194 protein-coding genes, 1 tRNA gene, 1 pseudogene, 3 riboswitches and 1 other annotated feature (2 of these 200 running past the window's edge) are annotated in these 230,686 nt (G+C 65.8%); of the genes and pseudogenes, 99 read left to right on the top strand and 97 right to left on the bottom strand.

The annotated features are described in order from the left end of the window. A protein-coding gene (locus AC59GX_RS16990) for an SDR family NAD(P)-dependent oxidoreductase (protein WP_333960034.1) crosses the window boundary here: on the bottom strand, positions 1-554 show its 5' portion. 226 nt of this gene lie to the left of the window's left edge; the window shows 554 of its 780 coding nt (coding positions 1-554); its start codon is at positions 552-554; its stop codon lies beyond the left edge, outside the window. Positions 555-658: 104 nt separating this feature from the next. On the opposite strand from AC59GX_RS16990, the gene AC59GX_RS16995 reads away from it, so the two are divergent. The 10 genes from AC59GX_RS16995 (at position 659) to cobJ (ending at position 15,834) form a co-directional block, all read left to right on the top strand. Beyond that, positions 659-2,032, top strand: a complete 1,374-nt coding sequence (locus tag AC59GX_RS16995; RefSeq protein WP_426282159.1) for a cytochrome P450 — start codon at positions 659-661, stop codon at positions 2,030-2,032. Between the two features lie 39 nt (positions 2,033-2,071). Continuing rightward, positions 2,072-4,135 carry a prolyl oligopeptidase family serine peptidase gene (locus AC59GX_RS17000; protein WP_426282158.1) on the top strand — a complete coding sequence of 688 codons (2,064 nt, stop codon included), beginning with the start codon at positions 2,072-2,074 and terminating at the stop codon, positions 4,133-4,135. Beyond that, positions 4,132-6,240 (top strand): S9 family peptidase, encoded by a 2,109-nt coding sequence (locus AC59GX_RS17005; protein ID WP_426282157.1) that lies wholly within the window; start codon positions 4,132-4,134, stop codon positions 6,238-6,240. The genes AC59GX_RS17000 and AC59GX_RS17005 overlap by 4 nt, the downstream gene beginning before the upstream one ends. Before the next feature lie 61 nt (positions 6,241-6,301). Then, positions 6,302-6,516, top strand: a riboswitch (cobalamin riboswitch). 182 nt (positions 6,517-6,698) lie between these two features. After that, a complete protein-coding gene (locus AC59GX_RS17010; RefSeq protein WP_426282156.1) occupies positions 6,699-7,748 on the top strand; it encodes a HoxN/HupN/NixA family nickel/cobalt transporter in 1,050 nt (349 codons plus the stop codon). Positions 7,749-7,981: 233 nt separating this feature from the next. Further along, a riboswitch (cobalamin riboswitch) is annotated at positions 7,982-8,192 on the top strand. A gap of 101 nt (positions 8,193-8,293) precedes the next feature. Continuing rightward, positions 8,294-9,331: a cobalamin biosynthesis protein CobW gene (gene cobW / locus AC59GX_RS17015; protein WP_426282155.1), complete on the top strand. Its 1,038-nt coding sequence runs from the start codon at positions 8,294-8,296 to the stop codon at positions 9,329-9,331. 8 nt (positions 9,332-9,339) lie between these two features. After that, positions 9,340-12,585, top strand: coding sequence for a cobaltochelatase subunit CobN (gene cobN, locus AC59GX_RS17020; RefSeq protein WP_426282153.1), 3,246 nt, complete (start codon positions 9,340-9,342; stop codon positions 12,583-12,585). After that, complete coding sequence (gene cobG / locus AC59GX_RS17025; RefSeq protein WP_426282152.1) at positions 12,582-13,724, top strand: precorrin-3B synthase; 1,143 nt, start codon at positions 12,582-12,584, stop codon at positions 13,722-13,724. Before cobN ends, cobG begins: the two co-directional genes overlap by 4 nt. Then, positions 13,725-14,354: a precorrin-8X methylmutase gene (locus AC59GX_RS17030; protein WP_426282150.1), complete on the top strand. Its 630-nt coding sequence runs from the start codon at positions 13,725-13,727 to the stop codon at positions 14,352-14,354. Continuing rightward, positions 14,351-15,088 carry a precorrin-2 C(20)-methyltransferase gene (gene cobI / locus AC59GX_RS17035; protein WP_426282149.1) on the top strand — a complete coding sequence of 246 codons (738 nt, stop codon included), beginning with the start codon at positions 14,351-14,353 and terminating at the stop codon, positions 15,086-15,088. Before AC59GX_RS17030 ends, cobI begins: the two co-directional genes overlap by 4 nt. Next, a complete protein-coding gene (gene cobJ, locus AC59GX_RS17040) occupies positions 15,085-15,834 on the top strand; it encodes a precorrin-3B C(17)-methyltransferase (protein ID WP_426282148.1) in 750 nt (249 codons plus the stop codon). Before cobI ends, cobJ begins: the two co-directional genes overlap by 4 nt. Here the strand turns inward: cobJ and AC59GX_RS17045 are convergent. Further along, the gene (locus tag AC59GX_RS17045; RefSeq protein ID WP_426282147.1) at positions 15,810-16,559 is read right to left on the bottom strand and encodes a cobalt-precorrin-6A reductase; all 750 of its coding nucleotides are present in this window, start codon (positions 16,557-16,559) and stop codon (positions 15,810-15,812) included. The two genes, cobJ and AC59GX_RS17045, sit on opposite strands and share 25 nt — an antisense overlap. On the opposite strand from AC59GX_RS17045, the gene cbiE reads away from it, so the two are divergent. The 7 genes from cbiE (at position 16,558) to AC59GX_RS17080 (ending at position 21,905) form a co-directional block, all read left to right on the top strand. Then, positions 16,558-17,757, top strand: a complete 1,200-nt coding sequence (gene cbiE / locus AC59GX_RS17050; RefSeq protein WP_426282146.1) for a precorrin-6y C5,15-methyltransferase (decarboxylating) subunit CbiE — start codon at positions 16,558-16,560, stop codon at positions 17,755-17,757. The genes AC59GX_RS17045 and cbiE overlap by 2 nt on opposite strands. Continuing rightward, positions 17,739-18,116 (top strand): cobalamin biosynthesis protein, encoded by a 378-nt coding sequence (locus AC59GX_RS17055; protein WP_426282145.1) that lies wholly within the window; start codon positions 17,739-17,741, stop codon positions 18,114-18,116. Before cbiE ends, AC59GX_RS17055 begins: the two co-directional genes overlap by 19 nt. Further along, positions 18,113-18,898, top strand: a complete 786-nt coding sequence (gene cobM / locus AC59GX_RS17060; protein ID WP_426282143.1) for a precorrin-4 C(11)-methyltransferase — start codon at positions 18,113-18,115, stop codon at positions 18,896-18,898. Before AC59GX_RS17055 ends, cobM begins: the two co-directional genes overlap by 4 nt. Beyond that, positions 18,895-20,202, top strand: coding sequence for a cobyrinic acid a,c-diamide synthase CobB (locus AC59GX_RS17065; RefSeq protein WP_426282142.1), 1,308 nt, complete (start codon positions 18,895-18,897; stop codon positions 20,200-20,202). The genes cobM and AC59GX_RS17065 overlap by 4 nt, the downstream gene beginning before the upstream one ends. Beyond that, the gene (cobA, locus tag AC59GX_RS17070; RefSeq protein WP_426282141.1) at positions 20,199-20,927 is read left to right on the top strand and encodes a uroporphyrinogen-III C-methyltransferase; all 729 of its coding nucleotides are present in this window, start codon (positions 20,199-20,201) and stop codon (positions 20,925-20,927) included. The genes AC59GX_RS17065 and cobA overlap by 4 nt, the downstream gene beginning before the upstream one ends. After that, positions 20,924-21,685, top strand: coding sequence for a precorrin-6A synthase (deacetylating) (cobF, locus tag AC59GX_RS17075; protein WP_426282140.1), 762 nt, complete (start codon positions 20,924-20,926; stop codon positions 21,683-21,685). The genes cobA and cobF overlap by 4 nt, the downstream gene beginning before the upstream one ends. Before the next feature lie 97 nt (positions 21,686-21,782). Continuing rightward, entirely contained in the window at positions 21,783-21,905 is a 123-nt protein-coding gene (locus tag AC59GX_RS17080) for a hypothetical protein (protein ID WP_426282139.1), read from the top strand. A gap of 61 nt (positions 21,906-21,966) precedes the next feature. Here AC59GX_RS17080 and AC59GX_RS17085 read toward each other — a convergent pair whose 3' ends face one another. Beyond that, positions 21,967-22,236: a DUF1488 family protein gene (locus AC59GX_RS17085; protein WP_056058830.1), complete on the bottom strand. Its 270-nt coding sequence runs from the start codon at positions 22,234-22,236 to the stop codon at positions 21,967-21,969. A gap of 144 nt (positions 22,237-22,380) precedes the next feature. On the opposite strand from AC59GX_RS17085, the gene AC59GX_RS17090 reads away from it, so the two are divergent. Further along, complete coding sequence (locus AC59GX_RS17090) at positions 22,381-24,516, top strand: M3 family metallopeptidase (protein ID WP_426282138.1); 2,136 nt, start codon at positions 22,381-22,383, stop codon at positions 24,514-24,516. Positions 24,517-24,663: 147 nt separating this feature from the next. Further along, positions 24,664-27,072 (top strand): TonB-dependent receptor, encoded by a 2,409-nt coding sequence (locus AC59GX_RS17095; protein ID WP_426282136.1) that lies wholly within the window; start codon positions 24,664-24,666, stop codon positions 27,070-27,072. A 34-nt stretch (positions 27,073-27,106) separates the two neighbouring features. Here AC59GX_RS17095 and AC59GX_RS17100 read toward each other — a convergent pair whose 3' ends face one another. Both AC59GX_RS17100 and AC59GX_RS17105 read right to left on the bottom strand, forming a co-directional pair. Next, positions 27,107-27,745: a glutathione S-transferase gene (locus tag AC59GX_RS17100; RefSeq protein WP_426282135.1), complete on the bottom strand. Its 639-nt coding sequence runs from the start codon at positions 27,743-27,745 to the stop codon at positions 27,107-27,109. A 108-nt stretch (positions 27,746-27,853) separates the two neighbouring features. Continuing rightward, positions 27,854-30,004 carry a TonB-dependent siderophore receptor gene (locus AC59GX_RS17105; protein WP_426282134.1) on the bottom strand — a complete coding sequence of 717 codons (2,151 nt, stop codon included), beginning with the start codon at positions 30,002-30,004 and terminating at the stop codon, positions 27,854-27,856. Positions 30,005-30,147: 143 nt separating this feature from the next. Here AC59GX_RS17105 and AC59GX_RS17110 point away from each other — a divergent pair, with 143 nt between their 5' ends. Beyond that, a complete protein-coding gene (locus tag AC59GX_RS17110; RefSeq protein ID WP_056481805.1) occupies positions 30,148-30,489 on the top strand; it encodes a hypothetical protein in 342 nt (113 codons plus the stop codon). A 318-nt stretch (positions 30,490-30,807) separates the two neighbouring features. On the opposite strand, the gene AC59GX_RS17115 is transcribed toward AC59GX_RS17110, so the two are convergent. Together AC59GX_RS17115 and AC59GX_RS17120 are read right to left on the bottom strand one after the other, a co-directional pair. After that, complete coding sequence (locus AC59GX_RS17115; RefSeq protein ID WP_426282133.1) at positions 30,808-32,460, bottom strand: Na+/H+ antiporter; 1,653 nt, start codon at positions 32,458-32,460, stop codon at positions 30,808-30,810. Positions 32,461-32,535: 75 nt separating this feature from the next. Then, positions 32,536-33,301, bottom strand: a pseudogene (locus AC59GX_RS17120) (hypothetical protein); the annotation flags it as partial. A gap of 182 nt (positions 33,302-33,483) precedes the next feature. Between AC59GX_RS17120 and AC59GX_RS17125 the strand changes: the two are divergent. Then, entirely contained in the window at positions 33,484-34,491 is a 1,008-nt protein-coding gene (locus AC59GX_RS17125) for a sugar kinase (RefSeq protein WP_426282132.1), read from the top strand. Between the two features lie 318 nt (positions 34,492-34,809). Here the strand turns inward: AC59GX_RS17125 and AC59GX_RS17130 are convergent, their stop codons facing one another. Beyond that, entirely contained in the window at positions 34,810-36,099 is a 1,290-nt protein-coding gene (locus AC59GX_RS17130; RefSeq protein WP_497302112.1) for an N-succinylarginine dihydrolase, read from the bottom strand. Positions 36,100-36,416: 317 nt separating this feature from the next. Here AC59GX_RS17130 and AC59GX_RS17135 point away from each other — a divergent pair, with 317 nt between their 5' ends. From AC59GX_RS17135 to AC59GX_RS17170, 8 genes are all read left to right on the top strand, one after another. Continuing rightward, the gene (locus tag AC59GX_RS17135) at positions 36,417-37,403 is read left to right on the top strand and encodes a lytic murein transglycosylase (RefSeq protein ID WP_426282443.1); all 987 of its coding nucleotides are present in this window, start codon (positions 36,417-36,419) and stop codon (positions 37,401-37,403) included. Beyond that, positions 37,387-38,118, top strand: a complete 732-nt coding sequence (locus AC59GX_RS17140) for a septal ring lytic transglycosylase RlpA family protein (protein WP_426282129.1) — start codon at positions 37,387-37,389, stop codon at positions 38,116-38,118. The genes AC59GX_RS17135 and AC59GX_RS17140 overlap by 17 nt, the downstream gene beginning before the upstream one ends. A 26-nt stretch (positions 38,119-38,144) precedes the next feature. Then, on the top strand, positions 38,145-39,308 hold the full coding sequence (locus tag AC59GX_RS17145; RefSeq protein WP_056058791.1) for a D-alanyl-D-alanine carboxypeptidase family protein: 1,164 nt from the start codon (positions 38,145-38,147) through the stop codon (positions 39,306-39,308). A gap of 28 nt (positions 39,309-39,336) precedes the next feature. Further along, complete coding sequence (locus AC59GX_RS17150; protein WP_426282128.1) at positions 39,337-40,314, top strand: DNA polymerase III delta subunit-related protein; 978 nt, start codon at positions 39,337-39,339, stop codon at positions 40,312-40,314. A gap of 79 nt (positions 40,315-40,393) precedes the next feature. Then, positions 40,394-41,941: a methionine--tRNA ligase gene (metG, locus tag AC59GX_RS17155; RefSeq protein WP_426282127.1), complete on the top strand. Its 1,548-nt coding sequence runs from the start codon at positions 40,394-40,396 to the stop codon at positions 41,939-41,941. Then, on the top strand, positions 41,941-42,717 hold the full coding sequence (locus AC59GX_RS17160; RefSeq protein ID WP_426282126.1) for a TatD family hydrolase: 777 nt from the start codon (positions 41,941-41,943) through the stop codon (positions 42,715-42,717). The genes metG and AC59GX_RS17160 overlap by 1 nt, the downstream gene beginning before the upstream one ends. Then, positions 42,714-43,478, top strand: a complete 765-nt coding sequence (locus AC59GX_RS17165; RefSeq protein WP_426282124.1) for an MBL fold metallo-hydrolase — start codon at positions 42,714-42,716, stop codon at positions 43,476-43,478. The genes AC59GX_RS17160 and AC59GX_RS17165 overlap by 4 nt, the downstream gene beginning before the upstream one ends. Further along, positions 43,475-44,068 (top strand): retropepsin-like aspartic protease family protein, encoded by a 594-nt coding sequence (locus tag AC59GX_RS17170; RefSeq protein WP_426282123.1) that lies wholly within the window; start codon positions 43,475-43,477, stop codon positions 44,066-44,068. The genes AC59GX_RS17165 and AC59GX_RS17170 overlap by 4 nt, the downstream gene beginning before the upstream one ends. A gap of 220 nt (positions 44,069-44,288) precedes the next feature. Here AC59GX_RS17170 and AC59GX_RS17175 read toward each other — a convergent pair whose 3' ends face one another. Then, positions 44,289-46,961: a M1 family metallopeptidase gene (locus AC59GX_RS17175; protein ID WP_426282122.1), complete on the bottom strand. Its 2,673-nt coding sequence runs from the start codon at positions 46,959-46,961 to the stop codon at positions 44,289-44,291. A 167-nt stretch (positions 46,962-47,128) separates the two neighbouring features. Here AC59GX_RS17175 and AC59GX_RS17180 point away from each other — a divergent pair, with 167 nt between their 5' ends. The 4 genes from AC59GX_RS17180 to mazG all read left to right on the top strand — a co-directional run bounded on the left by AC59GX_RS17180 (position 47,129) and on the right by mazG (position 53,083). After that, positions 47,129-51,154 carry a Pls/PosA family non-ribosomal peptide synthetase gene (locus AC59GX_RS17180; RefSeq protein WP_426282121.1) on the top strand — a complete coding sequence of 1,342 codons (4,026 nt, stop codon included), beginning with the start codon at positions 47,129-47,131 and terminating at the stop codon, positions 51,152-51,154. Next, positions 51,151-51,750 carry a 4'-phosphopantetheinyl transferase family protein gene (locus AC59GX_RS17185; protein WP_497302113.1) on the top strand — a complete coding sequence of 200 codons (600 nt, stop codon included), beginning with the start codon at positions 51,151-51,153 and terminating at the stop codon, positions 51,748-51,750. Before AC59GX_RS17180 ends, AC59GX_RS17185 begins: the two co-directional genes overlap by 4 nt. Then, on the top strand, positions 51,747-52,265 hold the full coding sequence (locus tag AC59GX_RS17190) for a GNAT family N-acetyltransferase (RefSeq protein ID WP_497302114.1): 519 nt from the start codon (positions 51,747-51,749) through the stop codon (positions 52,263-52,265). The genes AC59GX_RS17185 and AC59GX_RS17190 overlap by 4 nt, the downstream gene beginning before the upstream one ends. Before the next feature lie 83 nt (positions 52,266-52,348). Beyond that, on the top strand, positions 52,349-53,083 hold the full coding sequence (gene mazG, locus AC59GX_RS17195; RefSeq protein WP_426282117.1) for a nucleoside triphosphate pyrophosphohydrolase: 735 nt from the start codon (positions 52,349-52,351) through the stop codon (positions 53,081-53,083). On the opposite strand, the gene hflX is transcribed toward mazG, so the two are convergent. From hflX to dusB, 7 genes are all read right to left on the bottom strand, one after another. Then, positions 53,064-54,356 (bottom strand): GTPase HflX, encoded by a 1,293-nt coding sequence (gene hflX, locus AC59GX_RS17200; RefSeq protein WP_426282116.1) that lies wholly within the window; start codon positions 54,354-54,356, stop codon positions 53,064-53,066. The two genes, mazG and hflX, sit on opposite strands and share 20 nt — an antisense overlap. After that, positions 54,353-54,895: an RNA chaperone Hfq gene (hfq, locus tag AC59GX_RS17205; protein WP_082441049.1), complete on the bottom strand. Its 543-nt coding sequence runs from the start codon at positions 54,893-54,895 to the stop codon at positions 54,353-54,355. The genes hflX and hfq overlap by 4 nt, the downstream gene beginning before the upstream one ends. A gap of 101 nt (positions 54,896-54,996) precedes the next feature. Next, entirely contained in the window at positions 54,997-56,373 is a 1,377-nt protein-coding gene (gene ntrX, locus AC59GX_RS17210; RefSeq protein WP_056058755.1) for a nitrogen assimilation response regulator NtrX, read from the bottom strand. Between the two features lie 4 nt (positions 56,374-56,377). After that, positions 56,378-58,615, bottom strand: a complete 2,238-nt coding sequence (locus tag AC59GX_RS17215; protein ID WP_156348732.1) for a sensor histidine kinase — start codon at positions 58,613-58,615, stop codon at positions 56,378-56,380. Positions 58,616-58,667: 52 nt separating this feature from the next. Continuing rightward, on the bottom strand, positions 58,668-60,125 hold the full coding sequence (ntrC, locus tag AC59GX_RS17220) for a nitrogen regulation protein NR(I) (protein ID WP_426282115.1): 1,458 nt from the start codon (positions 60,123-60,125) through the stop codon (positions 58,668-58,670). Continuing rightward, on the bottom strand, positions 60,122-61,186 hold the full coding sequence (locus AC59GX_RS17225; RefSeq protein WP_426282114.1) for a two-component system sensor histidine kinase NtrB: 1,065 nt from the start codon (positions 61,184-61,186) through the stop codon (positions 60,122-60,124). Before AC59GX_RS17225 ends, ntrC begins: the two co-directional genes overlap by 4 nt. Continuing rightward, the gene (dusB, locus tag AC59GX_RS17230) at positions 61,173-62,171 is read right to left on the bottom strand and encodes a tRNA dihydrouridine synthase DusB (protein WP_426282113.1); all 999 of its coding nucleotides are present in this window, start codon (positions 62,169-62,171) and stop codon (positions 61,173-61,175) included. Before dusB ends, AC59GX_RS17225 begins: the two co-directional genes overlap by 14 nt. A gap of 90 nt (positions 62,172-62,261) precedes the next feature. On the opposite strand from dusB, the gene AC59GX_RS17235 reads away from it, so the two are divergent. The 3 genes from AC59GX_RS17235 to AC59GX_RS17245 are packed head-to-tail and all read left to right on the top strand — an operon-like array spanning position 62,262 to position 64,446. Then, positions 62,262-63,410: a bifunctional 2-C-methyl-D-erythritol 4-phosphate cytidylyltransferase/2-C-methyl-D-erythritol 2,4-cyclodiphosphate synthase gene (locus AC59GX_RS17235; RefSeq protein WP_497302115.1), complete on the top strand. Its 1,149-nt coding sequence runs from the start codon at positions 62,262-62,264 to the stop codon at positions 63,408-63,410. Further along, a complete protein-coding gene (locus AC59GX_RS17240; RefSeq protein ID WP_426282110.1) occupies positions 63,407-63,931 on the top strand; it encodes a hypothetical protein in 525 nt (174 codons plus the stop codon). The genes AC59GX_RS17235 and AC59GX_RS17240 overlap by 4 nt, the downstream gene beginning before the upstream one ends. Then, the gene (locus tag AC59GX_RS17245; RefSeq protein ID WP_056048893.1) at positions 63,931-64,446 is read left to right on the top strand and encodes a CinA family protein; all 516 of its coding nucleotides are present in this window, start codon (positions 63,931-63,933) and stop codon (positions 64,444-64,446) included. Before AC59GX_RS17240 ends, AC59GX_RS17245 begins: the two co-directional genes overlap by 1 nt. Here the strand turns inward: AC59GX_RS17245 and AC59GX_RS17250 are convergent. Together AC59GX_RS17250 and lipA are read right to left on the bottom strand one after the other, a co-directional pair. Continuing rightward, complete coding sequence (locus AC59GX_RS17250) at positions 64,392-64,865, bottom strand: type II toxin-antitoxin system RatA family toxin (protein WP_426282109.1); 474 nt, start codon at positions 64,863-64,865, stop codon at positions 64,392-64,394. The two genes, AC59GX_RS17245 and AC59GX_RS17250, sit on opposite strands and share 55 nt — an antisense overlap. Beyond that, on the bottom strand, positions 64,865-65,791 hold the full coding sequence (lipA, locus tag AC59GX_RS17255) for a lipoyl synthase (RefSeq protein WP_120300234.1): 927 nt from the start codon (positions 65,789-65,791) through the stop codon (positions 64,865-64,867). Before lipA ends, AC59GX_RS17250 begins: the two co-directional genes overlap by 1 nt. 174 nt (positions 65,792-65,965) lie before the next feature. Between lipA and AC59GX_RS17260 the strand changes: the two genes are divergently transcribed. Beyond that, positions 65,966-66,607, top strand: a complete 642-nt coding sequence (locus AC59GX_RS17260; protein WP_426282442.1) for a carbonic anhydrase — start codon at positions 65,966-65,968, stop codon at positions 66,605-66,607. A gap of 4 nt (positions 66,608-66,611) precedes the next feature. Here the strand turns inward: AC59GX_RS17260 and AC59GX_RS17265 are convergent, their stop codons facing one another. The 3 genes from AC59GX_RS17265 to aspS all read right to left on the bottom strand — a co-directional run bounded on the left by AC59GX_RS17265 (position 66,612) and on the right by aspS (position 70,829). Further along, the gene (locus tag AC59GX_RS17265; protein ID WP_426282108.1) at positions 66,612-67,388 is read right to left on the bottom strand and encodes a polyphosphate kinase 2 family protein; all 777 of its coding nucleotides are present in this window, start codon (positions 67,386-67,388) and stop codon (positions 66,612-66,614) included. After that, the gene (locus AC59GX_RS17270) at positions 67,385-68,785 is read right to left on the bottom strand and encodes an APC family permease (protein WP_497302116.1); all 1,401 of its coding nucleotides are present in this window, start codon (positions 68,783-68,785) and stop codon (positions 67,385-67,387) included. The genes AC59GX_RS17265 and AC59GX_RS17270 overlap by 4 nt, the downstream gene beginning before the upstream one ends. Before the next feature lie 220 nt (positions 68,786-69,005). After that, positions 69,006-70,829: an aspartate--tRNA ligase gene (gene aspS, locus AC59GX_RS17275; protein ID WP_426282104.1), complete on the bottom strand. Its 1,824-nt coding sequence runs from the start codon at positions 70,827-70,829 to the stop codon at positions 69,006-69,008. A 91-nt stretch (positions 70,830-70,920) separates the two neighbouring features. Between aspS and rnd the strand changes: the two genes are divergently transcribed. Both rnd and AC59GX_RS17285 read left to right on the top strand, forming a co-directional pair. Then, positions 70,921-72,096 (top strand): ribonuclease D, encoded by a 1,176-nt coding sequence (rnd, locus tag AC59GX_RS17280; RefSeq protein ID WP_426282103.1) that lies wholly within the window; start codon positions 70,921-70,923, stop codon positions 72,094-72,096. Continuing rightward, on the top strand, positions 72,093-72,389 hold the full coding sequence (locus AC59GX_RS17285; RefSeq protein WP_426282101.1) for an I78 family peptidase inhibitor: 297 nt from the start codon (positions 72,093-72,095) through the stop codon (positions 72,387-72,389). The genes rnd and AC59GX_RS17285 overlap by 4 nt, the downstream gene beginning before the upstream one ends. Positions 72,390-72,420: 31 nt before the next feature. Here the strand turns inward: AC59GX_RS17285 and AC59GX_RS17290 are convergent, their stop codons facing one another. The 4 genes from AC59GX_RS17290 to AC59GX_RS17305 are packed head-to-tail and all read right to left on the bottom strand — an operon-like array spanning position 72,421 to position 78,077. Further along, positions 72,421-73,932 (bottom strand): Ppx/GppA phosphatase family protein, encoded by a 1,512-nt coding sequence (locus tag AC59GX_RS17290; RefSeq protein ID WP_497302117.1) that lies wholly within the window; start codon positions 73,930-73,932, stop codon positions 72,421-72,423. Then, the gene (locus AC59GX_RS17295) at positions 73,929-76,094 is read right to left on the bottom strand and encodes an RNA degradosome polyphosphate kinase (protein ID WP_056058715.1); all 2,166 of its coding nucleotides are present in this window, start codon (positions 76,092-76,094) and stop codon (positions 73,929-73,931) included. The genes AC59GX_RS17290 and AC59GX_RS17295 overlap by 4 nt, the downstream gene beginning before the upstream one ends. A 16-nt stretch (positions 76,095-76,110) precedes the next feature. Next, on the bottom strand, positions 76,111-76,755 hold the full coding sequence (locus tag AC59GX_RS17300) for an HdaA/DnaA family protein (RefSeq protein ID WP_056050416.1): 645 nt from the start codon (positions 76,753-76,755) through the stop codon (positions 76,111-76,113). Between the two features lie 11 nt (positions 76,756-76,766). Next, on the bottom strand, positions 76,767-78,077 hold the full coding sequence (locus AC59GX_RS17305) for a heavy-metal-associated domain-containing protein (RefSeq protein ID WP_426282099.1): 1,311 nt from the start codon (positions 78,075-78,077) through the stop codon (positions 76,767-76,769). Here AC59GX_RS17305 and purM point away from each other — a divergent pair. From purM to AC59GX_RS17325, 4 genes are read left to right on the top strand one after another with little or no spacing between them, the layout of a single operon-like run. Continuing rightward, complete coding sequence (gene purM / locus AC59GX_RS17310) at positions 78,076-79,191, top strand: phosphoribosylformylglycinamidine cyclo-ligase (protein ID WP_426282098.1); 1,116 nt, start codon at positions 78,076-78,078, stop codon at positions 79,189-79,191. The two genes, AC59GX_RS17305 and purM, sit on opposite strands and share 2 nt — an antisense overlap. Then, positions 79,184-79,756, top strand: coding sequence for a phosphoribosylglycinamide formyltransferase (gene purN / locus AC59GX_RS17315; protein ID WP_426282097.1), 573 nt, complete (start codon positions 79,184-79,186; stop codon positions 79,754-79,756). The genes purM and purN overlap by 8 nt, the downstream gene beginning before the upstream one ends. Further along, positions 79,753-80,118 carry an MmcQ/YjbR family DNA-binding protein gene (locus tag AC59GX_RS17320; RefSeq protein WP_426282096.1) on the top strand — a complete coding sequence of 122 codons (366 nt, stop codon included), beginning with the start codon at positions 79,753-79,755 and terminating at the stop codon, positions 80,116-80,118. Before purN ends, AC59GX_RS17320 begins: the two co-directional genes overlap by 4 nt. Continuing rightward, positions 80,115-80,723, top strand: coding sequence for a hypothetical protein (locus AC59GX_RS17325; protein ID WP_426282094.1), 609 nt, complete (start codon positions 80,115-80,117; stop codon positions 80,721-80,723). The genes AC59GX_RS17320 and AC59GX_RS17325 overlap by 4 nt, the downstream gene beginning before the upstream one ends. 120 nt (positions 80,724-80,843) lie before the next feature. Here the strand turns inward: AC59GX_RS17325 and AC59GX_RS17330 are convergent, their stop codons facing one another. The 4 genes from AC59GX_RS17330 to AC59GX_RS17345 all read right to left on the bottom strand — a co-directional run bounded on the left by AC59GX_RS17330 (position 80,844) and on the right by AC59GX_RS17345 (position 83,894). After that, positions 80,844-81,362, bottom strand: a complete 519-nt coding sequence (locus AC59GX_RS17330) for a GNAT family N-acetyltransferase (protein WP_426282093.1) — start codon at positions 81,360-81,362, stop codon at positions 80,844-80,846. Continuing rightward, the gene (gene ndk / locus AC59GX_RS17335; protein ID WP_056058698.1) at positions 81,362-81,784 is read right to left on the bottom strand and encodes a nucleoside-diphosphate kinase; all 423 of its coding nucleotides are present in this window, start codon (positions 81,782-81,784) and stop codon (positions 81,362-81,364) included. Before ndk ends, AC59GX_RS17330 begins: the two co-directional genes overlap by 1 nt. 72 nt (positions 81,785-81,856) lie before the next feature. After that, complete coding sequence (locus AC59GX_RS17340; protein WP_426282092.1) at positions 81,857-82,303, bottom strand: DNA polymerase III subunit chi; 447 nt, start codon at positions 82,301-82,303, stop codon at positions 81,857-81,859. 115 nt (positions 82,304-82,418) lie between these two features. Further along, a complete protein-coding gene (locus tag AC59GX_RS17345; protein WP_426282091.1) occupies positions 82,419-83,894 on the bottom strand; it encodes a leucyl aminopeptidase in 1,476 nt (491 codons plus the stop codon). Between the two features lie 180 nt (positions 83,895-84,074). On the opposite strand from AC59GX_RS17345, the gene AC59GX_RS17350 reads away from it, so the two are divergent. From AC59GX_RS17350 to rsmA, 4 genes are all read left to right on the top strand, one after another. After that, complete coding sequence (locus tag AC59GX_RS17350; protein ID WP_426282090.1) at positions 84,075-86,342, top strand: LPS-assembly protein LptD; 2,268 nt, start codon at positions 84,075-84,077, stop codon at positions 86,340-86,342. A gap of 79 nt (positions 86,343-86,421) precedes the next feature. Continuing rightward, positions 86,422-87,912 carry a peptidylprolyl isomerase gene (locus AC59GX_RS17355; RefSeq protein WP_426282089.1) on the top strand — a complete coding sequence of 497 codons (1,491 nt, stop codon included), beginning with the start codon at positions 86,422-86,424 and terminating at the stop codon, positions 87,910-87,912. Further along, positions 87,890-88,927 (top strand): 4-hydroxythreonine-4-phosphate dehydrogenase PdxA, encoded by a 1,038-nt coding sequence (gene pdxA, locus AC59GX_RS17360; protein WP_426282088.1) that lies wholly within the window; start codon positions 87,890-87,892, stop codon positions 88,925-88,927. Before AC59GX_RS17355 ends, pdxA begins: the two co-directional genes overlap by 23 nt. Positions 88,928-88,938: 11 nt before the next feature. Further along, positions 88,939-89,754, top strand: a complete 816-nt coding sequence (gene rsmA / locus AC59GX_RS17365) for a 16S rRNA (adenine(1518)-N(6)/adenine(1519)-N(6))-dimethyltransferase RsmA (RefSeq protein ID WP_426282087.1) — start codon at positions 88,939-88,941, stop codon at positions 89,752-89,754. A 45-nt stretch (positions 89,755-89,799) separates the two neighbouring features. Here rsmA and AC59GX_RS17370 read toward each other — a convergent pair whose 3' ends face one another. The 3 genes from AC59GX_RS17370 to guaB all read right to left on the bottom strand — a co-directional run bounded on the left by AC59GX_RS17370 (position 89,800) and on the right by guaB (position 93,584). Continuing rightward, complete coding sequence (locus AC59GX_RS17370; RefSeq protein WP_183037968.1) at positions 89,800-90,300, bottom strand: tetratricopeptide repeat protein; 501 nt, start codon at positions 90,298-90,300, stop codon at positions 89,800-89,802. A 56-nt stretch (positions 90,301-90,356) separates the two neighbouring features. Continuing rightward, the gene (locus AC59GX_RS17375; protein ID WP_426282085.1) at positions 90,357-91,544 is read right to left on the bottom strand and encodes an RsmB/NOP family class I SAM-dependent RNA methyltransferase; all 1,188 of its coding nucleotides are present in this window, start codon (positions 91,542-91,544) and stop codon (positions 90,357-90,359) included. A 582-nt stretch (positions 91,545-92,126) separates the two neighbouring features. Further along, the gene (gene guaB / locus AC59GX_RS17380) at positions 92,127-93,584 is read right to left on the bottom strand and encodes an IMP dehydrogenase (protein WP_426282084.1); all 1,458 of its coding nucleotides are present in this window, start codon (positions 93,582-93,584) and stop codon (positions 92,127-92,129) included. 132 nt (positions 93,585-93,716) lie between these two features. Here guaB and AC59GX_RS17385 point away from each other — a divergent pair, with 132 nt between their 5' ends. Both AC59GX_RS17385 and AC59GX_RS17390 read left to right on the top strand, forming a co-directional pair. Continuing rightward, positions 93,717-94,685 carry an SPFH domain-containing protein gene (locus AC59GX_RS17385; protein ID WP_426282082.1) on the top strand — a complete coding sequence of 323 codons (969 nt, stop codon included), beginning with the start codon at positions 93,717-93,719 and terminating at the stop codon, positions 94,683-94,685. Next, entirely contained in the window at positions 94,685-95,122 is a 438-nt protein-coding gene (locus tag AC59GX_RS17390; RefSeq protein WP_426282081.1) for an NfeD family protein, read from the top strand. The genes AC59GX_RS17385 and AC59GX_RS17390 overlap by 1 nt, the downstream gene beginning before the upstream one ends. Before the next feature lie 139 nt (positions 95,123-95,261). Here the strand turns inward: AC59GX_RS17390 and AC59GX_RS17395 are convergent, their stop codons facing one another. Further along, positions 95,262-96,872, bottom strand: coding sequence for a phosphoenolpyruvate carboxykinase (locus AC59GX_RS17395; RefSeq protein ID WP_426282080.1), 1,611 nt, complete (start codon positions 96,870-96,872; stop codon positions 95,262-95,264). A gap of 180 nt (positions 96,873-97,052) precedes the next feature. Here AC59GX_RS17395 and AC59GX_RS17400 point away from each other — a divergent pair, with 180 nt between their 5' ends. From AC59GX_RS17400 to AC59GX_RS17440, 9 genes are all read left to right on the top strand, one after another. Next, positions 97,053-97,760: a response regulator transcription factor gene (locus tag AC59GX_RS17400; RefSeq protein WP_056058673.1), complete on the top strand. Its 708-nt coding sequence runs from the start codon at positions 97,053-97,055 to the stop codon at positions 97,758-97,760. Next, positions 97,729-99,312, top strand: coding sequence for a sensor histidine kinase (locus AC59GX_RS17405; protein ID WP_426282079.1), 1,584 nt, complete (start codon positions 97,729-97,731; stop codon positions 99,310-99,312). The genes AC59GX_RS17400 and AC59GX_RS17405 overlap by 32 nt, the downstream gene beginning before the upstream one ends. A 9-nt stretch (positions 99,313-99,321) precedes the next feature. Further along, entirely contained in the window at positions 99,322-99,753 is a 432-nt protein-coding gene (locus tag AC59GX_RS17410; RefSeq protein WP_426282078.1) for an HPr kinase/phosphorylase, read from the top strand. Beyond that, positions 99,750-100,664, top strand: coding sequence for an RNase adapter RapZ (gene rapZ, locus AC59GX_RS17415; RefSeq protein ID WP_426282077.1), 915 nt, complete (start codon positions 99,750-99,752; stop codon positions 100,662-100,664). Before AC59GX_RS17410 ends, rapZ begins: the two co-directional genes overlap by 4 nt. A gap of 15 nt (positions 100,665-100,679) precedes the next feature. Continuing rightward, on the top strand, positions 100,680-101,087 hold the full coding sequence (locus AC59GX_RS17420; protein ID WP_056058662.1) for a PTS sugar transporter subunit IIA: 408 nt from the start codon (positions 100,680-100,682) through the stop codon (positions 101,085-101,087). After that, positions 101,084-101,359: an HPr family phosphocarrier protein gene (locus AC59GX_RS17425; RefSeq protein WP_056481934.1), complete on the top strand. Its 276-nt coding sequence runs from the start codon at positions 101,084-101,086 to the stop codon at positions 101,357-101,359. Before AC59GX_RS17420 ends, AC59GX_RS17425 begins: the two co-directional genes overlap by 4 nt. Before the next feature lie 106 nt (positions 101,360-101,465). Further along, the gene (locus AC59GX_RS17430) at positions 101,466-102,281 is read left to right on the top strand and encodes a TrmH family RNA methyltransferase (RefSeq protein ID WP_426282076.1); all 816 of its coding nucleotides are present in this window, start codon (positions 101,466-101,468) and stop codon (positions 102,279-102,281) included. 128 nt (positions 102,282-102,409) lie between these two features. Further along, entirely contained in the window at positions 102,410-103,873 is a 1,464-nt protein-coding gene (locus AC59GX_RS17435; RefSeq protein ID WP_426282075.1) for a L,D-transpeptidase family protein, read from the top strand. An 11-nt stretch (positions 103,874-103,884) separates the two neighbouring features. Continuing rightward, complete coding sequence (locus tag AC59GX_RS17440; RefSeq protein WP_056058653.1) at positions 103,885-104,229, top strand: hypothetical protein; 345 nt, start codon at positions 103,885-103,887, stop codon at positions 104,227-104,229. Positions 104,230-104,302: 73 nt separating this feature from the next. Here the strand turns inward: AC59GX_RS17440 and AC59GX_RS17445 are convergent, their stop codons facing one another. Then, positions 104,303-105,775: a SulP family inorganic anion transporter gene (locus AC59GX_RS17445; RefSeq protein WP_426282074.1), complete on the bottom strand. Its 1,473-nt coding sequence runs from the start codon at positions 105,773-105,775 to the stop codon at positions 104,303-104,305. 69 nt (positions 105,776-105,844) lie between these two features. After that, positions 105,845-105,900: a sequence feature (sul1 is cis-regulatory element that is thought to sense ions involved in sulfur or methionine metabolism; They are found in Alphaproteobacteria), on the bottom strand. A 150-nt stretch (positions 105,901-106,050) separates the two neighbouring features. Then, positions 106,051-106,494 carry a DUF488 domain-containing protein gene (locus AC59GX_RS17450; protein WP_120300206.1) on the bottom strand — a complete coding sequence of 148 codons (444 nt, stop codon included), beginning with the start codon at positions 106,492-106,494 and terminating at the stop codon, positions 106,051-106,053. Positions 106,495-106,552: 58 nt separating this feature from the next. On the opposite strand from AC59GX_RS17450, the gene trmFO reads away from it, so the two are divergent. After that, on the top strand, positions 106,553-107,920 hold the full coding sequence (gene trmFO, locus AC59GX_RS17455; protein WP_426282073.1) for a methylenetetrahydrofolate--tRNA-(uracil(54)-C(5))-methyltransferase (FADH(2)-oxidizing) TrmFO: 1,368 nt from the start codon (positions 106,553-106,555) through the stop codon (positions 107,918-107,920). Here trmFO and AC59GX_RS17460 read toward each other — a convergent pair. Together AC59GX_RS17460 and AC59GX_RS17465 are read right to left on the bottom strand one after the other, a co-directional pair. Further along, complete coding sequence (locus AC59GX_RS17460; RefSeq protein WP_426282072.1) at positions 107,856-108,326, bottom strand: EF-hand domain-containing protein; 471 nt, start codon at positions 108,324-108,326, stop codon at positions 107,856-107,858. The two genes, trmFO and AC59GX_RS17460, sit on opposite strands and share 65 nt — an antisense overlap. Before the next feature lie 65 nt (positions 108,327-108,391). Then, positions 108,392-109,138 (bottom strand): squalene/phytoene synthase family protein, encoded by a 747-nt coding sequence (locus tag AC59GX_RS17465; RefSeq protein ID WP_497302118.1) that lies wholly within the window; start codon positions 109,136-109,138, stop codon positions 108,392-108,394. A 42-nt stretch (positions 109,139-109,180) separates the two neighbouring features. On the opposite strand from AC59GX_RS17465, the gene AC59GX_RS17470 reads away from it, so the two are divergent. Genes AC59GX_RS17470 through AC59GX_RS17480 form a run of 3 tightly spaced genes read left to right on the top strand, consistent with a single transcriptional unit; the run spans position 109,181 to position 112,343 of the window. Then, positions 109,181-111,043: a TadE/TadG family type IV pilus assembly protein gene (locus AC59GX_RS17470; RefSeq protein WP_426282070.1), complete on the top strand. Its 1,863-nt coding sequence runs from the start codon at positions 109,181-109,183 to the stop codon at positions 111,041-111,043. Then, positions 111,040-111,633, top strand: a complete 594-nt coding sequence (locus AC59GX_RS17475; protein ID WP_247599375.1) for a TadE/TadG family type IV pilus assembly protein — start codon at positions 111,040-111,042, stop codon at positions 111,631-111,633. The genes AC59GX_RS17470 and AC59GX_RS17475 overlap by 4 nt, the downstream gene beginning before the upstream one ends. Continuing rightward, complete coding sequence (locus AC59GX_RS17480; RefSeq protein ID WP_426282069.1) at positions 111,630-112,343, top strand: TadE/TadG family type IV pilus assembly protein; 714 nt, start codon at positions 111,630-111,632, stop codon at positions 112,341-112,343. Before AC59GX_RS17475 ends, AC59GX_RS17480 begins: the two co-directional genes overlap by 4 nt. A 45-nt stretch (positions 112,344-112,388) precedes the next feature. Here AC59GX_RS17480 and AC59GX_RS17485 read toward each other — a convergent pair whose 3' ends face one another. Further along, a complete protein-coding gene (locus AC59GX_RS17485; RefSeq protein ID WP_426282068.1) occupies positions 112,389-113,816 on the bottom strand; it encodes a pyruvate dehydrogenase complex E1 component subunit beta in 1,428 nt (475 codons plus the stop codon). Next, positions 113,816-114,868, bottom strand: coding sequence for a pyruvate dehydrogenase (acetyl-transferring) E1 component subunit alpha (pdhA, locus tag AC59GX_RS17490; RefSeq protein ID WP_426282067.1), 1,053 nt, complete (start codon positions 114,866-114,868; stop codon positions 113,816-113,818). The genes AC59GX_RS17485 and pdhA overlap by 1 nt, the downstream gene beginning before the upstream one ends. 473 nt (positions 114,869-115,341) lie before the next feature. Here pdhA and AC59GX_RS17495 point away from each other — a divergent pair, with 473 nt between their 5' ends. From AC59GX_RS17495 to AC59GX_RS17505, 3 genes are read left to right on the top strand one after another with little or no spacing between them, the layout of a single operon-like run. After that, positions 115,342-116,694 carry an MFS transporter gene (locus AC59GX_RS17495; RefSeq protein WP_426282065.1) on the top strand — a complete coding sequence of 451 codons (1,353 nt, stop codon included), beginning with the start codon at positions 115,342-115,344 and terminating at the stop codon, positions 116,692-116,694. After that, positions 116,691-117,611, top strand: a complete 921-nt coding sequence (gene cysK, locus AC59GX_RS17500; protein WP_426282064.1) for a cysteine synthase A — start codon at positions 116,691-116,693, stop codon at positions 117,609-117,611. Before AC59GX_RS17495 ends, cysK begins: the two co-directional genes overlap by 4 nt. Beyond that, positions 117,608-118,921, top strand: a complete 1,314-nt coding sequence (locus tag AC59GX_RS17505) for a cell wall hydrolase (RefSeq protein ID WP_497302119.1) — start codon at positions 117,608-117,610, stop codon at positions 118,919-118,921. The genes cysK and AC59GX_RS17505 overlap by 4 nt, the downstream gene beginning before the upstream one ends. 141 nt (positions 118,922-119,062) lie before the next feature. Here AC59GX_RS17505 and AC59GX_RS17510 read toward each other — a convergent pair whose 3' ends face one another. The 4 genes from AC59GX_RS17510 to hisI are packed head-to-tail and all read right to left on the bottom strand — an operon-like array spanning position 119,063 to position 122,198. Further along, positions 119,063-120,865 (bottom strand): acyl-CoA dehydrogenase C-terminal domain-containing protein, encoded by a 1,803-nt coding sequence (locus AC59GX_RS17510; RefSeq protein ID WP_426282061.1) that lies wholly within the window; start codon positions 120,863-120,865, stop codon positions 119,063-119,065. A 3-nt stretch (positions 120,866-120,868) separates the two neighbouring features. Further along, positions 120,869-121,321 (bottom strand): MerR family transcriptional regulator, encoded by a 453-nt coding sequence (locus AC59GX_RS17515; RefSeq protein ID WP_056049049.1) that lies wholly within the window; start codon positions 121,319-121,321, stop codon positions 120,869-120,871. A 32-nt stretch (positions 121,322-121,353) separates the two neighbouring features. Then, positions 121,354-121,839 carry a hypothetical protein gene (locus tag AC59GX_RS17520; RefSeq protein WP_426282060.1) on the bottom strand — a complete coding sequence of 162 codons (486 nt, stop codon included), beginning with the start codon at positions 121,837-121,839 and terminating at the stop codon, positions 121,354-121,356. After that, positions 121,836-122,198 carry a phosphoribosyl-AMP cyclohydrolase gene (hisI, locus tag AC59GX_RS17525; RefSeq protein ID WP_426282059.1) on the bottom strand — a complete coding sequence of 121 codons (363 nt, stop codon included), beginning with the start codon at positions 122,196-122,198 and terminating at the stop codon, positions 121,836-121,838. The genes AC59GX_RS17520 and hisI overlap by 4 nt, the downstream gene beginning before the upstream one ends. Positions 122,199-122,330: 132 nt before the next feature. On the opposite strand from hisI, the gene purF reads away from it, so the two are divergent. Next, a complete protein-coding gene (purF, locus tag AC59GX_RS17530) occupies positions 122,331-123,788 on the top strand; it encodes an amidophosphoribosyltransferase (protein ID WP_056058607.1) in 1,458 nt (485 codons plus the stop codon). 16 nt (positions 123,789-123,804) lie between these two features. After that, positions 123,805-124,515, top strand: coding sequence for an SDR family NAD(P)-dependent oxidoreductase (locus tag AC59GX_RS17535; RefSeq protein ID WP_426282057.1), 711 nt, complete (start codon positions 123,805-123,807; stop codon positions 124,513-124,515). Between the two features lie 81 nt (positions 124,516-124,596). Here AC59GX_RS17535 and AC59GX_RS17540 read toward each other — a convergent pair whose 3' ends face one another. The 3 genes from AC59GX_RS17540 to AC59GX_RS17550 all read right to left on the bottom strand — a co-directional run bounded on the left by AC59GX_RS17540 (position 124,597) and on the right by AC59GX_RS17550 (position 128,348). Beyond that, positions 124,597-125,841, bottom strand: coding sequence for a class I SAM-dependent methyltransferase (locus tag AC59GX_RS17540; protein WP_426282056.1), 1,245 nt, complete (start codon positions 125,839-125,841; stop codon positions 124,597-124,599). Between the two features lie 209 nt (positions 125,842-126,050). After that, complete coding sequence (locus AC59GX_RS17545; RefSeq protein ID WP_426282055.1) at positions 126,051-127,412, bottom strand: cryptochrome/photolyase family protein; 1,362 nt, start codon at positions 127,410-127,412, stop codon at positions 126,051-126,053. A 33-nt stretch (positions 127,413-127,445) separates the two neighbouring features. After that, the gene (locus AC59GX_RS17550) at positions 127,446-128,348 is read right to left on the bottom strand and encodes a histone deacetylase family protein (RefSeq protein ID WP_426282053.1); all 903 of its coding nucleotides are present in this window, start codon (positions 128,346-128,348) and stop codon (positions 127,446-127,448) included. A 74-nt stretch (positions 128,349-128,422) separates the two neighbouring features. On the opposite strand from AC59GX_RS17550, the gene AC59GX_RS17555 reads away from it, so the two are divergent. From AC59GX_RS17555 to AC59GX_RS17575, 5 genes are all read left to right on the top strand, one after another. Then, on the top strand, positions 128,423-128,917 hold the full coding sequence (locus tag AC59GX_RS17555; RefSeq protein ID WP_426282052.1) for an RNA pyrophosphohydrolase: 495 nt from the start codon (positions 128,423-128,425) through the stop codon (positions 128,915-128,917). 39 nt (positions 128,918-128,956) lie between these two features. Then, entirely contained in the window at positions 128,957-129,859 is a 903-nt protein-coding gene (locus tag AC59GX_RS17560) for a DUF481 domain-containing protein (protein ID WP_056481996.1), read from the top strand. A gap of 40 nt (positions 129,860-129,899) precedes the next feature. Further along, positions 129,900-131,105, top strand: a complete 1,206-nt coding sequence (locus AC59GX_RS17565; RefSeq protein ID WP_426282051.1) for a hydrolase — start codon at positions 129,900-129,902, stop codon at positions 131,103-131,105. Next, a complete protein-coding gene (locus AC59GX_RS17570; protein ID WP_426282050.1) occupies positions 131,102-132,118 on the top strand; it encodes an arginine N-succinyltransferase in 1,017 nt (338 codons plus the stop codon). Before AC59GX_RS17565 ends, AC59GX_RS17570 begins: the two co-directional genes overlap by 4 nt. 109 nt (positions 132,119-132,227) lie before the next feature. Then, on the top strand, positions 132,228-132,446 hold the full coding sequence (locus AC59GX_RS17575; protein ID WP_056058579.1) for a hypothetical protein: 219 nt from the start codon (positions 132,228-132,230) through the stop codon (positions 132,444-132,446). Positions 132,447-132,452: 6 nt separating this feature from the next. Here AC59GX_RS17575 and AC59GX_RS17580 read toward each other — a convergent pair whose 3' ends face one another. Beyond that, a complete protein-coding gene (locus AC59GX_RS17580) occupies positions 132,453-133,190 on the bottom strand; it encodes a Crp/Fnr family transcriptional regulator (protein ID WP_426282048.1) in 738 nt (245 codons plus the stop codon). Positions 133,191-133,496: 306 nt separating this feature from the next. Then, positions 133,497-134,072, bottom strand: coding sequence for a bifunctional adenosylcobinamide kinase/adenosylcobinamide-phosphate guanylyltransferase (gene cobU / locus AC59GX_RS17585; protein ID WP_426282046.1), 576 nt, complete (start codon positions 134,070-134,072; stop codon positions 133,497-133,499). A 94-nt stretch (positions 134,073-134,166) separates the two neighbouring features. Between cobU and AC59GX_RS17590 the strand changes: the two genes are divergently transcribed. The 3 genes from AC59GX_RS17590 to AC59GX_RS17600 are packed head-to-tail and all read left to right on the top strand — an operon-like array spanning position 134,167 to position 137,514. Next, a complete protein-coding gene (locus AC59GX_RS17590) occupies positions 134,167-135,141 on the top strand; it encodes an aminotransferase class I/II-fold pyridoxal phosphate-dependent enzyme (RefSeq protein WP_426282044.1) in 975 nt (324 codons plus the stop codon). Beyond that, positions 135,095-136,072, top strand: coding sequence for an adenosylcobinamide-phosphate synthase CbiB (gene cbiB / locus AC59GX_RS17595; RefSeq protein ID WP_497302120.1), 978 nt, complete (start codon positions 135,095-135,097; stop codon positions 136,070-136,072). The genes AC59GX_RS17590 and cbiB overlap by 47 nt, the downstream gene beginning before the upstream one ends. After that, positions 136,060-137,514, top strand: a complete 1,455-nt coding sequence (locus tag AC59GX_RS17600; protein ID WP_426282042.1) for a cobyric acid synthase — start codon at positions 136,060-136,062, stop codon at positions 137,512-137,514. Before cbiB ends, AC59GX_RS17600 begins: the two co-directional genes overlap by 13 nt. Here the strand turns inward: AC59GX_RS17600 and cobS are convergent. The 5 genes from cobS to cobO all read right to left on the bottom strand — a co-directional run bounded on the left by cobS (position 137,494) and on the right by cobO (position 141,365). After that, on the bottom strand, positions 137,494-138,225 hold the full coding sequence (gene cobS / locus AC59GX_RS17605; protein WP_426282041.1) for an adenosylcobinamide-GDP ribazoletransferase: 732 nt from the start codon (positions 138,223-138,225) through the stop codon (positions 137,494-137,496). The genes AC59GX_RS17600 and cobS overlap by 21 nt on opposite strands. Next, the gene (locus AC59GX_RS17610) at positions 138,222-138,779 is read right to left on the bottom strand and encodes a histidine phosphatase family protein (protein ID WP_426282440.1); all 558 of its coding nucleotides are present in this window, start codon (positions 138,777-138,779) and stop codon (positions 138,222-138,224) included. The genes cobS and AC59GX_RS17610 overlap by 4 nt, the downstream gene beginning before the upstream one ends. Before the next feature lie 11 nt (positions 138,780-138,790). Next, positions 138,791-139,804 (bottom strand): nicotinate-nucleotide--dimethylbenzimidazole phosphoribosyltransferase, encoded by a 1,014-nt coding sequence (gene cobT, locus AC59GX_RS17615; protein WP_426282040.1) that lies wholly within the window; start codon positions 139,802-139,804, stop codon positions 138,791-138,793. Next, positions 139,801-140,208: a DUF1636 domain-containing protein gene (locus AC59GX_RS17620; protein ID WP_426282039.1), complete on the bottom strand. Its 408-nt coding sequence runs from the start codon at positions 140,206-140,208 to the stop codon at positions 139,801-139,803. The genes cobT and AC59GX_RS17620 overlap by 4 nt, the downstream gene beginning before the upstream one ends. A 172-nt stretch (positions 140,209-140,380) precedes the next feature. Then, a riboswitch (cobalamin riboswitch) is annotated at positions 140,381-140,574 on the bottom strand. 191 nt (positions 140,575-140,765) lie between these two features. Next, the gene (gene cobO / locus AC59GX_RS17625; RefSeq protein WP_426282037.1) at positions 140,766-141,365 is read right to left on the bottom strand and encodes a cob(I)yrinic acid a,c-diamide adenosyltransferase; all 600 of its coding nucleotides are present in this window, start codon (positions 141,363-141,365) and stop codon (positions 140,766-140,768) included. A gap of 60 nt (positions 141,366-141,425) precedes the next feature. On the opposite strand from cobO, the gene AC59GX_RS17630 reads away from it, so the two are divergent. After that, positions 141,426-143,042, top strand: coding sequence for an NAD(P)/FAD-dependent oxidoreductase (locus AC59GX_RS17630; protein WP_426282036.1), 1,617 nt, complete (start codon positions 141,426-141,428; stop codon positions 143,040-143,042). 355 nt (positions 143,043-143,397) lie between these two features. Here AC59GX_RS17630 and AC59GX_RS17635 read toward each other — a convergent pair whose 3' ends face one another. The 7 genes from AC59GX_RS17635 to AC59GX_RS17665 form a co-directional block, all read right to left on the bottom strand. After that, on the bottom strand, positions 143,398-144,075 hold the full coding sequence (locus AC59GX_RS17635) for a peptidylprolyl isomerase (protein WP_426282034.1): 678 nt from the start codon (positions 144,073-144,075) through the stop codon (positions 143,398-143,400). Between the two features lie 369 nt (positions 144,076-144,444). After that, positions 144,445-144,750: a UBP-type zinc finger domain-containing protein gene (locus AC59GX_RS17640; RefSeq protein WP_426282033.1), complete on the bottom strand. Its 306-nt coding sequence runs from the start codon at positions 144,748-144,750 to the stop codon at positions 144,445-144,447. Then, a complete protein-coding gene (locus AC59GX_RS17645) occupies positions 144,747-146,405 on the bottom strand; it encodes an FAD-dependent oxidoreductase (RefSeq protein ID WP_426282031.1) in 1,659 nt (552 codons plus the stop codon). Before AC59GX_RS17645 ends, AC59GX_RS17640 begins: the two co-directional genes overlap by 4 nt. Next, a complete protein-coding gene (locus AC59GX_RS17650; protein ID WP_426282439.1) occupies positions 146,402-147,784 on the bottom strand; it encodes an FAD-containing oxidoreductase in 1,383 nt (460 codons plus the stop codon). The genes AC59GX_RS17645 and AC59GX_RS17650 overlap by 4 nt, the downstream gene beginning before the upstream one ends. Next, positions 147,781-148,260 (bottom strand): DUF4126 domain-containing protein, encoded by a 480-nt coding sequence (locus AC59GX_RS17655; protein ID WP_426282030.1) that lies wholly within the window; start codon positions 148,258-148,260, stop codon positions 147,781-147,783. Before AC59GX_RS17655 ends, AC59GX_RS17650 begins: the two co-directional genes overlap by 4 nt. Positions 148,261-148,430: 170 nt before the next feature. Continuing rightward, on the bottom strand, positions 148,431-148,958 hold the full coding sequence (locus tag AC59GX_RS17660) for a RidA family protein (RefSeq protein WP_426282029.1): 528 nt from the start codon (positions 148,956-148,958) through the stop codon (positions 148,431-148,433). 133 nt (positions 148,959-149,091) lie between these two features. Next, positions 149,092-150,735, bottom strand: coding sequence for a flavin monoamine oxidase family protein (locus AC59GX_RS17665; protein ID WP_426282028.1), 1,644 nt, complete (start codon positions 150,733-150,735; stop codon positions 149,092-149,094). A gap of 364 nt (positions 150,736-151,099) precedes the next feature. Between AC59GX_RS17665 and htpG the strand changes: the two genes are divergently transcribed. Both htpG and bglX read left to right on the top strand, forming a co-directional pair. Beyond that, positions 151,100-153,004, top strand: a complete 1,905-nt coding sequence (gene htpG, locus AC59GX_RS17670) for a molecular chaperone HtpG (protein ID WP_426282026.1) — start codon at positions 151,100-151,102, stop codon at positions 153,002-153,004. A 78-nt stretch (positions 153,005-153,082) separates the two neighbouring features. Continuing rightward, complete coding sequence (gene bglX, locus AC59GX_RS17675) at positions 153,083-155,314, top strand: beta-glucosidase BglX (RefSeq protein ID WP_426282024.1); 2,232 nt, start codon at positions 153,083-153,085, stop codon at positions 155,312-155,314. 18 nt (positions 155,315-155,332) lie between these two features. Here the strand turns inward: bglX and AC59GX_RS17680 are convergent, their stop codons facing one another. The 5 genes from AC59GX_RS17680 to AC59GX_RS17700 all read right to left on the bottom strand — a co-directional run bounded on the left by AC59GX_RS17680 (position 155,333) and on the right by AC59GX_RS17700 (position 163,400). Beyond that, complete coding sequence (locus AC59GX_RS17680) at positions 155,333-155,932, bottom strand: ATP-binding cassette domain-containing protein (protein WP_426282023.1); 600 nt, start codon at positions 155,930-155,932, stop codon at positions 155,333-155,335. Continuing rightward, positions 155,922-156,611: a molybdate ABC transporter permease subunit gene (modB, locus tag AC59GX_RS17685; RefSeq protein WP_426282021.1), complete on the bottom strand. Its 690-nt coding sequence runs from the start codon at positions 156,609-156,611 to the stop codon at positions 155,922-155,924. The genes AC59GX_RS17680 and modB overlap by 11 nt, the downstream gene beginning before the upstream one ends. Continuing rightward, positions 156,611-157,369, bottom strand: coding sequence for a molybdate ABC transporter substrate-binding protein (modA, locus tag AC59GX_RS17690; RefSeq protein WP_426282020.1), 759 nt, complete (start codon positions 157,367-157,369; stop codon positions 156,611-156,613). Before modA ends, modB begins: the two co-directional genes overlap by 1 nt. A 79-nt stretch (positions 157,370-157,448) precedes the next feature. Next, positions 157,449-160,817, bottom strand: a complete 3,369-nt coding sequence (locus AC59GX_RS17695; protein WP_497302121.1) for a polysaccharide deacetylase family protein — start codon at positions 160,815-160,817, stop codon at positions 157,449-157,451. Between the two features lie 249 nt (positions 160,818-161,066). Beyond that, positions 161,067-163,400 carry a TonB-dependent receptor gene (locus tag AC59GX_RS17700; protein ID WP_426282438.1) on the bottom strand — a complete coding sequence of 778 codons (2,334 nt, stop codon included), beginning with the start codon at positions 163,398-163,400 and terminating at the stop codon, positions 161,067-161,069. A gap of 305 nt (positions 163,401-163,705) precedes the next feature. On the opposite strand from AC59GX_RS17700, the gene AC59GX_RS17705 reads away from it, so the two are divergent. Then, entirely contained in the window at positions 163,706-163,924 is a 219-nt protein-coding gene (locus AC59GX_RS17705) for a hypothetical protein (protein WP_253070541.1), read from the top strand. A gap of 330 nt (positions 163,925-164,254) precedes the next feature. Here AC59GX_RS17705 and lepA read toward each other — a convergent pair whose 3' ends face one another. Further along, on the bottom strand, positions 164,255-166,075 hold the full coding sequence (gene lepA, locus AC59GX_RS17710) for a translation elongation factor 4 (RefSeq protein ID WP_056049136.1): 1,821 nt from the start codon (positions 166,073-166,075) through the stop codon (positions 164,255-164,257). Between the two features lie 108 nt (positions 166,076-166,183). On the opposite strand from lepA, the gene AC59GX_RS17715 reads away from it, so the two are divergent. After that, positions 166,184-166,260 (top strand) — tRNA-Pro (locus tag AC59GX_RS17715). 111 nt (positions 166,261-166,371) lie between these two features. Here the strand turns inward: AC59GX_RS17715 and AC59GX_RS17720 are convergent. Together AC59GX_RS17720 and AC59GX_RS17725 are read right to left on the bottom strand one after the other, a co-directional pair. Then, positions 166,372-166,833 carry a DUF1465 family protein gene (locus AC59GX_RS17720; protein WP_426282017.1) on the bottom strand — a complete coding sequence of 154 codons (462 nt, stop codon included), beginning with the start codon at positions 166,831-166,833 and terminating at the stop codon, positions 166,372-166,374. 115 nt (positions 166,834-166,948) lie between these two features. Beyond that, complete coding sequence (locus AC59GX_RS17725) at positions 166,949-167,146, bottom strand: DUF465 domain-containing protein (RefSeq protein WP_056058507.1); 198 nt, start codon at positions 167,144-167,146, stop codon at positions 166,949-166,951. A 252-nt stretch (positions 167,147-167,398) separates the two neighbouring features. On the opposite strand from AC59GX_RS17725, the gene AC59GX_RS17730 reads away from it, so the two are divergent. After that, positions 167,399-167,554, top strand: a complete 156-nt coding sequence (locus AC59GX_RS17730; RefSeq protein ID WP_082441033.1) for a YdcH family protein — start codon at positions 167,399-167,401, stop codon at positions 167,552-167,554. Between the two features lie 50 nt (positions 167,555-167,604). Here the strand turns inward: AC59GX_RS17730 and AC59GX_RS17735 are convergent, their stop codons facing one another. The 4 genes from AC59GX_RS17735 to AC59GX_RS17750 form a co-directional block, all read right to left on the bottom strand. Further along, positions 167,605-167,994, bottom strand: a complete 390-nt coding sequence (locus AC59GX_RS17735) for a PilZ domain-containing protein (protein ID WP_497302122.1) — start codon at positions 167,992-167,994, stop codon at positions 167,605-167,607. 59 nt (positions 167,995-168,053) lie between these two features. After that, the gene (dksA, locus tag AC59GX_RS17740; RefSeq protein WP_056058504.1) at positions 168,054-168,524 is read right to left on the bottom strand and encodes an RNA polymerase-binding protein DksA; all 471 of its coding nucleotides are present in this window, start codon (positions 168,522-168,524) and stop codon (positions 168,054-168,056) included. Between the two features lie 673 nt (positions 168,525-169,197). Next, positions 169,198-169,863 carry a hypothetical protein gene (locus AC59GX_RS17745; RefSeq protein WP_497302123.1) on the bottom strand — a complete coding sequence of 222 codons (666 nt, stop codon included), beginning with the start codon at positions 169,861-169,863 and terminating at the stop codon, positions 169,198-169,200. 103 nt (positions 169,864-169,966) lie between these two features. Beyond that, the gene (locus AC59GX_RS17750) at positions 169,967-170,407 is read right to left on the bottom strand and encodes a host attachment family protein (RefSeq protein WP_426282014.1); all 441 of its coding nucleotides are present in this window, start codon (positions 170,405-170,407) and stop codon (positions 169,967-169,969) included. 103 nt (positions 170,408-170,510) lie between these two features. On the opposite strand from AC59GX_RS17750, the gene serS reads away from it, so the two are divergent. From serS to AC59GX_RS17775, 5 genes are all read left to right on the top strand, one after another. Then, positions 170,511-171,788 carry a serine--tRNA ligase gene (gene serS, locus AC59GX_RS17755; protein WP_426282013.1) on the top strand — a complete coding sequence of 426 codons (1,278 nt, stop codon included), beginning with the start codon at positions 170,511-170,513 and terminating at the stop codon, positions 171,786-171,788. Beyond that, positions 171,788-172,552 (top strand): 5'/3'-nucleotidase SurE, encoded by a 765-nt coding sequence (surE, locus tag AC59GX_RS17760; RefSeq protein ID WP_426282011.1) that lies wholly within the window; start codon positions 171,788-171,790, stop codon positions 172,550-172,552. Before serS ends, surE begins: the two co-directional genes overlap by 1 nt. Continuing rightward, positions 172,552-173,700, top strand: coding sequence for a peptidoglycan DD-metalloendopeptidase family protein (locus AC59GX_RS17765; protein ID WP_426282010.1), 1,149 nt, complete (start codon positions 172,552-172,554; stop codon positions 173,698-173,700). The genes surE and AC59GX_RS17765 overlap by 1 nt, the downstream gene beginning before the upstream one ends. Positions 173,701-173,799: 99 nt before the next feature. Beyond that, entirely contained in the window at positions 173,800-175,023 is a 1,224-nt protein-coding gene (gene tyrS / locus AC59GX_RS17770; protein WP_426282009.1) for a tyrosine--tRNA ligase, read from the top strand. 107 nt (positions 175,024-175,130) lie between these two features. Then, positions 175,131-175,448 carry a PilZ domain-containing protein gene (locus tag AC59GX_RS17775; protein ID WP_426282007.1) on the top strand — a complete coding sequence of 106 codons (318 nt, stop codon included), beginning with the start codon at positions 175,131-175,133 and terminating at the stop codon, positions 175,446-175,448. A gap of 4 nt (positions 175,449-175,452) precedes the next feature. Here AC59GX_RS17775 and recG read toward each other — a convergent pair whose 3' ends face one another. Then, positions 175,453-177,504 (bottom strand): ATP-dependent DNA helicase RecG, encoded by a 2,052-nt coding sequence (gene recG, locus AC59GX_RS17780; RefSeq protein ID WP_426282006.1) that lies wholly within the window; start codon positions 177,502-177,504, stop codon positions 175,453-175,455. Between the two features lie 73 nt (positions 177,505-177,577). Here recG and AC59GX_RS17785 point away from each other — a divergent pair, with 73 nt between their 5' ends. Next, a complete protein-coding gene (locus AC59GX_RS17785) occupies positions 177,578-177,844 on the top strand; it encodes an FAD assembly factor SdhE (RefSeq protein WP_426282005.1) in 267 nt (88 codons plus the stop codon). A 120-nt stretch (positions 177,845-177,964) separates the two neighbouring features. After that, positions 177,965-181,435, top strand: a complete 3,471-nt coding sequence (gene mfd, locus AC59GX_RS17790) for a transcription-repair coupling factor (protein WP_426282004.1) — start codon at positions 177,965-177,967, stop codon at positions 181,433-181,435. A 168-nt stretch (positions 181,436-181,603) separates the two neighbouring features. Here mfd and AC59GX_RS17795 read toward each other — a convergent pair whose 3' ends face one another. The 5 genes from AC59GX_RS17795 to AC59GX_RS17815 form a co-directional block, all read right to left on the bottom strand. Beyond that, entirely contained in the window at positions 181,604-182,224 is a 621-nt protein-coding gene (locus AC59GX_RS17795; protein WP_426282437.1) for a CC0125/CC1285 family lipoprotein, read from the bottom strand. Between the two features lie 127 nt (positions 182,225-182,351). Beyond that, positions 182,352-182,768, bottom strand: coding sequence for a secondary thiamine-phosphate synthase enzyme YjbQ (locus AC59GX_RS17800; RefSeq protein WP_426282003.1), 417 nt, complete (start codon positions 182,766-182,768; stop codon positions 182,352-182,354). Positions 182,769-183,050: 282 nt separating this feature from the next. After that, entirely contained in the window at positions 183,051-185,789 is a 2,739-nt protein-coding gene (gene secA / locus AC59GX_RS17805) for a preprotein translocase subunit SecA (RefSeq protein WP_426282001.1), read from the bottom strand. Between the two features lie 99 nt (positions 185,790-185,888). Further along, a complete protein-coding gene (locus AC59GX_RS17810) occupies positions 185,889-186,140 on the bottom strand; it encodes a hypothetical protein (RefSeq protein ID WP_132739803.1) in 252 nt (83 codons plus the stop codon). A 75-nt stretch (positions 186,141-186,215) separates the two neighbouring features. Beyond that, a complete protein-coding gene (locus AC59GX_RS17815) occupies positions 186,216-187,058 on the bottom strand; it encodes an energy transducer TonB (RefSeq protein ID WP_497302124.1) in 843 nt (280 codons plus the stop codon). A gap of 48 nt (positions 187,059-187,106) precedes the next feature. On the opposite strand from AC59GX_RS17815, the gene argJ reads away from it, so the two are divergent. Then, positions 187,107-188,333: a bifunctional glutamate N-acetyltransferase/amino-acid acetyltransferase ArgJ gene (argJ, locus tag AC59GX_RS17820; RefSeq protein WP_426281999.1), complete on the top strand. Its 1,227-nt coding sequence runs from the start codon at positions 187,107-187,109 to the stop codon at positions 188,331-188,333. A 13-nt stretch (positions 188,334-188,346) separates the two neighbouring features. Here argJ and AC59GX_RS17825 read toward each other — a convergent pair whose 3' ends face one another. The 11 genes from AC59GX_RS17825 to AC59GX_RS17875 all read right to left on the bottom strand — a co-directional run bounded on the left by AC59GX_RS17825 (position 188,347) and on the right by AC59GX_RS17875 (position 205,917). Then, positions 188,347-188,685: a hypothetical protein gene (locus tag AC59GX_RS17825; protein WP_426281998.1), complete on the bottom strand. Its 339-nt coding sequence runs from the start codon at positions 188,683-188,685 to the stop codon at positions 188,347-188,349. Positions 188,686-188,810: 125 nt separating this feature from the next. Next, complete coding sequence (gene trxA, locus AC59GX_RS17830) at positions 188,811-189,134, bottom strand: thioredoxin TrxA (RefSeq protein ID WP_055877560.1); 324 nt, start codon at positions 189,132-189,134, stop codon at positions 188,811-188,813. Positions 189,135-189,198: 64 nt separating this feature from the next. After that, complete coding sequence (gene addA / locus AC59GX_RS17835) at positions 189,199-192,621, bottom strand: double-strand break repair helicase AddA (RefSeq protein ID WP_497302125.1); 3,423 nt, start codon at positions 192,619-192,621, stop codon at positions 189,199-189,201. After that, on the bottom strand, positions 192,611-195,571 hold the full coding sequence (gene addB, locus AC59GX_RS17840) for a double-strand break repair protein AddB (protein WP_497302126.1): 2,961 nt from the start codon (positions 195,569-195,571) through the stop codon (positions 192,611-192,613). Before addB ends, addA begins: the two co-directional genes overlap by 11 nt. Further along, complete coding sequence (locus AC59GX_RS17845) at positions 195,564-196,319, bottom strand: nucleotidyltransferase family protein (protein ID WP_426281994.1); 756 nt, start codon at positions 196,317-196,319, stop codon at positions 195,564-195,566. Before AC59GX_RS17845 ends, addB begins: the two co-directional genes overlap by 8 nt. After that, positions 196,316-197,284, bottom strand: coding sequence for an aminoglycoside phosphotransferase family protein (locus tag AC59GX_RS17850; RefSeq protein WP_426282436.1), 969 nt, complete (start codon positions 197,282-197,284; stop codon positions 196,316-196,318). The genes AC59GX_RS17845 and AC59GX_RS17850 overlap by 4 nt, the downstream gene beginning before the upstream one ends. Then, the gene (gene tsaE, locus AC59GX_RS17855) at positions 197,281-197,730 is read right to left on the bottom strand and encodes a tRNA (adenosine(37)-N6)-threonylcarbamoyltransferase complex ATPase subunit type 1 TsaE (RefSeq protein WP_426281993.1); all 450 of its coding nucleotides are present in this window, start codon (positions 197,728-197,730) and stop codon (positions 197,281-197,283) included. Before tsaE ends, AC59GX_RS17850 begins: the two co-directional genes overlap by 4 nt. Before the next feature lie 118 nt (positions 197,731-197,848). After that, the gene (locus AC59GX_RS17860; protein WP_497302127.1) at positions 197,849-200,209 is read right to left on the bottom strand and encodes a sensor histidine kinase; all 2,361 of its coding nucleotides are present in this window, start codon (positions 200,207-200,209) and stop codon (positions 197,849-197,851) included. 144 nt (positions 200,210-200,353) lie between these two features. Beyond that, positions 200,354-203,509, bottom strand: coding sequence for a TonB-dependent receptor domain-containing protein (locus AC59GX_RS17865; RefSeq protein WP_426281989.1), 3,156 nt, complete (start codon positions 203,507-203,509; stop codon positions 200,354-200,356). Between the two features lie 184 nt (positions 203,510-203,693). Beyond that, positions 203,694-205,127 carry an adenosylhomocysteinase gene (gene ahcY / locus AC59GX_RS17870; protein WP_107954828.1) on the bottom strand — a complete coding sequence of 478 codons (1,434 nt, stop codon included), beginning with the start codon at positions 205,125-205,127 and terminating at the stop codon, positions 203,694-203,696. A 229-nt stretch (positions 205,128-205,356) separates the two neighbouring features. After that, positions 205,357-205,917, bottom strand: a complete 561-nt coding sequence (locus AC59GX_RS17875; RefSeq protein ID WP_426281987.1) for a YqgE/AlgH family protein — start codon at positions 205,915-205,917, stop codon at positions 205,357-205,359. A 109-nt stretch (positions 205,918-206,026) separates the two neighbouring features. Here AC59GX_RS17875 and AC59GX_RS17880 point away from each other — a divergent pair, with 109 nt between their 5' ends. From AC59GX_RS17880 to AC59GX_RS17890, 3 genes are all read left to right on the top strand, one after another. Continuing rightward, on the top strand, positions 206,027-206,506 hold the full coding sequence (locus AC59GX_RS17880) for a peroxiredoxin (RefSeq protein WP_107954829.1): 480 nt from the start codon (positions 206,027-206,029) through the stop codon (positions 206,504-206,506). Between the two features lie 181 nt (positions 206,507-206,687). Next, a complete protein-coding gene (locus AC59GX_RS17885) occupies positions 206,688-208,124 on the top strand; it encodes an AMP nucleosidase (RefSeq protein WP_426281985.1) in 1,437 nt (478 codons plus the stop codon). 64 nt (positions 208,125-208,188) lie between these two features. Continuing rightward, entirely contained in the window at positions 208,189-208,683 is a 495-nt protein-coding gene (locus AC59GX_RS17890; RefSeq protein ID WP_426281983.1) for a hypothetical protein, read from the top strand. A gap of 265 nt (positions 208,684-208,948) precedes the next feature. On the opposite strand, the gene AC59GX_RS17895 is transcribed toward AC59GX_RS17890, so the two are convergent. From AC59GX_RS17895 to AC59GX_RS17920, 6 genes are all read right to left on the bottom strand, one after another. After that, complete coding sequence (locus tag AC59GX_RS17895; protein ID WP_426281981.1) at positions 208,949-210,778, bottom strand: M2 family metallopeptidase; 1,830 nt, start codon at positions 210,776-210,778, stop codon at positions 208,949-208,951. Positions 210,779-210,984: 206 nt separating this feature from the next. Further along, positions 210,985-211,761, bottom strand: coding sequence for an alpha/beta fold hydrolase (locus tag AC59GX_RS17900; protein ID WP_426281979.1), 777 nt, complete (start codon positions 211,759-211,761; stop codon positions 210,985-210,987). Positions 211,762-211,904: 143 nt separating this feature from the next. Next, positions 211,905-216,608: a beta strand repeat-containing protein gene (locus AC59GX_RS17905; protein WP_497302128.1), complete on the bottom strand. Its 4,704-nt coding sequence runs from the start codon at positions 216,606-216,608 to the stop codon at positions 211,905-211,907. 496 nt (positions 216,609-217,104) lie between these two features. Beyond that, on the bottom strand, positions 217,105-218,130 hold the full coding sequence (locus AC59GX_RS17910) for an aspartate-semialdehyde dehydrogenase (protein ID WP_426281975.1): 1,026 nt from the start codon (positions 218,128-218,130) through the stop codon (positions 217,105-217,107). A gap of 382 nt (positions 218,131-218,512) precedes the next feature. Further along, entirely contained in the window at positions 218,513-219,229 is a 717-nt protein-coding gene (locus AC59GX_RS17915) for an MgtC/SapB family protein (RefSeq protein WP_426281974.1), read from the bottom strand. 6 nt (positions 219,230-219,235) lie between these two features. Next, positions 219,236-221,548: a S9 family peptidase gene (locus AC59GX_RS17920; RefSeq protein ID WP_497302129.1), complete on the bottom strand. Its 2,313-nt coding sequence runs from the start codon at positions 221,546-221,548 to the stop codon at positions 219,236-219,238. Positions 221,549-221,754: 206 nt separating this feature from the next. On the opposite strand from AC59GX_RS17920, the gene AC59GX_RS17925 reads away from it, so the two are divergent. Then, a complete protein-coding gene (locus AC59GX_RS17925) occupies positions 221,755-222,489 on the top strand; it encodes a DUF6975 family protein (RefSeq protein WP_426281971.1) in 735 nt (244 codons plus the stop codon). 66 nt (positions 222,490-222,555) lie between these two features. Next, entirely contained in the window at positions 222,556-223,410 is an 855-nt protein-coding gene (locus AC59GX_RS17930; RefSeq protein ID WP_121885167.1) for an AAA family ATPase, read from the top strand. A gap of 57 nt (positions 223,411-223,467) precedes the next feature. Here the strand turns inward: AC59GX_RS17930 and AC59GX_RS17935 are convergent, their stop codons facing one another. Continuing rightward, positions 223,468-223,893, bottom strand: a complete 426-nt coding sequence (locus AC59GX_RS17935) for a hypothetical protein (RefSeq protein ID WP_426281970.1) — start codon at positions 223,891-223,893, stop codon at positions 223,468-223,470. Positions 223,894-224,257: 364 nt separating this feature from the next. On the opposite strand from AC59GX_RS17935, the gene AC59GX_RS17940 reads away from it, so the two are divergent. From AC59GX_RS17940 to AC59GX_RS17955, 4 genes are all read left to right on the top strand, one after another. After that, positions 224,258-224,824, top strand: coding sequence for a CHAP domain-containing protein (locus AC59GX_RS17940; RefSeq protein WP_056482168.1), 567 nt, complete (start codon positions 224,258-224,260; stop codon positions 224,822-224,824). Positions 224,825-225,022: 198 nt separating this feature from the next. Beyond that, complete coding sequence (locus tag AC59GX_RS17945) at positions 225,023-226,936, top strand: CocE/NonD family hydrolase (RefSeq protein WP_426281969.1); 1,914 nt, start codon at positions 225,023-225,025, stop codon at positions 226,934-226,936. A gap of 12 nt (positions 226,937-226,948) precedes the next feature. Beyond that, entirely contained in the window at positions 226,949-228,127 is a 1,179-nt protein-coding gene (locus AC59GX_RS17950) for a vWA domain-containing protein (RefSeq protein WP_353442901.1), read from the top strand. An 89-nt stretch (positions 228,128-228,216) separates the two neighbouring features. Beyond that, on the top strand, positions 228,217-228,543 hold the full coding sequence (locus AC59GX_RS17955) for a hypothetical protein (protein WP_136190376.1): 327 nt from the start codon (positions 228,217-228,219) through the stop codon (positions 228,541-228,543). Between the two features lie 292 nt (positions 228,544-228,835). Here AC59GX_RS17955 and AC59GX_RS17960 read toward each other — a convergent pair whose 3' ends face one another. Continuing rightward, the gene (locus tag AC59GX_RS17960; protein ID WP_426281968.1) at positions 228,836-229,978 is read right to left on the bottom strand and encodes an anhydro-N-acetylmuramic acid kinase; all 1,143 of its coding nucleotides are present in this window, start codon (positions 229,976-229,978) and stop codon (positions 228,836-228,838) included. 94 nt (positions 229,979-230,072) lie between these two features. On the opposite strand from AC59GX_RS17960, the gene rimO reads away from it, so the two are divergent. Continuing rightward, positions 230,073-230,686: the 5' portion of a 30S ribosomal protein S12 methylthiotransferase RimO gene (rimO, locus tag AC59GX_RS17965; RefSeq protein ID WP_426281966.1), read on the top strand. Its footprint extends 742 nt past the window's final position; the window shows 614 of its 1,356 coding nt (coding positions 1-614); its start codon is at positions 230,073-230,075; its stop codon lies beyond the right edge, outside the window.

Raw genomic sequence — 230,686 nt, forward strand, 5'->3', positions numbered from 1 at the left:
CTCATCAGGTCGCGCGCGATAGGCAGGGTCATGCCGACCACGCCGGCCTTCGACGCCGAATACGCGGCTTGCCCCATCTGGCCGTCCTCCGCCGCAGCACTCGCGGTGTTGACGATCGCCCCACGCTCGCCGTCCTCGCCCGGCTCCAGCGTCAGCATCCCCGCCGCCGACTTCGCGAGACAACGGAACGTGCCGACGAGGTTGATCTGGATGATCCGATCGAACGCATCGAGCGGAAAATGCTTGATCGAGCCATCCTGCTTCGACCGCCCCGCCGTCTTCGCCGCGTTGCCGGTGCCTGCACAATTGACCAGGATCCGTTCCTGGCCATGCGCCGCGCGCGCCGCCGCGAACCCCGCATCGACACTGTCGTCAGACGTGACATCGACCTTGCAGAACACCCCGCCGATCTCGTCCGCGAGCGCTTCGCCCTTGTCCGCCTGGAGGTCGAAGATCGCCACCTTCACCCCCTTGGCGGCCAGTGCACGCGCCGTGGCGGCGCCCAGGCCCGACGCGCCTCCGGTCACGACGGCAGCAGTGTTTGCGAGGTCCATGCATCTCTCCTGTCAAAGCCCCGAGGTCCGCGCCCCGGTTGCAGAACATTAGTTATGCCGGTATTCGAGGCTTGCCAAGCCGGCATGTCGCTGAGGATCCGACGATGAGCCACGCCATGTTGCAGAACGCCAGCCCGCATTGGCTTCCGCGCCAGCCAAAGGGTGCGCTCGATCATATTCCGGGCAGCAATGGCCTGCCGTTTGTCGGCAACACCTTCAAATTGCTGGCCGATCCGATCGCGTTTAGCGAGGGTATGGCCGCACGATACGGCCCGATCTATCGCAATCGCGCACTCGGCGGCACCGGCGTGAACTTGCTCGGACCCGACGCGAACGAACTGGTGCTGTTCGATCGCGACAAGATCTTCTCGTCCGAACAGGGCTGGGGCCCGCTCCTCAACATGCTGTTCCCGCGCGGCCTGATGCTGATGGATTTCGACAAGCATCGCGCCGACCGGAAGGCGTTGTCGGTTGCGTTCAAGCCCGAGCCGATGCGGCATTATGCGACTGAGCTAGATGCCGGGATCGAGGCCGCGATCGGCGGCTGGGCCGGACAGACCTTGCGCTTCTACGACGTGGTGAAGAAGCTCACGCTCGATCTCGCCGCGACCAGCTTCCTCGGCGTGCCGCTCGGCGCGGAGGCGGACCGGATCAACCAGGCGTTCGTCGACGAGGTGCAGGCGAGCGTCTCGCCGATCCGCAAACCCTGGCCCGGTACGCAGATGCGCAAGGGCGTGAAGGCGCGCGCGTATCTGGTCGACTTTTTCGAGCGCGAGATTCCCGCGCGCCGGACCGGAAACGGCCAGGATTTCTTCTCGCAGTTCTGCCGCGCGACCGATGACGACGGCGCGCCGCTGACCGCGCTGGCGATCGCCGACCACATGAACTTCCTGATGATGGCGGCGCACGACACGATCACGTCCTCCGCGACCAGCCTGGTGATGCTGCTCGCGCGCAACCCGGATTGGCAGGAGCGGCTACGCGAAGAGGTCGTCGCGCTCGACCCGGATGTGCCGCTGACCGAGCAACTCGATCGCCTGATCCTCACCGAATACGCGTTCAAGGAATCGCTGCGGATGATGCCGCCGGTCCCGTCGATCCCGCGGCGTGCGCTCAAGGATTTCAGCTTCGGCGGGTTCGATATCCCGGCGGGCACGAGCGTCAACACTGCCATCACCTATACGCACCGGATGGCGGAGCACTGGCCCGATCCCGACAAGTTCGACCCGCTCCGCTTCACGCCCGAAGCGTCGAAGGGCCGCCACCGGTTCGCCTGGGTCCCGTTCGGCGGCGGCGCACACATGTGCATCGGCTTGCACTTCGCGACGATGCAGATGCGACTGCTGATCGCGCACCTGCTCACGCGCTACCGGATCGAGGCGGCAGCGGACAGCGGCGACGCGTGGCAGGTCTTCCCAATCCCGCGCCCGAAGGATGGTTTGCCGGTGACGTTCGTACCGCTTGCCACCCCGCAATAGTGTGTCATCCTCGCGCGGTTCATTCGAAGGAGCCGTTCGTTGCGCTTGACCCTTGCTCTCCTCCTGCTCGCGGCGACGCCGGCCTTTGCCCAGCAACAACCGGCCGCACCAATACCCGACGGCCCGACGCGCAGCTTCACCGGCAGCGACCTGTTCGGCCTGACGATCGCGGCCGACCCGCAGATCAGCCCGGACGGCAAGACGATCGTCTATGTCCGCCGCACCGGCGACGTGATGACCGACAAGATGCAGTCCTCGCTCTGGCTGATCGACGTCGCGAGCGGTCGCCAGACACCGTTCGCGACCGACGGCAGCAGCCCGCGCTGGTCGCCCGATGGTATGCGCATCGCCTATGCCGCGCGCGACGGCGAGGGATCGCAGCTGTTCGTCCGCTGGATCGGCGGCACGCAGAGTGCACGGGTCACGAGCTTCCCCGGCGACCCGCAGGCGCTCGCCTGGTCGCCGGACGGGACCAGGCTCGCCTACATCGCGACGGTAGCAGGCGAGGGGACCAAGCTCGGCACGCAGCCGCCCAAGCCCGAGGGCGCGAAATGGGCCGAGCCGCTGACGATCATCGACCGGGTCAACTACCGCAACGACGGGCCGGGCTATGTGAAGCCGGGCTACGACCATCTCTTCGTGGTCGGTGCCGACGGCGGAGCGGCTCGGCAGCTCACATACGGCAAGTTCGACGATGGCGGCCCGCTGTCATGGACGCCCGACGGCCGCAGAATCGTCTTCGCCGCGATCCGTGGCCCCGCCGCCAACCGCCAGGTGATGAACTCCGACGTGATCGCGGTCGATGCGATGAGCGGCACGATGCGGATGTTGACCACGCGCGACGGCCCCGATGCGCAGCCGCGCGTATCGCCAGACGGCAGCAAGATCGCGTGGCTCGGTTTCGACGACAAGCGCCGCAGCTACGAGAACACGCAGCTCTATGTCGGCGACCGCGACGCCGCCTCGCCGCGCTCGCTCACCGCCACGCTCGACCGGGCGATCGAGGACGCGGTGTGGTCCGCCGACGGTCGCAGCCTGTACGCGAGCTACGACGATCACGGCCAGCGCCGCGTCGCGCGCGTCGGGATCGATGGCCGCGTCACGCCGCTGATCGACAACGTCGCGGGCGGCGGGCTCGACCGGCCGTATACCGGCGGCGAGTTCTCGGTCTCGATGGGCGGCACGATCGCCTATACCGGCGGCGATGCGAGCACGCCTGCCGACGTCTGGGTGCTGGCGGGCGGGAAGCCGCGCCGCCTAACGACGCTCAACGCGGTGCTGACCGGATCGAAGGCGCTCGCACAGGTCCGGAAGATCGCGGTGACCGCGCCCGATGGTCGCCCGATCGACGCATGGCTCGCGACCCCGCCGAGCCGTGTCGCCGGTCAACGCGTACCGCTGATCCTCGAAATCCACGGCGGTCCGAACGCCGCGTACGGCCCCGGTTTCGCCACCGACATGCAGCTGTACGCCGCCGCCGGGTACGCCGTGCTCTGGACCAACCCGCGCGGCTCGACCTCCTATGGGGCCGAATTCGCCAACCTGATCGACAAGACCTACCCCGCCGCCGATTACGACGACCTGATCGCCTCGGTCGACGCGGCGATCAAGGACGGCACCGCCGACCCGGACAATCTGTTCGTGACCGGCGGATCGGGCGGCGGGCTGCTGACCGCGTGGATCGTCGGCAAGACTGACCGGTTCAAGGCCGCTGCGACGCAGAAGCCGGTAATCAACTGGATCAGCGAGGCGCTGACGATGGACAACACGCTGTTCACCTCGCGCTACTGGTTCACCAAGCTGCCGTGGGAAGATCCGATGAGCTATTGGAACCGCTCGCCGCTCAGCCTGGTCGGCAACGTCAAGACGCCGACGCTGGTCGTGGTCGGCGGCGACGATTACCGGACGCCGGTCAGCGAATCCGAGCAATATTACGCGGCGCTTCAGATCCGCGGCGTGCCGACCGCGCTCGTGAAGGTGCCGGGCGCGAGCCACGGTGGCCTCGCCGCTCGCCCGTCGCAATCCGCGGCGAAAGCGTCGGCGATCATCGCCTGGTTCGATCGATACCGGAAGCCCGCAGTCGCGACCGGAGCAGCACAGTGACGGCGCGGTACATGATGCTCGCCGGCGTCGCGCTGGTCTCGACCGCGGCGGTTGCGCAGGTCCAGCCGCCGCGCGTCGCGAAGAAGCCGTTCCAGGTGACGTCGCCCAACGGTGCGCGCGAGGACGATTACTTCTGGCTGCGCGACGACACGCGGAAGAATCCCGAGATGCTCGCCTATCTCGCCGCCGAGAACGCCTATGCCGACGCGCAACTCGCGTCGCTGAAGCCGCTCCAGGCCAAGCTGTACGAAGAGACCGTCTCGCACATCAAGCAGGACGACAGCTCGGTGCCGTATCCGAAGAACGGCTATTATTACGGCTCGCGGTTCCAGACCGGCGCGGATTACCCGATCCTCGAACGCCGCAAGGGCAGCCGTACCGCGCCCGCCGAAACGCTGTTCGACGAGCCGGCGATGGCGAAGGGCCACAGCTTCTTCGCGCTGAGCGACTGGGCAGTGAGCCCCGACAACCGCCGCGTCGCCTGGGCCGAAGACACCGTCGGCCGTCGCCAGTATGTCCTCAAGGTAAAGGACCTAGCGACCGGCGCGACGATCGCCGACACGCTCTCGAACATCGAGCCGAACGTGGTCTGGGCGGACGACAACAAGACCGTGCTGTACGTCGAGAAAGACCCGGTCACGCTACGCGGCTACCGCGTGAAGGCGCATGTCCTCGGCACGCCCGTCGCCAGCGACCGGTTGCTGTACGAGGAGAAGGACGACACCTATTCGATGGGCGTCGCGCGCACCGCCGACGACAAGTTCGTCTGCATCGGCGTGAGCAGCACGGTCAGCGACGAGCAGCGCTGCGCCCCCGCCGCCGCCCCGACCAGCTTCACGATCGTCGCACCGCGTGCGCGCGAGTTCCGCTACAGCGCGGATCACATTGGCAACCGCTGGATCATCCGCACCAACAAGGCAGCGAAGAACTACAAGCTGGTGACCGTCGCCGACGCCGATCTGGCCAAAGGCACGGCGGCGTGGCGCGACCTGACGCCAGCCAGCGACACCGTCTTCATCGAAGGCTTCAAACCGTTCGACGGCTTCGTCGCGATCGACCAGCGCGAAGGCGGCAATCGCATGATCCGCGTGCTGAACGACGCGGGCAAGTCGACGCCCGTGACCGCCGACGAGCCCGCCTATCGCATGTCGTTCGACGTCAACGAGGAGACCGCGACGCCGTGGGTCCGCTACACCTATGGTTCGCTCGTGACGCCGACCACGACCTACGAGGTCAACGCGAAAACCGGCGAGCGTCGCGTGCTGAAGGTCGCACCGGTGCCAGGCTACGACCCTGCGAAATACGTCACCGAACGCGTCTGGGCGCCGGCGCGTGACGGCACGCGGATCCCCGTGTCGCTGGTATACGCCAAGGGAACCAAGCGAGACGGCACCGCGCCGCTCTTCCAATACGCCTATGGCAGCTATGGGATATCCAGCGACCCGGCAGTCGACCCCGGTCGCATCGGCCTGCTCGATCGCGGCGTGATCTACGCGATCGCGCATATCCGCGGCGGGCAGGAGATGGGGCGCGGCTGGTATGACGACGGGCATCTGCTCAACAAGAAGAACAGCTTCACCGACTTCATCGACGTCACCCGCTATCTCGTCGCACAGAAATACGCCGCCAAGGACCGCGTCGCGGCGATGGGCGGCAGCGCGGGCGGGCTGCTGATGGGCGGTGTCGCGAACATGGCGCCAGCCGACTATAAGCTGATCATCGCGCAGGTGCCGTTCGTCGACGTGGTGACGACGATGCTCGACGCGTCGATCCCGCTGACGACGTTCGAGTATGACGAATGGGGCAACCCCGCGCAGAAGGCGTCGTACGACTATATGCTGAGCTATTCGCCGTACGACAACGTCAAGGCGAAGGCGTATCCGGCGCTCTATGTCGGCACCGGACTGTGGGACAGCCAGGTGCAATATTACGAGCCGACCAAATGGGTCGCTAAGCTCCGCGAACTGAAGACCGACAAGAACCCGCTGCTGTTCCGCGTCAACATGGAGGCAGGGCATGGCGGCAAGTCCGGGCGGTTCGAACGCTATCGGCAAAATTCGGAATGGCAGGCGTTCATGCTGCAACAGCTTGGTGTCGCGAAGTAGCGCGACCGTTGGCACGCGACCCGAAGCAGGGTACCGAACACGCGGGACGCGGCTTCCAGCCGTTTCCCGTGATCGCGTCGGTGCCCGGAAGGGCTTGATTGGGAATGCGGTGCGGACGGTTCGCCGTCCCATGCCGCGGCTGTCCCTGCAACTGTAAGCGGCGAGCGAGACGCACGAGCCCTTTTCGCGAGGGCAGCCACTGGGTGAAAACCTGGGAAGGCGTGCATCGAGCAGCGACCCGCGAGCCAGGAGACCTGCCGGCGTCTGGTCGCTCTTGTCCCGGTCCAGGGGGTGGCCGAGGCACGGTGAACGCCGCCTGCGTGACACTGGCTGAGCGACGACCATGTGGCGGGGGCCGCATCGGTGTCGTGCGTCGGCCGCTCATGGCGTCCGGTCGTCGCATGGCCCGGCCGTTTTCGGCAGGCCCCGGTCCTCGTCGGACGCTGCGGGGTTTGTGCATGACGACTTTGACGATGGAACGACCGACGCGGGTTTCGACCCGAAAGCGCATCGGTTGGATGTTCGCAGGCCTGGTCGCGGCCAACATCGCCGCGTGGTGCTGGGCGTTCTCGCTGTTCCACGCGCAACCGCTGATGCTGGGCACGGCGCTGCTCGCCTGGGGCCTCGGCCTGCGCCACGCGGTCGACGCAGACCACATTGCGGCGATCGACAATGTGACGCGCAAGCTGATGCAGGACGGCCAGCGCCCGATCGCGGTCGGCTTCTGGTTCGCGATCGGCCATTCGGGGATCGTGCTCATCGCGGCGGTCGCGATCGCACTGACCGCCAATGCGCTGTCGCAGTTCGAGGCATTCAAGCAGGTAGGCGGGGTGGTCGCGACCGTCATCTCCGCTGTGTTCCTGTTCACGATCGCCGCGATGAACCTGATCATCCTCCGCTCGGTCTGGCGCACCTTCGGCCATGTCCGCGGCGGCGGCACCTATGTCGAGGAGGACCTCGACCTCCTCCTCGGCAACCGCGGCCTGCTCGCACGTCTGTTCCGCCCGATGTTCCGGCTGGTCACGCGGAGCTGGCACATGGCGCCGCTCGGCTTCCTGTTCGGACTCGGTTTCGACACGGCGACGGAGGTCGCGATCCTTGGCCTCTCAGCGAGCCAGGCCGCCGACGGTCTCTCGATCGGTGTCGTCCTAGTCCTCCCCGTGCTGTTCGCGACCGGCATGGCGCTGGTCGACACCGCGGACGGCGTCGTTATGCTTGGTGCCTATGAATGGGCGTTCGTGAAGCCGATCCGTAAGCTCTACTACAACATAACCATCACCTTGATCTCCGCGATCGTCGCGATCGCAATCGGCGGGATCGAGACGCTCGCGCTGCTCGGATCGAAGCTCGGCTTCACCGGCGGCATATGGGACGTTGCAACGGCACTCGGCGAGAACTTCAATGGCCTCGGCTTTGCGATCATCGGCCTGTTCGTGCTCTGCTGGGTGCTGAGCTTCGCAATCTACCGCTGGAAACGCTTCGACGAGATCGAAGTCGTGCACGGATAAGCTAGCTCCTCTGTTCCCCAAGCTCGACGCGCTCTCGATCCTCCCCCGCCAGGGGGAGGTGGCGCGAAGCGACGGAGGGGGAGGACGACGATCACGTTTGTTCCGTGTCCTCCCCCTCCGTCTGGCAAGTGCCAGCCACCTCCCCCTCGCGGGGGAGCATCGAAAACTACCGATATGCGAATTGGCAGTCCCGCCAAACTGCTCTAACCCACCCCCGAGGCTCGGTTTCACCGAACCTCACAGATCGCGCCGGTGCCCTTCGGGGCTTGAATGGGAATGCGGTGCGGGAGTTCCTCCCAATGCCGCGGCTGTCCCTGCAACTGTAAGCGGTGAGCGAGACGCACACGCCCTTCACGAGAAGGGCAGCCACTGGGGAAACCTGGGAAGGCGTACGTCGAGCCTCGACCCGCGAGCCAGGAGACCTGCCAGCGCATATGGTCGCTCTTGCTACGATCCAGGGGATGGTCGCGGCACGGTACTCCGTCTGAGCGACGAACGCGTGCGGCCCTATGGTCGTGCGTGCGTGTGCTCGCAGGAGAATACCAATGCCCGATCTTTCAAAGGTCCCCGTCACCATCGTCACCGGCTTTCTCGGAGCCGGCAAGACCACGCTCATCAGCCACCTGATCCGCAACGCGAACGGCCGCCGTCTCGCCGTCGTCGTCAACGAATTCGGCACGCTCGGTATCGACGGCGACATCCTCAAGGGCTGTGCGATCCCCGATTGCCCGGCGGAGAACGTGATCGAGCTGGCGAACGGCTGCATCTGCTGCACGGTGGCGGATGATTTCATCCCGACCGTGGAGGCGCTCCTCGCGCTCGACCCGCGCCCCGATCACATCCTGATCGAGACCTCCGGCCTCGCGCTGCCCAAGCCGCTGCTCAAGGCGTTCGACTGGCCAGCGATCCGCTCGCGCATCACCGTCGACGGCGTCATCGCGCTCGCCGATGCCGAAGCAGTCGCCGCCGGTCGCTTCGCGCCAGATGTCGCTGCGCTCGACGCCCAACGCGCCGCCGACCCCAGCGTCGATCACGAGACGCCCTTGTCTGAGGTATTCGAGGACCAGCTCGCCTGCGCCGATATCGTGCTGCTGACCAAGGTCGATCTCGCCGGCCCCAAAGGCGTCGCCAAGGCACGCGCGGTGATCGCCGCCGAATCCGCACGGCCGCTCCCGGTGATCGACCTGACCGACGGTATCATCGATCCGCGCGTGATCCTGGGCCTTAACGCCGCCGCCGAGGACGATATCGCCAGCCGCCCGTCGCATCACGACGGCGAGGACGATCACGAGCATGACGATTTCGACAGCGTCGTCGTCGAGCTTGGCGAGATCGCCGACCCCGCCGACCTGACCGCGAAGATCGAGGCGCTCGCCCGCAGCGCCGACATCCTCCGCGTAAAGGGGTACGCCGCCGTCACCGGCAAGCCGATGCGCCTGCTCGTCCAGGCGGTCGGCGCGCGCGTCCGTACGCAGTACGATCGCCCATGGCGCGCCGGCGAACCGCGCCGCACGCAATTGGTGGTCATCGCCGAGCACGACCGGATCGACGAGGCCCGCATCAAGGCCGCGCTGGACGGCTGAGGCGCACGATGCACGTCGTCTTCCGCGAGACCCACGGGCTGGAGGAAAGCGCGGTCCCGCAGGACCTCGCCCAATCCCCCGCGGACCTCGTCGTCCTGTCCTTCTCCGACGGTGACCTCGGCGCGTTCGCCGCGGGCTGGAAACGTGCGGATGCGGCCGGTAGCCGATTGCCCTCGCTACGCCTCGCGAACCTGACCGCGCTCCAGCACCCGCTCTCGGTCGACACCTACATCGAACAGACGTTGGCGGGCGCGAAGGGCATCCTGATCCGGCTGATCGGCGGGCGCTCCTACTGGAGTTACGGCCTGCAACAGGTCGAAAACCTCGCGCGCGAGAACGGCATCGCGCTAGCCGTCCTCGCCGCAGACGGCCGCATCGACACACGCCTCGACGCCGCATCGACGATCCCGCTCTCGACGCTCCGCCGCCTGGCCCATCTCTGCGACACCGGCGGCGCAGTCGCAGCGCAGGCTGCCTTAGCTCAGTTCGCGCTCGCATCAGGCTGCTACGCTGGCCCCGTCACCGGCGTCCGCGCGATCGCGGACGTTGGCGGCTGGCAACCGCACGACGGCGTTACCTGTCCGGCCGCGTTCGATTTGAACGCGACACGCCCCCGCATCCTGATCGTCTTCTACCGCTCGTACCTGACCGCCGCCGACCTTCACCCGATCGAAGCGCTTCACGCTGAGCTAACCGCGCGAGGGTTCGACGTCATCGGCCTCTTCGCACCCTCGCTGAAAGCTCCCGACGCAGCCGGCTGGCTGAGCCGCTGGGTCACGGCGCTCACGCCGGCGGCGATCGTCAACGCCACGGCCTTCTCCGCACGAGGCGCCACCGACGCCACGCCTCTCGACGGCGCGGACGTCCCAGTATTCCAGATCGCGCTAGCCACCTCCGACCGCGCCGCCTGGGCCGGCGCCACCCGAGGCCTGTCGCCCGCCGACCTGGCGATGCACGTCGTCCTCCCCGAGGTGGACGGCCGCCTCTTCGCCGGCGTCGCCAGCTTCAAGGAAGCCGCCGCGCGAGACGGCGACCTGGAATACACCCGCCGCGAACACCGCGCCGACCCAGCACGAATCGCCGCCATCGCCGCGCGCATCGAAGCGTGGACAAACCTCGCCAGCAAACCCGTCGCCGACCACCGCATCGCGATCATCCTCTCGACCTACCCCGGCAAGGCATACCAGATGGCGCACGCCGTCGGCCTCGACGCACTCGCCTCCACGCAAGCGATCCTCGAAGACCTCACCGAGGCCGGCTACGCGATCACGCCCGACGCAACTGATCTCGCTACCTCACGCATCCACTGGCCGCTCGCGCAGTACCGCAAAGCCCTCGCGCATCTCCCCGAAGCGCTCCGCGACGACCTCCATGAAACCTGGGGCGAACCCACCGAAGACTTCGCCTTCACAGCGATCGACCGGGGCGGGGCGCTCGTCGCCCTCCAACCCGAACGCGGCCGCACAGAGCAACGCGCGGAGGAATATCACGACCTCTCGCGCTGCCCCTGCCATGCCTATGTCGCCTTCTACCTCTGGCTTCACGCACGAGGCACCGATGCGCTGGTGCATGTCGGGGCGCATGGCACGCTCGAATGGCTCCCCGGCAAGTCGGTCGCGCTGTCCGACGCCTGCTGGCCCGAGGCGCTGACCGGTGCAATGCCCGTCATCTACCCGTTCATCGTCAACGATCCCGGCGAAGCGGCCCAAGCCAAGCGTCGCATTGGCGCGGTCACGCTCGGCCACGTCCCGCCGCCGCTCGAACGCACGCGCACCGGCGCCGGCCTTGGTCGCCTCGAAGCGCTGCTTGACGAATTCTCCAACGCCGACGGACTCGATCCAGCCCGCCGCGACCGCCTGCAACGGGACATCCGCGACGAAGCCACCGCCACCGGCCTCGCCGCGACGCTGGGCCTTGACGACGCACAGTCCCAAGCCGAAGCGATCACCCGCATCGACACGTTCGTCTGCGACGTGAAGGAAAGCCAATTTGGCGACGGCCTCCACATCTACGGCCGCGGCGAGCAAGGCGATGCCGAACGCGCCGGTCTCCTGTCGGCGCTCCATGGCAAGCGCGTCGCGTCCGGCCCGTCCGGCTCGCCGTGGCGAGGCCGCGCCGACGTCCTCCCGACCGGCCGCAACCTCTACACGACCGACCCGCGCGCGGTCCCGTCTCGCGCTGCCCATACCCAAGGCGTGAAGCTCGCCGACGAACTCGTCCGACGCCATTTGCAGGACCACGGCGACTACCCGCGCAACCTCGTCGTCGACCTCTGGGCCTCGGCGACGATGCGCACCGCGGGCGAGGAGTTCGCGATGGCACTCCACCTGCTCGGCGCGGAACCGGTATGGGACATGCAATCCGACCGCGTGACGGGCGTCGAGATCCTCCCGCTCGCCAACTTCGACCGGCCCCGCATCGACGTCACCCTGCGCGTATCCGGCCTGTTCCGCGACGCCTTCCCGACGCTCTGCACGATGTTCGGCCAGACGGTTCGAGCCTTAGGCGCACGCGACGAACCGGCCGATTGGAACCCGTTCGTCGGCAAGCCAGTCACCGCGCGCGTCTACGGCCCCGAACCCGGCCGCTACGGCCTGAGCATGGGCGATGCCGCCGAGACCTACACGCCGGAAGCGCGCCTGACCGCCGGCCAAGCGTGGCTCTCCGCCTCCAGCCACGCGCTCGACGCCGATGTGGAAGGGGGCCAGGACACGTTCGACCCCGCCGGCATCCGCGACCGCGTCGCCGCCGCCGACGCCTTCGTCCACGTCCAGGACCTCCCCGAAACCGACCTTCTCCTCGCCGCGGATTACGCCGCACACGAAGCCGGCTTTGCCGCCGCGCAATCGGTCGCAGGGGGCGGCGCCACGCTCTACCATCTCGACGCACGCGATCCGAACAAGGCCAAGGCCCGCCCGCTAAACGAGGAGATCGCCCGCGTCGTCCACGCCCGCGCGGCAAATCCGGCCTGGGTCGACGGCATGATGCGCCACGGCTTCCGCGGCGGTGCGGAGATCGCCGCGACGCTCGACCATCTCGGCGCCTTCGCGCATCTCGCCAGCGCAGTCCGTCCCGAACTGATCGACCTCTATTACGACGCGACGCTGGGCCGCGACGACGTCCACGCCTTCCTTGCCGAAGCCAACCCCGGCGCACTCGCGGCGATGCAGGCGCGTTTTGCCGCGCTCCACGCAGCCGACCTGTGGCCGACCCGCCGCAATTCGATCCTCGCGAGCCTGGACCTGCCGGCATGAGCGCATTTGTCAAAGGCTGGTGCCCCAACGCATGGCGCCCGATGATGGCCGGCGACGGCCTGCTGGTCCGAATCCGCCCACCGCTCGGTCGCGTGACGCGCGAGCAAACACTCAGCCTGTGCGACGCGGCGGCGACGCACGGCAACGGCCTGATCGACTGTACCAGCCGCGCGAACCTCCAGATCCGCGGCGTCCGCGAGGATAGCTGGCGTCCATTGATCGACACACTACTCGATCTCGGCCTCATCGATCCCGATCCGATCCGGGAAGCGCGCGCGAACATTCTCGTCGCACCGGAATGGCGAATAGGTGACGACACCCACCGCATCGCCGAACACTTGCGCGCGCGCCTGGCGGACTTGCCCGAACTTCCCGGCAAGGTCGGCTTCGCGATCGACGCCGGCGTAGCGCCGGTGTTGCAAGACGCCCCCGCCGACTTCCGTATCGAGCGCGCTGAGTCTGGAGCGCTTATCCTGCGCGCGGACGGCGGGACCTTTGGCACGCCGGTATCGCCCGGCACCGAAGCCGACCGGTTGATCGCACTCGCGCACTGGTTCGTCGACAGCGGCGGCACCGCCAGCGGCCGCATGGTACGCCACAGCGCCACACTTCCGGATTGGGCAGCCCCAACAACCCCTCCAGCCGCAAGCGCGCCACCACTTCGCATCGGAAAGCATTCCCTCGGACTCGCGCTAGGCCTCCCATTCGGTCGGATCACAGCGCGCGCGCTGGCACGCTACGTCGACACCGAGCAAGCAATTCAAGCGATCCGCATTACCCCTTGGCATATCGCAATCTGCGAAGCCGACGCGGCGCTTCGCGTTGAGCCCGACCCAATCGACTTCATCACCGACTCCGCCTCGCCAACGCTTCATGTCGACGCCTGCGTCGGCGCGCCAGCCTGTCCGCAGGGCAGTGTCGAGACGCGCGCGCTCGCCCTACGCCTCGCCCCTCACGTCACCGGCCGCCTCCACGTCTCCGGCTGCGCCAAGGGATGCGCCCGCGCCGCCCCCGCCGACGTCACGCTCACCGGTCGCGAAGGCCGCTACGACCTCTCCTTCGACGCGCGCGCCGGCGCACCACCCTCCCGCGCAGGCCTCGACGCCGCGCAAATCCTCGCCCATTTCGGAGCCGCCTGAATGCCGTACGCCTATGAAACCGACGGCGCGGCGATCTACCGCCAGTCCTTCGCGATGATCCGCGCGGAGGCCGATCTCGCGCGGTTCTCGCCAGAGGAAGAGCCCGTCGCCGTCCGCATGATCCACGCCGCCGGGCTCGTCGGCCTAGCCGAGCACATCCGCTTCACGCCAACGTTCGCCAGCGAAGCCCGGCGCGCGCTGCAAGCCGGCGCCCCGATCCTGTGCGACGCCCGCATGGTCACCGAAGGCATCACGAAGGCCAGATTGCCCGCCGACAACCGCATCGTCTGCACGCTTCATGCCGCCGAAACGCCCGAACTCGCGCGGACGATGGGCAATACCAGATCCGCCGCCGCGCTCGAACTTTGGCGCCCACATCTCGCCGGCGCCGTCGTCGCGATCGGGAATGCGCCGACCGCGTTGTTCCACCTGCTCAACATGCTCGAAGACCCCGACTGCCCGCGTCCCGCGGCGATCATCGGCTGCCCGGTCGGCTTCGTCGGCGCGGTCGAATCCAAGGCGGCGCTATGGGCCGATCAGCCCGTGCCTTGCGTCGTCGTCGAGGGTCGGATGGGCGGCAGCGCGATCACCGTCGCCGCGATCAACGCGCTAGCGAGCGGCACCGAATGATACCGTTGCGAACTGGGGGCACGATCCACGGCGTCGGCTTGGGCCCCGGCGCGCAGGACCTGATGAGCGTTCGGTCGGACCGCCTCGTCCGCGACGCGCGCCACATCGCCTATTTCCGCAAGGCCGGTCGCCCCGGCCAGGCGCGAAAGATCGTCGAGGGCATGCTCCGCGACGACGTGATCGAGTTCCCGATGGAATACCCCGTCACCACCGAGATCCCGGTCTCGGACCCCCGCTACAACGACCAGCTCTGCGCCTTCTACGCCACCTGTATCGAGCACCTCGCCGCCCTGACGCGCACCGGCGAAGACGTGGTCGTGCTCTGCGAAGGCGACCCGTTCTTCTACGGCTCGTTCATGCACCTCTACACGCGCCTCCAGACGATCGCGCCCGTGCAGGTCGTCCCCGGCATCACCGGCATGTCCGGCGCATGGACCGCCAGCGGCGCGCCGATAACCTGGGGCGACGACGTCCTGACGGTCCTGATGGGCACGCTCCCCGAAGACGATCTCGTCCGCCGCATCCGCGACACCGACGCGTTGGTGGTGATGAAGATCGGCCGCCACCTCGCCAAGCTCCGCCGCGCCGTCGCCGCTGCGGGGCGCGAGACCGAAGCATGGCTGGTGGAGTACGCAGCGATGGCCGATCAGCGCGTGACGCGACTATGCGACGCGGAGGCGATCACGCCGTATTTCTCGATCCTGCTGATCCACGGCCAAGGACGCCGTCCGTGACCGGCTGGCTGGCGATCGCAGGCCTGGGCCCCGGCAACGACGCACTCGTAACCCCGGAGGTCACCGCCGCGCTCGCCGAAGCGACCGACGTCATCGGCTACATCCCCTATGTCGCGCGCATCGCCCCTCGCGAAGGCCTGACGCTCCATCCGACCGACAACCGCGTCGAACTCGACCGTGCCACGCACGCGCTACAACTCGCGGCGAAAGGCCACCGCGTCGTGGTGGTCTCGTCCGGCGACCCCGGCGTGTTCGCAATGGCGGCCGCGGTGTTCGAGGCGCTCGAAGCCGGTCCGCTAGAATGGCGAGACCTCTATATCCGTGTTCTTCCTGGCATCACCGCCATGCTCGCCGCGAGCGCACGAGCCGGCGCGCCGCTCGGCCATGATTTCTGCGCGATCAACCTGTCGGACAATCTGAAACCCTGGGCCGCGATCGAACGCCGCGTGCGCCTCGCCGCCGAAGCCGACTTCGCGATCGCCTTCTACAATCCGCGATCGAAAGCCCGCCCCGACGCACTGATCCGCATCTTCGAGCTCCTTCGCGAAACCTGCCAGGACGACCGCCCAGTGCTGTTCGCGCGCGCCGTCACCACCCCCGAAGAAACCCTCCGCATCGTGCCCCTGACCGAAGCTCGCGCGGACATGGCGGACATGCGGACGATGATCATCATCGGCTCCAGCCTTACGCGCGTTATCGAGCGCCCGGTGGGACCGATCCTCTACACCCCCCGGTCGGCGCCATGATCGAGCCAGCGCATCACATCCGCGACCGCGTGCACCTCGCGTCGAGCGGGCAGGGCAGGCCGATCGATCATGATCACCGTGAGCCCAAGCGCGCGCGCCGCATGCAGTTTGGCCGACGCCCCCGTGCCGCCGGCATTCTTGCAGACCACGACTTCGATGCGGCGCGACGCCATCAACCGTCGATCGCCCTCGACATCGAACGGCCCACGGTCGACCACGAGATGATGACGCGGCAACCCCGGCGGCTGGTCGGGCACATCGACGAACCGCAGCAGATAGTCGTGCTGCGGTTGCTCCGCGAACGCGTCGACATGCATCCGCCCGAGCGCCAGCATGACGCGCCGCGACGGCCCGCCCAGCGCCGCAACAGCAGCGTCGATATCGGCCACGCGCGTCCATCGATCGCCAGCGACCGGCAACCAAGCCGGCCGCGTCAGTGCAATATGCGCGACACCGGCGCGCTCCGCCGCGATGACCGCGTTCGCGCTCATCCGGGCCGCGAACGGGTGCGTCGCGTCTACCATATGCGTCACGCCCTCCTCGCGCAGATACGCGACCAGCCCGTCGACGCCGCCAAACCCGCCGATGCGCACCGGGATCGGTTGCGCTTTCGGTTCGGCAACGCGTCCGGCATAGCTGAGCACCGCATCGTCGCCGCGCGAGGCCAGCGCCGCGGCGAGCGCGCTGGCCTCGGTCGTGCCGCCCAGCACCAGGATGTTCGACATGGCTGACACTCCCTGGCTGACGATCATCGGTATAGGCGAAGACGGCGTGGATGGCCTGTCCGCTGCGGCGCAGGCCGCATTGGCACAAGCCGAGCTGGTGACCGGCGCCACCCGCCACCTCGCGTTGCTCCCGGACCTTAAGAGCGCGGTCGAACCCTGGCCAGTCCCGTTCGGCGACGGTGTCACTCGGCTGCTCGCGCACCGTGGCAAGCGCGTCGCGATGCTCGTATCCGGCGATCCGTTCTGGTTCGGCGCGGCTACGTCGATCACGCGTCACCTCGATCCCGGCGAATGGGTAGCGCACCCCGCGCCCTCGACATTTGGTCTCGCCGCCTCCCGCCTCGGCTGGCCAATCGAGGAAACCAGCTGCCTGGGTCTCCACGCCGCACCTTTTACCCGCCTCCGCCGGCACATAGTCCCGGATTGTCGCGCGATCGTGCTGGTCCGCGACGGCGCAGCGGTTGCCGAATTGGCACGGTATCTCTCCGACCTCGGCTTCGGGCAATCGCGCCTGCACATTCTCGAAGCGCTCGGCGGCCCCCGCGAGCGTGTTCGCGACATCGCGGCAGCCGACCTCGATGATGACGACATCGTGCATCCCGTCGCGGTTGGGATCGTCTTCGCGGGGCAGGGCAAGGTTCTGCCTTACGCGTCCGGCCTGCCGGACACATGGTTCGATCATGACGGCCAGCTTACCAAACGCCCGGTTCGCGCGCTGACGCTGTCCGCGCTCGCCCCAAGGCCCGGCGAGACGCTGTGGGACATCGGCGCGGGCTCTGGCTCGATCGGCATCGAGTGGTTGCTCGCTCATCCGTCGACGCATGCCACCGCATTCGAAGCCGACCCCCTCCGCGCCGGCCGAGCCGAGAATAACGCCGCAGCCCTGGGCGTCGATCGACTACGTGTAATCCGGGGTCGTGCACCGGAGGCTCTCGAAGGTCACGCCGCACCGAATGCTGTCTTCGTCGGCGGTGGGCTCTCCGAAGCCTTGCTCGAAACATTGTGGGCCAAGCTGCCGATTGGCGCACGCCTGGTCGCAAACGCAGTGACGCTCGAATCCGAGGCGTTGTTGTCGCGCTGGCATGGATTGAAGGGCGGCATCCTGCTGCGCCTCGAACTGTCGGAAGCCACCCCGCTCGGCACACGACGCGGCTGGCGCGCGAGCTACCCGGTCGTCCAATGGAGCGTCACGCTGTGATCGTCGCCGGCTTCGGGTTCCGCGCGGATGCCACGCTGGCATCGCTGCAAGATGCGCTTGCCAGCGCGCAGCACGGCCAGGCGCAAGTCACGCGGCTTGCCACTCCTCGCGACAAGGCTCCGCTGGTCGAACGGCTTGCCGAAGCGCTGGATCTGCTCCTGGTCGCTATCGACCCAGATGCGCTACGCGCTGCACAAACGGCCACGAAGTCGGCTTTTAGCCTGAAGATACGCCAGACTGGCAGCGTCGCCGAAGCTTGCGCACTCGCTGCGGCAGGACCCGGCGCGCGGTTGCTGACACCGCGCCACATTTCCCACGACCGCATGGCGACGTGCGCCATCGCAGAAGGATCCGCATGACCGTCCACTTCATCGGCGCAGGCCCAGGCGCGCCCGACCTGCTTACACTCCGCGGGCGCGACCGGATCGCCGGATCGCCCGTATGTCTCTACGCGGGCTCGCTTATTCCTGCGGCGATGCTCGATCATTGTCCGCCCGGCGTACGCATCGTCAACACCGCGCCCTTGTCGCTCGACGAGATCATCGCCGAGATCCAGACGGCGCACGACGCCGGCCAAGACGTCGCCCGGCTCCACTCCGGCGACCTGTCGATCTGGTCGGCGATGGGCGAACAACTCCGCCGTCTCCGCGCGCTCAACATCACGTTCACGATCACCCCCGGCGTACCAGCCTTCGCCGCCGCCGCCGCCGCGCTAGAGGTTGAACTGACGCTTCCCGAACTCGCGCAGTCGGTAGTGCTGACTCGCACGTCTGGCCGCGCCAGCACGATGCCGCCCGCCGAAACCTTGACCGCGTTCGCTGCGACCGGCGCGACGCTCGCAATTCATCTCTCGGTCCACAATCTCGCGCAGGTGATCGCCGACCTAACGCCGTCCTACGGCTCGGAATGCCCCGTCGCGATCGTCTGGCGCGCGAGTTGGCCCGACCAGCAGATCGCGCGCGCTACGCTCGCCACTATCGCCGACGCCGTAGCGGGCAAACCCGATCGCACCGCGCTGATCCTAGTCGGCCGAGCGCTCGCAGCGCAGGATTTTGCGGAAAGCAGCCTTTATGCAACAGGCTACGACCGGCGTTTTCGGCCACAATCGGCGGACTCGAAGTTCGCGGGAGACGACGCATGACGCCCGGCCTGATGGTCGCCGCGCCCGCATCGGGCACCGGCAAGACCACCGTCATGCTCGGCCTCCTCCGCGCGCTCCGCGACGACGGCCTTGCGGTCCAGCCATTCAAGAGCGGCCCCGACTATATCGACCCCGCCTTCCACCGCGCCGCGAGCGGCCGCGCGTCGTTCAACCTCGACAGTTGGTCGATGCCTGCGGCGATGCTCGACACCCTTGCCGCCAAAGCCGACGATGCGGACTTCGCGCTTGCGGAGGGCTCGATGGGCCTGTTCGACGGCGTTGCGAAGCCGGGCGCTACCGGCAACGGGGCCAGTGCCGACATCGCGCGCAGGATGGGCTGGCCGGTCGTGCTGGTGATCGACGTCTCGGGACAGGCGCAGTCCGCCGCCGCCATCGCGATCGGCTTCAGCCGCTATGATCCGAGCGTGCGGATTGCCGGTGCGATCCTCAACCGCGTCGCCAGCCCCCGCCACGAACGCCTCGCGCGCAGCGGGATGGACGCGGTCGGCATCCGCGTGTTCGGAGCATTGCCACGGCGCGGCGACCTGAAGCTCCCCGAACGCCATCTCGGGTTGGTACAAGCGGTTGAGCATCCCGATCTCGATGCGCGGATCGCCGAATATGCCGAATTCCTGCGCGCGCATGTCGATATCCCCGCGCTCCATGACACGGCGGCTGCCAGCGCGAGACCGGCAAGCGTGCCGAGTTGGATACGCCCCCCGGCACAGCGAATCGCACTCGCACAGGACGCCGCCTTCTCGTTCACCTACGCACACGTGCTCGAAGGCTGGCGTCGGGCCGGCGCTGAAATCCTGCCTTTCTCGCCGCTAGCCGACGAGGCCCCCGCCGTGGACGCCGACCTCGTCTGGCTCCCCGGCGGCTATCCCGAACTCCACGTGGGCAAGCTCGCCGAAGCGCACCGGTTCCATGCAGGCCTGACCGAGTTCGCGAAGACCCGCCCGGTCCACGGCGAGTGCGGCGGCTACATGGCGCTGGGTGAGGCGCTGATCGACGCGGACGGCGTGCGCTACCGGATGGCGGGGCTGCTCGGTTTGGTTACCAGCTATGCCCAGCGGAAGATGCACCTCGGGTATCGCCGCGCGACATTGCTTGCGTCGATGGGCGGGGTCGCGGCCGGCGCTGCGCTGACCGGCCACGAATTCCATTACTCCACGATCATCGACCAGCCGGACGCTCCACTCGCGCACGTCACCGATGCCGACGGCAATGCCGTTCCCGAAACCGGCTCGTATCGCGGCCACGTATCCGGCAGTTTCTTCCACATGATCGCCGCTACGCCATGACCGGTTTCGTATCGTTCGTCGGCTCGGGGCCCGGCGATCCCGAATTGCTGACGCTGAAGGCGGTGTCTCGGTTGCAAACTGCAGACGCGGTCCTGTTCGACGATCTGTCTTCAGCCGTTCTGGGCCATGCGCGCCCCGGCGCCGCCCTGATCGCGGTAGGGAAGCGCGCCGGTCGTCCGTCGCCAAGCCAGTTGCATGTATCGCAGTTATTGGTCGAATACGCCCGAACCGGCATCCGCGTCGTCCGCCTGAAGTCCGGCGACCCGGGCATGTTCGGTCGCCTGGAGGAGGAGATCGTCGCGCTGAGAACAGCGGGCATAACGTTCGAGATCATCCCCGGCATCAGCGCCGCCAGCGCGGCCGCTGCCGCCGCGCAGATCCCGCTCACGCGCCGGCTCAGCGCGCGCCGTGTCCAGTTCGTCACCGGCCACGACGTCACCGGCGACCTTCCCGAACAACGCAACATGGCCGCGCTCGCCGATCCCGAGGCGACGACGGTGGTGTTCATGCCCAAGCGCACGTTTCCCGCGCTGGCGGCATCGCTGATCGAGCACGGGCTTTCCCCGGATACGCAGGCGCTGATCGCCGAGAATGTCGGCCATCCCGACCAGTCCCTGGCGCGCTCGACGATGGCGGAACTGGCCGCGCAGTTGGAGGCAGGATTTTCCAGCAAACCCGCGCTGATCCTCTACGGTCCGCTGATGGATTCCGAGGCTGGGGAGTGATCGACCTCCACCTGATCGGCATCGGCACCGGCAACCCCGATCACCTCACGCGCGCCGCGATCGCCGCGATGAACGCCGCCGACCTGATCCTCCTCCCACGCAAAGGCGATGCGAAGTCCGACCTGATCGACCTGCGCCGCACCATCTGTGCAGACGTCCTGACCGGTGCGACCCGCGTCGTGGAATTCGATCTGCCTGAACGCGATACGTCCGCCCCCTATTTGGGCGCGGTCGAACAATGGCACGACGCGATCGCGGCCGTCTGGAGGGGCAAGATTGCGCAACACCTGCCCGACGGGGGCCGCCTTGCGTTGCTCGTATGGGGAGACCCTTCGCTCTACGACAGCACGCTCCGCATCGCAGATCGACTACGCGCGGACGGTCTGGCGATGACCGTGACGGTCGAACCCGGGGTCACTAGTCTCCAGGCGCTGACCGCAGCGCACGCAATACCGTTGAATATGGTCGGCGCGCCTGTTCTCATCACGACGGGACGCAGATTGAGGGCAGGGGGGTGGCCGGCGGGCGTCGATACGATCGCGGTCATGCTCGACGGGGATTGCGCGTTCCAGACGCTGGACGCACCCGGTATCGAGATATCGTGGGGCGCGTATCTGGGAATGGCGCACCAGGCGCTGGTCGCCGGCGCCCTGGCCGAGGTCGCCATTGAGATCATCGAGGCTCGTGCCAGCCTCCGCGAGCGGCATGGCTGGATCATGGACATCTATCTTCTGCGCCGCGCCGTTCCGGTCGCCTAACTCAGGTTACCCTGAACCTTCGATTGCTATCACGTTCAGGGAACATCCGGATGGTGCGGCGTAAGCGCCGCGCAGCGAACACGTTCGAGGTCCGACTATGGTGAAGATCGTCATCATCGCCTTCGCGGCGATATGGGGGGCGTCGATGCTGTTCGGCGTGACGCTGTTGGTCGGCAGTCGCTACTCGACCCGTATCCGCCGGTTCGTGACCGGCGACTGAGTGCGTTCGAAAGAGGCGATCGGCGCGCTCGAGACGGCGCCGATCGCCGCTAAAGTGCTGATTATTCGAGATCGTCTTCGTCGACGATGATCGTCGACGCATTGGGCTTGCGCTCGATGGCCGCGAGGCACGCGTCGACGATGTCGTCGTTGAAGCGATTGAACAGCTCGATGCCGTCGTCCTCGGGTTCGTCGCCGCTCAGCTCCTTCAGGACCGCGTACTTGACCGCGAACTCATATTCGTCGCCGTCGAACTCGCCGGAAAATTCGATCTGCTTCTGGATGTCGTTGTCGACGACGCTCGCCTGATCGATTTCGAGGGTATTTGCCATGTCGGAACTCCTGGGGTTTGACCGCCTACTGCCTGCGAGCGGGCGGCAGTGCAAGCGCTCAACCGGGTGGTTTGCTAACCGATTGTAACAAGGGCTGCGGCAGGGCAAGGATAGGGGCATCACTCCTGCCATTGTGAGTCGTCAATGTCGCGTTCCAGCCTGCTTCGTTCCGCCGCCATCCTCTGCTGCATCGCCAGCGCCGCCTCTGCGCAAACCCCCGCCAAATCGTCGCGCGTCAATCCGCTGACCGTCCCCAGCACGCTGCCGTTCCAGGCGCCGCGCTTCGACCAGATCACCGACGCCGATTACCAGCCCGCGCTGGAACAGGGCATGGCGGAACAGATCGCCGAGATGAAGGCGATCGCGAATAACGCCGCGGCACCGACCTTCGCCAACACGATCGAGGCGATGGAGCGCTCGGGCCGGACGCTCGACCGCGCGAGCCAGGCGTTCTTCGGCGTGTCGCAGGCGAACACCAACGATGCGCTCGACGCGGTACGGTCCGCCGAGGCACCCAAGCTCGCGCAGCACAGTGACGCGATCTATCTTGATCCGAAGCTCTTCGCGCGCGTCCAGGCGCTCTACGCAAAGAAGGACTCGCTAGGTCTCGATGCCGAGCAGAAGCAGGTCCTCGAGATCTATCACAGTGACTTCCTCCACGCCGGCGCGCAGCTGAACGATGCCGACAAGGCCAAGCTGCGCCTGCTCAACACGCAGATCTCGACCGCGACGACCGATTTCCAGCAGAAGCTGCTCGCCGGCACCAAGGCTGGCGCGCTGGTGGTCGACGACAAGGCCAAGCTCGCGGGCCTCAGCGACGCTGAGATCGCAGCCGCTGCCGAGGGCGCGAAGGAGCGCGGCATGCCCGGCAAGTACGTGTTGTCGCTCCAGAACACGACGCAGCAACCGGCGCTCGCCTCGCTCTCCGATCGCGCAACCCGCGCGGCGCTGTTCGAGAAGAGCTGGAACCGGTCGCAGCGCGGCGATGCGAACGATACGCGCGCGCTGATCCAGAAGATCGCGCAGTTGCGCGCGCAGAAGGCGCAGCTGCTCGGTTATCCGAACTACGCCGCCTATTCGTTGTACGACCAGATGGCGAAGACCCCGGCGGCTGCGAAGGGCTTCATGACGCAGCTCGTCCCCGCGACCGCAGCCGAGCAGCGTCGCGAAGCGGCCGAGTTGCAGAAGACCATAAACGCGACCGGCGCCGCGTTCCCGCTCGCACCGTCCGACTGGGATTTCTATTCGGACAAGGTGCGCAAGGCCAAGTACGACCTCGACCAGAACGAGCTGAAGCCGTATTTCGAGATCAGCCGCGTACTGACCGACGGCGTGTTCTTCGCCGCGAACCAGCTCTACGGCGTCACCTTCAAAGAACGCCGCGATATCCCGACCTACCAGCCGGACATCCGCGTCTTCACCGTCTACGACAAGGACGGCTCTGAACTCGGCCTGATGTATTTCGATTACTGGAAGCGCGACAACAAGGCGGGCGGCGCCTGGATGTCCAACTTCGTCGGCCGGTCGAAGCTGCTGAAGACCAAGCCGGTCGTCTATAACGTCGGCAACTTCACCAAGCCCGCGCCGGGCCAGCCCGCGCTGATCACGTTCGACGACGTCACGACGATGTTCCACGAGTTCGGCCATGCGCTGCACGGGCTGTTCGCGAACCAGACCTATCCGCTGGTCTCGGGCACCAACACCGCGCGCGACTGGGTCGAGTTCCCGTCGCAGTTCAACGAGCATTGGGCGCTCGATCCCAAGGTATTCGCGAACTATGCCAAGGATTATCGCACCGGGGCGGTGATGCCGCAGGCGCTCGTCACGAAGATCAAGAACGCGGCGAAGTTCAACCAGGGTTATGAACTGGGCGAGCTGGTAGCGGCGGCGACGCTCGACCAGGACTGGCATTCGCTGCCGGCGTCGGCCGGGCCGCAGGATGTCGATGCGTTCGAGACCAAGGCGCTGAACTCGATGGGCCTCGACACGAAGGACGTGCCGCCGCGCTATCGCACCAGCTATTTCGCGCACATCTGGGCGGGTGGCTATGCGGCGGGCTATTACGCGTACCTCTGGACGCAGATGCTCGATAACGATGCGTATGCGTGGTTCATGGCGCATGGCGGGCTGACGCGCGCGAACGGCCAGCGCTTCCGCGACATGATCCTGTCGAAGGGGCATACCGAGGATTACGGTCCGATGTTCAAGGCGTTCTATGGCAAGGACCCCGATATCGGCCCGATGCTCGAAGACCGCGGCCTGACGGCGACCGCGAAGTGATGCGGCGGTGCAGCGGCCTTTTGGACCGCTGCACCGCACCATATTAAATCTGTAGCGTAACGGTCATCCGACTGTCTCGTCGTGCCAATAGGCGCAGCCCCGGGAGTGACGATCGATCGATCTCGCTAGGGGTTTTCAGGAATGACGATGTTTTCTCGTACGGCCGCGCGGCTGTTGTGCGGCGCTATCGGTTTTGTCGTGGTCGGCGTGCCAGTCACCGCAACGGCGCAGTCGCTGGTTGCCAAGGACGCGGGGCCAGGCTCGCCCGCACCAGTGGCCGACCCCGCGGATTCGGTAACCCCGCCCGCCGGCCAGGATGACACGATCGTCGTTACCGGCGCCAACACGCGATCGGTAACGCAGGTCAGCGGCGTCGACATGCAGAAGATCCTTCCCGGCGTCAGCCCGTTGAAGGCGCTGCAAACGCTCCCCGGCGTTACCTTCCTCACCGCCGATCCCTGGGGCAATAACGAGCAGAACATCTCGCTGTTCGTCCACGGCTTCAACGCGCAGCAACTCGGCTACACGCTCGACGGTCTACCGCTGGGCGATCAGAATTACGGCAATTACAACGGCCTGTCGCCGCAACGTGCGATCATCTCGGAGAACGTATCGCGCGTGACGCTGGCCAGCGGCGCGGGCGATCTCGGTACCGCGTCGACCAGCAACCTCGGCGGTACGATCGATACCTTCTCTAGCGACCCCAAAAAGGACATGGGCGTCCAGGTCGACCAGACGCTGGGCAGCCATTCGACCTCGCGACTGTTCGCGCGGATCGACAGCGGTGATCTTGGCAATGGCAACGCGTTCTACATCTCGGGCTCGCGGCAGAAGGCCAAGGCGTGGGATTTCAACGGTATCCAGGGCGGCTATCAGGCTAATGCCAAGTTCGTCCACGAGGACTCGAACGGCAAGCTGACGCTATATGGCGCGTTCTCGGACAAGACCGAGCCGAACGAGGATTCGACCGTCATCACGACGGCCACGCAAGCGACCGCGCCGTATGTTCGCCCGTTCGTCTATCCCAATTTCAACGAGATGCTGACCTATCTCAACTCCGGCGCGTACAAGGCGGATGGGTCGAACTACCGCAATTACTACGGCGTCGCGGCGCGCACCGACTATCTCGGCTACGTCAAATACGAGTGGAACGTCAGCGACAAGGTCACCTTCTCGAACCAGGCCTATTATCATCACAACGACGGCGTCGGCGTCATCGGCGGTCCGATCGACGTCGCCGGCCTACCTAAGCTGTTCTCGTTCTATTATCCCGGTCAGAACCTCACCCAGGTGTTCGGCGGCTCGGGCCTTGCGACGCGCACGACGGAATACCGGATCGACCGCGGCGGCCTCGTCTCCACCCTCGCACTGGATCTCGGCGCGCATCACGTCGAGTTCGGCGCCTGGTACGAGCATCAGAGCTCGTCCGCCTATCGCCGCTGGTATCCGTTCCCGGTCAACGATCCGAGCACGCCGTACCAGCGTCCGCGCGAGGAACTGACCCCGCTGATCACGCAATATCACAGCGAAGTCCGCGTCGACGAATACCAGGCGCATATCCAGGACAGCTGGAAAGTCCTGCCGGGCTTGACGATCCAGGGCGGCGTGAAGAGCACGTTCCAGAACGCGTCGCAGCGCGTGCCGACGCAGCCGATCCCGGGCTCGTTCACCGGCTCGGTCGCGCTGCCGGTGGGCAAGATCGACACGCACAAATACTTTCTGCCACAGCTTGGCGCGCTGTGGGATGCGACCGACAACGAACAGGTGTTCGTCAACGTCCAGAAGAACATTCGTCAGTTCCAGACGAGCGCGGCGGCGGGCTTGTCACCGTTCGCCCTCGGCAGCCAGGCGGCGTTCGACCTGTTCAAGCAGGACGTCGAGCCAGAGACGAGCTGGACCTACGAGGCGGGGCTGCGTTCGCATCATGCGCTGAACCTCGGCCCGCTGACCGGCTTCGATGGCCAGATCAGCGTCTATCACGTCGACTTTAGCAACCGTCTGCTCGGGATCAGCCCGACGCCGGTAGTGACCGCAGTCGTCAGCGGCGCGGCGATCCTGCAGAATGTCGGTGCGGTGAAGACCGACGGGTTCGACGTCGCCGGTACGTTCCGGTTCGGCTCGCACTTCTCGTTCTACGATGCGCTGTCGTACAACAACTCGCGCTACGAGGAGAACTACATCAGCGGGACGAGCACGGTTGCGACCGCGGGCAAGAAGGTGCCGGGCAGCCCCGACTGGCTCAACAAGTTCACCGCCTCGGCCAATTACGGCATCTTCGACGCGCAACTCGTCGGCGACTATATCGGCAAGCGGTTCGCGACCTACACCAACGACCTGTTGGTGCCGTCCTACTTCACGCTGTCCGGCCGCATTGCCGCGCGCGTACCGCTGTCGGAAGGGGAGATCGTCAAGACGGCGACGGTCAGCCTCAACGTCACCAACATCACGAACAAGCGCGCCGCCTCGACGCTCAGCATTGGCGCGGCGAGTGGGACGTTCAACCAGTTCCCGGTCGCACCCCGCCAGGTGTTCGGGACGATCAGCGTCGGCTTCTGACGCGGGAAGGGGGCCTCGGTCTTGCCGGGGCCTCCTACTGTGCGTCCGTCGTTGTCGGGAATATGATCGGTGGATTGCCCGGTTGCCAAGGCGCCGGGCGTATCATGACCCGAGCGAACAACGCCGACGCGAGGTGCATCGCCAGCCATGCATGCAGTCGCTCGAACGGCAGACCGTCGAAATAGGAACGATCCGTCTGCGCGAACTGGCGGACGAACGGCATGATCGCGAGATCGGTCATCGACTGCGGGCTGGTGCCGAGACTGCCGCTAGCACGCAGCCTCTCGCCTAGATCGCCGAGCAGCACGGTAGCCGCATCGCGGTGCTCGATCGGATCGACGTCGTAGCGATCGGCATATTTGTAGCGGTCGAGATGGTGTTTGAAGGCGCCGTCGTTCGTCGCGATCAATCCAGCGTCGTTATCGGTTGGCCACTCGGCGTCGGGCGTACGCGCGCAGGCCCAGCGCATGATGTCGAGGCTCTGGGCGATCACCGTCCCGTCGGGCAGCACGAGCACCGGCACGGTTCCCTTGGGCGACGCGTCGAGCATCGCCGCCGGCTTGTCCCGCAAGACGATCTCACGCAGTTCGACCTCACGATCGTTCGCCGCGATCGCGAGACGCGCGCGCATCGCGTAGGGGCACCGACGGAAGCTGTAGAGGATCGGCATCATCGGACCTGCATAACCCGAGCGGGCGTCCAAGTCGCCTGATCCCGAAAACAGTCGGCGCTACTGCGATCCATACCGCGGAGCGGCATCGATCGCGGCAAGGCCGTCAACTCAGAAACGATAGCCGATCGTCGCCTGCACGGTCCGGCGGTTGCCGTACCAGCACCAGTTATAGTTGGCGAAGCACGACGTCAGATACTTCTTGTCGAAGATGTTGGCACCGTTGACGGCGAGGCTAAGCCCGCGCAGCGATGGGGCGAATTTCTCCAGGTCGTAGCGGATCAGCGCGTCATAAACCGTATAGGACGGGCTGTTGCGGCCCGCGGTCTCGCCCGGCGTTACGCCTGCATAGACCTGGTCAACGTGACGCACCGCGCCGCCGATCGTCAGCCCTTCCAAGGCACTGACGGGCGGTGCCCAATCGAGGCCTAGCGACGCACCGCCGCGCCCAACGGTTTCGAGCCCACGTCCGACGCGCGTTGGATCGTTCACATCCTGCGTCACCTTGACGCGCTGACGGCTATAGGCGGCTCGGGCTTTGAAGCCGTACGGCAGCGGCGCGCTACCCTCGAATTCCACGCCCTGCGAGCGGACCTTGCCGGTCTGCGTCGAGACCGAGAACGTCGGCGTTGAGGTCAGCACGTTGGTCTGGTCGATGCGGAACCACGCTCCCGAGAGCAGTATCTGCGTGCCCGGAATCGTGAACTTCGCGCCGGCCTCGAACTGCTTACCAAGCGACGGATCGGCGATGCCGAACGATCCATCGGGACGGAGCACGGTGCCGGCCTGCTGTTCGAACGACGTCGAATAGCTCGCATACGGCGCGAGTCCGAATGGCAGCGTGTAGAGCGCCGCTGCACGGTAGGTGAACTTCTCGTCGTGCTTCGCGGCACCGCCGATCTGTTGCGCGCGCGCCCAGTCCTGACGGCCGCTGAGCACGACGCGAAGCGCGCCGAGCGCCATCTGGTCCTGCGCGTAAAGACCCTGCTGGCGCTGGCGGATCACGGTATAGCCGCCGAACGGGTCCGGCACTGCCGCGACGCTTTGTGGCGGAATGACAGTCCCATAAACTGGGGCGAACCCGTTTAGCGATGGCGCCGAACCGAACGCGAAATCCTCGATCGAATGCGCAACCTGGCGATCCACGCCGAACAGGAGCGTGTGCTTGATCGGGCCGGTCTGGACGGTGCCGGAGAGCTGGTTGTCGAACGTCCAGTTATTGAGCTGCTCGCGGGTCGCGTAGGATGCACGGCTGAAAGTCTGCTGCGTCGGGTCGGTCGTGTCGAGCCCGCCTGCGGTATAGATCAGCCCGAGCGCCGACTTCACATACTGATAGCGACCCGACGAGCGGAATGCCCATCCGCCGCCGAAATCGTGACGGAAGATGTAGGTAAGCGCAGCCTGCTCACGGCTGAAGCGGTTGCCGGCCTCGCCGCCGTCGAAGCTGGTCGGCAACTTGCCGTTGGGGTTGGCAAGCAACGTGCCGCTGGCGGGAAACACGCCGTAGTCGCCGTTGTATGGATCATGCGAGTAGGCGCCGAGCAGCGTGAAGCTGGTCGAGCTGCCCGCACCCGCCGTTACTGCGCCCGAGATCGTCTGGCGCTCGCGCTTGCCGAACTTCTGCTGCGTGTCGGCACCGTTCGCGCTGCCGTTGATCCGCCAGAGGACGCCTTCGCCCGCTCGGCCACCGATATCGGCATCGATGCGGTAGAGATCGTAGTTGCCGTAGGTGCCGCTGATCGCCCCGTAAAGCGCCTGGTCGAGCGGGAGCTTGCTCGATTCGGCGACCAGGCCACCGGGGCTCGACTGGCCGTACAATACCGATGCGGGGCCCTTGATGACTTCGATCCGGTCGAGCCGGGAGACGTCGACCTGTGGCACCGCATAGCCCGACGGGCTGCCGAACTGCTTCAGGCCATCGAGATAGACCGGGGCATCGAAGCCGCGTAGCTTGAACTGATCATAGACCTCGCCGCTCGACCCGCGCGTTTCGGGGGTCACGCCAGCAACGAACCGGAGCGCCTGGTTGAGGTTCTGCAAACTGCGTCCGGCAATATCGTCGGCGGTGATGACGGTGATCGACTGCGGCGTCTCGGCGAGCGGCGTATCGGTCTTGGTCCCGGAGGACGCCTGGTCTCGCGGATGCTGTCCGGTAACGACGATCACGTCCGAGGCGTCTTCGTGCAAAGTCTGCGCATAGCCCGGCGCGGCGGCGAAAGCCGCGGAGCCCAGCAGGATGGCGATGCCAAGACGACGTGTCATATGATTCCCTTTACGTTATCGCGCCCCGCTAATGTTTTTGATAACTATTATCAATAGCCGCGTTCCGACCGAGCCACATAGCGCTTGCCTCTGCGGCAATATGGCAACACCAGCCACGGAACGTAACGTGATGGACGACAGACATGAGCGGCAAGATACTAGCGGTCGAGATTGCGACGGCGGGGGACGCATCCTGGTTCGAGAAGCATCCCGATCGCCGGCTACGGATCCGCAACATGGTGATGGGCGAGTTCGGCGACGTGAGCGGCGAGCCTCCGGTCGGCATGGCGTGGCGAACGATCGTCCTGGAAGCGCAGCCTGGCGCCCGTAGCCGCCAAGCGATCGCACTCCCGATCGGCACGGATGTCGAGTCGTTCGATGACGACGATCTCTTCGATCTATTCCGGCGCGTAGCTCCGCCCGGCGCGCGGAAAATGATCGCAGCATTGCGCCAGGTTAAGTTGCCCGGCACGCCCGAAACCTAACTCCGTCTCGCGCGGTTTAGCACCATGCTTATTGGAACAAATATCGGGCAAAGCGAGGCTTTCCCGTGGTGGACTGCGCTTCTAACTTCGCCGCCGCCTGCTAGCTTGAGTGACAGTGACGCGCTGCCGAAGGGCGCTGCGTCCTCGGTGCCCTGCCCGGATACGAGAGTGTCGCACGGACGGGCGGGGCACCTCGTTCATTTCTAATTCACCTTCGAACGGCATATCGCGAAGTAGAGGCATCGCCCAAGTAACGCGTACCTTCAGCGCCCCGTCGGTTTCAGTCACACGGACGGACGGGGCGCTATTTCGCTCCGGTTAAGCCAAGCCCTGCCGCGACAACCGCGCATCGATCAGGTCGAGCTCGCGCCCGAGTTGCTCCGCTAGTTCGACGCCAATCTCCCGGCGTCGTGCAAGGTCGAAGATCGCGTTGCGCTCAGCCCGCACCGCCGCAAGCCGCATGTCGCGTTCGATCTTGACGTCGCCCTGCCGCGCGCGGTCCTCCGGCCGTGACGACAGGCTATCGATGCGTTCGCGGTACTGGTCCATCAAGCGCGCCGCGACATCGGTGAAACGATCGGGATCGTCACGCCCCTCGGCCATCCGATGTTGAACACGGTCGAGTTCGGCGATCGCGGCGTTGGCAGCGACCAGCCGAGCCTGATCGCGCGCGGCACCGATGCCGGTTTCGGGCGGCAGGCTGAGGCCCCGCAGCAGCAACGGCAGCGCTACTGCGGCAATGACCAGCGACGACAGGATGACGCCCGACGCAAGGAAGATAACGAGATCGCGCGCCGGGAAGGGCGTACCGTCGGCGAGGCTCAACGGCAGCGTAAGCGCGCCTGCCAAGGTGATGGCACCACGCGCGCCGGCGCACGACATCGCCGCGATGATGCGCCGTGGTGGGCTTTCGCCCGCGGTCGTATCGTTGCGCCGCCGTGCTCGAAGAAGCGTGAACTGGAGCGAAACCCAGACCCAGCCGTAGCGAAGGATCGCCAACCCGGCGACGACGGCAATGACATAGACGGCCAACCAACACGGGCTGACGTGCCCGGTCGACGTCACGGTGTCGCGGGCGCGAACGAACACCTCGGGCAGTTGCTCGCCGAGCAGCACGAAGATCACGCCGTTCAGGGTGAACTGCAGCATGTCCCACACCGCGCGCCTGCGGATGCGCGTTCCGGCGGCGACCGCGGTGGTCGCGTCGGCAAAGGTCATCGCGATACCAGCCGCAGCGGCAGCGAGAACGCCAGACGCGTGGATATGTTCGGCCAGTAAATAGGCGGCGAACGGGATCAGCAGGCTGACGAGGATATTCGATCCGGCCTCGTCGCCGAACCGTCGTGCGAAGGCGCTCTTCGTCGCGACGATGCCGAGCGCAACGCCGACGCCGATCGCGACGCCCGCAATCGCCATCCACGCGAACGTCGCGGCGGCATCGGCGAACGAGAAGGTGCCGGTCAGTACGGCGGCGATCGCAAAGCGGACGCAGACCAGACCGGACGCGTCGTTCAACAACGCCTCGCCCTCAAGGATATGCATCATCCGCTTCGGAATCGGCGCGTTCTGGGCGACCGCGGAGACGGCGATAGGATCGGTCGGCGACACTACCGCTGCGAGCGCGAACGCGACGCCGAGCGGCATCGCCGGGATCAGCCAGTGCACGAACAAGCCCATGCCCAGCACGGTGAGGAAGACGAGCCCCAGTGCGAGTCCCAACACCGCTCCGCGATCGCGAAAGAGTTCGTCCTTGGGAATGCGCCAGCCATCGAGGAATAGGAGCGGCGGCACGAGCAACAGGAAGAAGAGTTCGGGATCGAGTTCGACCCGGACATGCGCAACCATGCCGATGAGTGCGCCGAGCGCGATCTGCACCAGCGGACGCGGCAGCGCCGACGGCAGCATGCGCGACGCGATGCCGCTGACCACGACGGCAAGCAACAGAAACAGGCACAAGGTCACAATCTGCAAACCGGACTCCCCAAGGTTTTGGACGCGCGGCAGGCACGCAGGCGCGCGATCAACAGGACCGGCAGGTATTCTCGATCAGATAGCAGAGAATCGGAAATTTCGGAAGCGTGCGCTACCTTTCCCCACAGCGTCTACGCCGTCCGCAGCACCACGCAGCCGCCGCGGACGTCGTGGTGGTAACCCGACACTTCCATCCCGCGATCGAACCGATGCCAGGTTCGGCCGCCGTCGCCGCTCATGGCGTACGTCACGATGTGGCGATTGTTGGTCACGTGGATCTGCATCGAACGACCATGCGGGTTGGCGGGGCGGCCGCGCTGGGCGCCATATTGATGCGTGACGAAACGATCGCCGTCGAGGCCAAGACCGCAATAAAGCTTGTCGTCGTAGAACAGGAGGAGCCCAGCAGTGGTGCCGGGAGTCGCATTCGAAACGGTACCGCGTATCCCCGGCGATCAGCACAGCGGAGATGAGTTCACAGGCACGGAGCCGTTAGCGGCGAGGGTCAGCGTGTTGCCGGAGATCGATGCGCGCTTTGCCTCGTTTGGACGTGGGCGAAAAAACTCCATCTCGTGCCAAGCGCGAGCTTCTCAAAATTGTCGGATTCGCTTGGCCGTGCGAGACTGCGGCGCCACCCTTTGGCTTGGTGAGCGGCATCCAGAGCTCGCCGCCCTTCATGCTGAACTAGCCGTCGGCGGTCCATTCGGGGCGCTCGGATGAGAAGCCGTCGACGATCCAGTCTTCTGGGTAGCCCAAGGATCATAGACTTTTCGACAGAGCCGACCGTCGAAAGGCCGTCGGCTGCAAGGCGGATACGATCGACGCCCGGGAGGAAGAGCCACATCCTCGCCATCGATGGCGGCTGGCTCGCTCGGTGACGTTCGTCCCGGCACGGAAGCGGGGGCCAGTCTCACGCTAACGGGAAGGGGCTTCCGCTGGCGTATCCATCGTGGCACGCACGCTCCACCACGACCAAGCAAAGGCCTTCCTCCCTTTGCTGGGCGGATCAGACGAAGGGGTAATATGACGAAATTCCTGGCGTTCGGCGAGATCATGTTACGGCTTTCCCCGCCGGGTCGCGAGTTGCTGTTGCAGACCCCGAAGCTCGACGTTTGGGTCGCAGGCGCCGAGGCGAACGTCGTAACGCAGCTTGCACGGCTCGGCCACGACGTCGGGATGGCAACGATGGTCCCCGACAACGATCTCGGCCGCGCGGCGATAACGACGTTGCGTGGACACGGTGTCGACACGTCGACGATCACCCTGGGCGGCGACCGGATGGGGCTGTATTTCGTGACGTCGGGCGCAGGCCTTCGCGCCACCGAAGTCATCTACGACCGGGCCTGGTCGTCGTTCGCGGAGGCACCTGCTGACACCTGGGACTGGACTTCGCTGCTCGACGGCGTCGATCGGCTGCATCTGTCCGGCATCACCCCGGCGCTCGGCCCGGTCCCGGCGGAGGCTGCGCTGGCCGCGGTTCGTGCCGCGACCGAACGCGGAATTGCGGTCTCGTTCGACGGCAATTGGCGCGGCAAGCTGTGGGAACGGTGGGACTCGAACCCGCGCGCGATCCTGACGCAACTCGTCGAGCATGCGGACCTGATGTTCGGCAATCACCGCGACATCGCCCTGCTGCTCGATCGCGACTTCTCCGGCGAGGCCGAGGATCGCCGGCGCGAGGCGACGGAGGCGGCGTTCGCCGCGTTTCCTCGCTTGCAGATGATCGCGTCGACCGCGCGTCATGTCGAACACGTCGACCTCCACCGCCTTTCCGCGAGGATCGATACGCGCGACGCTAGCGTTCAGACCGACGAGGTCGTGCTGGCCGGTATCGTCGATCGGATCGGCGGCGGCGACGCGTTCGCGGCGGGTATCCTGCATGGCCTGCGGTCGGGCAAGGACTTCGCCGAAACCGCGCGCATCGGCTTGGCGCTCGCGGCGCTGAAACATTCGTTGCCGGGCGATGCGAGCCTGTTCCGCCAAGCGGATATCGACGCATACCTGGCCGGCGGCCTCGATGTCCGGCGATGATGGCTGAACGCTTGGGGCGGCGATAGGCGCTAATTCGTCCAATGGCGCTGGGGCGAATGCGTCGTGCTCGGTGCGTTGCCGAACGCGCCGCGCACCGCAGCGCTCTACGGCCTGTCGAAGCGCGCGTATAACGGCACGCTCTATTACGAGGACAAGACGTTCAGCGCGCGCGGATCCGTCGGCTATCGCAGTCCGTACAACGACGGCAGTTCGGCGACGGGCAACCTGTTCGAGGGGTATGATTCGACCCTGAACGTCGGTGTAGTCTGGATCCGAAAGCGACCCGGTGGCGCACTCGTGGCGAGAGTGCGCCACCGATCAGATCTCGTCAGGGCTGAAACCGAGCGCTGTGGTCAAGGCCGAGCGGGCACGGAGACACTGCTCCCAAAGATGTGGATTACCCAGATCATCGGGCGCAATCGCTTCGGGCCATTCGCGCGCAATGACGGCCTCGATCCGGTCACAGGCCGCACCATCGAGCAGGAAGCGGCGATCGATCGCCGCAAACGCTTCCGCATCGACCTGAACGCGAAGCCGGAGACACGCGGGACCGCCGCCGTTGCGCATCGATTCGCGGACGTCGACGATCTGCAGTCGGGTGATCGGCCCCCCGGCTGCGATCAATTCCGACAGCCAAGTCCAGACGTCGGCATGCTCACGTGCTTCGGCCGGCAGGACAAGGGTCATTCCCCCATCCGGCATCGTGACCAGCTGGGAATTGAACAGATATGTCCGGATCGCCGTGTCGAGGCTCACGCGATCTGCCGGAACCTCGACGACCACCGCGTCGGGGACGAGCGCCGCCACCGCATCGTACAGCGCGCGAGGATCGGCGAACGCCTGCTCATGTGCGAACAGGACGTGACCGTTAGCCACCACAACCACGTCATTATGGAAAGCACCCGCCGCGATCGCCGCCGCGCTTTGCCGAACCATCAGCGTATGGCCGGGATCGAGGCCGTGGCGGCGTGCGACCGCCTCGCTCGCGCTGCGGTGCTGACGCGAGGGGAAGCCACCCGCCTGACCCTCGCCATAGACGAACATCTCTACCGCAGCGCCGCCTGCGGGCGAGACCAGCCGCATGAAGTTGGCTGCGCCTTCATCCCCGAATGCGGCGGGCAGGGGGGGATGCACCCGGAAATACCGCGCGTCCGAAAACGCGAGGCGGAGTTGTCGTTCGGTCTGCACCGCCTCGATCGCGCGGTGCGGCATCGTCGACAGGTTCGCGACCGAGATATGGCAAAGGCCGTCACGGGTGTCGGTCGCCGGGGAAACCGTGCCCGCATTCGCGGTCCACATCGAAGACGCCGACATCGCGTTGGCAACGAGCGCTCTGTCGGCAGCCCACGCGGACGCCAGGACTTCCGCATCGGATCCCGCGAAACCTAGCGTCCTCAACCAATCGACTTGGGGCCTGACGTGCGGCAGGAAGATGCCTTGCTTCAGCCCCATGGCTATCAGCCGACGCATCTTGCCCATGCCCTGAAGCGCGGCAAGACGCGGGGCGGACACCGCACCGGCGTTGGCGGACGACGCACGGTTGCCGATCGAGAGCCCCGCATAATTATGCGTCGGACCGACGATTCCATCGAAATTGACTTCGATCACGGCATTACTCCTCGTCCCGTCGGTCTCAGTGTTTGCCACCGCCGTCCCGCGAATGGCAGGCCGATAGCCGGAATTGCCGACAGGGTAAAAGGTGCCGTGCCCGATGAAGGATAGCTATTAGGCGGTGCCAGCGGTCTCGAGCGACGGGGCGGGGTCGTGCGATACGCTTCCGCTCCGCGCGATCAAGCGCCTGTGCGTGGCAACCGTGCGACGGTGCGAGGTTCCGATCCGCTGGTGTCTGTGGCACATCCTTCGGCATGGGTGGGGTAACACGAGCAGCGACTTGGCTGCGCAACGGCGCTTTCGGTGCGATCGCAATGCTGTCCGTCGGCGGACCGGCGGTCGCGCAGGACGACGCAGGGTTTCAGTCGTACATGCGCGAACTGCGTCAGCAGGCGCTGGCCGATGGTGTCAGCGCGCGTACGGCGGATGCGGTCTTTCCGACGCTGACGCTCAACCCCCGCGTGATCGAACTCGACCGAGCACAGCCGGGCGCGACGAACTCCAGCGCGATACCCGCCTTCGCGCCGTATCGAACCCAGCATGTCGACGCGGCGAGGATCGCTCGCGGTCGCCAGACCTATCAGGCGCAACGCTATCGACTGCAGCGGATCGAGCAGCAGACCGGTGTTCCCGAATCGGTGATGGTCGCGATCTGGGGCCATGAGACGAACTACGGCAGCTATACGGGCGACTTCGATCTCCTGCGATCGCTCGCGAGCCTCGCCTATGAAGGCCGTCGGAGGTCGCTGTTCGCGGGCGAGTTCATTGCTGGATTGAAGATGCTCGATCGCGGCGTGACGCGGTCGCAATTGAAGGGAAGCTGGGCAGGGGCCATGGGCAACCCGCAGTTCCTGCCGTCCATCTACCTGCGGATCGCGCGAGACGGCGATGGCGACGGCCGTGCGGATATATGGAACAGCCCCGCCGACACGCTCGCGTCGATCGGCAACTATTTCGTCGACGCCGGCTGGCGCGCTGGTCAGCCCTGGGGGGTCGCGGTCAACGTGCCCGCCGGGTTCGATCGATCGCAGGTCCGCAACCGCCTCGTCTCGCCGCGCTGCCCGCGCGTGTTCGAACGGCATAGCGGCTGGCGGACCATCGCCGAGTGGCGCACCCTGGGGGTCAGCCCGCAGAGCGGTCGGTCGCTGGACGGTTCGGTGATGGCGACGTTGCTCGAACCGGATGGCCCAGGGGCGACGGCGTATCTGTTGACCAGCAACTACCGCGTGATCCTCGATTACAATTGCTCGAATTTCTATGCGCTGTCGGTCGGATTGCTGGCCGATGCGGTCGAGCGCTAGGGCCCTGAGCCTGGCGTTCGCGCTCGCCGCCTGTGGTCACGCGCGCGAAAGCGGTGGCGCGATCCTGTCGGCTGGCGGCGGACTGTACGGCAGCTATCAGGATACCGGCACGGCAAGCTTGTACGGCGACGAATTGTCGGGCAACCGCACGGCATCGGGCGAAGCGTTCGATCCGGATGCGATGACCGCGGCGCATCGCACGCTGCCGCTCGGGTCTTTCGTCGAAGTCACCTCGATCGAGACCGGCCGGTCGATCTTGGTCCGCATCAACGATCGCGGTCCCGGTCGTCGTGATCGGATGATCGACCTGTCCCGTGCCGCGGCGCACATGCTCGGCACCGACCGCCATCAGGTCGCAACAGTCCGTATCCGTGCGATCGTGCCGTCCATTCGGGATGCCTCACTGCTTCGTGCGGGTAAGGCGGTCGCCCTGCAACCCGCCGCCTATACCCGCGCGATGAGCATCCACACCCTGCCGTCTCGTGCACCGGTGACGCTGGTACCCGGCCGTCGGTATCGGCTGCAGGTCGCGACCTTCTCGAACGAAGCGCGCGCGACCGCATTGGCCAAACGCCTCGATGCCGACGTGGTCGAAGGCGGTGGCCTGTACCGCGTCCGCATCGGCCCGTTCAAAGATGCTATCAGCCTGCAACGCGCGCGTGACGCGGTCGCCGAGCGCGGCTATGGCGATGCCCAGGTCCTGCCCACGGATTGAGTTCCCTTTTGCTCACGGAATACCCCATGAAGAAGCTGATCGTCGCACCGCTTGCCGCCCTCGCGCTGGCGCATCCGTCCATCGCCGCTGCGCCGCAGTTCCAGACCGCCGCGCCGATCGCGTACATGGAAGACCTGTCCTCCGGCGCGGTGTTGTTCTCGCGTGATGCCGACCGCCGCATGCCGCCGGCGTCGCTCGCCAAGATGATGACGGTCTATGTCGCGTTCGACATGGTCAAGAAGGGCGAGTTGAAGCTCGACCAGATGATGACCGTGCGCCCCGAGACCTGGGCGAAATGGCATGGCCCGACCGCCGGTTCGACGATGTTCCTGTCGTCCGGTGAGAACGTCAGCGTCGCCAACCTGCTTTACGGCATCGTCACGCTATCGGGTAACGACGCGTGCATCGTGCTTGCCGAAGGGATCTCCGGTTCGGAGCAGGCATTCACCGAGCGGATGAACCGCAAGGCAGCCGAACTCGGCCTCAAGGACAGCCATTTCGGTACCGCGAACGGTTGGCCCGACAACGGCGTCACCTACGTCACTGCACATGACCTTGCCGAACTCGCCGCCGCGACGATCAACAACTATCCAGACCTCTACAAGCAGTTCTACTCGAAGCGCGACTTCACCTGGGGCAAGACGATGGGCGGCAGCGCCATCACCCAGGCAAACCGCGATCCGATCCTTGGTCGTGTCGCCGGTGCCGATGGCTTGAAGACCGGGCATACCGAGGAGGCAGGCTACGGCTTCACCGGCTCGGCCGTGCAAAACGGGCGTCGCCTGGTCATGGTCGTCGCCGGCCTGACAAGCGCGGGGCAGCGCGCAGAAGAATCAGTGCGGTTCATGGAGTGGGGCTTTCGCGCATGGCAGTCGAAGCCGATCGTCGCCAAGGGCAAGAAGGTCGAGACCGCAGCGGTCCAGCTCGGCGATGCCTCGTCGGTCGGTCTCGTCGCGCCCAAGGCACTGACCGTGACTTTGCCCGCCGGTACCTCGCCGAACCTTACTGCGAAGGTCGTGTACGAGGGCCCGATCAAGGCGCCGATCAAGGCTGGCCAGCACATCGCCGACCTCGTCGTAACGACGTCGGACGGCCTGCAGCAGCGCATGCCGCTAGTCGCAGACAAGGATGTTGCCGTAGCCGGCTTCTTCGGACGTGCCTGGGCTGGCCTGACCGGGTTCTTCGGATGACGATGCATGTCCCGGACGCGCGACGGGCATGACTGAGATATTCGGCAACGCCGCCGCGCAGTCCGCTTTCCTTGCGGCGATGCGTGGCGGCGCGCTGCATCACGCCTGGCTGCTGACCGGACCGCAAGGCGTCGGCAAGGCGAGTTTCGCGCGGCTGGCGGCGATGCGGATGCTGGCTGACGGCGCCAATCCCGATGCCACTCCGGCTGGGTTCGACGTGCCGCAGGGCGACCGCACGCGGTCGTTGATCGAGGCGGGGTCTCACCCGGACTACCGTGTGCTCGCGCGTCTTCCAAAGGATCCGGAGAAACCCGACCAGGACCTGGCGCGAAGCATCACCATCGCGCAGGTCCGCACGCTCCAGCCGCTGTTCGCGACGACGCCGTCGATGAGTGCGCGCCGCGTGGTGGTGATCGATGCGATTGACGATCTCGAACGCGGCGGTGCCAATGCGTTGCTCAAGAACCTCGAGGAGCCGCCCGCTGGAACGATCTTCCTGCTCGTCAGCCACGCGCCCGGGCGACTGCTGCCGACGATCCGGTCGCGGTGCCGATTGCTGCGGTTCGAAGCACTGGGTCAAGACGAGGTGACGAAAGCGATCCGCGCACTCCGCCCCGAAGCGGATGACGAAGAGGTCGCCGCGCTCGTCCGTGCCAGCGACGGGGCGCCGGGGCGGGCGCTACGCTATGCCGGCCTGGACATCGCCGGCATCGACAGCGCGCTTGCCGAGATCGCGCGCGACGGTGACCGTGATAATGGCCGACGCCTGAAACTGGCGAAAGCGCTGGGGAGCAAGACGTCGCAACCGCGATACGAGGCGTTCCTGGACCGCGCGCAAGCCTTTGTCGCCGACCAGGCGCGCACGCGATCCGGACCCGCTTTGCGTACCGCGCTCGATGCCCATGCGGCTGCGCGAGATCTTGCCGGCGCGGCGGTTGGACTTTCGCTGGATGCGCAGGCGACCGTCTTCGAAATGGCCGGGATCGTCGCGTCGCTGCGTCAGTAAGCGGCGGAATCGCACAAGCGTCCCGGTGGGGTCTTAGCGTGGGCTTCACCTGATCGGACCGATGCTCTAGGAGCGCGGCATGGCCGACCCCTTTTATATCACCACCGCGATCCACTATCCCAATGGCCGTCCGCATATCGGCCATGCCTATGAGATGATCGCCGCCGACGCGATCGCCCGGTTCCAGCGTCAAGCGGGACGCGACGTGCTGTTCCAGACCGGTACCGACGAGCATGGTCTGAAGATGGCGCAGGCCGCGCGGGACCGAGGCATTCCGGTACGCGCATTCGCAGACGAGATGTCGTCGCATTTCAGCGTGATGGCCGATCGTCTTGGCATTTCCTATGACCGTTTCATTCGTACCGTGGACGCGGATCACTATGCCGCAAGCCGTGCCATCTGGCAGGCTATGGCGGACTCGGGCGATCTGTATCTCGATCGCTACGAGGGCTGGTATTCGGTTCGCGACGAGGCGTTCTATGATGAATCCGAACTGACCGGGGAGGGCGATGATCGCCGTTCGCCGCAAGGTACGCCGGTCGAATGGACCGCCGAGGAAACGTGGTTCTTCCGCCTGTCGAAATATCAGCAGCCGCTGCTCGATCTCTACGCCGCCAACCCGGACTTTATTCGCCCCGAAAGCCGCCGCAACGAGGTGATGCGCTTCGTCGAGGGTGGCCTGAAGGATCTGTCGGTGTCGCGTACCAGCTTTGACTGGGGCGTGCCGGTGCCCGACAGCCCCGGCCACGTCATGTATGTGTGGGTCGACGCGCTGACGAACTATCTGACCGGTATCGGTTATCCCGACATGGCGGGCGACAAGGCGAAGTTCTGGCCCGCCGATATCCATTTGATCGGCAAGGATATCGTCCGGTTCCACGCGGTGTACTGGCCCGCGTTCCTGCTGTCCGCGAACATTCCGCTGCCGAAAAGCGTGTTCGGTCACGGCTTCCTGCTCACACGCGGGGAAAAGATGTCCAAGTCGGTCGGCAACGTCGTCGATCCGATGGCGTTGGCGGACGCGTTCGGCGTTGACGCCCTGCGGTATTTCTTCCTGCGGGAGGTCAGCTTCGGTCAGGACGGGAGCTATTCTCCCGAGGCGATCGTGACCCGTGTGAACGCCGAACTGGCGAACAGCTTCGGCAATCTGGCGCAGCGGACTTTGTCCTTCATCGCCAAGAACTTGGAAGGCGTGTTTCCCTCTGCTGGCACGGTCCAGGAGGCGGATGGCATTTTGATCGAGGAGGTCATCGTCGCATGTGCGGGCTTCAAGGCAGGGTTTACGGATCTGGCCTTGTCGCAGGGTATCGAGGCCTGGATGCGGGGCGTGTTCGCTTGCAACCAGTATATCGACGCACAGGCGCCCTGGGCACTGCGCAAGACCGATCCCGACCGGATGCACGCCGTGTTGCGTACGCTGGTGCGCGCGATCCGCATGCTGGCGATCGCGATCCTGCCGGTCGTGCCGGACTCCGCCGGTAAAGTGCTCGATCAGATTGGCGCGGTCGAGCGCGATCATGCCGCGATCGACGATGATCGCTGGTACGACCGGGTGGCTGCGTCCGACTTCCGGATTACGCCACCATCCCCCGTCTTCCCCCGTCTCGAACTGCCCGCGGAGGCCTGATGCTCGCCGACAGCCATTGCCACCTCAACTACAAGGGGCTCGTCGAGGATCAGCAAGCCGTACTTGCCCGCGCGCGCGCGCGGGGGGTGACGGCGATGCTCAACATCTCGACCCGTGAGAGCGAGTGGGATGATATCGTCGCGACCGCCGAGCGCGAGCCCGACGTCTGGGCAACGATCGGCATCCATCCGAACGAGGCGGACACCTATCCCGATGTCGATGCCGCCAAGCTGATCGAGCGGGCACGGCATCCTCGTGTGGTGGGGCTGGGCGAAAGTGGCCTGGACTACTTCCGCGACACGTCGGACCGCGCCCGCCAGCAAGCGAGCTTTCGCGCGCACATAACGGCATCGCGCGAGACCGGGTTGCCGATCGTCGTCCACACACGCGATGCCGAGGACGATACCGCTGCGATCATGGCAGAGGAAATGGGGAAGGGGGCCTATCCCGGCGTCATCCACTGTTTCACCGCAAGCGGAGCTTTCGCCGACAAGGCGTTGGACATGGGCCTTTATATTTCGATATCGGGTATCGTCACCTTCAAGAACGCACGTGATCTGCAAGAGACGGCCGCGCGCTTGCCCATCGAGAGGTTTCTGATCGAGACCGACGCACCGTTTCTCGCGCCGGTCCCGCATCGTGGCAAGACCGGAGAGCCGGGCTTCGTCGCCGACACGGCGAAATTCCTGGCCGACTTGCGCGGTGAGGATGTCGAAGACTTATCGCGCCGTACGGCCGAGAATTTCCACACGCTGTTCGGCAAGACGCGCGCATGAGAATCACGATTCTCGGATCGGGCACGTCGTCCGGCGTCCCGCGGATCGGCAACGACTGGGGCGATTGCGATCCTGCCGAACCACGCAACCGCCGCACGCGCGCGTCCGCGCTGATCGAGCATGATGGTACGCGCATCCTGATCGACACCAGCCCGGACATGCGCGAGCAACTTCTCGCGGCCGACGTCGACCGGGTCGACGCCGTTATCTGGACGCACGATCACGCGGACCACTGCCACGGTATCGACGACCTGCGCCAGCTCTACCACGCCGCGGGAACGCCGGTACGCGGCTATGCGCGACCCGCCACGCTCGCGGCGCTGGACTCGCGCTTCACCTACGCATTCCATGGCCGAGCCGGCTACCCGCCGACGATCGCGGCAGAAACGCTACCCGATCGGCTGACGATAGGCGGAATCGAAATTCGCGTTACCGATCAACCTCACGGTAACATCCACGCGGCTGGATTGCGGTTCGAAGCGGGTGGCGCTTCGATCGGATATGCTACCGATTTCAATATCATGACCGACGATATGGCCAGGCTTTACGAAGACCTCGACGTCTGGGTCGTCGATGCGTTGCGACGACGACCGCATCCAACACATATGGAATTGCCGGCCGTGCTTGGATGGGTCGACCGACTGCGGCCGGGGCGAACCGCGCTTATCCATATGGACCACAGCATGGACTATGCGAGCTTGATCGCCGAACTTCCGAAGGGTGTCGAGCCTGGTTATGACGGGCTCGTACTCGACGCATGACCGCAGACCGTGCAGCCCAGTTCGCGCTGTACGCCGTGATGCTGATCCTGCCGCTTTCGGCGCTGGTTGCTAGGCGAAGCGCCGTCAAGCCGATGCTCAAGATGGCGCTGGCATGGGTAGGCATCTTCGCCGTCGGTCTCCTGATTGCGAGCCAACGCGATCGACTGTCCGGCGTCATTGCGATGTTCGACGATCAACAGGTCAGCGGAACCGAAACGCGCATACGCATGGCAGACGACGGTCATTTCTGGGCGAACGTGGAGATCAACGGGGTCGGTCGGCGCATGCTGATCGATAGCGGTGCCACGACGACGGCATTGTCGATGCAGACTGCCAAGGCGGCCGGCCTCGATCTCGGTGAAAGTCCGTTTCCCGTAATTCTATCAACCGCCAACGGCCAGGTCACCGCACGGTCGGCGACCGCGAAACGCGTAGTCGTCGGCAATATCGTCATGACCGACTTGGGAATCGTGACGTCGCCGGCTTTCGAAGAGACGGACATTCTCGGCATGAACTTTCTGTCGCGGCTGGGTTCGTGGCGGGTCGTCGGAAAGACGCTGATCCTATCGCCACCGCCATCGCATATTTAACATAATGTATATTATCGATCTGCGACAAATTTCGGATGATTTCCGGGTTGTTCCAAGGTGCCTAGGTAACCTGAACAGCTTACGTATAATGACGACGCCCTAATCGTCATAAGCGATCGTCCCTGGCTCAGCGTATGCGGTTCAATGGTGAACGCTGCTAGATGCCGTGTGAAGAGCCCGACGACGCCACGCCGGGCTGGCTCAGCCCCCTCCTTGCGCGCTACTTCGCGTTCGCAAGAGCCGCTGCGATCTCCGCGGACTTCGCCTGGCGCAATACACCGCAATGGCGAATGCTCTCCAGCGTGCGCTGATAATTTAGCAACCCGACGTTAGCCTTGCGGATCGAGGCGCCGACCCTGGCATCGATCCGATCCGCCTGATCGGCACCGCACTGGACCGCGAGCGCCTGCGGCAGGCGGCTGGTGATGAAGATGCCGTTGCCACCGGCGAGAAGCTTGTCGTAGTTCGCCAGGATCCAGTCGATGCCGAGATCGCGCGTTCCCGCATTGCCGGCGACGCCGAAGATCAGCCCGATCCTGTCATAGCTCCGCATCCGCTTGTCTTCGAGCGACAGGAGATAATTGGCGGCGTCGGGCCGCCCACTGGACGCAGCGGCACCGAGAGCGGCTTGGCGAAAGCCCGGGTCCTCGCTCGATAACGCCTTGTCGACCAGCATCTTCGCAGCAGGCAGACCGCCCTCCTCTGCCACCACGGTCAGCGCAGCTCCGAGAAAGCCGGAATCGAGCGCCGCGGTGTCGCCCGCTAGGTATTTTTCGCCAGCCGTCTTCAACTTGGTCCGGACAGCAACGTCTCGCGCGTCGTCCGCGACGAGATTGACCAGTTCGTGGCGCAGGTTCTGCCGACCTGGATCATCCTTTGCATAGGCGCCCGCTGCCGGGTTGAACCCAAGTGCGGTCAGGCGCGGTGTGTAGATCGAGGCCAACAGTGTGCGGTAGGCAGGCAGCGAAGCGGCCGAGATCAAGCCGCGCGAGCGCAACCCGGCAATCCGCCGCCCGCCGTCGATGCTGGCGGTCGAATCCGGGTTCGCCGCGACCGCACGCGCTTCCGCGAACAGCCATGCGGCCGGTGCCTTGCCCGCGCGGAACGCAGCCCACAGACTGTCGGTGGTGGCGAGCGCCTCGCCCGGTGACAACGTGCCCGAAGCCGCGATCAACGCCTGCCAATCCGCCGGTGCCATGTCGAAACGGTAATAGCCCGCACCGCCGACGTTCGGCATTATCAGGCCCGAGGCGGGCGCGGCAATCGACGTCACGGTCTTGTCGAGCAGCGTGCATTGCTTCGCCGCGCCGACCCGAACGCAGAACGGGATCGTCCAGCTCAATGGCGGCGGGGACGATCCCAGGAAGGCATAGCGCGACTGGGACGCGACGATGCCGTTACCCTGCCGCCGGACGTCGATGACCGGAACGCCCTGCTGGTCGACGAACGATTTCAGCGCGGACAGCACGCGCGGATCCTTCGCCGCATCCGAGATCGACTGGAAGAACTGCTCGGATGTCGCGTTGCCATACGCGTGACGCTTTAAGTGAAGGCGGACCCCCGCCTTGAACTTCTCGTCGCCGAGATAGGCCGCGATCATCGCGACGACCTGCCCGCCCTTGCCGTAGGTTATGCCGTCGAACGCGGAATCGATCTGGCCGTTGTCGGTGATCGGCTGGTGGATCGGGCGTCCCACCTCCAGCGCATCGGTGTTCATCGTGCCGAAGCCCTCATCCAGCGCACCGACGCCGATGTTGAGCTCGGGCCGCCAGGCATTGCCGATGCGATAGCCCATCCAGTTGGCGAAGCTCTCGTTCAGCCAGATGTCGTCCCACCACGCCGGCGTGACGAGGTCGCCGAACCATTGGTGCGATAGTTCGTGCGCGACGATCATCCCGAACGCCTGCTTGTCGGACGTCGTCGCACCGGGCGAGAGGAAGATGATGCCGTCGCCATAGGTGTCCGCGCCCGCGTTTTCCATCGCGCCCGGCATGATCGGCGTGCCGATCTGGTCGAGCTTGGGGAACGGGAACGGCTCGCCGAAATATTGCTCGAGCAGGGACACGATGCGTGGCGTCTCCGCCGTCACATAGCCCATCTTGTCCTTCTGCGCGTGCGTCGCGACGGCGCCATACGGCATCGGCGTTGACCGTTCGGGGGTCGCCGGGATCGTCCCGGTCTGGTGAACGAACGGCCCCGTATCGAACGCAACGAGATACGTGGGCAATGGCTTGGTTACCGCGAGCTGATGCTTCTCCATTCCCCCGGCGACCTTCGTGACGGACACCTTCGGCGCGTTGCCGATCACGACCAGACCTGGATGCGTCGTGACGGACACGGTGAACGGCGTCTTGAAGCCAGGCTCGTCGAACCCGGGAAACGCAGCGCGCGCATCGATGCTTTCGAACTGCGTCCAGCTGTACCAGGCATCGCCGACCTTGACGTGGAACAGGCCGGAAGCGGTGTCTCCGAAACTGCCCGTATAATCGAACGCCAGCGTCGCCGCGCCGGCCGGCAGGACATTCGCGAAGTCCAGCCGCGCTGTGCCACTCTGATCGACCTGCGTGAAGATCGCCGGGGTAGCCTTGCCACCTACCATCGCGACCGCCTTGCCAATTTTCAGGTCGCGTCCGTGAATATACAGGGATTTTGTCGCAGCCTTCAGCGTGACGTCGATCTCGTCATGTCCCGAAAACCGGTCAGCCTCGGGCAAAATGGTGAAGTCGAGGCGATACGCCTTAGGTATCGCCGCATCGGACAGACGCCCCTTCGGTGCGCTCGCATCGGGTACGATTACCGCCTTGGCGGGCGCTTCCGTCATCGCCTTCGGACTTGCATGCGCGGTCGACGACAGCAGGAGAGCGGTGAAACCGATGAGGCATGAGGCGCGCATGTGAAGATTCCCGACGAAGGTGTAGTAGGGGTGTAAGTCAGCACCGAAAGCGCTGCAAGCCTTCTCTGGCCATGCCCTCCATTCGCGCCGGGCGGATGATTTCGAAGGTTTTCCTGTACGCCGATGACGAGTAGCAAATGGCGTTCGACATCGTCTAAGGCTTGAGTATGCAGCAAGACACGCCGGTAAGCCCTTCCGATACCGCCATTTTAGCAAGGACGGCTTACCCGTCGATCGCCCCCGCCCCTGCGTTGCGTGCCGCAGAGCCTTACGCCCGTGACGAACTGCTGCACGAGATCTTCGACGCGACGCGCGCGCTGCATCCCGACGCGACCGCGCTGCGGCTGATCGGTGCGGACGAGGAATTCGACCGAAAGACCGAGTGGACCTACACCGATCTCGCCACGCGCAGCCTCGCGCTCGCGCACCGCCTCCGCGCGATGGGGATCGGCCGCGGCGACCGCGTCGTGCTGTGCCTGCCGCGCGGGCTCGACCAGTATATGGCGATCCTCGGCGTGCTGCGCGCGGGCGCTGCCTATGTGCCGGTCGACTGGGGCTATCCGCAGGACCGGATCGACTTCATCGTCGAGGACAGCGAAGCCGCGCTGACGATCACGGTCGCCAGCCGCGTCGCCAACCTCAAGGGAAAAACGCTCGCCCTCGATGCGGCGCTGGGCGATCTCGCGGCTGAGCCGTCCGAACCGATCGGCCGCGACGTCACGCAGGCCACCCCGCAGGACCTCGCCTACATCATCTACACCTCGGGCACGACCGGCCGCCCCAAGGGCGTGATGATCTCGCACGGTAATGCGTGCCACCTGGTCCGCTCGGAAAGCGCGATCCTCGACCTGACCCCGGCCGACGTCGTGTTCGGCGGGTTCAGCCTCGCATTCGACATGTCGGTCGAGACGATGTGGAGCGCGTTCTTCGTCGGTGCGGTCGTGCTGGTCGCGACCGAGGCGCTGGCGACCAGCGGGCCCGACGTGGCGATCGCGCTCGCCGAGGCGAACACGACGATCTGGCACGTGGTCCCCTCGCTGATCGCGCTGGTCGAGCATCCGGTGCCGACGCTACGCCTGCTCAACATGGGCGGCGAAGCGTGTCCGGCCGACCTGCCACGGCGGCTCGCACGTCCGGGGTTGCGGTTGCTCAACACCTACGGCCCGACAGAGACGTCGGTCACCGCGACCTGGACCGAGGTCTTCCCCGGCCAGCGCATCACGATCGGCAAGCCGCTCCCCGGCTACACCGCCTGGGTGGTGGACGAGCATATGCAGCCGGTCCCCGACGGCCAGGAAGGCGAACTCGTGATCGGCGGTCCCGGCGTCGGCGTCGGCTACGTTAATCGCCCAGACCTGACCGCTGAGAAGTTCATCATGACGCCGTTCGACGGGCCTTCCGGTGCCCCCGAACGCATCTACCGGTCGGGCGACCTGGTGAAGCTCGACGCGGCGCGCGACATCGATTTCGTCGGCAGGATCGATACGCAGGTGAAGATCCGCGGCTTCCGCGTCGAACTCGCCGAGATCGAGGCGGTGATCGGCGAATGGCCCGGCGTCGCGCAGACCGTCGTCCAGCTCTTCACCGACGGCGACGGCTCGGAGTTCCTCGCCGCGTTCCTGATCGCGCGTCCGGCGGAGGAAATCGACATGGTCGGCCTCAAGGCCCGCGTCGCCGAGCGGCTCCCCAATTACATGCGCCCCACGGGCTACCAGTTGCTGTCGCAAATGCCGACGCTCCCCGCTTCGGGGAAAGTCGACCGCAAGGCGCTGGTCAAGCCCGAGATCACCGTGACATCGGACCGCGAGATGGTCGCGCCCGCCACGCCGATGGAGGAAAGCCTGCACCGTGTCTGGGCCGAGGCGTTCGCGCCGCAGCCGGTATCGGTGCTCGACGACCTGTTCGAGGATCTCGGCGGCCATTCGCTGAAGGCCGCTCGGTTGGTTTCGGCAGCGCGAAAGGTCCGTGGCCTTGAAGGGCTGTCGCTCGAGGACGTCTACGCCGCGCCCACCATTCGCGCGCTCGCGCTACGGATCGGTGGCACAACGCCCGTCGCGATCCTCGACGAGACCAGCTTCCACCATATCGCGCCGTGGAAGCGCCGGCTGTGCGTCGCCGCGCAGACGCTCGCGCTGCTGCCGATCTACACGCTGGCGGGCCTCCAATGGTTCTCGCCCTATCTGGCCTACACGCATCTCGCGGGCGACATGCCACGGGTCGACGCGCTGATCCTCAGCGGGCTGTTCTTCACGGTCGTGCCGATCGCGTCGATGTTCCTGTCGATCGCGCTCAAATGGCTGATCGTCGGGCGGTTCAAGGCGGGCGATTATCCGCTCTGGGGCAGCTATTATTTCCGCTGGTGGCTGGTCCGCCGGATCATCGGCGTCACCGCGACGCCGTATCTCGCGGGCACGCCGATGATCCGCGGTTATTACCGGATGATGGGCGCGAAGATCGGCCAGCGCGTTCATATCGGCACCGGGATCATCGACACCGCCGACCTGCTCCACGCCGACGACGATGCGATCATCAGCGATCAGTCGGTGCTGTCGACCAGCTCGGTCGAGCGCGGGTTACTGCGGCTCGGCACCGTCAAGCTCGGCAAGGGCGCGTTCGTCGGGTCGATGGCGGTGGTCGGCCGCAACGCGGCGCTTGGCGACGACGCTATGCTCGACGATCTGTCCGCGCTGCCCGCCGATACGACCATCCCCGCCGGCCAGCGCTGGGCAGGCTCGCCCGCCGCGCACGACGGCGATGCGCCTCGCCGCCCCGCCATCGCAGCCCCGCGCAACGCCGGGCCGGCGATCGGCCTGTTCCTGTGCGCGCTGATCCTGCCGCTGGTCGCGATCCTGCCGATCGCGCCCGGCCTGATCGCGCTGATCGAGCTCGACTGGGCGACCAGCGGCTATGCCTATGTCGCGGTCGCGCCACTGCTCGCGGTCACCTATGTCGTGATGATGTGCGTGCTGACGGTGGCGGCCAAGCGCCTGATCCTCGGTCGCGTCGCACCCGCGGTGTATGCGCTGAACAGCGGATTCTACGTCCGCTACTGGTTCGTGCAGCAGATCAACGACCTCGCGCTGCGCCTGCTCCACCCGATCTTCGCAACGCTGTACGTGGTGCCGTGGTATCGCGCGCTCGGCGTGAAGGTCGGCCGGCGTGCGGAAATCTCGACCGCCAGCGCGATCGTGCCCGACCTGGTCGAAATCGGCGAGGAGAGTTTCATCGCGGACTCGGTGATCTTCGGCGCGGCGCGGATTGGCCACGGCACGATCGAACTGGCGCACACGAAGATCGGCCGCCGCAGCTTCATCGGCAATTCCGCGCTGCTGCCGGGCGGGACGCAGATCGGCGACGAGGTGCTCGTCGGCGTGCTCTCGAAGCCGCCGAGCGACCCCGCGCTCGCCACCGAGGCGGGTAGCACCTGGTTCGGCTCGCCCGCGATCAAGCTGCCGGTGCGCCAGGTCAACACGATGTTCGACGAGGGCGCGCGGTTCAATCCGTCGCGCGCGCTGATCGCCACGCGCCTGTCGATCGAGGCGGTCCGCACCACGCTGTCGCTGACCGCGTTCCTGGTGTTCTTCAGCTTGCTGCTGTCGGTGGTCGGCGACCTCGACGATCTCGACAACGGTGCGCTGGTCGTAGCGGCGACCTTCCCCTTTCTGTACGTCGGCTTCTGCCTCGCCTGTGGGATCTTCGTCCTCGCGCTCAAATGGCTCGTCGTTGGCCGCTACAAGGTCACCACCGCGCCGCTCTGGAGCATTTTCGTCTGGCGCACCGAACTCGTCACCGCAACCTACGAGAATCTGGCGGTCGCCAATTTGCTCGAGCCACTCCGGGGAACGCCGTGGATTGCGCTGTACCTCCGCCTGATGGGCGCGCGGATCGGCAAGCGTTGCTACATCGACACCACCGACCTGACGGAGCACGACCTCGTCGATATCGGCGACGACGTCGCGCTCAACGATTTCGCCGGCTTGCAGACGCATCTGTTCGAGGACCGCGTGATGAAGGTCGGCGCGATCCGCGTCGGCGACCGCGCGACGATCGGTTCGCTCGCGATCGTGCTGTACGACGCGGAGATCGGCGCCGACGCGCAGCTCGGCGACCTGTCGGTGGTGATGAAGGGCGAGACCTTGCCGGACGGCACTAGCTGGGACGGGAGCCCGGCGCGGATCGCCGTCGCGACGTGACGCCGGTCTGGCACGACGGTCCGCTCGACGCGCTCGTCTGGGACGGGCAGTCTCCAATCGCGTGGAGCGTTGCCGAGTCTGGACCGTACGCTGCCGGCCGGCCCGGCGATGCGCGCGCGATCCGACACGGCCTGGCCGTTGCGCTCATCCGCAAACTGGCCGGCGACTCTGACGATGTTCGACTGACACGCAGTGCGGCCGGCGCGCCGATCGTTTCCGCTCCCGGTGGCTGGTATCTCAGCCTCTCCAGTCGCGGTGCACACGCCCTAATCGGCGTTGCGCGCGCACCGATCGCTGTCGACCGCGAGGTCATCGACGACCACCCTCCGCTCTGGGACATGCTCACCCCGACGGAAGCCGACGCGCTCCGCCGCCTGCCCGCCCTCGCCCAGCCCCAAGCTTGGCTCCGCCGCTGGACGATCAAGGAAGCGCACGCGAAGCTCATCGGCGAACCGCGTCGCATCCGCCCCGAATCGATCGAAACCGTCGTGATCGATCCGACCCATGCGACCGCGACCTTCGAAGGCACTTCGCGCTGCTGGAGCCGTTCCACCGCCGACGCGATCGAAACCATCGCGCAGTGGAGCCAGCCATGACGAGAATCCTGACCCGCCGCTACGAGGAGAAGGACCGCGCCGCCGTCCTCGCGATCTTCGATTCGAACCTCCCCGAGTATTTCGGCGCCGGCGACCGCGAATGGCTGGAGGAGACGCTCAACGAGCCCGACGGCCCGGCATTCGTGGTCGACGTCGACGGCGTCCCCGGCGCGTTCGGCGGCTACGAGATCTGGGAGCATTACAACAAGGCGCTGCTCTTCTGGGGCATGGTCGCGCGGACGTACCATGGCTCGGGCCTCGGCAAGCTGCTGCTGTTCGAACGCCTGCTCCATGTCGCCACCTCAGCCGAACCGCCCACGCGCTACGTCACCGTCGACACCTCGCCTCAGGTCTCGCCGTTCTTCCAGCATTGCGGCTTCGAACTGACCAGCGTCTGGCCCGGCGGCTACCGTTCCGGCATGGACATGCACGAACTCCGCTTCGATATTGCGGGGGTGTCGCTCGAAGAGCTAACGGGCAGACGCGACGCTGCTTTTGCGCAATGTACGGCCTGATACGGTCCAGTCTTCATCTACCACGCCCTCGATGTTTTGGCGTACGTTCCGGACCGAAAAATCCCGTTCTATAAGGCTTCTCTATGATCGAACGTCTCGTCGCCATCATGGCCCGGTTGCGCGATCCCGTCGAAGGTTGCGAATGGGACCGTGTGCAGACCTGGTCCACGATTGCGCCCTACACGATCGAGGAAGCCTATGAAGTCGCCGACGCGATTGAACGGAACGATCCCGGGGATCTAAAGGACGAACTGGGCGACCTTCTGCTTCAGGTCGTGTTCCATAGCCGCATTGCCGAGGAAGCCGGTGCCTTCACGCTGGCCGACGTCGTGACCTCGATTGCCGACAAAATGGAACGGCGTCATCCGCATATATTCGGGGACGTGGAACAGTCGCCCGGATGGGAAGCAATCAAGGCGCAGGAGCGTTCGGTGAAATCGGACAGCAGCGCGTTGGCGGGGGTCGCACTTGGCCTTCCGGCACTGTCTCGGGCCGACAAGTTGCAGAAACGCGCAGGGCGGGTGGGCTTCGACTGGCCGGATGCGAGCGGGCCGCTGGCGAAAGTCCACGAGGAAATCGAGGAGGTTCTCGACGCTCCTTCCGAGAAGCTCGCGGAAGAAGTCGGCGACCTGCTGTTCGCAGTGACCAACTGGGCGCGACATCTCGGAGTAGACGCGGAAAGCGCATTACGCGCTGGCAATCTGAAGTTCGAGGCGCGGTTCCGGGCGATCGAGGATCTCGGCGGCGATGCGTTCGCCGGCATGACCCTCGATCAGAAGGAGGAACTGTGGCAGGTAGTCAAACGTCGCGGTGGGTGAACCGATCGTAATCCGCATCGGAAAGTCGCACGTCATATGTCGTCTCGAGCTCGTCATCGACGCTCCCGAACACTTCGCCATGCGCATGCAGCCAAGCAGCACCCGCGCCATCGCTGGCATCGAGCGTGATCCGATAGCGCCGATGCGCCCCCGTCAGCTTTGCCGCGATCTGCTCGATCAGATGCGGCACCCCTTCCCCACTCAGCGCCGATATCGCCACGACGTCGTCGCGCCGCGCCGCTTCGCCGGCAATCTCGTCGTGCGCGTCGGGATCGAGCAAGTCGAGCTTGTTCCAAACCTCGAACCGCGGCGTATTGTCGTCGACGCCGATCTCCGCCAGCACCGTCTCGACATCGGCACGCTGCGCCTCCGAATCTGGGTGGGCGATATCACGGACATGGACCAGCAGATCGGCGGACACGACCTCTTCCAAGGTCGCCTTGAAAGCCGCGACCAATTGAGTCGGAAGGTCCGAAACGAAGCCGACGGTGTCCGACAGGATTGCCTTGTCGAGCCCGGGTAGCTGAATCTGACGTAGCGTCGGATCTAGCGTTGCGAACAGCAGATCCTCCGCCATCACGTCAGCACCAGTCACGCGATTGAACAACGTCGACTTACCAGCATTGGTATAGCCGACCAGCGCGATTACCGGCCACGGCGCACGCTGGCGACGTTCGCGGTGCAGCCCGCGCGTCCGGCTGACCTGCTCGAGCTCACGCTTCAATCGCGCCATCCGGTCGCGGATCAAACGACGATCCGCTTCGATCTGCGTCTCGCCCGGACCGCCAAGGAAGCCGAAACCGCCGCGCTGACGTTCGAGATGGGTCCAGCTCCGCACGAGCCGGCCAGCCTGGTAATCGAGATGCGCGAGTTCGACCTGCAAGCGCCCCTCGGCGGTCGCGGCGCGTTCGCCGAAGATCTCGAGGATCAGTCCGGTGCGATCGATGACCTTCACCTCGAGCGCTTTCTCCAGATTGCGCTGCTGGATCGGAGTCAGGCTCGCATCGAAAACGACCAGTCCCGCCTCTTCCATCCGAACTTGGGTGGCCAACAATTCAACCTGCCCGCTTCCGATCAGCGTTGCGGGCTTTGCCTGGCGGACGCGGTAAGCGATCCGTTCTACCACCTCGACTCCGATGGCAGCGGCCAACCCCGCGGTTTCCTCCAACCGAGCGTCTACGTCGCGCGCGGCGTCGCCCTGGTCGGGGAGAACGACGATCGCTCGTGTTCCACGGGTGAACTCGTCCCGATCGCGTTCGAAACCACTACTCAATCGTCATCGTCCGTTTCATCCGTGTCAGTGGGCTCTTCGGCAAGGTTCAGCGGGCGCGCCGGCTGGATCGTCGAGACAGCGTGTTTGTAGACGAGTTGCGCCATGCCTTCGCGCTGAAGCAACATGCAAAACAGGTCGAAACCTGCGATCTGGCCCTGCAGCATGACGCCGTTGATGAGGAACATCGTCACGCTGTCTTCGGATTTGCGCACCGCGTTGAGGAAGATATCCTGCAAAAGCGGGTGCTTCTTCTGGTTTTCTCCGACCGCATCGACGATCGCCGACACGTCCATGGGCCCAGCAGGCATGATCGTCGAGATCGCATGCTTGTAGATCAGCTGCGACTGGCCATCGCGGCGCAGCAGGACGGAAAAATTATCGAACCATGTAACGATGCCCTGGAGCTTTACGCCCTTGACGAGGAACATGGTGACCGGCGTCTTGGAGCGCCGGAGTGCGTTCAGGAACAGATCCTGAAGCGAGCCTGGTTTATCGGCCAATGGGATAACCCTTTGTTTTTGGCGGGACTTTGCCCGCAAGGCGCCGTTTCCCGGCGTCGGAGATGCACCCGGTTACCGGGCGCGGTACTGATCTATGATCGCCGCCCTGCTATATCCAGAGGGCGGCGAAATTACGGCGTCTATTCCTCGCGGGTTTCGGTGATGCCGAGCAGCTTCAATTTTCGATGGAGTGCCGAGCGCTCCATGCCGATGAAGCTGGCCGTCCGCGAGATATTTCCCGAGAAACGTCGGATCTGCACCCGAAGATATTCCCGCTCGAACGTCTCACGCGCTTCCCGCAAAGGCGAGCCCATGATCGCGGTCGATCCAGCCGATCCGATATCGCCCTGGTCGCCGAGAACTTCGGCCGGCAAAAGGTCGAGATCGATCCGCCCGATCCGGTCTCCCGGCGCCAGAATGATCGTGCGCTCGACGACGTTGCGCAACTGCCGGACATTTCCCGGCCAGTCGTAGGATTGCAACGCAACCATCGCATCCGGCGCGATTTCCGGCGTCGGCACGCGGCGCTCGGACGCGTAGTGCGCGATGAAATGCTGGACCAACGCGGGGATGTCCTCGCGACGATCAGACAGCGGCGGGATCATCACCGGTACGACGTTGAGCCGGTAATATAGATCCTCGCGGAACCGTCCTTCGGCGATTTCGAAGACGAGGTCGCGGGCGGTTGCCGAGACGACGCGAACGTCGACCTTGACGACGCGCGTACCACCTACCCGGGTAAAGCTCTGGTCAGTCAGGGCGCGCAGGATACGGGCCTGCGTCGCGATCGGCATGTCAGCGATCTCGTCGAGGAACAACGTGCCGCCATGCGCCTGTTCGAACAGACCGGGACGGACGAGATCGCCCGCTTCCTCGACGCCGAACAGTTCCTCGTCCATTCGCTCGGGCGTCATCCGCGCGGCACTGACGATGATGAACGGCGCGTCGGTCCTGAGGCTCCAGCCGTGCAGCAGGCGGGCGGCGACTTCCTTGCCGACTCCCGCCGCGCCCATGATGAGGACCCGACTGCCGGTTGCCGCCACCCGCTTCAAGGTCGCGCGAACGCCGTTGATCGAGCCCGAACTGCCGGTCAGGTCGGTTTCGCGGCCGACCGTAGCCCGCAGTGTCGCCACCTCGCGACGGAGCCGTTCGGTCTCGGTTGCCCGCGCAACCATCAGCAAAAGCCGTTCGGCCTCGAACGGCTTTTCGATGAAGTCGGACGCACCGCGGCGGATCGCGGCGACGGCCGTATCGAGGTTGCCGTGGCCTGAAATCACCAGCACCGGGATCGACGGATCGCGACGCTTGATCTCGTCGAGCAGTTCCAGCCCATCGAGACGCGACCCTTGCAGCCAGACATCAAGCAGCACCAGCGACGGACGCCGCGCTGCGATCGCTTCCAGGGCGGAATCGCTGTCACCAGCGTCGCGTGTCTCATAGCCTTCGTCCTCCAGGACGCCGGCTACGAGTTCGCGAATGTCACGTTCGTCGTCCACGACGAGAATATCGAGCGCCATTAAATCATGTCCGGTTGCGGGTCATCGTGTCGAGTCGGCCCTCCCCAGCCAACTCGGATGCGGATGCCCCTTGGTCGAGCGCGGCCAGCGCCTTGGCGTCGAAGGTCATGGTGACGAGTGTACCGCCCCCCGGCCGATCGGAAAAGCCGATCGTGCCGCAATGCTCCTCAATGATCTTCTTGACGATGGCAAGGCCGAGGCCTGTGCCACGGGCACGGGTCGTTACATAAGGTTCGACGATCCGGTCCCGCTCCGCCGGTAGCCCGATGCCGGTGTCCGCCACTGCGATGCCGACCGTGTTGGCATCGCTCGTCAATGTCATCGTGACCGATCCGCCGGGTTCACCGCGAGTTTCAATAGCTTCCACCGCGTTCTTGACGATGTTCGTGAGCGCCTGCCCGATCTGGCGGCGGTCGCAAACCAGTGTCAGACCCGGATCGTCCTGCACCAGCTGGAAGCTGATCGCGGGATGCGCGACCTCGTGCAGGAACAGCGCCTGGCGGGCGGCATCGACCAGCGATTCCTCGCGGAACACTGGCTTCGGCATCCGCGCGAACGAGGAGAACTCGTCGACCATGCGACGAAGATCGCCAACCTGGCGGATGATCGTGTCGGTCAATCGCGAGAACGTACCGTCCTGCGCCTCGATCTTGCCACCATAGCGGCGTTGAAGCCGCTCGGCCGCAAGCTGGATCGGTGTCAGCGGGTTCTTGATCTCATGCGCGATCCGGCGAGCGACGTCCGACCATGCCGCGCGGCGTTGATCGAGCAGCTGCTGCGTGATGTCGTCGAACGTCAGGATCGGGCCAGTAGCTGGCCGGGCGATCCGCACGGCAAGCGTGCGGACCTCGCTCCCCTGGCCAACTTCGACGATCGCTTCCCGGTCGCCACCATCGAGCATCGCGTCGAGCTCGGGCGCGACATCCACCAGACGCCGTCCGACCAGCCCGCCAGTATCGGTGCCTAGCAACGTCGTCGCCGAATCGTTCGCAATCGTGATCGTCCGCTCGCGTCCGGTTGCGACGACGCCTGCGGAGACCCCCGCCATCACCGCCTCGATCAGTGCGCGACGGCTTTCGAGCTGGCCGTTGGCAGTGACGAGTTCGGTGTTCTGCGCCTCCAGCTGCCCGGTCATCTGGTTGAACGCGTTGGCGAGCGTGCCGACCTCATCGCGGCTGCGCGGATCGGGGACACGCGCGGTCAGGTCGCCGGCTGCCACCCGGCGTGCGGCGTCGACGAGCTCGCCCACCGGCCGGACGAGACGATCCGCAACCGCCAGCGCGATCCACACCGCAATCCCCACGATCAGCAACGAGATCAACAACAGTGCCGCATTGAACTGCAACTGGAGACTACGCGCCCTGGCCAGAAGCGATCGATAACTCTTCAGCACGTCGTTCGCACGCGTGGTCTGTTCGGAGAGTGATTTCGTATCCTCGACGCGGCCTGCATAGAGAAACAGCTCGTCAGATCCGGGCAGCATCGTGATCGTCTGGATACGATCGCCCGTCACCGCAACGACCGCGCTTTTGCCCGACCGCAGCTCGGCGATCGCCGAGGGCGTGACACGGCGCGTAAAGTCGATTTCGTACGGGTTGACGATCGCCAGCGTCTGGATCCCCTGCTGAGGGGACAGCTTGAACAACGCAGCTTCCGAGAGGCTGCGAAAATAGACCTGTTGGAGGAACCAGCCGGAAAAATCCGGGCTCTGCAGCGAGCGCTCTCGGAGATAGGCGGACATGTCGCTTGCCATCGTCACGGTGGCTTCCTGCCACCGGTTGAGCTGGCGTGCGTAGGACGACTGGGCAAGCCCGGTCGCGTTCTCGAGCATCCCGCGCGCCTGATCGGAATACCAGAACTGGACGCCATATTGGAACAGCAGCGATGCGAAGATCGTCACCAGCAGCATCGGCACGGCGGCGACGATCGAGAACAAAGCGACGAGGCGAACGTGGAGGCGACCGCCACCGCCCACCGGAGAACGCGCTGCACGGCGCATGGCCACACGTCGCCCTAGCAACATGAGGAGAGCGATTCCGGGCACGAGGTTCGCGACCAGCAGCAGCGCTACCAGGGGTGGCGGGATCAGGCGCTGCGGCGCGTCGCTGCCGGTAATGATAAAGTAGCTCGTAACGGCGATCGCGATCGCCACACCGAGCACGACCGCCTCTACGGCAGGCGTCACGGCAAACCGGTGTGCAGGCCCGTCATCGTCCATCGGTAGCGTCGCGGAAGCGATCATCGTTGCCCCGATACAACGTCAACCGTTGCCGTGAAACCACATAATGACAGAATTACCGCCGTTCCGGTTCGTCTACGCGAGGCGCGTCGCTGCCGATCGTACCGCCGATATCGATGCCGAGCGTATCGAGGCGTTTACGCAGGGTATTGCGGTTGATCCCCATCGCGCGGGCGGCCCGAAGCTGGTTCTGACCATGACGCGCCAGCATCGCCTCGATCAACGGCCGTTCGACTTCGCCGATCACGCGGTCGTAGAGCGTGCCGTCATCGAGTGCAGCCGGATCGTCATGAGCGATGCGCGCGATCATCGCGCGGACCGCTTGTCCGATATCGAGGCCGACCGGGTCGGTGAGCGTGGCGTGGCGGCCGATCATGGTACGGATCGCGTCCGCGTCGATGACTTCGTCGCGCGACAAGACTGCCAGCCGCCGCATGAGATTTTCGAGTTCGCGAACGTTGCCCGGCCAGTCATGCCCGCCAAGCGCGACCAGGGCGTCACTGGCAAGCTGACGCCGTGGAAGGCCCTGTGCAGCGGCGTGATCCAGAAAATGCCGCGCGAGCAACGCAATGTCCTGACGTCGTTCGCGCAGGGGCGGCAACGTGATCGGGACGACATTGAGCCGGTAGAACAGGTCTTCGCGGAACTGCCCTGTCGCGACCTGTGACGCCAGATCGCGGTTGGTCGCGGCGACGATGCGAACGTCGACGCGGATCGTCCGTGCGCCACCGACGCTGGTGAACTCGCCCGACTGGAGCACGCGCAGGAGGCGGGTCTGCGCTTCCATCGGCATGTCGCCGATCTCGTCGAGGAACAGCGTGCCGCCCGACGCCTGTTCGAACCGTCCGGCGTTGCGCGTCGCAGCGCCGGTGAACGCGCCGCGTTCATGTCCGAACAGTTCGGCTTCGATCAATTCGCGCGGAATCGCGGCCATGTTAATCGCGACGAACGGGGCTGCGCTACGCGGCCCGAGATCATGGATCGCGCGCGCGACGAGTTCCTTGCCGGTGCCCGATTCGCCCGAGATCAGCACGGTCAGATCGTTCGATACGACGCGCGCGATGATCCGGTAGACGTCCTGCATCGCCGCCGAACGCCCGATCAGGGGCAGCGCGCGGTCCGCGTCGTGGAGCGTATCCTCAGATACCATCCCGCCCCGAGCGAGCGCACCGGCAACCGCGCGGGTCAGCACGTCGAGGTCGAACGGCTTGGGTAGATATTCGTACGCACCAACCTCGGCCGCGCGGACCGCCGTGGTCAGCGTGTTCTGCGCCGAGAGGACGATGATCGGTAGCAGCGGAAACCGCGCGGCGACGCTGCGGACATGATCGATGCCGTCGCCGTCGGGGAGGATGACGTCGGTGATGAGAACGTCGGGCAGCGTCACCGCAAGCGCGCGTTCGAGTTGCGCGAGGCTGTCGGCGACGGTGACGTCATGGCCGGCGCGACGGAGAGCCTGCGCGACGACGGTACGAATCGCGGCGTCGTCATCGACGACCAGAACCGTACTCATGACGCGGCTCTCGGCAGCAGGAGGCGAAGGACGGTCATCTCGGGGTTTCCTTCGCGGCCGTATTGGACGATGCCGCCCATGTCCCTGGTCAACTTGTCGACCAGCGCGAGACCGAGCCCCTGCCCTTCGCGTCGACCCGATACGAACGGGTCGAACAGGTGATCGGCGATGTCGGCGGGGGCGCCGGGGCCGTTGTCGAAAATGCAGATCTCAATCGGCAGCGGCAGGCGTGGCTTGCCGGGTGCCGAACTGACGGTGATGCCGTGACGGTACGCGGTGGTCATGACGATCCGCGGTTCTCGTTCGTTGCGAACGGCTTCGCGCGCATTCTTCAGCAGGTTTATGACGATCTGCAGCAACGCGTCGCGGTTGATCTGCGCGGGCGGGAGCGAGGGATCGAAGCGTTCCTCGATCGTTATACCGCGCGCGAAACCGGCGAGTGCGAGCCGGCGGGCATGACCGAGCAGCGGATAGATGTTCTCGCTGGCGAGCGGCAAGGGCCGGGTGTCGCTGAAGTCCTGCATGCGGTCGATCAATGCGGCGATGCGGTCGACTTCGGTTACGATCAACGTGGTGAGTTCGCCCGCGCCGAGCAGTTGCGCCGCGCCGCGGATACCAGACAGCGGATTCTTGATTTCGTGCGCGAGCATCGCGGCGGCGCCGACCGCAGCCCTTGCTCCAGCCGCGCGATCCGCGGAGTGTCCAAGCCGCCGCGAGGTGGCGGATGCGTGCAAGGTGATCGCGCGCCAGCCCGGATAGTCGGCGATCTGCGTCTCGGCGAAATCTGCACGGATCTTGACACCGCGCGCGGTCGAGATTTCGGTGTCGTAGACGGCGAGAGCGTGTCCGTCCCGATTTCGCGGATCGTCGGGCGGCGGGATGATCGCATCGAGCGGCTGTCCGATCATCAACCGTTCCGACAGGTTCAGCAGTTGCTCGGCGAGCGCATTGGCATGCGCGACCCGGTGGTCGGGATCGACGACCACCACAGCCACCGGCAGCGCGGCAAAGAGTTCTGCGAACCCCGGCCGATTGCGCGATGGCGTATCAGGCTGCTTCAAGGTCGCGGCAGGGAGCGTAGAACTCGGCCAGCATGGCCTTGACTTGCTTGGGGTCCGGTACCTGGTTCACCTTGTTGCGGAACTCGGCCGAACCGGGCAGCCCCTTGGTGTACCAGCCGATATGTTTCCGGGCCATGTTGACGCCGGTCTCGATCCCGTAATGCTCGAGCATCGCCTCGTAATGGCCTGCGATCGCGTCATATTGCTCGGTGATCGACGGGTCCTCGATGCGACGGCCGGTGGCGAACCATTCCATCACCTGGCCGAGCACCCAGGGGCGGCCGTAGCTGCCCCGACCGATCATCAGGCCATCGGCCCCCGACTGATCCATCGCCGCTTCGGCGTCCTCGATGGTGCAGATGTCGCCGTTGACGATCACCGGTACGCTCACTGCTTCCTTGACCTTCCGGACGAAGCCCCAGTCGGCGCTGCCCTTGTACATCTGGTTGCGTGTGCGGCCGTGGACGGTGATCAGCTTGATGCCGAGGTCTTCCGCGATCCGCGCGAGATCGGGCGCGTTCAGGCTGTCGTGACACCAGCCCATCCGCATCTTGAGCGTCACCGGCACGTCGACCGCCTTGACGGTGGCCTCGATGATCGCGCTGGCCAGCTTGGTGTCGCGCATGAGCGCCGAGCCCGCGTCGCCGTTAACGACTTTGCGTACCGGACAGCCCATGTTGATGTCGATGATCGCCGCGCCGCGATCCTGGCTGAGCTTCGCGGCCTCGCCCATCTCGTAGGGCGTGCAGCCGATCAACTGCATCGATACCGGCTCCTCGAGCCGATCCCACGCAGCCTTTTGCAACGACTGGCGGGTCTCGCGGATCGCAGCCTGGCTGGCGACCATTTCGGTGACGTTGAGGCCCGAGCCATAGCGTCGCACGAGTGTGCGGAACGGCATGTCGGTGACGCCGGTCATCGGCGCGAGCACGACGGGGCTTTCGATCCGGACGGGACCGATCTGGATAGGAGCAAGGTTACGCATGGATGTGCCTGAAAAAGAGGCATCCCCTACCCCGTCCAGGGGTTTTTCGCAAGACTGGCGAGCGTCGGGGCGAACCGCTAGGGCGCAAGGATGACACAGGCACAGCGTATCGTCGCGATCATCGTCGCGGCCGGAACCGGCGTGCGCGCGGGGGGATCGGTTCCCAAGCAGTTCGCGCCGATCGCCGGTCGGCCGATGATCGCCTATTCCTATGAGGCGTTCACGACGCACCCGGCCATCGCCGAGACGATCGTCGTCGTCGCCGAGGGCCAGCAGGGCTTGGCGACCGCAGCATTGCGGCAGGTATCGATCGTCGTCGGCGGCGCCACCCGGCGCGAGTCGGTTACCAACGGCCTCGTGACGGCCGGCGACGCGACGCATGTGCTGATCCACGATGCCGCCCGTCCCTTCCTGTCGCACGCGGTCATCGATTCGCTCGTTGCCGCCTTGAAGACCCGGGACGCGGCCATTCCGGTGCTGCCGGTGACCGATACGCTCGCGCGCGGCAGTGTCCTGTTGGGCGATATCGTGCCGCGCGCGGACCTCAACCGGGTGCAGACCCCGCAGGCGTTTGCCGTGGAGGCACTGCGTGCCGCCCATTCCGTCTGGCCGGCGGACGAGGAGGCGACCGACGATGCGCAGATGGTGCGACGGCTTGGCGTCGGCGTCGCGTTGGTGCAGGGCTCGGCGATGCTCGAGAAAGTCACGCACCCAGAAGATTTCGCAGCCGCCGAAGCGCGTGTCGCGTACGAAACCCGTACCGCGATGGGGTTCGACGTCCACCGCCTCGAAACCGGCGAGGAGCTCTGGCTCGGCGGCGTCCTGATCCCGCACGACAAGGGGCTGTCGGGGCATAGCGACGCCGACGTCGCGCTCCACGCGCTGACCGATGCGCTGCTCGGCACGATCGCGGCGGGCGATATCGGCACGCATTTCCCGCCGAGCGACCCACAGTGGAAGGGCGCCGACTCCGCGCAGTTCCTCCAGCATGCCGCCAAGCTGATCGCCGACAAGCGCGGTCGCATCGATTTCGTCGACCTGACGATCATGTGCGAGGCGCCGAAGATCGGGCCGCACCGTACGGCGATGACCGCGCGGATCGCCGACCTGCTCGGGCTCACGCTCGACCGGGTCAGCGTCAAGGCGACGACGACCGAACGGCTCGGCTTCACCGGGCGAGGCGAAGGCATTGCCGCGCAGGCCGTTGCGACCATTCGCTTGCCCGGATCGCCGCTGTGAAGATCGTCGGCGCACTTGCCGCGATCGCGCTCCTTGCCAGCCCGGCGGTCGCCCAACAGCGTTGCATCACCGGGCCCGAGGCCGAATCGCTGACGCTCGTCGCGATGCCCGACATTCTCCGCGAAACCGGTCGCGTCTGTGCGGCGCAGCTTCCCGCCAGAAGTCTCATCCGATCGCAGTCAAGTGCGTTGATCGACCGGTATCAGGTCGAGTCCGACCGAGCATGGCCGGCAGCGCGCGCGGCGATCGTCAAACTCAGCAATCCAGCCGTGGACGCGATGCTCGATTCGGAGTTTGCGCGACCGCTGCTGACGACGTTGCTGGTGCCACAGATCGTCGGGCGGATCGCGACGCGCGATTGCGGGACGATCGACCGGATGGTGACGCTGCTCCAGCCCTTGCCACCGCGCAACACCGCGGGCATCGTCGTCGAGACGTTGCGGTACCTCAAATCCCAGAAGTCGCGCAGCGGAGATATCGCCGCGGTGGCGATGCTGCTCTGCCCGGTGGAGACACGCTGATGGATACGATCCTTCCCGCCGAACTGGTCGACGCCGCACGCAAAGTGGTCGAGCAGAACCGCGCGATCGGCCGCCGGGTCGCGGTCGCCGAGAGTTGCACCGGCGGGCTGGTCGCGGCTGCACTGACCGAGATCCCCGGGTCCTCCGACGTGTTCGAGGTCGGCTTCGTCACCTACTCGAACGCCGCCAAGCTCGGCGTGCTGAAGATCAGTTCGGACGTGCTCGAAACGTTCGGCGCGGTGTCGATCGCGGTTGCGTGGAGCATGGCGCAGGCTGCGCTAAAGCAGTCGGGCGCCGACATCGCGGTGGCGATAACGGGCGTCGCTGGCCCCGGTGGCGGTTCGCTAAAGAAGCCGGTCGGCACCGTGGTGTTCGGTCGCGCTGAGAAGGGCCGCGACCCGTCCGACGTCCACGCCGATCGCAAGGACTTTGGCGATCTCGGTCGTGGTGGGATCCGGCTTCAGGCCGCGTTGTGCGCGCTCGAACTCTTGCTGCCGGATGCGTCCGCCCCGTAAAGCTCAGCGGCGCGAGTCTCGAACGCGCCGATCATCTTGCGCAGTGCAGCGCCGAACACCTGCCCGGCGATCATCTCGAACATCCGGTTCTTGAACGCGAAGTCGACGGTGAAGTCGACCGCGCAACCCTGCGGCTCTGGCCGAAAATGCCATTCGTTGCGTAGATACTTGAGCGGGCCATCGACGTAATCGACGTTGAGTTCGCTCGGCCGGACCTTCTGCACGCGCGACGTGAACGTCTCGCGCAGGCCCTTGAAGCCGACGATCATGTCGGCGAGCGTCTCCGTATCGCTGTTCGAGCGCACGCGCATCGCGCTTACCCAAGGCAGGAATTCGGCATAGCGACCGACATCGGCCACCAGGTCGAACATCTGCTCAGGCGTATAGGGCAAATGGCGCGTTTCCGAATGCTTCGGCATCAGATGCGCGCGACGCCCAGCTTTGCGTCACGGTTTGCACGCAACCGCTCGAAATCATCGCCGGCGTGATAGCTCGACCGGGTCAGCGGCGACGATGCGACCAGCAGGAAGCCCTTCGCGCGCGCTATCGAGGCATAGGCGTCGAACGCCTTGGGCGGCACGAACTCGGCGACCTTGGCATGGCGCGGCGTTGGCTGGAGATACTGCCCCATCGTCAGGAAATCGATGTCGGCGCAGCGCATGTCGTCCATCACCTGATGGATCTCCAGACGCTCCTCGCCGAGCCCGAGCATCACGCCCGACTTGGTGAAGATCGACGGATCGTGCTTCTTGACGCTCTCCAGCAGCCGCAACGACGCATAGTAGCGCGCACCCGGGCGGATCGTCGGATAGAGCCGCGGCACGGTTTCGAGATTATGGTTGTAGACGTCGGGACGCGCCTCGACGATCGACTCGATCGCGGCCTGCGCCTTGTTGCGGAAGTCGGGCGTGAGGATCTCGATGGTCGTCGTCGGGTTCGACGCGCGGATCGCCTGGATCACCTTCACGAACTGCGACGCGCCGCCATCGGGGAGGTCGTCACGATCTACCGAGGTGATGACGATGTGGTTCAAGCCCATCTGCGCAGCCGCATCGGCGACGTTCTGCGGCTCCATCCGATCGACCGCGCGCGGCATACCGGTCTTGACGTTACAAAACGCGCACGCCCGCGTGCAGGTATCGCCGAGGATCATGACCGTGGCGTGCTTCTTCGACCAACACTCGCCGATGTTCGGACACGCCGCCTCTTCGCACACGGTCGTTAGGCTTTTGGATCGCATGAGCTCACGCGTTTTCGCGAAGCCAGCGGAGGTCGGCGCCTTGACGCGGATCCAGTCGGGCTTGCGCGCACGGACCGGCGCAGCCATCGGGGTCATGTCGTTCATGCACGCCAGATAGCCCCGCCCTGCCGTCGAGACAATGGCGGCGGACGCCGTCGGCGGGTTGGAACCATCGGACGAACCGGATAAAATCATGGAACCAGTTTCAACATGACAAGTTTTTCATGTTGCATCGCAAACTGATATGGAAGGCTATCCGTGCCAACACACTTTCCGGAAATGATCGAAGGCTATCACCGCTTCAAGGACGGCCCCTGGGAGGAGCAGCGCGAGCGCTGGAAGGAACTGAAGGACGGCCAGAGCCCCAAGGTGATGATCATCGCGTGCTCCGACAGCCGCGTCGAACCCGCGCAGATTTTCGATACGCTGCCCGGCGAAGTGTTCGTCGTCCGCAACGTTGCCAACCTCGTACCGCCGTTCGAGACCGGTGGTGGCCATCACGGTGTCTCGGCCGCGATCGAGTTCGCTGTCACGCAGCTGAAGGTCGAAGAGATCGTCGTGATGGGCCACGAGAAGTGCGGTGGCTGCAAGGCGGCGCTGACCCAGGCGTTCGCGGATGCCGAGCGGGGTGCGGGCGGGTTCGTATCCGATTGGGTGAGCCTGCTTGACGGTGCCCGCGAGAAAGTCATCGCGAAGTACGGCGATAGCGAACAGGCCGGTCGCGAGATGGAACTCGAGTCCGTCCGCACCTCGATCGCCAACCTGCGGACGTTTCCGTTCGTGACCGAGGCAGAAGCCGCCGGCACGCTGGCCCTTCGCGGCGCCTATTTCGGCATCGACAAGGGCCAGATGCTGCTGCTCAACGAGGATGACGAGTTCATCCAGGCAGAGTCGACAGAAGCCAAATCCGCGAAAGCCTAACGGGTCAGCGAAGGCCTAACGCCTTCTCCGCCACCTTCTTGACCTTCGGGTCGAGCGGTGGCGGCACCATCGATACGCCGGCTTCGAGGCGGTCCGCGATCAGCGTCAGCGCTGCGATCCGGGCCGCCTTCTTGTCGTTGCCGTCGATGACGCTCCACGGCGCGGTCGCGGTGTCGGTGCGCGCGAACATCTCGGCCATCGCCTCCAGATACTCGTCGCGCCGCGATCGGTTGTGGAAATCGTCGAGCCCGGTCTTCCAATGCTTCCACGGATCGTCGAGCCGCGCTTCCAAGCGCCGGTCCTGCTCCTTCTGCGTGGTGTGGATGAACAGCTTGATCAGCGTCGTGCCGCTCTCGACCTGCTGCGCCTCGAACGCGTTGATCTCGTCATAGCCGTGGCGCCATTCGGTCTCGCTGGCGAACCCCTCGACGCGCTCGACGAGGACACGGCCGTACCAGCTGCGGTCGAACACCGCGATGTTGCCGTTGGCGGGCAACCGGTTCCAGAAGCGCCAGAGGAAATGATGCGCCTTCTCGTCCGCGGTCGGCGCCGAGATCGGCCAGACCTTGTAGTTGCGCGGGTCCCATTCGGCGGAGAGACGCTGAATGATGCCGCCCTTCCCTGCCGCGTCCCAGCCTTCGAACATCACGATCGCGCGCGTACCGCCGACGATGTGCGCGACCTGGATATGCTCGAGGCGCTTTTGCAGCGCTCCAAGGTCGTGCTTGTACCTGCCGTCGTATTCGTCGCCGTCTTCGTAGTCGGCCAGGTGTATCGTCATGCATCGCGCTCCGTCGCAAGGGTCGGGATCTGAACGTTCCAGGCGCCCCGTCGGCGCAGGACGAACCAATAATAGGCGATCGACAGCAGGATCTGCGCGGCCGTCATGATCAGGCCGGGGCGCCCCTCCTCGAGATCGAGCCAACTCGTCCAGCAGACATAACCGAGCGCGAGCAGCGTCACGATCGGCGCAAGCGGGTATAACGGCATCTGGTAGGGTGCATGGGCGGTCTGACCGGTACGCCTGCCGACCATCGCCGCGACGCAGATGCCCGCGTAGATCGCGACGAGGCCGGTGCCGCTGAGCACGAGCAGCAACTGGAGCGGCAGAAAGCACGCGACGATGCCGAACCCGCCGACCAGCAGCGTGCCGACCCAGGGGGAGCCGAACTTCGGGTGGACCTGCGTCATCCATTGGTCGAGTGGACGGCCCCAGCTTCCGTCGCGCGCGGTGCCGTAGAAGAAGCGCGCGCAGGCGAGGATGCAGGCGATGACCGCGTTGACGATCGCGACGACGACGCCGATCGAGAGCCAGTTCGCCATCGTGGTGCCGCTGCGGAGGGTGACGAGCAGGCCGAACGGGTCGTCGGCGGTGAGCGTGGCGTGGAGATCCGGCACGCCGACGAGGACCGCGACGATCGGGATACCTTCGAACAGAAGCGTGAGCGCGAGCGAGGCCATGATCGCGCGGGCGATCAGCCGGGGGGCGTCGAGCATCTCCTCGCCCAAATACACCGCCGCGCCATAGCCATTGAGCGCGAAGATAGCGATCGAGGTGGCGAGGCCGATCGAAGCGGCGGACGCGGGAACGAGCGCGGCCCCTTGCGGCATCACTGGGTGGAGCAGGAGGTCGCCGATTGGACGGACGGTATCGGCGAACCCGAGCCAGACGACCGCGAGGATGGCGAGCATCTCGACCAGCAGGAAGAGCCCAGTGAGCCAGGCGTTGACGCGGATCCGGAGCATCGCGACGAGCGTCGCCCCGGCGACCACGGCGATCGCGACGGGGATCTGCGGCAGGCCGGGAACCAGCGTGCCCAGCACCGCGCTGACGCCTAGCCCTGCGACGGGCGGGAAGAGCAGGTTGTTGAAGACGTTGACGCCGAGCATGACGAACCCCGCCATCGGCCCGAGCGTGTGCGCGACCGCGACATACTCGCCGCCTGCGACCGGCCAGGCGGACGAGAGCTCGGCATAGACGAATGCGGTGGCGACGCACACGAGTCCGGCGATGAGCGTTGCCCAGACCGCGCCGGTGCCCGCGACCTGGAGCATGCCGGGGACGATGACGAACACCGACGATGCCGGGGTCGCGACGGAGAGGGTGAGGAACAGGACGCCCGTCACGCCTAAGCTGCGGACGAGGCTTGGCGCCGGTGTCATCTGATCGTCGCGCATGCCAACCCCTTATCGTGCAGAGGTATTTGCATGGTTAGCTAGGTGGGGAAAGCGGTGGAGGAGATAACGTCTTTCCCTCGCCCCTACGGGGAAAGGGAGGGGCCCGGCCGCGCTTGCGGGTGGGAGGGAGAGGGGACGTTGGCGGACACCAACCGCCCCTCACCCTCCCGGCGCAAGCGCGCCTCCTTCCCTCTCCCCGTTGGGGCGAGGGACAGCTAGATCACCCCGCGCTCGGCGCGACCACCTTCGTCGCGTCCTTGGGACCATCCACCGTCAGGCGGATGTTGAGTTCCTTCAGCTGCTTGGCACTGACCGGGCTCGGTGCGCCCATCATCAAATCCTCGGCCTTCTGGTTCATCGGGAACAGCACGACCTCGCGGATGTTCGGCTCGCCCGCGAGCAGCATTACCATCCGGTCGATCCCCGGTGCGGAGCCGCCATGCGGCGGTGCGCCGACCTTGAACGCGTTGATCATGCCCGCAAAGTTCGTGTCGACATCGGCCTGCGTGTAGCCGGCGATCTCGAACGCCTTGTACATGATCTCCGGACGGTGGTTCCGGATCGCGCCCGACGACAGCTCGACGCCGTTGCAGACGATATCGTACTGATACGCCAGGATATCGAGCGGATCCTTGTTCTCCAGCGCGTCCATTTCGCCCTGCGGCATCGAGAACGGGTTGTGACTGAAGTCGACCTTCTTCGCATCCTCGTCATATTCGAACATCGGGAAGTCGACGATCCAGCAGAACTCGAACCGGTTCTCGTCGATCAGGCCGAGGTCGGCACCGATCCGCGCCCGGGCGGCGCCCGCGAGCTTGGACGCGGGCAGTTCCTTGCCGGCGGCGAAGAAGATGCCGTCGTTTGGCCCGAGGCCCATCTCGGCGATTAGCTTCCGCGTCGCTTCCTCGCCGTGGTTCTTAGCGATCGGGCCGCCGAGCTCACCGTTCTTCTGCGTGATGTAGCCGAGCCCGGCATGCCCCTCGGCGCGCGCCCAGTCGTTCATGTCGGTGAAGAACTTACGGCTCTTGTCGGCGGTGTTCGGCGCGGGGATCGCGCGGACCACGTCACCACCGGCGACGATCCCGGCGAACAGGCCGAAGCCCGAATCGACGAAGTGATGGCCGACGTCGTGGATCAGGATCGGGTTGCGCAGATCGGGCTTGTCGCTGCCGTACTTCAGCATCGATTCGCGGTAAGGAATGCGCTTGAACGGGAGGGCCGAGACCTGACGGCCCTTGCCCTGCCAGTCGGCGAATTCCTCGAACACGCCGTGGAGCACGGGCTCGATCGCATTGAACACGTCGTCCTGCGTGACGAAGCTCATCTCAAAATCGAGCTGGTAGAATTCGCCCGGCGAGCGATCGGCGCGTGCGTCCTCGTCGCGGAAGCACGGCGCGATCTGGAAATAGCGGTCGAAGCCGGCGACCATCAACAGCTGCTTGAACATCTGCGGCGCCTGCGGGAGCGCGTAGAACTTGCCCGGATGAACGCGGCTCGGCACGAGGTAATCGCGCGCGCCTTCGGGTGACGATGCGGTCAGGATCGGCGTCTGGAATTCGGTGAACCCCTGCCCGTTCATGCGGTTGCGCAGCGAAGTGATCACCTGGCTGCGGAGCATGATGTTCGCGTGCAGCCGCTCGCGACGCAGATCGAGATAGCGATAGCGCAGGCGGATATCCTCGGGATACTCGGCCTCGCCCGCGACCGGCATCGGCAGCTCGCCGGCCATCGACTGGACCGTCGCGGCGGTCGCACGAATCTCGATCCCGCCGGTCGGCAGGTTCGGGTTCACGGCTTCCGGCGCGCGTGCGGTCACCTTGCCGGTGATCGTGACGACACTCTCGCTCTTCAGACCCTCGATGACCTTGAAGACCGGGCCGCTGACGTCCGTGACGATCTGCGTGATGCCGTAGTGATCGCGCAGATCGATGAAGACGAGGTCGCCGTGATCGCGCTTCTTGTGGACCCAGCCGGAGACGCGGACCTCTTCGCCGACCTGTTCGGGGCGGAGGGCGGCGCAGTTGTGGGTGCGATAGGCGTGCATGATGGGTCTTCTCGGACGATAAACAGGTGCCTCGCGCTTCCCTTCCCTACCGGGCTTTGTCAACCCGGACGAGGCTCGCTATGGACGGGCAATGCATATCCACCCGCTTATCTCCGACAGTGCCACGCTCGCCAATCTGTGTGCGCGCATGGCCGACGCCGACTATGTGTGCGTCGACACCGAATTCATGCGCGAGAGCACCTATTACCCGGAACTCTGCCTGATCCAGATCGCGGACGACAAGGAAGCCGCGGCGATCGACCCGATGGCGCCGGGGATCGACCTGAAGCCGCTGCTCGACCTGCTCGTCGAGAATCACGACGTGCTGAAGGTCGTCCACGCCGGCGGGCAGGACATTGAGATCGTCTACAACCTCACCGGCAAGACGCCCTTCCCGCTGTTCGACACGCAGGTCGCGGCGATGGCGCTCGGCCAGGGCGAGCAGATCGGCTATTCGAACCTTGTCGACAGCTGGCTCGGGATCGCTGTCGACAAGGGTGCTCGGTTTACCGACTGGGCGCGCCGGCCGCTCGATGCGCGACAGATCGAATATGCGATCGGCGACGTGACGCATCTGTCGAAAATCTTCCCGAAGATGCTGGAGCGGTTGCGCAAGACCGGGCGCGGGGTGTGGCTCGATCAGGAGATGGAGCGGCTTGGCGACACCGCCAATTATGCGAACGATCCCGATCTTGCGTGGAAGCGCGTGCGGATTTCGGGGCGCAAGCCCGAGGTGCTGGGGCGGTTGAAGGCACTCGCGCGCTGGCGGGAGCTGGAGGCGCAGGCGAAGGACCTACCGCGCGGGCGGATCGTCAAGGACGAAACGCTGGGCGACATGGCGGGGCATCCGCCGAAGAAGCAGACGGACTTGGCGCGGGTGCGTGGGCTTTCGGCGACTTGGGCTGGGAACGACATCGGTGGCCGCTTGATGGCGGCGATCGAGGGCGCGCAACCACTTGGCGACGACGAACTGCCGCCGCGCGACGATCGGAAGCCGGGGCTTGGCAAGGAGGGGTCGCTGGTGGCGGACCTTCTCAAGCTTCTGCTCAAGATCCGCTCGCGAGACATTGATGTCGCGTCGAAATTGTTGGCGCGCACCGATGAACTCGAAGCGTTGGCGGCGGGTGTTCGGACCGGGCTGCCGATGCTCGAAGGCTGGCGGTTCGACCAGTTCGGCCGCGACGCGCTCGATTTGGTCGAGGGGCGGCTGGCGTTTGCGGTGATCGGCGGAAAGCTGAAGATGACGCGTACGGAGGATGCCGCATGAGGATGGTTCTGGTTGCGGCGTTACTCGCGTCGGCGGGGTGTACGCCGGTCGAGATGCGCGGCGAGACGCCTGCCGCTGCGCCGGTCGCGGCCGCCTGCAATGCCGACTCGCTCGGCGATCTGGTCGGCAAGCGGGCGAGCGATGCTCGGGCCGACGTGATGCAGACGCGATCGGGTGCACGCACGCTACGCTGGATCGCGCCGAACACGGCCGTGACGATGGATTTCCGCGCTGATCGTCTGAATGTCTATGTGGACGCCAAGGGCCGGATCGAACGCTTCACCTGCGCTTGAGCCCATTGATCCTCCCCTAGAAGGGGAGGATTCAGGAGAGCGCCAGTACGGGCTTGCGTCCCAGGGCGGCGGCAAGCGCGTTATGGCGACGTTCCACCGCTTCGCCGTAGAGCCCACGATCATCAGGGCGCAGCGTCAGCGTAAGTGATACCCCGTCATCTGCGAGCCCTGATCGTTTCAAAGGTCCTGCCAAGCCACCACTCATTCGCTGGCCTAGTCGCATAGCGAGGCCCCAAGCAGTCGCGCTTTTCACCGCTGCCGGAGACGCGAGGAGACCAACTGTTTCACCGGCGGAGAGATCGCCGCCAAGGCTCGTATAAAGAGCTTGCGCCAGCATCCCCCGGCCAGGCGCGTCAATCGCGACCCAGTTGCCGTGCAGCGCGACCTCGACGCCGCGTTCGGCGCGGAACTCGGGGTTGGCGCGCCAGCCTACGTCCGCAAGCAAGCATGCGGTGTGGCGAATGCGTGCCATCGCGGGTGGCTCGGTGGTGAACAGCGGTGCGATCCAGCGATCGAGGAGATCGCCATGCTCGGGGAAGCGACCGAGCAGGCGGCCCTCTTCGCGGGCGGCTACGATCAGCGGATCGAGCGTTCGGTCTGCTGGCTTCAGGTCTTCGTAGAGCAGGCCCTCGCGCAGACCATAGGCGGACACGATCGTCGTCCGGCTGCCAAGCTGCCGCATCAGCACGCCGAGCAACGCCGCGGCGTCGGCGAGCGTTGCCGTGCGGCCCGACGACAGCCCCGGAATCGCCTTCAGGCGCGGCTTGGATAGCTGTGGGATCGTCCGGCTCAGCCGAGTGATCGTCGCGGCGGTCATCGAATATTGGTGAATGATCGGCAGCGGATAGTCCGACAGCTCCATGTCGAGCCGTGCCAGTGCGCGCCACGATCCGCCGACCAGATAGAGCGGAAGCCCCTGCCCCTTCGCGGTCCAGCCGGCCTCGCGCACCAGGCGCGCCACGTAGCGCGCGAGCACCTTGCCACGCTTCGCCCGGATCGGGCCGATGCGGAGGACGCCGAGCGGAAACGAGACGCGGTCCTCGATCTTGCCGCGGCGGACGCGGACGAGTTCGAGACTGCCGCCGCCGAGATCGCCGACTATGCCATCCGCCTCGGGGATCGCGGACAGCACACCGTAGCCAGCCGCGCTGGCTTCCTGTTCGCCCGACAGCGTCTCGACGGTCAGGCCGAGTTGTTGAGCCGCGGCAATGAGTTCGCCGCCGTTCTTCGCATCGCGTACTGCCGCGGTTGCGACCGTGCGGAGCGTCGAGCATTCCATTTCCTTTGCCACCGCCGCGAACCGCGCCAGCGCGACGCGTGCCGTTTTCAGCGCCGACTTCTCGATCGCGCCGGTAGCGGCGAGCCCACGACCGAGCCCCGCCAGCACCTTCTCGTTGAACCGTATCGCGGGCAACCGCGGCGGCCCCTGGTAGACTACCAGCCGGATCGAGTTCGAGCCGATGTCGATGATCCCGGTGCGCGGGTGATCGTCGGTCTCGGCCTTGGGCGGGGAATTGCCGAACAGGATATTCGTGACGCTCATCGTTTTCGGCGGAGCGACAGGGTCGGCACGGCATTGCTGGTCGCGAGCGAGGCGCCGCGGCCGGAGAGCGAAGGATTCGTCATGAAATACCGATGCAGGTTGAACGGGCGGTCGCCGGGATCGACGCGGCTATATTCGCCGTCGGGGCCTAGCTCCCAACTCTGCTCGTTGTCGATCAGGTTCGCGACCATCACCTGATCGAGGATCTGGTCGTGGACGGTCGGGTTGAGGATCGGCAGCATATATTCGACGCGGCGGTCGAAGTTGCGCGGCATCCAGTCGGCCGACGAGATGAACAGCTTGGCGCCGTCGTTGGGCAGCGCCTTGCCGTTGCCGAACGCCCAGATCCGACTGTGTTCGAGGAACCGCCCGATTACCGACTTCACCCGGATCGTCTCCGACAGGCCGGGTACACCGGGGCGCAGGCAGCAGATGCCGCGGATGATGAGGTCGATCTCGACCCCTGCCCCGCTCGCTTCGTAGAGCTTCTCGATCACCGCGGGGTCGACCAGCGAGTTCATCTTCGCCCAGACGCCGGCAGGCTTGCCGGCGCGTGCGTTGGCGATCTCGACGTCGATCAGGTTCATGAGGTTCTGGCGGAGGTCGCGCGGGCTCAGGCTGACGCGGGCCATGTCGGTCGGTTCGACATAGCCGGTGATGTAGTTGAACATCTGCGCCGCATCGCGCCCGACCGCGGCGTCGGCGGTGAAGAAGCTGAGGTCGGTATAGATCTTGGCGGTGACCGGGTGATAATTGCCCGTGCCGAAATGGCAGTAGGTGCGGAATGCCTGTCCCTCACGGCGGACGACCAGCGAGACCTTGGCGTGCGTCTTCCAGTCGATGAAGCCGTAGACGACCTGCACGCCTGCACGCTCCAATGCGGAGGCCCAGACCATGTTCTGCTCTTCGTCGAACCGCGCCTTCAGCTCGACGACCGCGGTGACGGACTTGCCAGCCTCGGCCGCGGTAATCAGTGCGTTGATGACCGCGGGCTGCTTGCCCGCGCGATAGAGGGTCTGCTTAATCGCGACGACGTCGGGGTCGTTCGCCGCCTGTTTCAGGAAGGCGAGCACCACTTCGAACGTCTCGTACGGGTGGTGGACGACGATGTCCTTGGCCTTGATCGCCGCGAAGCAATCGCCGCCGAATTCACGGATCCGCTCCGGGAAGCGCGGCGTGAAGGGCGGGAATTTCAGGTCGGGACGATCCTCGTCGACCAGCCCGTCGAGGTCGACGATGCCGAGCAGATTGCCGCTCTCGGTAATGATCGCGTCCGCACCGCCGAGTTCGTCCTTGAGGACCGCGGCGAGCACGTCGGGGATGCCGGTTTCGAGTTCCAAGCGGATCACGCGGCCGCGGCGCCGGCGCTTGATCGCGTTGGCGAAGTAGCGGACGAGATCCTCGGCCTCCTCCTCGATCTCCATGTCGCTGTCGCGCAGGACGCGGAAGCTGGCGGCGGCGAGGACTTCGTAGCCGGGGAACAAGACCGGCGCGAACCGCTTCAGGATCGATTCGATCGAGATGTAGCGCGCAGGCTCGCCAGGCAGGCGAACGAAACGCGTCATGGTGTGCGGGAGCATGACCAGTTCGCGGACCGGCTCATTGTCCGAGCGGCGGACGAGGTCGAAGATCACCGACAGGCCGCGGTTCGGGATGAACGGGAACGGGTGTGCGGGGTCGAGCGCCTGCGGGGTCAGGATCGGGAAAATCTGATCGCGGAAATGCGTTTCGAGCCACTCGTCGGCCTCACCCTCAACCGCCTCGCGCCGGAGGACGAACAGTCCGGCTTCGTCGAGCAGCACGCGGAGATCGCCCCACACCGCCTGCTGGCTCGCCATCAGTTCGTCGGCCTCGCGGACGATCGCGGTCAGCTGCTGGCCCGCGGTGAGGCCGTCGGCCGAGCGGCGGTCGACGTCCTGCGTCTGCTGTCCCTTCAGGCCGGCAACGCGGACCATGAAGAACTCGTCGAGGTTCGAGCCCGAGATCGACAGGAAGCGGAGCCGTTCGAGCAACGGGTGCGCGGGGTTGCACGCCTCCTCCAGCACACGCCGGTTGAACGCCAGCCAGGACAGCTCGCGGTTGAAATACCGGTCGTTCGGCTCTGCGCCGATGGGATCGTCGTCGTCTTCCGATTGGCGGACGATATGGGCTGGACGGTTCATCGGGCCTCTTGGGGGCTTATGGTGGCGTGAAGAGCGGGAGGTCGAGAGCGAGTTGCGGCCGGAGGATCAGCCCGGCCTCGGTGAGTGTGGTTCGTGCAAGAGGAATGGACAAGCGCTTGCGACGTTCCATCGCCTCTTGGTCAAGCGCATCGACGGTTCGCGTTACGGTAATATGACTGCGCTCGATTCTGGTCGCGAGCCAGTCGATCAGATCGGGGCGCGCATCGAGGCTGCGCCGCTCAAACAGATGCGCGAGCAACAGCCGCATGAGTTCGTCGTCGGGCGCGCCGATCGCCGCGATCGGGCTTGCGGCGAGGCGCGAACGCAGGTCTGGAAGCTTTACCTTCCATTCGGGCGGCGCGGCGTCGGCGACGATCAGCAGCGGCCTGTGCTCCTCCTGCGCGCGGTTCCAGGCGTGGAACAGCTGTGCTTCGGGCACGCGCTCGGCATCGTCGATGATCGTGCCACCGCTCTTCGCCGCGAAGATCCGCGCGAGCAGGCTGCGGCCCGATTTGCGCGGGCCGGTGAGGATGGCGGTCATGACGGGCCAGGTCGCGGTGTGCTCCAGCGTGTGGACCGCGCGCGAGTTGGAAGGGGTAACGAGGAAGGCGTCGTCGCGAGGGTCCGCCGGCCACCCGAGTGGCAGCGCAATTTGAGTCATCTTGGTCGCGCTCACCCTGTCGTCGCATTGTCCGCGGGCAAGTCCGGCGGAAGAAGTTGGGCGACCCGGCGGATGCGGATCGTCTGGCCGGAGCCGAATACCTGGTAGCCGCGGGCTTCGAGCGCGGTCTTTAGCGCGACGGGGTCGCCATCGTACGCGACGCGCATCAGTGAGACGCCGCCGAGCGCGAGACTGGTCGTTGCCGCCGAGCGAACACCGGGGATCGCGCGAAGTGCTGCTTCGGTCGAGGAGACGTTTGCTGCGGCCGGCGTATCGAACTGGACGATGACCGAGATCCCCTCGCCGCCGGTCAGCACCGCTGTGTTAGCGTCGGCAGTCTCGTCGGTCGGCAGGTCCTCGATCACCGCGGCTTCGGGCGGCGGCGGTGGCGACAGGCTGTAGTCGACGCGGAGCGAGCCGTTGCGGCGTGCCTGCTGATACAGGTCGTCGATCCGCTTCACCCCGGTATCGAGCAGTTGGGCGATGCCGTCTGGTGTGCCGACTCGCAGCGTGAAGCTGCCGATCAGGTCGTTGTCGGGGCCGTGGCGCGCTTCGAACACGCCGATCACCGGGCCGCCGGGCCATTGGCGATAGAGCTTTACGACCGGCATCAGCACGTCGCTCGCGCCATATTGGTCGAGGATCGTCCGCCACCAGCCGCGGCCGGGACGCTGCGTCTGGCCGACGTTGAGCAGCAGCGCGTCGGGGCCGGAGCCGGACGGGCGGACATAGTCGATGCTGCTGTTGCCGGTGCGATAGCGCGCCCAAGCCTGCTGCCACTGCGTGCTTTGCTCGAACGCCTGGCCGACGCCGCCCGAATATTGGATCGGGATCGTCAGCATCGGTTGCGAGCGATCGGCGTAGGTCGAGATGCCGAGGATCGAACCCGCGCGGCCGCGATCGAACAGCACGCCAAGCTTGGCGATGTAGCGCTGCGGGCCGATCTGTTCGTTCTCGACGACGATTCCCGAGACCAGCGAATCGAGCGTGCCGTCGGAAACGAGGCCGCCACCACCGCCGAGCCGGTTCGACAATTGGACCCAGGCCTTGCGCTGGGCGAGCCGCCAGCCGCTGTAGCGCGCGGCGTCCGCCGTCTTGCCGGCGACATCGACCGTGACGCCGCTCACCTCGTACGCGCTGCCGCTGTCGACCGGGGCTGCGCCTCGGCTGCCGCCTTCGATCTGCGCGAGCACTGTGCCGCCGCCCAATAGCAGGGCAGCGCCGGCGAGGGCGGCAGGAAGGGCTTTGATACGCGTCACGCGGGCCTTTTGGCGAAGCAGACGTAGAAATCCAAGCGCGATGTGGCTAGCAGCACCGATCATGACCGATACGCCAGACTCCGCCGCTCCCGCTTCGGGCCCTTACACCTACGCTCAGGCGGGCGTTTCGATTGCCGCGGGCAATGCGCTGGTGCGGGCGATCGCCCCGCTCGCGCGCTCCACGCGTAGGCCGGGGGCGGATGCCGATCTTGGTGGCTTTGGCGGGATGTTCGACCTCAAAGCGGCCGGGTTCGTCGATCCTTTGCTGGTCGCGGCGAACGACGGCGTCGGCACCAAGCTGAAGCTGGCGATCGAATGGGACCGGCACGAAGGCGTCGGCGTCGACCTCGTCGCGATGTGCGTCAACGACCTTATCGTCCAGGGTGCCGAGCCGCTGTTTTTCCTCGATTATTATGCGAGCGGGAAGCTCGATGCGGCGGTCGCCGAGCGCGTTGTCGCCTCGATTGCGGAAGGCTGCAAGACCGCCGGCTGTGCGCTGATCGGGGGCGAGACCGCCGAGATGCCGGGCATGTATGCGGACGGCGATTACGATCTGGCAGGCTTCTGCGTCGGTGCGGTCGAACGGACCAACGTTCTCACCGGGCGCGAGATCGCGGCGGGCGACGTGATGCTCGGGCTGGCGTCGTCGGGCGTGCATTCGAACGGGTTCTCGCTGGTTCGCAGGCTGGCGACGGATCGCGGGTGGAAGCTCGATCGACCCGCGCTGTTCGACCAGGACAAGTTGCTGATCGATCATCTGATGGCGCCGACTCGCATCTATGTCGCGAGTTTGCTGCCGTTGCTGCGCGAGCGCCGGATCAAGGGACTGGCGCACATCACCGGTGGTGGCCTGCTCGAGAACATCCCGCGCGTGCTGCCCGAAGGCGTGCATGCGGTGGTCGATGCGGATGCGTGGGAGCAGTCGCGGTTGATGGCGTTCCTGCAAGCCCAAGGTGCGATCGAGCCGGAGGAGATGGCGCGGACGTTCAACTGCGGGATCGGCATGGTCGTGATCGTCAGCGCCGACGAGGCCGAGGCGGTGACGGCGGCGCTTCAGGCGGCGGACGAGACGGTGTTCACGATTGGGCGGATCGAGACCGGCTCGCACGGTTGCACGGTGCGCGGGTCGGCCGGCACGTGGAGCGCGCGCGAGGACTGGACCGCGACGCATGGCTGACAAGACGCGCGTCGGCGTGCTGATCTCCGGGCGCGGATCGAACATGATGGCGCTGGTCGGCGCGTCGCGCGCGGCGGAGTGCCCGTATGAGATCGCTCTGGTCGCGTCGGACAAGCCCGATGCGGCTGGGCTCGCATGGGCGCGGACGGAGGGTGTAGCAACGTTCGCGCTCTCGCCGAAGGGGCTAGGGAAGCCGGCTTATGAGGCGGCGATCGATGCGGCGTTGCGCGAGGCGGGTGTCGAGGTCGTTGCGCTGGCTGGCTATATGCGGTTGCTGTCGGACGGGTTCGTTGCGGCGTGGCGCGATCGGATCGTCAACATCCATCCGTCGCTGCTGCCCAAGTACAAGGGCCTCGATACGCATGCGCGGGCGATCGCGGCGGGCGATGCGGTCGGCGGGTGTTCGGTGCATGTCGTGACCGAGGAACTCGATGGCGGCGTGGTGCTGGGGCAGGCCGAGGTGCCGATCCTTGCCGGCGACGATGCCGACGCGCTTGCGGATCGCGTGCTGGCGGCGGAACATGCTTTATACCCCAAGACCTTGGCGGAGTTCGTGACGCGATGACCGATCTGTCCCCCCTCGACCGTGTCCGCTCGGCGGCGCTGGCGTTGCCCGAGACCGAAGAGACGGTCTCGCATGGGCAACCGACCTTCTTCGTCGCCGGCAAACAGTTCGTGCAGTTCCGGGCGGATCATCATGGCGACGGGCTGACCGTAGTATGTGTGAAGACCGGCGGGAGCGACGAGCAGGCGATGCTGATCGAGGCGAACCCTAGCGTGTATTCGCGGCCGGCGTATCTTGGTGCGACTGGTTGGGTCGGGATGAAGGTTGCGGGCGATCCGGATTGGGCGCTGGTCGAGGACCGGATCGCGCGGAGTTGGGAATTGGCGGCCCCTGCCCGCTTGCTGGAGGCTGGCGGACGATGAGCACCGAGACACCTACCGAACGGCGCGAGGCTGCGGCGACGCGGCGGCGTTGGGTCACGCTGGCCGAAGTGGTGGCGGTGGCTGGCGTGCTGATCGCCGCGCTGACGCTGTGGACCAACTGGTCGGATCACCGCGCGAACGAGGCCGACAAGATCGCGGCGCAGTCTAGTGCGGCGCGCGAGCGGACGAAGATCGACCTGTCGGCGATCGTGCAGGATGGCGGCGATACGCTGTTGCTGAAGGATGCGCGGCACGATCTTCAGGACGTGACGATCACGTTTCCGCGCGCGCTGGTGGTATCGCCGCAGCGGCCGCCGGCCGAGCCGATCATTGACAAATCGTGGTTCTCGAAACCGCTTCTGAAGCTGACCGATGGCGGCGCGGACAACCGAGCAGGCCGGTTGCCCGTTCTCGTCAGCCTCCAATATTTTGATGGCGACACGACCCGGTCGGCGAGCGGCATCTATGAAGTGATCTGGAAGACCAAAGCCGGCTTGCCCTTTATGGGTCGGTCACTGAAGCTCGAGGGCTTGCGGGTTCGGCAGCGTGGTGGGGATCAGGCTAGGCTTGATGCGATCTGGGCGAAAGAGAAGCCGGCGGCTTAGCCTTCGTCATGCCGGGCTTGTTCCGGCATCCACGGTTCCGCGCACTCGACAAAGTATAGTTTGCGGAACGGTGGACCCCGGAACAAGTCCGGGGTGACGGAGAGTAGTGGATCGATTCGCTCAAACCGCTCGCGCGTAGACCGGGTCGTCGTGGAGGGTGGTGCCGACCATGAACTGGCGGGAGCCGATTACCTTGAAGCCCTGGCGTTCGTAAAAGGCTCGGGCGCGGGTGTTCTGGTCCCATACGCCTAGCAGGACTCGGGTTCGACCTGCGGCGGCGGCGTCTTCGAATGCGCGGGCCATCAGCGCGGCGCCCAGGCCTGAGCCTTGTGCCTCCTTCATGAGATAGATGCGGCGGAGTTCTGTGTCCGCGGGGCCGGGTTCGATCGGGAAGTCCGGCGCGGTCAGTACCGTGTAGCCGATCGGTGCGTGACCGGGCTCGTATTCGGCGAGCGTCACGATCGTCGCGGGATCGGACAGCCACGTCTCGAACGCGGCGACGCTGTTGTTGCGCGCGCAGTGGGCGACGATATCCGCCCCCGTCAGCACGGTCGCATAGGTATCGAGGAACGTGGCGGATGCGACGAGCGATAGCGCGGGCGCATCGCCCGGCTCGGCCCGTCGCAGCCGCCAGGTCATCAGCCGACGATTTCTTCGGGCTTGAAGAAGTACGCGATCTCGATCTCGGCGTTCTCGTCCGAATCCGAACCGTGCACCGAGTTGGCTTCGATCGACTCGGCGAGTTCCTTGCGGATCGTGCCGGCGTCGGCGTTGGCGGGGTTGGTGGCGCCCATGATGTCGCGGTTGCGCTGCATCGCGTTCTCGCCTTCGAGAACCTGGACGACGACCGGGCCCGAAATCATGAACGAGACGAGCTCACCGAAAAACGGACGCTCCTTGTGGACCGCGTAGAAGCCTTCGGCCTGCTCGCGGGTCATCTGGATGCGCTTCGAAGCGACGACGCGCAGGCCGGCTTCCTCGAGCATCTTGGTGACCGCACCGGTCAGGTTGCGGCGGGTTGCGTCGGGCTTGATGATCGAAAAGGTACGGTTCGCGGCCATGATGGTCACGGGCTCCTGTGTTGACGGTAATCGGATGCGCGGCGCTTAGGCGGGGCGCGGCGCTAAAGCAACCTATGCGGCCTGTTCCCAGCGGCCGGAGTCGTTCTGCTTCCAGTAGCGGCGTTCGACGCCATCACGGTCAGCCAACGCCTTCCACGCTAGACGCGCTTCCTGGATCGCTTCGTCGTCGAAGATGTGGAAGGCACGGTCAAAGGTTAGGATAAGGTCACGCCAACGGCCGTCTACCACCGCGACGTTGCGGGCGGCATTGGCGGGGGCGGTTTCTTGGATATCCTGAGCGATCAGAATGGGTTGGGCGGTGTCGTCGTTGCTGCCGGCCTGGGCGTGGGGGAGGAAGCTCTCGGGGGCGTAGGACCAGAGGAGACGGTCGAGCGCGACGCGTTGGTCTTCGGGTTCGGCGACGATCAGGAGGCGGCCGCCGGTTTGGACGACGCGCTCGGCTATGCGTGGGAGGACGCGGTCGAGGGGGCTGGTTAGGTGGTAGAAATCGACCTGCATGCTTACTCCCCTTCCGCTTGCGGGGGGGTCGGGGGAGGGCTTTGCCTCGCTCGACGCCGCTCGCGGTTGGCCCCTCCCCTAACCCCTCCCGCAAGCGGGAGGGGAATTCTTGGCCTCAGCCCTCAAAATTGTCCGCTACGAACTGGTCGAGCAGGCGCACGCCGTAACCGGTTGCGCCCTTGTCATGGTTCGTCCCCGGCTTGTCGGACCAGACCATGCCGGCGATGTCGAGATGTGCCCACTTCACGCCCTCGTCGACGAAGCGCTTGATGAACTGCGCCGCGGTGATCGAGCCGGCGCCGCGGGGGCCGACGTTCTTCATGTCGGCGATCGGCGAGTCGATCAGCTTGTCGTAGGCGGGCGACAGCGGGAAACGCCAGAGCGTGTCGCCGGTGGTCTTGCCGGCCGCGATCAGCTGGTCGGCGAGCGCGTCGTCGTTGGCGAAGATGCCGCCATTCTCGGTGCCGAGCGCGACGATCATCGCGCCGGTGAGCGTGGCGAGATCAACGATCGTGGTCGGCTTGTGCGCCTGCTGTACCCAGGTCACGCAATCACACAGCACGAGGCGACCCTCGGCGTCGGTGTTGAGCACTTCGATCGTCTGGCCCGACATCGAGGTGATGACGTCGCTCGGACGCAGCGCGGCGCCGTCGGGCATGTTCTCGACCAAGCCCATCACGCCGACGACGTTCGCCTTGGCCTTGCGGCTCGCGAGTGCCTTCATCGCGCCGGCGACGGCACCTGCGCCGCCCATGTCCCACTTCATGTCTTCCATGCCCGCGCCGGGCTTGATCGAGATGCCGCCCGAGTCGAACGTCACGCCCTTGCCGACGAACGCGAGGGTGGGCGCGTCGGCCCCTGCGCCGTTCCACTTGAGCGCGAGGATGCGTGCTTCACGGCGCGAACCCTGGCTGACGCCGAGCAGCGAGCCCATGCCGAGCTCGGTCATCTGCGCTTCGTCGAGCACGGTGATCTCGAGCCCGAGACCCTCGACGTCCTTCGTCACCTTCTCGACGAAGCTCTCGGGGTAGACGACGTTCGGCGGCGACGTGACCAGCCAGCGGGTCAGGTCGAGCCCGCCGGTAACCGCAGCCGCTTCGGTCCAGGCTGCATCGGTGCCGTCTGGTGCGCCAGCAATGGTTATCTCGGTCAACGTCGGCTTCGACTTCTCAGCGAGCTTGGTGCGGTACGTGTCGTAGCGCCATGCGCGCTGGGCGGCGGCAGCGGCGAAGTGTGCGGCGGCCTTGGCGGTCGGCGTGGCACCGGCCGAGAGGTCGGCCACGACCAACGTCGCGCCCGAGGTCAGCAGGCGTGCGGTGATCGCACCGCCAGCCTTCTCCCAATCGGCGGTCTCGCCAGCGCCGACTCCTACTAGCAGGACCTGGCGGACCGCGCCGTCGGCGGGCACGAACAGCTCGATCACCGAGCCTGCTTCACCCGCAAAGCGTGCCGCAGACGCCGCACTGGTCGCCACCGCCTCGCCATCGCCGCCGATCGCGCTCCAGTTGATCGTCGCCAAGCCGTCCTTCGCGACGGGCACGGCGAGGATCGGGGCGTTGGCGGGAACGGTCGGGGCGAAGACGATCTGCATGAAGAAACCTCGGGAAGCTTTTGAACGGATGTGCGTACCCCATAAGTTGATGCCGCGGGTACGGCAAAGCAAGGTGGCGGCCTGTCATCTCACGGCGATTGCAGGGAAGCGCCGGTGATGCGATAGGCGGGCGATATGGCGGCAAACGGCTGCCCAGTGCCAAAGGGGTTGGTTCGGATCGTGTTGCGTATCGACCTTTTGACGGGTTGCGCCCTTTCGCTCGCGTTGGCGACCGGGATCGCGGCTGCGCCTGCCCAGGCCCAAGATTTCCAGAACCGCCCGGTCGCGCCTCCGGTGCAGGACCCGCCGGTCGCCAACGCGTCGACAACGACGCCGGCTGAGGACCAGGTACAGTTCAGCTCCACCGCGCTGGAGTACAACACCAACACCGATATCGTCACCGCGACGGGTGAAGTCCGGATGTTCCGGCAGGGCAGCCGGCTTCGCGCCGACAAGGTCGTCTGGAACCGCAAGACCGGGAAGGTCGTCGCGACTGGCAACATCGCCGTCACCAATCCCGAAGGCGACATCGCGTATGGCGACGAGATCAACCTGACCGATTCGCTGAAGGACGGCGTGGTCGACAACATGCTCGTCGTGCTGGAGCAGGGCGGAAGACTCGCGGCGAAGCAAGGCACGCGCGACGCCGACGGCACGGTCAATTTGAAGACCGCCGCCTACACGCCGTGCAGCGTCACCAACACCGCCGGTTGTCCCAAGGAGCCGACGTGGAAGATCACCGCGGTCCGCGTCACCTATCGCCCCGAGCGGAAGCGCATTTTCTACAAGGGCGCACGGTTGCATCTGTTCGGGCTGCCGAGCCTGCCGCTTCCCGAATTCTCCAACCCGGTCGGTGGCGGCAGCGACAGCGGCCTGCTCTCGCCCAACGGTGGCTATAGCCGCGTCAACGGCGTCGAAGTCAGCGTCCCCTATTACTGGAAGCTCGCCCCGAACCAGGGGCTGGTCATCACGCCGCACATCTACAGCAGCGTGCTGCCGATGGCGCAGGTCGATTATTCCGCGCTCAATTCGAAGGGCGCGTTCAAGGTACGCGCCTACGCGACCGAAAGCCGGCGCAGCGACGACCTGACGACCGCCACCCCGACCGACACGAGCATGGCGTTCCGCGGCTATATCGACGGCATGGCGCGCTATCAGCTAACGCCGAACTGGACCGCGAGCGGGTCGCTCCGCCTGACGACCGACCGCACGTTCCTGCGCCGCTACGACATTTCGCGCGACGACCGGTTGCGCACCACCGCGAGCCTGGAGCGGATCGACGACAGCAGCTATTTCTCGCTGAGCGGCTGGTACGCACAGACCCTGCGCGTCGCGGACAGCCAGGGGCAGCAGCCGATCGCGCTGCCCGAAATCGATTATCGCAAGCGATTTAACGATGGCCTCGTCGGTGGCCGGTTCCAGCTCCAGCTGAACACGGTCGCGCTGACCCGCACCGATGGGCAGGACACGCAGCGCGCGTTCGCGAGCCTGCAATGGGATTTGCGCCGCTTCACGAACTGGGGCCAGGAGGTCACCTTCACCGCGTTCGCGCGGGGCGACCTGTATAACAGCAACGAGATCGATGCGACGATCAACCCGACCTATCGCGGGTTCGGCGGCTTCCGCCAGCGTGCTATCGGCGCGGCCGCAGTGGACGTGAAATGGCCGTTCATCGGTACGTTCCTGGGCGGTACGCAGCGCTTTACGCCGCAAGTGCAGTTCGTCGCAGCACCGAAGGTCGCCAATCTTTCGTTGCCGAACGAGGATTCGCGCGCCGTCGACCTGGATGACACCAACCTGTTCTCGCTCAACCGGTTCGCCGGCTATGATCGGTTCGAGGATTCGTCACGCGTCACCTATGGTGGCGAATGGGCGCTCGACCTGCCGGGAATCGCGTTCACCACCAACGTCGGCCAGAGCTATCGTGTCGACAAGCGGCCGACCATCCTGCCCGACGGCACCGGGCTCAGCGACCGGTTCTCCGACATCGTCGGGCGCAGCGAGCTCCGGTTCCGCGACTTCGTGTCGATCGTCCACCGCTACCGGCTCGACAAGGATGGCTTCGCGATCCGCCGCAACGAGCTGGACGCGACGATCGGCTCGCGCGCGACCTATGTGCTGGTCGGGTATCTCAAGCTCAACCGCAACATCGATGCATCGATCGAGGATCTGCGCGACCGCGAGGAAGTCCGCGTTGCGGGACGCGTGCAGTTCGCACGGTTCTGGTCGGCGTTCGGTTCGGGCGTGGTCGATTTGACCAACGCGTCGGAAGATCCATTGTCGCGCAGCGATGGCTTCACGCCGATCCGCCACCGGCTGGGCGTCCAGTATGAGGACGACTGCCTGCGTCTCGGCGGAACGTGGCGGCGGACGTACAACGACACCGGCGACGCGCGGAAGGGCAACAGCTTCCTGTTGACGCTGGCCTTCACCAACCTCGGCCGCTAAGCCCGCGTTCAGCTACTTTGAGGCAAACGTCGCCGGATATGCGCCGCCATGGCAATGACGGTGCGGATTACGGCGTGCGATGATGGGATACCGACACTTGAAGCATGATGTTCGACTGGCGGCGCGTGGCGGCCGTGTGATCGGTTCTGTGGTTCTGGCTGCGCTGGCAGCAGGCGCAATCGCTCAGGCGGTGCCTCCCAAGGCTGCGCAGGGCAAGCGCGGCGCGCGACCTGCGCCGACCCAGCCCGCTCAGGCCCAGCCGGCCCAGGCTCAGCCGGCGCCCTCGGCTCCGGGACAGACCGTCCAGGACCAGAGCGTTCCGGACAATACCGGTCTCGATATCCCGACCAACCTCCAGATCTTCGGCAAGGTCGATCCTAACGTCCGCAAGCCGACCGCGATCGTCAACGATACCGTCATTACCGGTACCGACGTCGACCAGCGCGTCGCCCTGGTGGCAATGGCAAACGAGGCGAAGCTGTCGCCCGAAGATCGCGAGCGGCTTAAGCTGCAGGTCCTGCGCCAGTTGATCGACGAGACGCTGCAGATTCAGGAAGCCAAGACCGCCGACATCACGATTACCCCTGCCGAGCTGACGCAGAGCTATGACGGCGTATCGAAGCGCTTCAATCGTACGCCGGTCGCGATGCGCGCCTATCTGCGCGAGTCCGGATCGTCCGAGCGGTCGCTGAAGCGCCAGATCGAGGGCGAGCTTGCGTGGCAGCGCTATCTGCGTCGCCGCGTCGAGCCGTTCGTCAACGTCGGCGACGAGGAAGTGAAGTCGATCATTGATCGTCTCCAGGCGGCCAAGGGTACCGACGAGTTCAACCTCAAGGAAATCTATCTCGCGGCGACCCCGGCGAACAGCCAGCAGGTCTATGCGAACGCCAAGCAGATCCTGCAGGAAATCCAGAAGGGCGCGCAGCCGTTCGAATATTACGCACGGCAGTTCTCGGAAGCGTCGACCCGCGCGGTCGGCGGCGATCTCGGCTGGATCCGTGCGGCGACCTTGCCGGCGCAGCTTGCCGAAGCCGCGACGACGATGCAGGTGGGCCAGGTTGCTGGGCCGATCGAGGTCTCGGGTGGCTATTCGATCTTGTACTTGACCGACAAGCGTCAGGTGCTGACTGCCGATCCGCGCGATGCCAAGCTCAGCCTGAAGCAGTTGACGCTGCGCTTTCCGCCGAACACCAACCAGGCACAGGCCTCCGCGCGTGCGCAGGCGTTTGCAAAGGCGACGCAGGAGTTGCGTGGCTGTGGTACCGTCGAGAAGGTCGCGGCCGGGATCGGCGCGGACGTGGTCGACAACGATACGGTGCGTATCCGCGATCTGCCGCCACAGCTTCAGGAAGTGATGCTGAAGCTTCAGGTCGGTGAGTCGAGCCCCCCGTTCGGGTCTGCGGAACAGGGCGTTCGCGCGCTGGTGCTGTGCGGTCGCGACGAAGCGGCTGGCGGGTCTGTGCCGAACTCCGAGCAGATCCAGGGTCAGCTCGAGCAACAGCGCGTCAATCTGCGTGCCCAGCAGAAGCTGCGCGATCTGCGGCGCGATGCCGTGGTCGAATATCGGTGATCGGATCGTGACCCGCATCTCGGCGCTGGCGGTGTCGATGGGCGATCCTGCCGGGATCGGGCCCGAGATCATCGCCAAGGCGTGGGATGCGCGCGAGACGCATGGCTTGCCGCCGTTCGTCGCGGTCGGCGATGCGCGGGCGATCGAGCGGGTCTGGGCTGGTCCGATCGCGCGCGTGACGGACGTGGGCGCGGCGGCGGCGGTTTTCGTCGACGCATTGCCGGTGCTGACCGTGGGCGATGCGGGAGCGATCGTACCGGGCGAGCCCGATGCGGACGGTGCGCGGTGTGCGCTGCATTCGCTGGAACTCGCTGTCGGTCTCGTCCGCACTGGCGCGGCGCGTGCGCTGGTGACCGGGCCGGTGTCCAAGTCGCAGCTGTACGCCATCGGCTTCACGCATCCGGGGCAGACCGAGTTCGTCGCCGAGCGCTACGGCGTCGCGGGGGACAATGCGGTGATGATGCTCGCGGGGCCGTCGTTGAAGGTGGTGCCGATCACCACGCACGTGCCGTTGAAGGACGTATCCGCGCTGCTCACGGTCGACCTGATCGTCGCCAAGGCGCGTGCGACAGCTCGGGGATTGCTGCGGAACTTCGGGATCGAGAACCCGCGGCTCGCCTTTGCCGGCTTCAATCCGCATGCCGGCGAGCAGGGCGCGCTGGGGCGGGAAGAGATCGAGATCATCGCGCCAGCGATCGCGATCCTGCGCGAGGAAGGCATCGATGCGACCGGGCCCTTTGCCGCGGACACGATGTTCCACCCCAGAGCCCGCGAGACCTACGACGTCGTGATGTGCTGCTACCACGATCAGGCGCTCGTCCCCTTGAAGACGATCCATTTCGACGAGGGCGTGAACATGACGCTGGGCCTGCCGATCGTGCGGACCTCGCCCGATCATGGCACGGCGTTCGCGATCGCGGGCAAGAATCTGGCCGAGCCCGGTGCGATGATCGCGGCGATCGCGATGGCGGGTGAAGCGGCGGACCGGCGCGCTCAGACCGCTGCCCAGTCGTGAGCGAGGCTGCAGTGACGGAGCTTCCCCCGCTGCGCGAGGTGATCGCGCGTTATGGACTGAACGCGAGCAAGGCGCTTGGGCAGAATTTCCTGTTCGACGGCCAGTTGCTCAAGCGCATCGCGGCGGTGCCGGGTGACCTTCAGGATGCCGAGGTGCTCGAAGTGGGGCCCGGCCCGGGCGGCCTGACGCGCGCATTGCTCGCGGCGGGTGCGCGGGTGACGGCGATCGAGCGTGACCGGCGGTGTATCCCTGCGCTGGCAGAGCTTGGCGAGGCGTATCGGGGGCGGCTGAGGGTAATCGAGGGCGACGCGATGGAAGTCGCCGCGCCGGCGCTGTTCGAGGGCAAGCCGCATATCGTGTCGAACCTGCCGTACAACATCGGCACGGCGTTGCTGGTGGGGTGGCTGTCGACGTCGTGGTTGCCGTGGTGGCAGTCGTGCACGCTGATGTTCCAGAAGGAAGTTGCCGAGCGGATCGTGGCGAAGACCAACGACGATCATTATGGGCGGCTGGCGGTGCTGGCGCAGTGGCGCTCGACTGCGCGGATCGCGATGCCGGTTCACCGGTCGGCGTTCACACCGCCGCCTAAGGTGATGTCGGCGGTGGTGCATCTGACTCCGGTCGAGGCGCCGGAGGGGGTGAATTTCGCGGTGCTGGAGCGACTGACGGGCGCGGCGTTTGGTCAGCGGCGGAAGATGCTGCGGCAGAGTTTGAAGGGCGTGCCGGGCGCGCTCGATGCGCTGGAGCGGATCGGAGTGGAGGCTACGCGTCGGGCTGAGACGCTTTCGGTTGCCGACTTCACGGCGTTGGCGAAGGCGGTCGGCTGATCTTCACGATCCTCCCCCGCCAGGGGGAGGATCAATGCAAGAACCTCAATCCTTCGCGGCTACCGGGGTCTTCTCGACTTGGGCCGTGGCGATCGGCGGGCCTTTCGCGATCACCGCCGCGAGTTGCGTCGCTTCGGGGCAGACACCCTTGCAGAGCGTGCGGATCTTTACGAGGTTGTCCTTCGCGCGGACCACGGCGCCCTTAGCAACCAGTGCCTCGCCCTGTCCCTTGAGCGCGGCGACGTCGTTGGGTTCGAGCAGCAAGGCCTCGCGGTACAGGCGGATCGCCTTGCCTGGCAGGTCACGTGTTTCTGCAACGCGGGCCAGCAGGAGGAACGCCGCCCGGTTGCGCGGATCGACCGCTACCGACGTTTCGAGCACATCGGTGGCACCATCTAGGTTGCCCGCGGCGACCAACGAACGGCCCTGCGCCAACAACTGCATCGAGCGCGCGTCGATCTGGGCGTCGGGGCGTTGCCCGCTAAGCGAAGTCGACACGCATACGACGGTCAGCGCGGCGGCAAGGGCAACGGACGAAAAACGCATCATCGTCTCCAGGCGGGATACAGGTTTGGCCGTGAGTTGAGCCATAGGTCGGCTGGCTAGCACGCAGCCCGGAGGCGCGCGACAAAAAAGCCGTCGGTGCCGTCGCGACCGGGTTCGAGGCGGACGCCGTGGCCGTGCTTCGCGCCGGCGGGGAGCGACAGGGGCTCGGTCGTCCAGCCGGGATGCGCGTTGAGGAACCAGGTGACCTGGTCGGTACCCTCGGCGTCGAGCAGCGAGCAGACGATGTAGACGAGCGCGCCGCCGGGCTTGACCAGTGTGGCGGCCACGGAGAGAACCTGCTGCTGCGTCGATTGCAGCCGCGAGACGCGGTCGGGGGTGAGCCGCCAGCGTGCCTCGGGGTTACGCCGCCAGGTGCCGGTGCCCGAGCAGGGGGCATCGACCAGCACGCCGTCGGCGCGACCGGCCCATTCGCTGAGCGCTTCGATCTCGCGCGTCGGGTTGAGCAGGCGGCTCTCGACGATCGTCGCGCCGGCTCTAGTTGCGCGTGGGGCAAGGCGCGCGAGGCGGTTGCGGTCGGTGTCGCAGGCCAGGATCACGCCTTCGTTCTTCATCGTCGCCGCGAGTGCGAGCGTCTTGCCGCCGGCGCCGGCGCAGAGATCGACGATCCGTTCGCCGGGCTTCGCCTGCATTGCCAGGCCGACGAGCTGGCTACCTTCGTCCTGCACTTCGAGCGCGCCTTCGTTGAAGAGCGGGAGTGCTTCGACGTTGGTGCCGGTCGGGAGGCGGATGCCGTCGGGGGCGTGGGGGGTAGCTTCGGCTTCGGGGAGCGCGGCGAGGACGGTCGCGCGGTCGGCGATCAGCGTGTTGACGCGGAGATCGAGCGTGGCACGGCCGGCTAGGTCGGTGAGTGCGGCGCCGTCGAGGCCGGAGGCGCGGAGGGCCTTGCTCAGCCACTGCGGCGCGACGCCGGCGCGAGCGCGCGGTTCGTCCTTGGCGATCGGGGCGGGCGCATGGGTGGAGCCGTCGAAGGTCGCGGCGACTTCGGGGTCTGCGTCGGCGACGAGGAGCATCGCGGTGCGACCGTTTTCGGGGCGGTCTCCGGCCTTGCGGATCGCGGCGTAGACGAGTTCGCGGACGGCGCGGCGGTCCTTGGAGCCGGCGTAACGGCGGGTCGCGAAATAGCGGGCGATGAGCGTGTCTGCGGCGGCGCCGGACTCGCGGGCGGCGGCGATGATCTGGTCGAGGAGTTCGATCGCGGCCTGGGTGCGGGCTGGGGGAGTCACTTCTGGGCTCCCGACTTCGCGTGGGTTCGGGGGGAGGCTTGGTACGGAGTGTTCGTCATCATCCCCTCCCCTAGCCCCTCCCGCGGGCGGGAGGGGAATAATTTCGGGGCTTGGGTTCGGGATCGTGGTGGCTCCCGCCCTCTTGCTCCGTCATCCCGGCGGACGCCGGGACCCATGGTTGCGGTTTGGGTTGTGGTGGCGCGCTGTCGCTGGGTCCGCCGTGTCCATGGGTCCCGGCGTTCGCCGGGATGACGGATGGAGGCGGTGGGACGACGGAGGGGGCGGCGGTCTGTGAGTTAGCCTGCGGCCTGTGGAGCACCGCCCACGCAAATATCGTTCGTCATTCCCACGCAGGCGGGGATCCATATTCTCGAACGGTTGCGATCTTCGGAGCGTTAGCCAGTATGGGTTCCCGCCTTCGCGGGAATGACAGGGAGCGTGAGAGCTAGCCGCGACCCGCTCCCCTCCCTGAAAGGGAGGGGTTGGGGGTGGGTTGGCTCGTTTTAGCCACCGGCAGACGAGCTTGGGGAAACCAACCCACCCCCGGCCCCTCCCTTTCAGGGAGGGGAGAAGTTCCCGCCTTTACCGCGTCGGGTAGTTCGGCGCTTCCCGCGTGATCGTCACGTCGTGGACATGGCTCTCCATCAAGCCTGCACCCGTAATCTGCACGAACTCCGCCCGCGCCTGGAGATCCGAGATCGTCGCCGAGCCGGTATAGCCCATCGCCGCCTTGATCCCGCCAACCAGCTGGTGGACGACGTCTCGTGCCGGCCCCTTGTACGCGACCTGTCCCTCGATCCCCTCGGGGACGAGCTTCAGCTGATCCTTGATGTCGCCCTGGAAATAGCGATCCGCCGACCCGCGGCCCATCGCGCCGACCGAGCCCATCCCGCGGTACGATTTGTACGCACGGCCCTGGTACAGGAACGTCTCGCCAGGTGCCTCGTCGGTGCCCGCGAGCAGCGAGCCGATCATTACGGTCGACGCGCCGGCGGCGAGCGCCTTCGCCATGTCGCCCGACGTGCGAATGCCGCCGTCGGCGATCACCGGCACGCCGGCCTTGTGGCCCGCCTCCGCGCAATCCATCACCGCGGTCAGCTGCGGCACGCCGACGCCAGCGACCACCCGCGTCGTGCAGATCGAGCCTGGGCCGATACCGACCTTGATCCCGTCCGCGCCCGCGCCGATCAGTGCGCGCGTCGCTTCGGCAGTGGCGACGTTGCCCGCCACCACCTGCACCGAGTTGGACAGCTTCTTGACGCGCTCGACCGCGCGGCCGACATCGCGGTTATGGCCGTGCGCGGTGTCGATCACGATCAGGTCGCAGCCGGCGTCGACCAGCTGTTCGGTCCGGTCGAAGCCCTTGTCGCCAACCGTCGTCGCCGCCGCCACGCGCAGGCGGCCCGCCTCGTCCTTGGTGGCATCGGGGAACATCACCGCCTTCTCGATGTCCTTGACGGTGATCAGCCCGACGCAGCGATACTGCGCATCGACCACCAGCAGCTTCTCGATACGCCGGGCGTGGAGCAGGCGGCGCGCCTCTTCCTTGCCGACTTCGGTCGAGACGGTGGCGAGGTTCTCGTGCGTCATCAACTCGCTGACGGGCTGCTTTGGATCGCCCGCGAAACGCACATCGCGATTGGTGAGGATACCGACGAGCTTGCCGTCCGCTTCGACCACCGGGATGCCGCTGATGCGGTGGCCGGACATGAGGGCCTGCGCCTCGCCGAGCGTCGCGGTCGGTTTGATCGTAATGGGGTTCACCACCATGCCCGACTCGAACCGCTTGACCTGACGGACCGCGATGACCTGCTCTTCGACGGTCAGGTTGCGGTGGAGCACGCCGATGCCGCCGAGCTGTGCCATGACGATGGCCATGTCGGCTTCGGTGACGGTGTCCATTGCCGAGGACAGGATCGGGATGTTGAGCGCGATGCCGCGCGTCAGCTGAGTCCGGGTATCGGCCTGGCTTGGCAGCACGTCCGATTCCCCCGGATACAGGAGGACGTCGTCGAATGTGAGGCCGAGGCGGATATCCATGAGAGCTGCCGTTCCTGGGTGTGAGGTGGCGCGCCATGTAACCAAAGGCGCGGCGTACGGCTAGGCCTCATGTCTGGCTCCAGGGGGCGCCCACGTGCTATAGCGGTGCGATACACGGATGGGGATTGTTCGATGGGCCTGATCGTTGCCGCGCTCCTGCTGGCGCTGGTGCTGCTGTACCTCTTCACCAGCATCAAGATCGTCCACCAGGGCTATCAATACACGATCGAGCATTTCGGCCGCTTCACCACGGTCGCGCGGCCCGGCTTCAATTTCTACCCGGCGTTCTTCTACCGCGTGGGACGGAAGGTGAACATGATGGAGCAGGTGATCGATATCCCCGGCCAGGAGATCATCACCAAGGACAATGCGATGATCTCGACCGACGGGGTCGTGTTCTTCCAGGTGCTCGACTCGGCGAAGGCGGCGTACGAGGTGTCGGACCTGTACCAGGCGCTGTTGCAGCTCACGACGACCAACCTGCGCACCGTCATGGGATCGATGGACCTCGACGAGACGCTGTCGAAGCGCGACGAGATCAACGCGCGGCTGCTCAACGTGGTCGATCATGCGACGACGCCGTGGGGGGTGAAGATCACGCGCGTCGAGATCAAGGACATCCGCCCGCCGGCCGACATCGTCAACGCGATGGGGCGGCAGATGAAGGCGGAGCGCGAGAAGCGGGCGAACATTCTGGATGCGGAGGGTTCGCGGGCTTCGGAGATTCTCCGCGCCGAGGGGCAGAAGCAGGCGCGGATTCTCGAGTCCGAGGGGCGCAAGGAATCGGCCTTCCGCGATGCCGAGGCTCGCGAGCGGGCTGCTGTTGCTGAGGCTTCGGCGACGCGTGCGGTGTCTCAGGCGATCGAGGAGGGTGGCGCGCAGGCGATCAATTACTTCATCGCGCAGAAATATGTCGAGGCGATCGGGAAGTTTGCGACCTCGCCCAATGCGAAGACGATCCTGTTTCCGGTCGAGGCTACTCAGTTGATGGGGACGCTTGGGGGGATTGGCGAGCTGGCTAAGGATGCGTTGCGCGATGCGACTGCTTCGCCGCCGGCCAAGCCCGCGGCTCGGGGCCCGTTCGAGTTGTCGAAAAGCTGATGGACGCGATCGGGGCGGCTGGCGCTTGGCTGATCGCGGCGCTGGTGCTGGGGATCGCCGAGCTGGCGGTGCCGGGAGTGTTTTTGGTGTTTCTCGCGATTGCTGCGGGGGTTACCGGGGTGGCGGTGTACGTGTTGCCGGATTTGCCGGTGGCGGCGCAACTGGCGGCGTTCGGGGTTTGGAGCGCGGTTACCGTGCTGATCGGGAAGCGCTGGTACCGGGATTATCCGGTCGAGGGCGGGGATCCGATGTTGAACGATCGGTCTGCTCGGCTGGTGGGTCAGGTCGTGGTGGTGGATACTGCGATCGCTGGCGGGCGTGGACGCGTGCTGGTGGGCGACGGCAGTTGGCCGGCTCGGGGTGAGGATGCTGCTGTCGGAGCGCGCGTTCGGGTAACGGCGGTCGTCGATGGTGAGGTGGTGGTGGAGGCGCGCTAAACCCTCTCCCTACAGGGGAGAGGGAAGCCGCGTGGCGGCGCGGGTGAGGGCACGCCAAGCGGGACCGTGCCCTCACCTTCCCACCCGACTGCGTCGTGCGGGCCCCTTCCTCTCCCCCGAGGGGGAGAGGAGTTTAAAGTTACGCCGCCTCTTTCACCTTTGGCGCTGCCTGCCGGACGCCTTCGTCGACATGCTCGGCGAACTGGGCGAAATTCTCCACGAACAGGTCGACCAGCTTGGCCGCCGTCGCGTCGTAGGCGTCCTTGTCCGCCCAAGTCATCCGCGGATCGAGGATCGCGCTGTCCACGCCGGGCACGCTCACCGGCACCTGGAACCCGAAGTTCGGGTCCGTGCGGAACTCGGCGTCGTTGAGGCTCCCGTCTAGCGCCGCATTCAGCAACGCCCGCGTCGCCTTGATCGGCATGCGGTTGCCGACGCCGTATTTGCCGCCGGTCCAGCCGGTGTTGACCAGCCAGCAATCCACGCCGCCCTTCGCGATCCGCTCCTTGAGCAGATTTCCATACACCGACGGGTGCCGCGGCATGAACGGTGCGCCGAAGCAGGTCGAGAAGGTCGCATCGGGCTCGGTCACGCCGATCTCGGTTCCCGCGACGCGCGCCGTGTACCCCGAGAGGAAGTGATACATCGCCTGGTCGGGCGTGAGCTTGGCGATCGGCGGCAGCACGCCGTACGCGTCGGCGGTCAGCATGACGATGTTGCGCGGCACGGGCCCCATGTTCTCGGCCGACGCATTCGGGATGAAGTCGATCGGATACGCGCCACGGCTGTTCTCGGCGAGCGTGTGGTCGTCGAGGTCGAGCAGACGCGTCGCCGGGTCCATCACGACGTTCTCCAGCACCGTGCCGAACCGCTTGGTGGTCGCGAAGATCTCCGGCTCGGCATCGGCCGAGAGGCGGATCATCTTGGCGTAGCACCCGCCCTCGAAATTGAAGACGGCGGTGTCGGACCAGCCATGCTCGTCGTCGCCGATCAGCGTGCGGCTGGCATCGGCCGACAACGTCGTCTTGCCGGTGCCCGACAGGCCGAAGAACACAGCGGTGTCGCCGTTCGCGCCCATGTTCGCCGAGCAGTGCATCGGCATCACGCCGGTCGGCGGCAGCAAATAGTTGAGGAGGCCGAACACCGACTTCTTCATCTCGCCGGCATATTTCGTGCCGCCGATCAGGATCAGCTTGTCGGTAAAGTTGACCGCGATCACCGTCTCGCTGCGGCAGCCGTGGCGTGCGGGATCGGCGCGGAAGCTCGGCAGGTCGACGATCGTGTAGTCCGCGATGAAGTCCTTCAGCGCCGCCTGCTCGGGGCGGACCAGCATCGTCCGGATGAAGAGGTTATGCCACGCCAGTTCAGTGACGACGCGGACGTTGACGCGGTGATCGGGCTGCGATCCACCGTACAGGTCCTGCACGAAAAGCTCGTCCTTGGCGGCGAGCGCGGCGAAGAAATCCTCCTTCAGCGCGGCGAAATGCGCGGGCTCCATCGCCTTGTTGCTCTTGCCCCACCAGACCGTCGCGTCGGTCTCGGCATCGCGGACGATGAACTTGTCCTGTGCCGAGCGCCCGGTATGCGCGCCGGTCTCGACGACCAGCGGGCCGTCCGCGGAAAGCGTCCCCTCGCCACGCTCCAGCGCCGCCTCGACGAGCTGCGCGGTGACCAGGTTCCAGTGTAAATTGGCGCGGGTTTCGATCCCCTGCGCGGATAGGCCGACGGCCGGAATACGCTCGCTCGACACGGGCTCTCTCTCCTAAGTTTAATCGCATACGTATGTATGTCGTTGCGGCCGGCTGTACGGGGCAGTTTTCCACCGGTCAAATCCACTGATCTGCAGCGCCGTCCCGATACGGCTCTAGTTGAGTGCGGCGGCGGTTTGCCCTACGCCGACACGCCAACGACCGAGGCGAACCAACCCAACATGACGGCAACGATCGCGCTGGTCGACGACGACCGCAACATCCTGACCTCCGTGTCGATCGCTCTGCAGACCGAGGGCTTCGTCACGCGCGTCTATTCGGACGGCGAGACGGCGTTGAAGGCACTGACCGACAACCCGCCCGATCTCGCGGTGTTCGACATCAAGATGCCGCGGATGGACGGACTCGAACTGCTCCGTCGCTTGCGCGAGAAGAGCCAGATTCCCGTGATCTTCCTGACCAGCAAGGACGACGAGCTCGACGAGGCGCTCGGACTCGCGATGGGCGCCGACGACTATATCGCCAAGCCGTTCTCGCAGCGTCTGTTGATCGCCCGCATTCGCGCGATCTTGCGGCGTACCGAGCTGACGCAGTCTCCGGGCACCGAGACCGAGGCGGAGGCAGCAGGGCCGCTCGATCGCGGGCGGCTCAGCATGGACCCGGCGCGACATCGGACGCTGTGGGGTGGCGAACCAGTTACGCTGACGGTCACCGAATTCATGATCCTCGAGACGCTCGCGCAGCGGCCCGGGATCGTGAAGACGCGCAACCAGTTGATGGATGCGGCGTACCAGGACGATATCTATGTCGATGACCGGACCATCGACAGCCACATCAAGCGACTCCGCCGCAAGTTCCGGCAGGTCGACCCAGCCTTCGACGCGATCGAGACATTATATGGTGCCGGGTATCGATTTTCTGAGGAATGAGCTGGGCGTCGACGGCCGCGATCTCACGCTGCGGTGGTCGGGGCAGATCTCGCTCACGCGGCGTATCCTGGCCGTCAACATCTTCGCGCTGCTCCTGCTGGCAGGCGGGTTCTTCTACCTTGATTCGTATCGCAGCCGGGTAGTCGACAACCGTGTCGCGCAGACGGCGCGTGAAGCACGACTGATCGGCGAGGCAATCGCCGCGGTCGATCCGGCGTTGCGCGATCCGCTGGTGTTGCGGCTTGCACGCGATACGGGGTCGCGGATTCGACTGTTCGATGCGGCAGGGCGGACGGTCGCCGACAGCCGCGCGCTTGGCTTGCGCAACTTCGTGCTGATGGATCCGGACAAGGAAGACTGGGACCAGACGATCGCCCGGTTTCTCGACGCATCGATCGACGTGATCGTGATGGCCCCGCGGCCGCCGCTGTACCGGGAGCGTAGCGGTGCACAGCAATGGCCCGACGTGAGCGCAGTCCGCGGCCGCAGCGCCGTCTCCACGACGGTCTGGCGCGCGCCCGACCGCACGCCCGTGCTGACCGCCGCCGCGCCGCTCAGCGCCGGCGGGGTCGTGATGACCACGGTCAATGCGCGGGACATCACAAAGACGGTCCGGATCGAGCGGTTCCGGCTCAGCATGGTACTGCTCGGCGTTTCCATCGTCTCGGTCCTGCTGTCGCTGTTCCTCGCCCGCACGATCGTCCGCCCGCTTCGTCGCCTTGCACGAGCCGCGGTGCGAGTCAGGTTAGGTCGTGCACGTGAAGTCGTCGTGCCGCGCCTCCCCTCGCGCCGTGACGAACTCGGCATGCTCGCGCGCGCCCTCTCCGACATGAGCCTCGCACTGCGCGCCCGCATCGATGCGACCGAGGCGTTCGCCGCGGACGTCACGCACGAGATGAAGAACCCCCTCGCCTCGCTTAGGTCGGCGGTGGAGGGATTGTCGCGCGTGAAGGACCCCGCGCTCCAGGCGCAGTTGCTCGCGATCGTTCGTGACGACGTCCAGCGGCTCGACCGGCTGCTCTCAGATATCTCCGAAGCCTCGCGACTCGACGCGCAACTCAGCCGCGCCAAGTTCGAACCGGTCGACATCGCCGCGATGATCGACGGGCTGGTCACACAACGTGAAGCTCGCGGGGTCGAGCGCGGCATCCGCCTCCGATTTGATCGCAACCCCGACGATCGAACGGTCATACTCGGCGAAGGCGCGCGGCTCGAACGCGTGTTCGAGAACCTGATCGACAACGCGCTGTCCTTCTCGCCCGACGCCGGCCTGATCGCGATCTCCGCCATCCGCGAGGGCGAGGACCTCGTCATCCGTGTCGAGGACGAGGGTCCCGGAGTACCCGAGGAGGCGCGCGAGGACGTCTTCAAGCGCTTCCACTCGGTCCGCCCCGACAGCGAGACGTTCGGCCAGCATTCCGGGCTAGGCCTCGCGATCGCCCGCACGATCGTCGACGGCCACCAAGGCGCGATCTTCGTCGAATCGCGCGAGGACCGGCTCGATGGCGCGCGCTTCGTCGTAAGGCTACCGCTCGCCGAATTGCCGGAGTAAGGACACCGCGTGGTCGTCCCCTCCTCCGACAGGCTCCACGCCACCACGGTCGCCATCGACGGCATGGCCGTGATGATCGAGGGCGCGTCGGGATCGGGCAAGTCCGACCTCGCGTTGCGCCTGATCGATCGCGGCGCAATCCTCGTCAGCGACGACCAGACGTTAGTGGTCCGCGACGGCGAAACCTTGCTCGCACGTGCGCCGACGAAGATCGCGGGACGGATCGAAGTCCGCGGGATCGGCATCCTCGCCATGCCCTATGTAGAGGACGTACCGGTCGCCCTGCTCGTACGCGTCGATGGCGCAATCGAACGGATGCCCGAACGTAGCATCCGTAACATCGCCGGAATCGACGTCCGCGAGGTCGCGATCGCCCCCTTTGAAGCCTCCGCCCCGATCAAGGTCGAACTCGCATTGCGCAATCCGGAGCCCATAGAATGACGCGTCCTAAGGACATCCTTCTCGTCACCGGCATGTCGGGGGCGGGCAAATCCACCGTCCTCAAGACGCTGGAGGATCTCGGCTGGGAAGTCGTAGACAACCTCCCGCTGTTGCTGCTCGACCGTCTGCTCGACGCGCCGCTCCCCGAAGGATCGACCAACGACTCGCAGCCGCTCGCGATCGGTATCGGCGCCCGCACGCGCGACTTCGATCCCGAACGGATCGTCGGCCGCATCCGTGATCTCCGCGACCGTCATGGGCTCGAGATCGGAATGCTGTTCCTCGACTGCTCGGGCGCCGAACTTGAACGCCGCTATTCCGAGACCCGCCGGCGTCATCCGCTCGCGCTCGATCGCCCGGCGAACGACGGGATAAGCCGCGAGCGCGAGCTGCTCGCGCCACTTCGCGACTGGGCGAACCGGCTGATCGACACGACCGACATGGCTGCCAACGAACTCGCGCAACAGATCCGCGCGAGCTTTGCGGGCGGGGAACTCGGCGCGCCGACGCTGTCGATCCGCTCGTTTGGTTTCGCCCGCGGCCTGCCCCGCAACGCCGACCTCGTGTTCGACATGCGGTTCCTGCGCAATCCGCACTGGGATCCCGACTTGCGGCCCGGCACCGGGCTCGACGCCGACGTGTCCGCCTACATCATGGACGACCCCGCCTACGAAGCCGCGGTGAGTCGGATCGAGGAGCTGCTGATGCTGTTGCTTCCGCGCTACAGGGCGGAAGGCAAGTCGTATGTCACCGTCGCGTTCGGGTGTACCGGAGGGAGACACCGGTCGGTCCACGTCGCCGACCGCGTGGCGCGACGGTTGCGCGACGCGGGATTTTCCCCCAGTATCGCACACCGCGACCTGGGGGCCGCTCCACAAGATGCGCTCGAAGGATCACCGGTCGTCTTATGAGTATGAAACGCTGACATGATCGGCCTTGTTCTGGTAACGCACGGTCGATTGGCCGAGGAATTCGTTCGCGCGATGATCCACGTCGTCGGCCCGCAGGAACGCGTCGCGCCAATCGCGATCGGTCCCGACGACGACATGGAGGAGCGTCGCGCGGATATCGCCGCCGCGATCCAGGCAGTCGATGTCGGTCGCGGCGTGATCGTGCTGACCGACCTGTTCGGCGGCACCCCCTCCAACCTCGCCATCTCGCTGATGGAGCGCGGCCGGATCGAGGTGATCGCGGGCATGAACCTGCCGATGCTGATCCGGCTTGGCTCGGCGCGCAAGTCGATGACCGTCGTTGCGGCGGTCGCGGCGGCGCGTGAGGCCGGGCGCAAATATATTTCGGTAGCCTCCGAGGTTCTCGGCGAGGCTGCGGCGTGAGCGAGGTCTCTCGTACCGTCCAGATCACCAACCGCCGCGGGCTCCACGCGCGCGCGAGTGCCAAGTTCGTGACGCTCGCGTCTTCGCATCCGGTCGAGGTCAGCGTGACCAAGGATGGGTCGGATCACGTCACCGGCACCTCGATCATGGGATTGATGATGCTGGGTGCGGCGATGGGCGACGCGATCACGATCAGCGCGAGCGGCGATGGCGCGGAACATACCGTCGCCGCGCTCGCCGAACTGGTCGAGGCGAAGTTCGGCGAGGATTGACCGTCTTTCTCCCCTCCCGCTTGCGGGAGGGGTCGGGGGAGGGCATGAGCGACGGCGTGTTTACAAACCCCTCCCCAACCCCTCCCGCAAGCGGAAGGGGCGCTAGATGCCCCGCGAGATAACCGCCTTTTCGAACCCGCTGATCAAGTACGTCCGCGACCTGCGCGACAAACGGCATCGGCGTGCGGCCAAGCAGTTCCTCGCCGAGGGTCTGCGCATCCTCACCGAAGCGCGCGAGACGGGACGTTTGCCGCGTACTTTGTTCTACGCAGCGGCGAGTGCGAACCATCCCCTCGTCCACGCGCTGTCGATGGACGTCGAGGATGCCGGCGGTGATTCGATCCAGACCACGCCTGACATTCTCTCGAAACTGTCCGGCAAGGATAACCCGCAAGCGGTCGTCGGTGTCTTCGACGAGTTCGACGCGACGCTCGAAGACCTCGATCGCACGACGTCGGGCATCTGGCTGGTCGCCGAACGGTTGCGCGATCCGGGCAATCTCGGCACGATCCTGCGCACCGGCGATGCGGTCGGCGCGGGCGGGCTGATTTTGATCGGCGAGTCGGTCGATCCCTTTTCCGTCGAGGCGGTGCGCGCCAGCATGGGAGCGCTGTTCACGATTCCCGTCGTGAAGACCGAGTGGGAGCCCTTCCATACCTGGCTGCGCACCGGTTCTGGCCAACTCGTCGGCCTCAGCCTCGACACCGACACGGACTACAGGGGAGCGACCTACACCGGCCCGACCTTCCTGCTGACGGGTAACGAAGCGCAGGGCATGCCGCCCGAGATGGCCGAGGCGTGCGACGTGCTGGTCAAGATCCCGATGCTGGGCAAGGCGGACAGCCTCAACGCTGCGGTCGCGACCGCGGTGATGGCCTATGAAGTGCTGGCCCGGCAGGAAAAATCCCCTCCCCTGGCCTGAACCGTTAATTTTGCCCGATTGGCGATGCTTAGCGAGTCCGGTTCAGCTAAGGGAGAGCTACGTCGTGCGAAAGCATCGACCAGATACAAGACAGGACGATTATGGCTCGCGGTTTCGATGATGGACGAATGAAGACTGGCGTGATCCGGTCGGTGCTCGCGGCAACACCGCTGTTGATGGCGACCGCGTCGTTCGCGCAGGTTACGCCGCCGCCGGTCGTCACGACCGCGCCTGCTGCAATGCCGACGTCGACGCTGGCGCCGCCGGTGATCACCGTGCCGCCGCTGAGCGATACGCAGGCCGCGCTGCTCGACAGGCTGCTCAATGGCGATATCGTTGCACAGGGCCTGAAGTCGGCTGCAACCGCGTCGACCACCGCGCCGAGCAAGGACGAACTCGTCCGTGCGGCACTCGATCATGCGCGCGCGGTGCATGCCGGGCGGCTGAACGAAGCCGACTTCCAGAAGGATTGGGGCCTGCGTCCGCCGGCGTACGATCCGACGCCTGCCTTTGCCGATGCCGTGCGGCTCGACCGGATCGCGGCATGGTTCGCATCATTGCCACCGCCTTATGCTGGGTATGACGGCCTGCGGAAGGGCCTCCAGAATTATCGTTCGATCGCGTCTGCGGGCGGCTGGGCACCGCTGGCCTCCGGTCCCGATTTCACGATCGGCGCGACCGGCCCTCGCGTGATCGCGCTGCGCAAGCGTCTGGCGGCGGAGGACAAGGACGTCGCGACCAGCGGCGACCGGTTCGACGCGCCACTGGTGGAAGCGGTACGCCGCGCGCAGCGTCGCTATGGCCTCAACCCCAGCGGGATCGTCTCGACGCAGACTCTTGCCGCGCTCAATGTATCCGCCGGCGACCGCGTGCGTCAGATCATGGCGAACATGGAACGCTGGCGCTGGCTGCCGCAGGACCTGCCGCGCGACCGTATCCAGGTGAACATCGCCGCGGCCGTGCTGACGGTGTTCGACGGCGATACGCCGGTGCAGTCGATGCGCGCGGTGACGGGGCGTCCGGGCGACGAGACGCCGATGCTGTCCTCGACGATCCACAGCATCGTGATCAATCCGCCGTGGAACGTCCCGACGTCGATCGCGACCAAGGAGCTTTGGCCAAAGGAGCGTGCCAACCCGGGCTATTTCAAGCGCAACGGCATCAAGGTGATCGACGGCACGCGGCTTCAGCAGCAGGCCGGCGACCAGAGCGCGCTGGGCCGGTTCAAGTTCGATTTCGCCAACGACTATTCGGTCTATCTCCACGATACGCCCAGCCGTGCGAAGTTCGCGAGCTTCAGCCGACTTGCGAGCCATGGCTGCGTTCGCCTTGAAAAGCCTGCCGAACTCGCCGACCTGCTGCTCAAGGGCGATCCGTCCTGGACGCCCGAGATGGTCGACGCCGCAGTCGCCAAGGGTGACACGGTCCGCGCCCGCTTGGTAAAGCCGGTATCGGTCTATCTGCTCTATTGGACCGCGTTTGCCAGCGGCAACGGGCAGATGAACTTCCGCGCCGACCCTTATAACTGGGATGGCACCCTCGCTTCCAAGATCGAGGCGCGCACTGCACGCCAGACGATCGCCGCTCGTTGAGAGGACCAGACATGACGATTTCCAACCGCACGCGTACCGCCATTGCCGGCGGCCTGCTCGCCGCGATGGCCATGGCCGGCTGCTCGCGCTCGGAGCCCGACCAGCCGCCGACCGATACCAACATGGTAGAGGATACTGGCGTGACCGAGTCCGAAGCCGCGCCGACGCCCGCTCCGGCGCCGGTCGAGACTGCACCGGTCGAGACTCCCCCGACGGTGAACGCCGTCGAGCCCGAACGCGAACCACCGGTCGCGCCCGACGAGCAGATGCGCGACGATGCCGATGCGACAGGCATGACCGCGCGCGTAACTCGCGATGAGGCACCGGTCGAGAACGACACCGTTCCTCAGCAGTAAGCAAAACTATTCTACAGCAGCGGCTTGGCAGCCTTACCTCGGTGAAGCTGCCAAGCCTCTACGTTGCTGGACATTAGTCGAGCAGCAGGGGCGCGTGGCGATCGACCAGCGTTTCGCTCGCCGTGTTGAGCCCGACGACTTTGACGATCGTGCCGTGACGCCGCAGCTTCGCCACCACATCCTCCAGCGCCGCTACAGCGGTGACATCCCATAGATGCGCGCTCGTCAGGTCGATCCGCACTGCGCGAGCAGTCTCGCGAAGATCGAAGCGATCCGCGAAGATGTCCGCGCTGGCGAAGAACACCTGACCGCCGACACGGTAGATCCGCGTGTCGCTCGCCGCGTCGTGCTCGACCGTAACGTCCATCAGCCGCGTGACCTTCCAGGCGAAGAACACGCCGCTGAGCAACACGCCAACACCGACGCCCAGCGACAGGTCGTGCGTCGCGACGGTGACGACGACGGTCGCGACCATCACCACGCTCGACATCTTGGGATGCCGCGCAAGTTCGCGGATCGAGCTCCAGGAGAAGGTGCTGATCGACACCATGATCATGATCGCAACCAGCGCCGCGACTGGCACCTGCGCGACCCATGGCCTGAGCGGCACCATTACGACCAGCAGGAACACGCCGGCGACGAGCGTCGACAGCCGCCCTCGCCCGCCGTAGCGCACGTTGCCGACGGTTTGCCCGATCATCCCACAACCGGCGATGCCACCGAACGCGCCCGCGGCGATGTTCGCAAGCCCGAGCCCGGTGCACTCGCGCGCCTTCGAGCTGGTGGTTTCCGTCAGGTCGTCGACTACGCTCGCCGTCATCATCGACTCGAGCAACCCGACGGCGGCCATCGCCAACGCATAGGGAGCAACGATCCGCAGCATGTCCCAGTTGAACGGCACGTCGGGCATCCCGAACGACGGCAGCGTGGAGGGCAACTTGCCGAGATCGCCGACCGTCTTCAGCGGCATCGGCACCCACATCGCGATCGCGGTCAGCACGACGATGCAGATCAGCGGTGACGGGATGGCGTTCGAGATGCGCGGCATGAGGTAGATGATCGCGAGACCGCCGGCGATCATAGCGTAAGCCTGCCAACTGACGCCGACCATCTGGGGGACCTGCGCGGAGAAGATCAGGATCGCGAGCGCGTTGACGAACCCGGTGCGGACCGACTTCGACACGAACCGCATCAGCACGTCGAGCTTGGCGAGCCCGAACGCGATCTGGAGAGCGCCTGCGAGCATCGTCGCAACCAGAAGATATTGCAGGCCGTGAGCGTGGACCAGCGCGGCCGCGACCAGCGCAACGGAGCCGGCCGCGCCGGAGATCATCGCGGGGCGCCCACCCGCAAACGCGATGACGATGCCGATCACGAACGACGCGAACAGGCCGACTTCGGGATCGATGCCCGCGACGAACGAGAACGCGATGACCTCGGGGATCAGCGCGAAGGTACCGACCATCCCGGCGAGGATGTCGCGGCGCGCGGCCGTCGGACCGCTGAACCATTCGGCTCGATAACGAGAAAAAGATAAGGATGTCATGGATGTATCCGCATAAGACGCAGAACCGCGGCGCTGTCTTGGCAGGCGGTTACTTCGGAGGCGTCGTTGCGTTGTCCGGCGGATCGGCGGCCGGAATAGCCACCCGGAATTGCACCGGGTCCAGGGCGAATGGGTGCTGGTTAGCGGCGCTTGGGGCTCAATGCAACGTTCGGCCCAGAACCCCCGCCCGTCATCCTGACGAAAGTCGGGATCCATTACCCTGGATCCTGACTTTTGTCAGGATGACGGATCGTTTGAAGCGAGTTCGACCTTTCCTAGGTGAACAGATCCACCACCTCGGCCCCCTCGCCTACCGCCTGCAGCAGTAAGGTACGGTGGCAATGGCAGGGATCCCGTTCGTAACAGAGCAGCGCGCTGGGCTTCTCCGCCGCCAACCCGAGCATGATCGCCGCAGCAGCCTGAGCCTCGGGCAGGTCGAGCTGTTCGTCATAGACCGCGGTCAGGGTCGCGACGTCGCCCTTCTTGGCCGCATCGCGCCCGCGCTTCGGCGTTCCGAGCGCCTTCAGGTGCACGTAATCGATCTCTACCTCGCGTAACGAAGCGGCAAGCGAGGTCTTCGAAAACCCTGGTCGTCGCGACAACGGAAGCGCCCGAACATCGATCACCCGCTCCACCCCCGCCGCCTTCAATGCCGCGAGGAAATCGGCCATCGTCGTGGCCTCATAGCCGATCGTGAAGATCTTCGTCGGGTCTGTCATGCAGACGAAGTGGTATTGCGGACCTGACACGGCAAGCGTCCGACGCTATCTGAGCCGAATGACCCACGATATCCATGTCATCGGCGGCGGGCTCGCCGGTTCCGAAGCCGCCTGGCAACTCGCCGAAGCCGGCCTCAAGGTCCGCCTGTCCGAAATGCGCGGCAGCGGTGAAGAAACGCCTGCGCACCAGACCGACGGCCTCGCCGAACTCGTCTGTTCGAACAGTTTTCGGTCGGACGATGCCGAAGCCAACGCGGTTGGGCTGCTCCATCAGGAGCTGCGCACGCTTAACTCGCTGATCATGCGGCAGGCGGACATTCACCGCGTCCCCGCCGGCTCCGCGCTCGCCGTCGACCGCGACAATTTCTCGGCCAGCGTGACGGAGGCGATCGACCAGCATCCGAACATCACGCTTGTCCGCGAACGCATCGACGCATTGCCGGATGGCCCGACGATCATCGCCACCGGTCCCCTCACCGCCGCCTCGCTTGCCGCGGGTATCGGCGCGGAGACCGGCCGTGAGGCGCTGGCGTTCTTCGACGCGCTCGCGCCGATCGTCCACCGCGATTCGATCGACATGGACACGGCTTGGTTCGCGTCGCGCTGGGACAAGGGCGAGGGCAAGGACTACATTAATTGCCCGATGGACAAGGACCAGTATCTGGCCTTCCACCAGGGCCTGATCGACGGCGAGAAGACCCCGTTCAAGGAATGGGAGAAGGACACGCCCTATTTCGACGGCTGCATGCCGATCGAGGTGATGGCGGAGCGCGGCGTCGATACGCTGCGCTATGGCCCGATGAAGCCGGTCGGGCTCGACAATCCGAAGACCGGGCGCTGGCCGCACGCCGTCGTCCAGCTTCGCCAGGACAATGCGCAGGGCACGCTGTGGAACATCGTCGGCTTCCAGACCAAGATGAAGCACGCCGACCAGGTCCGCCTGTTCCGGACGATCCCCGGGCTGGAGAATGCCGAGTTCGCGCGGTTGGGCGGGCTGCACCGCAACACCTTCATCCGCTCACCCGAACTGCTCGACGAGACGCTGCGGTTGAAGTCGCGTCCGAACATCCGTTTCGCCGGGCAGATCACCGGCTGCGAGGGGTATATCGAGAGTTGCGGGATCGGCATGCTCGCGGGGCTGTTCGCGGCGGCCGAACTCACTGGCAAGACTCTGACGCCCCCGCCCTACGCGACTGCGCTCGGCGCGCTACTGGGCCACATCACCGGTGGCGCCGAGGTCGAGACGTATCAGCCGATGAACGTCAACTTCGGGCTGTTCCCGCCGATCACGGGCCGCACGAAGAAAGCGGATCGCAAGCGGATGTACACCGATCGCGGTCGAGCGGCGCTCGCAGAGTGGCTCAACTCTCCTCGGCAACAGGCTGAGCCGGCGGACAATTCACCCGAGCTGGCCCCTTCCGCTTGACCGCCGTCGTGGCAAATTCCGGGGCGGTCATCGCGCCGGATTTGTCACGGTCGGCGTCCGCGAACTTGGTCGTCGCCTTCACTGCCCATTCGTCGAACGACAGCTTGCCATCGCCATCGACGTCCAGCCGCGCGTAAGCCTTGCGCCGCTGGACCAGATATTCCTCGCGCGTGATCTTGGCATCGCGGTCCTTGTCGTAGCGATCGAACCGCTTCTGCTCGCGGGTCTTGTCGGTCGCCTCGGGGGCGGCATCGGGTAGCGGATCGGACGCGCCCGCGGCGCCGCTCACCTGCGCCATCGGCTGAGCCGGTAGCAGCGGACCCGGCCGCGCCTTCCCGCTAAAAAACATGAACCCCGCAGCAATCAACGCGATCACCGCCGCCCCACCCGCCAGATACCGCCACATCGCCGCCGCCCCCATTGCCCAGCGCGCACGCTAGGCCTCGCCGCAGACGATCCCCATCCGATTGGTCAGTATCCGGTCAATCTGTGCCACGCCAACCGCGCCACGCGCTTCGGGCTGCCGGGTCCAGCGGCTCCGGACGTCATGTCGAACCGGGCTGACACGGCAAGCGCCCCCAGAGCGCGCGCCGATGAAGGCCATCGTCCCTGCAAAGCTTGATCGAGCGCCTCGCTCGCCCGAATACGGGCCAAATCCCGGCCCGCGGTTTCCGTCAGCTTCTGCGCGAGATCTGCCAGCGCCCACCCCTCTCCCGCGAGGCCGATCCGGTCGTCGCTTACCGCCACGATCGTCGCCGCAAGATCGAACAGACGCCGTCCACGATCGCGTGCGAAACACTCGATCGCGCCTGCATCGAGATCGGGCTCGAGCAGCGCTTCCCAACCATCGGTCAACTTGCCCAGCATCGCGCCGGATACACCGAATGGCAGTACCTCGTGCTGAAGTGCCACCAGCACGGGTTCGGTGGGCGCCGGAGCCGTATCGAGACGGCCGAGCGCTTCGTACCACCATGTCAGCCGCATCTGGCCGATGATCGGCTCGCGCGTCGTTCGGACGATTGCCCCCAGGGTTTCGTCGAGCGAAAACAGCGTTTTGAGCGCCTGACGGGTTTCTGGGGGGGCATAGCTGAGCGCAAGCCTTTGCTCGGGATTGGGCGATATCATCCCGACGCAATAGCGAAGCGGAGGGAGCACCGCATCTATTCCAGGTTTCGTTAACCATGTTCCTTGAGCCGGGCTTACCGGATCGTCGCGCAAGGAGGCAGCGTGGTCGATACCGATCGACGTCAGGGACTTAGCATGCGCATCAATCACAGCAAACGGGCGGATACGCCGACCACCGTGCTGGGCCGGCTGAGAACGGACGTCCGCGGCAATACGCTTGCGATTATGGCGGCGTCGCTGATCCCGTTGGCGGCGCTGGCGGGATCGGCGATCGACGTGGCGCGCATGTATGTGGTCAAGGTAAGGTTGCAGCAGGCGTGCGATGCCGGCGCACTTGCCGGTCGCAAGTTCATGACGAGCAGCAACGCCACCACGCTCGACTCGACTGCAACAGCGCAGGCCAACGCGTTCTTCAAGAACAACTTTCGGTTGGGCTGGCTGGGTACGAAGACTGCGGATTTTACCCCGTCCAAGACGTCTGATCAGCAGGTTGCCGGCATCGCCAAGTCGGTCGTTCCGATGACGATCATGAAGATGTTCGCGGCGCCGGACGTGACGCTCACCGTGACGTGCGAAGCGCGGTACGACGTGGCCGACACCGACGTCATGTTCATCCTCGACACGACCGGGTCGATGACCTGCGCGCCTTCCGAGACGGGTGGGTGCACTATGACCAGCGAAACATATACCCGGCCTGACGGATCGCCGGGCTATTCCTATACGGAAAAGCCCAGCTCACGGATCGTCGCGCTCCGGAACGCCGTGATGGTCTTTTACGACACGCTTGCCGCCAATGCCGATCCGTCGACGCATATCCGCTATGGCTTCGTCCCCTACACCTCGACGGTGAACGCCGGGGCGGCAATCATGGCGACCGACCCCAATTACCTCGTCAAGAATTGGGCCTATCAGTCGCGCCGGATCGTCGGGGACGACGCGGTCGGCAATCCGCGGTCGTCGAGTACCACGAGGACGTCACAGGCCAACTGTACGGCGGCGGGAGGCCGGTACCCACCGACCGGATACAACAGCGCGGGCGAAGCGCTGGTTCGCAGATCCAGTTGGGGATCCTCCAATGGCGGCACGTGCACCGTATCGGAACAGACGGTCGTTCCGCTGTGGCGCTATGCCAAGACGCCCTTGATGGACGTATCGCGGTATGTTGCCGGTGACTACGTCGCCGATCCCAGCAAGCTGAACGGCCCCAACGACAATCGGTGGCAGGGATGCATCGAGGAACGCGATACGACGCCGAGTACGTCGTTCGATCCCGCGAACCTGCCTGACGATCTGGATCCCGACTACGTCCCCGACAGCGACGCTACGCGCTGGAAGCCTTTATGGCCGCAGCAATATTACTACCGGTACGATTACGACAGCATCGATGTCGGCGACCGCGATTATCCTGGATATTTCCCGAATTACGGTGGTGATCCCGCGTTTCTGAAGTCAGGTTACGTGTCGTGCGGCAAGCCGGCGAGGAGGCTCGCGCCGATGAGTCGTAACGATGTCAGCGGTTACGTGAACGCCGCGGACTTTCGGGCCATCGGGGGCACGTATCACGATACCGGCATGATATGGGGCATGCGTTTCATATCGCCTACCGGCATATTCAAGGACGACACGGCGGCTTGGCCCGGCCGCAACGCCCCTAACCGGTATATCGTGTTCATGACCGATGGCGAGATGTCGCCGAATTCCGATGTCTACGGGATGTACGGAGTGGAGCGTTACGATCAGCGGGTAACCGGCGGCAACTATGCCGATACGGCCGATTATAAAGCGCGGCATAACGCCCGGTTCCTGGCGGAATGCGACGCCGCGCGGGCTCGCAACATCCGGGTCTATGTCGTGGCGCTGGGTGATGCCATCACTAACGAGGAAAGGGCTTGCGCGACCACGACCGCGATGGCGTTCGCGCCTAAGTCGGACAAGGATTTGCGGGATGTCTTCCAGAATATCGCGACGCAGGTTGCGATGCTGCGGGTGTCCAAGTGACCCGGCGCCGCAAGGTCTCGTCGCTTGCACTCGATCGGACCGGTGCGACGATCATCGAGTTCGCGATCGTCCTTCCCGTCATGCTGGCGATGATCATGGGCCTGGGTGAGCTGATCTATCAGACTTATGTCCAGTCCATTCTCGACGGTGCGCTGCAAAAGGCCGGGCGGGATTCCGCTATCCAGGGTGGTTCGGAGAACACCGCGGTCATCGATTCCAAGGTGGCGACGATGGTGCAGAGTATCGCCGCGCAAGCGACCTTCTCCGCGACCCGCAAAAGCTACGCCAGCTTCAGTTCGGTCAATCCGGAACCGTTTACGGATACCAACGGCAACGGCGTCCGCGATCCCAAGGAATGTTTCGACGATATCAACGGGAACAACACCTATGATCTCGATCCAGGCAAGACTGGTCAGGGCGGTGCCGACGATGTCACGCTGTATACGGTCACCGTCGTCTATCCCCGCCTGTTTCCGGTCATGAGTTTCTTCGGGGTCGCGCCAACCCAAACGATCCGTGCCAAGACCCTGCTCAAGAACCAGCCCTATGCGACGCAAACCACGATTACGGTAAAGTCGGTATGCACATGACCAGGATCGCACGCGTTTGCCGATCGGCGCGCAGGTTTTCGGGCGACCGCTCGGGGCTCGCGCTGCTCGAGTTCGCTTTGTCGATGCCGATCGTTCTCGCGCTCGGCCTGTACGGCGTAGAGACGGCAAATCTTGCGCTGGCAAATCTGCGCATCAGCCAGATGGCGCTGAACCTCGCCGACAACGCGTCTCGCGTCGGCGTGCAGAGTTCGCTAGCGACTGAGCAACTCCGCGAGGTCGATATCAACGACGTTCTGGCAGCGTTGCGCAACCAGGGCGCGGCGATGAAGCTATCGACGCGGGGGCGCGTAACGCTATCGAGCCTGGAGGAACAGAACGGCAATCAGGTGATCCACTGGCAGCGCTGTCTGGGACTGAAGTCAGGGGCTGGCTATGCATCGAGCTATGGCGCCACGTCGGCGACCGACGGCACTGATGCTACTCCCGCCAACGATGGCATCGTATCCGCCGGGGGCATGGGCGACGCAGGCGCCAAGGTCATCGCGCCGCCGAATTCAGGGCTGATGTTCGTCGAGATAAACTACGACTATATGCCGGTCGTGGGTACCGCCTGGCTGCCGAGTGGTGCCACTAAGCTCCACTATATCGCGTCGTTCATCGTCAGGGACAGACGGGATTTTTCCCAGATCTTTAATCCCGCGCCCGCAACCGCCGCAATCCGATCGACCTGCGACAAGTTCACGACCTGACGGCGGCATGCGCCGGGGTTCCTTGCAGAACCCCGGCCCATCTTCTTACTTGTACGTAACCTTCTTCACCGCCGTCACGACCTTCGCGACGTCGACCAGCATTAGCTTTTCGAGGTTCGCCGCATAGGGCATCGGCACGTCTTCGTTCGTCACGCGGAGCACCGGTGCGTCGAGGTCGTCGAAGCCGTGCTCCATCACCACCGACACGATCTCCGAGGCGATCGAGCAGGTTGCCCAATTTTCTTCGACGATGATCATGCGGTTGGTCTTGGCGAGGCTCTTCAGGACCGTCTCGGTGTCGAGCGGGCGCAGCGTGCGCAGGTCGATCACCTCCGCGTCGATGCCCTCTTCGGCAAGCTTCTCGGCGGCTTCCAAGGAAATGCCGACCCCGATCGAGTAGCTGACGATCGTGACGTCCTTGCCCTCGCGGACGATCCGCGCCTTGCCGATCGGCAGGACGTGGTTGTCGAGCTTGGGGACGTCGAAGCTGCGGCCGTACATCAGCTCGTTCTCGAGGAACACGACCGGATCCTCGGTGCGGATCGCGGCCTTGAGCAGGCCCTTGGCGTCCGCCGCGTCATACGGCGCGATCACGATCAGGCCGGGAACGCTCGCATACCACGCCGCGAAGTTGTGCGAATGCTGTGCACCCACGCGCGACGCTGCGCCGTTGGGACCGCGGAACACGATCGGGCAGCGCATCTGGCCGCCCGACATGTAGTTGGTCTTGGCGGCCGAGTTGATGATGTGGTCGATCGCCTGCAACGCGAAGTTGAAGGTCATGAACTCGACGATCGGGCGAAGGCCACCCATCGCCGCGCCTGCACCGATGCCGGCAAAGCCGTATTCGGTGATCGGCGTGTCGATCACGCGACGGTCGCCGAACTCGTCGAGCAGCCCCTGCGTGACCTTGTATGCGCCCTGATACTGCGCGACTTCCTCGCCCATCACGAAGACGCGGTCGTCCTCGCGCATTTCCTCGGCCATCGCGTCGCGCAGGGCTTCGCGGACGGTCGTCTTGACCATCTCGGTGCCCTCGGGGATCGCCGGGTCGGAGATGCCGACCTTCTCCGCCGATGCGACGAGCTGCTGCGTGCCGCTTTCGGCCTTGGCGGGCGAAGCGCCTTCGGGAACCGGGGGAGCCTTGTCGTCCGACGGCGTTTCCTTCGGCGCGGCGTTGGCCGCATCGCCGGAGCGTGCTTCAGTCGGCTTGGCGTCGCTTGCGCTCTCGCCCTCTTCGAGGATCGTCGCGATAACGGTGCCGACCTTCACGTTGTCAGTGCCCTCGGCGACGGCGATCGAACCGATCGTACCTTCGTCGATCGCCTCGAACTCCATCGTCGCCTTGTCGGTCTCGATCTCTGCGAGGATGTCGCCCGACTTGACGCTGTCGCCTTCCTTGACGAGCCACTTGGCCAGCGTGCCCTCTTCCATCGTCGGGGAGAGCGCGGGCATCTTGATCTCGATCGCCATCAGTACTTCTCCACCAGAACGTCGGTGTAGAGCTCGGCAGCATCCGGCTCCGGGGTCTGCTCGGCGAAATCGGCGGCTTCGTTCACGATTTTCCTGATTTCCTGTTCAAGCGATTTGAGGTCCGCCTCGCTCACGCCCTGCGCGTCGAGCAGCTTCTTCATGTGATCGATCGGATCCGACTTGTCGCGGACCGCCTGGACCTCGTCACGCGTGCGGTACTTGGCCGGATCGGACATCGAATGGCCACGGTAACGGTACGTCTTCATCTCGAGGATGACCGGGCCCTTGCCCGCACGGACCCACGCCAGCGCTTCCTCGGCGGCACCGCGGCACGCCAGCACGTCCATGCCGTCGACCTGGATGCCGGGAATGCGGAAGCTCTCGCCGCGGCGATACAGCTGGTCCTCGGCCGAGGCGCGGTTGACGCTCGTGCCCATCGCGTACTGGTTGTTCTCGATCACGAAGATGATCGGGAGCTTCCACAGCTCGGCCATGTTGAAGCTCTCGTACACCTGGCCCTGGTTCGCGGCGCCGTCGCCGAAATAGGCCATGCAGATGCCGCCGTCGTTCGAATATTTGTGCTTGAACGCGAGGCCGGTGCCGAGCGACACCTGCGCACCGACGATGCCGTGGCCGCCGTAGAATTTATGCTCGGTCGAGAACATGTGCATCGACCCGCCCTTGCCCTTCGAGATCCCCGAATTGCGCCCGGTCAGCTCGGCCATGATCACCTTCGGGTCGATCCCGTAGGCAAGCATGTGGCCGTGATCGCGGTAGCCGGTGATCACCGAATCGGTCTCGCCGTTGAGCGCGGACTGAAGGCCGACAGCGACGGCTTCCTGGCCGATGTAGAGATGGCAGAAGCCACCGATCAGGCCCAAGCCATAGAGCTGGCCCGCTTTTTCCTCGAAACGGCGGATCAGCAGCATCTGCCGATACATTTCGAGCAGTTCGTCCTTTGACGCCTCGTACGGCTTTGGTTCTGCCGGTCGTTCGCGGTTCGTAATCGGCGGTTCGGCGATTGCGCGTGCTGGTGGGGGGGCTTTGGCCACGATGTGGGAAACCTCGTTTTCCGTAGGGGAGTTGAGGGAGCCTATAGGCGCGGACGGGGCGGAACATCAATTCCCGTCTGGGGTATGTCGGTTTGCGGGGTGTGGGATGGGGCGCTCGATAGGTCGCGCGAGCCCTACCGCACGAGCAAACCACCCCGGCGAAGGCCGGGGCCCAATTGGTAAGGTTGTAGTAACGACGCTCATCGCTCAGTTGGCGACGTCCCCCAATTGGGCCCCGGCCTTCGCCGGGGTGGTGCCGATATGCAGGGATAGCGGTGGTGACGATCTGGTTGCTCAGACGGGACACCTCCCGCTTCCTTGTTCTCCCGCGAAGGCGGGAGCCCAGACTGGGTCCCCGCCTTCGCGGGAGAACAAGCTTTCTTTGTGTGGGCGTGCTTGGCTAAGTCGCTATCCCCACCCCAAGCAAAGCTCCGGTTGCCCTTCCCGTTCGCCCACGCCTAAAGCCAATCGCAATGGCCTCCACAACAGACCCCCACCAGCATCCCTTACGGATCGCAAATTTCCGCGCCTATTGGCTGTCCCGCTTCACCGGCACCATAGCCGTCAGCGCGATGTCGATCGTGATTGGGTGGCAGGTCTACAACATCGCCCGCGAGACGATGGACATCCGGCAAGCCGCGTTCATGCTCGGCATGATCGGGTTCGCGCAGTTCGTGCCGCTGTTTCTCCTCACCCCGATCACCGGCCTAGTCGCGGACAGCTTCGACCGTCGCTGGATCGTCCGCGGCACGACGGCTCTGCTGGTGCTGACCGCCGCGACCCTGTGGTTGCTGACCTGGACCGGCCACCTCACGCTTGGCGTGCTGTTCGTGGCTGCGGTCGCGTTCGGCGTCGCCCGAGCCTTCTCCGGCCCCGCCTATTCCGCGCTGGCCCCCAACCTGGTCCCCCGCGCCGTCCTCCCGACCGCAATCGCGATCAGCTCGATCGCCTGGCAGGTCGGCACCATCGCAGGCCCCAGCGTCGGTGGCCTCCTCTACGCGATCCACCCGGAGGTCGCCTACGGCGTCGCGACGATCCTGTTCGTCGTCGCGCTGCTCTTCATGTTCCTGATCGGCCCGGTGCCGCAGCCAGCCGCGCAGACCGATCACCGCCCCCTCGCCCGCATCATCGAGGGCTTCACCTATGTCCGCCGGAACCGCCTCGTCCTCGCGACGATCACGCTCGATCTGTTCGCGGTGCTGCTGGCGGGCGCGACTTCGCTGCTCCCGGTCTACTCGCGCGACATCCTGCACGTCGGCTCACAGGGTCTCGGCGTACTCGCGGCGGGCATGGGCATCGGCGCGGCAGTGACCGCGATCTGGTTCTCGGTCCGCCCGATGAGCACCAATGTCGGCGTGAAGATGCTGATCGCGGTGGTCGTGTTCGGCCTCGCGATCCTGACCTTCGGCATCGCCACCCCGATCGTGACCTTGCTCGGCATCGCGCCCGGCACCATCGCCGGCATCCCCGTCCAGCCCGCCTTCGTCCTCAGCCTCGTCGCGCTGATCGTCGCGGGCGGTGCGGACATGATCTCGGTCTATGTCCGCCAGTCGCTGATCCAGCTCCACACCCCCGACGCGATGCGCGGCCGCGTCAGCGCGGTGTCGCAGCTCACCATCTCCGCCTCGAACGAGCTCGGCGAATTCGAGAGCGGCGTGATGGCCTCACTCCTCGGTCCCGTAGGCGCAGTGGTGTTCGGCGGCGTCGGTGCTATTGCGATCACGATCGGCTGGGCGCGGCTGTTCCCGGAACTTGGGCGCGCGAAAACCTTTGATCCCCCAGAAATCCTCGAGACCGAACCTCAGCACGGAGAAGCCAAGCCATGAAGGCCAACTCGATCCTCGATACGATCGGCAACACGCCGCACGTCCGCCTGTCGAAGCTGTTCCCCGAATCCGAAGTCTGGGTGAAGTCCGAGCGCTCGAACCCCGGCGGCTCGATCAAGGACCGCATCGCGCTCGCGATGATCGAGGCGGCAGAGAAGGATGGCCATCTCCAGCCCGGCGGCACGATCATCGAGCCGACCAGCGGCAACACCGGAATCGGCCTCGCGCTCGTCGCCGCGGTGAAGGGCTACAAGATCGTCCTCGTCATGCCCGAGAGCATGTCGATCGAGCGCCGTCGCCTGATGCTCGCCTACGGCGCGACCTTCGACCTGACCCCGCGCGAGAAGGGCATGAAGGGCGCGATCGAGCGCGCGAAGGAACTGGTCGAGCAGACGCCCGGCTCGTGGATGCCGCAGCAGTTCGAAAACCCTGCTAACATCGCCGTGCATGTCGCTATCACCGCACAGGAAATTCTTGCCGACTTCCGTGACACGCCGATCGACGTGATCATCACCGGCGTCGGCACCGGCGGGCATATCACCGGCGTCGCCGAGGCGCTGAAGAAGGAATGGCCATCGCTCAAAGTCTACGCGGTCGAGCCCGCCGCGTCGCCGGTGATCGCCGGTGGCCAGCCTGGGCCGCACCCGATCCAGGGCATCGGTGCTGGCTTCATTCCCGTCAACCTGCACACGCAGGCACTCGACGGCGTGATCGAGGTCGATGCTGCGGTAGCCAAGGACATGGCGCGGCGCTCGGCGACCGAAGAGGGCATGCTGGTCGGCATCAGCTCGGGCGCTACGCTCGCAGCGATCCTTCAGAAGCTTCCCGATCTCCCTGACAATGTTCGGGTTCTCGGCTTCAACTACGACACCGGCGAGCGCTATCTGTCGGTCCCGGACTTCCTGCCCGAACAGTGACAGCAGAGCTTTCCGCGCGCGGCACGACGGTGCTGCGCGCCACTCTCGTCGGCATCTCCGCGCTGGCGATCGTCGGGCCTGCGCTGGTCGTCGCCAACCCGCCCATGATCGTCCACGTCTCGAAGCGGGTGAAGCTGCCCGCGGGTCGGGTCGTGCCGCAAGCCGAAGTGCCTGAGGTTGAGCCGGTCAAGTTCGTCGATCTCAGCCCCGAAGACGCGCGCGCGTTCAACGCGACCGTGCCGTTCTCGACCGATCCCAACCCGGCGGCGCGGCCGTTTCGCTTCGCCGGCGGCCCGGAGGATCTGGCGCGCGCGACGGACTGCATGGCGGCGGGTATCCTCTACGAGGCCGGCGATGACACGCTAGGCGAGCGTGCGGTGGCGCAGGTCGTACTCAATCGCCTGCGCCATCCGGCCTTTCCGAAGACCGTGTGCGGAGTCGTATTCGAGGGGCAGGACCGTTCGACGGGATGCCAGTTCAGCTTCAGCTGCGACGGCGCGCTCACCCGCTGGCATCCAACCGACGATGCCTGGCGCCGCGCGCGCGAAGTGGCGGCGGCGTCGCTGTCCGGCGCGGTGTTCAAGCAGGTCGGCTATGCCACGCACTACCATACCGACTGGGTCGTGCCGTATTGGCAGTCGAGCCTCGACAAGATCACTGCGGTGAACACGCATCTGTTTTTCCGATGGTCGGGCTGGTGGGGCACGCCGCCTGCTTTCGGCCGTCACCCGGAGACCGTCGAGCCGGTCATCGCCCAGCTTGCCGAGCTGTCGGACGCGCACAAAACCGGCGCTGCGTTGGCTGAGGCGGATGCGGCGCTGGCGGAGGCTTCGATCGCGATGGGGTTTGGACCAGTTACCGAAACGACGGCTGCTCCCGCGGCGCCATTCGATGGCGATACTATTCTCGTAGCCCTGCCGCGTGGCCAGACCGCCGACGGACTCACTGCGCTTGCGGCTCAAGCGTGCGGGGACAAGCCGTTCTGCCGGTACATGGCGTGGACCGACGGCAGCAAGGCGGCGACGTCGCTCCCGTTGGCACCGGCACAGACGGCGGCGCTCAGTTTCAGTTATCTGCGGGATCGGGCCAGCGGCTACGAGAAGTCGCTGTGGAACTGCCGCCAGTTCAAACGCGCCGATCCGACGCAGTGCATGAAGGTTCAGGCGACGCTGACGGCTGTGCCGGTGCCTGCCGCCGTTGCGCCAACTGCTCCGGCGGGTGCCGAATTGAACGGGGTGCGGCGGAAGACGCTGGTGGCTACCCCGCCCCTGCCGGCGACCACGCCAGCCTCTACCGCCGCTCCTAAGTAGGGAAGCGCAACCTGCCCCCCTCCCTGGAAGGGAGGGGTTGGGGGTGGGTCGGCCCGCTTGAGCCACAACGGTTCGGATCCGCGGAAACCGACCCACCCCCTGCCCCTCCCTTCCAGGGAGGGGAGCAGAAGGCAGATCCGATCAGGCGGCCATGAACATTTCGGGCGGCAGTGCCATCAGCGACTCTGCACCACCTTCGATCTTGCGACGCAGCGCGCCTGCATCCGGCAGGATACGCTCGGCATAGAAGCGCGCGGTGATCAGCTTGGCGTCGAGGAACGCAGCCTCGCCTTCACCTGCCGCCTTCAGCTTCGTCGCAGCTACCGCCATCCGCAGCCACATCGTGCCGACAGCGACGATCCCCATCAGGTGCATGTAGCTGACTGCGCCCGCACCGACGTTCTCGGGGTTCTTCATGCCGTTCGCCATGAACCACATCGTCGCCGCCTGGAGTTGGCCGTTCGCCTTCTCCAGCGCCTCGGCAAACGTCGCCGTTGCCGGATCGCTCTTCGCTGCAGCGACGTCGTCCGCCACGAGCTTGAAGAATGCCTGGATCCCGCGCCCGCCATTCTGCGCGAGCTTGCGCCCGACCAGGTCCATCGCCTGGACGCCGTTGGTGCCCTCGTAGATCATCGCGATCCGGGCATCGCGGACATACTGTTCCATGCCCCATTCGGCGATGTAGCCGTGGCCGCCATAAACCTGCTGCGCGTTGGTCGCGATCGCATAGCCCATGTCGGTGCCATAGCCCTTGATGACCGGGGTCAGCAGGCTGATGATATCGCCGGCCAGCTGGCGCTCTTCCTCGGTCTCGGCATGGTGCTCGAGATCGGCCTGGAGCGCGGTCCACAGGATCAGCGCGCGCAGGCCCTCGGTCAGCGACTTGCCCTCCATCAACATGCGGCGGATGTCGGGATGGACGAACAGCGTGTCCGCCTTCTCCTGCGGCTCCTTCGGCCCGGTCAGCGCGCGACCCTGGCGACGGTCCTGCGCATACTGGACGGCGTTCTGGTACGCGACTTCCGCCACACCGAGCCCCTGGAGACCCACGCCGAGACGCGCGGCGTTCATCATGATGAACATCGCGGCGAGGCCCTTCATCTCCTCGCCGACGAGCCAGCCGGTCGCCGAATCATAGTTCATCACGCAAGTCGAGTTCGCGTGGATGCCCATCTTGTGCTCGATCGACCCACAGGTGACGCCGTTGCGCGCACCCAGCGAACCGTCTTCGTTCACAAGGAACTTCGGCACGACGAACAGCGAGATGCCCTTCGAGCTGTCCGGCGCGCCCGGCGTCTTGGCCAGCACGAGATGGATGATGTTCTCGGTCAGGTCATGCTCGCCCGACGAGATGAAGATCTTCGTGCCGGTGATGGCGTACGAACCGTCCGCCTGCGGCTCGGCCTTGGTGCGGATCAGGCCCAGATCGGTGCCGCACTGCGGCTCGGTCAGGTTCATCGTCCCGCCCCATTCGCCCGAAACCATCTTCGGCACGTACATCGCCTTCTGCGCGTCCGAGCCCTTGGCGATCAGCGCGGCGATCGCGCCGTGCGTCAGGCCGGGGTACATCGCGAACGCCATGTTCGACGAGATCATGTATTCCTGGAACGCGGTCGACACGACGTGCGGCATGCCCTGCCCGCCATATTCGGGCTGGTTGCCGAGTGTCGCCCAGCCGCTCTCGACATACTGCTTATACGCTTCCTTGAAGCCGTCCGGCGTCGTCACCGAACCGTCCTCATGCCGCGTGCAACCCTGCTGGTCGCCCGACAGGTTGAGCGGGAACAGCACTTCGGCGACGAACTTGCCGCCTTCTTCGAGCACCGCGTCGACCACGTCGGGCGACGCCGCATCGAAGCCGGGGAGATTATTGTAGCGATCGAGGCCGACGACATGCTCGAGGACGAAGCGCGTGTCGCGGACGGGGGGCGTATACTGGGGCATGGTTTATCCTTGGTTGTCCTGGGCGCGGCTCACTTCGAGGAGGGCCACGAAACTGGTGAGTTCGTCGATGGCGAGATCGATGTCGCGCTTCTGCGCGGTCAGCAGCGCGATCCGCGCCTGGCTGCGCTCGATCACGACCTGGCGCTGTGCGCGGCGACCATCGCCGAGATCGTAGAGATCGATCATCTCGCGGATTTCGCCGAGGCTGAACCCGACGCGCTTGCCGCGCAGGATCCAGGCGAGACGCGCGCGGTCGCGGTGCGAATAGATGCGCTGCGTACCGCGACGCTCGGGCGCGATCAGGCCCTCGTCCTCGTAGAAGCGGAGCGCCCGCGCGGTGACGTCGAACTCGGCGGAGAGATCGGAGATCGTGAAGCTCTCGCGATCATGCCGCGGCTCGATCACCGCGTAGGACTGCGGGGTCGCCTGCAATCGAGGGGATGCTTGTGTCGCCATCCCCGGAGAAATAACTCTCGTTTACGTCAACGTCAATTGCCGCAAAGCAACTTTCCCTTCGTCGACCGTAGCGTCGCGGCCTCCGATCGCGATTCGCTGAGTCGGTCGACGGTCAGCGCAGCTAGCGAGGCGCGGCCGGTGCAGAGGGCCTCGCAGGCTTCGGGGACTTCGGCGGGAAACACGATCCGATCGCCATCGAAGCGCGCGTCGAACTCGCAGGCGCCGAACGCGAGTTTCAGCGCATCGCCCGACCGCTCGACGGTTCCTGACGCGGCGCACGCCTGGTCCTCGCCATAGTCGACGCTGACGCCGATCCGGCTCGTCTTCTCTGTGCCGATCACGCAGACGCGGTCCGTATCGCGCGCCCATGATCCTTGCAGCGGCGCCTTCGGGTCAGGCACGATTCCCGCAGTCTCCGCCGCAGCCTCGAGCCGAGCCCCCGCGCTGTCCGCCGCCGCAGTCTTTGGCTCGCGCCCACACCCGCCGAGCACGAGCGCGAGCAGCAGCACGCGCTTCATTCGGCCGGCACCAGCTTGCCCCCTTCGATCCGCCGGAAGAAGCAGGTGCGCTCGCCGGTATGGCACGCCGGGCCCGCCGCATCGACGATCACCCACACCGCATCCTGATCGCAATCGATCCGCAGCTCGGCGACGCGGAGCACGTTCCCCGACGTCTCGCCCTTCTTCCAGAGCTTCTCCCGGCTCCGTGACCAGAAATGCGCCTCGCCGGTCGCCTGCGTTTCCGCCAGCGCCTCCGCATTCATGTGCGCGACCATCAGCACGTCACCCGATACGCGATCAGTGACGACCGCGGTCAGGAGTCCGGCGGAATCGAATTTCGGATCGAGCGTCAAGCCCGTGTCGCGGCTGTTTGTCATGCCCCGGATATACCCGAAACCTGCCCCGATGCGACCGCCCCCTCAAAACGATCCGCGCAATGTTATTACAAACAGGCGACAAGCCGGCGATCCGCTCGTATAGGGCAGCTTCCGCACGACGTGAGAACCGGCATGCTGACGACAAACCCTTATGATGACGACAAACTCCGCGAAGAATGCGGGGTGTTTGGCGTTTCGGCCACCGATGGCGCGGCCGCACTCGTAGCCTTGGGGCTGCACGCGTTGCAGCACCGCGGCCAGGAAGCCGCCGGCATCACGACCTTCGACGGCGCGCATTTCCACACGCATCGCGCGATGGGCCACGTCGCCGGGAACTTCGACCGCGACGACGTGATCCGGTCACTGCCGGGCACGGTCGCGTGTGGGCATGTCCGCTATTCGACGACCGGCGAGACCGCGCTGCGCAACGTCCAGCCGCTCTATGCCGAGCTGTCGACCGGTGGCTTCGCTATCGCGCATAACGGCAACATTTCCAACGCGATGCGGCTGCGTCGCGAGCTCGTCCGCCGCGGCTCGATCTTCCAATCGACCAGCGATACCGAGACGATCATCCACCTTGTCGCGACCTCGAACTATCGCACGCTACTCGACCGCTTCATCGATGCGCTGAAGCAGATCGAGGGCGCCTATTCGCTGATCGTGATGACGCCCGAGGGCATGATCGCCTGCCGCGATCCGCTCGGCATCCGGCCGCTCGTCATGGGCAAGCTCGGCGATGCGGTGATCTTCGCCTCGGAGACGGTCGCGCTCGACGTCGTCGGCGCCACCTTCGTTCGCGCGATCGAGCCCGGCGAACTGGTCATCGTCCAGGGCTCCGAGATCCGCTCGATCCGCCCGTTCGCGCCGATGGCGGCGCGGCCGTGCATCTTCGAATGGGTGTATTTCTCGCGCCCCGATTCGATCGTCGACGATCACTCGATCTACTCGGTGCGCAAAGCGATCGGCGCGCAGCTCGCGATCGAATCGCCTGTCGATGCCGACCTCGTCATTCCGGTCCCCGATTCGGGCACGCCAGCGGCGATCGGCTATGCGCAACAGTCGGGCATCCCGTTCGAGCTCGGCATCATCCGCTCGCACTATGTCGGCCGCACCTTCATCTCGCCGGGCGACAAGGTCCGCCACCTGGGCGTGAAGCTGAAGCACAACGCCAATCGCGCGCTGATCAAGGGCAAGCGCGTCATCCTCGTCGACGACTCGATCGTCCGCGGCACGACCTCGCTCAAGATCGTCGAGATGATGCGCGAGGCCGGTGCCGCCGAAGTCCATATGCGGATCGCCAGCCCGCCGACCCGGCATTCGTGCTTCTACGGCGTCGACACGCCCGAGCGCGAGAAGCTGCTCGCGGCCAAGCTCGATCTCGGCGGCATGACCGGTTTCATTCACGCAGACAGCCTCAACTTCATCTCGATCGACGGGCTCTACAAGGCGCTCGGCGAGGCGAAGCGCGCGGATGTCCGCCCGAAATATTGCGACGCGTGCTTCACCGGGGATTACCCGACGACGCTGACCGACCATGACGAAGGCTCGGAAGTCGACCAGTTCGCGATGCTCGCCGAACGCGTCATCTGATACTCGCGGAGCTGATATGACGGACAAGCCTCTCGAAGGCCGGCTGGCGCTGGTCACCGGTGCCAGCCGTGGTATCGGTGCCGCGACCGCGATTGCGCTGGCGGCGAAGGGCGCGCACGTCGTCCTGACGGCGCGTACGCCGGGTGGTCTTGAAGAGGTCGAGGCGACGATCCACGCGGCGGGAGGCTCGGCGACGATCGCACCGCTCGATCTGGCCGAGAGCGAAGCCATCGCGCGCTTGGCGACCGCGATCGGCGACCGCTGGGATGCGCTCGACATCCTCGTGCTGAACGCGGGCATGCTCGGTTCGCTGTCGTCGGTCCCGGCGATCGATCCGAAGGAAATGGCGCAGGTCCTGACGCTCAACGTCAGCGCGCAGGCGGCGTTGATCGCAGCATTCGATCCGATGCTGAAAAAAGCCAAGTCAGCTAGAGTGATCGGCGTGACCTCCAGCGTGGGCCGCAAGCCTCGCGCGTACTGGGGCCTCTACGGCGCTTCGAAGGCTGCATTCGAGACGCTGCTCGATGCATATGGCGACGAGATGGCCGAGATCAGCGCTATCCGTACCGCGATCGTCGATCCCGGCGCGACGCGGACCAAGATGCGTGCACGCGCCTATCCGGGCGAAGATCCGAACTCGGTCAAGGAACCGACTGTCGTCGCCGACCGCATCGTCGCGCTGGCGATCGAGGGCTTCGAACCCGGCCACTTCGAGCGGGTAGCCTAACCGTTCTCCTGCGAACGCAGGAGCCCAGGGTCACAATCGCCACCGCCCGTTGCCCTGGATTCCTGCGTACGCAGGAAAGCGCTACCGCTTAACAAGCGTAACCTGTGCGACGTCGATTCCACCACCAAGAAACCCGCCTTCGCAGTACATCAGATAGTAGCGCCACAACGCGACGAACCGCGCGTCGAACCGCGCCGGCAGCCGCCCTTCCGCAACCGTTGCGTCGAACGCCACCCGCCACCGCCGCAACGTCTCGGCATAGTGAAGACCGAACCCGCGCCGGTCCTCCCACGCCAGCCCACGCGCCTCGGCCAACGCGCGAAACCGCGGCTCGGACACCAGCATCCCGCCCGGAAATACGTAGCGCTGGATGAAGTCGACACTTCGCGAATAGCGATCGAAGATCGCATCGTCGATCAAGATATACTGCAACGCCGCGCGCCCACCCGGCTTCAGCGCGCGCGCGATCGCGTCGAGATACACCGGCCAATATTCCTCGCCGACCGCCTCGACCATCTCGATGCTCGCCACCGCGTCATAAGTGCCGGTGACGTCGCGGTAATCGGTCAGCGCCACCTGCACCCCGTCGAGCCCCGCCGCCGCGATCCGCTCGTCGACCTGCCGCTTCTGCTCGGTCGACAGCGTCAGCGCGTGCACGCCGACCCCCGCGCGCGCAGCCATCTCGGCGAACGATCCCCAGCCACAGCCGATCTCTAGGATCGTATCACCAGCCCGCGCCCCGGTCCGGTCGAGGATCGCACGCAGCTTGGTCCCCTGCGCCGCCTCATGCGGTTCGGCATCGTTGAACGGCTCGGCGAATATGGCGCTCGAATAGGTCAGGCTCTGGTCGAGCCACGTCTCGTAGAAGTCGTTCCCGAGGTCGTAATGCGCGGCGATGTTCTTGCGCGATCCGGTGAGGTCGTTCCGCCGCATCCGGTGCCAAGCCCGCGCCGCCAGCCGCACTACGCCCCCCGACCGTGCCGCGCCGCCGAGCGAGCGCCGGTTGCGCATGAACAGGTCGAACAGCGGCACCGGGTCTGGGCTCGACCAGTCGCCTGCCGCCCAGCCTTCATACCAGCCAACCGACCCGGCCGTCGCGAGCCTCACCAGCGCGCGCCAGCGATGTACGACGACGACCGGCAAAGGCCCGGGCGCGCGTCCGCCGATCAGCCGCCGCGTGCCGTCGGGCAGTCGCGCATCGATCCCGCCGCTCTCAAGCCCTGCGTCGATCCGGTCGAGCAGGCGGTGGAACACCGGCGCGACGAGGCGCGCGACCGGGGAAACCTGGGCGGCGGGCACATCGTCGAAAGCGGGAACGGCGGTCATCGCGGCGCTCCATGCAACACGGGCGGCGGCTAGGAAAGAGGCGTCGGCGCCGAAACGGCTGGAACGCGATCCAAGGCCACAACGCGCTCCCCTCCCTGTAAGGGAGGGGTTGGGGGTGGGTCTGGTTCCGCTTGGTCGACGGTCGTTGGCTCGAACCGGCCAACCCACCCCCAAACCCCTCCCTTCCAGGGAGGGGAGCAGATGCGACCCTATCGCGCGTGCCGCCCGGCTTCGAGCGCTCGCTCGCGCCCTTCGCGGTGGCCGACGATCTTCGCCGGATACGCCTTCGGCCGGCAGCCGGACTCGTCGGGATCATGGATCGCTTCGCCGGTCACCTTCGCCAGTTCCGGCACCCATTCGCGAATATAATCCCCCGCGTCGAACTTCTCCGACTGCGTAAGCGGCGCCATGATCCGCCCGAACATGTTCGAATCCACGCCGGTCCCCGAGACCCACTGCCAGTTCACCGAATTATTCCCGTAATCCGCATCGACCAGGCAATCCCAGAACCACCGCTCTCCCTCTCGCCAGTCGATCAGCAGATGCTTCACCAGAAAACTCGCAGTGATCATCCGCACGCGGTTGTGCATCCAGCCCGTCGCCCAGAGCTGGCGCATCCCGGCATCGACGATCGGATAGCCGGTCTTGCCCTCCTGCCACGCCTTCAGGTCCGCCTCGGCGTCCTTGCCCGAGCGCCAGGGCAGCTTGTCGAACTTGGGTCGCCCGTTCGTGTCGCCGTAATCCGGCATCGTCAGCACGACGCCATCAGTGAAATCGCGCCACGCCAGTTCCTTGCGAAACGTCGTCGCGTCGCCGTGTCCATCGACCGCATGCCACACCGCACGCGGCGAAATCTCGCCGAAATGTAGGTGCGGTGACAGGCGCGAGGTGCCCTCGATCGACGGCATGTTGCGATCGACGTCATAGGCTTCGACGATCGGCGCCATCGCCTTCGCGTTCTTCAACGCCTGCGCCTCGCCCGGCGTCCAATCGCCGAACCCCGTCGACCAGTCCGGCTTGCTCGGCAGCAGATCCCAGTCCGTCAGTGTCTCGCTCTTCGGCCACTTCGACGGCGCGGGAATCGTGCGCGGCGCCGGCTCGGGATCGCCCGGCGGCATAATCTGGTTCAGCGCCTTCCAGAACGACGAATACACCTTGAACTGCCCGCCCGACCCGGTCTTCACATCCTCGACGCGGGCAAGATGGTTGCCGTCATGGAGGCACAGCCGATCGCCAAGCGCTGCCTCGGCCTTCCGCCACCACGGTTCGTAGTGCCGGATCGCATGGACCTGCTCGGCGCCGGTTTCCTCCATCAGCGTGGTCAGCGTCTCGACCGCATGCCCGCGTCGGAAGATCAGCTTCGATCCCTTGCCCGCCAGCGACTTGGCAAACGAGTCGAGCGTGTGGTGCAGCCACCACCGCTGAGCGCCACCCATTTTCCATTTCCCCGGCGCGTCGTCGTCGAGCACGTAGACCGGGATCACCGGCCCGGCATGAGCGGCGGCGATCAGCGCGGGGTGATCGTGAAGGCGGAGGTCCTGGCGCAGCCAGAGAAGCGTGGGAGTCGTCATCGCATCCCCAACGCAGCAACCCGTGATCCAGCATCACGCCGCTGCGAAAGTTTCCCCCAGCGTCATGATCGCCGCCACGTGCCGCTCGGCGATCGCGAGCGCATCCTCGCCGTACCCACCACCCACCGTGCTCGCGAGCGGCACGCCGCGCGCAATCGCAAGGCCAGCCACAAGCCGCTCCCGCCGGGCCAGACCGTCCAAGGTCAGCGCCAATCGCCCGAGCCGATCGCCCTCGAACGGATCCACGCCAGCCTGATACAGGATCACCTCGGGCCGGAACTCGTCAAGCAAAGGCACCAGGGTCGCCTCCAGCGTTGCCAAATACGCCTCGTCGCCGACCTTGTCCGGCAACGGCACGTCGAGCGTCGATCGTGCCTTCCGCACCGGGAAATTCTTCTCCGCATGGATCGAATAGGTCGCGATCTCTGGCCGCCCCGCGAGCAACGCCGCGGTCCCGTCGCCCTGATGCACATCGCAATCGACGACGAGCACGCGCGCCACCCGCCCCTCGTCGATCAGCCTTGCCGCCGCCACCGCGAGATCGTTGAACACGCAGAACCCCGCGCCGGTGTTCGCCAGCGCATGATGGCTCCCGCCCGCAGTGTTCGCCGCAAACCCGTGTTCCAGCGCGAGGCACGCGGCCAGCCATGTCCCGTGCGGCACGATCGCGGCACGGGACGCCACCGCCGCGGTCACCGGGAAGCCGATCCGTCGCTCTTTCTCCTTCGGCACGTCCGCGCGGAGAACCTCGGCGACGTAATCCTCGTCATGCACCGCCTCCAGCCACGCGGTCGGCGTCGTTTCAGCGCGGTGCCACGCCACCGCATCGCCCTTTTCGAGCAACAGGTCGCGGATCAGCCCGTTCTTGTTCCAGCGATAGGTCGAGCGCGCCGGCGCCGGGGTGACATAGTCGGGATGGTGGACGACATGGATCATGCTCCGTAGGTAGGAGCGCGCCCGTCAACCCCCAAGTTGCCCGAGCCCCAAGCACCTGCGTTGCGGAGACTATTTTGACCGACGTTTCGACCCTGCCCTACCGCCCCTGCGCCGGCATCATGCTCATCAACGCGGACGGCAAGATCTTCGTCGGCCAGCGCAATGATTCGCCGCTGGAGGCATGGCAGATGCCGCAGGGCGGGATCGACCCTGGCGAGGACGCCGAAGCCGCCGCACTGCGCGAGCTCGGCGAGGAAACCGGAGTCATGCCGGACAAGGTCGAACTGATCGCCGAAGCGCCTGGCGAATTCGTCTACGACCTTCCCCCCGAACTGCTGGGGAAAGTCTGGAAAGGCAAATGGCGCGGCCAGACGCAGCGCTGGTTCCTGTACCGCTTCCTCGGCACCGATGCGGACGTGAACATCGCCACTGACCACGAGGAGTTCCGTGCATGGCGCTGGAGCGATCCCGCCGACCTGCCGCGGTTGATCGTGCCGTTTAAGAAGGCGCTCTACGAACAGGTACTCGCCGCCTTCGCGCCACATCTCGGCGCAACGGGTAAGCGCTGAGCAGTTCCCAATCCGTCACGCTGCCGTTACGGAACGGCTGTGCGCCGCTTAGCCCCTCTTCTTCTCGCCCCGCTGTTGCTGGCGAACGCGCCTGACCCGCAGTCGGTGATGATCCCCGAGACGATCCGCGCGATGCTCGACGCGGCGCTCGAGGCGGGCAACGAAGCGGACGTCAACACGATCGCCAAATACGCGCGCGCCGCCGATCCGCTCAGCGGCGACGCGGTGCTGGCGATCGCTGAGAAGTGGAAAGCCGACCGCGCAGCGCAGCGCACGCAGGTCATTCGCCAAGCCAGCTTCCTCGACTTGTGGAGCGGCAAGGCCGAGGTCGGCGGCTATCTGACCACCGGCAATTCCGACACCGCGGGCGGCACGGCGGTGCTCGACCTCAACCGCGAAGGCCTTCGCTGGCGCCAAAAATTCCATGCGCAGGCGGACTATCAGTCGAACCAGAACATCACGACGCGCGAGCATTATCTCGCCTCGTACGAGCCCAACTACAAGATCGACGACCGCGCCTATATCTACGGCGTCGCGCAATATGAAGGCGATCGGTTCCTCGGCTATTTCAACCGTTATTCGACCTCGGTCGGTGCCGGCTACAGCGTGATCAAGACCGCGGGGACCAAGCTCGATCTCGAACTCGGGCCAGCGTATCGCTACACCGAATTTACTGACGATACCGAGCAGAGCAGCATCGCCGCGCGTGGCACCGCCAATTTCAGCGTGCGGATCCTGAGCGGCCTGTCGGTCAGCCAGGTCGCGTCCGCCTATGTCCAACGCTACAATAGCACGCTCAGCGGCACGACATCGCTCAACGCCAAGCTGATCGGGCCGCTCTCCGCCGCGCTGTCGTACAGCGTCCAGTATGAAAGCGAGCCGCCGGTCGGCTCGGTCTCGACCGACACCACCAGTCGCGCGTCATTGGTCTACAGCTTCTGACGCTGTTCCCACGTGCGCCCGGCTTCGCTAGGGTCGCGTGATGAGGGGACTTACACCGATAGAGCGCGATGCCGTCGACACGGCGGGCGCTGCACCGATGCTGGCGCAGGTCGAGGCTTGGGCGGCCGTCAACAGCGGCACGCGCAACCTTGCCGGGTTGGCGACGATGGCCGGATTGCTCGGCGACGCATTCGCGAGCCTGCCGGGCGAGATCACGCTGGTCGAGCCGACACCGGTCGACAATGTCGGCGCGGACGGCGTGGTCTCGGCGATCGAGCACGGCAAGCACCTGCACCTCGTCGTCCGTCCCGACGCCCCGGTCCGCATGCTGTTCACGGGCCATATGGACACGGTCTATCCGGTCGATCACGCGTTCCAGTCGCTGCAATGGCTCGACGACGGCCGGCTGAACGGTCCCGGCGTCGCGGACATGAAGGGCGGGCTGGCGGTGATGCTTGCTGCACTTCAAGCGGTCGAAGCCAGCCCCCTCGCCGCGCGGATCGGCTATGACGTCGTCATCAATTCGGACGAGGAAACCGGCTCCTTCTCCTCCGCCGCGCTGCTCGCCCGCGCCGCGCACGGAAAGGTCGCCGCGCTGACCTACGAACCCGCGCTCGCCGACGGCACGCTCGCCGGCGCACGGGGCGGCACGGGCAACTTCTCGATCATCGTCCACGGTCGCAGCGCGCATGCCGGTCGCAACCCTGAGGACGGCCGCAACGCGCTCGTCGCAGCCGCCGACATCGCAGTGCGCTTGTCGAAGGTCCGCGGCCCCCGTCTCGCGGTGAACCCGGCGCGGATCGAGGGCGGTGGCCCGAACAACGTCGTCCCCGATCTCGCCATCCTCCGCATCAACTTCCGCCCGGCGACGCTCGACGACATCGCGCGCGCGCAATCGCATATCGACTCCGCAGTCGCGATGGTCGCCGCCGAGCACGACGTCCGTATCGAAGTCCATGGCAGCTTCAACCGTCCGCCGAAGCCGATCGACGACGGCGCCGCGCGGCTGTTCGATCTGGTCAAGGCATCCGGCGCGGACCTCGGTCTCGACATCGCCTGGAAAGCCACCGGCGGCGTCTGCGATGGCAACAACATCGCCGCCGCCGGCGTGCCGGTCGTCGACACGATGGGCGTCCGCGGCGGCGCGATCCATTCGACCGACGAGTTCATGATCCCCGACAGTCTCGCCGAACGTGCGGCTCTGTCGGCGGTCACCATAGTGCGTATCGCGGAGGGCCGCTTGTGAGTTTCAGGATCCGGGCCGCGGTCGACGACGACCTTCAGCACCTCTACGAAATGGCCAAGCTGACCGGCGGCGGCTTCACCAATCTGCCGCCGGATCGTCGTGCGCTCACCGCCAAGCTCGAACGCAGCCACGCTGCCTTCGCGCGCACCGACGGCCCGGTGCAGGACGAGCTGTTCGTGCTGATCCTCGAGAACATCGAGACGAAAGAAGTCCGCGGCACCTGCCAGATCTTCACGCAGGTGGGCCAGAGCTACCCGTTCTACAGCTACAGGATCGGCCAGCTCACGCAGCACAGCCGCGAGCTGAACCGCACCTTCCGCGCCGACATGCTGACGCTTGCCACCGATCTCGAAGGCGCGAGCGAGGTCGGCGGGCTGTTCCTGCATCCCGGCGAGCGCGCCGGCGGCCTAGGCTTGTTGCTCGCGCGCAGCCGCTACCTGTTCATCAAGATGCACCGCGCGCGTTTTGCCGACCGGATCCTCGCCGAACTGCGCGGCGTCATCGACGAAGCGGGCGGCTCGCCGTTCTGGGACGGCCTCGCAGGCCGCTTCTTCGGGATGAATTTCCAGGACGCGGACCAGTTCAATGCCATCAACGGTCACCAGTTCATCGCCGACCTGATGCCCAAGCACCCGATCTACACCGCAATGCTAACCGAGACCGCGCGCGCCGCGATCGGCCTGCCGCATCCCTCGGGCCGCGCTGCGATGCGGATGCTGGAGAACGAAGGCTTTGCGTTCGAGAACTACGTCGACATCTTCGATGGCGGCCCGACGATGACCGCCCGCACCGATCAGGTCCGCTCGATCGCCGACGCTCGCGAGAGCGATGTAGTCGGGATCGTTGGCGACGACGGTAAGGACGCCCTGGTCGCGACGGGCAACCTTGCCGACTTCCGCGCCGCGTTCGGCAAGGTCCGCGAGACCGAGGACGGCGTCGTGCTGGCCGAGGATTGCGCGCGCTCGTTGGGCGTCGTCGAAGCCGACCGGGTCACGCACGTCGCCCGCATATGACCGCCGCAACCCAACGTAGATCGTCGGGTTAATTTACAGGTAACCGTACTTTTTGGCGTCAGAACCGCGCATATCAGCCACTGGCACGCACCTTGCTGCTACACTCGCCATGTGGACTCGCTTTGCTCGCCTCTTCATCATCAAGACCAAGTTCGAGGCCTTCCTCGTCATCTACGGCCTCGGCGTCGGCGCGGTTGAACGCGGGATGCATTATCTCCAGCAATATCCCGGATATGGCGGCTGGCTATTGTTCGCCGCCTGCCCGATCGCCGTCTTCATGGCTGGCGGGCGGATCATCGATTCGGTCGATCACGCGCATCAACGATAGAAGCGACTAGCTGGTCTGTTGCGCGAGATGCAGGTAGCGGCTCGAAAAGTCCGCGAGTTCACGTAGTGCATCCCATTGCGGAAAACTGATCCGGCGACGATTGCGCCCGATCAGACCATCCGCCTCGAGGGACTTGATCGTGCGGTTCACATGTACCGCCGTCAGCCCGAGGGCATCACCAAGCTGCTCCTGGCTCATCGGCAACTCATAGCCATCGGCGCCGGTCAGCCCCTGCATGTCGAGCCGGATCGCGAATTCGCACAGGAAATGGGCCAGCCGCGACCGCGCATCGCGGCGACCGATGTTCAGAATCCATTCGCGGAAGATCGATCCCTCGACCAGCGTGTTGACGAAGATCGCGTTACTGATCGCCGCACGGTTCCGCGCCAGTTCGCGCAGCGCCGACCGCGGGATCGTCGCGATCTCCGCGCGCGTAAGCGTCTGGACGTTGTGATCCGCGACGTCGAGGAACAGGTGCTGGAAGTCGAGCGGCTCGCCCGGAATGTGAAGCGACACGATCTGTCGCATGCCGGCGCCGGTCAGTTTCTGGCGATATGCGAACCCCGACAGCAGGACCGCGCACTGGTCCGGCGCGTCGCCTTCGCGCACGAGATAGGAGGACGGCTCGAACGTGCGCAACGTATATGGCAGCGCGAGCAGCGCCTTGCGGTCGCCGTCGTCCAGCACAGCGTGCGTTTCCAACTTCCGAACCATCAGCGCCAAGGGGCTGGGCGTCGTAGCCATGAGTGTAATCCCGCAGAAGTCGGGGCGGGAGCACATGCATCTCTCGGTCGTCAGGGCCCAAAAATCGGCTGGCGATAATCTCTTTTAACATAGCTCGAACGAAAATGTTTTAATTAATGTTTGAGCGGACCGATTTGCTCCAATTAATTTTGGGGTCGCACAAATAAAATTAAAAATATCGGTTTCACGATCTGCCGATCATATTGCCGAAATTCAATATACTAAAAACCAGATCAGTTTTTTATATCGCACAAATGATCGCTTCCTGGCGTCATGAATACTTGCCCATCGTAAAAAATGCGATCGCTAGTCATTCTGAGATCTGTAATCCGCGTTCGGCGTCTTCCAGCGCTGGACCAACCCGGCCATGACCATCTCGACGGAGTCGACCTCCGCGGCGATCCGCTGATGCAGCAACCCTGCCGCATCCCGGAAACGCCGGGCCAACACATTGTCCGGGACGATACCCAACCCGACCTCGTTCGACACGAGGATGACGCGGCCCTTCAATCGCGCGATCGTCTCGACCAGATCGTCTACGCGCGCGGCGACAGCCTCGTCGGCTAGCAGCAGGTTCGACACCCACAGGGTCAGGCAATCGACCAGCATCACGACGTCCGGGCCGTCTTCGCTCTTCAGCGCCTCGCCAAGCGCCAGCGGAGCCTCGACGGTCCGCCACCGATCGTCGCGATCGGCACGATGGCGCGCGATCCGATCCTCCATCTCGCCGTCGAATGCCTGCGCGGTCGCGATATAGACGAGCCGCGTCGCGTGGTCCGTCGCCGCGGCTTCGGCCAAGGTTTGCGCGTGGCGGCTTTTCCCCGAGCGCGCGCCGCCCAGCACGAACAGGCTTTTTCCGAACGGCGTCCCGACCGATTGCATCCTACCGTTTCCTTCACGCTTGCTCGATGGGCCCGGAATGACGATGACGCCCGGAAGATCAAGCGAAAGCCCGCGGGCGTGAGTGAAAGACAATATGAACCCCCTGCGCATCCACGGTGGACGGATCGATCTCGCCGCCGTCCACTATCCGGATGCGCCGAGACCCTGGCTCGACCTGTCGACCGGCATCAACCCCTGCGCGTGGCCTACCGATCGCGTTCCGACGGTCGATCTGCACAGCCTCCCCTCGCCCGCAGCGATCGCCGATCTGGAAGCGGCGGCGGCGGCGGTGTTCGGTACGACCGCGGACCGGGTCGTCGCGTTGCCCGGCAGTGAACTCGGTCTTCGGATGCTGGCTGCACTGGACCTGCCTAGCCCCGTCCGGTTCGTCGTGCCGAGTTACGCCACGCATGCCGAAGCGATCGACGGCGCCGTTCCGATAGCGCGGGATGCGATCGGGACGCTCGCGGACGGCACGCTGTTGCTGGCCAACCCCAACAATCCCGACGGCCAGTGCGACACGCCGCAACGCTTGCTGACGATCGCCCGCAGCGGTGCCTTCCTGATCGTGGACGAAGCGTTTGCCGACGTCGCGCCCGGATCTAGCCTCATTCCCCTGCTCGGCCCCGACGATCGCGCGATCGTGTTTCGGTCGTTCGGCAAATTCTTCGGCCTGCCCGGCGTGCGGCTCGGGTTCATGATCGGGCCGCTGGAGCACGTCGCCGAGATACGACGGCGGCTCGGCAGCTGGCCGATATCGGCGCACGCCGTGGCCTATGGCATCGCGGCCTACCGAGACGCCGAATGGATCGCTGCCGCGCGGGTCTCGATCGTCGAACGCGCAGAGAGGCTCGACACGATGTTGGCACGTCATGGCCTCCAAGCCCGCGGCGATTGCGCATTGTTCCGGCTGATCGAGGACGACGCGGCACCAGCGCTGTTCGAACGGCTTGCACAGGTCGGCATCCTGACTCGATCGTTCGACCACTCGACACGCTGGCTGCGTATGGGCGTCCCTGGCGATGACGAAGCCTTCGCGCGGCTCGACGAGGCGCTTGGCGGTGGTTGAGCCAGTCGCCGTGCTGGCGATCATGATGGACGCAGCGATCGGCTGGCCGGCGCCGCTCTATGCGCGGATCGGTCATCCGGTTGGCGGCTTCGCGCGAATGATCGGATGGGCGGAGACGCGCTGGAACCGCCCTACGCTATCGGACACGATCCGCCGTGCCGCCGGTGTCGTCACGATCGTTGCACTCATCGCAGTGGCGGTCGGCGTTGCGCTCGCTGCGACTTCCCTCGCGCGGCTCGTTCTTGGTCCCATGGCCTGGATCGCGATCGGCGCGATGGCGGCGCCGGGCCTCGCGATCCGGAGTCTGTACGACCATGTGGTGCCGGTCGCGCGCGCCGTCGATACCGGCGACCTTGAAGCTGCCCGCGCCCGCGTCGCTATGATCGTCGGTCGGGACGTCGCGACACTCGACGAAGCCGGCGTCGCGCGCGCCGCGATCGAGAGCCTCGCGGAAAGCGTCTGCGACGGCGTCGTCGCGCCGCTGTTCTGGCTGCTGGTCGCCGGCCTGCCCGGCCTCTGGGCGTACAAGGCCATCAACACCGCAGACAGCCTGATCGGGCACCGCGAGGACCGGTGGCGTGCATTCGGCTGGGCGGCGGCCAGGACCGACGACCTCGCCAACCTCATCCCCGCCCGGCTCAGCGGCGTTTTGCTTTGCGTTGCCGGCTGGGGCGGTTGGCGGACGATGGCACGCGATGCCGGCAACCATGCCTCACCCAACGCAGGGTGGCCCGAGGCGGCGATGGCCGGCGCGCTCGGCCTTCGTCTCGCCGGACCGATCGCCTATGACGGCATCGTCACTGCCAAGCCGTATATCGGCGACGGAAGCACCCACGTATCCGCCACTGACCTCCGCGCGGCGCTCGGCATCTATCGCCGGGCCTGCATCCTTCTCCTCGTCATCGCCGGAGTACTCGCATGGCGGCTCTGATGCTCCAGGGGACCGGCTCCGACGTCGGCAAGTCGGTGCTCGTCGCCGGACTGTGCCGCGCGTTTGCGAACCGTGGCCTGTCGGTCCGCCCGTTCAAGCCGCAGAACATGTCGAACAACGCCGCGGTTACTGCCGACGGCGGGGAGATCGGCCGCGCGCAGGCCACGCAGGCGATCGCGTGTCGGGTCGAACCAAGCGTCGACATGAACCCGGTACTGCTCAAGCCACAGGGCGATCGCACGTCGCAACTGATCGTCCGCGGGCAGGTCCGCGGAACGCTCGCCGCCGCGCGGTGGCGGGAAGGGCGCGAAGGGCTGCTCGTCGACGTGCTCGACAGTTTCGAGCGGCTGTCGGCCAGCTGCGATCTCGTCGTCGTCGAGGGTGCGGGGAGCCCAGCTGAGGTCAACCTGCGCGTAAGCGACATCGCCAACATGGGCTTCGCCCGCGCCGCCAACGTCCCCGTGATCCTGGTCGGCGATATCGATCGCGGCGGGGTGATTGCCTCGATCGTCGGCACGCGCGCGGTGATCGACCCTGCCGACGCGGCGATGATCCACGGCTTCCTCGTCAACAAGTTCCGCGGCGACCCCGCACTGTTCGACGACGGCTATCGGGCGATCGAGGCACGCAGCGGATGGCGCGGCTACGGCGTGGTACCCTGGCTAACTGACGCCGCGCGCCTGCCCAGTGAAGACGCCGTGATCCTCGAACGCCGCTCCGCGTCGGTCGACCGTCGCGTAACGATCGCCTGCCCGATCACGCCGCGGATCGCCAATTTCGACGACCTCGATCCGCTGCGCCTAGAACCCGGCGTCGCGCTCGTGATGGTCCCACCAGGCACGCCGATCCCTGCGGCGGACATGATCGTCCTTGCCGGATCGAAGGCGACGATCCCCGACCTCGCCTTCCTTCGTGCACAAGGCTGGGACATCGATATCCTCGCGCATCACCGACGGGGCAGGCCGGTACTCGGGCTGTGCGGGGGGTACCAGATGCTCGGTCGGAGCATCGCCGATCCGCACGGTATCGAAGGCGCGGCAACCTCGATAGCCGGGCTCGGGTTGCTCGATATCGACACCATCCTGACGCCGACCAAAACGCTCGAGCGGATCGAAGGGACCGCAAACGGTGCACGGTTCGAAGGCTATGAGATGCACATGGGCGTGACGACTGGCACCGATCTGTGCCGTCCCGTCGGCCACCGCATCGACGGCAGCGCGGAGGGTGCGACGAGCGCGGACGGGTTGGTCCACGGCAGCTACGTCCACGGCCTGTTCGGGCTTGCCGAGCAACGCGCGGCGTGGCTGGCGCGGCTCGGCGTCGACGCGGTCGGACCGGACCATGCTGCCTCGATCGATGCGGCGCTCGACGCGATCGCCGCGACGCTCGAACGTCACCTCGATCTCGATGCGATGCTCGCCCTAGCCCAGCGCGCCGGCTGACGCACCGACGATGGCGAAAGCGAGCAGGACGCCCGTCTCGACAAGCTCGATCCCCGCCCCGTGCGCGTCTCCGGTCACGCCCCCTAATGTACGCCGCAACCACGCAGCGACGGCCAGTATCAGGAGCGGAACCGCCAACAGCGCGGGAACCGCGACGGCAGCCAGCGCCAGCAGGAGCCCCCAGCCGACAAGGTCGCGCGATCGGACTGCGCCGGCGACCGCAGCGCCCAATCCGCCTACCCGCATCGGCGGCAACAGCACTGCCCAGGCCAGCGGCCCCATCCTCGACGCAAACGGCACCAAGATGATGAGCCACCACGCCGTCAGCCCGACCGCGTGCAGCAGCACGAGCTTGGCGGTCATCTGAGCGACGATCGCGACGACGCCGAAGCTGCCGATATGCGGATCGGCCATCACCGCGAGCAACCGCGTCCGATCGCCATGCGCCGCGCCCAGCCCGTCGGCGAGATCGGCCAGCCCGTCGAGGTGCAATGCGCCCGTGACGGCGATCCACGTCAGCAACGCGGCGCACGCCCCGGTCCAGGGGTCGATCGATGCACCTGCCCGTCCCGCCGAGGCGACGAGCACGCCGATCGCCAGTCCGACGAGCGGATAGTATCGGATCGCCGCGGCAAAGTCGGGAGCCCCGGCCTCGACGCGCGGCATCGGCAGGCGCGTCAGGAAACCGAACGCGACGACCAGCCGCTTCACGTCGCCAGCCCGACGATCTGCACCGTCCGATCCGGCTCCGGCCAGATCCGCAACGACACAAGCGCGGCATAAGGCAGGTCGAACGCCCATGTCCGGCGACGATCGAACCCACACAGGTCCGCGAGCGCCGCCCGGATAGCGCCACCGTGCGTGACGACCAACGTCGGCACCGACGGAAGTACCGCCAAGGCATTGCCGACCCGGTCCAGCAACGACGACCATCGCTCACCGTCCGGCGGCGGAGCAGCGTCCGGATCGTCGTGGAACCGAGCGAAGGCCGCCGGATCGATATCGGCTGGACGCATTCCGTCCCACGCTCCGAAGTCGAGTTCGCGCCACCGTCGATCGACCTCGCCGACGATGCCCCGCACGCTGCCGATCGCCGTCGCGCAATCGCGAGTACGCTTCAGGTCTGACGACACGATCGCGGCAACCTTCAGCCCTGCGGCTCGCCGGACGCACGCCGCAACGCCGGCCTCCGTCACCGGATCGTCCGTTCGCCCCAGCAACAGGCCTTTGCGGACGGGCGCGCCATGCCGCATCAGGTACAGCATGTGCGAACCGGTCACGCGACGGAGACCCCTGCCTCGGCAAACGTCGCCATCTCGTCATGCGTCGCCAGCGCCGCGCGGACGAGCAACGTCGCCACCGCCGCGCCGCTCCCCTCGCCTAACCGCATGCCCAGCGACAACAGGGGATCGAGGTCCAATGCCCGCAACAATCGCGCATGACCCGGCTCGGCCGACACGTGGCCGGCAAGACAATGCGCGAGAATATCCGGGCACGCAGCGGCGATCGGCGAGACCGCGGCACAGCATATGAAGCCATCGAGCATGACGGGTACGCCTGCGAGACGCGCAGCTATGACCGCGCCTGCGATCGCCGCAAGTTCACGACCGCCAAGCCGGCGTAGCGTCTCGAACGGCGTGCTCAGTGCGTCCCGGTGCAGCGCCAGCCCGGCCTCCACGGTCGCGATCTTGCGGGCCATGCCGTCGTCGTCGACTCCGGTACCGGGCCCGACCCAGTCGCGTGCCGATCCATCGAAGCTGGCGAGGCACAGCGCGGCGGCGGAGGTCGAGTTGCCGATCCCCATCTCGCCGAGCACGATCAGATCGGGTGCGTCCGCAACGACGGCGGCGCCCGCGTTGATCGCCGCGAGGCATTCCTCCTCCGACATCGACGGGGCGACGGTGAAATCGATGGTCGGCCGGTCGAGATCGAGCGGGACGACTCTGAGATCGAGCCCCGCCGCGCGCGACAGCGCGTTGATTGCCGCGCCGCCATGTTCGAAATTGGCCACCATCTGCGCCGTGACGGAGGCCGGAAACGCACTGACGCCGCGATCGACGATGCCGTGATTACCCGCGAAGATCACCACCCGGCCGCGATCGAGCCGCGGGCGTTCATGGCCCTGCCAACCGGCCATGAAGACGGCAATCTCTTCCAACCGCCCGAGCGAGCCCGGCGGCTTGGTCAGTTGCCCCTGCCGCGCCACTGCCGCCGATCGAGCGGCTTCGTCCGGCTGCGGCAACGCGCTCAAGGATGATAGAAATGCCCCGGCTGTCGGAAAAAAAGTCATTCCACGACGAACCCGGCAGGCGGCGTGCGGGTGATGAAATGGCCCTTCACGCCCTGCGGCCATTGTTTGAACGGCACCTGTCCGAACGCACTCTCGCCGTAGAGCCGTGCGTAATCCAGGATCGCACGGGCAGCGTCTTCGGTCGGCTCGAAACGGCCTAGCACATAGCCGACCTTGGCGGGTGCGCGCAGATGGATGGTGCAGAAATCCTGGCACGCGAACAGGCACGGCATTTCCTGCACGGCTACGTCGGCATAGGCGGGATCGCTCGCCTGCACTGCCTTCAGCGCACTGACCAGCCGCGCGCCGCCACGCTGGCCCTGCTCGTCGTCGCGCGCGTCGGCGGAATGGCGGCACGTGTTGCACGCGACCACCGCGACGCCGTCCTCGACCGGCTTCAGCATGTCCGTTCCCGGACGATCTTGGAATGATGTGTACTTGGCATAGGAACCCCTTCGGACAGTCGGTCCCGCACCGCGCAAAGGGCGAGAAGCGGACGCCTCCTGCCTTCGCGCGACGCGAAGCGATGTCGTCGCTCGGGGTGTTACCCGTCCGTTCGGCGCACCCTGGCCGGACGAAAGACGACCGCGACGGGCAGGTCTCCTGGCTCGCGGGTCAACGCCGTCCGCGCCGCCTTCTCGGGAACATCCCAATGGCATGAGGCACAATGGCTCGCCGCGTACAGTTGCAGGGGCAGCCGGGTGTTTCCCGTTCCCATTTTCATCCCCCTCGGCGTGAGCATCGGGGGAACCTGTCGCGGGCGAAGCGATAGGCGGGAGGAAGACCCGGCGCAAGACACGGCTACGTCGGTCAGAAGTCCGCCAGCCGTCCCCACGCCCTCCCGTCATCCTGACGAAAGTCAGGATCCAGGGTAACGGGCGGCAGCCTTCGTGGCTCTGGGGCCTGACTTTCGTCAGGATGACGGACGGTCCTCGTAACGGACCGTAGAGTAGGAAGCCGCCTAGAACTCCACGCCCGCCTGCGCCTTCACGCCCGACCGAAACGGATGCTTCACCTGCGTCATCTCGGTCACGAGGTCCGCCACCTCGATCAACGCATCAGGCGCGTTCCGCCCGGTCACCACGACATGCGTCATCTCCGGCTTCGCCGCCAGCACCGCCAGCACCTCGTCGACCGGCAGATACTCGTAGCGCAACACGATGTTCAGTTCGTCCGCCACCACCATTGCATAGGACGGATCGGCGATCATCCGCTTCACCTCGTCCCACGCCTCACGCGCCACCGCGATGTCGCGGGCGCGGTCCTGCGTGTCCCAAGTGAAGCCCTCCCCCATCGGCTTGAACTCGCACAGCGCGGGGAACGCATCGAAGATCGTCTTCTCGCCGGTCGCCATCGCGCCCTTGACGAACTGCACCATGCCGACCTTCCGCCCATGCCCGATCATCCGCACCGCCATGCCGAACGCGGCGGTCGACTTGCCCTTGCCCTTGCCGGTGTGGACGATGATCAGCCCCTTCTCGATCGTCTTGCTCGCGACGATCCGGTCCTGGACCTCCTTGCGCTTGGCGCTCTTGGCATTCTGTTCGTCGTCGGTCCGCATGATCAAGTCCTCTCGTCCTCCCGATGGCGGATCGCGCCGCGCGGCGCTAGAGCGACCGACATGCTCCGCATCACCGACCTCAAGCTGCCGCTCAACCACGCCGACGAAGCGCTCCCCGCCGCGATCCGCGACCGCCTGCGCGTTACCCCGCGCGACCTGATCCGCTACACCATCGCCAGACGCGCGCACGATGCCCGCGACAAGATGGACATCCAGCTCGTCTATTCGGTCGATGTCACGCTGAAGAACGAGGACACCGTCCTCACCCGCTTCCGCAAGGATCGTCACGTCCAGCGCACGCCGGATACCGGCTACCGCTTCGTCACCAAGGGCGGCGCGAGCTACACCGGCCCCCGCCCGGTGGTGGTCGGCGCGGGCCCATGCGGGCTGTTCGCCGGCCTGATCCTCGCGCAGATGGGGTTCCGCCCGATCATCCTCGACCGCGGCAAGGTCGTCCGCGAACGCACCAAGGATACCTGGGGTCTCTGGCGCAAAAGCGTCCTCAACCCCGAATCGAACGTCCAGTTCGGCGAGGGCGGCGCCGGCACCTTCTCCGACGGCAAGCTCTGGAGCCAGATCAAGGACCCGCGCCACTTGGGCCGCAAGGTCCTGACCGAGTTCGTGAAAGCCGGTGCGCCACCCGAAATCCTCACCGAAGCGCATCCGCATATCGGCACCTTCCGTCTCGTCACGATGGTCGAGAGCATGCGCGAGACGATCGAGGCGCTCGGCGGCGAATACCGCTTCTCGACGCGCGTCGACGGTCTCGACATCGTCGAGGAGGCCGGCACTCGCCAGCTTCGCGGTCTTCATCTCAGCACCGGCGACTATCTCGAAGCCAACCACGTCGTCTTCGCGGTCGGCCACAGCGCGCGCGACACGTTCGAGATGCTGCATGCCAAGGGCGTCTACGTCGAGGCCAAGCCGTTCTCGATCGGCGTCCGCATCGAACACCCGCAATCTTGGATCGACGAAGCGCGGTTCGGGCCGTGCGCGGGTCACCCTGACCTCGGCGCGGCGGCGTACAGCCTGTCGCACCACTGCAAGAACGGGCGCACGGTCTACAGCTTCTGCATGTGCCCAGGCGGCACCGTCGTCGCCGCGACCTCAGAGGAGGGCCGCGTCGCGACCAACGGCATGAGCCAATATTCGCGTAACGAACGCAACGCGAACTCGGGGATCGTCATCGGCATCGACCCCGAGCGCGACTATCCCGGCCACCCGCTCGCCGGGATCGAGCTGCAACGCCATTGGGAATCGCGCGCCTATGTCGCCGGCGGCTCGAACTACAAGGCGCCCGCGCAACGTATCGGCGACCTGCTCGCGGGGCGCGCGTCGACCGCGCTAGGCTCAGTGATCCCGTCGTACAAGCCGGGCGTCCATATGACTGACTTGTCGGAGTGCCTGCCCGAGTTCGCGATCTCTGCGCTGCGCGAGGCTTTGCCTGCATTCGGACGCGAGATCCCCGGCTACGACCATCCCGACGCGGTGCTCACAGGGGTCGAGACGCGCACCTCGTCGCCGGTCAGGATCACGCGCGGCGATGATTTCGTGAGCCTCAACACGGCGGGGCTTTTCCCGGCCGGCGAAGGCGCAGGCTATGCGGGGGGTATTCTTTCCGCCGCGGTCGACGGCATCAAGGTCGCGGAAGCGGTTGCGTTGAGCCTCACTGCCTAAGCCGTTTCGTTCCCCCTCGAAGGCGGGGGGCCAGGAGCCACGAATACCTGCATTCGTTACCCTGAGCTCGCGCCTTCGCGGTAGAACAGAGGGTTGTGGCAACTGACTTATGACCCTGCCAAGACAAAACACCACCCCGGCGAAGGCCGGGGCCCAATTGGGGGATGCCGCTAACTGAGGCCGAGCATCGTTACTCCGACCTTTCCAATTGGACCCCGGCCTTCGCCGGGGCGGTGCACGTCGACGGCGACCGAGTTTGCGACAGAAGCCTGCAATGGGACCAACGCTTCCTCGGACTAGAGTAAGAGTCGCACAGTCCACGTGCTAAGCAAGGTCCAGATCGCCCTCCAGCCCCTCACTTCCGCGGCTGCGGCCTCGTCTCGATCAGCCACGCCCGCGGCAGCCCCGTCGGCTTCACCACCCCATCCAAACGCCGAGCACTCACCAGCGCGACACGCTTCAGGATCATCTGGTCCTTGAATGCATCCATCCCGCCGCCGGTCGGCTTGGCAAGGATGCGCTTCACCACGTCCATGCCCGCGACGACATGCCCGAACGCCGCATAGCCCGGATAGCCCGCGCGCGCGTCCATCGCCGGCGCCGGCCCGACTGTGATGAAGAAATTCCCGCCCGCCGACGCCGGCGTCATCCCGCGCGCCATCGAGATCGTCGCGTCGAGATGCTTGATCCCGGTCATCGCGGTAGTCTCGAGTGGAAACGGCGGCAGGATCCGCCGCGCATCGGTGCGGATGCCGGCCTGGATGAAGCCGAGCTTCGGCGCGGACTTCTGGCGGCTGGCGCGGTAGAAATCGGTCCCGTCGAACCGACCGTCATCGACATAGGCGAGGAAATTCGCGGTGGTCTTCGGTGCGTGGCGGGCGTCGAGCGCCAGCAGGATCGGCCCCTCCGACGTGACTAGGCGGACGCGAACCATGCCTGGTTTGGGTCCCGGTTCGGCGTGCTGTACCTGCCGCCTCGCCGGCTGCGCCGTTCCCGCAGTCGCCAAGGCCGCAATGGCTACGAAGCCCATCATCAAACGCCGCATTTCGATCACTCACGCCTTTACCGATTGGCGGCGGCTACCTGTCCGTATGTGGTGAGGCAAGCGTGGAGGAATATGTGACGTAGCGCGGCACGATAGCAGCGCTAGCTCGAAACCGTGCGGAGTTCCGATTAATCAGCATGACGGACGCCTCGTTCCTAGGCACCTCCCCGGCGGAGGCCGGGGCCCAGTTGGGAAACGTCGGTGATGTAGGTTTGCGCTTTGTCACTCAGGCCATGCCAACTGGGCCCCGGCCTTCGCCGGGGTGGTGTACCTGTGGCCAGTTCGTCCTAAACTTTCTTGCGCGCAGGGTACCTCATAGTGCCGAATCACACCGCTACGACCACAATCGCCCCCCCCTTAAACATAGCGCGGGATCGGCCCAACCTGCGGCGTCTGGTCCGGCAGATCCACCATCGTCTCGTCGACGAAACACCAGCCCCAGCCCTCCGGCGGGTCGTACCCCTCGATGATCGGGTGCCGTGTCGCGTGGAAGTGTGCGGTCGCGTGACGGTGCGGGGAGTCGTCGCAACAGCCGACATGACCGCATTCGCGGCACAGCCGCAGATGCACCCACTCGCTGCCGATCCGGAGGCACTCCTCGCACCCCTTCGCGCTCGGCGTAACGTCGCGGACCGTATCCATATGCGTGCAACCGTAGCTCATTCCGCGTGCCTTTCCGCCATGTCGGCCAAAACCGTATGGATCTGCGCGACCACCGCAGCGCCTTCGCCGACCGCCGCCGCGACGCGCTTGGTCGAGCCGGCGCGGACGTCGCCGATCGCGAACACGCCTGCGCGGCTCGTCTGCAACGGCAGCGCGGCGGCGCCGGTGACGATGAACCCCTTCTCGTCCGTATCGACGCAGCCCTTCAGCCAGCCCGCGTTGGGGTCTGCGCCGATGAACAGGAACAGGTGTCGCATCGCGCACCGCGTCTCCGCGCCGTCGCTGCGTTGGCGGAAGATCGCCGCCGTGAGCCCGGTTGCGCGCTCACCCTCCAGCCCGACGATCTCGGTGCCGACGCGGATCGTCACGTTGAGCAGCGCGGCGATGCGGTCGATCAAATATTTCGACATCGTCGCGGCCAGCGGGCGGCGGACGATCAGGTGCAGGTGCTTCACGCGCGGTGCGAGGAACACCACCGCCTGCCCGGCCGAGTTGCCGCCACCGACCAGCGCGATCTCCTCGCCCTCGCACAACCGCGCCTCGATCGGCGATGCCCAATAGGATACGCCGGCGCCTTCGAACTCGGCAAGGTCCGGAATGTCCGGCCGCCGATACCGCGCGCCCGATGCGACGATCACGGTGCGCGACTGAACGCGTCGATCGCCCGGCAGCTCGAGCGCGAGTGGGTCACCCGCGGGCCGATCCTCGTCGCAATCGAGATGTTCCACGGTCAACGGGATTGCGATCTCCGCACCGAACTTCAGCGCCTGATTGAATGCGCGCCCGGCCAAGGCCTGCCCCGAAATGCCGGTCGGGAAGCCCAGGTAATTCTCGATCCGCGCCGACGCCCCCGCCTGCCCGCCGATCGCACGCTCGTCGAGCACGATCACCGACAACCCCTCGGACGCCGCATACACCGCCGCCGCCAGCCCCGCCGGCCCCGCACCGACGATCGCGACGTCGTACACGGTGTCGGGATCGAGCTCCGGCGTGATCCCGAGGCAGGCCGCGACCTCGATATCAGACGGCCTTTTGAGCACCGTACCGTTGGGACAGACCACGAGCGGCAGATCGCTCGACGCGACACCGGTCCGCTCGACCAGCGCACGCCCCTCATCGTCCGATGCCGCATCGAGGACGATGTTCGGAAAGCCCGATCGCGTGAGAAACCCCTGTAGCCGGACGACGTCGGGACTGTCCGGCAGGCCGACGATCACCGTCCCCCCGCTCCCCTGCTCGATCAACCCGACGCGGCGCAGGATCAACGCGCGCATCACGATCTCGCCGACGTCCGCCGAGCCGACCATCAGCGCGCGCAGATGCGCCGGATCGAACGGCAGCGCGGTACAGCCTTGGGGTCCGGCAGTGCCGCCCGCGATCGTCGGGCGTCCGGCAAGCTGGTTGACCTCGCCCGTCAACTGCCCCGGGCCGTGCGTGGTGATCGGTGCCTCGTGACTGAGCCCGTCGCGACGGACGACGTCGATCGTTCCTTCGAGCACGAGCCATGCCGCGACGCCGTGCTCGCCGATCGCATAGACCTGCTCGCCGGCGGCAAACACGCGCGCCGGACCGCTCGCAAAGCGCTTTGCCGTCTGAAGCTGTTCCGCGTTGAGCACCGGGAACATCTGGTGATCGCGCGCGCCGGGATCGCTCATGTCTGCGCCACTGGTTCGAGCCCGAGCAACAGCGTCGGGATCAGTTCGGACACGGTCGGATGGATCGGAACCGCCCAGCGCAGCGCGGCCACCGGCTGGTCGGCGTTCATCATGTCGAGGATCCCGTGGATCGCTTCGTCGCCACCGGTGCCGAGGATCGCCGCCCCCAATATCCGCTGTGTTTCCGCATCCGCCACGATCTTCATGAACCCCTTCGTCTCGCCTTTTTCGACCGCGCGCCCGACGCGGGTCATCGGCCGCTTCGAGACCAGGATCGGCCGCCCGGTCTTCTCCGCCTCCGCCTGCGTCATCCCGACCCGGCCGAGCGGCGGATCGGTATAGAGCGCATAGCCGACCAGCCGCTGGCTCAGCGTCCGGTCGTCATGATCGAGCAGGTTCGCCGCAACGATCTCGAAATCATTATACGCCGTGTGGGTGAACGCGCCGCGCCCGTTGCAATCGCCCAGCGCCCAGACCCCCGGCACATTGGTCTGCAGCATGTCGTCGACGGTGACATAGCTCTTCGCGTCGGTCGCGATCCCGGCGAGATCGAGGCCGAGGTCGTCGGTATTGGGGCGCCGGCCAACCGCGAGCAGCACGTGGCTCCCGATCACCTTCGGATCGCCCGCGCGGCAATCGACCGATACCGCAACGCCGTCCGCATGACGCGCGAAGGCGATGCAGTTCGCGCCCGTCCGCACCGTGATTCCTTCATCTTCCAATATGCCGCGCACGGCGTCCGACACATCGGCATCCTCGTGCGCAATCAGCCGTTCGCCGCGCTCCACCACGGTCACCGCGGCGCCGAATCGGCGATACATTTGCGCGAACTCGAGCCCGACATAGCTCCCGCCGACGACGACGAGATGCTTGGGAACCTGCTCCAGCGCGACCATGTCGGTATTGTCGAGATGCGGCACGTCGCCGACACCGGGCATGTCGGGCACGATCGCCCGCCCGCCGACGTTGAGGAATATGCGCGGCGCGGTCATCTCCTCACCGTCGACGGCGATCGTCCGCGGTCCGGTGAAGCGGGCGTGGCCGCGCAGGAAGGTGAGCCCGGCCATACCCTCGAGCCAGCGCTCGTTGCCCGATCGCGCGTCCATCACGACCTTGCGCGCACGCGCCGCAACGGCGGGCATGTCGACCGTGACATCGCCGGTCGCGATGCCGAAATCCGCCGCGCGTCGTGCCAAGTGCGCGGCATAGGCACTCGCCACCAGCGTCTTGGTCGGCATGCAGCCGGTATTGACACAGGTTCCGCCGACCAGCTTCCGCTCGATCAGCGCGACCGTCATGCCCGCGGCAGTCAGGCGGCCTGCCAGCGGTGGTCCGGCCTGCCCGGCACCGATGATGATCGCGTCGAAAGTCCGCATCAGATCGACAGCACCACCAGCACCGCCAGGAGGATCGCGACCGCATCCTCGATCAGCGCGGCCGGTCGATCGCTGCCGAACGTTGCCGCCAGTCGCGCGCGCAAGGCCGCGCCGCCATAAATTCCGAAGACCGCACCGACGATCCCGAGAACGATCCCCGGCAACGGCGCACCGATGCCGTACCCCACGGCAGCGCCCGACACCCCGCCCGTGAGCAGCCGCGCGACGAACTGCGGCGGCACCTTGCGGCTGGGCGTCGACGGCAGCTGATCCGTGACGAGTTCGGTGGCCGCGAGCAGCGTGAAAATCCACGGCGTGAACCGGTAGCCAAGGAACGCGAGCCATGTCCCCTGCAACGGCAACGTCCCCTTGCTCGCGGCCCAGGCTACCGCGGCAGGCGCCAGCATCGCGCGCAACCCCGCGACCATGCCGATGACAAAGGCGAGGATCAGTCCGTGAACGATCTGGGGGACGAGCATGGCGGTCTCCGATCCGGTGTGTTCGACATCGTCCCACGCACCGCCCCGAGCGTCAATTCGTTACGCATCCGATCTGGCCTCGATCCAGTCGCTCGTCGCGCTCGACGATCCGAGCGATCGGACCAAGCACCTGATATCGAAAGCGAACACGAGGCCATTTTCGCTCGAAATTATTTCGCCGCCGTCGCCTCGATCTCGACCAGGAATGCCGGCCCCGCCAACGCTGCGACCTGAACGGTCGATCGCGCGACGGTGTTAGGGTTCTCCGCCGTCCCGAAATACATCTTGAACGCGTCGTTCATGCCCGCAAAATCCATCTTGCCGCCAAGCTTCGGATCGCCCGCGACGAACACGGTGAGCTTGATGATGTCGCTCATCGCATAGCCCTGCGCCGCGAGTATCGCCTTGATCTTGCTGAAGACGCTGATCGTCTGCGTCTTGGTATCGCCGAAATCGGCGGTCGTCATTTGTGCCGACGGCGTCTTGCTCGCCGGATCGATAGGCGCCGCCAGCTGCCCGCTAAGATACAGCATCTTCGCACCCGCCGGCACGGTGACGCCCTGCAGGATCAGTCCGGGCGGCGTGTTGGCGTGCCGGACGATCGCCGACTTGGTATCGGCGGCCATCGCCAAGCCAGGCAAGGCGAGCATTGTGCAGGTCGCCACGGCCAGCGCGATGGAGTTCGTCTTGATCGTCATGTGTTTCTCTCCCCGTTGCGGATGCGAATGGTTCGGGCGCGGCACGGTTTGGCACCGCGCCCGATCTCTTCGAAGCTGACGGTCTCGCGGGCGGAATACTCACCCTTCGATCCTGTCGGGCCGAACGTCCACGTCATGCCGCGCGTCGCGAGCGGTCCGCCCCCAATGCGGCCCGGTTAGCGCCTTGCGCCGCAACCCGCCTGGCCAGCGCCATGACCTGGCCCTGGGCGGACTGGATGCCGCCCTCCTGCCAGCCCGGAGTCTGGCTGAGCGCGGCGGACGCGAAATAGACGCGGCCGTCGGGCTTCTGAAGCAGGCGGAACTCGGGCGTGTCGATATGCCCCTCCTGCCGGCCGTTCGCGCTGCCCGCATTACAGTCGGGCCACGGCCCCAGGCTGTACGGGATCTTGTGCCAGTTCACCGCGATGCCGTTGACCAGATCGCCGCCATGCCCCGGATGCAGCCGGTCGATCACCCCGCGCGAGAACGCGATCTGCTCGGCGATCGGCCGCTTGGCGAACGCGGCGGCATTGGGTCCCGACGAATAACAGCCCAGGATCATGCCGCGGGCAGAGTGCAGCCCTGCCGATGGGTACCAGATCAGCGTGGTAGGGCCGCCGACGAACGAGATGCCACCATAGATCTGTTCGCGTTCCCAGAAACGCGGGCTCTCGAACGCGACCTTGTTCGAATGATCGTAGACGACGCCCGCGATCGTCTTCTTCAGCGCGGGCGAGAAGTCGGTATCGATCGTCGCGAGCACTGGGAACGGGATCGTGCAGATGATGTAATCCGCCGTCACGGTGTCGACCACGCCGCTCGCTTTGTCGCGGTAGATCACGTCGACGCCGCGCGCGGTATGGCGGATCTTGGTGACCTCCGCACCGCGGATCGCCGGACGGCGCAGGTTGCGATCGAACCCGGCATGGATCCGGTCCATGCCGCCGACCGGCTCGAACATCGTCGCCTGCATGTAGAGATTGTCCTCGAACAGCGTCATCGGCAGCCGCTCGTTCGCCAGCAACTGGTCCATCGGTACGGCGCTGCCTGCCGACGAGAAGGAGACGCCCGCACCCGGTGCAGTCCCGAACCCCGATCGCTCGGTCCCCGCAAACGCATAGTCGGTGCCGAGGTCGCCATATGCCTTGAGGAACGGCAGGAGTTTCTGCTTGTCTGCCGCCGTCACAGACTGGTCGAGCGCACCCTGGTTGATCGCCTTCGCCAACAGTTCGGCGATGTGGCCGCGCATGTCGTTGATCGCGGTCCGCATCCGGATTTTGCTGCCGTTCTCGCCCATTACATAGGCGGAGCGGCTCGAATTGACCTCGACCTCCAGCGGCACGTCGAACTTCTTAGCGTACCCGATCAGGCCCTGATGGAAGCTCGGGATACGCGCAGGCCCCGCGTTGAAGTAGATTCCGTCGGAGAATTTGGCAGTCTGAGTCTGCTCGCCGATCATCTCGATCTTGTCGCCGTCGCGCACTGTCCAGGCGCGCCCACCGACCCGCTCGCGCGCTTCGAGCAACGTGACCCGGAAGCCAGCCTGTTCGAGCTCGTAGGCGGCGGTCAGCCCGGCGATCCCGGCCCCGAGCACGACGACGTGCGTTCCCTTGCCCAAATTCGGCGTCAGCGTGGCGAGCGCTTCGGCATGCGACGTGCCGATCAATCCTTCGGTCAATCCCAGCGCCTGCATCGCACCGAGTGTGGCGCTCAGCCCTCCCATCAGGCCAAGTCGTCGCAATATCGTCCTGCGTGTAATCGCGGCGTGTGTAGTCATCGAGGCCCCCGAGGCGACAAGCCTTCCCATGGCTTGCCGAACGTCAGAACACCGCCGGGTCGAACCCGTCAGCGGCCTCGCAGGAACATCATCCCCCGATCAATCCCAATGGACGTCAGACCGGGAACGGAAAAGAACACATAGTTCCTTTCCGCGCAGCAATCCGACACGTTGCATCTTTTGACTGAACGATCCGGATTGAACATTGCTTCAGCATGTAACGCAAATGAAATCTTTCCTGCTAGGAAACTAAACCGCCGTCGCCGGTCCGCGGCTTTGTCGGAGGACCTCCAGGTCTTGAATTCCGCTCGACCTCCGGCCAATTCTCGGACTGATCCTTTCACCAAGAGACCTGTCACATCCTATGACCACTGAAACCGCCCCAGCACCTGAAACCTCCGCGCCCGAAACCCATGCCTTCGAGGCGGACGTCGCGCGGTTGCTCCACATGATGGTGCATTCGGTCTATTCGGATAAGACCGTATTCCTGCGCGAACTGATCTCGAACGCCGCCGATGCGTGTGAAAAGCTGCGGTATGAAGCGTTGAGCGCGTCCGAGTTGCTTGGCGACGAGACCCGGCTGGCGATCGCGATCACGCTCGATCCCGACGCCAAGACGCTGACGATCGAGGACAACGGCATCGGCATGACTGCCGAGGACATGGGCGAGGCGCTCGGCACGATCGCGCGCTCGGGCACCAAGGCGTTCATGGATCGGATCGCCGCGTCGAGCGGTTCGGACGGCGCGCAGTTGATCGGCCAGTTCGGCGTCGGCTTCTATTCCGCGTTCATGGTCGCATCGAAGGTCGACGTGATCTCGCGGCGCGCAGGCGCGGACACCGCCTCGCTCTGGTCGTCGGACGGCCTCGGCACCTACACGATCGCCGACGTGCCGACCGCCGACGCCCCTGCCCGCGGCACCCGCGTCGTGCTGCACCTGCTCGAAGACGCGACCACCTACACCGACCGGTTCACGGTCGAGCGCCTGATCAAGGACCAGTCGGGCCACGTACCCGTGCCGATCACGCTGCGCGAAAAGCCCGATGCCGAGCCGGTCGACATCGCCGACGGCGCCGCGCTCTGGACCAAGCCGAAGGCGGATATCTCGGTCGAGGACTATGCCGATTTCTACCGCAGCGTCTCCGGCCAGTATGACGAGCCCGCGCTGACGCTCCACTACCGTGCCGAGGGGCTGCACGAATATTCGGTGCTCGCCTATGTGCCGGGCGCCAAGCCGTTCGACCTGTTCGACCCCGACCGCAACGGCCGCATGAAGTTATACGTCAAACGCGTCTTCATCACCGACGATGCAGAAGTCTTGCCCCGCTATCTCCGCTTCATGCGCGGGCTGGTGGATTCATCCGACCTGCCGCTCAATGTCTCGCGTGAGATGATCCAGGAAAGCCCGATGCTCTCGGCGATCCGCAAGGGCGTGACCGGCCGCGTACTGTCCGAACTCGAGAAGCTCACGACCCGCGATCCTGACGCGTATGCGAAAATTTGGGAGAATTTCGGCGCGGTCCTGAAGGAGGGGCTGTACGAGGATTTCGAACGGCGCGAGGCGCTGCTGAAGCTCGCCCGGTTCAAGACCACGACGTCCGGCGGTGCTTGGCGTTCGGTTGCTGACTATGTCGCGGTGATGAAGGACAACCAGACCGCGATCTATTACGCGGTCGGTACCGATCTCGACCGCCTCGAAGCCTCGCCACAGCTCGAGGGGTTCCGCGCGCGTGGGATCGAAGTGCTGTTGCTGCCGGACTCGGTCGACGGCTTCTGGGTGACGGCGGGCATCGATCATGACGGCAAGCCGTTCAAGTCGGTCACACAGGGCGCTGCCGATCTCGGCCTGATTCCGCTCGTCGACGGTGCCGAGCAACCGACCGCCGATGCTACGCCGGCGGTCGCCGACTTCATTGCATTCGTGAAGACGACGCTCGCAGATGCCGTTTCGGAAGTCCGCGCGTCCGAGCGCCTGACCGACAGCGCGGTCTGCCTCGTTGCAGCGGACAGCGGCATGGACCGCCAGCTCGAACGCATCCTCGCGGCGAGCGGTCAGGCGATGCCGGCGGCCAAGCCGGTGCTGGAGATCAACCCGCGCTCGGCATTGATCGCCAAGTTGGCAGCGCTCGGCGAGGACGAGACGGCCCTGCGGGAGGACGCGGCGCACCTGTTGTTCGACGAGGCGCAGATCGCCGACGGGGAGCGCCCGATCGATGCCCGGGCATTCTCCGCTCGCCTGACGCGGCTTTTCACGCGCGCGCTGGGCTAACCGCCCCGACCGCGGTTTCGCAAGTTTGCGGAACCGCGGTCCAGCGACTACCCCGCTCCAAAGACTGAGGAGCAGGATATGTCGCCCATTCTAGATCGTCGCCAGATGCTGACCGGCGGCGCGGCCATCGCCGGCCTGTCGCTCGGCTCGACCGCCGTGTTTGCGCAAAGCGACCGGATCGAGAGCCTGATCGCCAAGATGACGCCCTCTGAGAAGGCGGGTCAGCTCAGTTGCTTCTCGGATCAGATCCGCCCGATCGGCGTCCCCTTCAATCCCGGCCTCGCGACCGGCGGCGCGGCGGAGCAGCTTGTTCGTATCAAGACCGGGCAGATCGGCATGCTCTTCAACGGGGTCGGCTATGCCGGTGCCAAGGCCGCGCAGGACGCCGCGCTCGCGACCCGCTTGAAGATTCCCCTGATCTTCGCTGGCGACGTCATCCACGGCCTGCGCACCGCCTACCCGCTGCCGATCGCAGAAGCCTGCGCGTTCGACCCCGACCTAGCGATGCGTACAGCACGTGCGGCGGCGCTTGAGACCACAGCGCTCGGCATCCACTGGACCTTCGCGCCGATGGTCGACGTCGCGCGCGATCAACGCTGGGGTCGTGTCGCGGAAGGCTCTGGTGAAGACCCGTATCTCGGCATGGAACTGGCCAAAGCACGCGTCCGCGGCTTCCAGGGCGACGATCTTCGCGACCCCACGCGCGTCGTTGCCTGTGCAAAGCATTTCGCCGCATACGGAGCGGTTTCCGGTGGCCAGGATTACAACTTCACCGAAATATCGCCCGCGACGCTGCACGAAGTCCATCTCGCGCCGTTCAAGGCTGCGGTCGATGCTGGCGTGGCGACTTTGATGAGTGCGTTCAACGACATCGACGGCGTTCCTTCCAGTGGCAATCACTGGCTGATGACCGACCTGCTGCGCGGCGAATGGCGGTTCCGCGGGATGGTCGTCGGAGACTATACCGCGGACGAGGAACTGATCGCACACGGGTACGCCGCCAATGGCCGCGACGCCGCCAAGAAAGCGTTCATGGCGGGGATGGACATGGCCATGCAGTCCAACCTGTTCAATCTGTGGCTCCCCGACCTCGTCGAGAAGGGCGAGGTCCCGCTCGCGCGGCTCGACGAAGGCGTTCGACGCGTGTTGCACCTGAAGGACACGATTGGCCTGTTCGACAATCCCTATCGCTCGGTCAGCCAGAAGGCGGAGCGCAGCAGCGTCTCGACGCCCGCCATGCTGAAGCTCAGCCGCGAGGCCGGGGCGCGTTCGATCGTATTGCTAAAGAACGACGGTAACCTGCTGCCCTTGAAGAAGAACCCCGGCCGCATTGCGCTGATCGGTCCGTTCGCGGAGGATCGCAAGAACGTCGTTGGCACCTGGGCGTTCATGGCTGACGAAAAGCTCAACGTCTCCATCGCGCAGGGGCTACGCGCTCGCGGACTTACGGTCACGACGGCGCCGGGGGCGGAAATCGAAGCCCCCCTGCCCGGTGGAATCGCTCAAGCCATCGCCGCCGCCCAAAACGCCGACATCGTCCTGCTTGCGGTCGGCGAATCGCAGCTCATGTCGGGCGAAGCGCAATCGCGTACCGAAATTACGATCCCCGCACCACAGATGGCGCTCGCCGAAGCCATTGCAGCGACCGGCAAGCCAATCATCGTCCTCCTCCGCCACGGCCGCGCGCTTGCGCTCCACGGGGCCGTCAAGGGCGCACCGGCGATCCTCGCGACATGGTTTCTCGGGTCCGAAAGCGGCCACTCGATCGCCGACGTTCTGTTCGGTGACGTCAACCCGTCAGCCAAGCTGTCCGCGAGCTTCCCCAACGAGAGCGGGCAGGAGCCCTATTTCTACAATCACAAAAACACGGGTCGCCCGGCACCGGATACGGGCAGCCAAGAATACAAGTCGCGCTACCGCGAGACCAAGAACGAGGCGCTCTATCCGTTCGGTCACGGGCTGAGTTACACCAGCTTTTCGGTATCGAACGTCGTCGTGCCAGCGCGGATGACCAGTGCGCTCACGGTGACCGCCACCGTTACGAACACCGGTGCCCGAGCCGGCGACGAAGTGGTGCAGCTCTACATCCACGACCGGGTCGCCAGCCGCACGCGGCCGGTCCGCGAACTCAAGGGGTTCGCGCGTGTGTCGCTGGCGCCGGGCGAATCGAAGCTCGTGACATTGACCCTTAAGCGCGAAGATCTGCGCTTCTGGGGTGACGGCGGTTGGGTGATCGAACCGGGCCTGTTCGACCTCTGGGTCGCGACGAGTTCTGTCAATGGCGAGAAACAGAGCTTCGAACTCGTTTAGCTCTGGTCTTCCGCGGAGCTACATCCGCACGACACGGTTTCCGATCCGCTCAGCCTCTTCAGGATCGTGGGTGACCATCAGGATCGGCAAGCGCATGACGTCGCGGATATGCTCGATCGCCAGCATGACCTCCTCGCGGCGTGCACGATCGAGCGATGACAGCGGTTCGTCGAGCAACAGGAAGCGCGGTTGGCTGAGCAGCGCCCGGCCAATCGCCACTCGCTGTGCTTCGCCGCCGGAGAGCGTGCGCGGCCAGCGATCGAGCAGATGACCGATGCCGAGAAAGCCGATGATGTCCTCGAACCGCTCCGCCTTGTCGCGGACGCCGTACAGCAGGTTCGCGCGAACGCGCATGTGCGGGAATAGCCGAGCTTCCTGAAAGACATACCCGGCTTTCCTGCGCTCGGGTGGTACGTTAATTCCGTTACCGAACAGAGTTTCGCCATCTACTGCGATCCGGCCGCGGTCGGGACGGAGTAGCCCGGCGACCATGTTGAGAACGCTCGACTTGCCGACGCCCGACGGGCCGAACAGCACCGTAGCCCCCTCGCCTGCCTCCAGCGTCAACGACACCTGCGTATCGCCGAGGCGCTTCTCGATATCGATCTCAAAGGACATGAAGACCCCGGCCCGCACGGCGCGTCAACAGCTCCGACACGATCAGAGCGATCAAGGACAAGCCTACCGAAACGCAGGACAATCGCCACACGAGCGCATCGGCGCCGGGTTGCTGGAGCGCGGAATAGATCGCCAGCGGCAAGGTCTGCGTCTCGCCGGCCACGTTGGAGACGAAGGTGATCGTCGCGCCGAATTCGCCGATCGATCGCGCGAACCCGAGCACCGCGCCGGCCAGCACGCCGGGGATACTGAGCGGCAACGTCAACGTCCAGAACACGCGCCACGGCCCCGCACCTAGCGTTCGCGCCGCATTCTCGAGCCGCCTGTCGACCGCTTCGATCGAGATCCGCATCGCGCGCACCATCAGCGGCAGCGCCATGACGCCCGCCGCGATCGCCGCGCCGGTCCAGCGAAACAGGACGGTCACGCCGAACCAGTCCTGGAGCCACGCGCCGATCGGGCCATTGGGACCGAACGCCAGCAACAGCAGCCAACCGGTCACGACCGGCGGCACGACCAGCGGCAGATGGATCGCCGCATCGACAATGACCTTGCCCGGAAAACGGACGCGCGCGAGTAGCCAAGCGAGCGCAAACGCGATCGGCAAGGTCACCGCCATCGCGACGCCGCCGACCTTCAACGACAGCGCGACGATCCCCCATTCGGTCGCGTCGAGCACTAGCGCGCGGAGAAGCCGTAGCGGACGAAGATCGCCTTGCCCGCAGGCGAGAAGAGGAAACGGCGGAAGCCCTCGGCCTCCGGGTTCGTCGACGTCTTCAGCCGCGCGATCGGATAAGTGATCGCGGGATGCGTTGTCTCCGGGAAGACGCCGGCGATACGAACCTTCGCCGACGCCTTGGCATCGGTCGCGTAGACGATCGCGAGCGGCGCCGCACCACGCTCGACCAGCGCCAGCGTCGCGCGGACGTTCTCCGCACGCACCACTTTTGGCGATACCTTCGCCCAGACGCCGAGCTTCTCCAGCGACGCCTGGCCGTATTTGCCGGCCGGGACCGCGGTATCCGCCATCGCCAATGGCCCTGCCGTCAATACGCGAACGAGCGCAGCGGGCGGGCGCACCGGGATTCTTACCTTGCTACCCGCCGGCGCCGCGACGACGAGGCGGTTGCCAAGGAAAGTGACGCGGGTGCTGGCGACGATCAGGTTCTTCGCGGCGAGTGCGTTCATCCAATCCTCGTCCGCCGACACGAACAAATCCGCCGGCGCACCGGACTCGACCTGCCGCGCGAGAGCCGACGATGCCGCGAACGAAATCGTCGGCTTCACATGGCCCTTCTTCGCCCATGCATCGGCGGCGGCGGTCAGCGACTCCTGCAACGAAGCTGCGGCCAGCACCAACGGAGGGCGCTGTTGTGCCTGGGCACCCGACGCCCCAAGACTGACCGCCATCACCATTGCCGACGTCAGATACCGCATACTGCTTGCCCCTCGAACTCTGCGCGTACCGATATATAGCGCTGGGCCATAACGCCAGCCGGTTCGATACGTTGCGCGCCTAGTTAGCCGTAACCCGCCCGGTCCGCGCCAGCTTGCCCCAGCCGACCAGCGGCCCCCGCAACGCCTGCGCGATCGCCTTCAGGACGACGTAATACATCACCTGCCGATAGCCGATCCGCTGCGGGATCAGCAGCCAGAGCAACCGCCAGCGTTCCTTACGCTCCAGCGCGAACGCGATCGTCGCTGCCAGCAGGTCGATCGCGGTGAAGATCAGCCAATAGGCGAGCATCGTATAGACGTCGTGGCTCGTCTGCTCCCAGCCATGCGCCTGCACTGCGACATAGGTCGAAGCGAAGCTGACGAGCAGCGCGAGATCGATGATCGGCGAGATCGACGCGAGCACGATCTGGAACACGATCGCCTGCGGCAACCCGACCCAACCGAGCCCGCGCGGATGGGAGCTCCCGATCGCCGAGCGATGCTTGTAGAGGCACTGCAACGTCCCGAACGCCCAGCGGAAACGCTGTTTGGCGAGCGCGCGCATCGTCTCGGGCGCCTCGGTCCAGGCGATCGCGAACTGGTCGTACTGCACCTTCCAGCCATGGCGCTGGATCGCAATCGTGAGGTCCTGGTCCTCCGCAAGCGTATCGTCCGGATAGCCGCCGACGCTGCGGATCGCTTCCAGACGCCACGCGCCGACCGCGCCCGGCACGACGGTCATCGCGTTCAGGCGTGCGAGCGCACGCCGTTCGAGGTTTTGAGCGGTAATGTATTCGAGCGCTTGCCATTTTGTGATCAGGTTGACGCGGTTGCCTACCTTCGCGTTACCCGCGACCGCACCAAGCTTGGGATCGTCGAACCACCGCGCGAGGCGGGCGATCGTCATCGGCTCGAACTGCGTATCGGCGTCGAGCGCGATCACGATCTCGCCACGCGCGAGTTCGAGCCCGCGATTGAGCGCGCGCGCCTTGCCGCCATTCTCCAGCGTCAGCAGGCGGACCCGGTCGTCGCCGGCGAACGCCTCGGCGACGACGCGGCTGGTGCCGTCGCTCGATCCGTCGTCTATGACGATGACCTCGATCGCGACGTCGTTCGACGCCAGCACGCCCTCCACGGCGCGGACGATCACGCGCTCCTCGTTGAACGCCGGGATCATCACGGTGACGAACCGCGACGGGTCGATCGCCGGGAACACCGTCTTCAACTCGCGCCGCGCCTGGATCAGCGCGAGCGCCGACAGGGCCAGCGCGCGGATGATGCCGATCGTGATCGCGATGCCGAAGATCCAGCGGAGTGCAACGACGATACCGCCGAGCGTGCTGAACAGCGCGAGATCGGCGACCGCGGCGACGCGGTCGCTCGACGAGATCACGGGCATCGACTGGTTGCGCGACAGCCCGGCGAGGGTCGAGACGGGGACGAAGCTGTAGCCCATCGCCCGCAACCGCTCGATGATGATCGGCAGCGCGGCGACGGTCTCGGCGCGGTTGCCGCCGGCGTCGTGGAGCAAGATGACGTTGCCGCTGCGCTCGGGATTGCCCGCCTCGACGCCAGCAATGGTCCGGTCGATGATCGCCTGCACACCGGGCCGCTTCCAGTCGTCGGGATCGACGTGGAGACCGACCGAAATATAGCCGCGCTGCTGTGCTTCGAGCGCGGGCAGGATCTCGTCCGCGGTGCTCGGCTCGGCATCGCCGAAATAGGGTGCGCGGAACAGGCGGAGCGAACGCCCGGTGAACGCCTGGAACAGCCGCTGCGTGGTGTTCAGCTCGTATTTCACCTGACGCTGCGAGACGTTGGCGAGGTTCGGATGCGTATAGGTGTGGCTGCCGATCTCATGGCCTTCGTCGACCATGCGCTGGAGCAAAGGCCGCTCGGTCAGCGCGTTCTCGCCGATGACGAAGAACGTCGCGGGCGCATGCTCGCGCTTGAGGATGTCGAGGATCTGCGGCGTCCATTCGGGATCGGGCCCGTCGTCGAACGTCAGCGCCAGTTGCTTCGGACGATAGCCGGTCCGCACCACGACATAGGGCGACGGCATCCGCGTGAAGTTGACGTCGGCGATCGTGCCGTCCTTCGCCGGCACCGCGTCGCGAATGCCGGTGACGGGCTCGGCGGCGATCTTGAGGATTTCGCCGCTGCCCTCGATATCGACATTGGTGCCGGCCGGCATGTTATCGATGGCGTCGGGGATCGGTAGTTTGCGATGATCGCGGCCCCAGATCGACCAGAGCCCGGGATCCTCGGAGCCGAGACGCCAGAGCGCCACGCTGCCGAGACCCGCCTTTTGCAGGAACGCGATCTGGTTATAGGCAGACGCCGCGTCGAGCAGCCAGACCTGATGCTGCACGCCGCCCTCGGAATAGGCGAAGCTGCTGTTCCCGCTGGTCTTGTCGAAAGTCGGTACGGTCCCCGAGTCCGCCGCGGCCTGCCATGCCTCCTCGACGTCGAGCGCATCGCCGTTGCCGCTGTCCGCGCCGGCGTGCCAATCATACGCGTAGGAGCCAATCGCGACGACCAACTTGGCGGGGGGAATCCCGCGCGCAGCGTCGGCGACCATGCGGGCGAACCAACGCTGTGACGCGATCGGTCCGGGCGCGCCGCTCGTCTCGTGCTCGTCATACGCCATCAGGAAGACCTTGTCGGTCACCTTGGCGTACGCGGGCAGGTTCCAGTCGGGGTTGGCGACCGGCGCCGCGATCGCGACGACCCAACCGCGCGGCGCAAAGCGCGCGCGCGTCTCGGCGAGGAAGGCGCGGTAGTTGGGCTGGGCCGATGCGGGCAGGTCCTCGAAATCGTAGAATACGCCGCCGGCATGGTTCGCGCTGAGGAACGGCACGAGCTTGTCGAGGAACGCTGCGCGGGCCTTCGGATCGGCGAACAGAGCAGCGCTGCCCGCGCCATCCCACTTCCCGTCGACCGCGTTCTGCACCATCGGCAGGATCATCGGACGGTGGACCGCTTTGTTGAGGATGTCGCGACCGGCCTGATCGCGGAACACGGTTATGTGGTGATCCTTGCCGGTGATCGAGACCCAGCCGGGGATCAGCCAGTCGAGCTGCTCGACGTGCCGCGCGAGGCTGGCGGTGCTCGCCTCGTCCCAGGGCGCGTGGAAGGCGATCGCGAGTGTAGGGTTGGCGCCATTGCCGACACCGGGCTTGGCCGCGCTCGTCCCGAACAGCTGCTTGGCGTAGTAATTCAGGTCGCGACGGGTCTCGCGGAGGATACCGCCGCGCGGTGCGGGCAGCTTGTGGAGCGCGGGATGCTCGGGCTCGATCGGGAGCAGCGGCGCAGTCGGCACCGCACCGATCGAGACGGCGAACATCGCGATCGACAGCAGCAGCAGCGCGATGAACGCCGCGACGCCAAAGGTGAACCGCCGACGACGACGGCCGCTTGCATCATAGAATACGGGATTGAGCGACATGGAGCGAGTATCAACCGGCCGAAGGAAAACGGCAACTCGCCGCAACATTTCGCTACAATGCCATTTGCGCCCACGCTGCTGAAAAATGCGTCACGCGGGCGTTAGGTAGCAACATCGAACTCCCTGCATCCCCTCCCGCGTGCGGGAGGGGATGCAGGGGTGGGCGCCCGGCCCGACCACATGCTGCGCTCGACGATAGCGCGAGCCCACCCCCGGCCCCTCCCGCTTGCGGGAGGGGGGAAGGTCAGATCAGCGGAACTTGCCGCTGAGCGACACACCGATGATCCGCGGTTCGTTGAAGACCGCCGCCATGTAGTTCTCGATCACGCCCTTGAGGTTCTTCTCGCCGGTGATGTTGCGGGCGAACACCGCCAGTTCGTACGCGTCGTCCGGTGCGGCATAACCGATCTTCAGGCCGCCCTCGAAGTTGCCGTTCGCGGTGAACTCCTTGGTCTTGTACAGCACGAACTGCGTGTAGCCCTGGATGTTGAAGTCGCCCGCGATGAACGCGCGACCGCCATTGCCGAGCGGCTGGTCGTAGCGCGCGGTGAGGTCGACATTGTATTCCGGCGCATTCGGCAGCGGCTCGCCGTCGATCTTGACCAGGTACGTCGTACCGAAAGCGCCGGGAACCGCGCGGACCGGCGCCGAGGGCGTGCAGACCACGATATTGTTGAGCGCGCAGATCTGCACCTCGGTCGTCTTGTCCCGGATCGCGCTGTGCAACAGGCTGAGCCCGGCGCCCAGCGTGAGGTTCGGTACCGGCTTCCAATTGGCCTCGGCTTCCATGCCGTACGCCTCGGCCTTGTTGCCGTTGAACAGGATGCCGTTGCCGTTGACGTCGTTGCCGTTGAGCTGGATGTCGTTGACGCGGTAGCCGAACACCGTGGCGTTAAGCGTCAGCGTATTGTCGAGCAGGCGCGTCTTGATCCCCGTCTCCCACGACAGGATCGTCTCCGAGTTCGCGGTCGAGAAGTCGGAGTTGAACACTGCCGAACGACCCTGGATCGTCGGTCCGCGGAAGCCTTGGGCAACGCGCGAGTAGAGGCTGATGTCGGGGCTCGCCTGGTACAGGATGCTCGCATCCCAGCTCGGCTTGGTCGACTTCAGCGTGACGTCGCGGCGGAAGTTGGTCGGATACTGATTGACGCCAGCCGCATTCTGAACGGTCTTCAGCAGCTGCGTACGCTTCTTGTCCTCGGTGATGCGCCCGCCAAGCGTCACCGTCAGCTTGTCCATCAGCTCGTAGCTGACCTGGCCGAAGCCCGCCCACGAGGTGTTGACGTCATGCAACCGCACCCAGTTGTTGGGATTGCGCGCCGCCGTCGTCAGGAAGAACGTCCGCTGGTAGAAATCGGTGATGTCGCGGTTGTCGAAGTACAAGCCACCGAGCTGCCAGTTGAAGCGGCCACCGGGGGTGCCGGCGACGCGCACTTCCTGCGACCATTGATCGAGATCGCGGATCTGGCCCTGCGACTGGCCAAAGCCGTTGGCCGTCAGGACGTTGGCAGCGTTGCGGACCGGGAAGTTCGCGCCCGCACCACCATCGGTATCGCCGCGGCTGAACCCGGACGTGGTCTCGTATGCGGTGATCGAGGTCAGCGTGGCTGGACCGAAGTCGTAGGACGCACGCGCCGAGCCGCCATAGGTGTTGTAGCTCTGCGGGTTGTCGTTACCCTCGTCGAGCGCCACGGTGTTGCGCGGCTCGGCGGAGACGTCGTTCGAACCCTTCTTGAGCGCGCCGCGATGGAACAACGTCGAGGTGCCGCCATACCAGCGCGCGTGGCCCGACAGGTCGAGGGTGAAGCGTTCGCCCGGTGTCAGCGCCAGCTGCACGCGGACGTTGCGATCGTCGAAGCCGCCCATGGCGTCCTTGCGCGGCGTCGCGGTGCTGTCCTGGCTTACACCGGCATAGGCGTTGTCGATGTAATCCGAGCGATGCTGGAGCAGCGTCGACAGGCGGATCGAGAGGAGGTCCTTGATCAGTGGACCACCGACGCCCGCATCGAGGCTGACGCTGCCATAGCTGCCGACCGAGGCCGATGCGCGGCTCTCGAAGTCGTTGGTCGGCTTGTTCGTGTCGAACTTGATGATGCCGGCGGTGGTGTTGCGCCCGAACAGCGACCCTTGCGGACCGCGGAGCACTTCGACCTGGCGGACGTCGAACACCGGGTTCGACTTCAGCACGACATGCTCGAGGATCACGTCGTCCTGGATGATCGTGACCGGCTGCGATGCACCGAGGTAGAAATCGATATTGCCGAGACCGCGGATGTAGAAGCGCGGGAAGATGCGGCCGGTAGTCGATTCGACGTACAGGCCGGGGACGCGGCCCGACAGCGCGAGCAGCGTATCGTCGCCGCCTGCGGTATAGGCGCGCAGTGCGTCACCCGACGCGACGCCGACCGAGAGCGGGACCTTCTGGAGGTTTTCCGAACGGCGCTCGGCGGTGACGACGATGTCGTCCAAGCCTTCCTCGGGAGCAGACTGCCCAGCCTGAGTCTGGGCCCGATCCTGGACCGGCACGGCCTGTGCGAACGCAGCCGAGCCACCCACAACCGAACCAAACGCGACGCCGAGCATCAACGCCGACTTAACGACCGAAATCTTCAAGATGATATTCCCCAATAGTGCAGCGGCGTCCCTGACGACCGGCCGCACATCCCAATACGCAACGTCGCTCCGCGCCATCGACCGCCCTCCCCGGACGGCCCGACGACGCCTCGCGACGCTCACTCCCCGGCTCGGCGGTTAGGCCGGGATTGTGTTGGTATGATGACAGTTGGTTACGGCGTTTTGGGTGATTGCAGGTTTGCGACACGGTGCGATATTTTTGCCGATGGCAGGAAGCGGAAACGCCATGCTAGCTTCGCCCTATGGACTTCGTGATGCGATTTTGGCTGACCATTCGGCGTTCGGGTTGGTTCGAGCCCAGTGCGACGGGCGGCATCTTCCCGTTCCCTTTCGCCTGGCAGGCTTGGGCGATCATGGCGGCATTTATCGCCGCGATTGCAGCGAGTGTCGTACTGCACGGCGAAGCGGCGTGGCTGACGCGGATTATCCTGTGCATCGGTTACATCGCGTTTGGGGTCGCGACGTACGAGTAACAGCGACGGGCGGCGATGCGCCGTTCCAGCGCGGGTAGGCATTCGGGGCTTGGGTTTCGAGTGTCTCAACGTCGCTTATCCGCCCCGGAAAGGTTCGACGTCGGTTCCTGCACATAGGGGTAGCATGTTTCCCCGCGAAGGCGGGGACCCAGACTGGGCTCCCGCCTTCGCGGGAGAACAAGGAAGAGCGAACTAGCTTTCGAACTGAGCCTAAGCCGCGACCTGGCAAAGCCGCGTCGTCGGACGACACGACCGAGGACAAGCTCGGCCGGTCGCCGTCCGGCTTGGCGCTAGCCTCAGCTAAGCGCTGCCCCGCCTACCCTTGGCCGCCTACGCGTCGTCGCCCATCCGCAGCGCGGCGATGAACGCCTCCTGTGGGATGCTGACCGACCCGTACTCGCGCATCTTCAGCTTGCCCTTCTTCTGCTTTTCCAGAAGCTTCTTCTTGCGGCTCGCATCGCCGCCATAGCATTTGGCGGTCACGTCCTTGCGCATCGCGCTGATCGTCTCGCGCGCGATCACCTTGCCGCCGATCGCCGCCTGGATCGGGATCTTGAACAGATGGCGCGGGATCAGCTCCTTCAGCCGCTCGACCATGCCGCGGCCGCGCACTTCGGCGGTGCCGCGGTGGACGATCATGCTCAGCGCGTCGACCGGCTCCTCGTTGACCAGGATGCCCATCTTGACGAGGTCGCCCTCGCGGTAGCCGATCTGGTGATAGTCGAAGCTGGCATAGCCCTTCGACATCGACTTCAGCCGATCGTAGAAATCGAACACGACTTCGTTCAGCGGCAGCTCGTACGTCGCCTGCGCGCGGCCGCCGACATAGGTCAGGTTCTTCTGGATCCCGCGGCGGTCCTGACAGAGCTTCAGGACGCTGCCGAGATACTCGTCGGGGACGTAGATCGTCGCCTCGATCCACGGCTCGCTGATCGTCGCGATCTTGTTCGGCTCGGGCATGTCGGCGGGGTTGTGCAACTCGATATGCGTCGTGCCGGACGGATCGGGGTGGGTCAGCTCGATCTCGTACACGACCGACGGTGCGGTGGTGATGAGGTCGAGATCGTATTCGCGCGTCAGCCGCTCCTGGATGATCTCAAGATGCAGCAGCCCGAGGAACCCGCAGCGGAAGCCGAAGCCCAGTGCCGCCGACGTCTCCATTTCGAACGAGAAGCTCGCATCGTTCAGCCGCAGCTTGCTGATGCTCTCGCGCAGCTTCTCGAACTCGGCGGCATCGACCGGGAACATCCCGCAGAACACGACCGGCTGGACTTCCTTGAAGCCCGCGAGCGCTTCGAGCGCAGGCCGCTTGGCATCGGTGATCGTGTCGCCGACGCGGGTCTGCGCGACCTCTTTGATCTGCGCGGTGATGAAGCCCATCTCGCCGGTGCCGAGCTCGGTCAGCTGCTCGATCTTCGGACGGAAACAGCCGACCCGGTCGACCAGATGCATCGTGCCGGTCTGCATGAACTTGATCTGCTGGCCCTTTTTCAGGACGCCGTCGATCACGCGCACCAGGATGACGACGCCGAGATACGGATCGTACCAGCTGTCGACCAGCATCGCCTTCAGCGGCGCCTCCGGGTCGCCGCTGGGCGGCGGGATCTTGGTGACGATCGCCTCGAGGATCTCGACGATGCCTATCCCGGACTTCGCCGACGCGAGCACCGCCTCGGATGCATCGATGCCGATCACGTCCTCGATTTCCTTGCGCACCTTCTCGGGCTCGGCGGCGGGCAGATCGATCTTATTGATCACCGGCACGATCTCGTGGTCGTGCTCGATCGACTGGTAGACGTTGGCGAGCGTCTGCGCCTCGACGCCCTGCGCGGCATCCACCACCAGCAACGCGCCTTCGCACGCGGCCAGGCTGCGGCTGACCTCGTAGGCGAAGTCGACGTGCCCCGGCGTGTCCATCAGGTTGAGGACGTAATCCAAGCCGTCCTTCGCGTGATACGCTAGGCGCACGGTCTGCGCCTTGATCGTGATCCCGCGCTCCTTCTCGATGTCCATGTTGTCGAGCACCTGCTCGGACATTTCGCGCGCGGTCAGGCCGCCAGTTTCCTGGATCAGCCGGTCGGCGAGCGTCGACTTGCCATGGTCGATATGGGCGATGATGGAAAAATTGCGGATGCGGTCGAGCGGAGTCATGGCGCGCTCCTAGCAGCGACGCCGCGTGCGCGATAGATCGCGGACACACACCATAATTGTCTTGAACGTTCGGGATGTCGCGGCTAGGGCGCTCACCGGCAATGTTGTCGGGGCGTGGCGCAGTCTGGTAGCGCACTGGTCTCGGGGTCCAGGGGTCGTAGGTTCGAATCCTATCGCCCCGACCATTGCCGATTTTACGGGGTGAGTTTGCCCCCTCCCCGAACCCAAACTCTCCGTGATGATGTAAGCGCGCACCGCCCAGCGGGCCGCCCTGCCGCCGAGATAAACTCAGCGCCCTAGAACGCGTTGGCGATCCGCTTCTGCATCGACCGAACCGGGCTCGCGATTACCTCCGGCATATCCTGCGCCTCATCCATCAGAGCCACGCGTCGATGCAGGTCGGTGCTCGCCCCGATCATTTCGCGCGCGCGCGTCGGCAGCATCGCGAGCAGCGCCGCGTCGGTGATCGGCGCATCGCCCAGCCGCCGCGCGGGATCGAGCGCGTCGCGGGGGCGCAGCTCCCCCGCCTGGACCGCGCGCTGCGTCAGCAGCCACGCGATGACGTGCATCAGCCGGGTCGTCAACTTGAGCGATTCGCAACTGAAGCTGACCCGGATCAGCGGATCGAGCGCCTCGCGTTCGACCCGGCCGGCTTCGTCGAAATAGGTCCGCGCCTCGTCGGCCAGCAGCATCGCTTCGCTATACAGAGCGTCGATCAGGCGGCGCTGCATCCGCGATTCATAGCCGGCGTGGGTCATCGATTGGACAAATGGCACACCGGCCAGACGCCATCCAGAGAGGTTAACGGCACGCTAACCATCATGTGTCCCAAAATGCGCCAGTACGTGCGCATTCCAGTTTAGGCCGTTGCAATCACGCGATAATATCTGGAATCAGCAGGTCTTCCAGCGAGGCAATTTCGTCCCGTAGCCGCAATTTTCGCTTCTTGAGCCGCGCCATCTGCAACTGGTCGGGCGTCGATGCCAGCGCAAGGGCGGCGATCGCGTCGTCGAGATCGCGATGCTCGATCCGCAATGAATCAAGTCGAACTCTTGTCTGCGCGTCGTCCACTCGCCCCCCGATGGCTGCCGTCGTGTTCGGTGCCCTTAGCAAACGCAGCGCAGTGCGCGAGTGCGAAACCGTCCCTGCCCGTCAGGCCGAGACCGAAAACGTACTTCAAGACGAATCGCGACCCCACCGCGCACGTTCGGTCCGTCGCGCCAAATCGTTCGACCAATCGATTTGGTCCGTTTCCGATGAAGACATTTCGATGACGGAGTGGTTTACTCCGTTCCCCAACCCGAATGCAGGAGGCATCCCACCGTGCAGACGACTCATCAGACAGCCCTGGAAACCAAGCATGCCGTGCTGGAGCAGCGGATCGCCGACGAAACGCACCGTCCGCTACCCGACGCGAACCTGTTGGCGAGCCTGAAGAAGCAGAAGCTGCGACTGAAGGAAGAGATCGTCAGCGTATAACGGTCGCCGATACCGCTCCCCGGGTAAATCCGGGGAGCCACTTGCGGGAGTTACAGTGGCTTCGGATTGCGCAAGGCGTACGCGCTGTCCGACGCCTTGACCGTATAGGACGGCGACAAGGGCTTGGTCCCATCGGGAGATTTGCGCACGAGCAGCGGATCGATTGGCGAGTCGAGCGATATGCCCATCCGCCCCTCGGTGCACCACGCGACCGTGCCCGCAACTTCGCCGATCCCGCGCAGCGTTACCGTGACCGGCGTCCCGACATCGACGACCTTGGCGAGCTCGGCCATCAAACCCGTCTGGGACAGATTGCGAACCCTAGCCTCGCGGGCAGTCGTCTCGTCGCCGATCCGCACCTGCGCGACCAGCAGCAAGCTGTCTCGCTCGCGCCGTCGCCGGTTCTCGTTGCCGCCGGGCGACCCGGTGTCGATGCTCATGCCGCGACCGATTTTACCATGATCGAACACAGCTTTCTCTTCCCCATCGGTGGGCGCGATCAATCCTCGCGCGACACCTTTTCGTTACGCTCGTGACGTTCCTGCGCTTCGACCGTCATCGTCGCGATCGGTCGTGCCTCAAGTCGCGCCAGGCTGATAGGCTCGCCGGTGACTTCGCAATAGCCATATTCGCCTTCGTCGATCCGCCGGATCGCGGCTTCGATCTTGGAGACGAGTTTGCGTTGACGGTCGCGCGTGCGCAGTTCGATCGACCAGTCGGTCTCGCTCGATGCACGATCGGTGAGATCCGCCTCACGCAGCGAATCGACCTGCAACTGCGAAAGCGTTTCCTGCGACTCCCGCAGGATCGATTCCTTCCACTCCTGAAGCTTGCGGCGGAAATACGCCTGCTGCTTCAAGCTCATGAACGGCTCGTCCGCGTCTGGACGATAACCATCCTCGCCGCTGTCGTTGGCGGCCTCTCGACTGGAATTCCCGGTATCGTCCACACGATTCATTACGGTCGCCATACCACTCTCCCTCTGGCCCCGTCGCATCAGCCTCGCTGATTTCCAAGGACCGCCCCCAAATGGTGAAAGCGCCTATAGTCTCACGGGCATGCGACCACAAGCGACAGCGCTTGCGCATTCTGCCCCGAAACCGACATTTTATTGCGGCGCTCGGATTGCGGATGTCGCGTCAGCGTTTTTCGGTACGGGACGGGTCCGCGGCGCGCCAGGGCTATACTTTGTCCCAGCGCGGCACGTTAACGATGACGCACTGGTTTCCGCATAAGTAAATCCTCGTTTAACCATCCGGAATGTGGTTAAGCCACTTGCGCTTAACGCTTTGTTTTGCAGTTAGTCGGATAGCAGTTCCGAATACTGCGTACGGGGATCCGGCAACACGAGGGTGCCGGCAACGAAAGAGTGACGATATGTCGGTGAGGATGGCCCTGGCGAAATTGTGCGCGTGCGCGTGCGGTGGCGCTTTGATCGGCGGCGGCGCGGTGCATATCGCGGAGCGCCCGCAGCGAACCGCTAATACCAAGCGAGTCCTGGTCAAGCGAGTCGCGCGACCACAGATCGCCGCCGTGACTCGGCCGCGCGTCCGCCGCGTGGTCACCACGACTCGCCAGACGTGCGCGCCAACCGTTGTAACGGTCGCGAACGCAGCGCCCGTCCCGGTTCCGGTCGGCACCGGTTACATTGGCGGCGGCGGCGCGGGCCCCGATCCGATCGCGGTCGGTGGCAGCGGCGGGTTCTTCGGTACGCCCGGCGGGTTCGGTGGTGGCTTTGGCGGCGGCTTCGGTGGCAGCGGCGGATCGAGCGGGAGCATCGTCATCTCCTCGACGTCGAGCGGCGGATCGACCTCGACCGGCGGATCGTCGACCAGCAGCGGCGGGTCTTCGACATCGAGCGGCGGATCGTCGACCAGTACGGGTGGCGCGACCATTTCCAGCACATCGTCGACCGGTGGATCGAGCGGCAACGTATCGTCCGCATCGGGTGGATCGAGCGGCAACGTATCGTCGGCATCGTCTGCCTCCTCCGCGTCTTCGGCCAGCAGCGGTAGTTCGTCGGGATATGGATCGAGCAGCAAGGGTTGGGGATCGAGCGGCGGCTGGAACTCGACCGGCGGCTGGAGCTCGAACGGATCGTCCGGCAGCTCCGGATCGTCGGGAAGCAGTGGCTCGTCCGCGAGCGGATCGAGTGGTTCGAGCGCAAGCAGTGCCAGCAGCGCGTCGAGCGCGAGCAGCGCCAGTTCGAGCGGCAGCACGGGATCGAGCGGTGGTCCGCCGGCACCGGTTCCCGCTCCGCCGATGGTGTTGCTGTTCGGTGCGGCAGCAGCAGCGCTCGTCGCGCGCAAGCGTTTCGCCAAAACGAAGGCGGTTGCAGCTTAACCTCTGGAACTTCGCATAGAAAAGGCCCCGCCGGAGATCTTCCGACGGGGCCTTTTTCTTATCCGTCGATCAGGCGTTCATGAGGGCCTTCTCGATGTCCTTGATCGGATGCCCGGTCAGGTCCTTATCGAGTTCGCCCTTAAGGCGGCTGGTGACTTCCTTGTGGTAATGCTTGCGCAGTTCGCCGAGCGTCTTCGGCGGCGCGATCACGATCAGCGAGTCATACCTGTTCTTCAGCGCACCGGCCTTCAGAAATTCGGCCGCGTCGGCGGCGAAGCGATCTTCCTCGATCTGGTGGAAATCGGTCGGTTCTACCGAACTCTGCACACCGCCCTGTGGCGACGACGCGCGGCCTGCCGAATCCGTTGCCTGGTCACGCGTCGGCGGATTGTCCTGCTCCTGCGCCTTTTCGACGACGAGATTGGGGAACTCGGCGTCGCCCTCGTTGCGCAGGAACAGCATTTTCCGGCCGTCCGCGACGAGCACGACGGAGTTGTGGGGAAGATGCATGCGTGTCTCTCCTTTTCGCTATGCGTATGCGGGATGAACGCGCCGCGTGCCGGGGAGGTTGCGCCGCCTTGCGTACGCCCCCGCCGGTCGGCATAGCCCGGCCATGCACGACATACGCCTGATCCGCGACGATCCCGCCGCCTTCGACGCCGCCCTCGCCAAGCGGGGTGTCGCACCGCAGTCCGCCTCGCTGGTAATGCTCGACGAACAGCGCCGCGCGACGATCGCGGACTCGCAAACCGCGCAGACACGCCGCAACGAGCTGTCGAAGGCGATCGGGCAGGCCAAGGCTCAGAAGGACGAGGCCAAGGCGCAGGGGCTGATGGCCGAGGTCGCGAGCCTGAAGGAGGCGCTGCCCGCGTTGGAAGCCGACGAAGCGCGGCTCGGTGGCGAACTCCAGGCCATGCTGGCCGCGATCCCGAACCTTCCCGCAACCGACGTGCCCGAGGGCGGCGGCGAAGACGACAATGCGCTCGTCCACACGCGCGGCACGCCAACGACGTTCGCGTTCACGGCGCGCGAGCATGACGCGATCGGCCCTGCGATCGGGCTCGATTTCGAGACCGGCGCGGCGATGTCGGGCGCGCGGTTCACGCTGGTTCGTGGGCCGGCCGCCAAGCTGCAACGCGCGCTCGGGCAATTCATGCTCGATCATGTCGCCGAGGCAGGCTTCGAGCAGGTCTCGCCGCCGTTGCTGGTCCGCGACGAGGCGGTGTTCGGCACCGGCCAGTTGCCCAAGTTCTCGGACGATCTTTTCCGGACGACCGACGGCCGCTGGCTGATCCCAACCGCGGAGGTGAGCCTCACCAACATCGTCCGCGAACAGATCCTGAGCGAATCCGAACTGCCGCTGCGCTTCACCGCGCTGACACCGTGCTTCCGCTCCGAGGCGGGCGCAGCAGGTCGCGATACGCGCGGCTACATCCGCCAGCATCAGTTCGACAAGGTCGAGATGGTCTCGATCGTCACCCCCGACATGTCCGAGGCCGAGCACGAGCGGATGACCGCCTGCGCGGAGGGCGTGCTCGACGCGTTGCAGCTACCGTTCAGGCGGATGCTTCTATGCACCGGCGATATGGGTTTCACCGCTGCACGCACCTACGATCTCGAAGTCTGGTTGCCGGGCCAGGCGCGCTATCGCGAGATCAGCAGCGTCTCGACCTGTACCGATTTCCAGGCGCGGCGGATGAACGCGCGCTATCGGCCCGAGGGCGAGAAGGGCACGCGGTTCGTCCACACGCTCAATGGCTCCGCGCTCGCGGTCGGGCGGACGCTGGTCGCGGTGCTGGAGAATTATCAGCAGGAAGATGGCTCGGTCGCGGTTCCCGCCGTGCTCCAGCCGTATCTTGGCGGGCTGACCGTCCTGGAGCCGAAGCGCTGATGCGGATCCTGCTCACCAATGACGACGGCTATCATGCGCCCGGCCTGAAGGTGCTGGAGACGATCGCCCAAACCTTGTCCGACGATATCTGGGTGGTCGCACCCGCCGAGGAACAGTCGGGGGCTGGGCATTCGCTCACGCTGTCGCGGCCGATCCGCGTGCGGAAGCATGGCGAGAAGCGGTATGCCGTCGCGGGCACGCCGACCGATGCCGTGATGATGGCGCTCGCGAAGATCATGAAGGATTGCCCACCCGACCTGATTCTGTCCGGCGTCAATCGGGGCGCGAATCTTGCCGAGGATGTGACCTATTCGGGGACCGTCTCGGCGGCGATGGAGGGCGCGCTGGGCGGCATCCGGTCGATCGCGCTGAGCCAGATATACAGCCGCGAAGGCATGGGCGACAGCGTGCCGTTCGAGGCCGCCGCGGCTTGGGGCGAACGCGTGTTGCGGCCGCTGGTCGACGCACCCTTGGCGCCGCGGACGCTGGTCAACATCAACTTTCCCGCCGGCCCGGCCGATGCGGTGAAGGGCGTGCGCGTCGTCGGCCAGGGTTTCCGTGACTATGGCCGGTTGCAGATCGTCAGCAACACCGATCCGCGCGGCTACGAATATCACTGGTTCGCGCTTGGCCGGACCGTCGAGACGCCGGCGCACGCGACCGACCTCGAAGCGACGGCGGCGGGGTACGTATCGGTCACGCCGCTGCATCTCGATCTCACGCATTTCGAATCGATGGACATGCTGAAGCAGGCCTATCGTTGATGCGGCGTGCGGGCGTCCTGGTTTCGCTGGCGACGCTCGCGCTGACCGCGTGCATTCCGCACGTCGATCGCCCCGCCGGCTATGGAAACGCGCCGCAGCGTCCGTACCGCGATCCGCCGCCCCACCGCGACGATCCGCCCCGCCCGCGTGAGAATATGCCGCGCGAGGACACGCCGCGTGACGACCGGCAGCCGCAGGACATTCCCGGACGCGATACCGGCGAGGTCACCACCCTGCCCGCCCCACGCCCCGCCTGGGAAGCGCGGCCGGTCAGCGCCGATGCGAAGACGATTCCTGATACAACCTATGTCGTCCGGCCCGGCGATACGCTGAGCCGCGTGGTCGATCGCAGCGGTGCGAGCCTCGAAGCGATCGCGCGCGCGAACGGCCTCGAATCGCCCTATTCGATCCAAGCCGGCCAACGGTTGCAGATCCCCGGCGGCCGCTATCACCAGGTCCGCCGCGGCGAGACTGGGATTGCGATCGCTCGCGCCTACGGTGTCGAATGGTCGCGGATCGTCGCCGCCAACGCGCTCGTCGAACCCTACGTGTTGCGCGCCGACCAGCGCATCCAGATCCCTGGCGAGCCGAGCGGCGGCACCGCGAGCGCATCGGAACGCGCGCAGGCGTTCACGCTTGACATCGACGACATCCTGACTGGCGGCGAACCCGCCCTCGCCAGCAACCAGGCGCCGGTAAGACCGATCGCGACGCCGCGGCGTGTGCTGCCCTCCAACGCCGTCGTCACCGCGCCGGCGCGTCTTGCAAGCGGCGGGTTCCTGTGGCCGGTCGACGGCAAGGTCGTGAAACGCTTCGGCCACGGTGCCAGCGGCGAGCGCAACGATGGCATCAAGATCGCCGTGCCGGTCTCGACGCCGATCCACGCGGCCGCGGACGGCGTCGTCGCCTATGTCGGCGATGGCATCGCCGCGCTCGGCGGGCTGGTGATCATCAAGCACGGCGGCGGCTGGACGAGCGTCTATGGCCACGCGTCGAAGCTGCTCGTGCAACGCGGCCAGAGCGTCAAACGAGGCCAGACGATCGCGCTGTCGGGCGACACCGGGTTTGCGGATCGACCCGAACTGCACTTCGAACTGCGCAAGGGCCGGACTCCCGTCGATCCAACGTCGCAACTGCCGCGAACGTGATTCTCCCCTCCCGCTTGCGGGAGGGATCGGGGGAGGGCATGGGGGCGAGGAAGCCCCTCCCCTAACCCCTCCGCAAGCGGAAGGGGAACGAGACGCACCATGACCTACCAGTCCGACCTGCTCACCACGCTGACCTCGCGCGGCTATGTCCACCAGATGACCGACGCCGCCGCGCTCGATGCGCTCGCCGGCAAGCAAGTGGTGCCCGGCTATATCGGCTTCGACCCGACCGCGCCGTCGCTCCACGTCGGCAGCCTCGTCCAGATCATGCTCCTCCGCCGGCTCCAGCAAACCGGTCACAAGCCGATCGTGCTCATGGGCGGCGGCACCGGCAAGATCGGCGATCCGAGCTTCAAGGACGAAGCCCGGAAACTGCTCGGCGAGGACGGGATCAAGGCCAACGTCGCCTCGATCCGGCGCATCTTCGAACGCTTCCTGACCTTCGGCGACGGGCCCACCGACGCGGTGATGCTCGACAATGCCGAGTGGCTCGACGCGCTCGAATACATCCCGTTCCTGCGCGACGTCGGCCAGCATTTCTCGGTCAACCGGATGCTCGCGTTCGACTCGGTCAAGCTCCGCCTCGACCGCGAACAGTCGTTGAGCTTCCTCGAATTCAACTACATGATCCTTCAGGCGTACGACTTCCTCGAACTGTCGCGCCGCGCCGAATGCCGCCTGCAGATGGGCGGCTCGGATCAGTGGGGCAACATCGTCAACGGCATCGAACTCGCGCGACGGATGGACTCGACCGAGGTCTACGGCGTCACCACGCCGCTGATCACGACCGCGGACGGCGGCAAGATGGGCAAGACGATGTCGGGCGCGGTCTGGCTGCACGAGGACCAGTTGCCGCACTTCGATTACTGGCAGTTCTGGCGCAACACCGACGACCGCGACGTCGGCCGATTCCTGAAGCTGTTCACCGACCTCCCGCTCGACGAGATCGCGCGTCTCGAAGCGCTCGAAGGTGCGGAGATCAATGCCGCCAAGATCGTCCTCGCCAACGAAGCGACCGCGATGTGCCGCGGGCGCGATGCCGCCGAGCAGGCCGCCGAGACTGCGAGGAAGACGTTCGAGGAGGGCGCGTCGGGCGACTCGTTGCCGAGCTACGCCGTTACGGGTGGCTCGATCGGTGTCGTCGAGGCGCTGGTCGGGCTCGGCTTCGTCGCCTCCAATGGCGAGGCCCGCAGGAAAATCGCCGAGGGCGCGGTGCGTGTCGATGGCGAGGCTGTCCGCGAGCCGACCAGCAGCATCGACGTCGCGTCGCCCGTACGGCTCAGCCTCGGCAAGAAACGACATGGGATGCTAACCCCCTCGTAATAGAGGCATTCTCGTTTCGAAGAACGTCGCGTTAAGTATCACCGTTCGTATCGGGTTCACGCCGCGCGCCGTACACAGGCGGGATGGTTATTCCAGGGGAGCGATCGATGCCACGCTACGCAACGGCCGTTCGCGATGCGCGCGGCGAGCCGCGCGACGAAGTGATGCACCGCACGCATGCGCTTGATGGCGACGACCGCATGGTCAAGCTGGTGCTGGTCAACATGTCCGCCAATGGCCTGATGGCACGGTGCGACGGCGATCCGGCCGCGGGCGATCGATTGCGGATTCGCCTGCCGATCTTCGGCTATGTCGACGCGATCGTGCGCTGGTCGCTTGGCGGTCGGATCGGCTGCGAGCTCGAACGGACGATCCCGCTCGCCGAATATTACACCATGCTCACGGTGATGATCCGCAACAGCTGACGCCTCAGCCGGAGCGGAGCAACGCCACGCCGGCATCGCGATCGAACAGATAGAGCGCGGTCCTAGCCGCCTGCCCTCGCGGCCCCTCCAGTCCGCCATCACGATCGATCAGCAGGCGCGCGTCGTCGTGCGCGCATTGCAGCAGGTCGGCCATCATGTCCGGCGTCGCGAGCCGGAACGCCATCTCACCCGACTGTTTCGTGCCGAGCAACTCGCCTGCGCCGCGGAGCCGCAGGTCCTCCTCGGCGATGCGGAAGCCGTCGTTGGTCTCGCGCATCAGGGCGAGACGCGCGCGGGACGTCTCGCTGAGCGACGACCCGCGCATCAGCAGGCAGATCGACCGCCCGGTGCCGCGGCCTACACGCCCGCGGAGCTGATGGAGCTGCGCGAGGCCGAAGCGATCGGCGTGCTCGATCACGATCAGCGTCGCGTTGGGGACGTCGACGCCGACCTCGATCACCGTCGTCGCGACGAGGACGGACGTGCGCGCGGCGGAGAACTCGGCCATCACCGCGTCCTTCTCGGCCGGCTTCATGCGGCCGTGGACGAGCGCCACCTTGTCGCCGAAGCGGGCGCGCAGCGTTTCCGCACGCATCTCGGCGGCGGCGAGGTCGCTCTTCTCGCTCTCCTCGACCAGCGGGCACACCCAGTAGGCCTGCCCGCCGTCCGCGAGGTGTCGGCCGAGCGCATTGACCACGTCGTCGAGGCGGTCTTCGGAGATCACGCGCGTCTCGATCGGCTGGCGGCCGGGCGGCATCTCGTCAAGCCGGCTGACATCCATCTCGCCGTATTGCGCGAGCGTCAGCGTGCGCGGGATCGGCGTTGCGGTCATTGCCAGCAGATGCGGGGGCGCGACGCCCTTCGCCTGCAACGTCATGCGTTGCGCGACGCCGAAGCGGTGCTGCTCGTCGACCACCACGAGCCCCAGGTCCTTGTAGCCGACCGCGTCCTGGAAGATCGCGTGCGTGCCGACGAGGATGTCGATCTCGCCACTCGCCAGCGCCATCAGCGTCGCCTCGCGCACGCGCCCCTTGTCGCGACCGGTGAGCACGCCGATCTCGATCGGCAGGCCGGCGAGCGTTTTCCGGAGCGTCTCGTAATGCTGGCGCGCGAGGATCTCGGTCGGCGCAAGCATTGCCGCCTGTGCGCCCGCCTCGACCGCGATCAGCATCGCCATCGCCGCGACCAGCGTCTTGCCCGAGCCGACATCGCCCTGCAGCAGCCGCAGCATCGGCGCGGTCTGCGCAAGGTCGCCCTCGATCTCGCCGACCGTCCGCGATTGCGCGCCGGTCAGCGTGTAGGGCAGCTTCAGCATCTCGCGCAGCCGCCCGTCGCCTTGCAACGCGCGGCCTCGGCGCTTGCGGGTATCCGCACGGACGATCGTCATCGCGAGCTGGTTCGCGAACACCTCGTCATACGCCAGCCGTTCGCGCGCCTTCGCGTCCGAAGGGTCGGCGTGGATACGTTCCAGCGATTCGTGCCAGCCGGGCCATTCGCGTTTCGCCTTCAGCCCCGGCTCGATCCACTCGGGCAGGTCCGGCGCGCGCGCGACCGCCTGCGTGGTCAGTGCCGCCAGCCGCCGCGACGTGAGACCTTCCGACAGCGGATAGATCGGCTCGCGCTCGCGCAACTCCTCGTCCGGCTCGACGATGTCGGGATGGACGATCTGCAATTCCTGCCCGTACTCGTCGAGCCGCCCCGAGATCCGCTTGGCCTCGCCGATCGGCAGCAGCTTCTTCGCCCAGCCCGAACTGCCGCCGAAGAAGACGAGGCTGACGTAGTTGCCGAGCTCGTCGGTCGCCTGCACCCGCGTAGGCCCCCGCCCCGCACTGATCCTGTAGTCGCGCGGAGTCAGCGTGATCGTGATGATCCGCCCCGCATCGCTCGACATCAGTTCGGTGCGTGGCAGGCGATCGACGTAGCCGGTCGGCAGATGGAAAGCGACATCGACGACGCGCGCGAGTCCGAGCCGGTCGAGCGGCTTGGCGAGCGCGGGCCCTACCCCCTTCAGGACGAGGGTTTCGGCGAACAGCGGATTGAGGATTTCGGGTCGCATGACTATCTGGCCTCTATAGCCTAGCCGACGGCCGCCGCCAGCGGTCGCCGGCTCTTCGTGTTTGGAGTTCGAAATGGACCACGAGACCCGCCTCAAGCGCCTGGGCTTTCGCAGCTCGCACCGCGGCACGCGCGAGGCCGACATGATGATCGGCGGCTTCTTCGCGACCTATGGCCGGACGTGGACGCCGGAAGAGCTCGACTGGTTCGAGGCGCTGCTGGAGGAACAGGACGTCGACATCATGGGCTGGGCGATCGGCTCGATTCCGTGCCCACCCGAGTGGGACGGCCCGATGATGCAGGCGATGCGCGACATCAACTACGTGACGGTCGTGAAGTAATCCTCTGCGCCCCTCCCTGGAAGGGAGGGGTCGGGGGTGAGTCGGCCGCTTGGCGGCCGTGACACGCGCCCCATACCAACCCACCCCCAGCCCCTCCCTTCCAGGGAGGGGGGAGTTCGAATGCCAGACCTCAAGACGATCCTCTCCGCGAAAACCCCGCTGATCCTCTCGGGCGTGCCGTCCGGCTTCCAGCCGTCGCTGCTGGCCGACCTCGCCCGCGCCGCGAAAACGCGCGCGGTGTTCATCGCGCCGGACGATGCGGCGATGCGCGCGGTTGCCTCGACCGCGGCGTATTTCGCGCCCGATCTCGAAGTGCTGAGCTTCCCCGCTTGGGACTGCCTCCCCTACGACCGCGCCTCGCCGACGCTGCGCATCATGGCCGAGCGTGTCGCCGCGCTCCAACGCCTCCAGGGCAAGCCAAAGGGTCCGCAGCTCCTCCTCACCACCGCCAACGCCGCGACGCAGCGCGTCCTCACCCCGTTCCGCATCCGCCAGCTCGTCGCGAGGCTCGCCCCCGGCGAACGGATCGGTCGCGACAAGCTGGCCATGCTGCTCCAGGCGAACGGCTATGTCCGCACCGACACCGTCCACGACCAGGGCGAATATGCGGTTCGCGGCGGGATCGTCGATCTTTACCCGTCGGGCGAGGACCACGCGCTGCGCCTCGATTTCTTCGGCGACGAGATCGAGAGCGTCCGCACGTTCGACGCGGCGGACCAGCGCACCACCGGCCGGATCGACGGCTTCGTCCTGCTCCCCGCGTCCGAAGCGCTGCTTGACGAGGACTCCATCAAGCGCTTCCGCACCCGCTACCGCGACGCGTTCGGCGCGACCGCGACCGGCGATCCGATGTATCAGGCGATCTCCGAAGGCCGGCGGATCGCGGGCATGGAGCATTGGCTGCCGCTGTTCGAGGAGAAGATGGCGACACTGTTCGACCATCTCGGCGCCAACGACGTAGTCGTGCGCGACAACGGCGTCGCCGCGGCGGTGGAGAGCCGCCTCGAATCGATCGCCGACTATTACGAGAACCGCAAGCGCGCCGAAGCCGCCCAGCCCGGCAGCTACCGCCCGATGCCCGCCAAGGCGCTCTATCTCGACGCGCAGGAATGGTCCGGCGGGGTCGAGGCGTTCGCCGCGCACATCACATCGCCATTCCACGAACCGCCGAGCGACACCGTCCTCGACTTCGACGTCGACGGCCCGCGCGATTTCGGCCCCGAGCGCGGCGCGCAGGCGAACATCTACGAAGCCGTCGCCGATCACGTCGAGAAGCTCCGGAAGCAAGGTCGCAGGCCGATTCTCGCCAGCTACTCGATCGGCGCACGCGAACGCCTGGGGAGCCTGCTTGCCGACCACGGCATGAAGGGCGGCAAGCACGCCGAGACTTGGCAGGAGGCGCTCGGCATCGCCGACACCGCGCGCAGCTTCGGCGTCGCGCTGATCGTCCTGCCGCTCGATCACGGCTTCACCGCGCCGGGGACCGCGGTGCTCACCGAGCAGGACATGCTCGGCGACCGCCTCGTCCACCGCAAGAAGCGCAAGAAATCTGCCGACGCGTTCCTCGCCGAACTGGCAACGCTGACGCCGGGCGACCTCGTCGTCCATACCGAGCACGGCATCGGGCGTTATGAGGGCCTGACGTCGATCCCGGTCGGCCAGAGCCCGCATGATTGCGTCGCGCTGAGCTATGCCGGCGGCGATAAGCTGTACGTGCCGGTCGAGAACATCGACGTCCTATCGCGCTACGGCTCGTCCGAGGAAGGCGCGACGCTCGACCGTCTCGGCGGCGAAGGCTGGCAGCGTCGCAAGTCGAAGATGAAGGAGCGGATCCGCGAGATCGCCGGCGAACTCATCGCGACCGCCGCCGAACGCGCGCTGCATCCGGGCGACGTGCTCGAACCCGATGCAAGCGGCTACCCCAGCTTCGTCGACCGCTTCCCGTACGAGGAGACCGAGGACCAGGATCGCGCGATCGAGGACGTGCTCGGCGATCTCGCCGCGGGCAAGCCGATGGACCGCTTGGTCGTCGGCGACGTCGGGTTCGGCAAGACCGAGGTCGCGCTGCGTGCGGCGTTCGTCGCGGCGATGGGCGGCAAGCAGGTTGCTATCGTCTGCCCGACGACATTGCTCGCGCGCCAGCATTACAACAACTTCGTCGCCCGCTTCGAAGGCTTCCCAATGAACATGGGTCGCCTCTCGCGGCTCGTCACCGCGAGCGAGGCGAAGGCGACCAAGGAGGGGCTGGCGAACGGCACGATCGACGTCGTCATCGGCACCCACGCGCTGCTGGCGAAGAATATCGACTTCAAGCGATTGGGGCTGGTCGTGGTCGACGAGGAACAGCGGTTCGGCGTGACGCACAAGGAGCGGCTGAAGGCGCTGCGGGCGGACGTCCACATGCTGACGCTGACCGCGACGCCGATCCCGCGCACGCTGCAGATGGCGATGTCGGGGATCCGCGAGCTGTCGGTGATCCAGACCCCGCCGGTCGATCGCCTCGCCGTGCGGACGTACATCATGCCGTTCGATCCGGTCGTGCTGCGCGAGGCGCTGCTGCGCGAGCATTACCGTGGCGGGCAGAGCTTCGTCGTCACGCCACGCGTCGCGGACCTGCCCGAGATCGAGGATTTCCTGCGCGAACAGGTGCCCGAGATCCGCTTCGTCGTCGCGCACGGGCAGATGTCGCCGACCGAGGTCGAGGAGCGCATGTCGGCGTTCTACGACAAGAAGTTCGAGGTGCTCGTCTCGACGACGATCATCGAGAGCGGGATCGACATCGCCTCCGCCAACACGATGATCGTCCACCGCGCCGACCGCTTCGGCCTCGCCCAGCTGTACCAGTTGCGCGGGCGCGTCGGACGATCGAAGACGCGCGCCTACGCGTATCTCGTGACGCCGCCCGAGCGACAGATGACAGTTACCGCCGAGAAGCGCCTGAAGGTGTTGTCCGATCTCGATTCGCTCGGGGCTGGCTTCCAGCTGGCGAGCCACGATCTCGACATCCGCGGCGCTGGCAACATGCTCGGCGACGAGCAGACCGGGCATATCAAGGAGGTCGGGTTCGAACTCTACCAGGCGATGCTGGAGGAGGCGATCATGGACGCCAAGGCCGGCGGCATGACCTCGTCGCGGCCACGCGATTTCTCGCCGCAAATCACGGTCGACGCTCCGATCCTCATTCCGGAGGATTACGTACCCGATCTCGACCTGCGGATGGGGCTGTATCGTCGCCTCAACGATCTCGACGAGGGCCAGGAGATCGAGGCGTTCGCCGCCGAGATGATCGATCGCTTCGGCCCGCTGCCGGATGCGACCGAGAATCTGATCAAGGTCATCGAAATCAAGCTGAACGCGAAACGCGCGTGCGTCTCGAAGATCGACGTCGGGCCGAAGGGCGTGCTGGTCTCGTTCCACGACGACAAGCCGCCGAACATCGACAAGCTGCTGGCGTATGTCGAGCGGCTTAATGGCGTTGCGCGGTTGCGGCCGGACAGCAAGCTGGTGCTGCAACGCGCGTGGGGCGATCCGAAGGCGCGGCTGCACGGGGCGTTGCAGTTGTCGAAGGGGCTGGCGAAGGCCGCTTCTTAAGCCCTCTCCCCTCCGGGGAGAGGGTTGGGTGGGGGGCGCCGCGAACGCTGCGCTCTACAACTGCCCCTCACCCCGGCCCTCTCCCCGAAGGGGAGAGGGAGCAACATACGAAAAAGGCCGGACTACCACTGGGGTAGCCCGGCCTTATTAGCATCTCGAAGGTAACGCTTACTTCGGCAACACTACACTCGGTCCGATGCTGTCCACAACCTTCCGCGCATCGAACGCGCGGATGTTGTCGCGCGGGATCGGGCCCTTGCGCATCACGATCTCCGCAGTCGCTTCATACCGGTCGATCGTGCGGATATCGAGGTCGTTGCCCCATGGGCCACCACCGAAACCGCCATAGCCGCCGCCGAAACCACCACCGAAGCCGCCATAGGGGCTCCAGTTGCGCCAGCCGAAGCCGCGACCGTAATAGCGCCACGACGGACCCCAATAGCCGCCGAAGCCGCCATAGCCGAACCCGCCACCGATCCCCGGCGTCGAATAGGTCCGCGACTGAAGGTTGGTGTCGCGGTCGGCCATCAGGTAATAGTCATAGCCGTTCTGCAACGTCAGTTCGGCCGCGCGGAAGAACAGGTAACGCTCGACGGTATCACGCGACGTCACGCTGTTACCGGCGAAGCTGACGAGGAAGCGGCCCGGCTCTACCTGCCGGTCGCTATAGCCGGTGCGGCTGAACCCCTGGCCCGTCGCCGGCCGATAGGTGGTCTCGGTCGCGCAACCGGCCAGCAATAGAGCGCCCGTTGCGAGCGCTGCCAATGCGACCTTGCGACCAGGTTTCATGAACATGGTATGTCTCCGTTCGCGGCGAGTGCGGCGAAACGCCTCTTATTAGCCGTCAGTGGTGGAACGGTTGATGAACGGGTTCGCTCCAATGCGCCACCTTACTGACTCATTTTTCACGTTTCGTCTAAACGCCGATCAAGTGCAGCGCCAAAGTACGACGATGCGGGCGGCGGCGATGCTCGAAGAGATAGATGCCCTGCCATGTGCCGAGCGCGAGTCGGCCGTCGATCAGCGGGATCGACAGCTGGACCTGGGTGAGCGCGGTGCGGAGGTGCGCGGGCATGTCGTCCGGGCCTTCGTCGTCGTGGAGATACTCGCGCGATTCGGGCGCGATACGGGCGAAATAGGCTTCGAGGTCGGTTCGCACCTCGGGGGCCGCGTTTTCCTGGATCAGGAGGGACGCGGACGTATGCCGGCAGAATACCGTCAGCAGGCCTTCGGTGAGGCGTTGGTCGCGGGTCCAGCGGGCGATCTTGTCGGTGACGTCGACGAGGCCTTGGCGGGTGGTGTCGATGGTTAGGATCGTGGTGGCTTGGCGCATGGGTTCCTAACGATCGGTCAGGAGGGTTGCTCCGTGTCCCTTTCCTCGGGGGTTACCGTTCCCCCGCGAAGGCGAGGGCCCAAAAGTCCCATAGGCCATCGCCGGTAGCCTGGGCTCCCGCCTTCGCGGGAGAACAAAAGGCCGCATCATACTGCACCACCCCGGCGGAGGCCGGGGTCCAATTGGGGGACGTCGCTAACGACGGACGCGCTCCGTTACTTCGACCTCACCAATTGGGCCCCGGCCTCCGCCGGGGTGGTAACGCCTGGAAAGCTCAGCCCCTCAAACAGCCCCGTGGCACTGCTTGTACTTACGCCCCGACCCACAAGGGCAAGGCGCATTGCGGCTGACCACACCTTCCCAGTTCGCAGGATCCTCGCCGATATCGGCCTCCTGCGGCTGAGGAATCTGCAACGGCGGCATCGTCGAAGTGATGTGACCACGCGTCCCCGCATCGAAGTCGTTCGAATCATCCTCCCCCGTGAACGGGTCGAAATGCGTCGTGATGAAGTCCGGCAGTTCGGGCAGCCCGACCGGCGCCTGCATCTGGAACTGCGCGTGCGCGATCGTCTTGGTCACGTCCTCGCGGATCGTTTCGAGCATCCGCTGGAACAGCGAGAACGCCTCCTGCTTATACTCGTTGATCGGCGTCTTCTGCGCATACGCACGCAGATGCACCACCTGACGCAGCGCATCGAGCGTCGCCAGATGCTCCTTCCAGTGATGGTCGAGATTCTGCAACAGGATCGACTTCTCGACCGACGTCCACGTCTCCGCATCGAGATCCGCCGACTTCTGTGCGATCGCCTCGTCCGCCATCGCGCGGACGCGCTCCTCGATCACCTCGGGATCGACCGACTCCTCCAGCAGCCACGCGTCGATCGGCGGCTCGAGGTTCATCACCTCGGCAAGCCGCGTCTTCATCCCCGCGACGTCCCACTGCTCGGGATACGAGTTGGGCGGGCACGCATCGCCGACGATCACGTTGACCGTCTCCGCACGCATGTCGGTCACCACGTCGCCGACCGTATCGGCATCCATGATGTCCGCGCGCTGTTCGTAGATGACCTTGCGTTGCTCGTTCATCACGTCGTCATATTCGACGACCTGCTTGCGGATGTCGTAGTTGCGCGCCTCGACCTTCTTCTGCGCGGTCTCGATCGCCTTGCTCAACCACTTGCTGCCGATCGCCTCGCCGTCCTCGATATTGTTGCGCATCATCTTGGCGAACAGCGTGTCCGGCCCGAAGATACGCAGCAGATCGTCGTCGAGGCTGAGATAGAAGCGCGACAGGCCCGGATCGCCCTGGCGACCCGAACGCCCGCGCAACTGGTTGTCGATACGCCGGCTCTCGTGCCGCTCGGTGCCGAGCACGAACAGCCCGCCCGCGGCGAGCACCGCCTGCTTCTCGGCCTCGATCTCGATCGTGATCCGCGCCGCCGCCTCGTCATATTCGGGCGTGCCTTCGACCAGCTCCGGATGCTCGTCGAGCATGCGGAATTCGAGGTTGCCGCCGAGTTTGATGTCGGTGCCGCGGCCCGCCATGTTGGTCGCGATCGTCACCGCGGACTTGCGCCCGGCCTGCGCGACGATGTGCGCCTCCATCTCGTGGAAGCGCGCGTTGAGGACCTTGTGATCGACGTTCTCGCCGACCAGGAACTCGCTCAGCATCTCGGACTTCTCGATCGACACCGTGCCGACCAGCACCGGCTGGCCAAGGTCGGCGTGATGCTTGATCTTCTTGGCTATCGCCGCGAACTTGTCCTTGGTGTCCTTGTAGAACTCGTCTTCCTCGTCGACGCGCTTGACCTCGACGTTGGTCGGGATGCTGACGACGTTGATCTTGTAGATGTCGTAGAACTCGGCCGCCTCGGTCGCCGCAGTGCCGGTCATGCCGCCGATCTTGGGGTACATGCGGAAGTAATTCTGGAAGGTGATCGAGGCCATCGTCTGGTTCTCGGGCTCGATCTGGACGCCCTCCTTCGCCTCGACCGCCTGATGCAGGCCGTCCGACCAGCGCCGGCCATCCATCATGCGGCCGGTGAACTCGTCGATGATGATGACCTTGCCGTCCTTGACGATGTAGTCGATGTCCGACTTGAACATCACGATCGCGCGCAACGCCTGGTTGAGGTGGTGCACGACCTGCGTGTTCTCGAAGTCATACAGGTTCTGCCCCTCGAGCAGCCCGGCCGCCTCGAGCATCCGCTCGACCTTCTCGGTACCGTCCTCGGTGAGGATGATCGTCTTCTGCTTCTCGTCCTTGTCGTAGTCGGCGGGATCGAGCTGCTTCACGACCGCGTCGACCTGCATGTACAGCTCGGACTTGTCGTCGGTCGGGCCGGAGATGATCAGCGGCGTGCGCGCCTCGTCGATCAGCACCGAATCGACCTCGTCGACCACCGCGAAGTTGAACGCGCGCTGCGTCATCGCGCTACGCTCGTACTTCATGTTGTCGCGGAGATAGTCGAAGCCGAACTCGTTGTTGGTGCCGTAGGTGATGTCGGCGGCGTAGGCGGCGCGGCGTTCCTCGTCCGACAGGTTCGGGATGATGACGCCGATCGTCATGCCGAGGAAGGTGTAGACCTGCCCCATCCACTCCGCGTCGCGCGCCGCGAGGTAATCGTTGACGGTGACGACGTGGACGCCGTCGCCGGGGAGCGCGTTGAGATAGGTCGCGAGCGTGGCGACAAGCGTCTTGCCCTCGCCGGTCCGCATCTCGGCGATCTCGCCGCGGTGGAGGACGATGCCGCCGACCATCTGCACGTCGTAATGGCGCTGGCCGAGTACGCGGTGCGCGGCTTCACGGACGGTCGCGAACGCCTCGGGGAGCAGGTCGTCGAGCTTCTCACCGTCGGCGAGCCGCGCGCGGAACTTGACGGTCTGCGAGGAGAGTTCCTCGTCCGACATCGCCTGGAGCGACGGCTCGAACGAGGCGATCTTGGCGAGGATCGGGTTGAGCGACTTGACGTAGCGGTCGTTGGACGAACCGAACAAGGATTTGGCGAGGCCACCGAACATGGGCTGATTTCCTGAATTTGAGACGCGGCGGCACGCGGTGGGCGCACGCGGAAGCGGATCGCTCGGATCCAAAGGTTACGATAAGGTCACACCAAGACGCTATTCGCGGCGGCGCTCTGCCCATAGCGGAAGCGAGACAATGGCGATGGTGCGCAGCGTGGTAGCGACCGCAACCCGGAGCAGCGTGGGAAGGCCTGATACTGGCCTTATCAAGACCTTGGCCGGCGTTGCTGCTATCGACTGCGAGCAGACGTTGCCTTGCACCACTGCCTGGGCGGACTGCCCACGCATACCCGGCACCGCACCGGTCAGCGCGGAGAGCAGGGCAGAGAGGAGTAGCAGCAGGTTCATGCGGGACCGGACATAGGGAGTGTCATACCGCTCGTCCAATCGAAACCTCACCGGCAGGTTGCGGAACCCACAGACCTATACGTCATCTGCGTTAAGGAGACGTCGCCACCCGGCCCGATCGATCAAAACACCCTCCATCTCGACCGCGGTGCCATCCAAGGTCCGGTAACGCATGTCGCCGGAGCATGGCGACCGTGATTTCAAGAACACCTCGCCGGATGTCTGCTCGTGGCAATCAACAGCGTGCCCCGTTGCATCGACGTAAAAACGCACCGTACGCCGCCCGATCTCGGTAAGTCCTTCCGCCGCGCGGCCTTCGACCGGCTTGCCATTAAATTCAGTAGTCGTTTCATTGATCAACACTACCCCGTTCGGCGCATCCCCACGGTGGGCAATGCCGCTGCGCATGGCGGTTTCACGCATCGACCGACAGACCTGCGTAGGGGGAGGATTTTCTCGAGACTGCATCACCAGGCCACAGCGCGCCAAACCACCATCAGCGTCGAGCACCGTCGTGAACATCACTCGCATCGAGATCGTCGGCGTCCCCTCGGTCGCGGCTTGCGGTACGGTCCACACAACCTTGCCGTCATACTCGCCCGCCCGCGGACGCCCTGCCTGGTCGTTTGCCGGGGTGAACCGGGCCCTATGCGTGAGCGAAGTGCAAGTCTGCTGGTCCAAGGCCGGCACACCCGACGACGACATCACGATGCACGACAAGACGCTGCCATCCTCGCGGACGGATATCCGATATCCCGCCGTGCCGTGCTCACCCGCCTTGATCGTCGATGTCGGATAGTCTTCGTAGGATATCCAGGACGCCGGATCGATCGGCACCGGTGCAGTAGCCTGCCCTCCGCCAAAGGACGCGCTAGAAACCAGCACCGAAACGCATGCCGCCAAAAACCCGACTTGCATTACCAACTCCCCCATGACGGCCGCCCGGTTTCATCCTATGTCGCGGCCATGTCGACGTCCACATCCCCCCTCGCCCTGCCCTTCCCCGCCGCGCCTGCGATCGACGGAGTCACGCTGCATGTCGCACGCGCGCAATACAAGGCGTGGGATCGGTGCGACCTCACGTTCGTGACGCTGGAGCCGGGGACGGTGGTTGCGGGTGTGCTCACGACGAGCAAATGCCCTTCGCCTGAGGTGGAGTGGTGCCGCGCTGCACTGACGCTCGGTCAGGCGCGGGCGCTGGTCGTGAATGCGGGCAATTCGAACGCGTTCACCGGATCGCGTGGTCGAGCCGCAGTCGAGGCGATCGCGGCACGGACGGCGGCGCATCTCGGGTGCCAGCCTTCGGACGTGTTCGTGTCCTCAACGGGCGTGATCGGCGTGCCGTTGCCGATCGACAAAGCCGAGGCCGGGCTCGACGCTGCGTTCGCCGCCGCGCCGTGCGGGTGGGAGGATGCCGCCGCGACGATCATGACGACCGACACCTTCACCAAGGGCGCGGTAACGACGGCGGTCATCGGCGACCGCACCGTCTCGCTGGTGGGGATCATCAAGGGTTCTGGGATGATCGCGCCGGACATGGCGACGATGCTCGGCTTCATCTTCACCGACGCCGCGATCGAGCCGGAATTCCTGCAGGCCGCGCTGTCGAAGGCGAACGCGCCGAGCTTCTCGTGCATCACCGTCGACAGCGATACATCGACCAGCGACACGGTGCTGGCGTTCGCGACGGGCAAGGCTGGTAACGTTGGGCTCGCGGATGATGACAGCGTGGGGGCGGACGCCTTCCGCGCGGCGCTGGCGGACCTGTGCCATCAACTGGCTATGCTCGTGGTTCGCGATGGCGAGGGCGCACAGAAGCTGATTGAGATCCAGGTGACCGGCGCCGACAGCGACCGCAGCGCACACCGCATTGCGATGAGCATCGCCAACTCGCCGCTGGTGAAGACCGCCATTGCTGGAGAGGACGCGAACTGGGGGCGCGTGGTCATGGCGGTCGGCAAGGCCGGCGAGCCAGCCGATCGCGACACGCTGTCGATCCGCTTCGGAAATACCCAGGTTGCCGAGGGGGGCTTGGCGCTAAGCGGCTACGACGAAGCACCGGTAGCTGCGCACCTGAAAGGCCACGAGGTCGAAATAGGGGTCGATCTTGCGCTCGGCGAAGGCAAAGCCACGGTGTGGACCTGCGACCTCACGCACGGCTACATCTCGATCAACGCCGATTATCGGTCGTGATCGCGACAACAGGCTAAAGTGCGTCGATCGCGAGAATCCTCTCGACCACTACCATGCCTGGAAAGGCGCCTTCGTGCCCAAAGCATGACGACTGTCCGAAGGAGTCGCGGTCAGTGCAATTCATGTTCAGCGTCTCGGCCCCCACAAACCGGACCCGATAGGCATGCGGCGTCATAACCTCGGCAATGCGCCCCGGCGGATTGGCGCGGACGAGCGCTTCCCTCCGGTTTATCTCCAGCCAAACACTCGAATGCGAAGCGCGATTGACTGCCAACGTCGTCGCACGGTCAAAAAATTCCTGCCCTTCGAACGTGTCGTACCAAACGCCTTCGTATGTCCGAGTCGACTTCATCGGACTACAAGCTCGGGTCATGGCAGCTTGGTCTTGGCGTTGACGCGCTATCTCGAACGCGTCTGACTTATATAGGTCAGACGATGACGGCGCTGCCACCAGAAGCAACAGCGCCGTCAGTAGCATCAGGCCAGTTCGCCTTCGAGCCAAGCCTTCAGCCGGCCCTTGGGCTCGGCGCCGACCTTGGTTGCAGCCGGTGCGCCGCCCTTGAACAGGATCATCGTCGGGATGCCGCGGACGCCGTACTTGCCCGGCGCGTCGGGGTTTTCATCGATGTTGAGCTTGGCGATCGTGACCTTCTCGCCGAGCTCTTCCGAGATTTCCTCGAGCGACGGCCCGATCATCTTGCACGGGCCGCACCATTCCGCCCAGAAATCGACGAGCACGGGGCCGTCGGCGTTCAGTACGTCCGCATCGAAGCTGGCATCGGTAATCTGCTTGGTCGCCATCGTGAATTCTCCTTGGTTGAGTCGTATCTAAGGTCGCTCGCGTGTGCGCTCAACCACCGGGGCGCTAGCTTTGCTCCGTGGGGCGATAGTGCGGCTTGTTCGAGGCCAGCGTCTCGTCGTTCAGCACGATCAACCGCGGGCCGGCCGTGTACAGCAAGGCCGCCTCGACCGACCGCCCCGGAAAGATCACGCTCAAGGCTTCGGCATAGGCCGCCATCTGCTTCAGATGATATTCCGGGACGTCGTCGAGGCCACGGGGAGCGCGGCGGCCAGTCTTGAAGTCGACGACTCGGATGCGGTCGGGCTCGATCAGCAGGCGATCGACCGTGCCCGACACGACCATGCCGTTCGCGAGGGTGGCGGCGATCGGCGCCTCGGCCAGCGTCTCCGCGGTGAACAGTTCGGCAAAGCGCGGATCGTCGAGCACTGCGACCACGCTCTGCACGATTTCGGACCGTGCCGCGGCATCGTCGACGCCGCCTGCTTTCGCGAGCCAGCGATCGGCTGCCATCGCACGATCGGAGGAAGCAACGGCCGGCAGACGCTCGAACAGCGCATGGATCAGCCGCCCCCGCTCCGCCGCGACGCGCATAGCTGGCGTCGGCGGTGGATCGGACACCGCGTCGTCACCCAGCGCCGATGGCGACAGCGGACGAGGCGGACGCGCTTCTTGCGGTGCCGATTCATGCGCCCAGGCCGGCAGCTGCGTATTAGCCGCGATCTCGACCGAAGCCGAAGCCTTGGCGATCACCCCAGGCTGAGGCTCGACCCCGGCGAACGTCCGCGCGCCCTCACCCATCGGCACTTCGAGCGCCGTCAGTGCCCGATCGGATGCCGCATACCAGCTGTTCTCCGGCGGCACGCCCTTCGCGCGAGGCCCCAGCGCACCGGCGATCACCAGCCGCTCTTCGGCGCGCGTCGCGGCGACGTAGAACAGCCGCCAATGCTCCTCCAGTTCGCGCTGCTCGGCCGCCGATACGACCGCATCGAGCGGTCCGCCGCGCTCGCTCGACCGCGGCCGGAACACTGGGATCGGCGCGGCTCCTGGCTCGGGCGCCCATTTCAGGATCGAGCGCGGCGCCGCCGACGGGTCCGCCGTCGCATCCGCCAGAATCACCAGCGGCGCCTGCAAGCCCTTGGCGCCGTGTGCGGTCATCACCCGAACGGCATCGAGCGGCGCCGACGGATCGCGGACGATCTCGACATCGCCGCGGTCGAACCAGTCGAGGAAGCGCTGCAACGACGGCGTCGTCGTGCTCTCGAACGTCAGCGCGGCGTTGAGCAGTTCCTCGATCGGATCGCGCGCCTCGGTCCCCAACCGCCGGATCAGTTTGCGGCGTCCGTCGAGCGGCCCCGACAGTAGCTCCTCCAGAAACTGATACGGCGTGGCGATATCGGCTCGAGCGAGCATCGCCAGCAAGGGGGCGAGCCGCGTCGCGGGTTGCGTGCGTTGCAAGTGGCGCCAGAGCGGCCCGGCCTCGCGCGGGGCCGCCGCCATCAATTCGTCCTGCGTCCAGCCGATCAGCGGCGACACGAGCAGCGCCGCGACGGACAGGTCGTCCTCGGGCTGCAACACGAAGCGGATCGTCGCGAGCAGATCCTGCACCGCGAGCGGCGCGTTCAGTCGCAAGCGATCGACGCCCGCCACCGGCACGCCCTCGGCATAGAGCCGCGCGACGATCAGCGAGGCGAGATCGCCGCGACGCTTGACGAGGATCATAACATCCTCGGGCCGCAACCGCCGCCCCTTGCTCTCCAGCATGAGGCCGGTGTCGGGGGCGAGCCAGCCCTTCACCGCACGCGCGATATCGCTGGCGAGTTTGCGCACCGCGTCATCGACCCAGCCTTCTTCGTCGTCCTCACTGCCGCCCGCCGATACCGTCGGCCACAAGGTCACAGTGCCAGGCCCAGCTACCTCGCTGGCGTGCGGTTCCGTAGTCTCGATACCAAGCCCCGGTTCGCCGATTGCTTCAATAGCTGCGTCAACAAACTCTAGAACGGGCAGCGTCGACCTAAACGAATGCGTCAGCGACAGCGCCGATAAAGGCAAACCACGCTCGTTCTCCGGCCAGTCGTCGTCACCAAACGCCTCTTCGGCGCGCCGGGAGAAAGATATCTGCGCGGCTTCGAACTGTCGCGGATCGGTGCCCTGGAACCCGAAAATCGCCTGCTTGTAATCGCCGACCGTGAACAGCGTGCGCGTCGATGGCGCATAGATGCCGCGGCCGACGAAGAACTCGTCGGCCAGCGCGCGGACGATCCGCCACTGGTGGCCGTTGGTATCCTGCGCCTCGTCGATGAGCAAATGCTCGGTCGCCTGGTCGAGCTTGTAGCGGACCCATTCGCCGATCCCCGGCTGGTCGAGCAACGCCACCGTCGTCGCGATCAGGTCGTCGAAATCTACTGCGCCTACACGCCGCTTGGCCAACGCATACCCCCGCGCATAATCGCGCCCGACCTCCAGCCCGTCGGCGAGCAGGTCGCAATAGGTCGCGCGCTGGACCATCGACAACACGTCCGTGCACGCTTCGCCCAAGTCGCGCGCGAGGACTTCGTAATCGGGCTCGGCATCGATCAGTTTCTTCGAGGCTTTGCGCTGCGTGCCCGTGCCGGTCAGCACGACGCTGGCAAGTTCGTCCAACGTCGCCGCGCGATCCTCGGAGTCGAGCCAGCGCTGCACGGTCGCTGCCGCGGCCTGTCCGGTAGCGGTCCCCCAGGCGCGATTGGCCGCTGCAATGCGCGCGATCGCGTCGAGGTCGAGCGCGTCGCACCACTCCGCGATCGCTTCGTCGATGTCGCCGGACGGAAGCCCGAGTTCGCGACGGAGCCATGGCTGGATCCCGACTGGGAGGGCCTCCAACGCCGGCAGCGCGCGCGCGCAGGCGAGCAGGAAGGCCTCCGCCCCGCCCTCGCCCATCCTTAGCGACAAGCGACCGACGATCTCGACCGGGCGCTCGCGGCCTTCGCGCTCGGCGTCCGACAGCATCGACGCCAACGCTTCGCGTGCCAGGCCGGCTTCCTCGCGCGCTTCCAACGGGCGGAAGCCTGGCGTCAGCCCAGCCTCGACGGGGAACGCGGCTAGCAACCCCTGGCAAAAGCCGTGGATCGTCTGGATGCGCAGGCCCCCGCCCGGCGCGTCGAGCACCTTGGCGAACAGGGTGCGCGCGCGGTCCTGCAAGGCCTGTACCGGGCTCTCGCCGAGCGCGATCAGGTCCGCGGCGAGTGCCGGGGCGGGCATCCGCACCCATGCGGCGAGCCGCCCGTTGATGCGCTGCGCCATCTCGGCCGCGCCCGCCTTGGTGAAGGTCAGGCACAGGATCGCGCCGGGATCGACGCCGCGCAAGAGGAGCCGGAACACGCGGGCCGCCAGCACTTGCGTCTTGCCCGTGCCGGCCGACGCGGACAGCCAGACGTGCGAGGCGGGGTTGCTCGCATCGGCCTGCGCGCCCTTCAGCCGGGGCAGCGTGGCGCGCGCGTCACCGCTCACGACCGTACCATTCGTCGCGTCGCATCAACTGGTCATACTCGGCATAGGGGGCGTATTCGGGGACGAGTTTGGCGGTGAACGCGGCGCTGCCGGTGAGCCATTCGCCGACGACTTCGGTGAAGTTGTGCGCAGCGATCGACGTGAATTCGGCGGTCGGGATCTTGTCGCGCTTACCCTCGGGATCGACCGGGCTCTCGATATAGCCGAACGCGTCGCGCTTCTTGCCGAGCGACCAATATTCGAACGCGCCCGCGATGCCGGAGACGTCTGGGAACCCGCCGCGTTCGGCGATCAGGCCGAGCAGCCCGAGCTGGAGGCTGTACCCGGCGCGCACCGCGGTTGGGGACGGTGGCTTCCCGGTCTTGTAGTCGATCACGGCCAAGCGCCCGTCGGGCAGCTTGTCGATGCGGTCGTAGCGACCCGATAGCGTCACCCCCGCGATCTCGATCTTGCCCTTGCCCTCGGCGCTGGCGACGCTCCGGCCGTCCTCACCTTGTGCGACGATAGCGCCGGCGATCCAGTCGATCGCCTCCAGCAAGCGCGGTTGCCAGAGCGCGCGCATCATCGGATGCGTCCGCTCGTCGTCGAGCATCGCCTTCGCACGCTGGCGCAGCGTGTCGACGGTGCAGTTGTCCTGCTTCCACCACTGCTCGAGGATGTCGTGCACCGCAGTCCCGCGCCACGCCGCGCTCGGATCGGCATCCACCGGATCGAGCGGCATGAGCCCGAGCACGCGGCGTGCGTAGAAGGCGTAGGGGTCGGCCTTCAGGCGATCCACCTCGGTGACGGAGATCGCCTTCGGACGCAGCAGCGCAGGCGGCGACGGCGCGGGACGGTCGGCGGGCAGATGCTTGCCCGGATCGTCGAGCGCGCGGGTCCAGCGTTCCAGTGCCGACGCGCGTTCGAACCGGTCGCCTGCAAGCGCCTGCAACCGTAGCCAGAGACGCGAGGCCAGAGCCGGCGACTTCGCATCTCGCCGCGCTCGGGTTACGACCGCCCGCGGGGCGCCCAAAGCCTGCGCGAAATCATGCGCCGCGGTGCCGACACGCCGCTCCAACCCCGGCAGCCCAAGCTCCATGCGGATACGCGGCGCCAGCCAGGGGTCAGGCGCAGGCCGCCCCGGCCACACGCCTTCGTTCAGCCCGCCGAGCACCATGACGTCGGCGGTCTGCAACCGCGCTTCGATCAGGCCGTAGATCGCTAGCCGTGGGTGACCACCCGGCGCCGGACGCACCGCGACTTCGTCGAGCAACGTGCGCAACAGTTGCGGCAGTTCGCGCGGATCGATCCGCGGCGGCCCGGCGGGGGCTTCCGCTTCCAGATCGGCGAGGAACTCCGCTGCGGCACGCCCCGCAAGACCCGACCATAGATTGTCGCCGCACAAGGTCTGCGCCGTCTCGCGCAGGCACGCGAGCACCGACGCCAGGGGCTGCGGTCCCTGATCGAACGCGTTCGCCAGCGGCGTCAGCAAAGGCTGGACGTCGGTCCACCATGTCGATGCCGTCCCCTTCCGCTCCTCAAGATGCCCGGCGATTCCGTCGAGCCCCGCCGCCGGCCTTGGTCCACGCAACCGCCGATCGAGCGCGCGTGCGCCGTCGAGCCATAGCAAGCGATCCTCGCCCGCCCGCACCAGCGGATGCTTCAGCAACGCCAGCAGCGCGAGCGGCGAGAAACGCTGCGCCGCCGCTTCGGCCAGCGCGAGCAGCAATGTCCCCGGCGGCAGGATCGACAAGGGCCGCCCCGCGCTGTCGTCGATGCCGATACCCCAGCGCCCGAGATGCGCCGCCACTCGTCGCGCCAGCGCGCGATCAGGCGTGACCAGCGCGGCGGTGCGCTCGGGCACTTCCAACGCCTCGCGCAAGACGAGCGCGATCGCTTGTGCTTCCTCTGCGGGCGTTGCGAGTTCGGCGGCGGTCACGCCTTTCAAGCGGCGATCCTCCGCCGCGATCTGCGTCCATTTGCCGGTGAAATCCGCGGGTGCCAGCGCGTTGGCGATGGCCCGGCCGCGCGCGGGGTCGGCGTCGTGCCCGCCGCCCTCGCGCCAAGTCTGCACCTCGCCGCGGGCGACGCCCATGCGCAGGAGCATCAGCTTCGCATCGAACTGCGGATGCGTTTCGATCGAACGACGCGTGAGCCCGGTGACCGGGTTCGGATCGTCCGGGCCAAGCGCGTCCCACTCCTCGTCGGGCAGCGCAAGGTCGAGGCCGGCGAATACCACCATGCCCTGCGGCATGTCGGCGATGCAGCGGAGCAGGCGCGCGACCGCGGGCGCGGAATCGGTCACGCCGGCCGCGCAGACTATCCCGGCGGGCGGCGCGTTCCGCCAGCGCTGGGCGAGCCGGTCGAGCAACGCCGAGCGCCGCGTCGCCGCATCGATCCGCTCAAGCCGCGCGAGTTCGCCCGGCCAGCGTTGCAGCACGATCTCGAATGTGGCCAGCGCGCGCCGCCAATGTTCGGTCAGTTCGGGGCCAAGCTCGATATCGCGCAGCTTGGTCGGCGGCACTTCCTCGACCAGCAACTGATCGAGCGTCCGTGCGAGTTCGCCCGCGAGGCGCACCGCTTCGGCTGCATCGACCGGATGGCCTTCGCGCGCGCGCTCTTCGGACACTAGCCGCGCGAGGATCATGCGCCGCTGATACGGCGGTACCGCGGGCAGCGGCGGATCGATATCGTCGGCCGGATCGAGTGCGGCGCCGACTGCCTCGCCCATCTCCGGATCGCCCAGTGCGACCAGACGTGGCAAGACGAGCCCGCCGCCGCTCGCGCGCACGAACGCCTCGGTTACGGCCTTCACCGCGCGGTTGTTCGGCAGCACGACGAGCGCGCGGGCGAGTGCGAGCGGATCGCGCCCCGCCCGCCGGGTCAGTCCGGCGACCAGCGCATCGGCGAACGCCCGGTGCGCGGGGATCGTGTAGAGCGTCGGGCGATCCGCCGTGGCAATATCAGCCATCCGCGAGGATCGCCTCGGTCCTCGGGATCGCGGCGGGCGTGCCGACGTCGAACCACAGGCCCTGATGGACCTGCCCAAAAGCGCGTCCGGCGGCGATCGCGCGGTTCCAGAAGATGTTGGTCGAGAACGGCCCCTCCGGCCAGTCGGCGATCAACCGCGGGTGGAGGATCTGGATGCCGGTATAGGCGAACGGGGCGACCCGGCCGGGCTTGCGGCGGCCGGCGATCCGCCCGTCGCTGCCGAGATAGAAATCGCCCATGCCGCCGTGATTGTTCGCGCGCGCGAGCGGCACCATCAGCAGCAGCGCGTCCATCTTCGCATCGTCCCAGCGCGATGCGAGCAACTTGATCGCGTCGACCGGCCCGTCGATCCAGAGATTGTCGCTGTTGACCACCAGCACCGGCGCGTCGCCGAGCAGGTGTCGCGCCTGGACGAGCCCCCCGCCCGTCTCCATCAGCATCTTCCGCTCGTCGGAGATCACCACGTCGATCCCCTCGAACCGGTCGGTGACGTGCGCCTCCAGCGTGTCCGCGAGGTAATGCACGTTGACGACCGCGCGCTTGATCCCGGCGGCCTGCAATCGCTCGAAGACGTGATCGATCAGTGGTTTCCCTGCGACCTGCACCAGCGGCTTGGGTCGCGTCGCGGTCAGCGGGCGCATCCGCTTGCCCAGTCCCGCCGCCATCACCATCGCCGTCTCGGGCACGATCCCGCGCGGGACAGGCCGGATCGTCTGCTGTCGGGTCACGCGCTCAAGGCCAGCGGATCGCCACGCAACTCTGACGGCACATTTGCGGCGAACCATGCCGCGACCGGCGCCATGACCGGCTGGGCCAGATCGCGGTCCAGATACGTCCAGACGCGCGGGCACATCGTCGCGTAATGCGGCTTGCCGTCGCGCTTCCATAGCCGCGTGAAGATGCCGAGGATCTTCGCATTCCGCTGCGCGCCGAGCACGTGATACGCGTTCATGAAGTCTTCTCCCGCATCCGCCGCCGCGCTATATCGCGCCAGCATCGCCGCCTCGACCGCCGGATCGACCGTCCGCCGCGCATCCTGCAACAGCGACACGAGGTCATAGGCCGGATGCCCCGCCAAGGCGTCCTGGAAATCGAGCAGGCCGAGCGATCGCTCCGGCCCGACCAGCATCAGGTTTTCGGCGTGATAATCGCGCAGTACCGTAACTGGAGTCTCGGCGATCGCATGATCGAACACCGACTCCCAAGCCGCGTCCCACCCAGCAAGATCTGCCTCGATTCCGACCGCCGGGCAGTACCATTCGACGAATAGCCCCGCCTCGCGCTTCAGCACGGCGCGATCATAGGGGGGGACGGGCCCAGCCGGCTCGGCGCGCAGCCGCACCAGCAAGTCGATCGCCGGCGCATACAGCGACAGTTCCTCTTCCGGTGAAGCGTCGACTGCCTCACGCAACCGATCGTCGCCGAAATCCTCGATCAGCACGAGCCCTTGGTCGAGATCGCACGCCAGGATTGCCGGCGCCGCGAAGTCGCGTTCGACAAGCCATTCGGCGACCGCGATGAACGGGCGGGGATCTTCGTGTGGCGGTGGCGCGTCCATGAGGATCGCTTGCCGCCCGCTCTCGACTGCGCGGAAATAGCGGCGGAACGACGCGTCGCCGGCGACCGGGAGGATCTGTGCCCCACCCCAGCCATGAGCGTCGAGAAAAGCGGCGGCGCCGGGCGGCGGGGTCATGTCGGCCATCGCGACCTCCAAGCTCCCGGGACTCCGACTGTCAAGCTGCGCGTGCCGTCCGGCTCGATCGTCAGGCTCAGGCGAAGCGCATCCGGCCAGTGATCCGGGCCTGCGCGTTCCGGCCACTCGACGAGCAGCAGCGAATCATAGCGGGCGTCGTCGAGTGCTAGTTCCTCGATCTCGGCTGGTCCGTCGATGCGGTAGAGGTCGACGTGAAGTACGGGAATGCGGACTTCGGGTGGCTCGTAGGGCTGGACGATCGCGAAGCTGGGCGATGGCGCTTCGCCGGCTAGGCCGAGTGCGGCGAGGAGTCCGCGGGCGACGCTGGTCTTGCCGGCGCCGAGCGTGCCTTCGAGGGTGATGACGTCGCCCGGGCGGACGCGGTCGGCCAATAGCGCCCCGAACGCTTCGGTCGCTTGGGGATCGGGTAGGAGGATTGCACGCATTAGCCCTCTCCCCCTCGGGGAGAGGGTTGGGTGAGGGGCTGTTCGAAGCGGTACATTGCTTGGCGGCCCCTCACCCCGGCCCTCTCCCCAGAGGGGAGAGGGAGCAGTAGATGCGCATTCATCGCCGCGGCAATTCTACGGTGATCAGCGTACCCGCACCGGGCTCCGACACCAGTTCGATCGTCCCGCCATGCGCTTCCACGAACTGTTTCGCCAACGGCAGTCCGAGACCCAAAGCGCGATCCCCCATAGGCTTCGATTCCGCGAACCGATCAAAAGCATGCGCCACCGCCTCCGCATCCATTCCGACACCATCATCCGAAACCACGATCCGCGCCGACGTCGCATTGCCATCGGTATGCAGCAGCACGCGCCCACCGTCGGGCGTCGCCGCGACCGCATGCCGCAGCAGATGCTCGACGACCTCCTTCAACCGCTTCGGATTGCCGTTCACGCGCCCAGTCGACCGCGCGACCTCGATCGCGAAATCGAGTTTGCGTCGCTTGGCCGAGGGCAGGATCGTTTCCGCCGCCGCGCGCACGGTGGCCGCGAGTTCCACGTCGCTGCGGTCGGTTTCCGCACGGTCGCTCTCCGCGCGCGTCAGGTCGAGCACGTCGTCGACCAGCAAGCCCAGCCGCTCGACTGATTCGAGGATCGCCCCGACATACCCTTCGGCTTGCGGCGTCAGCGCGCCCGCGTAGCCGCCGTGGAGCATCTCCGCGAACCCGCTGATCGACGTCAGTGGCGTGCGCAGCTCATAGCTCATGTTCGCGACGAACGCGGTCTTCACCTTGTCGGTCGCCTCGAGCGCATCCGCCCGGTCACGCAACGCCTGCTCCGCGCGGCGGCTGTCGGTGATGTCGAGCATCGTGAACAGCGCATTCCCATCCGGCAACGGCACACCCGCAAACTCGAAATGCCGCCCGTCCGCGAACGCCACGCGCCCGCCGCGCTGCTGGCGCCCGACCGTCGCCGACCGCACCAGATCCGGGATCAATGCCGCCCGGCCAGGTGTCGCGAGTTTCGCACCGGCGGCTTCGGCGAACGCATCGACGCGGGGATGCGAAGCAAGGAATTCTTCCTCCAGGCCCCACAGCGCGCGAAACCGGTTGTTCCACAACTGCAACCGACCATCCGCCGCGAACACGCCAAGCGCCTCGAACAGATTGTCGAACGTCGCGGTCCGCACCCGCAGCAACGTGTCGCGCGCGCTGGCGAGCTGGACCTGCTCGGTGCGATCCTCGAAGATGAGCAACAAGCCACCATCGGGAAGCGGCTGCGCGACCACGCGGAGATGCGTGCCACCGCGCAGGTGCCAATTCTCCTCCATCGCGCCGCCACCCTGGGCCGAGCCGGTCTGCATGAACCAGTCGCGCCGCTCCGCCTTCCAGCTTGGAAAGTCGCGGACTTCAGGTAGCCGGTTAGCCTCGCGCATCCGCTCCAGCACGCGGTCGAACTCGGGGCGGTCGGCGAGCCATTCGCTCCGCATCGCGAACATCCGCCGGAACGGCTGGTTGCAGAATACGAGCGAGCGATCCCCGCCGAACTGCGCGACGCCTGCCGACAGCCGGTCGAGCATCGCTCGCTGGGCTTCCGCAAAACGCTTGGCGCCCGACCGTGCCTGCTCCAGTTCCTCGATATCGATCGCGAACCCGGCCACGCCGCCGCTCGGCAACGGTACGTCGTAGATCTGCAGCGATCGCCGCGCGCCGTCGATCGTCGCGGGCAGGACCTGTTGATGCGGACGCCCCTGCTCCCGCGCGACCGCGGCGCCAGCGAGCGGCCCACCCCGCCCCGATCCCTCGACCAATTCTAGTCCACGCGCCACGACATCCGCGGCATCGCGCCCCTCGACCGCATCGACGTAAGCCGAGTTCACCATCGCCAGCCGCAAGTCGGTCGCACGGTACCACATCGGCATCGGCGCGGCCTCGATCAGCCCGGTCAGCGACTCATACGCCTCGCCGAGCCGTGCAGTCTCGGAACCAAGTCGCGCGATCTCCGCCTCGCTGTCGGTCGCATCGAACGCCCATAGCAAGACCGCCCCGGTCGCCCCCATCTCGCCCGGCGCGCGCCCGCCGCGAAAGGTGATCGCCCGCGTCGAGCCCTGCAATCGCACCGACCGCACGAACGCCCGCCCCGACCGCTGCGCCGCCGTGACGTCGGCAATCAATCGCGCGGCATCGTCCGCAGACAGCCCCGCCCCCCCGGCAGCAAGCTCCGCGATCGACCGCGGTGCCGCGTCGAGCCCCAGCCAGTCCGCCATCCGCTGCGTCATCTCGATCCGCCCGCCCGAGCGGATCACCGTCACGATCGCCGGCGACCCATCGAGGATCGTCTGCAACTGCGCGCTTGCCTCGACTGCTTCCATCGCCCCGGCACGGGCACGCAGACCGACGTAAACCAACGCCAACCCAGCAAGGATTAGCAGAAGGAGTATTGCTCCGATCGTCACGGCGACACCGGTCCCGATGATCATGTTTAGGGAGCGCATCGCGATATCATTCGACCATGTAGGCCAAACCGTCCCCCGGGGGAAAGCCACGAAACAAGGAAAAGGGCAGGCCCGACATACGGACCCGCCCTTCGCGGTCTTTCGACCTTCAGCGATGGAGGATGCGGTTTAGAGCTTCACACGCGCGCCAACGTACATGGAGCGGCCGACGTTATCGAAAATCGCACCGTCTGCAACACCCAGCTGGCCGTAGGGCGGCTTCTTATCGGTCAGGTTGTCGACGCCACCATAGAAGGTGAAGCGCTTGTCAACGTCAACCGATGCACGCAGCGCATGATAGACGACCGACGGGTAATAGACGCGATCAGCATAGTACGGATCGAGTGCGGCCACGCCATTGGTTTCGTGCTGCGCTTCCCAATCTGTAATCGACTGGCGACCGATGTAGCGGAGCTGGTAGCCGAACGTGACTGGACCATGCGTATAATCGGCCGAGACGTTGAAGTTGTAGACCGGGTCGCCCAGCTCGCCCTTGACGCGCTCCTTCTGGCCAGGGTTGTCGAGGTACGGATAATCCGTGCGGTCGCGAACCCAGGTACCGACGAACCGCAGTGCGATCTTGTCATCGGCGAAGATGCGGCGGTTGTACGACACATCCACGTCGATGCCCTTGGCCCGCAGCGCCGCGAAGTTGACCGTGCTCTGGAGCAGTGCAGTCTGGGCGAACTCACCACTCGACTGGCGCGGATTGATCAGGCCGCAGAACTGGTTGTCCAGCGACGCTGCGTCGTAGCAGGCGTCGAGGATGGTCTGCGCGCCGACTGCGGCGATGACGTTACTGATCTTGATGTCGTAATAATCAGCCGTGATCGCAAGGCCGGGAATGAACGACGGCTGGAGGATGACGCCGTACGTCCAGCTCCGCGACGTCTCCGCCTCGAGGTTGGGGTTGCCGCCCGACAGGAACTCGGTGCTGCCGCCGCGTGCCGCATTGTTGATGAAGTTGGCGGGAACGCCAGCTGCGGCGCAGTTGGCGGCGCGCGTCGAGCGACCAGTCTTGATGAAGTTGATGTCGCAGGGATCGTTCAGAATGTCGAAGTTCTGCGACGGCGACGAGTAGAGGTCGCTCAGCGTCGGCGCGCGGACGGCCTTGGCGTAGCTTACGCGGAACTTGATATCGCGAACCGGCGCATACAGCGCCCCTGCATTCCAGGTCCAGACGGTACCCGCCGAGCCCTTATAGTCCGCAACGCGAACGGCAGCATTCGCCGACAGTTCCTCGGCAAAACGCGTGCCCTTGAGCAGTGGCAGGTTGATCTCGCCATATGCTTCTTTCACCGCAAACGATGGCGGAGCAAAATCGGGAATGGCATTGAGGAAGGTCGCGCCCGACTTCACCTGGTCGTCATACGAATACGAAGCAGTCTCACGGCGATATTCGCCGCCGAGTGCGAACTGGACCGGACCGCCGGGGAGTTCGAACAGCTGCGAACTGTCGCCGACGATATTTGCCGTCACGTCGAACTCGGTCGCCTTGCCGGTACGCTGCGAAGTCGTGTTGATGTAATTGAGGGCCGCCTGGCTGGGGGCGCCATTACCGAGCACGTTCAACGGCACGCAGTTCGGATCGGTGACGCTGGTCTGGTTGATCCGGCAGACGATGGTACCCGCGCCGTTCCGAACCGTATCTACCGCATTGTAGAAGTTCTGGTTGATGCGGTTGTTGAAGAACGACGAGCGGGTCCGGAACTCGCCATAGTTGACCGAAAAATCATACTTCCAGTCAGTGTTGAACGTTCCTTCCGCGCCGCCGACGATCCGATAGGTATCGCGGCGGTCGAATTCGTCGCGTGTCCCGAAATCGTTGTTATTGCGGTTCAAGCGGAAGAACTGTGCGCCAGCTGGCAGCAACGAACGGATCGTCGCGGCATCGCCGGGCTGCAGATATGGGTTATCGAACGAGATCGGAATGCCGATCGTCTGCCGGCTAAACCCGCCAATGGCCGCGCGCGTGAAGGGATTCCCGTCTGCGTCCTCGTCCGCGACGGTGCCTTGCTCGCCGCCCTGGGCAAAGGTCGGCGTGCCTTGGTTGAAGCTCTCGACGCGAACGAACTTCGCTTCGATGAACGGCTTGAAGGCATCGGACACGTCGAAGTGGCCGAGCAGGTTGGCGACGTAGCGCTTCAACGCCGGCTGAAGCGTGCCGCGGTCGTTGAGGATGCCGCCGTCGCCGCCGTTGTTGTTGTTCGAGCCCGCCGGGCGGAAGTCGGTACCGTAGTTATATTCGTACAGCGATCCGCCGGAGTTGAAACCGAACACGCGGGGATAGCCGTTGGCGAGGCAGCCTGCCGCCACGGTGCCGTTGGCGCAGCTGCCGATCCCGGAGCCGTTATAGGCGATGAAATTGCCGCCATTGTCGTAACCGAAGCTATGAACATTGTTGAGGAAGGTGCGGTTCGGAACCGTGTTGTCGAGCGCCGGGCTGTCCACCAGCTGGAATTGTCGACGTCCGCTATACGCACCCGTCAGACCTGGCCGGTCGGCATAGGTGACGAGGTCGGACTGGTTATATTCAAGGTTCAGCGCGATGTTGCCGCGGCCGTCTGCGAAGTTCTGACCGTAAGTACCACTGAGACGATACGTGCCGTGATCGCCCTTGTCGCTCAACCCGCTTTGCGCGTTGAGCGTGAGGCCCTCGAAGTTCCGCTTGAGCACGAAGTTGACGACGCCCGCCATCGCGTCCGAACCGTAGACCGCGGACTGGCCGCCAGTGACCGCATCGACGCGTTCGATCAGATCGGTCGGGATGGTGTTGGTATCGACCAGGAAATCACCTTCGGACGAGGTGATGTGCCGACGGCCGTTGACCAGCACCAGCGTGCGGGTAACGCCGAGACCGCGCATATCTAGGAAGTTCAGGCCCGAGGTGCCGATGAACTGCGTCGAACTGGCTTGGCTGTAGGTCGAGCGCAACGACGGAAGATCGTTCAGAACGTCGCCGACCGTGATAGCACCGGTGCGCGTGAGATCGGCAATCGTCAGCGTGGTGACCGGAGCAGGCGAGTCGAGTGTGGGACGCGCAATACGCGAGCCGGTCACGACGATTTCACTGCCGGCATTGGCCTCCGGCGCAACAGTCTGCGCAACCGCGCCCGTCGTGGTATCCGAACCTACGGGAGCGGCCGGATCGGTGCCGGGTGCCTGTGTCTGCGCGTCCACCGGCGTCGCTGTCTGCGCTGCTGCCGGAATTGCCGAGGCCAATACGAATGCGACCGTGGACGCAGTTACGAACAATCCGGACTTCCGGATCGAGATGCCAACCATACTGAGTAACCCTCTGAACCTAAGCTTTATACTGAGCCCAGAAGGACACCTTTTCTGTCTATTTTTCAATCCTTACAACGAAACATTGCGGTTATGTGACATCCTCGCAACACGGATGCGTAACGAAAAGGCCGCGCCTACCTGATGGTGGACGCGGCCCTTTACGCAGCGATCGTGTGGACGATCAGTAGCGGTAGTGGTCCGGCTTGAACGGGCCTTCGACCGGCACGCCGATGTAACCGGCCTGCTTGTCCGAGAGCTTCGACAGCTTCACGCCGAGCTTCTCGAGGTGGAGCATCGCGACCTTCTCGTCGAGGTGCTTCGGCAGGACGTAGACTTCGTTCTTGTAGTTCTCACCCTTGGTCCAGAGCTCGATCTGCGCGAGCGTCTGGTTGGTGAACGACGCCGACATCACGAACGACGGGTGGCCGGTGGCGCAACCCAGGTTCACCAGGCGACCCTTCGCCAGGATGATGATCTGCTTGCCGTCCGGGAACTTCACCAGGTCGGTGCCGGGCTTCACTTCGGTCCAGTCGTAGTTCGACAGCGCGGCGATCTGGATCTCCGAGTCGAAGTGACCGATGTTGCAGACGATCGACATCGGCTTCATCGCCTTCATGTGATCGGCGGTGATGACGTCGGCGTTGCCGGTCGCGGTGCAGAAGATGTCGGCGCGCTTCACGGCCTCTTCCATCGTCACGACTTCGAAGCCCTCCATCGCCGCCTGCAGTGCGCAGATCGGATCGACTTCGGTGACCATCACGCGCGCGCCGCCGTTGCGGAGCGACTGGGCCGAGCCCTTGCCGACGTCACCGAAACCGGCAACGCAGGCGACCTTGCCGGCGAGCATGACGTCGGTCGCGCGACGGATCGCGTCGACCAGCGATTCCTTGCAGCCGTAGAGGTTGTCGAACTTCGACTTGGTGACCGAGTCGTTCACGTTGATCGCCGGGAAGGGAAGCTCGCCCTTCTTGGCGATCTCGTACAGGCGGTGGACACCCGTGGTGGTCTCTTCCGAGACGCCCTTCAGATTCTTGACGGTCTCGGTCAAGTAGCCCGGGTTCTTCGCGACGTACGCCTTCAGCGCACGCTGCATCTCGACCTCTTCCTCGTTCTCGGGCTCGGGCATCGTGTGGCCGGCTTCGAGCTTGGCGCCCCAGAGTGCGAACATCGTCGCGTCGCCGCCGTCATCGAGGATGATGTTGGCGGTCTGGCCCTCTACGTCGCGATCCCACGAGAAGATGTCGCCGACATAGTTCCAGTAATCCGCGAGGCTCTCGCCCTTGATCGCGAACACCGGCACGCCGGTCGCGGCGATCGCTGCGGCGGCGTGGTCCTGCGTCGAGAAGATGTTGCACGTCGCCCAGCGGACGTCGGCGCCGAGCGCGGTCAGCGTCTCGATCAGCACCGCGGTCTGGATCGTCATGTGCAGCGAGCCGGTGATGCGCGCGCCCTTGAGCGGCTGCGCTGCGCCGAACTCGGTACGCAGCGACATCAGGCCGGGCATTTCGGTCTCGGCGATGTTGATCTCGGCGCGGCCGAAATCGGCGAGGCTGATGTCGGCGACGACGTAGTCGGTCGCATTGCCGGACTGCGCGGGGGCGAGGGTGGTGGCCACGATGGGTCTCCTGGAAATTCTGTGATCGGCGAGCCTCATGCCCGTGCCGGATGCCGTGCCACTTAGGCGATCGGAGGCCTCAAATCAAATATAAAGATATCTTTATATGATGCCTGGAGGAGGTCACGACGATACTCCCTGATACCCATGTTCTCCTGCGAACGCAGGAGCCCAGGGTAACGAACGGTGGCCTATGTGATCCTGGGCTCCTGCGTTCGCAGGAGAACGGCTAGGCCCGCCCCGTCTCCGCGACAAGCAAGCGCGGATCCACGCCGGCCTGCGCAAACGCCATCGTCCAGCGATCCTCCGCCACGGTCTCAAACAGCAGTTCGGCATCCCCGGCCACGTTGAACCACCCCGGCCGCGACAGCTCACCCTCGAGCTGTCCGCCATCCCAACCGGCATAGCCGAGCGCCACCACCCACTCCGAAGGGCCCTTCCCCTCGGCGATCGCGCGGAGCACGTCGACCGTGCTCGACAGCTTCCACCGCCCGGCGACGTCGACCGAATCCTGCCCACCCCAGTCGGACGAATGCACGACGAACCCGCGCCGCGACTCGACCGGCCCGCCGAAATGCACCGGCGCGTTGGGGGCGTCGCCCGGCTCGATCCCGAACTGTTCGAGCAGATCGTGAAAACCCAGACCGTCGATCGTCGCGCCGATCCCGATGCCGATCGCGCCATTCTCGTCATGGCTGCACATCGCGATCACCGCGCGGGCGAACCGCGGATCGCTCATCCCCGGCATCGCGAGCAGGAATTGTCCGGAAAGAAAGGGCGTCTTGTCCATGCGTTCGACCATAGCGACGCGGACGATCGCCCGCCACGCTTGAAATACGCGCTTCCGCGTCCAAGGTACGGCTCGCCCGCGAGAAACGCGCGGCGACAGGAGATTTCAGATGACGATCAGCGTCGGCGACCGGCTTCCCACCACCAATCTCGTCAAGGCGACCGCAGACGGCCCCGACCAGGTCGACACCGACAGCTTCTTCAAGGGCCGCAAGGTCGCGCTGTTCGCGGTCCCCGGCGCGTTCACGCCGACCTGTTCGGCCAAGCACCTTCCCGGTTTCGTCGAGAAGGAAGCCGAACTGAAGGCCAAGGGCATCGACGAGGTCGCCTGCGTCTCGGTCAACGACGCGTTCGTGATGGGTGCGTGGGGCAAGTCGGCGGGCGCTGGCGACATCACCATGCTGGCGGACGGCAATGGCGATTTCGCCAAGGCGATCGGGCTGACGATGGACGGCTCGGGCTTCGGCATGGGCACGCGCAGCCAGCGTTACTCGATGCTGGTCAACGACGGCGTGGTCGAGCAGCTGAACGTCGAGGCACCCGGCGAATTTAAGGTGAGCTCGGCGGAACATCTGCTCAGCGAGATCTGATCCTCCCCGGCACGGGGAGGGGGACCGTTCGGCACCTTTGCCGAAGGGTGGAGGGGGCTCACCGCGAGCGTTACGGTCGCGGAGCGCCCCCTCCGTCAGCCCGAGTGGGCTGCCACCTCCCCGACACGGGGAGGATTTAGGTGGTCTTGCCACCGTAACGTCCGCCACCTAACACTGCCCGATGACAATCGCATCCGACCTCGTCGCCGAACTCGACCGCCTCTACCGCGCCTCCGTCGAGCGCCTCCAAGCCGCCATGAGCGCCTATATCGCCGACGGCACGACGCCCGATCCCGACAGCCGCACCGACGGTTCGTTCGCCTATCCCGAGATCCGGCTGACCTATAAGGGCGGCGTCGACCGCCCGACCCCGCTGCGATCGTTCGGCCGTCTGGTCAACGCGGGCGAATACCGCATCAGCGTCACCAAGCCCGCGATCTTTGCCGAATATCTGATCGAACAGCTGACGCTGCTGATCGAGGATTACGACGTCACTGTCGAAGCCGTCGAAGGCCGCCAGGAAATCCCGTTCCCTTACGTGATCGAACCCGGCCACGCGCTGAGCCTCGACGAGGTGTCTGCCACCGAATTGTCGCGGCATTTCCCCGCGACCGAACTCGCGCATATCGGCGACGAAATCGCCGACGGCCTCTGGGTCGCCAACGACGAGACGCGTCCGCTCGCGCTGTTCGACGGCCTGCGCACCGATTTCAGCCTTGCCCGCCTGCGCCATTACATGGGCACGCCCGCCGAACACGCGCAGCGCTTCGTGCTGTTCACCAACTATCACCGCTATGTCGACGAGTTCGTCCGCTGGGCCGGCACGCAGTTGGGCGAAGGCTCGCGCTTCACCAGCCTGTCGGGCGCGGGCGGGATCACGATCTCGTCGGGTGACGACATCGACAAGATCATTTCCGACAGCGCCTGGCGCCGCCACCAGATGCCCGCCTATCACCTGATGGCGGACGACCGCACCGGTATCACGCTCGTCAACATCGGCGTCGGCCCGTCCAACGCCAAGACGATCTGCGATCACCTCGCCGTGCTGCGTCCCGAGGCGTGGCTGATGATCGGCCATTGCGGCGGCCTTCGCCCGAGCCAGCGGATCGGCGATTACGTCCTCGCGCATGCGTATCTGCGCGACGACCACGTCCTCGACGACGTCCTGCCCCCCGAAATTCCGATCCCCGCGATCGCCGAAGTCCAGCTCGCCATGGCCAAGGCGGCCGAGATCGTCTCGGGTCAGTCGGGCGAGGAACTCAAGCGCCGCCTTCGCACCGGCACGATCGTCACCACCGACGACCGCAACTGGGAGCTTCGTTACTCGAAGTCCGCGCTGCGCTTCTCGCTCAGCCGCGCCGTTGGGATCGACATGGAGTCCGCGACGATCGCCGCGCAAGGGTATCGCTTCCGCGTCCCCTACGGCACGTTGCTCTGCGTCTCCGACAAGCCTCTCCATGGCGAGCTTAAGCTGCCGGGCCAGGCCAACCGCTTCTACGAGCGCGCGATCAGCGAGCATCTGCGGATCGGGATCGAGACCTGCGAGCAACTCCGCCTCGAAGGGTCGAAGCTCCACAGCCGCAAGCTCCGCGCGTTCGACGAGCCGCCGTTCCGGTAAAAATCGGAGCGGATCGCACGGGAATGCGTTACGCTTCCGGAATCATTGCTGAGGGAAGATAGAAGTGGCCGACACCGACACGCCCGATACGGAAGCAAAGAAGCCCGCCGCCCGCCGTCGCGCGCCGCGCAAGACGAGCGCGCCGAAGGCTGCTCCGGCAGCGACGTCGTCCGCCAAGCCGGTCGCGTCCAAGCCCGTGCCGGTTGCGGACAAGCCTGTCACCGCCGCGTCGTCGAAACCAGTGGCCAAGCCGACGCCAAAGCCGCGCTCGACCAAGCGCAGCACGCCACGGCCTGTTCCTGCACGCAATACGGCCACGCCGGTCGCGGTCGCCAAGCCTCCGGAGAAGACCCGTGGCAAATGGGGGGCTGCTGCGATCTTCAGCGGGGTGGCGGTTGCTGGCGCAGCGGTTGGGGCGCTGCTGACCTTGCGCGGGAGCACGCCGAAGGCTCAGCCAGCGCCCAAGCCGAAGGGTACGCACGCGCATCAAGCGGACGGCACGGACTCGTCGAAGTCGTTCGACGCGGGCATTGCCGATCCAGGGACGGTCCCGGAGTAAGTATCCCCAAGATACTCCACCCCGGCGAAGGCCGGGGCCCAGTTGGAACGTCTTGTGTAACGAAGCTCATCACTCCGTTAGCGACGTTTCCCAACTGGACCCCGGCCTTCGCGGGGGTGGTGCGTTGTAGGTGTCGCCCTCGCTACTAACGTTCCCCCGCGGAGGCGGGGGCCCAGCTAAAGCCACGGAAGCGTTCATAACCCTGGGCCCCCGCCTCCGCGGGGGAACTAGGAGGAAGCGTTAGCGGCCGGTTACCCGGCGCCCCTCACCACCCAGTCGGCTTCCCCTTGTTCTGCACGTCCAGCCAAGCCTTCAACGGCGCGAAATACTCGACCAGCGCCGCGCCCGACATCTCCCGACTCCCCGTGAACACCTGCAACGCATCCGGCCAAGGCTTCGATTGCCCCATGCTCAGCATCGCGTTCAGCTTCGTACCGACCGCCTTGTCACCGTAGAACGAACAGCGATGCAGCGGCCCCTTCCAGCCCGACTGGTCGCACGCCGCTTTGTAGAACTGGAACTGCAACACCCGCGCCAGGAAGTAGCGCGTGTAAGGCACCGCTGCCGGGATATGGTATTTCGCGCCCGCATCGAACTTGGTCTCGTCGCGCGCGACCGGCGGCTTGATACCCTGATACTGAAGCCGCAACTGATCCCACGCCGCCTGATAACCAGTCGTCGGGATTGCGCCCGAGAACACGCCCCAGCGCCATTTGTCGATCAGCAGCCCGAACGGCAGGAACGCGACCTTGTCCATCGCCTGTCGTAGCAGCAGCCCGATGTCCTTGTCCGCGCTCGGCACCTTCGCCTGGTCGAGCAGCCCGATCTTCACCAGGTAATCCGGCGTGATCGACAGCGCGACGGTATCGCCGATCGCCTCGTGGAAACCGTCGTTCGCACCGTTCGCGTACAGAAACGGCTGCGCCTTGTACGCGCGCTGATAGTAATTGTGGCCGAGTTCGTGGTGGATCGTGACGAAATCGTCGGCGTTCACCTTCGTGCACATCTTGACCCGGATATCGTCCTTGGCATCGATATCCCACGCCGACGCATGGCAGATCACGTCGCGGTCGGCAGGCTTGGTGATCTGCGACCGCTTCCAGAACGTCTCCGGCAGCGGTGCGAAGCCGAGCGACGAATAGAAGCCCTCGCCCTGCTTCACCATCTTGAGCGGATCATAGCCCTTGGCCTTGAGCAGGTCGCCGGTGTCGAAACCCAGGTCGCCCGCGCCCTTGGGGGCAACGATGTCGTAGATATTGCCCCATTCCTGCGCCCACATGTTGCCGAGCAGGTCGCTGCGGATCGGCCCGGTCTTCGCCTGCACCGCATCGCCGTATTTCTCGTTCAGCTTCCACCGCGTGTAGGTGTGCAGCGCCATGTAGAGCGGCTCGACCTGCTTCCAGATCTTGTCGGTCAGCGCCGCGAACTGCTCGGGCGTCATGTCGTAGCCAGAGCGCCACAGCGCGCCGACGTCCTTGTAGCCGAGCTCGCGCGCGCCTTCGTTGGAGATCGACGTCATCTTCGCATAGTCGCCGCGCATCGGCGCACCGACCTTGTCGTTCCAGCTCGTCCACATCTCGGTCAGCTTGGCCGGATCGCGCGTCGAGCCCATCGCCGCCTCGATATCCGACCCGTTGATCGGCTTGCCGGCGAGCGTCCCCATGCCCTTGCCGTAGGACGACGACATCTTGGTGGTCAGCGTCGACAGTTCCTCGGAAGCGCCCGGCCGCGTCGGTGCCGGCAGCGTCAGCCCACCGCGCAGCAAATCGAGCTTGCGCTTGGTATCGAACGACAGCCCCGGCAGCGACGCATACCGCGCGGCGCCTAGCGCATACTTCACCCCGAGATCGGTCATCTCCGCGCCCGACTTCGCCGCCAGCGCATCGGTATCGTCAGTGATGTAGGTCGCGTTGACCCACGCCACGCGGTTCGCGTCGAGCGAGGCCGTGGCCATCGCCTTCTCGGCCTCGGCGACGAACGCGTCAGCCTGCGCGACGGTCGGCTTGCCGGTTGCGGCGGGTGCGGTTTGGGCCTGTGCGGACACGGGCGCGGCAATCGCGCACGCGAGCGCGATCAGAGAGACGGTACGGATCATGATCTTCCCCTGGATTATGCCTCCAGAGTGAGCATCCGACCCCGTCTGGTCAACGCCGATCTTTCGAATCCTCCCCCGCCAGGGGGAGGTGGCGCCGAAGGCGACGGAGGGGGAGGAACGCGCAACGGAGGTGGTCGATTACCTCCCCCTCCGTCTGGCAAGCGCCAGCCACCTCCCCCTGGCGGGGGAGGATCGAGGACGGGGCGTCAGCCTGCAAGGAAGTCCGCGATCGCCTGGCCGAGTTCGGGCTTCACCACCGCGCTCATATGCCCACCGGGAGTCTCGACATACGTCCCGTTCGGCAACGCCGCCGCCAGATCCGGTGCCGAACCATTATCCTGATCCTCACCACCGCACACGACCAACGTCGGCTGCTGTATAGCCTTCACCGACTCCAGCGGCGTATCGACGAACGTCTCGAGGATACCGAGCAACGCGACCGGATCGCCGCCCGTCGTCTTCAGGAACGCCTCCGCCAGCCACTCCGGCGTACCCTGCACATGCTGCCCCAGCTTGGTCAGGATATTGCGGAAATGCCCGGCCCGGCGCGACGTCTGCGTCAGCCCTTCGAGACCCATCCCGGAGAAGATCACCCGCCGCGGCGTCGCGCCCGTCGCCAGCATCCGCGACGTCGTCCGCGCGCCCAGCGAATAGCCGCCAAGGTCATAGTCCGTCAGCCCGAGATGCGCGACCAGCGCGTGGCCATCCTGCGTCAGCGCATCCGCCGGATACGCTTCGAGCCCATGCGGCTTCTCGCTCTCACCGTGCGCGCGCAGGTCCGGCATGATCACCCGGAAACCCTTGGCGGCGATCTTGGCCGCGTGGCCGTAGCGGATCCAGTTGGTCTTCGCATCAGAGAAATAGCCGTGGATCAGCACCACCGGCCGTCCCTCGCCGACCTCGCGCCACGCGATCCGCGTGCCGTCGAAGCTCTCGAAAAACTGGGTCTCGGTCGGGGTGCTGGCCACGGTCACATCCTGCATTGGTTCGCCGCCAATTCGTAGCCGCCGCTTCCCAAGTCAACCCGCGCCCTCGTCTTCCCTGGTCTCCAACTCCCCGCGACCCTGAGCCTCAAACGAAAACGGGCGACCCGAAGGCCGCCCGTTCCCAACGTCCAAAGACAGGATCAGAACTGATACCCGATCCCGCCCGATGCACCGGCACGGCCCTGCGAGTCATAGGTGCCGCTCAGCTTGACGACCGTGTGGCCATCGCTGAACGCCTTCGACATCCCGACCGCGACCGCCGACTGGCCGGCATAGGTGCCGCCACCCATCGCGATCATCCCCTTGCCCGCTTCATACGCCTGCGGGAGGCCGGCGGCTGCCAGCGCGTTGGAGGTCCCGGCGAAGCTGTCCCGCCGGAGGTTGCGCAGATCGAAGTCGAGCGCCGCGATCCGTCCGTCGGTATAGGCGTTCGCCTGCGTCACCGCGGAGTTGATGCCCGAGTTCAGCTGGCCGACATTGACCGCGTCGGTGGTCGACACGCCCGCCGCGACGTTGCTCAGCACGGTCGCCTGACCGCCTGCGTTGAACGTCACGTTGGTACGCGAAGGACCGTATTGCACCGAGTTGCTGCCCAGCGCGAGCGCACTGTTCGCGGTGCCCTGTGCCGTCGCGACCGCCTGATTGGTGGTGTAGAGTTGCCCACCGTTCACCGCTTCGGCAGACCCCGCCGCGACCGTACCTGCGGCCACGTTGGCGATCGTCACCGGCGCCGCCGCATTGCCGCCCGCCAGCGTCACGGTGTTGGTCCGCACGCCGTTGGCATCGGTATTGTACGACACCGCGTTCACCGCCGTCAGCGCCAGGGCATAGACCTGCCCGCCATTGACCGCGTCGGTCGAACCCGCCGCGATCGAACCGCCCGCGACATTGTGCAGGCCGACGGGGCCAGCCGCCGCACCGACCAGCGTCAGGTCGTTGGTCTTCGTGCCACCGTTCGGCGTGGTGGCGCTGCCGGGGTTCGAGTATTGCACCGGCCCGGTCGCACCATTGCTGATCTGGTTGCCCAGGTTGGTGATCGCGGTCGTGTTGTTCGCCACCTGCGTGTTGGTCGCCGCAAGCTGCGCGCCGTTGACCGCGTCGGTAGACCCGGCGGCAACGTTGCCGGCGGCGACGTTGGTGATGACCGTCCCGCCGGCACCGCCGAGCGTGATCGCGTTCTTCGTGCCGTTGTCGTACTGGACGGTCGTGGTGCCCAAGGCCGCGACCTGCGCCGCGACGCCTGCGACCTGGCCGACGTTGGCGGCATCGGTCGCCGCGGTGCCTGCCGCGACGTTGGTGATCTGCCGAGCGCCACCGGCCGACCCGACCGACACTTCACCGACCGAGTTCTGCAAGCCCGCGAGCCCCAGTGCCGCATAACCAAGCGTACCGCCACGAAGCGCCGAGGACCCGGTGCCGATGGCGACACTGTTGTCCGCGGTCGCGGTCGCTTCCGGACCGATCGCGATGCTGTCGGTACCCGTCACGACGCTGTCGCCGCGGGTCGAGAGAACCCGGAAATACCGGATGCCCGCACCGCCGTTGATAGCGCCATCGACCGCATCGAAGACCGACTGGACGTTGCCATATTGCACCCCGCCGAACCCGATCGAGGCGAGCACGCGGTTGGTGGCAGCGTCGTAGCTCGACAGTCCACCCAGGCCTGCCGCGACACTGGTGCCGAGCCCCACGAGCTGCCCGCCGTTGACCGCTTCGGTCGACCCTGCCGCGAGCGTACCCGCCGCGACGTTGCCGAGCACGACCGGCGCGTTGCCTGCCCCACCGAACGTCACGCGCGTCCGGGTCGGATCGTCATACTGCACCGACAGCGCGGCGAGGTTGCCGACCTGGCCGGAGACGGTCGCCAGCTGGCCGCCGTTGACCGCATCGGTCGAGCCGGCCGCAACCACGCCGTTGCCGACATTGTGCAAGGCGACGGCACCAGCGGCACCTCCGACGAGCGTCACGTCGTTCGACGGTACGCCGCCGTTCGGCGTGGTTGGTGCGCCTGCGCTCGAATATTGCAGCGCACCGATCGCGCCATTCGCGATGCTCGTCGTCAGGTTGGTGACGTTGGTGTTGGTCGCGAACAACTGGCTACCGTTGACCGCCTCGGTCGAGGTCGCGCCAAGCGCGCCTGCCGCGACATTGCCTATCACGACGGGCGCTGCGCCCGTACCGACGCCGCCGAGCGTGATCCGCGAGCGGCCGACATCGTCATACTGGACCGCGAGTGCGGACAGGCCGCTGACTTGCCCGGAGACGCTGGCGAGCTGTCCACCGTTGACCGCGTCGGTCGACCCCACCGCGACATTGCCATTCGCGACATTGTGCAGTCCGACCGCGCCAGCCGCCGCACCGACCAGCGCGACGTCGTTGCTCGGCACGCCGCCATTTGGGGTGGTCGGCGTCGCGGCGTTGGAATATTGCACCGCGCCGATACCGCCATTGGCGATGTTGGTCGTGAGATTGGTCAGTGCCGTGTTGGTGTTCGTGACGTTGGCGTTGGTCGTGAACAACTGGCTGCCGTTCACCGCCTCGAGCGAGGTTGCGCCCAGCGTTCCCGCGGCGACGTTGCCGAGCACGACGGGTGCCGCACCCACGCCGCCGAAGGTCACGCGCGATCGGCTGAGGTCGTCATACTGTACCGCCAAACCGTTCAGCGTGCCGACCTGCCCCGAGACCAGGGCAAGCTGACCGCCATTGACCGCGTCGGTAGAACCCACCGCGACCGCGCCATCGGCCACGTTGTGCAGCGCGACCGCGCCGGCGGCACCGCCCACCAGCGTGGCGTCGTTCGACGGCACGCCTCCGTTCGGCGTGGTCGGCGCACCCGCGCTGGAATATTGCAGCGCACCGATCGCGCCATTGGCGATGTTGGTCGTCAGGTTGGTGACGTTGGTATTGGTCGCGAACAGCTGGCTGCCGTTGACCGCATCGGTGGAGGTCGCGCCGAGCGCACCTGCCGCGACGTTGCCGATCGCCACCGGAGCGGCCCCCGTGCCGAGACCGCCCAGAGTGACCCGAGCCCGCGTCGCGTCGTCATACTGGACCGACAGCGCGGCGAGGTTCCCGACCTGGCCGGTCACCGTGGCAAGCTGACCGCCATTCACGGCGTCGGTCGACCCGGTCGCGACAGTGCCATCGGCAACGTTGTGCAGAGCGACCGGTCCTGCCGTTGCACCGACCAGCGCGACGTCGTTGGTCGGAACGCCACCGTTCGGCACGGTCGGCGTCGCCGCGTTCGAATATTGCAGCGCGCCGATGCCGCCATTGGCGATGTTGGTCGTCAGGTTGGTCAGCGCGGTATTGGTGTTGGTGACGTTGGTGTTGGTCGCGAACAGCTGGCTGCCGTTGACCGCGTCGGTCGAGGTCGCACCGAGCGTGCCGGCCGCGACGTTGCCGAGCGCGACGGGCGCTGCACCAGTCCCGACACCGCCCAACGTCGCCCGCGTCCGCGTCGCGTCGTCATACTGGACGGCGAGCCCGGCCAGCGTGCCGACCTGATCCGTCACAGTCGACAATTGTCCGCCGTTGACCGCGTCGGTCGATCCGGCGGCAACGACGCCATTGGCGACATTGTGCAGCCCGACCGGGCCCGCCGCGACACCGACCAGCGCAGCGTCGTTGGAGGGAACGCCGCCATTCGGAACGGTCGGCGTCGCGGCGTTGGAATATTGCAGCGCGCCGATCGCGCCATTGCTGATGTTGGTCGTCAGGTTCGTGACGTTGGCGTTGGTCGCGAACAGCTGACTGCCGTTGACCGCATCGGTCGAGGTCGCGCCGAGCGTGCCTGCCGCAACGTTGCGGAGCGCCACCGCCGGCGCGCCGGTACCGGCTCCCCCCAGCGTCACGCTGGTACGGGTCGTACCGTCATATTGGACCGCACCGCTTGCGAGCGTGCCGATCTGCGCCTGGACGCCGGTGAGCTGGGCGACGTTGACCGCATCGGTTGCCGCGGTGCCCGCCGCGACGTTAGTGATCTGGCGTTCGGCACCCGCCGCGCCGACCGAGACTTCGCCGGCCGAGTTCTGGGGAACAGCGAGCCCGATCGCGGTATAGCCGGTTGCGGCCGCCCGCGAGGATACGCTGCCCGCGCCGAGCGCGACGCCGTTCGCTGCGGTCGCACTGGCACCGGTGCCGAGAGCGATCGCGCCGGTTGCATTGTCGGCGACCTGCGCCTGGCCGCCGAATGCGATCGCGCCAACCGCGCCCGCTCCGGTCCGAGCGGAGTTGCCGAACGCGATGGCATTGGGATCGGCTGCGAAGGCCTCGAATCCGTTCGCGCCGAGCCCGGTGATCCGATTGCCGCCGATCGCGATACCGGCCGGCGTCCGCAAGGTGAACCCGTCCGCCTGGGTGACGCAGGAGTCGTTCGGGCCGACCGCGACGCCATTGGAGTTGAGCACCGACAACGTGAGCGGCGCATTGTTCGCCGCATCGTTCAGGATACCGGCAACGTCGATGCTGAGCGCCGGGGTCGGCACGCTCGGCAGGTTGGCAACGAGCGGCGGCAGACCGAGAACGGACACCGTCAGTACCCCGGAGATGCTCTTGACGTTGCTGAGGATCGGGTTGACGGTGCTCTGGACCGGGTTTGCGATGCCGGTAACGACCGGGCTGAGGATGTCCGTAACTACCGAACGCGGTAGGCTGACCCCCGAGCAGGCTCCAACGATGTTCGGCGCGGGCGTCGTCTGCGCCGACGCCGACTGCGCCGCGAACAGCGACGTCGTCGCCAGCCCGATCAATGAAGCGCCATCGCGCAGGCGGCGCAGCGTGCGGGTAAAGGTGGGCGACTTTGCAGGATGCGAAGCGAACGTCTTGGCGCCAGTCGGCGTCACGGCGTCTCGATCTTGCGGGCGAACAAACGCGTTGGACATCAAACAACCTCCACTGACGACTGCAACAGCAGCCCTGATTTTCCGCATCGTCGAACTCTAGATTCGACTATCGGAACGGAAGGATGTTCACCCCTGTAATACTAACAGTCTGTTACCGTAATAAATAAGCATACACACGGAACATAGAAAGCAAGTCGTCGTTATTCTACACAACTTCAATTCATTTCGATTGAAACATAAAACCGTTCTTGTTGCATAGATCAAGTTAGCGACCAGACTGTTGCTGTATCCGGTATTTTTGATCGTTAATGAACACATCCAAATTGGTCGCTATCCAATAGCCAGAACAAATTTACCGCATTTCGGTTCGATCGGTGCGTCCAGCCGCTCGCGCTCGTCATCCGAAGCGAATCGCAAAACCGCGCCGTCACACGAGGTGACGACGCGGTTTTGATCGGTCTTTTGAAAGGTGTTGGAGGCCCGATGGCCCCCCGGACTACGCCTTCTGCAGATGCCGGCGCCCCAGCAGTTCGGCGATCTGCACCGCGTTCAGTGCCGCCCCCTTGCGGAGATTGTCGCTGACGCACCACAAGTTCAGGCCGTTCTCGACGGTCGGATCCTCGCGCACGCGGCTGATATATGTCGCAAAGTCGCCGACGCATTCGATCGGGGTAATGTAGCCGCCGTCCTCGCGCTTATCGACCAGCATGATGCCGGGCGCCTCGCGGAGGATGTTCTGCGCTTCCTCGGCCGTGATCTCGTTCTCGAACTCGATGTTGATCGCTTCCGAATGGCCGACGAACACCGGCACGCGGACGCAGGTCGCGGTGACCTTGATCTTCCTGTCGAGGATCTTCTTGGTCTCGACGACCATCTTCCACTCTTCCTTGGTCGAGCCGTCGTCGAGGAAGCTGTCGATGTGCGGGATCACGTTGAACGCGATCTGCTTGGTGAACAGCTTGGGCTCTGCGGGATCGCCGACGAAGATGTTGCGGCTCTGCTCGAACAGCTCGTCCATGCCCGCCTTGCCCGCGCCGGACACCGACTGATAGGTCGAGACGACCACGCGCAGGATCTTCGCCGCGTCGTGCAGCGGCTTCAGCGCGACGACCATCTGCGCGGTCGAGCAGTTCGGGTTGGCGATGATGTTGCGGACCTTGTAGCCGTCGATCGCCTCGGGGTTCACCTCGGGCACGATCAGCGGCACGTCGGGGTCCATGCGGTACAGCGACGAATTGTCGATCACCACGCAGCCGGCGGCCGCAGCGATCGGTGCATAGATCGCCGAACCCTCGGAGCCGATCGCGAACAGCGCCATGTCCCAGCCGTTCCAGTCGAAATGCTCGATGTTCGTGCATTTGATCTGCTTGCCGGTGTCGCCGTAGTCGACCATCAACCCCTGGCTGCGCGACGACGCGACGCAGGCGATCTCGTCCGCCGGAAACTCGCGTTCCGCCAGGATGTTGAGGATCTCACGCCCGACATTGCCGGTCGCCCCTGCGACCACCACCCGATAACCCATGTTGTCACTCCGATTGGACTTGAGGCGGGCAGTACCGACGTTGCGCGGCGAGGTCCAACGGCTTTCGACTTGTTGCGCGGATAGGGGGAGTTTGGGGGGGCGGAAGGTTTGGCCGGACCTGGGAGACGGCACCCCTGCCTTCCGTGTTCTCCCGCGAAGGCGGGAGCCCAGTCTGGGCCCCCGCCTTCGCGGGGGAACAAGCTAGTGTTCAGCGATATGTATCAGCACCTGCCCCAGCAGTAGCACCACCCCGGCGGAGGCCGGGGCCCAGTTGGGGGACGTTGCCAACTAAGCGCTGTGGTCCATTACTGCGACCTTTCCAACTGGGCCCCGGCCTTCGCCGGGGTGGTGGCTGGGGAAGGTGCACCGTTAAACCCGGCCCTCAGTCGTGCGTCCGCGCCTGCCAAGTCGCATGCTCGATCCCGTGCACCTTCGCCAGGTGATCCGTAATCGCATCCAGCTCCTCCGCCGGCACGTTCGTCGCCACCAGCGTCGCGGCAACCTCGACCCGGTCCTCCCCCCGCTCGGTCACGTCCAGTTCCGCCACCTGTAACTGAGCAGCTTCCAGATGCTCGACCACCAGATCGCCGATCGGCCCCGCATCCCCCGCCGCAACCGTCACCATCACGCTATAGGTGGCCTCGATCGTCCGCCCCTCGGTCGGGATCCGGTTGATCCCGTCGACCAGCGGCCGCAGCGCGGTGTTCGCCAGCAGCACGACGAACGTCAGCAACCCAGCCTCCGCGATCATGTCGCTGCCCGCGCACGATCCCACCGCCGCCGAGCACCACAAGGTCGCCGCGGTGTTAAGCCCGCGGACGTTCATCCCCTCCTTCATGATCACGCCCGCGCCGAGGAAGCCGATCCCCGACACGACATAGGCGATGATCCGGATCGACTCGACGTCGCCGCCCAGCCGCTGCCCGAGATCGACGAACGCCGCCGACCCGAGCGCGACCAGCGTGTTGGTCCGCAACCCCGCGGTGCGCTGGCGATATTGCCGCTCCGCCCCGATCAGCGTCCCGAACACGAACGCGGCGATATAGCTCACCAGCGTGTCGAGGAACGGCCACAGGTGAAACGTCTCGACGAACCGCACCGGCGTTTACTTCGCAGGCGCGGGTGCAGCTTCAGCCACCGGCTTGTCCCTCACCGTCCGGTCGAGGAAGTTCAGGATCGTCCCCCAGACATGCTCGCTGATCCCCGGCCCCGCCACGCGGTGCGTATACCCCGGGTAGAACATCATCTCGAACGGCGTCGCAGTCGCCTGCATCCTTGCTGCGACCTTGGTCGAGTTGTCGAGGAACACATTGTCGTCCGCCATGCCATGGATCAGCAGCAACGGATCGACGATCCGGTTCGCCTCCTCGACTGCCGCCGACGTCGAATAGCTCGCCGGATCCTTCGCCGGATCGCCCAGATAGCGCTCGGTATAATGCGTGTCGTACAGTTGCCAGTCGGTGACCGGAGCGCCCGAGACCGCGGCCGCATACACGCCCGGCGTCTTCTCCAGCATCTTCAGCGACATATAGCCGCCGTACGACCAGCCATAGGTCGCGATCTTGCTCGACTCGACGAACGGCAGCGACTTCAGGAAGTTCGCACCCGACAGCTGGTCCTCGACCTCGACCGTGCCCATCGCATGATAGATCTGGTCCTCGAACGCCTTGCCGCGGTTGTACGAGCCGCGATTGTCGATCTTGAAATAGATCCAGCCGCGATCGACGAGGTATTGCGGCAGCGCGCCCTGCCAACCGCGCGTGACGACCTGACCAGTGCCGGGGCCGCCGTAATGTTCGAAGAACACCGGGTATTTCTTGCCCGGCTCCAGCGGCGGCGTGATCATCTCGTAGTGGAGCGTCATGCCGTTCTTCGCCTTCAGCGTCCCGAACTTGGTCTCCTGATGGCTCGACAGATACGGGTAGTAGGGATGCCCCTCGACCACCGCATTCTCATTGATCCACGAGAGCCGCTTGCCGGTCGCATCCGCCAGATACACCTGCGTCGGTTGCTTCGGGTTCGAGCGCGAGATGATGAACCGGCTCGCGGCCGCGTCCATCGTCGCGCTGTTCCACCAGCCCGCTTCGGTCAGCTTGGTGATCACGTTCGGCTTGGCGACGTCGACCGAATAGAGCTGCTGCTCGAGCACGTCGTCCTTGTTGCCGAGGAAGAACAGGCGCCCCTTGGTTTCATCCACACCGACCAGATCGGTGACGACCCAGTCGCCCTTCGTGAGCTGCGTCCATTTCCCCGACGCGAACCGGTAGAGCTGTCCGTAGCCGCTCCGCTCCGACCGCCAGATCAGGCTCCCGTCCTTGAGCACGTGATACGCATCGGACAGGTTGAGCCAGCTTTTTACGCCCGACTTCTCGGTGAACAGCACGGTCGATTTGCCCGTCGCCGGATCGACGCGGAGCATCTCCAGTAGTTTCTGGTCGCGGCTCTGGCGCTGGACCAGCAGCATCCGGCCATCCGGCGTCCAGTCGACCCGCGCCAGATAGATGTCGGGGTTGGTGCCGAGATCGACCTTCACCTGCCCCGAGCCATCGGGCTTCATGATGTACAGGTCGACCAGCACGTTGGGCGTACCGGCGGCCGGATAGCGCTGTTCGTAAACCTTGGTTCCGGTCGCGCCGATCGACGCACGCGTCGCGGTATGGACCGGCGCCTCGTCGAACCGCTCGACCGCGACATATTGCTCGTCGGGCGACCACCAATAGCCGGTGCGGCGGTCCATTTCCTCCTGCGCGACGAACTCCGCCTCGCCGAAATGGACCGTGCCGCCGCCGCCCGTCGTCACCGCGCGCGCGTCGCCGCCGGCGAGCGGCTGCACGAAGACGTTCTGGTCGCGGACGAACGAGACGAAGCTGCCCTTGGGGCTCACCACCGGGTTCAGCTCGCCGCCGGGCGTATTGGTCAGCCGCTTCACCTTGCCGTCGAGGCCGGCGAGATACAGGTCGCCGTCGAGCGGTACGAGGATCGACTTGCCGTCGGGCGCCCAGTCATACGCGACGATGCCCTTCTGCCCGCCGATCCGTGCACGCTCGCGCTGCATCTTCTCGGCCTCGGTCAGCTCCGCGCCGCTGCCGACGGTCTTCGAATCGACCAGCATCCGCGCTTGGCCCGTCGCGGTATCGACCGCCCATAGATCGAAGCGCTCCTTCTCGTCGTCGCGGTTGCGGAGGGACGTCAGCAGCGTGCCGTCGGGCGACAGCCGCACCGCTTTCGGCTGCGATCCCGACAGGTCGGGATTGCCGAACACGCGCGCCATCGTCAGGTCGCCGGGCTTGGCCGCCTCGACCGGGCGGACAGGTGCAGGAGCCGGCGTGGCAGGCGCTGCCGGCGGCGTGACCTGATCAGCGGCCATCGCGGCGGTTCCGACCGAAGCAAGTGCAAGCCCGAGCAACCATGTGCGCATCCTGTAGTCTCCGTGGGATCATCCCGCCGGATACCGCCCGACGGACCCGAAAATCTTCGGTCGCGCGTTATCGCGGCGGCATGGCCCGGCGTAAAGGGCGCATCGTGATGCCGAGCGAGCCGAAGCGCCCCCGACTCGCAAACGTCATTTCCCTCCAACACGGCATAATGAACGCTCCGTAAACTCCGTCTTTACGTCCTTCGTTTATGGCAAGCGGGACATCGTCGCGGATCGAGCTTTCCGTGGTGCAGCACGGCCGGGGAATGATGGTTTCGAACGCGGGCATACAGGACGGGGAGCCGAGCGAGCGGAGCGCATGGGATGCGTTCGTCACGCTCGCCGACGCGGACGGCAGCGCAGCGCATCCGCATCATGCGCGCCTGATCGCCGGCGGTCTGGGCCAGCGCAACCTCTCCGACGCGGTCCACGCGCTGTGCGCGGTCCACGGCGACCATCCCGGCCTGATCGTCGACGTGCTCGCCCGCGCGATCCAGCCCGAAGCCTCGGATTGGCTCGCCGTCGCAGCCAGCGGCTTCGCCGACGAGCGCACCTATCTCGCACACCTCACCGCCGCGGTCGGCCCCCTACCCTCGACCCCAGGCCAGGCGGAGAGCGAGTCGGCACTGGTCGGCGAACGTCATGCGCTCGAAATGCTTGCCCGCTCGGAGCGCCGTGGATGTGCGACCGGGGCGGTGGCTGCGCTGCTCTATGACTGGCGCGCGATCCGCCGCGTCCTCGATGTCGCCGCCGAGCGGTTCGGGGTAGCAGTCCCCCCGATCACCCTTCCGTCCGAGACCGGCACCGCCGCGCTCGTCGCGGAACTCGGTGCATCGCCCGGTTGCCAGCGCGCGATCCTGTTCGGCGCGCAGCAACTTTTCGCGCAGCACCGCGGCCTGTGGTCGCTGCTCGAAGCGCGATCGAGTGCGCGCGGCGACCTCTGACCGCTTGCGCTGACCGACGCTTCCCCTCTATCCATACCCGGTATTCAGAACCGGACGGGACATCGCATGAAGCGCTTCGAGGGCACCCAGAGCTACGTCGCGACCGACGATTTGAAAGTCGCGGTCAACGCCGCCGTGACGCTGCGCCGCCCGTTGCTGATCAAGGGCGAACCCGGCACCGGCAAGACCGTGCTCGCCTACGAGATCGCCAAGGCTTTGGGCGCGCCGCTGATCGAGTGGAACATCAAGTCGACCACCAAGGCGCAACAGGGCCTGTACGAGTACGACGCGGTCGCCCGCCTGCGCGACGGCCAACTCGGCGATGCGCGCGTCCACGACATCGGCAACTATATCCGCAAGGGCAAGCTGTGGGAGGCTTTCACCCAGCCCGCCCCGCCCGTCCTGCTGATCGACGAGATCGACAAGGCCGATATCGAGTTCCCGAACGACCTGTTGCAGGAACTCGATCGGATGGAATTCCACGTTTACGAGACCAAGGAAACGGTGCGCGCGGTCGAGCGCCCGATCGTCATCATCACCAGCAACAACGAGAAGGAACTGCCCGACGCGTTCCTGCGCCGGTGTTTCTTCCATTACATCAAGTTCCCTGATCGCGGCACGATGCAGGCGATCGTCGACGTCCATTTTCCCGGCATCCAGAAGATCCTCGTCAGCAAGGCGATGGACCTGTTCTACGACGTCCGCGACGTGCCGGGCCTCAAGAAAAAGCCCTCGACCAGCGAGCTGCTCGACTGGCTGAAGCTGCTGCTGCACGAGGACATGCCGCTCGACATCCTCCAGAACCGCGACCCGACCAAGGCGATCCCGCCCCTGCACGGTGCGCTGCTGAAGAACGAGCAGGACGTCATGCTGTTCGAACGCCTCGCCTTCATGGCGAAGCGCCAGAAGAACCAGGGGTAAGCTATCGAGGAACCGGCGGCGTGCATGAGCACCGCCGCCGGTCCGATAGTTCGAGCGTTACGTGACGTTCGGACCCGTCGGGATATAGTCCAGCGCCAGATGCGGCAGCGAGATCGGGCTGCGGAAGTTGAAGCGATTCACCGTCGCTGGATCGGGGATGTGCAACTTCTTGCCGAGCGTCACGAAATACCACGCCGGCGACGCTCCGCTGATCGCGATGAACGAACCGGGTGCCAGCGACAACGCCTTCGGCATGTTGTCGACGATGTAATCGCTGTTGACGATCCCGTTCCAGTCCTTGAACACGCTATTGAAGGTCGCGGCATCCGGGATCCAGTGAAGCTGGCCCCACATCACCAGATAGACTGCCCCGCTGGTGTGCGATGTAACGCGCAATCCGTCATACTGCTTCCAGTCTACAGCCTTGCCCAGCAGCGCTTCTGCGGCGCCTGCATCGATTGTATCGCTGATATCGACCGACATGATCACAATCCTTTTATGGTGAAACCGTGATCACTCAGTCGGACAAGCGAAGTATTCCGATCGGGGAACCACCTAGCCTCTTTGAACGCAAATCCTGGAATCGGTCCGTCGATACGCGACCACTTCGGAGTTATTGCACGACGCCGCAGTTTTCGTGGGCCGTGTTCGAGAACTATACGTATTTGAATCAACAGGATCGACGTCACCGTCCGTTCAGCTATTCGGCGCCATTGTGACCGCAATTCGTCGAGACGGTCACGGCGATTGGCGAGCAGATCGCGGCAAAGTCCGACGGATTGGATATTGATGCACATTAACCATCTGCGGCAACAATAATGCCATACCTGTCCGGCAAGGTGACGGCATGAGATTGTATGCTTTCCGTCGTTGGGCGCCGGCACTGCTGGCAATCGGCATGGCCGCCCCCGCATCCGCCTCTCTGCTCGACTATGTCGGCCAGTGCGTCCCCTTCGCGCGCGCCGCGTCGGGCATCCAGATCTACGGCAACGCCTGGACCTGGTGGGAGCAGGCCGACGGAAAATACGAACGCACGCACAAGCCCAAGGAAGGCGCGGTGATCGTGTTCGCCAAGACCCCGCGCCTGCCGTTCGGCCACGTCGCGGTCGTCAGTCGGGTGGTCGAGAAGCGCGTCGTCATGCTCACCCACGCCAACTGGTCACGCCAGAACGGCGAGCGCGGCCATGCCGAGCAGGACGTCACGCTGTTCGACGTCTCGCGCAACAACGACTGGAGCGACGTGAAGGTCTGGTACAAGGACGTCGACGGCCTCGGCGGCGGGGTGTATCCGGTGTACGGCTTCATCTACGGTCATGCGCACGCCGCCGCTGAATTGACGAGCCGGAACCCGGATTATGTCGGTGCGCTGATCGACGCGTATGTGCCGGTAAGCGGCGAGCCCATCGCCCGCTAATCTCGTTCCCGTCGGACCAACGCCCCCGTCATCCTGACGAAAGTCAGGATCCAGGGTTACGCACGCCGCCCGTCATGGCTCTGGATCCTGACTTTCGTCAGGATGACGGCGTGATTCGTCAGGATGACGGTGCGAATGGATTGCCGCCACCTGCCAAACCGTGCCACCACCGTATCCGAAAAGACGGTGAGGATAGCGATGCGGTTCAAGGCTCTTACGACGTTCACGCTGGCCTTGCTCGCGACCACCGCTCCCGCGATCGTCGGCGCGCAGAAGGAAAAGTCCCCGCCCCCCGGTGGCGACATCCCCGCCAAGTTCGTCCCCGCCAACGCCACCTTCGACTTCGACCGCCGCGAGGTCGACATCCCGATGCGCGACGGCGTCACGCTCCACGCGGTCATCGTCCAGCGCAAGGGCGTCACCGACGCCCCGATCCTGCTCCAGCGCACACCCTACAACGCCGAAAGCGTCGCCAGCCGATCCTCCAGCCCGAGCGGCGCGATGAACCTCCGCGCATCCGACGCGATGTTCTTCGACGCGGGCTATATCCGCGTGTTCGAGGACGTCCGCGGCAAGAACGGCTCGAACGGCGCGTACATCAACGAACGCCCGCTGATCGGCCCGCTCAACAAAACGAAAGTCGATCACTCCACCGACGCTTACGACACGATCGACTGGCTTGTGAAGAACCTCAAGAACAGCAACGGCCGGGTCGGCATCATCGGCGGCAGCTACGACGGCATGATGGCGGCGATGGCGCTGGTGAACCCGCATCCTGCGCTGAAAGCCGCCGTCCCGATGAACCCGGTGATCAACACCTGGAAGGGCGACGACGACTTCCACGGCGGCGCGTTCCGCCAGATCGGCTACGATTATTACTACACGCAGGACGCCGCGAAGGGTGAAGCCGGCGACCTCTGGCGCGATGCCTACGACGATTACGACACATTCCTGCGCGCCGGATCCGCCAGCGCGTTCGTGAAGAGCCGCGGGCTCGAACAGCTGCCGTTCGTCAACCGCCTTCACGATCACCCGACCTACGACGCGTTCTGGCAGGGCCAAGCGCTCGAGACGATCCTGCCGAAGCAGCCACAGACCGTGCAGACCCTCTGGGTCGCCAGCCAATGGGACCAGGAGGACATCTACGGCGCAGTCGCAGCCTACGAAGCCGTATCGAAAGTCGACCCCAACCACGTCAACCACCTCGCGCTAGGCCCTTGGGCGCATGGCGGCGCAAACGGTGACGGCTCGACGCTCGGCGCGATCCGCTTCGATGCCGACACCGCGCTCTGGTTCCGCAAGAACGTCCTGCTCCCGTTCCTGAACGGCGCGCTGAAGACCGGCGCGACACCGCCCGCGCTCCCTACCGTCACCGCGTTCCAGACCGGCACCAACCAGTGGCAGGCGCTAGCCGGTTGGCCGAACTCGACCGCCACGCAGAAACTCTACTTCCAGCCCGCCAGCGGTCTCGGCGCCACCGCCCCCGCGCAGGACGGCCACGACGACTATATCTCCGATCCCGCCAAGCCGATCCCGTACCGCCTCCGCCCGATCCGCCCGACCTACGCGACCGGCTCGACCTGGCGGCAATGGCTGGTCGACGACCAGCGCCCGTTCTCCGACCGCACCGACGTCCTCACCTACCAGACACCGCCGCTGACCAGCCCGGTCGCGATCGCCGGCGCGCCAGTCGCGGACCTGATCGCCAGCACCACCGGCACCGACGGCGATTTCGTGGTGAAGCTGATCGACGTCTACCCTGCCGAATATTCCGACAAGCCCGAGATGGGGGGCTACCAGCTCGCCGTCTCGATGGACATCTTGCGCGGCCGCTACCGCGACGGCTTCGAGAAGCCGACCCCGATCGTCGCCGGCCAGCCCACGCATTTCCGCGTCGTGCTACCCAACGCCAACCACGTCTTCCTCCCCGGCCACCGGATCATGGTGCAGGTCCAGTCGAGCTGGTTCCCGCTCTACGACCGCAACCCGCAGACCTACGTCGCCAACATCTTCGACGCCAAGCCCGCCGACTACCGCAAGGCCACGATCAGCGTCTTCCACTCGGCCGCGCAGCCCAGCGCGATCGAACTGCCGATCGCCGCGGCGAAGTGACGGAGTGATCTCATGTTCCTGAACTTCCTCGACGAACTCCGCAGCGCCGGCATCCCCGCTAGCCTCAAGGAGCACCTCATCCTGCTCGAGGCGCTCGACGCCGAGGTGATCGAGCGGACGCCCGAGGATTTCTACTACCTCTCCCGCGCGGTATACGTGAAGGACGAGGGGCTGCTCGACAAGTTCGACCAGGTCTTCGCCAAGGTCTTTCGCGGACTCGCCACCAGCTACGGCACGCCCGCCGGTGAAGTGCCCGAGGACTGGCTGAAGGCGGTCGCCGAGAAATTCTTGACCCCCGAGGAGATGGCCGCCATCAAGTCGCTCGGCTCGTGGGACGAGATCATGGAGACTCTCAAGAAACGCCTCGAGGAGCAGAAGGAACGCCACCAGGGCGGCAGCAAATGGGTCGGCACGGGCGGCACGAGCCCGTATGGAAACGGCGGCTACAACCCCGAAGGCGTCCGCATCGGTGGCGAAAGCACGCACAAGCGCGCACTGAAAGTCTGGGACCAGCGCGAGTTCCGCAACCTCGACAACACCAAGGAACTCGGCACCCGCAACATCAAGGTGGCACTCCGCCGCCTGCGCCGCTTCGCGCGCGACGGCGCCGCCGACGAACTCGACATCGACGGCACGATCGCCGGCACCGCACGGCAGGGCTATCTCGACATCGTCATGCGCGCCGAACGCCGCAATGCGGTGAAACTGCTACTGTTCCTCGACGTCGGCGGCTCGATGGACCCGTTCGTCAAGCTCTGCGAGGAACTGTTCTCCGCCGCGACGACCGAGTTCAAGAACCTCGAATTCTTCTACTTCCACAATTGCCCGTACGAAGGCGTGTGGAAGGACAATACGCGGCGCTTCGCCGAGCGTACGCCGATGTGGGACCTGCTCCACAAATACGGCCACGACTACAAGCTGATCTTCGTCGGCGACGCGTCGATGAGCCCGTACGAGATCACCCACCCCGGCGGCTCGGTCGAGCATTTCAACGAGGAGCCGGGCGCGGTCTGGATGCAGCGGTTGACCAACACCTATCCGGCGGCGGCGTGGCTCAACCCGGTGCCCGAGGCGCAATGGGGCTATTCGCAGTCGGTGCGGATCATCCGCGAACTGATGACCGACCGGATGTACCCCCTGAGCCTCGCCGGGCTCGACGACGCGATGCGCGAACTGACGCGGAAACGGTGAGTTTGGCGCGGTAAGCGGCTGACCGTAACGGAACCGTCACGGACGCGGTCGGTTTATCGGGCATCATCCCTTACCGAAGGACAAGCCCTATGTCGTCGATCCCAAACTCCGCCATGCCGCACGCCAAGGTCCATCACGACGACGACCACAAGCCGAAGCCGGACGCGAAGAAGACCGCGGCGACCAGCGACTGGGTCGAGGATGCGACCGACGCGGCCAAGGCTGGCCTTGCGACGGCAACGGATGCGGTGAAGTCGCACCCGAAGACCGCGATTGCGGTTGGCGCGACGGTGATCGCGGGTATTGCAGCGGCGATCGCAGCGCCTGCGTTGCGTGCGAAGGATGCGGCGGAGAAGAAGGCACCGGCAAAGAAGCCCGAGCCGAAGAAGCCGGCCAAGGCGAAGAAGCCGCACTGATACATCAATACGAAAATACGAAAATACGAGAATACGAGGCCGCCGCCCACTCCACCCTGCACCACCCCGGCGAAGGCCGGGGCCCAGTTGGAAAGGTCGCAGTGGTGGGGTGCAGCCTCAGTTAGCAACGTCCCCCAACTGGGCCCCGGCCTCCGCCGGGGTGGAGATGCAACACCGGACGGGCTTGCACTTCCTTGTTCTCCCGCGAAGGCGGGAGCCCAGGCTGGGCTCCCGCCTTCGCGGGAGAACAAGCTTTCTTCTTAAAAAAGGGCAAGCGTCAGGCGAAAAGCACTCAAACCCGATCCACAACTCCACCACTCATCGCCACCGGCACGCCCGTCGTCCCCGGAAAACTAATAGCCAGGCCCTTCAACGTCCGCACCGCCATATACGCGAACCCCTCGGCCTCCAGCGCATCGCCGTTCCACCCGAGCACATCGGTAGGCTCAACCACCAACCCGGTCCGCGCGGCGATCATCGCCAGCATAGTCGGATTATGCCGACCACCCCCCGCAACCAGCAACCGCACCGGCCGAGCCGGCAAATGCCGCATAGCCTCAGCCACGGTAGCGGCCGTAAACGCCGTCAAAGTCGCCGCGCCGTCCGCAGCCGACAACCCCCGAGCCGGCTGGATCGTAAAGTCATTCCGATCCAAAGACTTCGGCGGAGGAGCATCGAAAAACGGATGGTCCAGCATCGCCGTCAACACCGTCTCGTCTACCCGCCCAGACGCCGCCAACGCCCCCCCGGCATCATACCGTGCGCCGGTCTCCGCCTCGACCCAGCTATCGATCAACCCATTCGCCGGCCCGGTATCGAACGCCACCAGCCCATCGCGATCCATCATCTGCGCCCGCTCCGGCGACATCTCGCGCGAATCATGCATGTCGCGCCCGCCAGGAATGAAGGTGATGTTCCCCACCCCGCCAAGATTCAGCACCGCAACCGGTCCCTCCAGCCTCGCCGCCAGCGCCGCATGATACACCGGCAGCAACGGAGCCCCCTGCCCGCCAGCCGCCACATCCGCAGACCGAAAATCCGACACCGTCGTGATCCCGGTCGCCCGAGCGACCGCAGCCCCATCGCCGATCTGCCACGTCCAGCGCCGATCGGGCCGATGCGCGATCGTCTGCCCGTGGAAACCGATCACGTCGACATCCGCCGCCGCAACCCCCGCGTCCGCCAGCAACTTGTGCACCGCAAACACATGCGCGCGCGTAATCAGCTCCCCCGCCGCGACCACCGGCGGACTGGCCCGCGGCTTGTCGAACGTCAGCGCCATCCGCGTAGCTTCCGCCAACTGCGCCCGCGCCGCATCCGAATAAGGCTCGCCACGAAACGCGATCGGCCGCACGAACGCCTCGCCGTCGGTCTCGATCAACGCCGCGTCGATCCCGTCGAGCGACGTCCCCGACATCAGTCCAATCGCCAGCATATCGGTTCCTTCCCGCGCAATCTCCCCACCCATGGCGGATGCATTTTCCACCGCCTAGAAAAAACCGAACTTTGCGCCTATGTGCGCGGGCTTCATGGCAACAACACTCCCCTCCCCGCCGAAGATCGGCATGGTCTCGCTCGGCTGTCCGAAGAACCTCGTCGATAGCGAGCGGATCCTCACGCAGCTCCGCGGCGACGGCTATCAGATGTCGCCCGATTATGCCGGCGCCGACATCGTCCTCGTCAACACTTGCGGCTTCCTCGATTCCGCCAAGGAGGAAAGCCTCGAGGCGATCGGCGAGGCCATCGCCGAGAATGGCCGCGTCATCGTCACCGGCTGCATGGGCAAGGAAGCCGACGCGATCCGCGCGCGCTTCCCGCAGGTCCTCGCGATCACCGGTGCGCACGAATACGAGCAGGTCGTCGGCGCGGTCCACGAGGCTGCCCCGATGCCGCCGTCCGCATTCCTCAACCTGATCCCCGATGCCGGCCTGAAGCTGACCCCGCGCCACTACAGCTATCTGAAGATCTCGGAGGGCTGCAACCATCGCTGCTCGTTCTGCATCATCCCGTCCTTGCGCGGCGACCTCGTCAGCCGCCGCCCCGACGCTATCCTTCGCGAGGCCGAAAAGCTGGTCGAAGCCGGCACCAAGGAACTGCTGGTCATCAGCCAGGACACGTCGGCGTACGGCGTCGACCTCCGCCA

The sequence above is a fragment of the Sphingomonas sp. 320_CC genome (assembly GCF_059691795.1).

Bases quoted from the DNA above. Each gene is read 5' to 3' on its own strand.
- AC59GX_RS16995 (WP_426282159.1), top strand. From the start codon at position 659: ATGAGCCACGCCATGTTGCAGAACGCCAGCCCGCATTGGCTTCCGCGC.
- AC59GX_RS17010 (WP_426282156.1), top strand. From the start codon at position 6,699: ATGACGACTTTGACGATGGAACGACCGACGCGGGTTTCGACCCGAAAG.
- cobW (WP_426282155.1), top strand. From the start codon at position 8,294: ATGCCCGATCTTTCAAAGGTCCCCGTCACCATCGTCACCGGCTTTCTC.
- cobN (WP_426282153.1), top strand. From the start codon at position 9,340: ATGCACGTCGTCTTCCGCGAGACCCACGGGCTGGAGGAAAGCGCGGTC.
- cobG (WP_426282152.1), top strand. From the start codon at position 12,582: ATGAGCGCATTTGTCAAAGGCTGGTGCCCCAACGCATGGCGCCCGATG.
- AC59GX_RS17030 (WP_426282150.1), top strand. From the start codon at position 13,725: ATGCCGTACGCCTATGAAACCGACGGCGCGGCGATCTACCGCCAGTCC.
- cobI (WP_426282149.1), top strand. From the start codon at position 14,351: ATGATACCGTTGCGAACTGGGGGCACGATCCACGGCGTCGGCTTGGGC.
- cbiE (WP_426282146.1), top strand. From the start codon at position 16,558: ATGGCTGACACTCCCTGGCTGACGATCATCGGTATAGGCGAAGACGGC.
- AC59GX_RS17045 (WP_426282147.1), bottom strand. From the start codon at position 16,559: ATGTCGAACATCCTGGTGCTGGGCGGCACGACCGAGGCCAGCGCGCTC.
- AC59GX_RS17055 (WP_426282145.1), top strand. From the start codon at position 17,739: ATGGAGCGTCACGCTGTGATCGTCGCCGGCTTCGGGTTCCGCGCGGAT.
- cobM (WP_426282143.1), top strand. From the start codon at position 18,113: ATGACCGTCCACTTCATCGGCGCAGGCCCAGGCGCGCCCGACCTGCTT.
- AC59GX_RS17065 (WP_426282142.1), top strand. From the start codon at position 18,895: ATGACGCCCGGCCTGATGGTCGCCGCGCCCGCATCGGGCACCGGCAAG.
- cobA (WP_426282141.1), top strand. From the start codon at position 20,199: ATGACCGGTTTCGTATCGTTCGTCGGCTCGGGGCCCGGCGATCCCGAA.
- AC59GX_RS17080 (WP_426282139.1), top strand. From the start codon at position 21,783: ATGGTGAAGATCGTCATCATCGCCTTCGCGGCGATATGGGGGGCGTCG.
- AC59GX_RS17085 (WP_056058830.1), bottom strand. From the start codon at position 22,236: ATGGCAAATACCCTCGAAATCGATCAGGCGAGCGTCGTCGACAACGAC.
- AC59GX_RS17090 (WP_426282138.1), top strand. From the start codon at position 22,381: ATGTCGCGTTCCAGCCTGCTTCGTTCCGCCGCCATCCTCTGCTGCATC.
- AC59GX_RS17095 (WP_426282136.1), top strand. From the start codon at position 24,664: ATGTTTTCTCGTACGGCCGCGCGGCTGTTGTGCGGCGCTATCGGTTTT.
- AC59GX_RS17100 (WP_426282135.1), bottom strand. From the start codon at position 27,745: ATGATGCCGATCCTCTACAGCTTCCGTCGGTGCCCCTACGCGATGCGC.
- AC59GX_RS17105 (WP_426282134.1), bottom strand. From the start codon at position 30,004: ATGACACGTCGTCTTGGCATCGCCATCCTGCTGGGCTCCGCGGCTTTC.
- AC59GX_RS17110 (WP_056481805.1), top strand. From the start codon at position 30,148: ATGAGCGGCAAGATACTAGCGGTCGAGATTGCGACGGCGGGGGACGCA.
- AC59GX_RS17125 (WP_426282132.1), top strand. From the start codon at position 33,484: ATGACGAAATTCCTGGCGTTCGGCGAGATCATGTTACGGCTTTCCCCG.
- AC59GX_RS17135 (WP_426282443.1), top strand. From the start codon at position 36,417: ATGCTGTCCGTCGGCGGACCGGCGGTCGCGCAGGACGACGCAGGGTTT.
- AC59GX_RS17140 (WP_426282129.1), top strand. From the start codon at position 37,387: ATGCGGTCGAGCGCTAGGGCCCTGAGCCTGGCGTTCGCGCTCGCCGCC.
- AC59GX_RS17145 (WP_056058791.1), top strand. From the start codon at position 38,145: ATGAAGAAGCTGATCGTCGCACCGCTTGCCGCCCTCGCGCTGGCGCAT.
- AC59GX_RS17150 (WP_426282128.1), top strand. From the start codon at position 39,337: ATGACTGAGATATTCGGCAACGCCGCCGCGCAGTCCGCTTTCCTTGCG.
- metG (WP_426282127.1), top strand. From the start codon at position 40,394: ATGGCCGACCCCTTTTATATCACCACCGCGATCCACTATCCCAATGGC.
- AC59GX_RS17160 (WP_426282126.1), top strand. From the start codon at position 41,941: ATGCTCGCCGACAGCCATTGCCACCTCAACTACAAGGGGCTCGTCGAG.
- AC59GX_RS17165 (WP_426282124.1), top strand. From the start codon at position 42,714: ATGAGAATCACGATTCTCGGATCGGGCACGTCGTCCGGCGTCCCGCGG.
- AC59GX_RS17170 (WP_426282123.1), top strand. From the start codon at position 43,475: ATGACCGCAGACCGTGCAGCCCAGTTCGCGCTGTACGCCGTGATGCTG.
- AC59GX_RS17175 (WP_426282122.1), bottom strand. From the start codon at position 46,961: ATGCGCGCCTCATGCCTCATCGGTTTCACCGCTCTCCTGCTGTCGTCG.
- AC59GX_RS17180 (WP_426282121.1), top strand. From the start codon at position 47,129: ATGCAGCAAGACACGCCGGTAAGCCCTTCCGATACCGCCATTTTAGCA.
- AC59GX_RS17190 (WP_497302114.1), top strand. From the start codon at position 51,747: ATGACGAGAATCCTGACCCGCCGCTACGAGGAGAAGGACCGCGCCGCC.
- mazG (WP_426282117.1), top strand. From the start codon at position 52,349: ATGATCGAACGTCTCGTCGCCATCATGGCCCGGTTGCGCGATCCCGTC.
- ntrX (WP_056058755.1), bottom strand. From the start codon at position 56,373: ATGGCGCTCGATATTCTCGTCGTGGACGACGAACGTGACATTCGCGAA.
- AC59GX_RS17215 (WP_156348732.1), bottom strand. From the start codon at position 58,615: ATGATCGCTTCCGCGACGCTACCGATGGACGATGACGGGCCTGCACAC.
- ntrC (WP_426282115.1), bottom strand. From the start codon at position 60,125: ATGAGTACGGTTCTGGTCGTCGATGACGACGCCGCGATTCGTACCGTC.
- dusB (WP_426282113.1), bottom strand. From the start codon at position 62,171: ATGCGTAACCTTGCTCCTATCCAGATCGGTCCCGTCCGGATCGAAAGC.
- AC59GX_RS17235 (WP_497302115.1), top strand. From the start codon at position 62,262: ATGACACAGGCACAGCGTATCGTCGCGATCATCGTCGCGGCCGGAACC.
- AC59GX_RS17245 (WP_056048893.1), top strand. From the start codon at position 63,931: ATGGATACGATCCTTCCCGCCGAACTGGTCGACGCCGCACGCAAAGTG.
- AC59GX_RS17250 (WP_426282109.1), bottom strand. From the start codon at position 64,865: ATGCCGAAGCATTCGGAAACGCGCCATTTGCCCTATACGCCTGAGCAG.
- lipA (WP_120300234.1), bottom strand. From the start codon at position 65,791: ATGAACGACATGACCCCGATGGCTGCGCCGGTCCGTGCGCGCAAGCCC.
- AC59GX_RS17260 (WP_426282442.1), top strand. From the start codon at position 65,966: ATGATCGAAGGCTATCACCGCTTCAAGGACGGCCCCTGGGAGGAGCAG.
- AC59GX_RS17265 (WP_426282108.1), bottom strand. From the start codon at position 67,388: ATGACGATACACCTGGCCGACTACGAAGACGGCGACGAATACGACGGC.
- AC59GX_RS17270 (WP_497302116.1), bottom strand. From the start codon at position 68,785: ATGCGCGACGATCAGATGACACCGGCGCCAAGCCTCGTCCGCAGCTTA.
- aspS (WP_426282104.1), bottom strand. From the start codon at position 70,829: ATGCACGCCTATCGCACCCACAACTGCGCCGCCCTCCGCCCCGAACAG.
- rnd (WP_426282103.1), top strand. From the start codon at position 70,921: ATGCATATCCACCCGCTTATCTCCGACAGTGCCACGCTCGCCAATCTG.
- AC59GX_RS17285 (WP_426282101.1), top strand. From the start codon at position 72,093: ATGAGGATGGTTCTGGTTGCGGCGTTACTCGCGTCGGCGGGGTGTACG.
- AC59GX_RS17290 (WP_497302117.1), bottom strand. From the start codon at position 73,932: ATGAGCGTCACGAATATCCTGTTCGGCAATTCCCCGCCCAAGGCCGAG.
- AC59GX_RS17295 (WP_056058715.1), bottom strand. From the start codon at position 76,094: ATGAACCGTCCAGCCCATATCGTCCGCCAATCGGAAGACGACGACGAT.
- AC59GX_RS17300 (WP_056050416.1), bottom strand. From the start codon at position 76,755: ATGACTCAAATTGCGCTGCCACTCGGGTGGCCGGCGGACCCTCGCGAC.
- purM (WP_426282098.1), top strand. From the start codon at position 78,076: ATGACCGATACGCCAGACTCCGCCGCTCCCGCTTCGGGCCCTTACACC.
- AC59GX_RS17305 (WP_426282099.1), bottom strand. From the start codon at position 78,077: ATGATCGGTGCTGCTAGCCACATCGCGCTTGGATTTCTACGTCTGCTT.
- purN (WP_426282097.1), top strand. From the start codon at position 79,184: ATGGCTGACAAGACGCGCGTCGGCGTGCTGATCTCCGGGCGCGGATCG.
- AC59GX_RS17320 (WP_426282096.1), top strand. From the start codon at position 79,753: ATGACCGATCTGTCCCCCCTCGACCGTGTCCGCTCGGCGGCGCTGGCG.
- AC59GX_RS17325 (WP_426282094.1), top strand. From the start codon at position 80,115: ATGAGCACCGAGACACCTACCGAACGGCGCGAGGCTGCGGCGACGCGG.
- AC59GX_RS17330 (WP_426282093.1), bottom strand. From the start codon at position 81,362: ATGACCTGGCGGCTGCGACGGGCCGAGCCGGGCGATGCGCCCGCGCTA.
- ndk (WP_056058698.1), bottom strand. From the start codon at position 81,784: ATGGCCGCGAACCGTACCTTTTCGATCATCAAGCCCGACGCAACCCGC.
- AC59GX_RS17340 (WP_426282092.1), bottom strand. From the start codon at position 82,303: ATGCAGGTCGATTTCTACCACCTAACCAGCCCCCTCGACCGCGTCCTC.
- AC59GX_RS17345 (WP_426282091.1), bottom strand. From the start codon at position 83,894: ATGCAGATCGTCTTCGCCCCGACCGTTCCCGCCAACGCCCCGATCCTC.
- AC59GX_RS17355 (WP_426282089.1), top strand. From the start codon at position 86,422: ATGATGGGATACCGACACTTGAAGCATGATGTTCGACTGGCGGCGCGT.
- pdxA (WP_426282088.1), top strand. From the start codon at position 87,890: ATGCCGTGGTCGAATATCGGTGATCGGATCGTGACCCGCATCTCGGCG.
- AC59GX_RS17370 (WP_183037968.1), bottom strand. From the start codon at position 90,300: ATGCGTTTTTCGTCCGTTGCCCTTGCCGCCGCGCTGACCGTCGTATGC.
- guaB (WP_426282084.1), bottom strand. From the start codon at position 93,584: ATGGATATCCGCCTCGGCCTCACATTCGACGACGTCCTCCTGTATCCG.
- AC59GX_RS17385 (WP_426282082.1), top strand. From the start codon at position 93,717: ATGGGCCTGATCGTTGCCGCGCTCCTGCTGGCGCTGGTGCTGCTGTAC.
- AC59GX_RS17390 (WP_426282081.1), top strand. From the start codon at position 94,685: ATGGACGCGATCGGGGCGGCTGGCGCTTGGCTGATCGCGGCGCTGGTG.
- AC59GX_RS17400 (WP_056058673.1), top strand. From the start codon at position 97,053: ATGACGGCAACGATCGCGCTGGTCGACGACGACCGCAACATCCTGACC.
- AC59GX_RS17405 (WP_426282079.1), top strand. From the start codon at position 97,729: ATGGTGCCGGGTATCGATTTTCTGAGGAATGAGCTGGGCGTCGACGGC.
- rapZ (WP_426282077.1), top strand. From the start codon at position 99,750: ATGACGCGTCCTAAGGACATCCTTCTCGTCACCGGCATGTCGGGGGCG.
- AC59GX_RS17420 (WP_056058662.1), top strand. From the start codon at position 100,680: ATGATCGGCCTTGTTCTGGTAACGCACGGTCGATTGGCCGAGGAATTC.
- AC59GX_RS17430 (WP_426282076.1), top strand. From the start codon at position 101,466: ATGCCCCGCGAGATAACCGCCTTTTCGAACCCGCTGATCAAGTACGTC.
- AC59GX_RS17435 (WP_426282075.1), top strand. From the start codon at position 102,410: ATGAAGACTGGCGTGATCCGGTCGGTGCTCGCGGCAACACCGCTGTTG.
- AC59GX_RS17440 (WP_056058653.1), top strand. From the start codon at position 103,885: ATGACGATTTCCAACCGCACGCGTACCGCCATTGCCGGCGGCCTGCTC.
- AC59GX_RS17445 (WP_426282074.1), bottom strand. From the start codon at position 105,775: ATGACATCCTTATCTTTTTCTCGTTATCGAGCCGAATGGTTCAGCGGT.
- AC59GX_RS17450 (WP_120300206.1), bottom strand. From the start codon at position 106,494: ATGACAGACCCGACGAAGATCTTCACGATCGGCTATGAGGCCACGACG.
- trmFO (WP_426282073.1), top strand. From the start codon at position 106,553: ATGACCCACGATATCCATGTCATCGGCGGCGGGCTCGCCGGTTCCGAA.
- AC59GX_RS17460 (WP_426282072.1), bottom strand. From the start codon at position 108,326: ATGTGGCGGTATCTGGCGGGTGGGGCGGCGGTGATCGCGTTGATTGCT.
- AC59GX_RS17470 (WP_426282070.1), top strand. From the start codon at position 109,181: ATGCGCATCAATCACAGCAAACGGGCGGATACGCCGACCACCGTGCTG.
- AC59GX_RS17480 (WP_426282069.1), top strand. From the start codon at position 111,630: ATGACCAGGATCGCACGCGTTTGCCGATCGGCGCGCAGGTTTTCGGGC.
- AC59GX_RS17485 (WP_426282068.1), bottom strand. From the start codon at position 113,816: ATGGCGATCGAGATCAAGATGCCCGCGCTCTCCCCGACGATGGAAGAG.
- AC59GX_RS17495 (WP_426282065.1), top strand. From the start codon at position 115,342: ATGGCCTCCACAACAGACCCCCACCAGCATCCCTTACGGATCGCAAAT.
- cysK (WP_426282064.1), top strand. From the start codon at position 116,691: ATGAAGGCCAACTCGATCCTCGATACGATCGGCAACACGCCGCACGTC.
- AC59GX_RS17510 (WP_426282061.1), bottom strand. From the start codon at position 120,865: ATGCCCCAGTATACGCCCCCCGTCCGCGACACGCGCTTCGTCCTCGAG.
- AC59GX_RS17515 (WP_056049049.1), bottom strand. From the start codon at position 121,321: ATGGCGACACAAGCATCCCCTCGATTGCAGGCGACCCCGCAGTCCTAC.
- AC59GX_RS17520 (WP_426282060.1), bottom strand. From the start codon at position 121,839: ATGAAGCGCGTGCTGCTGCTCGCGCTCGTGCTCGGCGGGTGTGGGCGC.
- hisI (WP_426282059.1), bottom strand. From the start codon at position 122,198: ATGACAAACAGCCGCGACACGGGCTTGACGCTCGATCCGAAATTCGAT.
- purF (WP_056058607.1), top strand. From the start codon at position 122,331: ATGCTGACGACAAACCCTTATGATGACGACAAACTCCGCGAAGAATGC.
- AC59GX_RS17535 (WP_426282057.1), top strand. From the start codon at position 123,805: ATGACGGACAAGCCTCTCGAAGGCCGGCTGGCGCTGGTCACCGGTGCC.
- AC59GX_RS17540 (WP_426282056.1), bottom strand. From the start codon at position 125,841: ATGACCGCCGTTCCCGCTTTCGACGATGTGCCCGCCGCCCAGGTTTCC.
- AC59GX_RS17545 (WP_426282055.1), bottom strand. From the start codon at position 127,412: ATGACGACTCCCACGCTTCTCTGGCTGCGCCAGGACCTCCGCCTTCAC.
- AC59GX_RS17550 (WP_426282053.1), bottom strand. From the start codon at position 128,348: ATGATCCATGTCGTCCACCATCCCGACTATGTCACCCCGGCGCCGGCG.
- AC59GX_RS17565 (WP_426282051.1), top strand. From the start codon at position 129,900: ATGAGGGGACTTACACCGATAGAGCGCGATGCCGTCGACACGGCGGGC.
- AC59GX_RS17575 (WP_056058579.1), top strand. From the start codon at position 132,228: ATGTGGACTCGCTTTGCTCGCCTCTTCATCATCAAGACCAAGTTCGAG.
- AC59GX_RS17580 (WP_426282048.1), bottom strand. From the start codon at position 133,190: ATGGCTACGACGCCCAGCCCCTTGGCGCTGATGGTTCGGAAGTTGGAA.
- cobU (WP_426282046.1), bottom strand. From the start codon at position 134,072: ATGCAATCGGTCGGGACGCCGTTCGGAAAAAGCCTGTTCGTGCTGGGC.
- AC59GX_RS17590 (WP_426282044.1), top strand. From the start codon at position 134,167: ATGAACCCCCTGCGCATCCACGGTGGACGGATCGATCTCGCCGCCGTC.
- cbiB (WP_497302120.1), top strand. From the start codon at position 135,095: ATGACGAAGCCTTCGCGCGGCTCGACGAGGCGCTTGGCGGTGGTTGAG.
- AC59GX_RS17600 (WP_426282042.1), top strand. From the start codon at position 136,060: ATGGCGGCTCTGATGCTCCAGGGGACCGGCTCCGACGTCGGCAAGTCG.
- AC59GX_RS17610 (WP_426282440.1), bottom strand. From the start codon at position 138,779: ATGCTGTACCTGATGCGGCATGGCGCGCCCGTCCGCAAAGGCCTGTTG.
- cobT (WP_426282040.1), bottom strand. From the start codon at position 139,804: ATGACTTTTTTTCCGACAGCCGGGGCATTTCTATCATCCTTGAGCGCG.
- AC59GX_RS17620 (WP_426282039.1), bottom strand. From the start codon at position 140,208: ATGCTGAAGCCGGTCGAGGACGGCGTCGCGGTGGTCGCGTGCAACACG.
- cobO (WP_426282037.1), bottom strand. From the start codon at position 141,365: ATGCGGACCGACGACGAACAGAATGCCAAGAGCGCCAAGCGCAAGGAG.
- AC59GX_RS17630 (WP_426282036.1), top strand. From the start codon at position 141,426: ATGCTCCGCATCACCGACCTCAAGCTGCCGCTCAACCACGCCGACGAA.
- AC59GX_RS17635 (WP_426282034.1), bottom strand. From the start codon at position 144,075: ATGATGGGCTTCGTAGCCATTGCGGCCTTGGCGACTGCGGGAACGGCG.
- AC59GX_RS17640 (WP_426282033.1), bottom strand. From the start codon at position 144,750: ATGAGCTACGGTTGCACGCATATGGATACGGTCCGCGACGTTACGCCG.
- AC59GX_RS17645 (WP_426282031.1), bottom strand. From the start codon at position 146,405: ATGAGCGATCCCGGCGCGCGCGATCACCAGATGTTCCCGGTGCTCAAC.
- AC59GX_RS17655 (WP_426282030.1), bottom strand. From the start codon at position 148,260: ATGCTCGTCCCCCAGATCGTTCACGGACTGATCCTCGCCTTTGTCATC.
- AC59GX_RS17660 (WP_426282029.1), bottom strand. From the start codon at position 148,958: ATGACGATCAAGACGAACTCCATCGCGCTGGCCGTGGCGACCTGCACA.
- AC59GX_RS17665 (WP_426282028.1), bottom strand. From the start codon at position 150,735: ATGACTACACACGCCGCGATTACACGCAGGACGATATTGCGACGACTT.
- htpG (WP_426282026.1), top strand. From the start codon at position 151,100: ATGACCACTGAAACCGCCCCAGCACCTGAAACCTCCGCGCCCGAAACC.
- bglX (WP_426282024.1), top strand. From the start codon at position 153,083: ATGTCGCCCATTCTAGATCGTCGCCAGATGCTGACCGGCGGCGCGGCC.
- AC59GX_RS17680 (WP_426282023.1), bottom strand. From the start codon at position 155,932: ATGTCCTTTGAGATCGATATCGAGAAGCGCCTCGGCGATACGCAGGTG.
- modA (WP_426282020.1), bottom strand. From the start codon at position 157,369: ATGCGGTATCTGACGTCGGCAATGGTGATGGCGGTCAGTCTTGGGGCG.
- AC59GX_RS17695 (WP_497302121.1), bottom strand. From the start codon at position 160,817: ATGTCGCTCAATCCCGTATTCTATGATGCAAGCGGCCGTCGTCGTCGG.
- AC59GX_RS17700 (WP_426282438.1), bottom strand. From the start codon at position 163,400: ATGCTCGGCGTCGCGTTTGGTTCGGTTGTGGGTGGCTCGGCTGCGTTC.
- AC59GX_RS17705 (WP_253070541.1), top strand. From the start codon at position 163,706: ATGCGATTTTGGCTGACCATTCGGCGTTCGGGTTGGTTCGAGCCCAGT.
- lepA (WP_056049136.1), bottom strand. From the start codon at position 166,075: ATGACTCCGCTCGACCGCATCCGCAATTTTTCCATCATCGCCCATATC.
- AC59GX_RS17720 (WP_426282017.1), bottom strand. From the start codon at position 166,833: ATGACCCACGCCGGCTATGAATCGCGGATGCAGCGCCGCCTGATCGAC.
- AC59GX_RS17735 (WP_497302122.1), bottom strand. From the start codon at position 167,994: ATGAGCATCGACACCGGGTCGCCCGGCGGCAACGAGAACCGGCGACGG.
- dksA (WP_056058504.1), bottom strand. From the start codon at position 168,524: ATGGCGACCGTAATGAATCGTGTGGACGATACCGGGAATTCCAGTCGA.
- AC59GX_RS17750 (WP_426282014.1), bottom strand. From the start codon at position 170,407: ATGCATCTTCCCCACAACTCCGTCGTGCTCGTCGCGGACGGCCGGAAA.
- serS (WP_426282013.1), top strand. From the start codon at position 170,511: ATGCACGACATACGCCTGATCCGCGACGATCCCGCCGCCTTCGACGCC.
- surE (WP_426282011.1), top strand. From the start codon at position 171,788: ATGCGGATCCTGCTCACCAATGACGACGGCTATCATGCGCCCGGCCTG.
- AC59GX_RS17765 (WP_426282010.1), top strand. From the start codon at position 172,552: ATGCGGCGTGCGGGCGTCCTGGTTTCGCTGGCGACGCTCGCGCTGACC.
- tyrS (WP_426282009.1), top strand. From the start codon at position 173,800: ATGACCTACCAGTCCGACCTGCTCACCACGCTGACCTCGCGCGGCTAT.
- AC59GX_RS17775 (WP_426282007.1), top strand. From the start codon at position 175,131: ATGCCACGCTACGCAACGGCCGTTCGCGATGCGCGCGGCGAGCCGCGC.
- recG (WP_426282006.1), bottom strand. From the start codon at position 177,504: ATGCGACCCGAAATCCTCAATCCGCTGTTCGCCGAAACCCTCGTCCTG.
- AC59GX_RS17785 (WP_426282005.1), top strand. From the start codon at position 177,578: ATGGACCACGAGACCCGCCTCAAGCGCCTGGGCTTTCGCAGCTCGCAC.
- mfd (WP_426282004.1), top strand. From the start codon at position 177,965: ATGCCAGACCTCAAGACGATCCTCTCCGCGAAAACCCCGCTGATCCTC.
- AC59GX_RS17795 (WP_426282437.1), bottom strand. From the start codon at position 182,224: ATGAAACCTGGTCGCAAGGTCGCATTGGCAGCGCTCGCAACGGGCGCT.
- AC59GX_RS17800 (WP_426282003.1), bottom strand. From the start codon at position 182,768: ATGCGCCAAGCCACCACGATCCTAACCATCGACACCACCCGCCAAGGC.
- secA (WP_426282001.1), bottom strand. From the start codon at position 185,789: ATGTTCGGTGGCCTCGCCAAATCCTTGTTCGGTTCGTCCAACGACCGC.
- AC59GX_RS17810 (WP_132739803.1), bottom strand. From the start codon at position 186,140: ATGAACCTGCTGCTACTCCTCTCTGCCCTGCTCTCCGCGCTGACCGGT.
- AC59GX_RS17815 (WP_497302124.1), bottom strand. From the start codon at position 187,058: ATGCAAGTCGGGTTTTTGGCGGCATGCGTTTCGGTGCTGGTTTCTAGC.
- argJ (WP_426281999.1), top strand. From the start codon at position 187,107: ATGTCGACGTCCACATCCCCCCTCGCCCTGCCCTTCCCCGCCGCGCCT.
- AC59GX_RS17825 (WP_426281998.1), bottom strand. From the start codon at position 188,685: ATGAAGTCGACTCGGACATACGAAGGCGTTTGGTACGACACGTTCGAA.
- trxA (WP_055877560.1), bottom strand. From the start codon at position 189,134: ATGGCGACCAAGCAGATTACCGATGCCAGCTTCGATGCGGACGTACTG.
- addB (WP_497302126.1), bottom strand. From the start codon at position 195,571: ATGGCTGATATTGCCACGGCGGATCGCCCGACGCTCTACACGATCCCC.
- AC59GX_RS17850 (WP_426282436.1), bottom strand. From the start codon at position 197,284: ATGACCCCGCCGCCCGGCGCCGCCGCTTTTCTCGACGCTCATGGCTGG.
- tsaE (WP_426281993.1), bottom strand. From the start codon at position 197,730: ATGCGTGCAATCCTCCTACCCGATCCCCAAGCGACCGAAGCGTTCGGG.
- AC59GX_RS17860 (WP_497302127.1), bottom strand. From the start codon at position 200,209: ATGATCATCGGGACCGGTGTCGCCGTGACGATCGGAGCAATACTCCTT.
- AC59GX_RS17865 (WP_426281989.1), bottom strand. From the start codon at position 203,509: ATGGTTGGCATCTCGATCCGGAAGTCCGGATTGTTCGTAACTGCGTCC.
- AC59GX_RS17875 (WP_426281987.1), bottom strand. From the start codon at position 205,917: ATGGACAAGACGCCCTTTCTTTCCGGACAATTCCTGCTCGCGATGCCG.
- AC59GX_RS17880 (WP_107954829.1), top strand. From the start codon at position 206,027: ATGACGATCAGCGTCGGCGACCGGCTTCCCACCACCAATCTCGTCAAG.
- AC59GX_RS17885 (WP_426281985.1), top strand. From the start codon at position 206,688: ATGACAATCGCATCCGACCTCGTCGCCGAACTCGACCGCCTCTACCGC.
- AC59GX_RS17895 (WP_426281981.1), bottom strand. From the start codon at position 210,778: ATGATCCGTACCGTCTCTCTGATCGCGCTCGCGTGCGCGATTGCCGCG.
- AC59GX_RS17900 (WP_426281979.1), bottom strand. From the start codon at position 211,761: ATGCAGGATGTGACCGTGGCCAGCACCCCGACCGAGACCCAGTTTTTC.
- AC59GX_RS17910 (WP_426281975.1), bottom strand. From the start codon at position 218,130: ATGGGTTATCGGGTGGTGGTCGCAGGGGCGACCGGCAATGTCGGGCGT.
- AC59GX_RS17920 (WP_497302129.1), bottom strand. From the start codon at position 221,548: ATGCGCACATGGTTGCTCGGGCTTGCACTTGCTTCGGTCGGAACCGCC.
- AC59GX_RS17925 (WP_426281971.1), top strand. From the start codon at position 221,755: ATGGCAAGCGGGACATCGTCGCGGATCGAGCTTTCCGTGGTGCAGCAC.
- AC59GX_RS17930 (WP_121885167.1), top strand. From the start codon at position 222,556: ATGAAGCGCTTCGAGGGCACCCAGAGCTACGTCGCGACCGACGATTTG.
- AC59GX_RS17935 (WP_426281970.1), bottom strand. From the start codon at position 223,893: ATGTCGGTCGATATCAGCGATACAATCGATGCAGGCGCCGCAGAAGCG.
- AC59GX_RS17940 (WP_056482168.1), top strand. From the start codon at position 224,258: ATGAGATTGTATGCTTTCCGTCGTTGGGCGCCGGCACTGCTGGCAATC.
- AC59GX_RS17945 (WP_426281969.1), top strand. From the start codon at position 225,023: ATGCGGTTCAAGGCTCTTACGACGTTCACGCTGGCCTTGCTCGCGACC.
- AC59GX_RS17950 (WP_353442901.1), top strand. From the start codon at position 226,949: ATGTTCCTGAACTTCCTCGACGAACTCCGCAGCGCCGGCATCCCCGCT.
- AC59GX_RS17955 (WP_136190376.1), top strand. From the start codon at position 228,217: ATGTCGTCGATCCCAAACTCCGCCATGCCGCACGCCAAGGTCCATCAC.
- AC59GX_RS17960 (WP_426281968.1), bottom strand. From the start codon at position 229,978: ATGCTGGCGATTGGACTGATGTCGGGGACGTCGCTCGACGGGATCGAC.